Annotated in this window: 176 protein-coding genes, 3 tRNA genes, 3 pseudogenes and 2 riboswitches (1 of these 184 cut by a window edge); of the genes and pseudogenes, 82 read left to right on the top strand and 100 right to left on the bottom strand. The window is 71.3% G+C overall.

The window, feature by feature from the left end; genetic code table 11:
- The 10 genes and pseudogenes from hpnE to OG408_RS34930 all read left to right on the top strand — a co-directional run.
- Nucleotides 1-654, top strand: partial view of a hydroxysqualene dehydroxylase HpnE gene (gene hpnE, locus OG408_RS34885; protein ID WP_285564214.1) — the end only. Its footprint begins 735 nt before the window's first position; 654 of the gene's 1,389 nt are visible here — the last part of the coding sequence; the start codon falls outside the window, past its left edge; it ends in the stop codon at nt 652-654.
- Nucleotides 651-1,754 (top strand): polyprenyl synthetase family protein, encoded by a 1,104-nt coding sequence (locus OG408_RS34890; protein WP_285564213.1) that lies wholly within the window; start codon nt 651-653, stop codon nt 1,752-1,754. Before hpnE ends, OG408_RS34890 begins: the two co-directional genes overlap by 4 nt.
- 107 nt (nt 1,755-1,861) lie before the next feature.
- On the top strand, nt 1,862-3,865 hold the full coding sequence (gene shc / locus OG408_RS34895; protein WP_326673651.1) for a squalene--hopene cyclase: 2,004 nt from the start codon (nt 1,862-1,864) through the stop codon (nt 3,863-3,865).
- Nucleotides 3,865-4,524 (top strand): phosphorylase family protein, encoded by a 660-nt coding sequence (locus OG408_RS34900; RefSeq protein WP_266785547.1) that lies wholly within the window; start codon nt 3,865-3,867, stop codon nt 4,522-4,524. Before shc ends, OG408_RS34900 begins: the two co-directional genes overlap by 1 nt.
- 5 nt (nt 4,525-4,529) lie before the next feature.
- Nucleotides 4,530-5,549 (top strand): adenosyl-hopene transferase HpnH, encoded by a 1,020-nt coding sequence (gene hpnH / locus OG408_RS34905; protein WP_266785549.1) that lies wholly within the window; start codon nt 4,530-4,532, stop codon nt 5,547-5,549.
- 103 nt (nt 5,550-5,652) lie between these two features.
- Nucleotides 5,653-5,789: pseudogene (locus OG408_RS34910) on the top strand (flavodoxin-dependent (E)-4-hydroxy-3-methylbut-2-enyl-diphosphate synthase); the annotation flags it as partial.
- Between the two features lie 71 nt (nt 5,790-5,860).
- Complete coding sequence (dxs, locus tag OG408_RS34915) at nt 5,861-7,789, top strand: 1-deoxy-D-xylulose-5-phosphate synthase (protein ID WP_326673652.1); 1,929 nt, start codon at nt 5,861-5,863, stop codon at nt 7,787-7,789.
- On the top strand, nt 7,786-9,183 hold the full coding sequence (locus OG408_RS34920; RefSeq protein ID WP_326673653.1) for an aspartate aminotransferase family protein: 1,398 nt from the start codon (nt 7,786-7,788) through the stop codon (nt 9,181-9,183). The genes dxs and OG408_RS34920 overlap by 4 nt, the downstream gene beginning before the upstream one ends.
- A gap of 72 nt (nt 9,184-9,255) precedes the next feature.
- Nucleotides 9,256-9,864: a helix-turn-helix domain-containing protein gene (locus OG408_RS34925; RefSeq protein WP_266785554.1), complete on the top strand. Its 609-nt coding sequence runs from the start codon at nt 9,256-9,258 to the stop codon at nt 9,862-9,864.
- A gap of 47 nt (nt 9,865-9,911) precedes the next feature.
- Entirely contained in the window at nt 9,912-10,088 is a 177-nt protein-coding gene (locus OG408_RS34930; RefSeq protein WP_168713529.1) for a DUF6126 family protein, read from the top strand.
- Nucleotides 10,089-10,108: 20 nt separating this feature from the next.
- Here the strand turns inward: OG408_RS34930 and OG408_RS34935 are convergent, their stop codons facing one another.
- A complete protein-coding gene (locus OG408_RS34935) occupies nt 10,109-10,921 on the bottom strand; it encodes a tyrosine-protein phosphatase (protein WP_266785556.1) in 813 nt (270 codons plus the stop codon).
- Between the two features lie 463 nt (nt 10,922-11,384).
- A riboswitch (cyclic di-AMP (ydaO/yuaA leader) is annotated at nt 11,385-11,544 on the top strand.
- A gap of 3 nt (nt 11,545-11,547) precedes the next feature.
- Here OG408_RS34935 and OG408_RS34940 point away from each other — a divergent pair.
- Nucleotides 11,548-12,483, top strand: coding sequence for a M23 family metallopeptidase (locus tag OG408_RS34940; protein ID WP_266785558.1), 936 nt, complete (start codon nt 11,548-11,550; stop codon nt 12,481-12,483).
- Between the two features lie 182 nt (nt 12,484-12,665).
- Complete coding sequence (locus OG408_RS34945) at nt 12,666-13,508, top strand: SGNH/GDSL hydrolase family protein (protein ID WP_266785559.1); 843 nt, start codon at nt 12,666-12,668, stop codon at nt 13,506-13,508.
- A 15-nt stretch (nt 13,509-13,523) separates the two neighbouring features.
- Here OG408_RS34945 and OG408_RS34950 read toward each other — a convergent pair whose 3' ends face one another.
- The 6 genes from OG408_RS34950 to OG408_RS34975 are packed head-to-tail and all read right to left on the bottom strand — an operon-like array spanning nt 13,524 to nt 19,712.
- Nucleotides 13,524-14,435: an STM4011 family radical SAM protein gene (locus OG408_RS34950; RefSeq protein ID WP_326673654.1), complete on the bottom strand. Its 912-nt coding sequence runs from the start codon at nt 14,433-14,435 to the stop codon at nt 13,524-13,526.
- 7 nt (nt 14,436-14,442) lie between these two features.
- Complete coding sequence (locus OG408_RS34955; RefSeq protein WP_326673655.1) at nt 14,443-15,807, bottom strand: STM4012 family radical SAM protein; 1,365 nt, start codon at nt 15,805-15,807, stop codon at nt 14,443-14,445.
- Nucleotides 15,804-16,619, bottom strand: a complete 816-nt coding sequence (locus OG408_RS34960; RefSeq protein WP_326674638.1) for an STM4013/SEN3800 family hydrolase — start codon at nt 16,617-16,619, stop codon at nt 15,804-15,806. Before OG408_RS34960 ends, OG408_RS34955 begins: the two co-directional genes overlap by 4 nt.
- Nucleotides 16,620-16,656: 37 nt before the next feature.
- Nucleotides 16,657-17,799 carry an STM4014 family protein gene (locus OG408_RS34965; RefSeq protein WP_326673656.1) on the bottom strand — a complete coding sequence of 381 codons (1,143 nt, stop codon included), beginning with the start codon at nt 17,797-17,799 and terminating at the stop codon, nt 16,657-16,659.
- Entirely contained in the window at nt 17,780-18,751 is a 972-nt protein-coding gene (locus tag OG408_RS34970; protein WP_326673657.1) for an STM4015 family protein, read from the bottom strand. The genes OG408_RS34965 and OG408_RS34970 overlap by 20 nt, the downstream gene beginning before the upstream one ends.
- A 7-nt stretch (nt 18,752-18,758) precedes the next feature.
- Nucleotides 18,759-19,712, bottom strand: coding sequence for an STM4015 family protein (locus OG408_RS34975; protein ID WP_326673658.1), 954 nt, complete (start codon nt 19,710-19,712; stop codon nt 18,759-18,761).
- 175 nt (nt 19,713-19,887) lie between these two features.
- Between OG408_RS34975 and OG408_RS34980 the strand changes: the two genes are divergently transcribed.
- The gene (locus OG408_RS34980; RefSeq protein WP_136330525.1) at nt 19,888-20,214 is read left to right on the top strand and encodes a hypothetical protein; all 327 of its coding nucleotides are present in this window, start codon (nt 19,888-19,890) and stop codon (nt 20,212-20,214) included.
- Between the two features lie 111 nt (nt 20,215-20,325).
- Entirely contained in the window at nt 20,326-21,327 is a 1,002-nt protein-coding gene (locus tag OG408_RS34985) for a DUF6745 domain-containing protein (RefSeq protein ID WP_266785569.1), read from the top strand.
- Between the two features lie 94 nt (nt 21,328-21,421).
- Here OG408_RS34985 and OG408_RS34990 read toward each other — a convergent pair whose 3' ends face one another.
- Entirely contained in the window at nt 21,422-22,012 is a 591-nt protein-coding gene (locus tag OG408_RS34990) for a TetR/AcrR family transcriptional regulator (RefSeq protein ID WP_285564310.1), read from the bottom strand.
- A gap of 215 nt (nt 22,013-22,227) precedes the next feature.
- Nucleotides 22,228-23,436 carry a glutamate dehydrogenase gene (locus tag OG408_RS34995; protein ID WP_285564206.1) on the bottom strand — a complete coding sequence of 403 codons (1,209 nt, stop codon included), beginning with the start codon at nt 23,434-23,436 and terminating at the stop codon, nt 22,228-22,230.
- A 253-nt stretch (nt 23,437-23,689) separates the two neighbouring features.
- On the opposite strand from OG408_RS34995, the gene OG408_RS35000 reads away from it, so the two are divergent.
- From OG408_RS35000 to OG408_RS35045, 10 genes are all read left to right on the top strand, one after another.
- Nucleotides 23,690-24,130 carry a PPOX class F420-dependent oxidoreductase gene (locus OG408_RS35000; protein ID WP_266785573.1) on the top strand — a complete coding sequence of 147 codons (441 nt, stop codon included), beginning with the start codon at nt 23,690-23,692 and terminating at the stop codon, nt 24,128-24,130.
- 111 nt (nt 24,131-24,241) lie between these two features.
- Nucleotides 24,242-25,507, top strand: a complete 1,266-nt coding sequence (locus OG408_RS35005; protein ID WP_266785575.1) for an MBL fold metallo-hydrolase — start codon at nt 24,242-24,244, stop codon at nt 25,505-25,507.
- A 129-nt stretch (nt 25,508-25,636) separates the two neighbouring features.
- A complete protein-coding gene (locus OG408_RS35010; protein ID WP_326673659.1) occupies nt 25,637-26,638 on the top strand; it encodes an ArsR/SmtB family transcription factor in 1,002 nt (333 codons plus the stop codon).
- 165 nt (nt 26,639-26,803) lie between these two features.
- A complete protein-coding gene (locus tag OG408_RS35015) occupies nt 26,804-27,517 on the top strand; it encodes a C39 family peptidase (protein ID WP_266785579.1) in 714 nt (237 codons plus the stop codon).
- Entirely contained in the window at nt 27,514-28,509 is a 996-nt protein-coding gene (locus tag OG408_RS35020; RefSeq protein ID WP_326673660.1) for an alpha/beta hydrolase, read from the top strand. The genes OG408_RS35015 and OG408_RS35020 overlap by 4 nt, the downstream gene beginning before the upstream one ends.
- Nucleotides 28,510-28,823: 314 nt before the next feature.
- Nucleotides 28,824-30,737 (top strand): sensor histidine kinase, encoded by a 1,914-nt coding sequence (locus OG408_RS35025; protein WP_326673661.1) that lies wholly within the window; start codon nt 28,824-28,826, stop codon nt 30,735-30,737.
- 7 nt (nt 30,738-30,744) lie between these two features.
- Nucleotides 30,745-31,179, top strand: coding sequence for a roadblock/LC7 domain-containing protein (locus OG408_RS35030; RefSeq protein ID WP_266785585.1), 435 nt, complete (start codon nt 30,745-30,747; stop codon nt 31,177-31,179).
- Nucleotides 31,180-31,181: 2 nt separating this feature from the next.
- Complete coding sequence (locus tag OG408_RS35035) at nt 31,182-31,553, top strand: DUF742 domain-containing protein (protein ID WP_266785587.1); 372 nt, start codon at nt 31,182-31,184, stop codon at nt 31,551-31,553.
- Between the two features lie 220 nt (nt 31,554-31,773).
- Entirely contained in the window at nt 31,774-32,343 is a 570-nt protein-coding gene (locus OG408_RS35040) for a GTP-binding protein (RefSeq protein ID WP_266786617.1), read from the top strand.
- Nucleotides 32,340-32,930 (top strand): GAF domain-containing protein, encoded by a 591-nt coding sequence (locus tag OG408_RS35045; protein ID WP_266785589.1) that lies wholly within the window; start codon nt 32,340-32,342, stop codon nt 32,928-32,930. The genes OG408_RS35040 and OG408_RS35045 overlap by 4 nt, the downstream gene beginning before the upstream one ends.
- A gap of 21 nt (nt 32,931-32,951) precedes the next feature.
- On the opposite strand, the gene OG408_RS35050 is transcribed toward OG408_RS35045, so the two are convergent.
- The 5 genes from OG408_RS35050 to OG408_RS35070 all read right to left on the bottom strand — a co-directional run bounded on the left by OG408_RS35050 (nt 32,952) and on the right by OG408_RS35070 (nt 41,020).
- On the bottom strand, nt 32,952-34,889 hold the full coding sequence (locus OG408_RS35050; protein ID WP_326673662.1) for a DUF2264 domain-containing protein: 1,938 nt from the start codon (nt 34,887-34,889) through the stop codon (nt 32,952-32,954).
- A 36-nt stretch (nt 34,890-34,925) separates the two neighbouring features.
- On the bottom strand, nt 34,926-37,337 hold the full coding sequence (locus OG408_RS35055) for a polysaccharide lyase 8 family protein (protein ID WP_326673663.1): 2,412 nt from the start codon (nt 37,335-37,337) through the stop codon (nt 34,926-34,928).
- 22 nt (nt 37,338-37,359) lie between these two features.
- A complete protein-coding gene (locus OG408_RS35060; RefSeq protein WP_326673664.1) occupies nt 37,360-38,718 on the bottom strand; it encodes a M60 family metallopeptidase in 1,359 nt (452 codons plus the stop codon).
- Nucleotides 38,719-38,876: 158 nt separating this feature from the next.
- Nucleotides 38,877-39,971 carry a LacI family DNA-binding transcriptional regulator gene (locus tag OG408_RS35065; RefSeq protein WP_326674639.1) on the bottom strand — a complete coding sequence of 365 codons (1,095 nt, stop codon included), beginning with the start codon at nt 39,969-39,971 and terminating at the stop codon, nt 38,877-38,879.
- A gap of 62 nt (nt 39,972-40,033) precedes the next feature.
- A complete protein-coding gene (locus OG408_RS35070; protein WP_266785597.1) occupies nt 40,034-41,020 on the bottom strand; it encodes a hydroxyacid dehydrogenase in 987 nt (328 codons plus the stop codon).
- A 339-nt stretch (nt 41,021-41,359) separates the two neighbouring features.
- Here OG408_RS35070 and OG408_RS35075 point away from each other — a divergent pair, with 339 nt between their 5' ends.
- From OG408_RS35075 to OG408_RS35095, 5 genes are all read left to right on the top strand, one after another.
- The gene (locus OG408_RS35075; protein ID WP_266785599.1) at nt 41,360-42,373 is read left to right on the top strand and encodes an ABC transporter permease; all 1,014 of its coding nucleotides are present in this window, start codon (nt 41,360-41,362) and stop codon (nt 42,371-42,373) included.
- Between the two features lie 82 nt (nt 42,374-42,455).
- Nucleotides 42,456-43,316, top strand: a complete 861-nt coding sequence (locus tag OG408_RS35080) for a carbohydrate ABC transporter permease (protein WP_266786621.1) — start codon at nt 42,456-42,458, stop codon at nt 43,314-43,316.
- Between the two features lie 55 nt (nt 43,317-43,371).
- Nucleotides 43,372-45,045 carry an extracellular solute-binding protein gene (locus OG408_RS35085; protein ID WP_326673665.1) on the top strand — a complete coding sequence of 558 codons (1,674 nt, stop codon included), beginning with the start codon at nt 43,372-43,374 and terminating at the stop codon, nt 45,043-45,045.
- Nucleotides 45,042-46,508, top strand: coding sequence for a M1 family metallopeptidase (locus OG408_RS35090; RefSeq protein WP_326673666.1), 1,467 nt, complete (start codon nt 45,042-45,044; stop codon nt 46,506-46,508). Before OG408_RS35085 ends, OG408_RS35090 begins: the two co-directional genes overlap by 4 nt.
- Nucleotides 46,505-48,703 carry a right-handed parallel beta-helix repeat-containing protein gene (locus tag OG408_RS35095; RefSeq protein ID WP_285564196.1) on the top strand — a complete coding sequence of 733 codons (2,199 nt, stop codon included), beginning with the start codon at nt 46,505-46,507 and terminating at the stop codon, nt 48,701-48,703. Before OG408_RS35090 ends, OG408_RS35095 begins: the two co-directional genes overlap by 4 nt.
- Before the next feature lie 72 nt (nt 48,704-48,775).
- On the opposite strand, the gene OG408_RS35100 is transcribed toward OG408_RS35095, so the two are convergent.
- On the bottom strand, nt 48,776-49,501 hold the full coding sequence (locus OG408_RS35100; protein WP_326673667.1) for a TetR/AcrR family transcriptional regulator: 726 nt from the start codon (nt 49,499-49,501) through the stop codon (nt 48,776-48,778).
- Between the two features lie 138 nt (nt 49,502-49,639).
- On the opposite strand from OG408_RS35100, the gene OG408_RS35105 reads away from it, so the two are divergent.
- Nucleotides 49,640-50,587 (top strand): NAD-dependent epimerase/dehydratase family protein, encoded by a 948-nt coding sequence (locus OG408_RS35105; RefSeq protein WP_326673668.1) that lies wholly within the window; start codon nt 49,640-49,642, stop codon nt 50,585-50,587.
- Nucleotides 50,588-50,621: 34 nt separating this feature from the next.
- Here the strand turns inward: OG408_RS35105 and OG408_RS35110 are convergent, their stop codons facing one another.
- Together OG408_RS35110 and OG408_RS35115 are read right to left on the bottom strand one after the other, a co-directional pair.
- Nucleotides 50,622-51,530 carry a transketolase family protein gene (locus OG408_RS35110; RefSeq protein ID WP_266785611.1) on the bottom strand — a complete coding sequence of 303 codons (909 nt, stop codon included), beginning with the start codon at nt 51,528-51,530 and terminating at the stop codon, nt 50,622-50,624.
- 64 nt (nt 51,531-51,594) lie between these two features.
- The gene (locus OG408_RS35115) at nt 51,595-52,296 is read right to left on the bottom strand and encodes a transketolase (RefSeq protein WP_266785613.1); all 702 of its coding nucleotides are present in this window, start codon (nt 52,294-52,296) and stop codon (nt 51,595-51,597) included.
- 128 nt (nt 52,297-52,424) lie between these two features.
- On the opposite strand from OG408_RS35115, the gene OG408_RS35120 reads away from it, so the two are divergent.
- A tRNA-Pro gene (locus OG408_RS35120) sits at nt 52,425-52,501 on the top strand.
- A 29-nt stretch (nt 52,502-52,530) separates the two neighbouring features.
- Here OG408_RS35120 and OG408_RS35125 read toward each other — a convergent pair.
- Both OG408_RS35125 and OG408_RS35130 read right to left on the bottom strand, forming a co-directional pair.
- Nucleotides 52,531-53,721 carry a tyrosine-type recombinase/integrase gene (locus tag OG408_RS35125; protein ID WP_326673669.1) on the bottom strand — a complete coding sequence of 397 codons (1,191 nt, stop codon included), beginning with the start codon at nt 53,719-53,721 and terminating at the stop codon, nt 52,531-52,533.
- A gap of 580 nt (nt 53,722-54,301) precedes the next feature.
- Nucleotides 54,302-55,933, bottom strand: a complete 1,632-nt coding sequence (locus OG408_RS35130) for a hypothetical protein (protein ID WP_326673670.1) — start codon at nt 55,931-55,933, stop codon at nt 54,302-54,304.
- Between the two features lie 249 nt (nt 55,934-56,182).
- Between OG408_RS35130 and OG408_RS35135 the strand changes: the two genes are divergently transcribed.
- On the top strand, nt 56,183-56,407 hold the full coding sequence (locus tag OG408_RS35135) for a hypothetical protein (RefSeq protein WP_326673671.1): 225 nt from the start codon (nt 56,183-56,185) through the stop codon (nt 56,405-56,407).
- 347 nt (nt 56,408-56,754) lie between these two features.
- Nucleotides 56,755-56,946, top strand: a complete 192-nt coding sequence (locus OG408_RS35140) for a hypothetical protein (RefSeq protein WP_326673672.1) — start codon at nt 56,755-56,757, stop codon at nt 56,944-56,946.
- A 1,585-nt stretch (nt 56,947-58,531) separates the two neighbouring features.
- On the opposite strand, the gene OG408_RS35145 is transcribed toward OG408_RS35140, so the two are convergent.
- Together OG408_RS35145 and OG408_RS35150 are read right to left on the bottom strand one after the other, a co-directional pair.
- Nucleotides 58,532-61,966 (bottom strand): NACHT domain-containing protein, encoded by a 3,435-nt coding sequence (locus OG408_RS35145; protein WP_326673673.1) that lies wholly within the window; start codon nt 61,964-61,966, stop codon nt 58,532-58,534.
- A 141-nt stretch (nt 61,967-62,107) separates the two neighbouring features.
- On the bottom strand, nt 62,108-62,740 hold the full coding sequence (locus OG408_RS35150) for a hypothetical protein (RefSeq protein ID WP_326673674.1): 633 nt from the start codon (nt 62,738-62,740) through the stop codon (nt 62,108-62,110).
- Between the two features lie 633 nt (nt 62,741-63,373).
- Here OG408_RS35150 and OG408_RS35155 point away from each other — a divergent pair.
- On the top strand, nt 63,374-66,736 hold the full coding sequence (locus tag OG408_RS35155) for a hypothetical protein (RefSeq protein WP_326673675.1): 3,363 nt from the start codon (nt 63,374-63,376) through the stop codon (nt 66,734-66,736).
- 65 nt (nt 66,737-66,801) lie between these two features.
- Nucleotides 66,802-67,634, top strand: a pseudogene (locus OG408_RS35160) (IS701 family transposase); the annotation flags it as partial.
- Nucleotides 67,635-67,876: 242 nt separating this feature from the next.
- Here OG408_RS35160 and OG408_RS35165 read toward each other — a convergent pair.
- Both OG408_RS35165 and OG408_RS35170 read right to left on the bottom strand, forming a co-directional pair.
- Nucleotides 67,877-68,983, bottom strand: a complete 1,107-nt coding sequence (locus OG408_RS35165; RefSeq protein ID WP_326673676.1) for an HNH endonuclease — start codon at nt 68,981-68,983, stop codon at nt 67,877-67,879.
- A 68-nt stretch (nt 68,984-69,051) separates the two neighbouring features.
- Nucleotides 69,052-71,745 (bottom strand): NACHT domain-containing protein, encoded by a 2,694-nt coding sequence (locus OG408_RS35170; RefSeq protein ID WP_326673677.1) that lies wholly within the window; start codon nt 71,743-71,745, stop codon nt 69,052-69,054.
- Nucleotides 71,746-72,636: 891 nt separating this feature from the next.
- On the opposite strand from OG408_RS35170, the gene OG408_RS35175 reads away from it, so the two are divergent.
- Nucleotides 72,637-72,716 (top strand) — tRNA-Leu (locus OG408_RS35175).
- 125 nt (nt 72,717-72,841) lie between these two features.
- Here the strand turns inward: OG408_RS35175 and OG408_RS35180 are convergent.
- Nucleotides 72,842-73,747: a hypothetical protein gene (locus OG408_RS35180; protein ID WP_326673678.1), complete on the bottom strand. Its 906-nt coding sequence runs from the start codon at nt 73,745-73,747 to the stop codon at nt 72,842-72,844.
- A gap of 162 nt (nt 73,748-73,909) precedes the next feature.
- Between OG408_RS35180 and OG408_RS35185 the strand changes: the two genes are divergently transcribed.
- A complete protein-coding gene (locus tag OG408_RS35185) occupies nt 73,910-75,109 on the top strand; it encodes an oxygenase MpaB family protein (RefSeq protein ID WP_266785617.1) in 1,200 nt (399 codons plus the stop codon).
- A gap of 52 nt (nt 75,110-75,161) precedes the next feature.
- Here the strand turns inward: OG408_RS35185 and OG408_RS35190 are convergent, their stop codons facing one another.
- Complete coding sequence (locus OG408_RS35190; RefSeq protein WP_326673679.1) at nt 75,162-76,358, bottom strand: TetR/AcrR family transcriptional regulator; 1,197 nt, start codon at nt 76,356-76,358, stop codon at nt 75,162-75,164.
- Nucleotides 76,359-76,445: 87 nt separating this feature from the next.
- The gene (locus tag OG408_RS35195; protein ID WP_266785621.1) at nt 76,446-77,114 is read right to left on the bottom strand and encodes a TetR/AcrR family transcriptional regulator; all 669 of its coding nucleotides are present in this window, start codon (nt 77,112-77,114) and stop codon (nt 76,446-76,448) included.
- Between the two features lie 269 nt (nt 77,115-77,383).
- On the opposite strand from OG408_RS35195, the gene OG408_RS35200 reads away from it, so the two are divergent.
- The gene (locus OG408_RS35200; RefSeq protein ID WP_266785623.1) at nt 77,384-79,219 is read left to right on the top strand and encodes an AMP-dependent synthetase/ligase; all 1,836 of its coding nucleotides are present in this window, start codon (nt 77,384-77,386) and stop codon (nt 79,217-79,219) included.
- A gap of 58 nt (nt 79,220-79,277) precedes the next feature.
- On the opposite strand, the gene OG408_RS35205 is transcribed toward OG408_RS35200, so the two are convergent.
- The gene (locus tag OG408_RS35205) at nt 79,278-80,417 is read right to left on the bottom strand and encodes an acyl-CoA dehydrogenase family protein (RefSeq protein ID WP_266785625.1); all 1,140 of its coding nucleotides are present in this window, start codon (nt 80,415-80,417) and stop codon (nt 79,278-79,280) included.
- 90 nt (nt 80,418-80,507) lie between these two features.
- Between OG408_RS35205 and OG408_RS35210 the strand changes: the two genes are divergently transcribed.
- Nucleotides 80,508-81,134, top strand: coding sequence for a TetR/AcrR family transcriptional regulator (locus tag OG408_RS35210; RefSeq protein WP_326673680.1), 627 nt, complete (start codon nt 80,508-80,510; stop codon nt 81,132-81,134).
- A 31-nt stretch (nt 81,135-81,165) separates the two neighbouring features.
- Here OG408_RS35210 and OG408_RS35215 read toward each other — a convergent pair whose 3' ends face one another.
- Together OG408_RS35215 and OG408_RS35220 are read right to left on the bottom strand one after the other, a co-directional pair.
- Nucleotides 81,166-82,671 (bottom strand): aldehyde dehydrogenase family protein, encoded by a 1,506-nt coding sequence (locus OG408_RS35215; RefSeq protein ID WP_285564189.1) that lies wholly within the window; start codon nt 82,669-82,671, stop codon nt 81,166-81,168.
- Nucleotides 82,672-82,860: 189 nt separating this feature from the next.
- The gene (locus tag OG408_RS35220) at nt 82,861-83,784 is read right to left on the bottom strand and encodes an LLM class F420-dependent oxidoreductase (RefSeq protein ID WP_266785631.1); all 924 of its coding nucleotides are present in this window, start codon (nt 83,782-83,784) and stop codon (nt 82,861-82,863) included.
- A 206-nt stretch (nt 83,785-83,990) separates the two neighbouring features.
- Between OG408_RS35220 and OG408_RS35225 the strand changes: the two genes are divergently transcribed.
- Nucleotides 83,991-85,436 (top strand): glyceraldehyde-3-phosphate dehydrogenase, encoded by a 1,446-nt coding sequence (locus OG408_RS35225; RefSeq protein WP_266785633.1) that lies wholly within the window; start codon nt 83,991-83,993, stop codon nt 85,434-85,436.
- Nucleotides 85,437-85,555: 119 nt separating this feature from the next.
- Here OG408_RS35225 and OG408_RS35230 read toward each other — a convergent pair whose 3' ends face one another.
- The 5 genes from OG408_RS35230 to fusA all read right to left on the bottom strand — a co-directional run bounded on the left by OG408_RS35230 (nt 85,556) and on the right by fusA (nt 92,124).
- Nucleotides 85,556-86,227 carry a response regulator transcription factor gene (locus OG408_RS35230; RefSeq protein WP_326673681.1) on the bottom strand — a complete coding sequence of 224 codons (672 nt, stop codon included), beginning with the start codon at nt 86,225-86,227 and terminating at the stop codon, nt 85,556-85,558.
- Nucleotides 86,224-87,531: a sensor histidine kinase gene (locus tag OG408_RS35235; RefSeq protein ID WP_266785637.1), complete on the bottom strand. Its 1,308-nt coding sequence runs from the start codon at nt 87,529-87,531 to the stop codon at nt 86,224-86,226. Before OG408_RS35235 ends, OG408_RS35230 begins: the two co-directional genes overlap by 4 nt.
- A gap of 40 nt (nt 87,532-87,571) precedes the next feature.
- Nucleotides 87,572-88,786: an acyltransferase family protein gene (locus tag OG408_RS35240; protein ID WP_326673682.1), complete on the bottom strand. Its 1,215-nt coding sequence runs from the start codon at nt 88,784-88,786 to the stop codon at nt 87,572-87,574.
- Nucleotides 88,779-89,780 (bottom strand): alpha/beta hydrolase, encoded by a 1,002-nt coding sequence (locus OG408_RS35245; RefSeq protein WP_266785641.1) that lies wholly within the window; start codon nt 89,778-89,780, stop codon nt 88,779-88,781. Before OG408_RS35245 ends, OG408_RS35240 begins: the two co-directional genes overlap by 8 nt.
- A gap of 259 nt (nt 89,781-90,039) precedes the next feature.
- Complete coding sequence (gene fusA / locus OG408_RS35250) at nt 90,040-92,124, bottom strand: elongation factor G (RefSeq protein ID WP_326673683.1); 2,085 nt, start codon at nt 92,122-92,124, stop codon at nt 90,040-90,042.
- A gap of 468 nt (nt 92,125-92,592) precedes the next feature.
- On the opposite strand from fusA, the gene OG408_RS35255 reads away from it, so the two are divergent.
- Both OG408_RS35255 and OG408_RS35260 read left to right on the top strand, forming a co-directional pair.
- Complete coding sequence (locus OG408_RS35255; RefSeq protein WP_326673684.1) at nt 92,593-93,807, top strand: hypothetical protein; 1,215 nt, start codon at nt 92,593-92,595, stop codon at nt 93,805-93,807.
- Nucleotides 93,804-94,304: a hypothetical protein gene (locus OG408_RS35260; RefSeq protein ID WP_326673685.1), complete on the top strand. Its 501-nt coding sequence runs from the start codon at nt 93,804-93,806 to the stop codon at nt 94,302-94,304. Before OG408_RS35255 ends, OG408_RS35260 begins: the two co-directional genes overlap by 4 nt.
- Here the strand turns inward: OG408_RS35260 and OG408_RS35265 are convergent.
- Together OG408_RS35265 and OG408_RS35270 are read right to left on the bottom strand one after the other, a co-directional pair.
- The gene (locus OG408_RS35265; RefSeq protein WP_266785648.1) at nt 94,289-94,591 is read right to left on the bottom strand and encodes a hypothetical protein; all 303 of its coding nucleotides are present in this window, start codon (nt 94,589-94,591) and stop codon (nt 94,289-94,291) included. The two genes, OG408_RS35260 and OG408_RS35265, sit on opposite strands and share 16 nt — an antisense overlap.
- Nucleotides 94,592-94,698: 107 nt before the next feature.
- Nucleotides 94,699-95,595, bottom strand: a complete 897-nt coding sequence (locus OG408_RS35270; RefSeq protein ID WP_266785650.1) for a DUF2510 domain-containing protein — start codon at nt 95,593-95,595, stop codon at nt 94,699-94,701.
- A gap of 469 nt (nt 95,596-96,064) precedes the next feature.
- On the opposite strand from OG408_RS35270, the gene OG408_RS35275 reads away from it, so the two are divergent.
- The 9 genes from OG408_RS35275 to OG408_RS35315 all read left to right on the top strand — a co-directional run bounded on the left by OG408_RS35275 (nt 96,065) and on the right by OG408_RS35315 (nt 104,251).
- On the top strand, nt 96,065-96,460 hold the full coding sequence (locus OG408_RS35275; protein WP_326673686.1) for a cytochrome P450: 396 nt from the start codon (nt 96,065-96,067) through the stop codon (nt 96,458-96,460).
- Between the two features lie 117 nt (nt 96,461-96,577).
- Nucleotides 96,578-97,357: a crotonase/enoyl-CoA hydratase family protein gene (locus OG408_RS35280; protein WP_266785652.1), complete on the top strand. Its 780-nt coding sequence runs from the start codon at nt 96,578-96,580 to the stop codon at nt 97,355-97,357.
- A gap of 164 nt (nt 97,358-97,521) precedes the next feature.
- A complete protein-coding gene (locus tag OG408_RS35285; protein WP_326673687.1) occupies nt 97,522-98,694 on the top strand; it encodes a serine hydrolase domain-containing protein in 1,173 nt (390 codons plus the stop codon).
- 73 nt (nt 98,695-98,767) lie between these two features.
- Entirely contained in the window at nt 98,768-99,151 is a 384-nt protein-coding gene (locus tag OG408_RS35290; RefSeq protein ID WP_326673688.1) for a nuclear transport factor 2 family protein, read from the top strand.
- A gap of 58 nt (nt 99,152-99,209) precedes the next feature.
- Nucleotides 99,210-100,253 (top strand): S66 family peptidase, encoded by a 1,044-nt coding sequence (locus OG408_RS35295; RefSeq protein ID WP_326673689.1) that lies wholly within the window; start codon nt 99,210-99,212, stop codon nt 100,251-100,253.
- A gap of 140 nt (nt 100,254-100,393) precedes the next feature.
- Nucleotides 100,394-101,125 (top strand): FadR/GntR family transcriptional regulator, encoded by a 732-nt coding sequence (locus OG408_RS35300; protein WP_326673690.1) that lies wholly within the window; start codon nt 100,394-100,396, stop codon nt 101,123-101,125.
- Between the two features lie 191 nt (nt 101,126-101,316).
- Nucleotides 101,317-102,084, top strand: a complete 768-nt coding sequence (locus OG408_RS35305) for a (Fe-S)-binding protein (RefSeq protein ID WP_266785661.1) — start codon at nt 101,317-101,319, stop codon at nt 102,082-102,084.
- Nucleotides 102,081-103,622: a LutB/LldF family L-lactate oxidation iron-sulfur protein gene (locus tag OG408_RS35310; protein ID WP_326673691.1), complete on the top strand. Its 1,542-nt coding sequence runs from the start codon at nt 102,081-102,083 to the stop codon at nt 103,620-103,622. The genes OG408_RS35305 and OG408_RS35310 overlap by 4 nt, the downstream gene beginning before the upstream one ends.
- Nucleotides 103,619-104,251, top strand: a complete 633-nt coding sequence (locus OG408_RS35315; protein WP_285564177.1) for a LutC/YkgG family protein — start codon at nt 103,619-103,621, stop codon at nt 104,249-104,251. Before OG408_RS35310 ends, OG408_RS35315 begins: the two co-directional genes overlap by 4 nt.
- An 80-nt stretch (nt 104,252-104,331) precedes the next feature.
- Here OG408_RS35315 and OG408_RS35320 read toward each other — a convergent pair whose 3' ends face one another.
- From OG408_RS35320 to OG408_RS35345, 6 genes are all read right to left on the bottom strand, one after another.
- Entirely contained in the window at nt 104,332-106,242 is a 1,911-nt protein-coding gene (locus tag OG408_RS35320; protein ID WP_266785667.1) for a DUF2264 domain-containing protein, read from the bottom strand.
- Nucleotides 106,239-107,279, bottom strand: a complete 1,041-nt coding sequence (locus OG408_RS35325) for a hydroxyacid dehydrogenase (protein ID WP_326673692.1) — start codon at nt 107,277-107,279, stop codon at nt 106,239-106,241. Before OG408_RS35325 ends, OG408_RS35320 begins: the two co-directional genes overlap by 4 nt.
- Before the next feature lie 39 nt (nt 107,280-107,318).
- Nucleotides 107,319-108,194, bottom strand: a complete 876-nt coding sequence (locus tag OG408_RS35330) for a carbohydrate ABC transporter permease (RefSeq protein ID WP_266785671.1) — start codon at nt 108,192-108,194, stop codon at nt 107,319-107,321.
- The gene (locus OG408_RS35335) at nt 108,191-109,183 is read right to left on the bottom strand and encodes a carbohydrate ABC transporter permease (RefSeq protein ID WP_266785673.1); all 993 of its coding nucleotides are present in this window, start codon (nt 109,181-109,183) and stop codon (nt 108,191-108,193) included. Before OG408_RS35335 ends, OG408_RS35330 begins: the two co-directional genes overlap by 4 nt.
- A gap of 47 nt (nt 109,184-109,230) precedes the next feature.
- Entirely contained in the window at nt 109,231-110,589 is a 1,359-nt protein-coding gene (locus tag OG408_RS35340) for an ABC transporter substrate-binding protein (RefSeq protein WP_326673693.1), read from the bottom strand.
- A gap of 102 nt (nt 110,590-110,691) precedes the next feature.
- Nucleotides 110,692-111,846 carry a substrate-binding domain-containing protein gene (locus OG408_RS35345; RefSeq protein ID WP_326673694.1) on the bottom strand — a complete coding sequence of 385 codons (1,155 nt, stop codon included), beginning with the start codon at nt 111,844-111,846 and terminating at the stop codon, nt 110,692-110,694.
- A 137-nt stretch (nt 111,847-111,983) separates the two neighbouring features.
- Between OG408_RS35345 and OG408_RS35350 the strand changes: the two genes are divergently transcribed.
- The gene (locus tag OG408_RS35350; RefSeq protein WP_326673695.1) at nt 111,984-112,754 is read left to right on the top strand and encodes a sulfite exporter TauE/SafE family protein; all 771 of its coding nucleotides are present in this window, start codon (nt 111,984-111,986) and stop codon (nt 112,752-112,754) included.
- A gap of 55 nt (nt 112,755-112,809) precedes the next feature.
- Here OG408_RS35350 and OG408_RS35355 read toward each other — a convergent pair whose 3' ends face one another.
- Both OG408_RS35355 and OG408_RS35360 read right to left on the bottom strand, forming a co-directional pair.
- On the bottom strand, nt 112,810-114,339 hold the full coding sequence (locus OG408_RS35355; protein ID WP_266785680.1) for an amino acid permease: 1,530 nt from the start codon (nt 114,337-114,339) through the stop codon (nt 112,810-112,812).
- A 60-nt stretch (nt 114,340-114,399) separates the two neighbouring features.
- Nucleotides 114,400-115,407 (bottom strand): hypothetical protein, encoded by a 1,008-nt coding sequence (locus OG408_RS35360; protein WP_266785682.1) that lies wholly within the window; start codon nt 115,405-115,407, stop codon nt 114,400-114,402.
- A 320-nt stretch (nt 115,408-115,727) separates the two neighbouring features.
- Between OG408_RS35360 and OG408_RS35365 the strand changes: the two genes are divergently transcribed.
- From OG408_RS35365 to OG408_RS35375, 3 genes are read left to right on the top strand one after another with little or no spacing between them, the layout of a single operon-like run.
- On the top strand, nt 115,728-117,161 hold the full coding sequence (locus OG408_RS35365; protein ID WP_285564171.1) for an FGGY family carbohydrate kinase: 1,434 nt from the start codon (nt 115,728-115,730) through the stop codon (nt 117,159-117,161).
- 19 nt (nt 117,162-117,180) lie between these two features.
- Nucleotides 117,181-118,611, top strand: a complete 1,431-nt coding sequence (locus OG408_RS35370) for an NAD(P)/FAD-dependent oxidoreductase (protein ID WP_326673696.1) — start codon at nt 117,181-117,183, stop codon at nt 118,609-118,611.
- The gene (locus OG408_RS35375; protein WP_326673697.1) at nt 118,608-119,837 is read left to right on the top strand and encodes an NAD(P)/FAD-dependent oxidoreductase; all 1,230 of its coding nucleotides are present in this window, start codon (nt 118,608-118,610) and stop codon (nt 119,835-119,837) included. The genes OG408_RS35370 and OG408_RS35375 overlap by 4 nt, the downstream gene beginning before the upstream one ends.
- 41 nt (nt 119,838-119,878) lie before the next feature.
- Here OG408_RS35375 and OG408_RS35380 read toward each other — a convergent pair whose 3' ends face one another.
- Nucleotides 119,879-120,217 (bottom strand): hypothetical protein, encoded by a 339-nt coding sequence (locus OG408_RS35380; RefSeq protein ID WP_266785689.1) that lies wholly within the window; start codon nt 120,215-120,217, stop codon nt 119,879-119,881.
- Nucleotides 120,218-120,345: 128 nt separating this feature from the next.
- Nucleotides 120,346-120,894 (bottom strand): DUF309 domain-containing protein, encoded by a 549-nt coding sequence (locus OG408_RS35385; protein ID WP_266785690.1) that lies wholly within the window; start codon nt 120,892-120,894, stop codon nt 120,346-120,348.
- A gap of 108 nt (nt 120,895-121,002) precedes the next feature.
- On the opposite strand from OG408_RS35385, the gene OG408_RS35390 reads away from it, so the two are divergent.
- Together OG408_RS35390 and OG408_RS35395 are read left to right on the top strand one after the other, a co-directional pair.
- Entirely contained in the window at nt 121,003-123,636 is a 2,634-nt protein-coding gene (locus OG408_RS35390) for an ATP-binding protein (RefSeq protein ID WP_266785691.1), read from the top strand.
- Between the two features lie 49 nt (nt 123,637-123,685).
- A tRNA-Pro gene (locus tag OG408_RS35395) sits at nt 123,686-123,759 on the top strand.
- 95 nt (nt 123,760-123,854) lie between these two features.
- Here the strand turns inward: OG408_RS35395 and OG408_RS35400 are convergent.
- The 8 genes from OG408_RS35400 to OG408_RS35435 form a co-directional block, all read right to left on the bottom strand.
- Nucleotides 123,855-124,433 carry a type 1 glutamine amidotransferase domain-containing protein gene (locus OG408_RS35400; RefSeq protein WP_326673698.1) on the bottom strand — a complete coding sequence of 193 codons (579 nt, stop codon included), beginning with the start codon at nt 124,431-124,433 and terminating at the stop codon, nt 123,855-123,857.
- A gap of 67 nt (nt 124,434-124,500) precedes the next feature.
- Nucleotides 124,501-124,827, bottom strand: coding sequence for a plasmid stabilization protein (locus tag OG408_RS35405; RefSeq protein ID WP_266785694.1), 327 nt, complete (start codon nt 124,825-124,827; stop codon nt 124,501-124,503).
- Nucleotides 124,828-124,993: 166 nt separating this feature from the next.
- On the bottom strand, nt 124,994-126,490 hold the full coding sequence (locus OG408_RS35410) for an MFS transporter (protein ID WP_326673699.1): 1,497 nt from the start codon (nt 126,488-126,490) through the stop codon (nt 124,994-124,996).
- Between the two features lie 204 nt (nt 126,491-126,694).
- Nucleotides 126,695-130,591, bottom strand: a complete 3,897-nt coding sequence (locus OG408_RS35415; protein ID WP_326673700.1) for a discoidin domain-containing protein — start codon at nt 130,589-130,591, stop codon at nt 126,695-126,697.
- 8 nt (nt 130,592-130,599) lie between these two features.
- Entirely contained in the window at nt 130,600-131,433 is an 834-nt protein-coding gene (locus tag OG408_RS35420) for an NAD-dependent epimerase/dehydratase family protein (protein WP_326673701.1), read from the bottom strand.
- Nucleotides 131,433-132,308 carry a carbohydrate ABC transporter permease gene (locus OG408_RS35425; protein ID WP_266785702.1) on the bottom strand — a complete coding sequence of 292 codons (876 nt, stop codon included), beginning with the start codon at nt 132,306-132,308 and terminating at the stop codon, nt 131,433-131,435. The genes OG408_RS35420 and OG408_RS35425 overlap by 1 nt, the downstream gene beginning before the upstream one ends.
- Nucleotides 132,305-133,303 (bottom strand): carbohydrate ABC transporter permease, encoded by a 999-nt coding sequence (locus OG408_RS35430; protein ID WP_326673702.1) that lies wholly within the window; start codon nt 133,301-133,303, stop codon nt 132,305-132,307. The genes OG408_RS35425 and OG408_RS35430 overlap by 4 nt, the downstream gene beginning before the upstream one ends.
- Nucleotides 133,300-134,655 (bottom strand): ABC transporter substrate-binding protein, encoded by a 1,356-nt coding sequence (locus OG408_RS35435; RefSeq protein ID WP_285564164.1) that lies wholly within the window; start codon nt 134,653-134,655, stop codon nt 133,300-133,302. Before OG408_RS35435 ends, OG408_RS35430 begins: the two co-directional genes overlap by 4 nt.
- A 167-nt stretch (nt 134,656-134,822) precedes the next feature.
- Here OG408_RS35435 and OG408_RS35440 point away from each other — a divergent pair, with 167 nt between their 5' ends.
- From OG408_RS35440 to OG408_RS35455, 4 genes are all read left to right on the top strand, one after another.
- A complete protein-coding gene (locus OG408_RS35440; protein ID WP_266785708.1) occupies nt 134,823-135,632 on the top strand; it encodes an IclR family transcriptional regulator in 810 nt (269 codons plus the stop codon).
- Between the two features lie 104 nt (nt 135,633-135,736).
- Entirely contained in the window at nt 135,737-137,008 is a 1,272-nt protein-coding gene (locus OG408_RS35445; RefSeq protein WP_266785710.1) for an enolase C-terminal domain-like protein, read from the top strand.
- A gap of 226 nt (nt 137,009-137,234) precedes the next feature.
- Entirely contained in the window at nt 137,235-140,342 is a 3,108-nt protein-coding gene (locus OG408_RS35450) for an alpha-mannosidase (protein WP_326673703.1), read from the top strand.
- Nucleotides 140,335-142,503, top strand: a complete 2,169-nt coding sequence (locus OG408_RS35455) for an ROK family protein (RefSeq protein WP_266785714.1) — start codon at nt 140,335-140,337, stop codon at nt 142,501-142,503. The genes OG408_RS35450 and OG408_RS35455 overlap by 8 nt, the downstream gene beginning before the upstream one ends.
- 44 nt (nt 142,504-142,547) lie before the next feature.
- Here OG408_RS35455 and OG408_RS35460 read toward each other — a convergent pair whose 3' ends face one another.
- Entirely contained in the window at nt 142,548-143,810 is a 1,263-nt protein-coding gene (locus tag OG408_RS35460; protein ID WP_266785716.1) for a glycoside hydrolase family 71/99-like protein, read from the bottom strand.
- Nucleotides 143,811-144,249: 439 nt separating this feature from the next.
- Between OG408_RS35460 and OG408_RS35465 the strand changes: the two genes are divergently transcribed.
- From OG408_RS35465 to OG408_RS35480, 4 genes are all read left to right on the top strand, one after another.
- Nucleotides 144,250-144,909: a ThuA domain-containing protein gene (locus OG408_RS35465; RefSeq protein WP_285564161.1), complete on the top strand. Its 660-nt coding sequence runs from the start codon at nt 144,250-144,252 to the stop codon at nt 144,907-144,909.
- Complete coding sequence (locus tag OG408_RS35470; protein ID WP_326673704.1) at nt 144,894-145,982, top strand: Gfo/Idh/MocA family protein; 1,089 nt, start codon at nt 144,894-144,896, stop codon at nt 145,980-145,982. Before OG408_RS35465 ends, OG408_RS35470 begins: the two co-directional genes overlap by 16 nt.
- 79 nt (nt 145,983-146,061) lie before the next feature.
- Nucleotides 146,062-149,088, top strand: a complete 3,027-nt coding sequence (locus OG408_RS35475; protein ID WP_266785722.1) for an alpha-mannosidase — start codon at nt 146,062-146,064, stop codon at nt 149,086-149,088.
- Nucleotides 149,089-149,172: 84 nt separating this feature from the next.
- Entirely contained in the window at nt 149,173-152,334 is a 3,162-nt protein-coding gene (locus tag OG408_RS35480) for an alpha-mannosidase (RefSeq protein WP_326673705.1), read from the top strand.
- On the opposite strand, the gene OG408_RS35485 is transcribed toward OG408_RS35480, so the two are convergent.
- From OG408_RS35485 to OG408_RS35510, 6 genes are all read right to left on the bottom strand, one after another.
- Nucleotides 152,301-153,701, bottom strand: coding sequence for a purine-cytosine permease family protein (locus OG408_RS35485; RefSeq protein ID WP_285564157.1), 1,401 nt, complete (start codon nt 153,699-153,701; stop codon nt 152,301-152,303). The two genes, OG408_RS35480 and OG408_RS35485, sit on opposite strands and share 34 nt — an antisense overlap.
- A riboswitch (TPP riboswitch) is annotated at nt 153,691-153,784 on the bottom strand. Its footprint overlaps the gene before it by 11 nt.
- Nucleotides 153,785-153,895: 111 nt before the next feature.
- A complete protein-coding gene (locus tag OG408_RS35490) occupies nt 153,896-154,390 on the bottom strand; it encodes an FBP domain-containing protein (RefSeq protein ID WP_266785727.1) in 495 nt (164 codons plus the stop codon).
- A 56-nt stretch (nt 154,391-154,446) separates the two neighbouring features.
- Nucleotides 154,447-154,950 carry a nucleotide triphosphate diphosphatase NUDT15 gene (locus OG408_RS35495; RefSeq protein ID WP_266785729.1) on the bottom strand — a complete coding sequence of 168 codons (504 nt, stop codon included), beginning with the start codon at nt 154,948-154,950 and terminating at the stop codon, nt 154,447-154,449.
- 73 nt (nt 154,951-155,023) lie between these two features.
- Complete coding sequence (locus tag OG408_RS35500; protein WP_326673706.1) at nt 155,024-155,923, bottom strand: hypothetical protein; 900 nt, start codon at nt 155,921-155,923, stop codon at nt 155,024-155,026.
- Entirely contained in the window at nt 155,920-156,933 is a 1,014-nt protein-coding gene (locus OG408_RS35505; protein ID WP_266785733.1) for an SPFH domain-containing protein, read from the bottom strand. Before OG408_RS35505 ends, OG408_RS35500 begins: the two co-directional genes overlap by 4 nt.
- 273 nt (nt 156,934-157,206) lie before the next feature.
- Entirely contained in the window at nt 157,207-157,836 is a 630-nt protein-coding gene (locus tag OG408_RS35510) for a TetR/AcrR family transcriptional regulator (RefSeq protein ID WP_266785735.1), read from the bottom strand.
- Between the two features lie 166 nt (nt 157,837-158,002).
- On the opposite strand from OG408_RS35510, the gene OG408_RS35515 reads away from it, so the two are divergent.
- Both OG408_RS35515 and OG408_RS35520 read left to right on the top strand, forming a co-directional pair.
- Nucleotides 158,003-158,839, top strand: a complete 837-nt coding sequence (locus tag OG408_RS35515) for a phosphatase PAP2 family protein (protein ID WP_442806092.1) — start codon at nt 158,003-158,005, stop codon at nt 158,837-158,839.
- Nucleotides 158,836-159,792, top strand: coding sequence for a hypothetical protein (locus OG408_RS35520; RefSeq protein WP_326673707.1), 957 nt, complete (start codon nt 158,836-158,838; stop codon nt 159,790-159,792). The genes OG408_RS35515 and OG408_RS35520 overlap by 4 nt, the downstream gene beginning before the upstream one ends.
- Nucleotides 159,793-159,871: 79 nt before the next feature.
- On the opposite strand, the gene OG408_RS35525 is transcribed toward OG408_RS35520, so the two are convergent.
- Both OG408_RS35525 and OG408_RS35530 read right to left on the bottom strand, forming a co-directional pair.
- Complete coding sequence (locus OG408_RS35525) at nt 159,872-160,423, bottom strand: PadR family transcriptional regulator (protein WP_266785741.1); 552 nt, start codon at nt 160,421-160,423, stop codon at nt 159,872-159,874.
- 56 nt (nt 160,424-160,479) lie between these two features.
- Nucleotides 160,480-162,495, bottom strand: coding sequence for an NADPH-dependent 2,4-dienoyl-CoA reductase (locus OG408_RS35530; RefSeq protein WP_326673708.1), 2,016 nt, complete (start codon nt 162,493-162,495; stop codon nt 160,480-160,482).
- Nucleotides 162,496-162,732: 237 nt separating this feature from the next.
- Here OG408_RS35530 and OG408_RS35535 point away from each other — a divergent pair, with 237 nt between their 5' ends.
- A complete protein-coding gene (locus tag OG408_RS35535; RefSeq protein WP_266785745.1) occupies nt 162,733-163,257 on the top strand; it encodes a DoxX family protein in 525 nt (174 codons plus the stop codon).
- 68 nt (nt 163,258-163,325) lie between these two features.
- Here OG408_RS35535 and OG408_RS35540 read toward each other — a convergent pair whose 3' ends face one another.
- Both OG408_RS35540 and OG408_RS35545 read right to left on the bottom strand, forming a co-directional pair.
- Nucleotides 163,326-164,972, bottom strand: coding sequence for an FAD-dependent oxidoreductase (locus OG408_RS35540; protein ID WP_326673709.1), 1,647 nt, complete (start codon nt 164,970-164,972; stop codon nt 163,326-163,328).
- Between the two features lie 27 nt (nt 164,973-164,999).
- A complete protein-coding gene (locus OG408_RS35545) occupies nt 165,000-165,914 on the bottom strand; it encodes an AurF N-oxygenase family protein (RefSeq protein ID WP_285564153.1) in 915 nt (304 codons plus the stop codon).
- Nucleotides 165,915-166,488: 574 nt separating this feature from the next.
- Here OG408_RS35545 and OG408_RS35550 point away from each other — a divergent pair.
- Nucleotides 166,489-167,148 (top strand): phosphatase PAP2 family protein, encoded by a 660-nt coding sequence (locus OG408_RS35550; protein ID WP_326673710.1) that lies wholly within the window; start codon nt 166,489-166,491, stop codon nt 167,146-167,148.
- A 25-nt stretch (nt 167,149-167,173) separates the two neighbouring features.
- On the opposite strand, the gene OG408_RS35555 is transcribed toward OG408_RS35550, so the two are convergent.
- The 28 genes and pseudogenes from OG408_RS35555 to OG408_RS35690 form a co-directional block, all read right to left on the bottom strand.
- Nucleotides 167,174-168,499: a glutamate-1-semialdehyde 2,1-aminomutase gene (locus OG408_RS35555; RefSeq protein ID WP_266785753.1), complete on the bottom strand. Its 1,326-nt coding sequence runs from the start codon at nt 168,497-168,499 to the stop codon at nt 167,174-167,176.
- The gene (locus tag OG408_RS35560) at nt 168,496-169,059 is read right to left on the bottom strand and encodes a dTDP-4-dehydrorhamnose 3,5-epimerase family protein (protein WP_266786623.1); all 564 of its coding nucleotides are present in this window, start codon (nt 169,057-169,059) and stop codon (nt 168,496-168,498) included. Before OG408_RS35560 ends, OG408_RS35555 begins: the two co-directional genes overlap by 4 nt.
- 11 nt (nt 169,060-169,070) lie before the next feature.
- The gene (locus OG408_RS35565; RefSeq protein ID WP_326673711.1) at nt 169,071-170,306 is read right to left on the bottom strand and encodes a polysaccharide pyruvyl transferase family protein; all 1,236 of its coding nucleotides are present in this window, start codon (nt 170,304-170,306) and stop codon (nt 169,071-169,073) included.
- The gene (locus tag OG408_RS35570) at nt 170,303-171,250 is read right to left on the bottom strand and encodes a glycosyltransferase family 2 protein (protein WP_266785757.1); all 948 of its coding nucleotides are present in this window, start codon (nt 171,248-171,250) and stop codon (nt 170,303-170,305) included. The genes OG408_RS35565 and OG408_RS35570 overlap by 4 nt, the downstream gene beginning before the upstream one ends.
- 68 nt (nt 171,251-171,318) lie before the next feature.
- Nucleotides 171,319-172,599 carry a hypothetical protein gene (locus OG408_RS35575; protein ID WP_285564150.1) on the bottom strand — a complete coding sequence of 427 codons (1,281 nt, stop codon included), beginning with the start codon at nt 172,597-172,599 and terminating at the stop codon, nt 171,319-171,321.
- Between the two features lie 5 nt (nt 172,600-172,604).
- A complete protein-coding gene (locus tag OG408_RS35580; RefSeq protein WP_285564149.1) occupies nt 172,605-173,927 on the bottom strand; it encodes a DUF4910 domain-containing protein in 1,323 nt (440 codons plus the stop codon).
- A complete protein-coding gene (locus OG408_RS35585; RefSeq protein WP_266785763.1) occupies nt 173,915-174,940 on the bottom strand; it encodes an NAD-dependent epimerase/dehydratase family protein in 1,026 nt (341 codons plus the stop codon). The genes OG408_RS35580 and OG408_RS35585 overlap by 13 nt, the downstream gene beginning before the upstream one ends.
- Nucleotides 174,941-174,943: 3 nt before the next feature.
- Nucleotides 174,944-175,591 (bottom strand): PIG-L deacetylase family protein, encoded by a 648-nt coding sequence (locus OG408_RS35590; protein ID WP_266785765.1) that lies wholly within the window; start codon nt 175,589-175,591, stop codon nt 174,944-174,946.
- Nucleotides 175,588-176,397 carry a glucose-1-phosphate cytidylyltransferase gene (locus OG408_RS35595; RefSeq protein ID WP_285564148.1) on the bottom strand — a complete coding sequence of 270 codons (810 nt, stop codon included), beginning with the start codon at nt 176,395-176,397 and terminating at the stop codon, nt 175,588-175,590. The genes OG408_RS35590 and OG408_RS35595 overlap by 4 nt, the downstream gene beginning before the upstream one ends.
- Nucleotides 176,394-177,629: a class I SAM-dependent methyltransferase gene (locus OG408_RS35600; RefSeq protein ID WP_326673712.1), complete on the bottom strand. Its 1,236-nt coding sequence runs from the start codon at nt 177,627-177,629 to the stop codon at nt 176,394-176,396. Before OG408_RS35600 ends, OG408_RS35595 begins: the two co-directional genes overlap by 4 nt.
- Nucleotides 177,630-178,901, bottom strand: coding sequence for a glycosyltransferase (locus tag OG408_RS35605; protein ID WP_266785771.1), 1,272 nt, complete (start codon nt 178,899-178,901; stop codon nt 177,630-177,632). It lies immediately after the preceding gene.
- Between the two features lie 2 nt (nt 178,902-178,903).
- The gene (locus tag OG408_RS35610; protein WP_266785773.1) at nt 178,904-180,142 is read right to left on the bottom strand and encodes an O-antigen ligase domain-containing protein; all 1,239 of its coding nucleotides are present in this window, start codon (nt 180,140-180,142) and stop codon (nt 178,904-178,906) included.
- A complete protein-coding gene (locus OG408_RS35615; RefSeq protein WP_326673713.1) occupies nt 180,142-181,668 on the bottom strand; it encodes a right-handed parallel beta-helix repeat-containing protein in 1,527 nt (508 codons plus the stop codon). Before OG408_RS35615 ends, OG408_RS35610 begins: the two co-directional genes overlap by 1 nt.
- A gap of 9 nt (nt 181,669-181,677) precedes the next feature.
- A complete protein-coding gene (locus OG408_RS35620) occupies nt 181,678-183,636 on the bottom strand; it encodes a heparinase II/III family protein (protein WP_326673714.1) in 1,959 nt (652 codons plus the stop codon).
- Entirely contained in the window at nt 183,633-185,813 is a 2,181-nt protein-coding gene (locus OG408_RS35625; RefSeq protein ID WP_266785779.1) for a bi-domain-containing oxidoreductase, read from the bottom strand. Before OG408_RS35625 ends, OG408_RS35620 begins: the two co-directional genes overlap by 4 nt.
- 17 nt (nt 185,814-185,830) lie before the next feature.
- A complete protein-coding gene (gene asnB, locus OG408_RS35630; RefSeq protein WP_326673715.1) occupies nt 185,831-187,765 on the bottom strand; it encodes an asparagine synthase (glutamine-hydrolyzing) in 1,935 nt (644 codons plus the stop codon).
- Nucleotides 187,766-187,768: 3 nt separating this feature from the next.
- On the bottom strand, nt 187,769-189,310 hold the full coding sequence (locus OG408_RS35635; RefSeq protein ID WP_326673716.1) for a Wzz/FepE/Etk N-terminal domain-containing protein: 1,542 nt from the start codon (nt 189,308-189,310) through the stop codon (nt 187,769-187,771).
- On the bottom strand, nt 189,307-190,704 hold the full coding sequence (locus OG408_RS35640; protein ID WP_285564141.1) for a Wzz/FepE/Etk N-terminal domain-containing protein: 1,398 nt from the start codon (nt 190,702-190,704) through the stop codon (nt 189,307-189,309). The genes OG408_RS35635 and OG408_RS35640 overlap by 4 nt, the downstream gene beginning before the upstream one ends.
- Nucleotides 190,701-191,980: pseudogene (locus OG408_RS35645) on the bottom strand (glycosyltransferase family 4 protein). Before OG408_RS35645 ends, OG408_RS35640 begins: the two are co-directional and overlap by 4 nt.
- Nucleotides 191,970-193,286, bottom strand: coding sequence for a nucleotide sugar dehydrogenase (locus tag OG408_RS35650; RefSeq protein ID WP_266785789.1), 1,317 nt, complete (start codon nt 193,284-193,286; stop codon nt 191,970-191,972). The pseudogene OG408_RS35645 and the gene OG408_RS35650 overlap by 11 nt, the downstream one beginning before the upstream one ends.
- A gap of 70 nt (nt 193,287-193,356) precedes the next feature.
- Nucleotides 193,357-194,835 carry a sugar transferase gene (locus OG408_RS35655; protein WP_266786625.1) on the bottom strand — a complete coding sequence of 493 codons (1,479 nt, stop codon included), beginning with the start codon at nt 194,833-194,835 and terminating at the stop codon, nt 193,357-193,359.
- A 648-nt stretch (nt 194,836-195,483) separates the two neighbouring features.
- Complete coding sequence (locus OG408_RS35660) at nt 195,484-196,521, bottom strand: ABC transporter permease (protein WP_326673718.1); 1,038 nt, start codon at nt 196,519-196,521, stop codon at nt 195,484-195,486.
- The gene (locus tag OG408_RS35665; protein ID WP_326673719.1) at nt 196,518-198,110 is read right to left on the bottom strand and encodes a sugar ABC transporter ATP-binding protein; all 1,593 of its coding nucleotides are present in this window, start codon (nt 198,108-198,110) and stop codon (nt 196,518-196,520) included. Before OG408_RS35665 ends, OG408_RS35660 begins: the two co-directional genes overlap by 4 nt.
- An 88-nt stretch (nt 198,111-198,198) precedes the next feature.
- The gene (locus OG408_RS35670; RefSeq protein WP_266785795.1) at nt 198,199-199,239 is read right to left on the bottom strand and encodes a substrate-binding domain-containing protein; all 1,041 of its coding nucleotides are present in this window, start codon (nt 199,237-199,239) and stop codon (nt 198,199-198,201) included.
- 339 nt (nt 199,240-199,578) lie between these two features.
- A complete protein-coding gene (locus tag OG408_RS35675) occupies nt 199,579-200,916 on the bottom strand; it encodes an ABC transporter substrate-binding protein (RefSeq protein WP_285564133.1) in 1,338 nt (445 codons plus the stop codon).
- Between the two features lie 63 nt (nt 200,917-200,979).
- Entirely contained in the window at nt 200,980-201,945 is a 966-nt protein-coding gene (locus OG408_RS35680) for a carbohydrate ABC transporter permease (protein ID WP_266785799.1), read from the bottom strand.
- Between the two features lie 4 nt (nt 201,946-201,949).
- Entirely contained in the window at nt 201,950-202,876 is a 927-nt protein-coding gene (locus OG408_RS35685) for a carbohydrate ABC transporter permease (RefSeq protein WP_285564131.1), read from the bottom strand.
- 510 nt (nt 202,877-203,386) lie between these two features.
- Nucleotides 203,387-204,370, bottom strand: coding sequence for a LacI family DNA-binding transcriptional regulator (locus OG408_RS35690; RefSeq protein ID WP_285564130.1), 984 nt, complete (start codon nt 204,368-204,370; stop codon nt 203,387-203,389).
- 365 nt (nt 204,371-204,735) lie between these two features.
- Between OG408_RS35690 and OG408_RS35695 the strand changes: the two genes are divergently transcribed.
- A complete protein-coding gene (locus OG408_RS35695; RefSeq protein WP_326673720.1) occupies nt 204,736-206,172 on the top strand; it encodes an RICIN domain-containing protein in 1,437 nt (478 codons plus the stop codon).
- Nucleotides 206,173-206,290: 118 nt separating this feature from the next.
- Complete coding sequence (locus OG408_RS35700) at nt 206,291-208,729, top strand: RICIN domain-containing protein (protein ID WP_326673721.1); 2,439 nt, start codon at nt 206,291-206,293, stop codon at nt 208,727-208,729.
- Nucleotides 208,730-208,798: 69 nt separating this feature from the next.
- On the opposite strand, the gene OG408_RS35705 is transcribed toward OG408_RS35700, so the two are convergent.
- Together OG408_RS35705 and OG408_RS35710 are read right to left on the bottom strand one after the other, a co-directional pair.
- Nucleotides 208,799-210,550 carry a glycoside hydrolase family 35 protein gene (locus tag OG408_RS35705; RefSeq protein WP_266785809.1) on the bottom strand — a complete coding sequence of 584 codons (1,752 nt, stop codon included), beginning with the start codon at nt 210,548-210,550 and terminating at the stop codon, nt 208,799-208,801.
- 404 nt (nt 210,551-210,954) lie between these two features.
- Entirely contained in the window at nt 210,955-214,272 is a 3,318-nt protein-coding gene (locus tag OG408_RS35710) for a tetratricopeptide repeat protein (RefSeq protein ID WP_326673722.1), read from the bottom strand.
- 184 nt (nt 214,273-214,456) lie between these two features.
- Between OG408_RS35710 and OG408_RS35715 the strand changes: the two genes are divergently transcribed.
- The 3 genes from OG408_RS35715 to OG408_RS35725 all read left to right on the top strand — a co-directional run bounded on the left by OG408_RS35715 (nt 214,457) and on the right by OG408_RS35725 (nt 216,024).
- Entirely contained in the window at nt 214,457-214,615 is a 159-nt protein-coding gene (locus OG408_RS35715) for a hypothetical protein (protein ID WP_326673723.1), read from the top strand.
- Between the two features lie 177 nt (nt 214,616-214,792).
- Nucleotides 214,793-215,608 carry an SAM-dependent methyltransferase gene (locus OG408_RS35720; protein ID WP_266785815.1) on the top strand — a complete coding sequence of 272 codons (816 nt, stop codon included), beginning with the start codon at nt 214,793-214,795 and terminating at the stop codon, nt 215,606-215,608.
- A 236-nt stretch (nt 215,609-215,844) separates the two neighbouring features.
- On the top strand, nt 215,845-216,024 hold the full coding sequence (locus tag OG408_RS35725) for a DUF6480 family protein (protein ID WP_266785817.1): 180 nt from the start codon (nt 215,845-215,847) through the stop codon (nt 216,022-216,024).
- Between the two features lie 104 nt (nt 216,025-216,128).
- Here the strand turns inward: OG408_RS35725 and OG408_RS35730 are convergent, their stop codons facing one another.
- Nucleotides 216,129-216,596, bottom strand: a complete 468-nt coding sequence (locus OG408_RS35730; protein WP_285569529.1) for an SRPBCC family protein — start codon at nt 216,594-216,596, stop codon at nt 216,129-216,131.
- Nucleotides 216,597-216,851: 255 nt separating this feature from the next.
- On the opposite strand from OG408_RS35730, the gene OG408_RS35735 reads away from it, so the two are divergent.
- Nucleotides 216,852-217,352, top strand: a complete 501-nt coding sequence (locus OG408_RS35735; RefSeq protein WP_266785821.1) for a GNAT family N-acetyltransferase — start codon at nt 216,852-216,854, stop codon at nt 217,350-217,352.
- A gap of 171 nt (nt 217,353-217,523) precedes the next feature.
- Here the strand turns inward: OG408_RS35735 and OG408_RS35740 are convergent, their stop codons facing one another.
- Nucleotides 217,524-218,462 carry an alpha/beta hydrolase family protein gene (locus OG408_RS35740; RefSeq protein ID WP_266785823.1) on the bottom strand — a complete coding sequence of 313 codons (939 nt, stop codon included), beginning with the start codon at nt 218,460-218,462 and terminating at the stop codon, nt 217,524-217,526.
- Between the two features lie 179 nt (nt 218,463-218,641).
- Between OG408_RS35740 and OG408_RS35745 the strand changes: the two genes are divergently transcribed.
- From OG408_RS35745 to OG408_RS35775, 7 genes are all read left to right on the top strand, one after another.
- The gene (locus OG408_RS35745; protein ID WP_266785825.1) at nt 218,642-219,025 is read left to right on the top strand and encodes a MerR family transcriptional regulator; all 384 of its coding nucleotides are present in this window, start codon (nt 218,642-218,644) and stop codon (nt 219,023-219,025) included.
- 581 nt (nt 219,026-219,606) lie between these two features.
- The gene (locus OG408_RS35750) at nt 219,607-221,166 is read left to right on the top strand and encodes a gluconokinase, GntK/IdnK-type (protein ID WP_326673724.1); all 1,560 of its coding nucleotides are present in this window, start codon (nt 219,607-219,609) and stop codon (nt 221,164-221,166) included.
- A 199-nt stretch (nt 221,167-221,365) separates the two neighbouring features.
- Nucleotides 221,366-222,172 (top strand): SDR family oxidoreductase, encoded by an 807-nt coding sequence (locus tag OG408_RS35755; RefSeq protein ID WP_266785829.1) that lies wholly within the window; start codon nt 221,366-221,368, stop codon nt 222,170-222,172.
- 37 nt (nt 222,173-222,209) lie between these two features.
- Nucleotides 222,210-223,679 carry a cytochrome ubiquinol oxidase subunit I gene (locus tag OG408_RS35760; RefSeq protein ID WP_326673725.1) on the top strand — a complete coding sequence of 490 codons (1,470 nt, stop codon included), beginning with the start codon at nt 222,210-222,212 and terminating at the stop codon, nt 223,677-223,679.
- On the top strand, nt 223,676-224,734 hold the full coding sequence (locus OG408_RS35765) for a cytochrome d ubiquinol oxidase subunit II (RefSeq protein WP_266785833.1): 1,059 nt from the start codon (nt 223,676-223,678) through the stop codon (nt 224,732-224,734). The genes OG408_RS35760 and OG408_RS35765 overlap by 4 nt, the downstream gene beginning before the upstream one ends.
- A gap of 44 nt (nt 224,735-224,778) precedes the next feature.
- Nucleotides 224,779-226,557 carry a cation:proton antiporter gene (locus OG408_RS35770; RefSeq protein ID WP_326673726.1) on the top strand — a complete coding sequence of 593 codons (1,779 nt, stop codon included), beginning with the start codon at nt 224,779-224,781 and terminating at the stop codon, nt 226,555-226,557.
- A 28-nt stretch (nt 226,558-226,585) separates the two neighbouring features.
- Complete coding sequence (locus OG408_RS35775; protein WP_326673727.1) at nt 226,586-227,878, top strand: DUF2254 domain-containing protein; 1,293 nt, start codon at nt 226,586-226,588, stop codon at nt 227,876-227,878.
- Nucleotides 227,879-227,930: 52 nt separating this feature from the next.
- On the opposite strand, the gene OG408_RS35780 is transcribed toward OG408_RS35775, so the two are convergent.
- The 3 genes from OG408_RS35780 to OG408_RS35790 all read right to left on the bottom strand — a co-directional run bounded on the left by OG408_RS35780 (nt 227,931) and on the right by OG408_RS35790 (nt 230,578).
- On the bottom strand, nt 227,931-228,260 hold the full coding sequence (locus OG408_RS35780; protein WP_326673728.1) for a helix-turn-helix domain-containing protein: 330 nt from the start codon (nt 228,258-228,260) through the stop codon (nt 227,931-227,933).
- A gap of 24 nt (nt 228,261-228,284) precedes the next feature.
- Nucleotides 228,285-228,491, bottom strand: coding sequence for a hypothetical protein (locus OG408_RS35785; RefSeq protein ID WP_285569552.1), 207 nt, complete (start codon nt 228,489-228,491; stop codon nt 228,285-228,287).
- A 722-nt stretch (nt 228,492-229,213) separates the two neighbouring features.
- Complete coding sequence (locus OG408_RS35790; protein WP_285569555.1) at nt 229,214-230,578, bottom strand: glutamate decarboxylase; 1,365 nt, start codon at nt 230,576-230,578, stop codon at nt 229,214-229,216.
- Between the last annotated feature and the right edge of the window lie 108 nt (nt 230,579-230,686).

The following is a 230,686-nucleotide window of genomic DNA, read 5'->3' on the forward strand; positions in this document are numbered from 1 at the left end:
GCCGGCGCGCTCACGCGCACCGACGACGGGCGCTGGGTGGTCGACACCGGCGCCGAGCGGATCGAGGCGGACACCGTCGTGCTGGCCGTGCCGCAGCGCGAGACCCACGACCTGCTGCCCGAGGGCGCGCTCGACGCCCCGGAACGGCTGCTGGAGATCGGCACCTCGCCGATCCTCAACGTGCACGTCGTCTACGACCGCAAGGTGCTCAGGCAGCCGTTCTTCGCGGCGCTCGGCTCCCCGGTCCAGTGGGTCTTCGACCGTACCGAGGCCTCCGGTCTCGCTGGCCCCGGCCAGTACCTCGCGGTCTCCCAGTCCGCCGCCGGCGAGGAGATCGAGCTGCCCGTCGCCGAGCTCCGCGCCCGCTACCTCCCCGAGCTGGAGCGGCTGCTGCCGGCCGCCCGGGGAGCCGGGATCAGGGACTTCTTCGTCACCCGGGAACGCACGGCGACCTTCGCGCCCGCGCCCGGCGTCGGCAGGCTGCGACCAGGGACGCGCACCCGCGCACCCGGCCTCTTCCTGGCCGGCGCATGGACCGCCACCGGCTGGCCCGCCACGATGGAGGGTGCCGTCCGCAGCGGTGCCGGCGCCGCGGACGCCGCACTCCTGGCGCTCGGCCGCCCCCACGAACATCCGCTGCAGGAGGCGGCATGAGCAGTACCACCGGAACAAGAGGAGAGTCAGTGACCCCGGCGAATCCGGCTTCCGACACCGTGGCCGAGACCACGGACGTCACCGCGCTTCTGGAGCGCGGACGGGCCCTTTCCACGCCGGTGCTCCGGGCCGCCGTCGACCGGCTCGCACCGCCGATGGACACCGTGTCCGCCTACCACTTCGGCTGGATCGACGCCCAGGGCAGGCCGTCCGACGGCGACGGCGGCAAGGCCGTCCGCCCGGCCCTGGCCCTGCTGTCCGCCGAGGCGGCGGGTGCCGCGGCCGAGGCCGGCATCCCCGGCGCCGTGGCCGTCGAACTCGTGCACAACTTCTCGCTGCTGCACGACGACCTGATGGACGGCGACGAGCAGCGGCGCCACCGCGACACGGTGTGGAAGGTGCACGGTCCCGCCCAGGCGATCCTGGTCGGCGACGCGCTGTTCGCGCTGGCCAACGAGATCCTGCTGGAGCTCGGCACCGTCGAGGCGGGGCGCGCGGCCCGGCGGCTGACCACGGCCACCCGCAAGCTCATCGACGGGCAGGCCCAGGACATCTCCTACGAGCACCGCGAGCGGGTCACCGTCGAGGAGTGCCTGGAGATGGAGGGCAACAAGACGGGCGCCCTGCTCGCCTGCGCCTGCTCCATCGGCGCGGTGCTCGGCGGCGCCGACGACCGCACCGCCGACGTCCTGGAGGCGTACGGCTACCACCTCGGCCTCGCCTTCCAGGCGGTCGACGACCTGCTCGGGATCTGGGGCGACCCGGAGTCCACCGGCAAGCAGACCTGGAGCGATCTGCGCCAGCGCAAGAAGTCCCTGCCGGTCGTCGCCGCGCTCGCCGCGGGCGGACCGGCCTCGGAGCGCCTGGGCGAGCTGCTCGCCGCCGACGCGAAGAGCAATGACTTCGACAGCTTCTCCGAAGAGGAGTTCGCCGCCCGTGCGGCGCTCATCGAGGAGGCGGGCGGCCGCGAGTGGACCGCCCAGGAGGCCCGTCGTCAGCATGCGGTCGCCATCGAGGCGCTGCACGGTGTCGACATGTCCGAAACCGTGCGGGCGCAGCTCACGGCGCTCGCGGACTTCGTCGTCGTACGAAAGAGATGATGACCATCCCCTCCATATAGCTCGCAGTCGCCGGCCGGTGCCCGTCACGGGCGCCGGCCGACGGAGACCCCAGCACAGCAGAGGACCAACTGCACGAAGGGGAAGCCATGACAGCGACGACCGACGGAAGCACCGGGGCCGTGGACCCCCGCGCAGCCTCGGCCAGCAGACCGACAACCGAATCGACGATCGCCGCGGACGACGTACTCGCCGCCGCGCGGCGGGCCGCGGAACGCTCGGTGGAGCATCTCCTCGGCAGGCAGGACGAGCAGGGCTGGTGGAAGGGCGACCTCGCCACCAACGTCACCATGGACGCCGAGGACCTCCTGCTCCGGCAGTTCCTCGGTATCCAGGATCCCGCCACGGTCCAGGCGGCCGGCCGCTTCATCCGCGGCGAGCAGCTCGGCGACGGAACCTGGGCCACCTTCCACGGCGGCCCCGGGGACCTCTCCGCCACCATCGAGGCGTACGTGGCACTGCGCCTGGCGGGGGACCGGCCCGACGACGCGCACATGGCCCGCGCCGCGGGCTGGGTCAGGGAACAGGGCGGGATCGCGGCGAGCCGCGTGTTCACCCGGATCTGGCTGGCCCTCTTCGGCTGGTGGAAATGGGACGACCTGCCGGAGCTCCCGCCCGAACTGATGTTCTTCCCCAAATGGGTCCCGCTCAACATCTACGACTTCGGCTGCTGGGCCCGCCAGACCATCGTGCCACTCACCGTCGTCTCCGCGAAGCGGCCGGTCAGACCCGCCCCCTTCGCCCTGGACGAGCTGCACACCGACCCGGCCGAACCGAACCCCGCCCGGCGCCCCGCACCCGCCGCCAGCTGGGACGGCGTCTTCCAGCGCCTCGACAAGGCGCTGCACCTCTATCACCGGTTCGCCCCGCGCAGACTGCGCCGGCTCGCCATGAACGCCGCCGCCCGCTGGATCATCGAACGCCAGGAGAACGACGGCTGCTGGGGCGGCATCCAGCCACCCGCCGTCTACTCCGTCATCGCCCTCCATCTGCTCGGCTACGACCTCGACCACCCGGTGATGCGGGCCGGACTCGAGTCGCTCGACCGGTTCGCGGTCTGGCGCGAGGACGGCGCCCGCATGATCGAGGCGTGCCAGTCCCCGGTCTGGGACACCTGCCTCGCCACCATCGCGCTCGCCGACGCCGGGGTCGCCCCCGATCACCCGGCGCTCGTGAAGGCGGCCGACTGGATGCTCGACGAGGAGATCGACCGGCCCGGCGACTGGTCCGTACGCAGGCCCCAACTGGCCCCCGGCGGCTGGGCGTTCGAGTTCCACAACGACAACTACCCCGATATCGACGACACCGCCGAGGTGGTCCTCGCGCTGCGCCGGATCCGGCACCCGGAACAGGCGCGGGTCGAGGCCGCCATCGAACGCGGTGTGCGCTGGAACGTCGGCATGCAGTCGCGCAACGGGGCCTGGGGCGCCTTCGACGCCGACAACACCAGCGCCTTCCCCAACCGGCTGCCGTTCTGCGACTTCGGCGAGGTCATCGACCCGCCCTCCGCCGACGTCACCGGGCACGTGGTGGAGATGCTCGCCATCGAGGGCCACTCCCGGCACCCCGCCACCCGCCGGGGCATCGAGTGGCTGCTCGCCGAACAGGACGCGGCCGGCGGCTGGTTCGGCCGCTGGGGCGTCAACTACGTCTACGGCACGGGGTCGGTGGTGCCCGCCCTGGTCGCCGCCGGAATCGCCCCCACCCACCCCTCGATCCGCCGCGCGGTGGGCTGGCTGGAATCCGTCCAGAACGACGACGGCGGCTGGGGCGAGGACCTGCGCTCGTACAGCGAGGACAAGTGGATCGGCCACGGGGCCTCGACCGCGTCCCAGACCGCCTGGGCGCTGCTCGCACTCCTGTCCGCGGACCGGCGGGACACCGTGGCCGTGGCCCGCGGCATCGCCTGGCTCACCGAGACCCAGCAGGCCGACGGCTCCTGGGACGAGCCGTACTTCACCGGCACCGGCTTCCCGTGGGACTTCTCCATCAACTACCACCTCTACCGGCAGGTCTTCCCGCTGACCGCACTCGGACGGTACGTGCACGGCGACCCGTTCGCGGGCCGCACGGCGGTCCGGAAGGAGACCTGATGGGCGATGCCCCGGGGCCGGCCGGCCCCGCCGCCCCGCTGCTCATCGCCTGCGCGCTGGGCATCGAGCAGCTGGCCCTGCGCACCGGCAGGGCCAGGGCGGGCACCGCTCCGGGCCCGGTGACCGTACTGCGTACGGGCATGGGGCCCAAGGCGGCCGAAACGGCTGTGGCGAAGGCGCTCGGCGAGAGCCGGGCACTGGGTGCCGCAGTCATCGCCTCGGGGTTCTGCGCCGGGCTCGCGCCCGGTATGCACCCCGGTGACCTGGTGGTGGCCGACGAGGCCCGGCAAGCCGGGCAGGCGGTCGCCTGCACCGGCACGGACCTGCTCGCCGAGGCGCTGACCAGGGCGCTGCCCGGACGCACCGTCCACACCGGTCCGCTGACCGGCTCCGACCATGTCGTACGCGGACATGAACGGGCCGAGCTGCGGGCCACCGGAGCCATCGCGGTGGACATGGAGTCCGCCGCGACCCTGCGCACTTCCCTGCGGTCCGGGCCACGCCCGGTTGCGGCCGTACGGGTGGTCGTGGACGCTCCGGAGCATGAGCTCGTCCGCATCGGCACGGTCCGCGGTGGAATATCGGCATTCCGCGTTCTTCGTGCCGTCCTACCGGCTTTCTATGAATGGCACCGATCTTTGCTGCTCCCCAGGAGGTGAGCTAGATGGCCATGCCGCTCCGTCAGTCCATCAAGGTTGCGACGTACCTCATTGAACAGAAGCTCCGAAAGCGGGAGAAGTTCCCGCTGATCGTCGAACTGGAGCCCTTGTTCGCCTGCAATCTCGCCTGCGAGGGCTGCGGGAAGATCCAGCATCCGGCCGGAGTCCTCAAGCAGCGCATGCCGGTGGCCCAGGCCGTCGGCGCCGTGCTCGAATCCGGCGCCCCGATGGTCTCCATCGCGGGTGGCGAGCCGCTGATGCACCCGCAGATCGACGAGATCGTGCGGCAGCTGGTGGCGAAGAGGAAATACGTCTTCCTCTGCACCAACGCGATGCTGCTGCGCAAGAAGATCGAGAAATTCACCCCGTCGCCCTACTTCGCCTTCGCCGTCCACATCGACGGACTGCGCGAGCGCCACGACGAATCCGTCGCCAAGGAAGGGGTGTTCGACGAGGCGGTGGCGGCGATCAAGGAGGCCAAGCGCCGCGGCTTCCGGGTCACCACCAACTCGACCTTCTTCAACACCGACACGCCCCAGACCATCATCGAGGTCCTCAACTACCTCAATGACGACCTGAAGGTCGACGAGATGATGATCTCGCCCGCCTACGCGTACGAGAAGGCGCCCGACCAGGAGCACTTCCTGGGTGTCGAGCAGACCCGCGAGCTGTTCAAGAAGTCCTTCGCGGGCGGCAACCGGGCCAGGTGGCGCCTCAACCACTCGCCGCTCTTCCTGGACTTCCTGGAGGGCAAGGCGGACTTCCCCTGCACGGCGTGGGCCATTCCCAACTACTCGCTGTTCGGCTGGCAGCGGCCCTGCTACCTGATGAGCGACGGCTACGTCCCTACGTACCGGGAACTCATCGAGGAGACCGACTGGGACAAGTACGGCCGGGGCAAGGACCCGCGCTGCGCCAACTGCATGGCGCACTGCGGCTACGAGCCCACCGCCGTACTCGCCACCATGGGGTCGCTGAAGGAGTCCCTGCGTGCGGCGCGGGAGACCATCGGCGGGAACCGGTGATCTGACGACCGCCGGAGAGCCGGTCCCACCGGGTCTCCCCGGGCTGCCGGCCCGGCCGCAGGCGATGCGCCGCCCCTCGCGGCGCATCCAGGTCGGGTCGGTGGTGCAGATCCTGGAGTCGCTGAACCTGAAGCAGCGGCGGCTGGAGACCGTGTCCTGCCCGTCGTGCGGCCGTGCGCAGGTGGATGCGTACGAGACGAGCTGGCCGATCAGGTGAGTGCGGGTCCGGAGGGCATGGACGGCGCGGGGACACCCTCGGGGGTCCCCGCCGTCACCGTGAGCTGAAACAGGACCAGAGAGGGGGCCCGGGCATGACGCTGCTGCAGACCATCCGGGGGCCGCACGATCTCAAGAGGCTCAACGAACCACAGCTCGGCGAACTCGCCGAGGACATCAGGAAGTTCCTGGTCCAGGCCGTGGCCAGGACCGGTGGCCATCTGGGCCCCAACCTCGGGGTGGTGGAGCTCTCCATCGCCCTGCACCGGGTCTTCGACTCACCGGTGGACCGCATCCTGTGGGACACCGGACACCAGAGCTACGTGCACAAGCTCCTCACCGGGCGGCAGGACTTCTCCAAGCTGCGCAGCAAGGGCGGCCTCTCCGGCTATCCCTCCCGCGAGGAGTCCGAGCACGACGTCATCGAGAACTCGCACGCCTCCACCGTGCTCGGCTGGGCCGACGGGCTCGCCAAGGCGAACGAGGTGCTGGGCCGCCCCGACCACGTCGTCGCGGTCATCGGCGACGGGGCCCTGACCGGTGGCATGGCCTGGGAGGCGCTGAACAACATCGCCGCCGCCGGAGACCGGCCGCTGATCATCGTCGTCAACGACAACGAACGCTCCTACGCCCCGACCATCGGCGGCCTCGCCGACCACCTGGCGACCCTGCGCACCACCGACGGCTACGAGCGCTTCCTCTCCTGGGGCAAGGGCGTCCTGCAGCAGACCCCCGTCATCGGGCAGCCGCTGTACGAGTCGCTGCACGGGGCCAAGAAGGGGTTCAAGGACACCTTCGCCCCGCAGGGCATGTTCGAGGACCTCGGGCTGAAGTACGTCGGACCGGTCGACGGGCACGACACCGCCGCCGTCGAGTCCGCGCTCCAGCGCGCGAAACGCTTCCACGGGCCCGTGCTCGTGCACTGCATCACGGAGAAGGGCCGCGGCTACGCCCCCGCCCTGGAGGACGACGCCGACCGTTTCCACACCGTCGGCGCGATGGACCCGCTGACCTGTGCCCCGCTCACCCCGGCGGCCGGTCCCTCCTGGACCTCCGTGTTCGGTGACGAGATCGCCGCGATCGGCGCGGAGCGGCCGGACGTCGTCGCGATCACGGCGGCGATGCTGCACCCCGTCGGACTGACGAAGTTCGCCGAGACGTTCCCCGACCGGGTCTGGGACGTGGGGATCGCCGAGCAGCACGCGACCGTATCGGCCGCCGGACTCGCCACCGGGGGACTGCACCCGGTCGTCGCCGTCTACGCCACCTTCCTCAACCGGGCCTTCGACCAGCTCCTGATGGACGTCGCCCTGCACAGGTGCGGCGTGACGTTCGTCCTCGACCGCGCCGGGATCACCGGAACGGACGGGGCCTCCCACAACGGCATGTGGGACCTGTCCCTGCTCCAGGTCGTGCCCGGGCTCCGGATCGCGGCCCCCCGCGACGCCGACCAGCTGCGGGCCGAGCTGCGCGAGGCCGTCGACATCGACGACGCGCCCACCCTGATCCGGTTCCCGAAGGAGTCGGTGGGGGAGCCGGTACCCGCCCTCGGCAGGGTCGGCGGCATGGACGTCCTGCACCGCGCGGAGGAGGCCGATGTGCTGCTCGTCGCGGTCGGGGTGATGGCCGCCGTCTGTCTCCAGGCCGCCGACCTGCTGGCCGGCGGCGGAATCCGCTGCACCGTGGTGGATCCGCGCTGGGTCAAGCCGGTCGACGCGGAACTGGCCCCGCTCGCCGCGCGGCACCGGCTCGTCGCCGTCGTCGAGGACAACAGCCGGGCCGGAGGCGTCGGCTCGGCCGTCGGGCAGGCGCTGCGGGACGCCGGGGTCGACGTACCGCTGCGCACGTTCGGCATTCCCGAGCAGTTCCTGGCCCACGGCAAACGGGCCGAGGTCCTGGCCGACATCGGACTCACCCCGGTCGAGATCGCGGGCCGGATCAGCGCCGCACTGGCCGCCAGGGAAGCGGCCACGGGCAAGGGGCGGCACACCCAGGGCAACGGTCACAAGGAGAGCGGGGCATGAACGACGACGGGCCCAAGGGCTTCGATCTGGCACAGCTCCTCGCGGAGCGCGGCGCCGAACGCTACGAGCTGCACACCAAGCACCTCAACCACCAGCTCCCGCGCATGCTGCACACCATCGGCTTCGACAAGGTCTACGAACGGGCCGAGGGTGCGCACTTCTGGGACGCGGAGGGCAACGACTACCTGGACATGCTCGCCGGCTTCGGGGTGATGGGGCTCGGCCGGCACCACCCCGTCGTACGCAAGGCGCTGCACGACGTCCTGGACGCCTCGCTCGCCGACCTCACCCGCTTCGACTGCCAGCCCCTGCCGGGCCTGCTGGCCGAGAAGCTGCTCACGCACAGCCCGCACCTGGACCGGGTGTTCTTCGGGAACAGCGGTACGGAAGCGGTGGAGACGGCCCTCAAGTTCGCCCGGTACGCCACCGGGAAGCCGAGGATCCTGTACTGCACGCACGCCTTCCACGGGCTGACCACCGGATCCCTCTCGGTCAACGGCGAGGACGGATTCCGTGACGGCTTCGCCCCGCTGCTGCCCGACACCGCCATCGAGCTCGGTGACCTCGACGGCCTGCGCCGTGAGCTCAGGCGCGGCGACGTGGCCGGGCTGGTCGTCGAGCCGATCCAGGGCAAGGGGGTGCACGCCTCGCCGCCCGGCTTCCTGCGGGAGGCCCAGGAACTGCTGCACAAGCACAAGGCACTGCTCATCGCGGACGAGGTGCAGACCGGTCTGGGCAGGACCGGGGACTTCTACGCGTACCAGCACGAGGACGGGGTGGAACCGGACCTGGTCTGTGTCGCCAAGGCGCTCTCCGGCGGATATGTGCCGGTCGGGGCGACGTTCGGCAAGGACTGGATCTTCAAACGCGTCTACTCCTCGATGGACCGGGTCCTGGTCCACTCGGCGAGCTTCGGATCCAACGCCCAGGCGATGGCGGCCGGACTCGCGGTCCTCTCGGTGATGGAGGACGAGGAGACGGTGGCGCACGCCCGGCGCATCGGCGACCTGCTGCGCGAACGGCTGGCGGCGCTGGTCGACCGGTACGAGCTGCTGCACGAGGTGCGCGGGCGCGGGCTGATGATCGGCATCGAGTTCGGCCGGCCCACGTCACTGAAGCTGCGCAGCCGCTGGACCATGCTGCAGGCGGCCCGCAAGGGGCTCTTCGCGCAGATGGTGGTCGTGCCGCTCCTCCAGAAGCACCGGATCCTGACGCAGGTCTCCGGCGACCACCTGGAAGTGATCAAGCTGATTCCGCCGCTGGTGATCGACGAGGCGGACGTGGACCGTTTCGTGGCCGCGTTCACGGCCGTCATGGACGACGCGCACAGTGGCGGCGGGCTGATGTGGGACTTCGGCCGGACCCTGGTGAAGCAGGCCGTCGCCAACCGCTGACCGGCCGGATGGTGGTTTTGCCTCGGAGGCAAGAAATTTGCCTCCGAGGAAAGATCCTGGCCCAATGGAGGCATGAATCCTCCAGAAGGAGGGGCGGCCGATGAGCTGCCCGGGGTCGCACCGCGCCTGCGCGATCTGCGCCGCAGCCGTGGTCTCACCCTGGAGACCGCCGCCCAGCGGGCCGGGCTCTCGCCGGCTCACCTCTCCCGGCTCGAAACGGGCCGGCGGCAGCCCTCGCTGCCGATGCTGCTCGGTCTCGCCAGGATCTACGGTACGACGGTCTCCGAGCTGCTCGGCGAGGTCCCCCCGGAACGTGACGCGATCGTCCGCGGCCGCAGGTTCGAGGGCGCCGAGGCCGACGGCTGGATGTACCAGCAGGCCGGCGGTTCCGGCCGTGCGATGCAGGCGCTGCGGGTCCGGGTCCCGCACGGCGCCCAGGGCGACCTGGTGCGCGTCCATCCCGGCGAGGAGTGGCTGTACGTCCTGGCCGGGCACCTCCGGGTGACCCTCGGGGAGACCGTGCACGACCTCGCACCCGGGGACAGCGCGCACTTCGACTCGCTCACCCCGCACCGGATCGCGGCCCTGGACCACGACGGTGCCGAGCTGCTCTTCGTCCACACCCTGCTGCAGAGCCCCGCCGCCGAGCTGTGCCTCGGCAGCGGGATCCACCGACGCTGAGGCGCCGTCCCCGCCACCGGCCCACCGGCCGCCAGAGAGGACTTCTCATGTCCGATTCCGAGAACTACGACCCGCTCGGCCCGGGCCGGCCCAAGAACTACGACCCGCAGGAGAAGAAGATGCCCCGCGGGCTCGTCATCAGGCTCTTCGCCTATCTGGTGGCCGGGCACGTCATCGCGGGCTTCCTCTACCTGCTGTTCGCGGTGGGGATGCACAACCAGTAGGCGGGGGCCCGGCGGACCGCCTAGGCCTCGTCGAGCAGGCGCTCGCGCAGCCGCTCCCGGGTCTCGGGAGTGATCTTCAGGCCGTCGGAGAGGTAGCGCTCGGTGCTGCCCCAGGTCTCGTCGATGGTGGCGAAGGACGCGGCCAGGTAGTCGGGGTGGGCGCCGAAGAGCGGATTGAGCAGCTCCATCACCTCGGGCGACATGCCGGCGGGGGAGGTGTCGCTGCGGGTGACCTTGTAGCGGCGGTGTGCGTCGTTGGACTTGAGGTAGTCGCCCTCGATGGCCTCGCGCTCGACGCCGACGGCCAGCAGGGACACCGCGATCGAGATCCCCGCGCGGTCCTTGCCCGCGGCGCAGTGCATCAGAGCAGGCATGCTGTCCTCGGCCAGGGCGTGCAGCACCCGGCTGTGCTCGGCCGTGCGGTCCAGGATGATCCGGCGGTAGGAGGCGACCATGCGGTGCGTCCCCTTGCCGTCGGCGAGGATCGACCGCAGCTCGTCCATGTTGCCGTCGCGCACCATCCGCCAGAACTCCGCGCCGTCCGCCGGGTCGCTGAGCGGAATGCTCACGTTGCGGACGCCCGGCAGCTCGACGTCCAGGCCGTCCAGCTTGTGGTCGGCGACGTTGCGGAAGTCGAAGACGGTGTGCAGCCCCAGGGTCCCGAGGAACGCGGCGTCCTCGGCCGTGGCGTGCGCCAGGTGGCCACTGCGGTAGAGCCGCCCGAACCGCACCCGGCGGCCGTCCGAGGTGGGCAGCCCGCCCACGTCACGGAAATTGCGGACACCCGCCAGCTCGGGCTCCGTCGACGGGGTCTGCGGCAGCTGCTGCGTCACGGTCACTCCTGGAGGCTCTGCCACCGGCGCGTGTCGCCGACGGGTCCACTCTCGTGACGATACGACATTGATTCCTCGGACAATCATCTCGGTCACGCCCCCGTTTCGCGCCTGCTCCGACCCCTCGCGCGGGGGTCGGTCCCGGGTGGATGTCCCGATCGGGGGAGGGCGGTGGGCATGACATGTCCGTATTGAGGCATTTAGTCGAACATGCCCCGCTTATGCGGGAGATGATGACCCTCTCGTGAGCGGGATCATATCCGTGACGGTGTGTGGTGATGCCGCGGTGGGGTAGTCCGTGCACCGCGCGGAAAGCCAAGATCCGTAATCCACGGAGTGTGACCGGAATTCCGCACCGAATTTCCGGCCCGGAATCCGATGAGGAACCCGTGGCTTGTTTCCGCCGTCCCGGCTCGCTTACGTTCGCTGTCAATCCGGACGGACCGCCTAATCCTGCCGCCGTCCGGAATTCGCACCCACTCACCGCGTGGCAGGAGCGGGGGAACCAGGTAAGCCGCCGACCGGGTAATCCGGCCGGCTCGGGGTGAAGTCGCGCCAGTCGCGACCGGACATCTCCAGTCCGAACCCGACAGCTCACCTCGCAGGCGCCGGAGAGGAAAACCTTCATGCCCATATCGGGTAAGCACCGCCGTCCCAAGTCCAGCACCATCGCCCGTGGCGTCGTCGTCGCGAGTGCCGGCGGAGCCGTCATCGCGCTTCCGCTGCTCGGCGCCACCGGTGCCAACGCCGCGGAGCAGGCCGCTCCCGCGACCTCGAAGTCGGCCGCCGCCACGCACGCCACCCCGGCCAAGCCGGTGGCGAAGGAGCAGGCCGGCTCCAGGACGTACTCCGTGGTCTCCGGCGACTACCTCTCGAAGATCGCCGCCCAGCACAAGCTCAAGGGCGGCTGGGAGAAGCTGTACCAGGACAACCGCAAGGTCGTCGGCGACGACCCGAGCCTGATCTTCCCGGGCATGAAGCTGACGCTCGGCGGCAAGTCCGCGGCGCAGACCTCCACCGGCGCCACCACCCCGTCGAAGGCCCCCTCCAAGGCCCCGGCGAAGACCGAGACGAAGGCCTCCACGGTCTCCAACTCGTCCTCCTCCGACGCCTCCTCCTCCAAGGAGACCTCGGCCCCGGCGACCCAGAGCGACAGCTCCGGCTACGTCCACCCGGTCCCGGGCAACCACACCACCGCCTACCGTGCCTCCGGCGCCAGCTGGTCCAGCGGCAGCCACACCGGCATCGACTTCCCCGTCGCCACCGGCACGAGCGTGAAGGCCATCACCTCCGGCACCGTCGTCACCGCCGGCTGGGGCGGCGCGTACGGCAACGAGGTCGTCATCAAGCACGCCGACGGCCACTACTCGCAGTACGGCCACATGTCCTCGCTCTCCGTCTCGGCGGGCCAGACCGTGACCGCGGGCCAGCAGGTCGGCCTCTCCGGCGCCACCGGCAACGCCACCGGCCCGCACCTCCACTTCGAGGTCCGCACGGGCCCGGCGTACGGCTCGGACATCGACCCGATCGCCTACCTGGCGTCGCACGGGATCAACGTCTGATCCAGCAACACCGGTCCGGTGATCCGGGCCTGAGCAATGCATAGAGGGACGGTGTGCGGCGGCGCACCGTCCCTCTGCTTATTCCCCCTTTACCAAAAACTGACCGGGTGGTCTATCTCACCACCCGTCAACCCCTTATTACGGTCGCGTAGGTCACATTCGGCGGTGCAGGATAAGCCCTTGTGGCAGACGATTCGAACAACATCCAGCAGGGCGTCAACAACAGACAGGGCGCCATCGGGTCGTACGCGGCGATTGGCGACAGCTTCACCGAGGGAGTCGGCGACCCCGGCCCGGACGGAACGTTCGTCGGCTGGGCCGACCGGTTCGCGGTACTCCTCGCGGACCAGCTCCCGGGCACCGGCGCGACGGGCGCCACGGGCCCCGCGCACGGGAATTTCCGATACGCCAATCTCGCCGTACGAGGACGCCTCCTCGACCAGATAGTCGAGGAGCAGGTGCCGCGCGCCAGGGAACTCGCCCCCGATCTGGTGAGCTTCTGCGCGGGCGGCAACGACATCATCCGGCCGGGCACCGACCCCGACGACGTGGCCGAACGCTTCGAGCGCGCGGTCGCCGAACTGACCAGGTCGGTCGGCACCGTCATGGTCACCACCGGCTTCGACACCCGCAACGTTCCCGTGCTGCGCCATCTGCGCGGCAAGATCGCCACCTACACGGCCCATGTGCGGTCCATCGCCGACCGCTACGACTGCCCCGTCCTCGACCTCTGGTCCCTGCGCTCGGTGCAGGACCGGCGGGCCTGGGACGACGACCGGCTGCACCTGTCGCCCGAGGGACACACCCGGGTCGCGCTGCGCGCCGCCCAGGTCCTCGGCCTTGACGTGCCGGCCGACCCGGACCAGGCGTGGCCGCCGCAGGTGCAGCGCGGAACATTCGAAGTACGGCGCGACGACATCCACTGGGCGCGCGAGTACCTGGTCCCGTGGATCGGCAGGCGGTTGCGCGGCGAGTCCTCGGGGGACCACGTCGGGGCCAAGCGGCCCGACCTGCTGCCTCTCTGAGGGACCCCGCTGTCCTCAGTCCCCCCGGGTACCCGGACCACCGGCCGGGGTGCCCGGGGGGACTGACGCCGGCGGGGGCGTCGCCGGTATGCGCTCCAGTACACCGCCCGCGAAGACGTCGTACAGCGGCAGCGTCTCCAGGTGCACATAGCCGATGTGGCAGTCGCAGACGGCCAGCGGGCAGGCCCGCGGCCCCAGCGCCCGGCGGTAGCTGCCGTCGTAGAGATTGCCGAGCTCGGCCCGGACGAAATGGCAGCGGCGCACCGTGCCGTCACCGTCCACCGAGATCACCGACTCACCGGTCCGGCACGGCAGACCGGCCGAGCGGTGCGGATGGCGGCTGTACGGGAACAGCGGGTCGACCGCCGTCCACCGGTCCGCCTCCTCGTCCGTGTAGGTGTGCCCCTCGGCGGCGTTGACCCAGAGGTAGACCTCGTCGGGCAGGGCCGCCCGCAGCCGCCGCGCCTCGTCGAGATGGCCGTCGAGACCGACCACCCCCACGCTGTGCCGGATCCCCAGGGACGCCAGCTCCCCGCACCGGGCGAGGAAACGCTCGTACGGTGTCTGGCCCGGGTGGTACGTGCACCAGAGCGCGATCTTGTCGCGGCCCGCCGTGCCCGCGGCGGCCAGCCACTGCGTACGGCCGCTGAGGTTCGTCTGGATCGCCACCCGGCGGATGTGCGGCAGCCGGGACAGCTCGACCAGTGCCCGGCGGTACCAGGAGCGCACCAGGCCCTCGCCCCACGGTGTGAACAGCACCGAGATCCGGTCCCCGGTCTGCGCCGCCGCCCACGCCGTGAACCGCTCCAGCGCGGCCCGGTCGGCCCGCAGCTGCTCCCGGCTGTCACGCCGCTTGGCGAACGGGCAGTAGGGGCAGTCGTAGTCGCACGACGCGAGGGGGCCGCGGTAGAGGATCGTCAGGTCCATACGGGGCTCACTTCAGCTCGTACGCGGCCATCGCGGCCCGTACGGCGGGGGAGAAGAGGTCGGGGCCCAGCGCGTCGGAGTGGGCGAGGCCCTCGGGGGACAGCCGCAGCAGGCCGCCGGCCGCCGCGCCCGCGTCGAGCCAGCCCCGGTCCCCGAACCGCGCCAGCTCCTCGGGGAAGTCCTCGTGGGGCGACGTACCGAAACGCTCGCGGTACTCGGACACGTGCAGCCCCTCGGCCTGCAGCACGGACTGCAGGAGGTGACGGCGGCGCGCCTCGTCCCCGTCGGTGAACCGTCCCACCTCCGCGTGCGAGAAGTCCTCGGTGGCGGTGTAGCCGTCGATGATCGCCCGCACCTCGCGCATCTCCACCGCGTAGTCGAAGGAGTAGTGCAGCCGCGAGGTGTACGAACGGGCGCCGCAGCCCAGGCCGATCATGCCGTCCGTCTGGCAGGCGTAGTCGTCGGGGCCGTCCGTCCGCGGGGCGTCCGCGCGGCGGAACATGCGCATCGACACCTGCTCGTAGCCGTGGGAGAGGAGATGATCGCGGCCGGCCCGGTACAGCCGCAGCCGCTGCTCGTCCCAGGCCGCGTCCGCCGCCGCCTCCCCGGCGGCCCCGAGCCGGCCCAGTCCGGTCAGCGGACGCACGTACAGCGGGTACAGATACAGCTCCTCGGGCCGCCACTCCAGAGCCGCGTCCAGTGAGGTGCGCCAGCTGCGCCCGGTCTGGCCGTCGATGCCGTAGATCAGGTCGATGTTGAGGAGCGGGATGCGGGTCTCCCTGATCAGTCCGAGGGCCTTCTCCACATCGGCGCGGCGCTGCGGACGGACCGCCGCCCGGGCCTCGGCCTCGACGAAGCTCTGCACCCCGATGCTGATCCTGGTCGTCCCCCGGTCGGCCAGGACGGCCAGCCGGTCGGCGGTGGCGGTCGACGGCGAGGTCTCCACGGACAGCGGCACGGAGCGCAGATCGGCGCCCATGCGCTTCTCCGCGATGTCGCACAGCCGCTCCAGCTCGCCCGCCGTCAGGTACGTGGGTGTCCCGCCGCCGAACGCGGCGGCGGCGAAGCGCACCGGTTCCTCGTGGCCCAGGGCGTGCCGCACGGCCGACGCCTGCCGGTCCAGCGCGTCGAGGTAGCGGGTGGTGAGCTCGTCCGGCGCGCCGATCCGGGTGAAGAGGTTGCAGAAGCCGCAGCGGACCTCGCAGAAGGGTATGTGGAGATAGAGCGAGAGCGCGTCCTTGCGCTCACCCGCCCACAGCTCGCTCAGCGCGGGCCGCCCCTCGGGGTGCTCGGAGAGTCTGCTGTACGCCGTCTTGTGCGGATAGGCGTAGACGTAGCTCTGGTACGGGCGGACGGTGTGCAGGCCGGTCATCGTGCGGAGGCCCCCGGTTCCAGGAAGAAGTGCGCGTACGGAACGGTCCACACGGACTCGTGACCGAGCCGGTGACCGGTGTAGCCGTCGTCGCCGTACGCCGTGCCGTGGTCGGAGCAGACGATGGCGAAGGCGCGGCGGCGACTGCTCACGGCGGCGAAGAGGCGCCCGATGTGGGCGTCCACGTACTCCAGCGCGGCGGCGTGGGTGGCGCGGGTGTCGCCCGCGTCGCGGGTGGCACCCGGGCGGTGGAACCAGTTCGGCTGGTGCAGGGCCGACACGTTCACGAAGAGGAAGAGCCTCTGGCCGGCCGGGAGCTCTCCGACCACCTGCTCGGCGCGGGCCACCTGGGCCTCGAACGAGGTCGGCGAGGCGACACCGAACTCCGGCTCCCAGTGCGCCTCCTGGAACATTCCGGGCAGCACCGAGCCCAGTGGCGCCCGTTGGTTGAAGAACCCCACTCCGCCGATGCACACCGTGCGATAGCCGGTCCGCGCCAGGCCCGAGACCAGATCGGGCGTGTCGAAGACGAAGGTGCGCTCCGCCGTCGTCTCACTGCCGGCGAACCGTGCGGCGAACAGCCGGGGGTGCGGGCCGGGGGAGGCGGGGGTGGGCAGGAACCCGGCGAAGATCGCCTGGTGCGAGGCGAAGGTGAAGCTGCCCGGGGCGTGGCGCTTCTCCCACACGCCGCCCGGAAGATGCCGGGCCAGATGCGGGATGCGCCCGGCGGCGGCGAGCTCCGCCGCCACGTCGTACCGCAGGGTGTCCAGGGTGACGAGCAGCAGATCGTGGCTGCCCACGACCTCGCTCATGTCGGGACCGGTGGCGGCCATGACGCCGGAGGGGGGTTCAGGACGGTGCGCTGACACGGTGGTTCCTTGATCGGTTCAGTACGGCGGCGACCTGCGCCGCGTAGGTGTCCAGGCCCTCGGCGCCGCTGCCCGGCAGACCGGTCAGCCGCGGCAGCAGATCACCGAAGGCGTTGACCTCGCCGACGGCGAAACGCCGCCAGCCGGTCGCGGGCAGCAGGTCGACGCCCACGCACAGCGTGTCCGGGAAGGCGGCGGCGGCCTGCTCGCACACGGCCAGCGCCCCGGCCCAGCTGCCGCCCGCCGCCGCGACGGCGGCCCGCACCTCGTCCAGATCGCCGCGGGCGCCGCCGAGATGCAGATTGGTCATGGGGGAGCGGCTGGTGCGGACGACGGCATGGGTGGCGCGGCCGTCGACCACCACGACGCGCAGATCCGCGACCCGGCCCCGCTGCGAGGCCTTCGGCAGCCACCGTTCGACGTGCAGACCGTCCGGCGCGAGCGCGTCGACGATCGCCGCGACCTCGCGCTCCGTCGTGCAGCGGCGTACCCGGAGGGAGTTGTAGAGGCGGCCGGCCGGGTCGCGCTCGACCGAGGTGGTCGCCCGGACCCGGCCGGGGCCGGCCGTCTCCAGGGCCATCACCCCGGACGCGGAGGACCCGTGCGCGGGCTTCACGAACACGCGCGGCATGCGGTGGTCCGCCATCAGCTCACGCACATCGGCCCAGTCCCGCACGGCGGGCGCGGCCGGTCCCGATGTGGGCGATGCGGGAACGGGGACGCCCGCCGCGGCCAGGACACCGTGGCACAGCCGCTTGTCGAACAGCACCGCGATGTCGCCGGGGCCGTCCAGCAGGACGGCGCCCGCGGCCGTCGCCGCCCGGGCCACCTCTCGTACGGCGGAGGTGAAGCGTGCGTACCAGAGGGCCGAGCCCTCCACCCGGGTCGGGTCGTCGACATCGCGCAGCAGCCGCTCGACCTCGGCGTCCTCGCCAGGCGACTCGACACGCACGGTCTCCCCGGCCCGGAAGGCCGCGTCGCCCTTCAGGACGTCGAGCCACGACACCGTACGGGCCGGCGGCAGCCCGGCGGCCCGCACCGCGTCCTGGAAGAGGCCGACCCGGCGGTTGCCGGGATTGCCGACGACCACCAGGCGCGGCGCGCTACTCGCTGACCGCGACATAACGGGGCTCGTCGTCCTCGGGATCCCAGTAGTCCGCCTCGGCGAGGTCCACGTGGACGCCCTCGCGGGCACACAGCTCACGGACGCGCGCCATCACCGGATCGGTGAGGTAGTGGTGGTGCAGGTCGAGAGAGGTCAGATGGGTGAGCGGCTGACCGTCGAGCAGGGCCAGGGCGCCCGTGTCGCTGAGCGTTCCCATGGCGAGCGAGAGCGACTCCAACTGCGCGACGACCGGCGCGGACGCCACCGCCGCGGCGATCTCGTCCTGGATCTCGCTGTTCTGGAGGCCGAGATGGCGCAGCCGGGGAAAGCCGCCGCCCGCGAGGAGCGGCCTCATGTCCTCCACGGTGGCGTCACCGCCGTACCACGAGGCACCGAACCAGAGCTCCAGCCGCTCCAGCGCGGGCAGTTCGCTCGCGCCGAGCGCGCGGACGACGGGCCCGGGCAGACCTCCGGACTCGAACCGCAGCGATTTCAGCGCCTGATGGCGCACCGGGCGCAGCCGCAGTTTCCCCAGCGTGTGGTCCGCCTCCCCGCCGCCGCGCACCACCAGCTCCTCCAGGTGGGGGAACGCATCGATCAGCGCGGTGACGTCCGACATCTCCAGCCAGGACACCTCGCACTCCTCGCCGACGACATCGGCCAGGAACAGCCCACGCAACGCCGGGAAGCGGCTCGCGTCCGCGCTGATCAGCTCCGCCACCGGAGCGAAGGAGCCGTAGTCCTCGACCCACCAGGGGCCGATCAGCAGCGCACGGACCCCGGCCGGGTCGACGGAGTCCAGGAAACGCCGCCAGACCCCGGGGAAGGCCGGCTCCTCCCAGGCACAGTCCAGCCGCCAGGCCACGGAGTCCGCCGCGGGCAGGGACGCCGCGGACACATCGTCCGCCGCCGGCGGCAGGGTGAAGACCGGCAGGCCGTGGAAGGTGCCGGGGTGCTCGATGTCCGTCATCGCGCTCTCACTCCGACACCGTGACGTAGCGGCCCGCGGCCCCGCGGTCGCCCCACGGCTTGCAGCGGTCCGACAGGTCCACCCGCACCCCGTGCGGCTCCAGCGACTCCGCGACCCGGCGCTCCATCGGCTCGGTCAGGAAGTGGTGGTGCAGATCGAGGACATCGAGATGCGTCAGCGGCTGGCCCTCCAGCAGTGCCGCGGCACCCTCGTCGCCGAGCGTGCCGCAGGACAGGTCGAGGGTGCGCAGCCGGGCCACGAGCGGCGCCGATGCGACGGCGGTCGCGATCTCGTTCTCCACCTCGCTGTTGCGCAGACCGAGATGGTGCAGAGCCGGAAAACGCGTCCCCGACAGCAGCGGGGCGAGATGCGTGACATCGGTGTCGCCCCCGTAGGCGGAGACGCCGAGCCACAGGTCGAGGCGCTCCAGCGCGGGCAGTTCACTGTCGAGAACCCCGCGCACCACCTCCACCGGCAGTCCGCCCGTCTCGATGGTGAGCGCACGCAGCCGCTCGTGCTCGGTGGCCGGGAAGACGAGCCCGCTCCCGCCGCGCACCCCCAGCTCCAGCAGCGCCGGGAAAGCGGTGAGGAGTGCGGTGACATCGCTCTGCTGGATCCACGAGATCTCCGCCTCCTCCATCGTCAGGTCGCCGACGAACACCGCCTCCAGCGACGTCAGCCGCTCGGCGGCGGCGATCACGAGACCGATCGGGTACGACGAGTCCTCCTCGTACGACTCGCCCCACTGCCCGATGATCAGCGCACGGACGCCGGCCGGGTCCACCTCCTCCAGAAAGGCGGTGAACTCCTGCTCCCAGGTGCGGTCCTCGTCCTCGTACGGCTCGACGAAGACGCGCCAGGCCACCGCGTCGGCGGCGGGCCGGGGGCCGTCCTCCGTCCCGGTCTGGAAATCGACGGCCGGAAGGCCGAGCAACTCGTGCAGGTGGTCCACACCGGACATGGCCCTGAGCTCCTGATGACGGCGACGGGTTGATGTCCGCAAGGTCTATCAAGTCCCACTGACAACGCGGCGACCGGGCTCCGCCGACGGCGCGCACCGGCCCGTTGTCAGACCCCCGCCGTAGCGTTTTCCGTGTGGCCGGCACAGCGGGTGCCGGTGCGGAGGGGAGACGTCTGTGTACCGGCAGGGCGACGTACTGATCATGGCGCTGGAGGAGTCCGCGGTGCCCGCGAACCTCCTGGAGGCACCGGGCGAACTGCGCGACGGGCGCGGCCGGCTGGTCCTCGCGCTCGGCGAGGTCACCGGACACGCGCACGCGGTGCCGGGCCCGGGCCGGCTGATCCGGGAGGGCGGGGTGTTCGGTCCCATGCTGCTCCATCTCCCCGACGGGGGCCGCGTCGTCCACGAGGAGCACGCGGTGATCTCGCTGCCGAAGGGCTGGTTCCGGGTGGTGCGCCAGCGCGAGTACGCACCGGGCGCGGTCCGCATCGTCGCGGACTGAGCCGAAGCGGGAACACCCGCGGGCGCACCGGGCGTCCCGAACGCGGCATACAGAAGCGACGCGCATACGCGTGGAAGCACAGCAACTCAGGAACAGGGGACGGGGAAACCGATGCAGTACGTGGACTCATGGCGGGCCGTGGCGGCGGCGACCGGTGCGGCGGACCGGGCCGCGGCCGAGGACGGGGTGCGGCTCGCCTACCGCAGCGCCGGTCTGGCCGAGCCGGAGGAGTTCGTCTGGGCCGATTCGCCCAGGGCCGCCGTCGAGGCGGTGGAGAAGCTGACCGACCCGGGGCGCTCGGTGCGTGAGGACGTACGGACCCGGCCCTGGGCGGAGGAACGGCGCCGGATGTACGACGAGTTGGGCCCGGCCGGCTGGTCCGCGCTGTGGTCCGCCACCGGGGCCCAGCTCTGGGAGACCACGTCCGCGCTCGCCGACCGGATACGGGCCGGTGTCGTGGCCGGTCTCGCCGTGCAGCCTGAGGACGAGTCGGCTGTCCGGCTGGTGCTGCTCGACGCGGTCCTGGGCCAGCACGACGCGGCCTGGCTCGCCGCGTTCGACGGCCGGGGCGACCGGCTCGACGGCCTCGCGGCAGTGGCGAGGAACGCGGGCTGGTGGTGGCCCTACGAGCGCACCGTGGTCATCAGTGAACGCCCCGAGGCGCTCCACCGCGACGAGGCGGGCCGGCTCGACTGCGGCGAGGGGCCCGCGCTCGCCTACCGCGACGGCTTCGCGCTGTACGCCTGGCGCGGCATGCCCGTCCCCGCAGCGTTCCTCGCGGAGCTGGGCGCACTGACCCCCGAGCGCATCCGGGCCGAGGAGAACGCGGAACTGCGGCGCGTGATGCTGGAGTTCTACGGATACGACCGCTACCTCACCGAGTCCGGCGCCGAACCGGTCCACCGGGACGAGACGGGCATCCTCTGGCGGATATCGCTCGACGGTGACGAGGACGTGGCCATGGTCGAGGTGGTCAACTCCACTCCGGAGCCGGACGGGACCAGCCGCACGTACTGGCTGCGCGTGCCGCCGAGGACCCGGACCGCCAAGGAAGGCGTCGCGTGGACGTTCGGGCTCGACGGCGATTCCTACGCACCCCTGCGCCAGACCTGACCGGCGGCCAGGCTTCGGGAACGAGGGCTTCAGGGAAGGAGAGCGTCCGGGAAGGAGAGCGCCAAGGAAGGGGGGCTTGGGACGGGCCAGGGCTTCAGGCGGTCAGGGCCTCGTGGTCGATGCCCAGTTCACGGGCGAGCGCCTCCTCGGTCCACTCCAGCATCGTGGCCCGGGACAGCGGACCCGCGTACGACGTCATCTGCACCGCCAGACCGTCCAGCAGTGCGGTCAGCCGCCAGGCCACGGACATCGGGTCGTCGCACTGGAACTCGCCCGCGGCCGCGCCCTCCTCGATGACCTCGGCCAGCTCCGCCTTCCACTGCTGGTCGAGATCGCCCGCCACGTTGCGCAGGGCGGGGTCGCGGAGGGAGGCCGCCCAGCCCTCGATCCACAGCCGCCAGCCCTTGGCCTGGCCCGTCGGCGCGTACCAGCGAACGGCGGCGCGCAGCCGGCGGACCGCCGTGGTGCGGCGGCTCAACAGCTTGCGCAGATGGGCGAGATCGGCCTCGGCGGCGTGCGCGAAGGCGGCGGCCACGAGCTTCTCCTTGGTGGAGAAGTGGTAGAGCACCAGGGCGTTGCTGACCCCGAGCACGGACGCGACGTCGGCGATCCGTACCGCGGCGACACCCCGCACCTCGATCTGCTCGACGGCAGCGCGCAGCAACTCCTCGCGCCGCTCGGCCACTCCCAACCGCACCCTTGCCACGGCTTCACCCTAACCAATGCCCGTTCCCGGGCAGGCCGGGGGCGGGCACGCTACCGACTCCGCACCCTTCCCGCGACCGGGCCGGGGCGGTGCGGTGTCGCGGGTGACCGGAACGGAAACGCAACTCGCTGGTCACCCGGGGCCGGAGGACCAGGCAGTCGGGCGGGGCGAAGCGACGCGGGCGGCACAGACGGTCAGCGGTACCAGCCGAACCGCTCGGCCATCACCGGCAGCCGGTCGGCGACGACGGCGTGCGCCGCCGCGCGAGGCGTGCAGCCGTCCGCGGCGGCGCGGGCCAGCACGAGGTCGATGAGAGCGCGCATCGAGCGGCGGATGTGCGCGAAGGCCTCGTCCGCGTCCGCTCCGATGTCGCCGAACAGGGTCCACCACCACCAGGCGTTGGTACCGGAGTTGACGACGACATCGGGCAGCACGGTGATCCCGCGCGCGGTGAGCCGTTCCTCGGCCTCCGGCAGGACCGGCATGTTCGCGGCCTCGACCACCCAGCGGGCCGTGATCCTGGCCTGGTTGGTGAGGTCGACGGCGTAGGAGACGGCCGCGGGGACGAGCACGTCCGCGTCCTGGGCCAGCCAGGCGTCGGCGGGCAGCTCCCGGTCGGTGTCGCGCAGCGCGGCGCGGTCCACCGTGCCGTAGGAGTCACGGGCGGCCAGGAGCGCCTCGACGTCGAGGCCGGCCGGATTGGCGATCGTGCCCTTGACGTCGGCGACGGCGACCACGCGCAGCCCGGCCCGGGACAGGAACCTGGCGGTGGCCCCGCCCATCGTGCCCACCCCCTGGACGGAGACCCGTGCGTCGCGGTGGGCGACGCCGGCCCTGTCCAGCGCGGCGAGCGCGGACTCGGCGACCCCGCAGCCGCCGGCCAGCTCGTCCAGGCCGATGCCGTCCACCGCGACGGCGAAGGCGTCGGCCAGCCGGCGCCGGGCCCCGGCCTCGTCGTCGAGCAGCGGATAGACCGCCTGGACCGTCGAGACGAGCCCGGCCTCGGCGGCGGCCCGGTCGACCAGGTCCTGGGTGAGCCCGAGGTCCTCGCCGGTGGTCCAGATGTTCTCCACGTACGGCCGCACCGCCCGCAGGTAGCGCACCAGGATGCCGTAGGCCGCCGGGTCGCGGGGGTCGCAGTCGATGCCGCCCTTGGCGCCGCCGAGCGGTATGTAGCGGGCCCCGGCCCCGTCCGCGTCGAAGTGGAGGGCTTCCTTCATGGTCATGCCGCGGGCCAGGCCGGCGACCTCGTCCAGCGTGCAGCCCGCCCGCATGCGGAGCCCGCCGCTGGCCACCCCGCGCACCAGCCGGTCGACGACGAGGTGACCCTCGCGGCCCGTGACGTGGTCCGTCCAGGTCAGCGAGATCAGCGGGGCGGGCGGGGACACCGGCGGCGTCGTCATCGGGGGTACTCCTCGGTCACTGCGATCGGGGCGGGCCCGGGGCGGTGCCGTGGTGTCCGGGGGAGCGGACCCGCCGCCCCCGGTACCGGCTCGACGATCTCTTACTGAATGGCCATTCAGTATCCGGTGATGGCGGCACCCTGTCAACGAGGCCTTTCCCGCCGCACCGCTCCGCCGCCCGCAGCAGCCGGATAGGGGACGACAGGGACGCCGGATGCGGAATCCTGGGGCCGCGTCGGACGTTGCATCCGGCATGACGGCATTCGACGCACAGCAGGAGTCGCTGCTAAGGCTGCTCACCGAGGGGAACGGCGGCGTACTGGTCACGCTCAGGCGGGACGGCAGACCTCAGCTGTCCAACGTCACCCACTGGTACTACCCGCAGGAGCACATCGTCCGCGTCTCGGTCACCGAAGGCAGGGCGAAGACCCGGAACCTCCTCCGGGACCCGAGGGCGAGCTACCACGTGACCAGCGAGGACCGCTGGGCCTGGACGGTCGTGGACGGCAGGGCCGACCTCAGCCCGGTGGCCGCCGACCCCGACGACGCGACCGTCGAGGAGCTGATCACGCTCTACCGCGACGCCCAGGGCGAGCACCCCGACTGGGACGACTTCCGCACGGCCATGGTCAGGGACCGGCGAATCGTCCTGCGGCTCCACGTCGAGCACGTGTACGGGCAGCCGCGTGGCTGACACGGCACTCCCGGGGCGGCGTCGTGGGCGCCATCCCGTTGGCCGCTCCGCTCTCGCACTGTCGTACCCGCTGTCCATAATGAGACGACACCGACTCCCTCAGGAGATCTTGTGACCGGCGCTGACTCCAAGCTTCCGCTCCGCACCCGGCTGCGTGCGCTGCGTCCCGCGGCCTTCGGGGCCGACCCGGGCGGAGCCCGTATGGAGCGCATCCGCCGTTCCCCCAACTTCGCCGACGGCGTCTTCCAGAACCCGGTGGGCGCCCGGACCAGACCGTCCGGATCCGCGCTGGAGTTCGCCAAGGTCTACTTCCGCAAGGAGGAGCGGGTCCTCAGGGCCCCGACCGGGACCGTGCCCGTGCACGCCACGACCCTCGCCGACCTGGCCCAGCCCCCCGCCTCCGGTCTGCGGATCACCTGGATGGGGCACTCCAGCGTGCTCGCCGAGATCGACGGCCGGCGGGTGCTCTTCGACCCGGTCTGGGGCGAGCGCTGTTCCCCCTTCGCCTTCGCAGGGCCCAAGCGGGTGCACCCGGCGCCGCTGCCCCTCGGCACGCTCGGCCCGGTCGACGTGGTCGTGATCTCGCACGACCACTACGACCACCTCGACCTGCCGACCATCCGCACCCTCGCGGACACGGCCACGGTCTTCGCGGTGCCGCTCGGCGTCGGCGCGCACCTGGAGCGCTGGGGCGTGCCGGCCGACCGGATCCACGAGCTCGACTGGAACGAGTCCACGACCGTCGCCGGGATCAGCCTCACCGCCACCCCCGCCCGGCACTTCTGCGGCCGCGGTCTGCGCAACCAGCAGCACACCCTCTGGGCGTCCTGGGCGGTCGCCGGGCCCGAGCACCGGATCTACCACAGCGGTGACACCGGCTATTTCCCCGGCTTCACGGAGATCGGCGCCGAGCACGGCCCCTTCGACGCGACCATGATCCAGATCGGCGCGTACAGCCAGTACTGGCCCAAGGACCGGACGGACAGCAAGCCGGAGCCGGGAGCGTGGCCGGACATTCACATGAGCCCCGACGAGGGGGTCCAGGCCCATCTCGACCTCCAGGGCGGCGACCCGTCGGCGGGCGTCATGCTGCCGATCCACTGGGGGACGTTCAACCTCGCCCTGCACCCGTGGGCCGAACCCGCCGAATGGTCGATGCGCGCCACCCAGGTCGCCGGAGTGACGATGGCGTCCCCGCGGCCGGGCCAGCCCTTCGAGCCCGCCGACCCGCCGGCCGTCGACCCCTGGTGGCGCGGCGTGGCGGCCGAGCCGGCCCCCGGATGGGGGAACTGGCCGCCGGTGCACGTCCAGCTTCCCGGCGGTACGGAGACCGTCGCGGCGCCCGGCCTCGACCACGACCGGGCCGCCCGGGCCTGACCGCCCGGGGCCCGCGGCCGGATACCGTCCCCGCCCCGCGGGTGCGGACGCCCGGCCGGCCCACGGGGTGGATCGGCACTCGAACGGCGGTACGCTGCGCGCAGATGCTCACTTCCCCGGGGAGCGACCATGCTGCGGGTGCACTTCACGTCCGAGGACCTGGCACGGGTCCGGGTGGCTCCCGGACCGGACTTCCTCTGGGAGATCAGCAACAGCGTGCAGACCCTGCAACGGCGCGACGGCGAGCGCGTGTTCGGCGCCTGGCGCCGCTGGGTGCGGCCGAGGCTCTCCGACGGCCCCCGGCTGCTGTCCTCGTTACTGCCCCCGCGCGGCTACTCGCCGGACTTCCTCACCCCCACGTCCGGCGACCGCGCCACGCTGCACGCGGCCGTGGACACCCTCCTGAGCACCCCGCGCCCACGGCTGCGCACCGATCTCGCGCACCTGGCCTCCTCGCTCCAGCCACCCGGCTGGGTCCGCTCGTTGGCCGGTGGTGACGCCGACGCCCTGCAGCGGCTCGGCGGAGCCCTGCGTACGTACCAGCGCGAGGCCCTCGCACCGTACTGGCAGCGCGTCCACGCCCACGTCGACGCCGACCGGGCCGTCCGGCTGCACAGCCTCCTCGACGGCGGGACCGAGGGACTGCTGGCGGGCCTCGGGCCGCAGTTCCGCTGGCGGCCGCCCGTACTGGAAGTGACGTACCCCGTCGACCAGCAGCTGCGGCTGCGCGGCCGGGGTCTCGTGCTGCAGCCCTCGTTCTTCTGCTGGCCGACGCCGATCACCCTGGCCGACGGGGACCTGCCGCCCGTCCTCGTCTACCCCATCCACCACGCCCCGGACTGGGCCGTGCCGGCCCCCGCCGCCCCCGGGGCCCGTGACACCGAGGGCTCCGGTCCGCTGGGACCCCTGCTCGGACACACCCGCGCGGGCATCCTGCGCGCCACCCGCACCGGCTGCTCCACCGTCGAGGCGGCCCGGATCCTGGACGTGACGCACCCCGCCGTCAGCCAGCACCTGAACGTGCTGCGGGCGGCGGGCCTGGTCGCCACCGTGCGCAGGGCCGGGCGGTCCTTCCACGTCGCCACCGCCGAAGGGCGCGCCCTGCTGGCCGCCGAGCAGCGAGGCCGCTGAGGGCGGCTTCCCCAACTCCGGTCGTAAGCCTGAACTTTCGGCGCTTGCCTCGTGTGCACGGCGACGACGACGCTGATCCCTGACGTACCGCACGGCCGAGCGCTTCCCCGAAGCCGGAAGCCGTTTCTGCCCGCAAGGCACCCCCCACCCTCGTCAGGAGCCTTCATGCGCAAGAGACTTGTCTCCACCGCGATCGCCGTCGCCGCCGTCGGGGCCCTCCTCCAGCCGACCCTGGCCCAGGCATCGGCCGCACCCCGTGTCCCGTCCGTCTCCGTGCTCGCCGGCGGTTCGAAAGCCGGCACGGCCGTCGTCAGCGGGCACAACAGGCCCGGCACACGGCTGCAGGTCGACGCCGGACGCACGCAGAGCGCCCACTGGCTGCAGATCGACTACCAGGTCCAGGAGACCGGCTACTGGTGCGGTCCGGCCGCCACCCGCATCGCCCTTTCCGCCCGGATGGCCCCGCCCAGCCAGGGCGATCTGGCCTGGCAGCTCGGCACCACCGAGGCGGGCACCGACCACATCGGCCAGGTCACCGGCGTGCTCAACGCCAACCTCGGCGGGGGCTGGTACGAGACCAAGGAAATGCCGAACGACCCGCCCACCCAGGCCCAGCGGGACCTGCTCTGGTACGACATCGTCTTCGACATCGACCGCAACTACCCGCTGGTGACCAACATCGTGGCGCCGCCCGGCAACCAGCCCCCCGGCTATCCGTCGGACCAGACGATCTACCACTACTTCACCGTCTTCGGCTACGACGAGGTGGACCGCACCGTCCTCATCGCCGACCCCGCGTCCTTCAGCGGCAACCAGATCTACTGGATCTCGTTCGACCAGCTCGCCACGCTGATCCCGCCGAAGGGCTATTCGGCATGAGCGGTGAGGAGCGGCCGCCCGGCCGCAGAAGCGTCATCAGGGCGGTGGGCGGTATCTCCGCGGCGCTGGCGCTCGGCGCCGGGAACGTCCTCGCCACCGCGTCGGCGGCCCGTGCCGCCGGAGACGGCTTCGGGCTGCGCATCGTGGAACGCGGCGAGAGCGACCCCCGGATGTGGTGGTACCGGTTCGCGACCGACGCGATCGGCTGGAACCCCGCGGTGAACGTCCTGCTTCCCGACGGTTACCACACCGGCGGACGCCGCTACCCGGTGCTCTACCTGCTGCACGGCGGCGGCACGGACCAGGACTTCATCACGTTCGACCGGGCGGGCATCCGGGAGTGGACGGCCGGCAGGCCGGTCATCGTCGTGATGCCGGACGGCGGACACGCGGGCTGGTACTCCAACCCGGTCAGCTCGAACGCCGGCCCCAGGAACTGGGAGACCTTCCACATCGCCCAGCTGCTGCCCTGGATCGACGCCAACTTCCGTACCTACGCCGAGTACGACGGGCGGGCCGTCGCCGGATTCTCGATGGGCGGCTTCGGGGCGCTGAAGTACGCGGCCAAGTACTACGGCCACTTCGCCTCGGTGAGCGCCCACTCAGGACCGGCCAGCCTGCGCCGGGACGCGGGACTGGTCACGCACTGGGCCAACGCCTCGTCGGCGGCCGTCGAACTGGCCGGCGGCACGGTCTACGGCGTTCCGCTGTGGGACGAGGCCAGGGTCGGCGCGGACAACCCGGTGGAGCGGATCGAGAGCTACCGGAACAAGCGGGTCTTCCTGGTCGCGGGAACCAGCCCCGATCCCGTCAACTGGTTCGACCAGGTCAACGAGAACCAGGTGCTCGCCGGCCAGCGGGAGTTCCGCGCCCGCCTCGGCGACGCGGGCATCGCCCACGAGTGGTACGAGGAGCCCGGCGGACACCTCTTCCGCGTCCCGCTGTTCCTCCGCGACCTCGACGGCATCATCGCCCGGCTCCGCAAGGCCTAGCGCACCCGGCACCCACGGCAAGCCCCCTCGACGGCGGTCGAGGGGGCTTGCCGTGTCGTGTGCGGGACACCGTCCAACCGCCCGGCGTAATCGGGCTCTTGTGCGAGAGGTCATACCAGAGCGGGACGGATGGTGGGCAAGTTCCACAACTCCACGTCGCACCCTCGCAGTGGGCGACTACCGTGTGTGCCCGGTGATCAACGGTGGGCTCATATTTTCCGAGCCTGCCCGGCCGATGACCCGAGAATGACCGACCACCGTAGGTGTCACCACATGAATGCCGATTCCTGGTGCCCCACGTACCGAGGACGCTGATGTCTCAACTTCGCGCACCCGACGCGCGACCGGAACGACGAGAGGGCGGGCGGCACGGCCGACCGGGTCCCCGTTCCCACTCGGCCGCGGCCAGACCGCGCGCTGCCCGGCCGTCCCCCGAGGCGCGTATACGCCCCCAACTCCTGCGCACCGCAGTGCTGCCGGCCGTCGCCGTCGCCCTGGCCGGCGCCGCTGCCGTCATCTTCACCGCCCGGGCCGGCACCGTCCGGCCGTCCACGGAGCTCTGGGTGGCGCTCGGCTCCGCCGGCGCGCTCGCGATCGCCGCGATGGCCGCCGCCTTCCTGGCGGCCAACCGGGTCGCCACCACCGTCCTCGGCCGCTGTCTGGCCCTGCGCCGGGTCAGTGCGCAGGGCCAGGCCGATCTGCAACGGGTGGTGGAACAGCTCCGCAACGGCGAACCCGTGCCCGCGCGGCGGCCCCCGCAGCCCGTGGCACCCGGCAGCGACGGCTTCGAACTGCTGGCCCAGGAACTCGGACGCCAGCAGGAGAGCGCTGTCGCCGCCGTCGTCCAGGCCGCCCGGCTCACCGAGCACACCGGCGAGGACCAGAAGGTCGAGGTCTTCGTCAATCTCGCCCGCCGCCTCCAGTCCCTGGTGCACCGGGAGATCCAGCTGCTCGACGAGCTGGAGCACCAGGTCGAGGACCCCGATCTGCTCAAGGGCCTCTTCCACGTCGACCACCTGGCCACGCGCATCCGCCGGCACGCGGAGAACCTCGCCGTCCTCGGCGGCGCCGTCTCCCGGCGGCAGTGGAGCAACCCGGTCACGATGACCGAGGTGCTGCGCTCGGCGATCGCCGAGGTCGAGCAGTACCCGCGGGTCAAGCTCGTACCCCCGATCGACGGCACGCTCCGCGGGCACGCCGTGGCCGACGTGATCCACCTCCTCGCCGAACTGGTCGAGAACGCCACCGTGTTCTCCGCCCCGCACACCCAGGTCCTGCTCCGGGCCCAGCGCGTCACCGCGGGCCTCGCCCTGGAGGTGGAGGACCGCGGCCTCGGCCTGCCGGGCGACGAGCAGAAGCGGATGAACGCCCTGCTCGCCGATCCCGACCAGGTCAATGTCGCCCGGCTCCTCCAGGACGGCCGGATCGGTCTGTTCGTCGTGGCCTCGCTGGCCCGCAGGCACGGCATCGCCGTACGGCTGCAGAGCAACATCTACGGCGGCACCCAGGCGGTCCTCGTCCTCCCGCAGTCCCTGCTCGGGGCCGACGAGGACGCATCCGGCGAGGCCGGCGGCGCCCCGGTCCCGCCACTCGGCCCCGCGCACCGCCCGGCGCCCCAGGACGACACCGCCGACCGGCGCGGCCCGGCCCCGGAACCCGGCCCGGCTCCCGAACCGGAGCGCCGCGCCTACGTACCGAACCAGCAGCTCCGGATGCACCGGCCGGGGCAGCAGACACCGCGTCAGGGCGAGGGCCCCCCGCTTCCGCTGCGTGCCGAGCGCCTCGACCGGCCCGGACCGGCCGATACCCGCCCCGGCATCCGCGCCGTGGACGACGCGGTACCGGCCCTGCCCCAGGAGACCGGGGTCGTGCGCGGCACGATGGGCCGCCCCCAGCTTCCCCGGCGGGCCAACCAGGAGCACCTGGTCCCGCAGCTCAGGGAGGCTCCCGCGCCACGCAGCGAGGAGGAGCCGACCCTGCACGACCCGGGTCTGGTGGCGGCCTTCCGGCGGGGCATCGACCTCGCCGAGGCGCGGGCCGAGACGGAGGACGAGCCCGGTGCGGACGACGTCCCCGGATTCGCGGTCCAGGACCCCGCGCCGGACACCCGGCACCCCCTGGACCCGCTGCCGGTACGCGGCGCCGCACCCGTGGAACTCCTCGGCGCCGGCGCGTTCCACAGCGACCAGGAACCACTCGAAGCCAACGTGAACACCACCAAGGAGTAGATGCACCATGGCGACCGATATGCCGTCCGGTCAGGTCTCGGACCTCGACTGGCTGCTGAGCGGCCTGGTACAGCGCGTGCCCTACACGCGCAGCGCGGTCCTGCTCTCCGCCGACGGGCTGGTGAAATCCCTCCACGGCATGGACGCCGACAGCGCCGACCACATGGCGGCGCTGGCCGCCGGCCTGTACTCGCTGGGCCGCAGCGCCGGCGCCCGCTTCGGCGACAACGGAGAGGTCCGCCAGGTGGTGGTGGAACTCGACTCGACGCTCCTCTTCGTCACCACGGCCGGCTCCGGCACCTGTCTGGCGGTACTCGCCGGGCGGAACGCCGACGCCGCCGTGCTCGGCTACGAGATGACCATGCTGGTCAAGAGCGTCCGGCCGTATCTCATGACACCGACGAGACAAGCGGCCGGGGTGCCGGGCGCCACGGGGCTGTGACCGTGCCGGCCACGCAGGACGGGCCGTTGCTCGACGATGCGGCAGGCCGCCTCATCCGCCCGTACACCGTGAGCAACGGGCGGACCCGTCCCACGACCGTGCTCGATCTGCTCTCCCTCGTGATGGCCACCGGGGCCATCCCGCAGACCCATCTCGGGCCCGAGCACTCGGTGGCGCTCGGGCTGTGCGGCGGCCCCACATCGGTGGCCGAGATCGCCGCGCATCTGCGGCTGCCCGCGGTCGTCACCAAGGTCCTGCTCTCGGATCTGGTCGACTGCGGCGCCGTGACCGCGCACCCGCCCGCCTTCCATGACATGCCCACCGACCGATCCCTGCTGGAGGCAGTGCTCGATGGCTTACGACGACAGCTCTGACGGTTTCGACGGCTCCGCCCCGTACGCGGGGACCGCGAGCCCCGGACCCGTCGGCTACGCGGACGGCCCGGGAGACGGACGGTATGCCGACCATGCGCACCATTCGGACAGCGGTGGGTACGCGGCCCCGCCGGCCGGCGGGGGATACGCGGACAGCACCGGCACGTTCGGGTACGCGCAGGCCCCCGGCAGCCCCGAGGGCTTTCCCGTCGCACTCAAGGTGCTGGTGGCGGGCGGCTTCGGGGTCGGCAAGACGACGTTCGTCGGTGCGGTCAGCGAGATCGCCCCGCTGAGCACGGAGGAACTGCTGACCCAGGTCAGCGCGGCGACCGACAGCCTGGAGGGCATCGAGTCCAAGACCTCCACCACGGTGGCGATGGACTTCGGCCGCATCACACTGGACGAGCAGCACGTGCTCTATCTGTTCGGCACCCCCGGACAGGAGCGCTTCTGGTTCATGTGGGACGAGCTCTCGCAGGGCGCGCTCGGCGCGGTGGTGATCGCGGACACCCGACGGCTGGAGGAGTGCTTCGCGGCCGTCGACTTCTTCGAGCGGCGCGGCATCGGGTTCATCGTCGCGGTCAACGAGTTCGACGGCGCCTTCCGCTACGGCCCCGACGAGGTGCGGGCGGCCCTGGACCTGGCGCCGGAGGTGCCGGTCGTCCTCTGCGACGCCCGTATCGCCAGCTCGGGCACCGGCGCGCTGGTCACCCTGGTCCAGCACCTCATCAACGCCACCACCGAACCGGCCCCGCTCTCCGGCCACGGAAGCTACGGAGCCCGTCCGTGACGACCTCGCACACCCTCGGGCGGCTGCTGCTGACCCCCGTCGACAGCGACGCCCGGGTCCGCACCCAGCGGCTGCGCAGCCTCGGCCTGGGGGAGCGGCCCGACGCCTCGTTCGACAACTTCGACGCCTTCGCCGACCGGGTGGCCGAAGTGACCGAGGTGCCCTTCTCGATGGTCAACTTCATCGACGGGAACCGCCAGTTCTACGCCGGGCTGCACACCCCGGCGGGCACCCGGAAGGGTTCCGACCTGGGGGCCGCGGCGGCGGGCAGCGGCCGGGGCGGGCGGTATGTGGCGCTCGACCACGGCTACTGCCCGCACGTCGTCGTCCGGCGCAAGGCGCTGGTCCTGGAGGACGTCTGCGACTATCCCCGCTTCGCCGGGAACCCGGTCGTCGACGACATAGGCATCCGCTCCTACCTCGGGGCGCCACTCATCGACCGCACGGGCATCGCCCTGGGCGCCGTCTGCGCCGTGGACATCGTGCCCCGCCCGTGGGGGCGGGCGGGGCTCGACACCATCAAGTCCCTGGCGCAGGAGCTCGTCGGGCACATCCACCGGCGGGAGGACAACATCCTCGGACTCTGAACCCGCCCCCCGAGCCCGCCCTCAGGCCTCGACCGTCCGCCCGTCCAGGAAGGTGAGCACCACCGCGTCGCCGTCCACCCGCACCCGCACGGCCGTGCGCAACGCCTCGGGACGGACCCGGTCGCGGGAGAGCACGACGAGCGAGACATGCACGCTGCGGCCGCCCGGCCGGGGAGCGCTGCGCAGATACGGGATCGCCGAGTGCGGACCGTACGCGTTGGACTCGACGTCACGCGCCACGGCGGCCCCGTCCGGGCCCCCGTCCCATCCGAACAGTGCGACCACCGCGCTCGTCAGCCCCTCGGCCGTGCGCGCGAGCGCCCAGTCGGGTCCGGACGAGGCGAACGGGCTCTCCGTGTGCGCGACCGCGTGGCCGCCCTCCCGGACCACCGCACCCTCGGGCGCCTCGACCCGGTGCACCCGCACCTCCCAAGGGCCGTGCAGCACACTCGTCGTCGCGATCCGGTACGCACGGTCGTCACCGGGCAGCCGCGCGGCCGACCAGGAGGCGGCGACGCGGTCCTCGCAGCGCAGCGGATGGATCCGGCGGCGCCGGGACGGGGTGCCGTCCGGGGCGAGCAGCGCCAGGTGCCCGTCGATGGTCCTGGCCAGGGCGTGCGGGGCGGACTCCGGTGCCGTGGCCGTCGTGTACGCGAGCTTCGCGTAGTGCGGATCGTCCTCGCCCGCGCCCAGGTCCGGATCGGTGCCGGCCTCGATGTCCGCCGCGCCGGGCGCAGGCGGGTTGTGGTCGCTGCCGTGGTTGACCAGCCGGACGATGCCGTCGTGCCGGGTGCCGTGCAGCAGCCAGCCGGGCGCGGGGAGAGCGGTGTAGGTGTCCGACTCCTCGACGGGCAGCGGGAGTTCCCGCGCGGTCCACACCTCGTGGCCGGCGGGGAGCAGCAGCCCGAGGAAGCCCTTGCTCGCCCAGTACGGTGACGCCGGACCTGAGTAGGGCTGGGTGGACGGCAGGAAGGTGTCGTACCAGCCGAGGGGCAGCAGCCCCCGCTCGTCCGGCACCCCGCGCTCCACGAAGTGCCGCAGCGTGCCCGAGGCGAGCCGGCGGGTCAGGCCGGGGGCGAGCGGGGTGCAGTCGGCCAGGGCGCCCATCCAGACCGGGGCGAGCGCGGCGAACCGGTAGGAGAGGGAACGGCCCTGGTGGACCGGGGAGCCGTCGGCCCCGAAGAAGTACGGATAGTCCTCCAGGAACCGGCCGAGGCGCTGCCGGTAGGCCGCGGCCCGGCCGCCGTCGCCGCCGGGACCGGCGATCCGCGCCCACAGCAGCGGGTACAGGTGCATGGCCCAGCCGATGTAGTAGTCGAAGTTGCGGCCGTCCCCGTCGGTGTACCAGCCGTCACCGACGTACCAGTCCTCGATCCTGTCCAGCCCCTCCTCGATGTCGGACGCACGGTACGGAGCGCCGACCGAGGCGAGGAACTGCTCGGACACCACCTGGAAGAGCCGCCAGTTGTTGTCCCAGGTGCGGCCGCCGACGAAACCGGAGAACCAGTCGACGACCCGCTCCTGCACCCCGGCGTCCAGCCGGTCCCAGATCCACGGCCGGGTCTCGTGCAGCGCGACCGCGACCGACGCCGCCTCCACCATCTGCTGGGAACAGTCCGTCAGCCGCGGCCACGCCTCCCCGCTCGACGGGTCGGTCCCGGCCGCGAGCCCGGCGGCGTACCGCTCGGTCAGGGCGGGGTCGACCGCCCCGCCCGCGCCCGCGATGCGGCAGGCGGCGAGCAGGAACGACCGGGCGAACCCCTCCAGACCGTCGGAGACGACACCCGACCAGCTGCCGCGCCCCGGCAGCCGGTACTGCGCGAACCCGGGGGTCGCGTACGGCGTCAGCGCGTCCAGCATCCGGTCGGCGGTCGCCTCCCAGTGCGCCCGGGTCCAGCCGGTGCGTGACGACAGGACCCGGTCGGTCGGCGGCAGGTGCAGATGCGGGGCGACGGACATGGTGGTGCTGCTCCTGGAGATCGGTATGCGGGGTGGTTACGGGACGAGTTCGGCGTGGTGCGTGTGGCCGCGGGAGCCGCCGACGGCGACGGTGAGGACGGGCCGGCGACCCGGGGCGAGGGTCACGGTGTCATCGGCCCGGTGCACCGACCGGACCCGGAAGGGGAGTCCGACCGAGACGACGCTCCCGGTCCGGCCCGGATCGGCGACCGCGACCGACACCCGCCCGCCCTGCCGCCGCACGAGGACCGACGCCGGACCGGAGGCGGTGATCCCGGCCGCCGAACCGGCGCCCCAGAAGTGCACCGCCGTCACACCGGACCTGCGGTCCTCCACGGCCTGCGCGGTGGCGTCATTGGCGACGATCCGGACCGGGCGGGAGTGCGACCAGACCGCGGTGGCCGCCGCCGACGCGCCGGGCAGCAGCACATAGGCGTACCCCGCGCCGGTGGGGGAGACCCCGTGGTCCGTCCAGAGCGTGACATAGCGGCGGGTCACCGGATCGGCGGAACCGCCGGTGTCGGCACCGGTGTTGATCGCCCGCCAGGTGCCGGTGCGCTCCTCGCGCAGGGTGCGCAGCGCGGTTCCCCCGGGGAAGACGTAGCCGCCGACGCCGTCCAGATGGGCCCAGCCGGCCCGGGACGCGCGGACACCCCGGCCCAGGTCCGCGGACTGCGGTACCCCGTCCACCAGCAGACGGTTGCGGCCGGCCGCGCCGAGGCTGCGGTTCTCGATCACCGTCTCGATGGCCCGCCCGTCGCTCGCGGAGATGCCCGCCCCGAGCGCGACCACGGCGTTGTCGAGGAGGAACCATGATTTCCTGGCCCGCAGCGTGCTGCCCGGGGCGCCGACGAGCTCCATCGCGGCGGCCCCGTACCTGCCGTCCAGTACGGCACCGCCCGCCACCGCGTTCGCCGGGCGGTAGGTGGAGGTGCCGGCGCCCGTGCCGAGATCGGTGCGCGGACGGGGGTCGACCGTGGTGCCGGGCAGGCGGTACGGGTCCACGGTCGGCCAGAAGCCGTCGTTGAACTGCCCCAGGCCGTCGCCCTCGTAGAGATACGTCATGCCGTCGCCGGTGTACCAGCCGTGCAGGTTCTCGCCGTTGCCCGCCTCGTAGGCCGAGATCCGCTCGGATGACAGCGACAGGGTGCAGGCCCAGCCGGGGCGCCGGTGCACCACGCGGTCCATGTCGGCGAAGACGAAACTGCCGGTCGTACGGGCCCCGGCAGGGACGCCCGCGTCGTTCATGACGGCTTTCGCCAGGGCGAGTTGGGGGAGCGTGGCCAGGGAGGCGAAGGGGGTGGTGCGGTTACGGGTCAGCCAGCCCTTGGCCAGTGCCCGCCAGCGCTCCGCCCGGTCCGCCGGCGCGCCGGACGCCAGGAGCAGGATCGCCGCGACGGCCGCGGCACCGTCCCGGTGGTCGCCCGCCCGCTCCCGGGACACGGCACGCCCGCGCACCGCGTCCATCATCAGCCCGTCGAAGACCACCGGGGCGAAGCTCCGCTCCACGGCCTCGTACATCACCGAGACGTCCGGGTCGTCGACCGCCCACGGCGATCCGGTGAGGAGCGAGAGCAGATACGCGGCGCCGCCGAGCAGCACTGTGCCGTACGAGCCGGTGTACGCGACCACGTCGTGTTGGACGAACGAGCCGTCCTCGTAGAACCCGTCACCCGAACCCGTATAACGGAACAGGCTGTTGCGCCCTGCGTCGCGTACGTCGGAGAGCGCGTCACGGGCGGACGCCACCTTGTCCGGGTCCCTGCCGAGCAGTCCCCGCAGCGCGACGATCACGGCCTTGTCGGTGCGGTTCGCGCCGGTCTCGGACAGGGTGGGGGAGTTGGTGCGGCGGTCCGCGTCCGGGCAGAAGCGGTCGACGACGGCGAGATAGTCCGCGAGATCGGCGGCGGGCAGCTGCTCGCGCAGCAGCACGCAGCAGTCCATCAGCGCACGGGGCGCGCCGATCTCCCAGAACCACCAGTTGCCGCTCTCGCGGGCGTCCGGACGGTAGGCGGTGTCGTACGTGAACCGCAGCGCGGAGAGCAGCGCGTCGGCCGTCTCCGTGCTGCCGGAGAGGGATGTGCCGGGGGTGGCCCACGCGGTGGCGAGCGAGCGCAGCCGCGTGTAGCTCTGCCCGAAGTTCCCCGGATCGGTGACAGGGGCGAGATCGGCCCACAGCGCGGTGCGTCCGGGGCTGCGGTCCAGGGTGTTCCACAGCTCCTTCGCCACATCGTCCAGAGCGGTGACGGCGGCCGCGAAGTCCGGGTCCGACCGGTCGAACCCGCCCCCGGTGAGGAGGGTTTCGGCCCGGGTCAGCAGGCCATCGAAGTCGTCGTCGGCGGTCCGTGCCGCGGCCGATGGTCCGGCGGCGTGCGCCGCGCCCGCCGTCAGCGCCCCGGAGACGGTGGCACCGCCCGCGGCGAGAAGGGTCCTTCTGCTCAGCTGCATGGTGACTCCTCGTCCGCGGCCGTCAGTCGGTGAGCGTGCTGGGGTCGACGGGCGGCTGCGGCAGGTTCAGCGCCGCGAGCTCCGCCCGGCCGACGGCGTCCACCGGGAACGCCCAGGTGTTCACGAAGAACTCCGTGAGGTCGTAGCCGGCGACGCGGCTGGAGTAGGTGGCCAGCGCCCGGTACCGCTTGTCGTTCTCCGTGTAGTCCGACTGTGGGTTCTCCTCGCGCACCAGCTTGTGCAGCCGGGGCCAGAAGTCGTCCCCGAAGGCGAGCTCCAGCTGCCGCAGCGGCACCAGCTTCTCGTACGCGCCGAAGGACTTCTCGTACGTCAGCCCGGCCGTGCCGAACTTCGCCCGCGACGTCTGGAAGGCGGTGAGTCCGGTCGCGTCGACGGTGAGGAGGTTGGACGGCTGGTCCAGGGTGCGCTGCGCGGCCAGCGAGTAGATGTTCACCGTGACCTCGGTGAGGCCGCCCGGCTTGTACGCCATCTGCTGGTGCAGGTGGCCGAGTTCGTGGTAGAGCCCCCAGCCGCGCGTCCGCAGCCCCTCGACGGTGGTGGCCCGGTCGAGATAGGCGCGCGGGAAGCCGTTGTAGCCGTGCGTGGCGTAGGCGCCGACACCGGTCGGCACCTTGCTGACCTCGGTGAAGTGGTACGGCCCCGCCTTGCGCCGGTGCACCGGCTTCGAGCCGTCGAGCCCGCTGATCCGGGCGTGCGAGTCGATGATCGTCTCGACGAGCCCGATCAGGGCGGCGTGGTCCTCGCCGCGGTACAGCAGCGCGCCCTCACGGGTCAGAGTCATGATCGTGTGCGGGCCGTGGAGCTCCACCCAGGGCGAGGCCGTCAGGGTGTCGAGCTGGTGCTGGTAGGCGGCCTCCGTGGTGCTGCCCAGGGTGAAGACCGGCATGGGCACGGTGCCGGAACGGAACAGCACACCGGCCCGCTCACCGTTTCCGGTGAGGGTCAGATAGACCGGGCCGCCGTGCGGGTCGGTCACGGTGTTGGCGCCCGCGGTGAGCGGGTAGCCGCGCGGCTCGGTGATCTCGCCGTAGTAGTCCCAGGCACCGATCCAGAGCGTGGGCACCAGGCCGTCGTGCGGCTGGACGGTGAGCGAGAGCGGGGCGCCCGCGGGGGCGTACAGGCCGGTCGGCTGGAACTCCGAGCCGCGCAGGGCCTGCGCCAGCCGCAGCCGTTCGGCCTCGGCGGCCGGACGGGCGGTGACGGTCAGCGGGACGGGGCGGACGGCGGGGCGGCGGCCGGTGGCGGCCCGTGCGGAGGTGGTGGTGGCGCCGAGTGCGACCACCGCCCCGGCGCCTGCGGCGAGGACGGCGCGGCGGCCGACCGAGGGGGAAAGCGGGGCGGAGTGGCTGGGCTGACGCATGCGGAACTCTCCCTGCAGAAACGAATGAGGGGCGGAAGCGTGCGGAACGGGGTGAGGCGTGCCGTCAGCATGTAAGCGGTTGCTGTCGAGCCGCAAGGGGAGTCGAGAAGTTACTGTGATTTTCTATGGCCAACTGCGGACAGGCGGGAAGTAACCGGTCACATACGACTGGACCGGCCCGCCCGAGGAGCCACGGAATCGCGTACCACGATGTGGGTGCCGAGCCGCAGCGCGCCGCTGGTCGGCTCCCGCCAGTCGTCCTCGTCGCCGCCCGCGACGGCAAGACGCACCGCCTGCCGGCCCATCTCCTCCAGCGGGATGTGGACCGTGGTCAGCCGGGGGCGCAGCTCCTGGGCGACCGGGATGTCGTCGTAGCCCACCAGCGAGATGTCCTTCGGCACCTGGACCCCGGCTTCCTCCAGGGCCTGCGCGGCGCCCGCGGCGACCATGTCGTTGGCCGCGAAGACGGCGGTGAACTCAGGCCCGTTCCTCAGGAGTTCCGCCATCTGCCGGTAGCCGAAGCCGCGGCTGAACGCGCCGGGCCTGACCAGCTCGGGGTCGGCGGGCAGCCCGCGCAGCTCCAGCGCCCGGCGATGGCCGGCGAGCCGTTCCCGGGTGGTGGAGAGCTTGGGCGGCCCGCCGAGGTACAGGATCCGCTCGTGGCCCTGCATCAGCAGGTGGTCGGTGATGGCGAAGGCGCCGCCCTCGTTGTCGTACTCGACCGCCGCCGTCGGTGCGCCCTCGCCCAGGGGAGGCCGGCCGCACAGCACCAGCTTGGAGCCGCCGGCGTCCAGCTCCCGGGCCCGGCGGGCGAGCTCCGTCGTGTAGCCGCGGTCGGCGATGGACCCGCCGACCACCACCACCGCGTCCGCCCTGCGCTCGTGCATCAGGTCGATGAAGGCCAGTTCGCGCTGCGGGTCGCCCTGGGTGCAGCAGACCAGGCAGAGCCGTCCGCCGAGCGCCGCCTCGCGCTCCACACCGCGGGCGATGTAGGCGTAGAACGGGTCGATGACCTCGTTGACGATGATGCCGACGGTGCGGTTGGAGACACCGGCCAGGGCGCGGGCGTGGGCGTTGACCACGTAACCGAGCTCGCGCATGGCCGACTCGACGCGGTCCCGGGTCGCCTCCGCCACGGGGTAGTTGCGGTTCAGGACGCGGGAGACGGTGGCCGTCGAGACGCCTGCGCGCCGTGCCACGTCGGTGACCGTCGCCCGCCGCTGTCCGTCCGCGGCCGTGCTCTGCCGGCGCATCCGGCTCACCCCCTGGTGGCTGTTGTGTGACGCCGAGCCTAGAGCCTGCCGCGGGACGGCGTTCATGCGATCCTCCCCAGGTCGGCCCGGTGCACCGGATGGGCGAAGGGCTCGCCCCGCGCGTACCGCGCCAGCTCGTCGACCGCGAGCGCGCCGAGCCGGCCCACCTCGTTGCCCTGGGCGCCCGCGAGGTGCGGGGTGAGGAAGACGTTGGGCAGGTCCCACAGCGGATGACCGGCGGGCAGCGGCTCGGGCGACGTGACGTCCAGGACCGCGTCGAGCCGCCCGCTGACCAGGTGTCCGGTCAGTGCCTCGGTGTCCACGAGGGGGCCGCGTGCGGTGTTGACGAGCAGTGTGCCGGGGCGCATCAGCCCGATCCGCCGCGCGTCGATGATGCCCCGGGTCTCGGGGGTGTCCGGGGCATGGACGGTCACCACGTCGCTGGTGGCCACGAGGGTGTCCAGGTCCGTGCGCGTCACCCCGAGGAGCCCGGCCTCGGCATCGCTCACGTACGGGTCGTACAGCAGCACCTCGGCGTCCAGGACCCGCAGCAGTTCGATCACCCGGCGGCCGATCCGGGACGCGCCCACCACCCCGACGGTCAGCCCGTGCGTACCGAGCCAGTGCTGCCGGTCGAGATCGGCCCCGGTGCGGTGGGTGCGCCGGGTGCGGAAGAGGCCCGCCAGCGGGAACACCCGTTTCGCGCCCATGATGATCGCGGCCAGGGTGAACTCCGCCACCGGTACGGCGTTGGCCGCGGCCGCCGAGGAGACGGCGATCCCGCGGTCGAAGGCGGCCGGTGACAGGAACGTCTTCACCGTGCCGGCGGCATGGATCACGGCCCGCAGCTCCGGCGCCCGTGCCAGCAGGGCCGGGTCCACCCGCGGGCACCCCCAGCCGGTCAGCAGCACCTCCGCGCCGGCCAGGGCCCTCGCGGCGGCGGGGGAGTCGAACTCGCTGATCACGGACGGATCGAGGAGCTCGGCCGTCTCCTCCAGGCGGGCCCGGACCGGGGGTGGGAAGACGTCGTCCAGCAGTCCGGGGCTCATGACCAGGACCGTACGCGGACGCCTTTCGGGCGGGGCCGCAGCATCGGTACCGGACCGAGCCGGCGCCTCTTCGGTGGTTCGCACCCTGCCTCCGGACAGTAATCGCATTCTATGGAATGACCGGCACGCTAGGGAGCGCGACAGGCGACCGTCAAGCTCCACCGCTCCACAACTGACCGTTTCTGGAGCATTTATGGGACTTCGCGGGTGTGGATTTCCTTCCCGGAGCGTCATGTAACAAAGACGTTCGACCGGATCTCTTGACGCTTGGGTTAACCGCTTACTAACTTGCGGCCGCAGAAGGCTCACCACGCGCCACCCAGCCGAACAGGACGCACCATGGCTGACACAGCACCCCCGCTGCCGCGGGAAAAGCGGCGAAAGCGGGTCGAAGAACCCGCCCCGCCGGCCGACCGGGCTCCGGTCGCCGCGCGCCGGCTGACGCTCGGGCAGCGGATCAAGCGCGACCGGGTGATGCTCCTGCTCACCCTGCCCGGGCTGCTCTACTTCGTCGTCTTCCACTACGTCCCGCTGCTCGGGTACGTGGTGGCGTTCCAGGACTACCAGCCGTACCTCGGATACATGCACAGCGTCTGGGTGGGGTTCGCCAACTTCTCCGCGGCGTTCGCCGAACCGGCCTTCTGGAGCGCGACGTTCAACACCCTGGAGATCGCCCTCGTCCAGCTGGTGTTCTTCTTCCCGGTCCCCGTCGCCCTGGCCCTGCTGCTCAACAGCATCGCCAGCGACCGCATCAGGCGCTTCGTGCAGAGCGTCGTCTACCTGCCGCACTTCATCGGCTGGGTCATCATCGTCTCGATCTTCCAGCAGATCCTGGGCGGCGCCGGGGTGCTGCCCGACGTCCTGGGCGGGCTGGGCCTGCCGCGCTACGACATGATGAGCGACCCCGACGCCTTCCCCTGGCTGCTGACCCTCCAGGTCGCCTGGAAGGACGCCGGCTGGGGCACGATCATCATCCTCGCCGCGCTCCTCAACATCGACCGGCAGCAGTACGAGGCCGCCGCGATCGACGGCGCGGGACCCAGGCGCCGCCTGTGGCACGTGACGCTGCCCGGCATCGCCCCCGTGCTCATCCTGCTGCTGATCCTCAACCTCGGGCAGATCCTCTCCGTCGGCTTCGAGCAGATCCTGCTCCAGCGCGACGCGGTCGGCCCGGACGCCGGCGAGGTGCTCGACACCTACGTCTACTACCACGGCATCAAGGACAACGACTGGGGTGTCGCCGCCGCCGTCGGACTCGTCAAGGCGGTCATCGGCACCGCACTCGTGCTGGGCGCGAACAAGCTCGCCCACCGACTCGGCCACGAAGGGGTGTACCGCGGTGCTGACCGCTGAGAAGACGCGCGCCAAGACCCGGAGCACCGCACCGGCGCCCCGCCCCGCCCCCGTACGCAAGTCCGACGGCCGCCCGCCGTGGATGGAGCGGCCGACCCGCATGGGCCAGACCGCCAAGGCGGTCGCCGTCGTGGTGGTCGTCCTGGCCGTGGCCTACCCGCTGATCGGCGTGATCGGCACGAGCTTCGCCTCGCAGACCGACATCATCAAGAGCTCCGGCCTCGTCCTGTGGCCCGGGCACCCCACCCTGGACGCCTACCGCACGATCTTCACCGGCGGCGTCGTCACCCGGGCGCTGCTCGTCTCCGTCGGCATCACCGTCCTCGGCACCCTCGCCAGCCTGCTCGTGACCGTCGGCATGGCGTACGGTCTCTCCCGCCGCGAGGTCACCGGCTCCCGCTTCATCCTGATGACCGCCCTGTTCACCATGCTGTTCAACGCGGGCATCATCCCGAACTTCCTGCTGGTCAAGGGACTCGGCCTGTACGACACCTACGCGGCGCTCGTCATGCCCACCCTGGTCAGCGCCTTCAACCTGGTCGTCCTGCGGTCGTTCTTCATGAACCTGCCGGAGGAGCTGTACGACGCGGCGAAGGTCGACGGCGCCGGTGACTTCCGCATCCTGGTGCGGATCGTCCTGCCGCTGTCCAAGGCCGTCCTCGCCGTGATCAGCCTCTTCTACGCGGTGACGTACTGGAACGCCTTCTTCAACTCGCTCCTGTACCTCAACGACTCCGAGAAGTGGCCGCTGCCGATGGTGCTGCGGACCTACGTCCTCCAGGGCCAGAGCCTGAACTCCGCCTCCGCGGGCGAGGTCCTCGCCCCGCAGCAGGCCGTGCAGATGGCCGTCCTCGTGATCGCCGTCGTCCCGATCCTCTGTGTCTACCCCTTCCTCCAGCGCTACTTCACCAAGGGCGTGCTCACAGGCGCCGTCAAGGGCTGAGCGCGGCCCCGCCCCCCACTCCTTCCTTCCCTCTCCCACATGCAAGGAGATTCAGGTGTCGAGCTCCACCCCCATCAATCGCAGAGCACTGTTCCGCATGGGTGCGGGCGTCGGTCTGGGACTGGCCGCCGCCCCGCTGCTCGCCGCCTGCGGCGACGGCGGCACCACCGCCAAGGCCGAGGCCAAGAGCGCCTCGCTGCTCCCGGACACCGCGGTGCGCAACATCGGCGTCAAGCCCGACCTGGCCGGCACCGCCGCCGGTGTCCCGCAGGGCTTCTTCAGCTATCCGGCGAAGCCCCTGCGCGCCACCGCGAACACCCCGCTCAAGGGCGCGAAGCCGATCAGCGCGACGATGGAGACGTTCTCCCCGCCGCCGCCCTCGCGCGGCAAGAACGCCGCCTGGCAGGAGATCGAGAAGCTCCTCGGCGGCCAGGTGAACATCACCGCCGTGCCCGCGGACGACTACGGCACCAAGTTCTCCACGATGGTCGCCAGCGACAGCCTTCCGGACCTGTTCATGTACCCCGAGAGCGGCGGCGTCGACAACAAGGCGGCGTTCCTCCGGGCGAAGTGCGCCGATCTGACCCCGTACCTCGCGGGGGACAAGGTCAAGGACTACCCGAACCTCGCCGCGATCCCGAAGGGCGCGTGGCAGAGCGCGATCTTCGGCGGGAAGCTGTACGGCATCCCGATCGCCAGGACCGGTACCGGCGGCGCCGGCGTCTACCGGCACGACCTGTTCGAGGAGGTCGGTGTCACGAGCCTCGACCAGATCACGGACCTGGACCGGTTCGTGGAGGTCTGCAAGGAGCTGACCCGGCCCAAGAAGGACCAGTACGCGATCATCGCGGGCGCCACCAGCATGCTCGCCATGTCCGCGGGCGCGCCCAACTTCTGGCGGCTCGACGAGAAGACCGGGAAGTTCACGGCCGACCTGGAGACCCCGGAGTACCGCAAGGCGGTGGAGACGGCCCGGCTGCTGTACAAGGCCGGCTGCTTCTACCCGGGCACCCTCCAGATGTCCGGGGCGCAGAAGGCCCAGTACACGGACATGTTCAAGAACGGCAAGGGCGCGTACGTCTACGACGGGATGCCCACCTATCTGGCACCCGGAGTCGGGTACATCGCCGCGATGAAGGCGATCGACAAGAAGTTCGACCCGCGCCCGTTCGTGCCGGTCGGCAAGGACGCCGTCGCCTGGATGGACAACGTCGCGCTCCAGAACACCCACATCACCAAGGCGTCCGGGGACCGCGTCAAGCAGATCCTGGCGTTCGCCGACTTCGCCGCCTCGCCGTTCGGCAGCCAGGAGTACACCCTCATCAACTACGGGGTCGAGGGCAAGGACTTCACCCGCGACGCCAAGGGCAACCCGGCGCTCACCAAGCAGGGTACCCAGGACGTCACCGTGCCATGGAAGTTCGCGGCGTCGGCGGTCCCCGCGATCTTCAGCGCCGACTCCGAGCAGGGCGTGCGTCACGTGCACGACACGTTCACCAGGATGATCCCGATGATGGTGCCGGACCCGACGCTCCAGTACTCCTCGCCCACCTGGGACTCGAAGGGCTCCGGCAGCCTCAACACGCTGAAGGGCGACGCGCTCAAGGACATCATCTCCGGCCGCAAGCCCCTGTCGGCCTACGACCAGCTGGTCAAGGACTACCTGGCCAAGGGCGGCGAGCAGGCCCGCGGCGAGTTCGAGGAAGCCTTCCAGAAGGGGAAGAAGTGACCACACGACGCTCGGTCCTCGCACTCGGCGGGGCCGCGGTCGCCGCGGCCGTCGCCGTCCCCGCCCTCGGCTCGCCCGCCTCGGCGCGGCCGCACGGCTTCGACCCGAAGCCCGGCGCCAACGGCGTCGGCGACCCGCTGTTCCCGACGCTCGGCAACGGCGGCTACCAGGTCGTCCACTACGACCTGGCCTTCGACTTCACCCCGGTGACGTACGACTTCACCGCGACCGTGAAGATCAACGCCAGGGCCACCCAGGACCTCTCGGCCTTCAACCTGGACACCGACGGCCACACCATCGACTCCGTCACCGTCGCCGGCCGCCCCGCCGGGTGGGAACTGACGCCCGGTCAGAGCGGCCAGGAGTTCACCGTCACGCCGGCCCGACCGCTCCACGACGGCCAGCCCTTCACCACCGAGATCCGCTACCGGGGCAACGGCAAGGCGACCCGGCTGGGCCTCACCGGCTGGAAGTTCGGCTCCGACGGCGGCTTCGCCTCGGCCGCCCAGTCCTCGCGGGCCGACACCTTCCTGCCGTGCAACGACACCCCGTCCGACAAGGCGACGTGGACCTTCCACATCAGCGCCCCCGAGGGCTTCGTCGCCACCGCCAACGGCGAACTGACCCACAGGTCCCCGCGCGCCGACGGCTGCACCGTCTGGCACTTCGCCCTCCGCGAGCGCATGGCGACCGAACTCATCGGCATCGCCGTCGTCAAGGGCACCTACCTCTACGGCAGCAGCCACCGCGGCCTGCCCCTGCGGCACATCGTCCCGCAGGGCCAGGAGGAGAAGTACGCCCCGATCGTGGCGCGCACCGCCGACCATCTCGCCTGGCTGGAGGCGAAGTTCGGCCGCTACCCCTTCTCCGTCTACGGGCTCCACATCTACGACGGCTACACCGACGCCCTGGAGAACCAGACCCTCTCGCTCTTCTCCACCAACTGGTTCAAACTCAACGCCGCCGGCCAGCCGGGCTACGAGACCACCATGGTGCACGAGCTGGTCCACCAGTGGTTCGGCGACTCCGTCACCCCGAACGACTGGCAGCAGGCCTGGCTCAACGAGGGCCCCGCCGTGTACTACGCCGGCCGGTACGGCGAGGAGCGCGGCTGGTCCGTCTTCGCCGACAAGATGAAGGCGACGTACGAGAAGTTCGACGCGGTCCGCGCCGCCGACGGTCCGCCCGGACTGCCCAAGGCGCTCGGCGGCACGAACATCTACGACGGCGGCGCGCTCGTCCTGTACGCCCTCGGCCAGCGGATCGGCGACCGGGCCTTCGACCGGGTCATGCGCGAGTGGGTGAAGCGGTTCAAGGACTCCACCTACACCAGCGAGGCCTTCATCCGGCACACCGTCGACGTCACCGGCGACCGGACCGTCGACCCGTTCCTGCGCGACTGGCTCTTCGGGGCCGTCAACCCGCCCATGCCCGGCCACCCCGACTGGAAGGCCACCGCGTGAACCGCCCGTTGAACGCCGTACGAGGGACCGCCGCCACCGCCGCCGCGGTCTTCCTGGCCGCACTCCTCGCCGCCCCGGCCGCCCAGGCGGCACCCGGCGCCCGCACCCTGTACGCCGCCCCGGACGGCCGCGGCACCTCCTGCACCGTCGCCCGCCCCTGCACCCCGGAAGGGGCCCGCGACCGGGCCCGCACGGTGACGGAACGCGAGGTCCGCGTACTCCTCAAGGACGGTACGTACCGGCTCGACGGGCCCCTGAAGCTCGGCGCCGCCGACTCCGGCGTCTCGTGGGCCGCGGCCCCCGGCGCCCGTCCCGTGCTCTCCGGCGGGCAGGACATCACCGGCTGGCGGCAGAACACCGACGGCACCTGGAGCGCCGGCGTCCCCGCCGGTGTGACCCCGCGCCAGCTCTTCGTCGACGGCAAGCGTGCGACCCGCGCCCGCGGCGAGGCCTGCGCGGCCGCCGTCTGCGACGCGACCAAGACCGGAATGACGGGCGCCACCGCCACCGGAATCGACCGGTGGCAGCGGCCCACCGACGCCGAGGCCGTCATCCGGGTCCGCTGGCGCAACTACCACTGCCGGATCGCGGGCGTCAGCGGCGACACCCTGACCTTCGCCCAGCCCTGCTGGACCAACTCGGCGAGCGGCACGGACCGCACCGGACCCGCCTGGGACACCACCACGGTCGACTCCACCCGCTACAGCGGTGTCGCCTTCTTCGAGAACGCTCCCGAACTCCTGGACCAGCCGGGCGAGTTCGTCTGGAACTCGACGGACCGCACGGTCACCTACCTGCCGCGCAAGGGCGAGAACATGCGCCGCGCGCAGGCCGTCACTCCGCACACCGAACAGCTGCTCGTCGTCGACGGCGCCCACGACGTCACCGTCGACGGCATCGGCTTCGCGTATGCGGCGTACCGACAGCCCGGCACCGACGAGGGCTATGCGGGCATGCAGGCCGGTCTCACCCTGACCGGAGCCACCGGCCCCGTCGACCACGCGGGCCGCTACTACACCAAGCCCGCCGCCGCGGTCACCGTCCGCGGCGGCCGGCGGGTGAGCATCGACCGTGGGCGGTTCACCCATCTCGGCGGGGCGGGCGCGATCCTGGAGGCGGGCACGAAGGACAGCTCGCTGACCCGCTCGGCCTTCACCGACCTGTCGTCGGGCGCGGTGTACGTCGGCGACACCGAGCCGATGCCCGGCGCGGAACTCGCAGGTGAGCGCAACACCGTCGCGTACAACACCATCAGCCGCTCCGGCGTCGAGTACACCGACTCGGTGGGCATCTGGGCCGGTTACGAGGCCGGGCTGAGCGTCGACCACAACAGCCTGGACCACCTCCCGTACTCCGGGATCTCCGTCGGCTGGGGCTGGAACCAGCCCGAGTCGCAGAAGTCCGTCCTCCGCGACAACAAGGTGACGGACAACCGCATCACCGACGTCATGGAGGTCGCGCAGGAGCAGCACGACGGCGGCGCGATCTACACCCAGGGGGCCCAGCCGGGGACCGTGCTGAGCGGCAACTACATCAACCGTTCCGCCTACGGCAACACCGAGCGCGACGGCAACGGCATCTACCTCGACGAACAGTCCTCCCACATCACCGTCGAGAAGAACGTCATCACCCGCATCGGCTACAAGTGGGTCTCCAACTGGGCCGACTACGGGATCGAGAACACCGCGCGCGGCAACTGGACCGACACCGCGGCCCCCGCGCTCGGCGGCACCGGCTCCGTCATGACGGACAACCTCACCGGCCTGGACCGGCTGCCCGCCGAAGCGCTCGCCGTCGCCGCCCGCGCGGGTGCCGGCGGCGGACCGGTCGAGCAGCTGCGCCCGGACCTCGCGCGCACCGGCACGGCCACCCAGTCCTCCACCGACGGCACGGCCACCGCGGCCCTCGCCCTGGACGCGGACACCAACACGGACACCAGGACGCTCTCCGAAGCGGGCGCCTGGTGGCAGGCGGACCTCGGGGCCGTCCGGCACGTCCGGCAGGTGGAGGTCTGGAACAACGCCTCGTCCACCACCGCCGACTTCGACATCGTGACGGACGACAAGACCGTCCACGTCAGCGGAAAGGCGCTCCGCCCCACCGTCATCGACCTCGACAGCCGCACCCGCACGGTGCGGATCGTGACCTCCGGTACGGGCCGGGTGGCCCTGTCCCAGGTGCTGATCCACTCCTGACACCTCCACCGCACACGCGAACGCCGGACCGGCCCTTCAGGCCGGTCCGGCGTTCCGCGTCGTGCGCCCCGCTCACTCCAGCGCGAAGGCGTCCGCCAGCATCTCCGTCTGGGCGGTCAGCAGGGTGCCTCCGTCGTGCCCCATACCGGTGAACTGACCCGCCACCTCCAGGCCCACCGAGCCGTGCAGCTGTGCCCACGCGAGGACCGCGCCGGCCAGCGCGCGCGCCGAGGACTCCGGATCACCGGCGGCGTCCGCGGCATACGCGGCCACCCAGTCGCCCACTCCGGGGTCCGACCCCAGCCAGGCGGCCATCTGCGCCACCACCGGGGCCACCCCCGCGCCCGGCGTCCCGCCCGCGAACACCGGCAGGAACGGACCGAGCACGGCACGGGCGCTGTCCCGCGTGTCGGCGGGAGCCACATATCCGGGCACCGGGGAGCCCTGGATCAGCAGATAGCGGTGCGGTTCGGCCACCGCCCAGTTCCGGTACGCCGTCGCCAGTGCGTGCAGCCGCTCGCGAGGACCGTCCGAGGCCGCTTCCGGCCGGGCCGCCACCGCGCCCATGGCCGTGGCGGCATCGTCGTACGCGTCCCTGATCAGCGCGTTCAGCAGATCGTCGCGGCTGGCGAAGTAGCGGTAGAGGGCCGGGCCGGAGAGCCCCATGTCCTTCGCGATCCGGGTGAGCGCCAGCGCGCCCGCCCCGCCGTCGGCGAGCTGCCGCAGCGCGGCCTCCTTGATCTCCGCACGGGTCTGCTCCCGGTACCGGGCCCGCGGCCCCTGCTGTGCCTCGGCCATTCCCGGCCTCTCTCGCTAGACAAGCTCACTTCAGTTACGGAGTCTAACAGCCGGGGTTGCGAGGCCCTATCGCGAGAGTTACAGTCTCTAACAGAAGTGAGGGGCAGTAACACTCCTCCGGATTACAGGGAGACGCTCATGACCGCAGCACACGACCTTCAGGTGGTTCTCGGCGCCGGCCCCGCCGGCACCGCACTCGCCGTCGAACTGGCCCGTCGCGGCCACCCGGTCCGCCTCGTCGACCGGGCGGCCGCCGGGACCGCGCCGACGGGCGTCGACCGGTTCGCCGCCGACGTGTCGACGCCCGAGGGCGCCCGCGCGGCCGTCGAAGGGGCGGCCGTCGTCTACCACTGCGTGAACGTCGGCTACCACCTCCAGGTCGAGGTCATGCCGCGCATCCAGCGGTCCGTCCTCGCCGCGGCCGAGGCGGCGGGCGCGCGCCTCGTCGTCCTCGACACGCTGTACCCGTACGGCGAGACGCACGGTGCGGTCATGACGGAGGACGCCCCGTGGAACGCGACCACCCGCAAGGGCCGGATGCGCGCGGAGCTGGACGCCCGCTACCTCGCCGCCCACGCCGACGGACGGCTGCGCGTCGTGCTGGGCAGGTCGGCCGACTTCGTCGGGCCGCACGTCCTCAACTCCACCCTGGGCGGCGCGGTGTTCCCGGCCGCGCTGACCGGGGGAGAGGTCCCGGCGTTCGGTGACATAGACCTGCCGCACAGCTACACGTACATCGGCGACGTCGCCGCCGGCCTGGCCACCCTGGGGGAGAACCCGGACGGTGACGGCCGCGTCTGGCACCTGCCCACGGCTCCCGCACTCACCACCCGGCAGATCCTGGCCATGGTGGAGGAGCGCGTCGGGCGCCCCCTGAACCTGACCGTCGTGCCGGAACCGCGGGCGTTCGGTCCGTTCGACGAGGTGTTCATGGCGGAGTACGCCGAGATGTTCTACCAGCACACGGAGGCGCAGATCGTCGACTCCTCCGCCATCGAGAAGGCGTACGGCCTGACGCCCCACCCCCTGTCGGCCACGATCGACGAGACGCTCGCGTGGTACGGGGACTACCTGGCCGCGCACTGACCGCGCACCGGGGCACGGCCCGCGAGCACCCGGGTCAGGCGCCGAGGAATCCGCCGATGCGCTGCCGCAGGCCATGCGGGTCCAGGCCGTGCGCCGCGAGGTGCTCGTCCATCTGCCCGTACCGCCGCAGCTCCTCGCGGGCCACGCCGAGTCCCAGGACCCGGTGGGGGAGGGCGGCCAGCGCGTCATTGGCGGCGCCCGTCGAGGTGCCCGCCAGATACGGCTCGACGAGCACGACATCGGCGGTGGCCCGGTCGCCGACCGCCCGGCGCAGCCCGTCGCCGTCGAACGGCCGCACGGTGGTCGCGTACAACACGGTCACGTCGAGTCCCTCCGTCGCGGCGAGGACGTTGTCGAGCATCGGCCCGACGGCGATCACCACCCCGCCCGCGTCCGTGCCCTCGCGCACCGTGCCGAACCCGCCCGTCCCGCCGACCGGGCGCGCCCGGTCGTTGGACTGCAGCGACAGGCGTACGTACACCCGCCCGTCCCCTGCGGCGGCCTCCCGCAGCAGCGCCTCCGCCTCGTCCGGGTGGCCCGGAACGTGCACGGTCCAGCCGTCGAGGGTGTCCATGAGGGCGACGTCCCCGGGCGCCATATGGGTGAATCCGCCGGCCGGCCAGTCGTACGAGGCCCCGGCGCTCACCAGCACCCCGCCGACCCCCTGGTGGCCGAAGTCCAGCTTCACCTGCTCGAAGGGCCGCTCCACCAGGAAACTCGCGAAGGTGTGCACGATCGGCCGCATCCCGGTCAGCGCCATCCCGGCCCCGGCCCCGACGAGCAGCTGTTCGCGGATGCCGACGTTGACGACCCGGTCGGGGTGGTCCCGCTCGGCCCGGCCGAATCCGTCGCGGCTGATCTCCGCCAGGACGAGCGCCAGGCGCGGGTCCTCGTCGAGCAGCCGTGTGGTGGTGGCGATGAAACGGTCACGCATCGTGTCCATGGAGCTCTTCCTCTTCTGCTTTCGGGGTGCCGGCTTCGGCGGTGGGTTCTTCATGGCGCCCGGTTCAGCGCTTGGGAGCGACCCGGGCGACGACGGCCCGGGGCCGCCCGGGGTGGGGTGCGGTGAAGGCGGCGTACAGGGCCTCGTGATCCCGCCCGTCCACGTCCTCGACCGACCAGCCCGCGGTGGCGAACCGGTCGGCGATCCCGCCGGGGCGGCCGTACGTGGCCGAGGCGTTGTCGATCACCACGGTGTGCAGCTGCTCCAGCCCGGCCGGACCGGCGTAGGCGATCGCCTCGTGGTTGCTGCCCTCGTCCAGTTCGGCGTCGCCGGTCAGCACCCACACCCGCGGCCCGGTCAGCCCCTGGGCCCGCAGCCCCAGCACGCTGCCCACGGCCAGCGGCAGCCCGTGCCCCAGGGACCCGCTGCCGATCTCGGCCCCGGGCACCAGCAGCCGGTCGGGATGGTGCCCGAGCGGCGAACCGTACGAGCCGAAGCCCGCCAGCAGCCCCTCGTCGAGGAAGCCGTGCGCGGCGAGGACCGCGTAGTACGCCATCGGCCCGTGCCCCTTCGACAGCAGGAAGCGGTCGCGGTCCGGCGCGTCGACGGTCTCCGGTGTCACCCGCAGGACCCGGTCGTACAGCACCCACAGGGCGTCCAGCGTCGAGGTGGCGGCGGGGCCGTGCTTCTCGTCGCCGGTCATCAGGCTCATCAGCCGGGGGAGATCGCGGTACGTGTGCGCCGGTGCGGCGGTCGTGTTCGTCATGTCGCCCAGCGTTCAACATCAAGTGCGCTTGAGGTCAAGGACGGAAAGGTGTTCGTGACCACCCTTTGAAGTGCGGTATTGTTCTCATGCGCGTTCGGCCAGGGGGAAACCCCAGGTCAGGCGGGTATCGGGACGTGGCGCAGCTTGGTAGCGCACTTGACTGGGGGTCAAGGGGTCGCAGGTTCAAATCCTGTCGTCCCGACCATGTGGAAACGCAGGTCGGAGGCCGTTCTCTCATCCATGGGAGGGCGGCCTTTCGTGCGTCCCGGGGTGTGGTGGTCGCAGTGTGGTCGCACGCCTGGGCCGGGGCTGGTTCGCCTGGGTGCTGGTGGCGGGTGGTGCGGGGGAGCGGAGATTGGGGAGGGCTGCACGGAGGCGGTGGATGTGGTCGCGTGGTGGTCGCAGCGACGCTGGCCGGCCCGTGCGGACGACCGTCTGTTCGGCTCCGCTGAGAACGTGGTCGATGGTGTCGACGGCTTGGTGTGCGGCTTGTTGGGTGAGGTGGCTGTAGAGGTTCGCGGTGGTCGAAAGGGTGGAGTGCCGCAGCGTCTTGGAGACCACGGTGAGGGGAACGCCAGCGGTGATGGTGATGGTGGCGGCGAGATGCCGTAGGTCGTGGACCGTGACCCGGGGGACGCCGGCCTCCTCGGACAGTCGGTGGAGTCGGTCGAGTACCAGGTGCGGTCCGAACGGGCGGCCGTCGGGTTGGCAGAAGACCAGCCCCGCGAACGGGTCGTTGGGGTCGCCGCGGAGACTTGGAGCGGATCGTGCGCGGCGGCGGAGCGCGGTGGCCACGCGGGGTGAGATGGCGACCCAGCCTCTGCTCGACCGGGTCTTGGGCGTCGTGAGGACGAGGCGGTTGTTGTCGACGGCGGAGAGCGTGCAGCGGATGTAGAGCACGCCCTGGTCGAGGTAAACGTCGTTCCAGTGCAGGCCGAGGGCTTCGCCCTTGCGCATGCCGGTGCCGATGAGGACTTCGAAGAGGTCGGCTATCTCGGGGTCGGTCTGATGGCAGTGGGTGAGGAATCGGGCTGCTTCCTCTGCTGTCCAGATCCGTCGTTCCGGCGACGGCGGCCGGTGCAGCACCGGGGGAGAGGCTGGGTTGTGGGGGAGGCGGTGCTGGCGGACGGCGTCGCCGAGCGCGCTGGACAGGGTGGCGAGGCACCGGTAGAGGGTGGTGCGGCCGCGGCCGGCGGCGAGCTGGCCGGTGACGAAGGCAGCGATATGCCGGTGGACGAGCTGGTCGAGTTTGAGGGTGCCGAACGCGGGGACGAGGTCGTTGCGGACGTAGTCGCGGTAGCGGGCCATTGTGGTCGGCTTCAGTACGAGCGCCTTCGCCGCCAGCCATGTGTTCAGGTAGGCGGCGAGGGTCTGGTTCGGGTCCGCGTCGAACCCACCGGCCTCGCCTTCGAGGAACCGTCGCAAGGCTTCATGCGCCGCATCCTGAGTGGTGAAGCCGCCCCGGCGCACGGTCGTTCTGCGGTGGTCCGGGGCGGGGACATCGACGGCGAAGCTCCAGGTTCCGTGGGTGCTGTCTGTGACTAGGTGTGGACAGCGGGCACCTATCTGGTGACGGTGGGTGTCTCTGCAGCCGCAGCGGCGGTAGATGCGGCCTCGGCCGGTGCTGGTACGCATGGCGATCGCCTCCGGGAGGCGGAGAAGGGCCTGACATTCTCAGCTTGCGACCAGCCGCGACCACCACGCCCGTCAGAGGGGCCGTGACCAGCGCGTTTCCCTTGTCCGCGCGCCAAGGGTGCTGGCTTCGGAGACCACCAGCAGAACCTGGGTCTCGTGGGTGACCGGAGCAGCAGATCGGGTCCGGATCTTGGCTTTATGCCGCGCCCACCTGTGAGTCGGCTGCCCGGTCATGGATTGGTGGTGCAGGCCATGGCGATCGCCGTCTTTGAACGAATGGACCTCTCGGCTTGCCCGGCCGCACTTGCAGCCGAAGGCCACGACTAGCCTGACGAAGGGATCTCCGTTGGAATCGACGTGCTGGCACCGGCTACTGCACTACGTCAGGTGGGCCTTGAACGGTGAGGCGAGCCAAGGCGCTGCGGGCGCTTGGATACCCAGATTTCGCCGCTCGCCGGTACCACTCGATTGCGTCATCGATGAGTCCGTCCTCTTCCAGGACCTCGGCCACGAGCAGTTCGGCCCCTAGGAAGCCGCCGTTCGCCAAGCCAGTGAGCCAAACCGCAGCTTCCTGGGATCGGTCGGCCTGCTGCATGAGCTCGGCTGCACGTCCCACCGCGCCAGGACGACCCTTGTCGGCCAGATCGCAGAGCCATCGCATGATGTCGGTCTCGTGCTCGGCTCGCTTCAGCAGTGTGATGGCGGTATCGAGTACGTCCAGGTCTGTCTGTTCGGCAAGTTGCTTGATCCAGGCCGCGGCTGCAGCGACCTGGTCCTGACCGAGCATGAGTTCAACGACGACATGGACCGAAGAGAGATGGCCGAGGGCGGCTGCCTCTTTGTACTCATCCACCGCCTCGTCCGTGCGACCGAGCTTCTGGAGCAGCCCAGCAGCCTTTCGGCGGGCGACGGCGAAGGCCGCGCCGCCCGCGGCCCGCTGGTACAAGGCCAGTGCCTGGGTATGACGACCCGACTTATTCAGCTCTTCCGCGGCTTCCCACGCCGCCGCGTGGTCACCTGCCTCGGCGGCCTTCAAGACGAACCGGAAGTGGTCTACGGACTTATGGCGCTGCGCGCGTGCGGAGCGGCCGAACGCGAACTGGTCCTCATCGTGGGCGTGCACATACGCGGCCTCCCACAGATCAGTGGGCACGGCCCTGTTGACTCGGCGGTCACGACCGTGCTGTTCCAGGTAATCGGCCAACCGATACTGCGGAGTTTCGAACGCTCCCTGCCCTGGGCGGGGCTTGATTCGGGTCAGCGCGCCGCGAGCTCCATGACAAGGCTGGGCTGTGTACGCCAGCGCTTCTTCGAACCAGTCATCGCTGTTTTGGTCCCATTCTTGATCCGTGAGGTAGCCCGGCGCGGCGGCTGCAAGGAGGAGACGGGGGATGGCAAGGCCATTACCGAGCCGACGGGCGTCCATGGCTGCTTCCAGCACGGCACGTGCATTGGGAGGGGCATTGTGATATCGCTCCAGCAATGCTGGGGCTCCTGCCAGGTACTGCGTGACCTGGCCGTCTGCAGCTCGCTGCGCCGCATAGAGCAACCTGGGGTCGCGCACCTCACCACGACGGATGGCAGCCAGATCCGCAGCTGAGAACGAGGAGGGCACAGAAACGTTGGTACCCGCCAGCAGCTTTCTGGCCTGCTCGTGCACGTCAGGGGCGCCAGCCCTTGGCAGTGCGGTGAGCGTGGCCCAGTACTCCGGCCAGACGGTGCCCAGTACCAAGATCGGGCGACGGGTTTGATCCTGGAGTAGTGCCCGAAGACCTGCCACCACCCGCTCGCCCAGGGAACCGGTTGAGGGGAGTAGGTAGTGCTGCGCCTCGTTCAGCCAGACCACCGTACGGGGGCCGACATTCTGGATGTCGGCCAGTGCTGCCTCCGGCCGAGTGGGATCGAACGGGTGCCACAGCTTCCAGCCGTCGGCCAGCGACTGGACTGCTTCCCAGCATGCCCGGGTCTTACCGCACGATGAGCTACCCACCAGCATTGCCATGCCGCTCTGTCCAGCTTCCGCTCGGCGGACGACGTCACGCAGAAGCCGGTCGTGGGCCCGCATCATGTACGGCGTGAGGGCTAACAGAGCGGGTGGATCCGTCGGCCTTGAGGTGGTCAGACCTGTGTCGTATCGCACGGTCCAGCCGTCAGCGAACCGGTGAGTGGGGATGACGTCGACGCTGTGGTGGACTTCGAGGTCGAAAGGGTCTAGCTGCGAGATCGGACGTCCCACAGTCGCGGCCAACCGGTGGCTGTTCAGTACGGCTTCCGCCTGCGCCTGTTGTACGCCTATCCGCACGGACTCGGCACGCTGCCGAGCTACCGCAGAGTGCTGATGGCGCCACCACAGAGAATCGAACAAATGCGTTTCGGAAGGGGCAGGCTCAAAGCCCTCAGCCAGAGCCGCGGCATGCAGCTGCTCGACGACCCTGACAAGAGTGTCGACCTGCTGCGGGAACCGGCGCCCGTCTAACCATGCCCCGATAGTCGTGGCTACGGGACCGCCGGCTCCCCGAGAGAGGGCTCGGAGGCTGATACGCCTCGTCAGGTACTCACCGTGGATGGCGCCCAGCCGCTTGAGGGCAGCGAAGAAGGCATCCTCGCTACTGTCACCCACTGCGCTGTCCACCCCTCTCTCCGAAGCCCGGACAACACGGGCTGGACACCCGCGAAGTCTACGTCGCTTGAACAGGGTTGATGCGAAGTGCGTGTGTAATCCATCGCTGAATGGCAGTTAGACACCCCCTCGGACAGGAAGCGTTGTGTCCAGGCCGCACTGAGAGGCCAACTCCATCCACGAGATCACCCTGGAGCCGCAGCATGCCCATCGACTACCTTCCGACCGCCGTGATCATCCCCGGGGTTATGGGCTTCGTCATCCTCGTGCTCTTGTACGCCGGCGTCGTCCTCCCGACCATCTGGTCCCGCCGCCCCGAGCGCCGCAAGGCGGCACACCGCACCCTCGACATGCTGTTGAAGGCTCGCCGTGGGCTGCGCCGTATCGGGCAGTAGAGCCACGAGCGGAGGCAGGAAGAGGCGTGTCCCCTTGCAGACGTCCGGGAATCGAGTGTCAGGTTGGCTGGGCTGGCGGACGCTTGCTGTCCTGGGGGTGGGTCAGCTGATGCGATGCTTGGCCGTCCCAGAGAGTGACCTCCACCATCACGACGGACGCGCCGTGGTGGCTTGGGCAGGGCGGGCCCAGCCGACGCCGGAAGCAGTGACCCTCGGCACGACGGGCGCGGGGCTCATCTGATCTTGTCCACTTATGAGGCCAATGGGTTGCTGTTGCATTCCGACGGTAATGTTGGTTTCTGGGCCTCCCCAGTGAGCGATGGCCAGAGCTTGCTCACTCCACCGAAGGCCATTCGTACACAGTGGAGGCCACGCCCATTTTGCGGACGCCTATAAGTCTGATCTCCGTCGGAAGCTCGATTTCGAAGCTGTTCAGGGGGTCCTGGACGAGGCGCAAAGTCGGGGTGCCGGTGTCTTTCTCAAGGTGAGAGGCGATCACCAGGACGTGGTTGTCACCTTCGGTAATTGCTCGGGTGAACTCTGCTCGCGTGAGGGAGAGTTCGGATGGAACAGCGCCACCGTGCGCCTTGATCTCGAAGTAGCGCCCGGTCGAGTCGTGGGCGTCGGCCCCGAAGCCCAGGACTCCCCGCTGGTCCTCCAGCTCGATGCCTTCTTCCCGCAGGATGTGCCGCAGTGCGTGGAGGACAAGGTGCTCCTTGTCGGCGTCGCGGTAGCCCAGGGGAGCGGACTGCTCTCGTGGAGGGGCGCCACCGGGCCGAGGAAGGGGAAGGGACGAGGACCGCGGAACGCTTCCCCCGGTACGCGTGGGGGACGAGAAGGACGGCCCGCTCGCGGAGGGCGCGCCGGTCGTGGTGACCGTGAAGGTTCGGTCGTTGAAGGCGGCCTTGGCTACGGCTGAGCCGCGCGGTTGGTTGCCGTGCAGCGGAAACGCCGGGCGGGCTGCCTCCCACTGCGGGCACCGGGAGTGCCCCGTAGCCGTGCGGTACGTACCGCACGGCACCATGGTCGCCGGGGGTCGAGGAGGACGGAGCGGGACGCAGCAGGATGTTTATGTCCGCCTCTGTCGCATTTCCGCAGGTGAGACGCGTCACCCATTTGGGTTCGAGCCCCACCCGCCCCACCGAGCATCCCCAGGCGAAACGTTCTGACCTGGGGAAACGCGTTTTCTGGGGGTGTTTTGCGTGTGGCGGTCGCCTCACGGGGGGTGGCGACGGCAGGGCTTCCGGCACCTAGGACGCGATCCGTACGGCCGTGACCTGGGCTTTGTGGCTCAGTGGCCGTGGGAGGGTTATGAACGGTCCCACGGTTGTTGGGGGAGGCGACGCACTTCGCTCGCCCGGCGTCACGTGACTTTGCTCCTTCCGTACCTGTCGGAACGGATCAGGCTGGACGAGGTCGACCGCGACCATCGGGTGGTATCAGGCGGACAGACTCCTGTGCCGCACAGAGTCAAAGTGTGGGTTGCATCGTTCGTACCCTTCATGATTGGAAATCTGCGCGACCGCCCGCTCGTTTCTGATGGTGGTCGGCTCCGCCCGACCCGACGCGCGGCATCGTTCCTGGCTCACTCCTCAGGGCGAGGGCGCACGCCGTCGTCACATCCCAGACAGTCTTCGGTATCGAGGGCCTGGACCGTCCGACAGTGGTTGCAACTCCAGTGCGTCGGGGCGGGTGTGGCCTGATGCGCATTTTTCGGACGGACCGACAGGTCCGCGTCCCGGCGCAGCATCTTCTCGATCGAACCGTTGGGATCGAGGCGCGGTATGGCGGAGATCAGCAACCTTGCTGCCCATCGGTGGTCTGCCGAATCAGATGAGGCGGCCCACGCGAGAAGCGAAGGACGCCTATCGCCCGAGGTCATAATGGCGACGGCGTGAAAGAGGCCTGCCCGGTAGCGAGGCCAGGCGGTCATATCGCGATCGATCAGCTTCTGACCGTCCCACGGAACGTGACCTCCCTCCAGGTTAATCAGTACGTTCGCTGCCGACCACGCCATCCACGAGGAGTCTGCTTCTAGAGACGCCAGCAACGCCGTCTGCTGGGCGTCCGTGAGGATCTGCCCGATACCAGGGAGCAGCGACGGCTCGACCAGGGGCGGTGTGCTCGCGAAGAGCCATTCGTCCAGCAGAGGACCGGGCTCGGTGATCTGCTGGAGGCGATGCGCCTGGGCTGCCACGGTCGCCTTGTCGATGCCGTATGCGTCCGCCGTCGCGTCGAGCCACGCCCGACGCTTGGCCGCGCTGACGTGGGCGAAGGCGCGATCGATCTCGCTCGCCGGAGAATCGGAATATCCGGTCGCCGCGAGAAGGTCGCCGAGGGCGGTGAGCGACCAGAAGTCCCCGTTTGTGGGCTCTGGGCACGGGGCGTGCAGTGCCACGAGGTCTGAGAGGAGGGCCGCCCTGTCGTTCAACGCGCCGGACGCCCAGTTCCGCAGCCCGGCAGCGAGGTTCCCCCAACGCCGACGCGTGTCGAATCCCGTGCGCGCGAGTGCGGCGTAGATCCTTTCGGCGTAGCGCCCCGGCACGTGCTGCGCGAGGGCGAAGACGCGCTCACCGGCGTCGTCGGGAAGCTCACCGAGATGTTCGGCTGCGCCCAAGGCGACTCGGTCCAGCCCCGGTGCCAGGCGGCCTCCGCCGACCATTTCCCAGCTGCGCCGGCTTTTCCGAACCATCTCGGGGTCCTGTGGCAGAGGAAGGGTCAGTACCTCGCGGAGCGATTCGACATCCATCCTGCTCAGGGGTGAGGCGTCCGTGCGCGCGTCCGTCAGTGCGCACAGGGTCCGGGCGATCGACTTTGCGGTGGCGTCGAGCTCGGGCAGGTCGACAAGGCCCGCTCGGCGTCGCCGCGCCGTTGGCGGGAGGGCCAGCAGACATGCGGCCTCCACAAAGGGCCAGGGTCCTGCATCGCGCGTTTTGTCCCACAACTTCGGGAGGAACTTCGGTGTTTCGCTAGGGCCACGTGAGGGGATTGGTTCACCCATGAGCGCGCCGAGGGCTCCGTCTGTCAGCTGGCCCAGAGCCCGTTCCATCTTGTCGTCGGAAAGAGTCACGATCCCACGCTCTGCGAGATCGGCCACCATGAGGGTGGCCTCCCGTCGTGTCTCGCCGACGTCGAGTAGAGCCTCTGCCGTTCGGGGATCGAGTCCGGCAGCGAGTGCGATTGCTCCGTCAGAGTCCGTGTGGACGACGGCAAGGCGCAGCCAGCCTCGCAGTTCCTCGGCCCCACACGAGCGCGCCCACATGGCCGTGGCAATTTCGGCGAAGACCTTGCTTCGGGCGGTGAGTTCGCCCGCGCCGTTGACCACGAACACGGCCACGTGCTCGTCCCAGAACCGGAGAACGTGCTCCGCCATTTCCCCGGCCGCAGCGGGCGGCATGGCCCATCGCAGCGGATCCCGCAGCATGCTGGTTAGGGACTCGACGGCGCGTGCGGTCGGAGGGGTCGCCCCGCCGACGAGGAGCTGTCCGAGCGTGACGAACCCGTCGAGGAGCATGCCAGTGGTCAATGCAGGTGCCCAGGGCCGGGCCGGGGTGAGAGTCCCACGCAACCGCTCCCACCGGTCGACGGACTGTTCCACTGCGCGGTGCAACAGCGCTGCTCGCCCCTTGGGGAGCTCAGCGTCCGACGCGTTCGCGCAGATGAGAGCGAGCAGAGAGGCGAGCAGCGGCACCGCGAGTAGATGCGCGTGCTCCTCCTTCGCGTCCTCCATCCAGGCGCGTCGCGTCGTTAGGAAGGCCGCTTGCTGTGGTTCGGGAATCCGTGCCTCGGTACACGCGACGAGGACGCTATCGACCGTCGCGTCGAGGTTGCGTGGAGGCGCGAGCTCGACGCGGGGCAAGCCGAGCCGGGCAGCAGCTCCCTGCGCGTTCACCCGGGTCGTCACCACGAACCCACAGGAGGGATGGAGGGCCGTGAGGATCTCTTCGAGTTGCTGCGCGACCCAAGGGGCCCGCGCCCCGCATTCGTCGAGCCCGTCACAGAGGAGGAGTGCGCGCCCCCGGACAATCTCCTCCTGGACGTATGCGGCGAGCGGTGCCCGGTTCGCATCTGGCAGGGTGTCCGCCACGGCGTCGACGACCAAGCTCTCGACGGTCAGACGTCCCGGCTGGTCCTTCAGTAGGCGCGGCAGTGAGATGAGGATCGGGACGGGGGCGTCGGCGCAGCGGGCGCAATGAGCCGCGATCTCCCGTATCGCCACTGACTTCCCTGAGCCAGGCTGCCCCACGATGAGCATGCGGCGCCAACGCCTCAGGTACCGGAGGAGGGAAGAAGGGGTGCGCTCGCCCTCCACGGCGATCTGGAGGGAGCCGATGAGGTCCTCTACGACGAGGGGCGCGAGGTCCTCGGCGAGCAGGCTGAGGTCGATCCGCCCGGCCTCAGAGGTGAGCCGGGTGCGGTACGCGTCGACAGCGTTCCGACGAGAGGCCAGGCGCATCGCCACCGGACCCTCCTGGTCCGGGAGCACGGTCACCCCGGCGGCGGTCAGGGCAGCGACCCACTCCTCAGCGGAACTTCCGAGAGCCTCGCCCGCCTGCCGGTGGAAGAAGTCGGCCAAGGTGCTCACGGCACGGTGCCCCTGCGCGTCCGCGACCACGAGGTCCATCAGCGCCGCCAGAAGGTCCCTGTGCGATGCCGGTCCGGTCGAGCCGGGTAGGTGAAGGACACGCGCCCGTTCGAGGATGAGCCCGCGGATCTGCGACGGAATTTGGTCGACAAGGAGTGCGAGGGCTCTGGACTCGTCACCGGTTTCCATGCGTAGGCCCGCACGGTGGCGCCGCAGAGCCCGATCGATGTTCTTCACCGGCCCGACGAGTTCCTCCCCGGCGATAACCAAGAGGTCGTCAGGACCAAGCGTCGGAACCTGTCCCACCCACCCCGTCAGCGTCTCCTCCAGGGGACGCCCCCGGTCGATCTTCCGCTTCGCGGAAACGTAGGCGCGACGGCCGTCGGAGAAGGTGACACGGATATCGTCGGTCGGGTCGCTGGTTTCGAAGTCCAACCGGACGGGCCACACCCCTGCGGGTATGTCCAGCCCCGACACGGGGCGGCTACGGAGCCCGTGTACGGCCAGGTGCGCTGCCAATTCGCACCGAAAGACACTGCCTACCTCCCCGGCCTGCTCACTCCGACCACCCTCCGTCTACGCCGGGTGCTTCATCAGAAAGGCTTGCACCCCGTCGATGAACAGCCGCACCTGGGTGTCGTCGTAGTCACCGTAGTCCCCGTGCGCAGCCTTGTTCCGGAGGTCCATCCAAGCCGTGATCTGCTTCTGTTGCAGTCCGTCGTAGACGCCGGCCTTCTTAAGGTCGGCGTTCATGGTGTCGGCCTTCTTCGACCTACCCGCCACCGCAGTGGTCACGCCATTCTTCACGCAGAGGGCACGCACGTGGACTTCGAGAGATGTCCCCGTGATGACCGCCGCCGCGTCCTTGTACCTCTTGGCGAGCAGCGCGTCCGCCATCTCCAGGTAGTCGCTGTAGGTGTCGGCATGCACCAGCTCGACGACAGTTTCCGTCCACCCGGAGTTCAGGTCGTCTCTTAGGGTGTAGGCCACCGACATGTTGTGGGGAAGTCGTCCCTTGTTCGCATACCCGGCGCCGCGCTTGAGCTGGTCACGATAAACGGATCCGGGCATCGTGAGTCGTGTGACGGCTGCCTCCAGGCGGTTGGCCAGAATGTCCGCCTCGGCGCTCTCAGGCTCCCCGTAGTCCCACACCCCCTTGTCCAAGAGGGCTTTGGCCTTGCCGAGCAACTCATCGAGCTGCTTCACCATGTCTTGGATTGCCAACTTCACTCCTCGGAGCATGCCGTGCTGAGAAAGCCGAACGGGCGATCATACCGGCAGGGCGGTGCTGCCCGCTATTTGGATTATCGGCCCACCGAACCGATGACGCCTCGAGGAAGCCCTCGGCGTCGGCGCGGTGGTGGAGTCAACCGCGACGACCCAGTACTGCGACACCTGCGGTTCCTGGTTTGGGTGTTACGTGCTGTGCGTCGAGTGGCGTGCGCGTTGGTGCTGGTCAGGTTGGTGGGGTTGTGCATCGGGATTTGCCTACGGTTTCCACCGCTGTCGAACAGGTCGAGGTTGCCGTGTTCGCCACCGCGCTCGACGGTGCTGAGTTGCCGGTGCTGAGGACGAGAGAGGATGTCGATGCCAGCCGTTGATCTTGGCGCCGTCGGTATGGCTAACCTGCGCCGTGTGAAGGATCCCCACAGTGTGGGGAGATGTAGGCCGGCCTGAGGTCACCCCGACACCCGTGGATGGACCCCACTCCGGACGGCGCACCACGGCCTGCCTTCAGCCGCGACCTCGTACGCGCTGTCCTGAGCCGGCCCGATCCCACGCAGCGGCACGCCGGCTGAAGCCAGCATCCACCGCCGATCTCTGAGCTATCAGCGCCTGATCGTGCGCTTCCGCATCGTCGTGCGCTTTCGCGCGCCTGTCCGTCTCCCGGGCGTTGTCAGTGCCGGGTGTGATGATGCGGTGGTGAGAAAGCCGAACCTCGCCGAATCCGGCACGCTGCAAGAGTCTGCTGGCACCAGCGGTGATCGCGGACCGGCCGCGGACGTCTGGGCGCCATGTGCCGGAGATCCGAACCTGCGCACTCCTCCTCCGGCTGGCTCCCCGGGGCGTACGCCTGCGGGGGAGGATCTGGATCTGCATCTTGGCTGGGACCGTTTTGAGAAGCTGATGCTGACTCTGTCCCGCCGTGTTCTGGGCCTGCGGGACATTCGCTTTCGGCGTTACGGGGTCCAGGGGCAAGAGCAGCACGGCATCGATCTGGCTGGTCGGGCGCCGACGGGTGACTACACGGTCGTCCAGTGCAAGGACTACGCGGCTTTCACCGCCGGGGACTTGCGCAAGGCGGTTGAGAAGTTCGCCGTCGGGCGGCGTCCTTTTGATGCCGACTGTCTGATTGTGGCGACTTCTTCCTCCACCGAGGCCACGCAGCTGGCCGACGAGCTGGCCGCGCTTCAGCTCCAATATTCTGACCTCGACTTGGACCTGTGGGGGGCCGAGCAGATCAACCAGCACCTGCGCTACTGCGGCGACATCGTGGCCCAGTTCTGGACCCGGGAGACGGCGGCCGACTTCTGCACGGGCGCTCCGCTGCCAGGGGTGCCGGCTCCACCGCCCGACCGGCAGGAGCAGGCCGAGAGGATCCTCATCGGGCCCCTCCACACCGACGATGTGGCGCCGATGCTGCGGGCCGCGGACAGCAGGAGGTCCGAAGCGCCGGAGGAATCAGCAAGGCTCTACGGAGACTTGGCGCACCGGCTGCATGTCGCCGGGTACCGGGGACATGCCACCGTCTTGCGGAAAAAGCAGCTTGAGGCACTCCGAGAGGGCGGTCTGTTCGACGAGGCAGCCGGCTTGGCGGCCGAACTCGCCGCAACCGCACTCCACCACGGAGACAGCGATCAGGCACGGATCCTGGCCCACCAGCTGGAGCAGTTCGCCCGCGACGCGGCCAGCTCCGGCACGCCAGAGGCTTCGGTCACAGCACGTCACGCCGTCCTCATCAACGCGGCCGCCCAGGACATCGCCCACCCTCTGACCATGAGCCATCTGGCCCCCGCCCTGGCAGCCGGCGACAAACACAGCCCCGACTACCGGCCGCTTCTGGTTCTCATGCTCGGCGAGTACCGGCTCGCCACCGAGCCTCATACGCTCGAGGAACTCGACGGCCTCATCAGCGCCGCCCTCGCACAGGCAAAAGACCAGCCGGTAACGGAACAGACGCAAGACATTGTTGTGCGCCTGCGTCTGCTGCGAGCCGAATACGACACCTCGCAACGGCAGGAGTTGCTCCGCGAGGCCAGACGGCACCGTATGAAGGGCCGGCACGCAGCGCTCGTCAGCGCGCGCGAGGCGCGACGCTGCGCCCTCGAAGGCCGGGCGGAGGAAGCAGTGGAGAACTGGAGGGATGCCGTCCAGGACGGCATCCACGCGGGACTTGCTGAAGAGGCCGCCGACTGGCTTTACGCCATCCGCGCGGCCAACGCACGGTACGGACCGTGGATGACCGAGATCGATGACGAACACCGCCTTGCCCAGGCGCTGCGCACGACGGGCACTGGTCGCCTGTTGGACCGCATCCGGGACCCCAGAGCACAGGCGATGTCGGCGCTGGTGAGGGACAAGGCCACCGAGGCAGTCCTGGCGGCCCGGCGCTGGCTGGCCGACAGTGTGGTCACCGGGAGCTGGGCGGACGAGAGCGAAGCGGTGACGGTGCTCGCAGACCTCTACCGCGACCACAGCGAACCCGCCCTGGCCGCGGCCTACTACCAGCGCGCCGGAAGCAGCGAGAAGCTCGAACAGCTCACCAAGGGCATGGGAGATGAAATGCTTCCCCTGGTGCCCGGCGCGAGCCAGCCTTGGTGGGTCCTGCGTTCACGTGCAGCCCTCATTGCGGCACAAGCCGACCTGGGCGAGGACGTGGCGGCCCACGGGCTGTTCGAGGAGATGCTGGACCTGGCCGTACGCGGCAGGGCAGGCGAACTCGAGGATTCACCTACACGGTCCCTGGCCGTTCAGGCCGCGAAGAGCGCCTGCGCTCTCGCCTCGCGCAGCTCACCTGAACAGGCCGCAGCGCTGCTGGACCTGCTCAGCTCCGACGTCCCCCGCCAACCCCATCAGTACAGTTACACCGACGACGAGCACGCGACCGCATGCGTGGCCATCGCCATGGCACACCCCGAACTCGCCATGCGCGCTCTCACCAGGCTGTTCGATCTCGCCGACGTCCACACCGACAAAGCTCTGAACGTTCTTCTAAGGGATCAGACGCTGCGCCTGCTGGGCGCCAGGGCGCAGGGCGACAGCTCGGCTGCCGGTACCGCCTCCCGCAGCCCGCTGAGCGATGACGAACAGAACACCCTGCGCAGGCGGGCCGACGAGCTGGTCAAGCGGGAACACTACCTGTCCAACGTGATCCAGGCTGCCCTCAATCCCGGCCATCCCGACGTGCAGGAGCGCGCCAGGACTGCTCGGGAGCGCATCCTGAGCCGGCCTGAGCCGGAGCCCAACTCCATTTCCCTGGGCAGCACGATGGTTCCCGACTCGGCCATGGTCTGTCACCTCGCCTCCGATGATCAGCGAACCTGCCTGGAGAAGCTCCTTGCCGTGGCGAGTGATCGACGAGAGTCGGCGTCCAACCGGCAGGACGCTTTGATCGGCGCCCGCAATCTCGTTGTCGACCAGGAACCGGAGGCCAAGGGCACCACCTTCCGTGCGAGTCAGCCCTTCGCCCTGGGCGCGCTCGACGGAAGCCGACTCGACGAGTTCACGGGCCGTGCCCACCCCCTCAGTACCCTGAAGATCAACCTGGGATCCGCGTCGCTGCGCGGCCCCGGACTGCGCCTGGCTGCTGCCTCAGCGACAACAATTGACGAGCAGGAATGGGTCAAAGGCCAGGCGGTTGAACTCCTGCGCAGCGACGATGCCCATGGGGTCCAGGAAGCAGCCCTGACACTCAACAGCCTCCCACGCGACATCACAGGGGACATTGACGCGCGCGCTCTGGCCGACCATAGCCATGTCACGGCTCGGCAGCTCAGCGCAGTGCTGTGTATGCAGCAGCCCCAGCGCTTTGCCGACACCACGACACGTCTCGCCGCAGACCCGAGCGCCCGAGTGCGCCGTACTCTGGCCGAAGCGGCGATAGCTCATGCAGGCCCCGACGCTCCACCGGTAGTCGCGGGACTTCTGGGCCGTCTTGGCAAGGACCCCCGGCACAGTGTCCGCGTCCTGGTGCGATTCCGGTAGAACAAATCCTAGTACTGCAACGGTGCTTGCGGTGACTGGTGGCCAGGTCGGTCGTCGGTGTGGTTATGGGTGAGGACTTTGCTGATGTCAGGTTGGGGCGGGTGAACTGGAGGCGGTGGATGAGCGGTTCGTGCACCGTTTCAGCAGGTCGGGGCCGCGTGAGTCGGCACTGGCCTATTTGCGGGGGCTGATCGCTCCGCTGCAGCGGAAGAACGGCTGGACACTGGCGGAGAAAGCCGGCCACGCGGGCCCGGTCCGCATCCACCGGATGCTGAGCCGGATCGAGTGGGACGCCGACGAGGCCCTCGACGACGTGCGTCAGCACGTGGTCGACCACCTCGGCGACCCCGACGCCGTCCTGGTCGTGGACGATACGGGCATTTTGAGGAAGGGGACGCGGTCGGCTTGGGTGCAATGGCAGTACTACCGGCACCGCCAGACGCACGGAGAACTGCCGGGTGGGCGTCTTCCTCGCCTATGCCACCGGCCGCGGGCGGACACTGATCGACCGGCGTCTGTATCTGCCCACCTCCTGGATGGATGACCGGGAACGGTGCCACCGGGCCGGCATCGCCGATGAGGTCGCCTCCGAGACCAAGGTGGCCACGGCCAAGGCGATGGTCCGCCGCGCCATCGCGGACAGGATTCCATTCCGGTGGGTGACCGATGATGCCGCCTACGGCTTCTCCAAGGGCTGGCGCTCCGAGCTGGAGCGGGCGGACGTCCTTCACGTCATGGCCACCACCGGCACGACACCGTGGTTACCCGCTGGGCGATCGATCATCCCGTCCACGACCTGTTCAACGGCCTCGCCCGGCAGAAATGGAAGCGCTGTTCCTGCGGCAGTGAGGCACACGGCCTGCGGATTTACGACTGTGCCTGCGTCGAGGTGCGGCCGGTAGCGGAGCACATGCAGATCCTGGGCGTCAAGGGACAGCAGGAAGGTCTCCCTGCGGGGATCCTCCCTCACTGCAGGCCACGCGGACGGGGCAGTCGTGGTCGACCACGCGCCCGCGGGAATCCTCCGCGCACCGACCAGGGGTCTCGGGTGCATTGTCAGTGCTGCAGTGGAAGATGACCGCCGGGTGCTCGGCAATCGTCACGCGCCGATCGTACCCGCATATCGAAGCCTGAAGGAAATCACGCCCCATGGCTGACCTGATCGGACGCGAACTCGTCGCACAGCACACGCATTGCCTCCAGCACGTCAGCCCGTTGACCGGCGGTGAGGTGTTGGAGATTCATGCCGATGAGGGCAACGCGCCGCAGAAGTTTCTCGAGGGCGTCCGCTTGATGTTCCCGGGCCAGTTTCGCTACGTGGTCCTGGATCCTCCGGACGTTAGCGAGGGCCCCCTCCTCTGTGTAGTCGGCGACCTCGTTCGGCCATACCCCGTTGTGGAAGATGCGCCGGTGGATGCTTCGCCTCCACCTCAGGACTGTCCGGTCCCGCTTGCTTGAATTGCAGGAGCGGCACGAAGGAACCAAATTGGTGATGCTGTGGGCTCCGCCGAGGTGGAGCGGGACCACGTGATCGACAGCCTCGGCCCGGATGCCGTTCGACCCGCAATAGGTGCACCACCCGCCGCCCGCCGCCAGCACCACCGCACGCACCCACGCCGGAAGGGCTCGCTCGTAATCGCTCATCTGCTGATGATTGCAACCGGCCGTGTCAGCGGACGCAGTTAGTGTGAAAGAATGACCGCAGGCCAAATCCGTGATAGCGAGAACGAAGAGCGCCACCTCCGAATCGAGGCGGCAGGCGCGGGTCTTCGTAGGCGGGCACGGCGTGTCCCCCCTCGGCCAGTTCCCCGGCTGATCGGGGGCCGGGCCTCGCGGCGCTGTGTACGGTGCGGGCGGCACGCGTGCGCCGGCTGGACGCGTCACGTCATACGCTGCCTGGCAGGGCGTCATGCGAAGACGGGGCGGTCGCCTTCGGTGCCCGGCTTGTTTCACCGAGGTCGGCGCGGACCCGCTGCTGCGGGTCTTCGATGATCTCGACCGCGAGGGCCGCGACGGACTTCCGGGAGACGGCCTTCCCGCGGAACGGCTCTTCGCGCGCGCGATGACGTAGTCGATCTCGTCCTCGTCCCAGAGCCACGCCGGACGCAGCATGGTGTAGTCGAGATCGGATGAGGTGATCGCATCGGCCGCCGCCCGGTAGGTACGCAGCGTGTCGGTCCCGATCGCCTGCGCATTCCAGCGGCCGAAGGCGCCGGGTACCTCGCCGTAGATGCCCAGGAAGGGCATGCACGTGGACGGTCGGGCAGCGCGGTGGGGCGCGTACCGGACACCACGAGCCGGCGCTGGACTGTTCCTCACGCGTCGAACGACTCCGTCGGACGCAGCCGCACCTTTGGGCGCCCGCTCGCGTTCACCTTCTCGATGCTAATTTTGCCTTCCTTCTGCATCCTGCGCACAAAAGCTTGCCAGGTGTCGAGGCCGTAGTCCGAGACCCAGTGGAGCTGGCTGTTCTCATCCGGGGCGTAATCGCGCTTCACAATAATCGGCCCCCGCGCACGGGTGATGTTGGCCTTGAAATGGTTGTCACTGTCGTCGGCGCTCTGTTCATCGGCCAGCCCTAGGGCGCGCTTGATGCTCGGCCGTCCGACCGCCAGCTCGTTGTGCATCAGCAGCTCGCGTACGTGCTTGTAGGAGTCGCCCAGCAGCGCGCTGGCGCCGGACCGCGACAGGTCCAGCCGCTCCACACGACCGGAGGCCAGCAGGAGTTCGACCCCCGGCTCCACGGTCAGGTTCTGCACCCGTGCGTCCACGAGCGTCACCTGTCCGGAGCCGCTCAGCTCCAGGTTCTCGACGCTGATGCACCGCCCGGTCCGGGGCCCTTCGCCGACCCCGTGGACCTTTGCCCACAAGGCGCCGAGGCTGAGCGAGGCCCCGGGCAGATGCGCGTCGGAGGCATACGCCGCGCTCACCTTGTGCTGGAGTTCCATGACCAGTTCGGTGGGCTGCCCCCGGCCCTGGGACTTCCACATGGACAGGATGAGCTGAGCGCACAGGGGAGAGATGGGCACGCTGAACAAGAGGGACACCGCCTGGTCCAGCGGTAGGCGGGCGATCTGACGGGCCAGGAACTGCTCGGCGATCGCGAGATGGGTGAACTTGAACGCCAGTTCGTCGTCCGCCCACTCCGCGCTCAGGCCACAGAGCGCGACCAGCCGCCGCTTCTCCTCCTTGTTGAGATCCCGGCCGAGGGCCAGCGACGCCGCCAGTTCGAAATCTTCCCCGGAGATCTCCGGCACGACGTTGCGGGCTATCAGCTCCGACACCTCGGAGAAGATGTCGGCCAAGACCTCCGAACTGAAAAGGTCGTTGCCGCCCTGGCCCGGCATCTTGCGGCGTTCCCGCTGCAGGTAGGTGTCGACCACGAACTGCATGAACTCGCCTGATCCCTCGGTCCGCACCCAGTCGACGAACGCCAGGCAAAAGAAGGGCGTGGTCAACAGCTGCCGGATCTCCTGGGGTGTGCCCGTGCCGTCCACCTCGATCGGCAGCTGACTGGTAAGAGCCCGCAGCTGTTCAGGCCGCCACGGCAGCAGTTCGAGCGGCGTCATATATGGCGGCCAGGCCAGGGCATCGCGCGCGGTCAAGCTCCGCAGGAGCCGGGCTTCCGAGTAACTCGACCGCGCCGAGAGCACGACGGTTCCCTTGCCGCGCAACTCGTCCAGGATGGGTTTCAGGCCGGTCAGGGGATTGTCGTAGGTGCGGAAACCGAGGAGCTCGTCGAAGCCGTCGATCACCAGGATCACCAGACCGGCGCGGCAGAGGGCCAGCACCGAGCGCTTGTCGAGGATGCGGGTCGGCGCCATGCGGGCGTCGAGCAGCGTGTCGAGGCTGTTCGCACTCGCTCCACTCGAGGAGATGTAGACCGCCAAGGGGCTGAGGTCCTCACCTGAGGAAAGGGACTCCCGGGCAAACTGGAGCAGACTATGCGTCTTGCCCGACCCCGCCTCCCCTGTCAGCGTGATCAGGTTGGTGCAGGCGTTGTAGATCCCGGCCTGCTGGCTGATGCGCGCGCACGCTTCGGTGATCGTGACGTCGCGCCCCTCCCCGAACGGTCCGCTGGCGATGTGGACCTGGGCGGGCACATTGGGGATGTGCCGTTTGAGATCCGGGAACAATTCGTCGCTGATCTTCTTCTCGAGCTCAACCTGCTCATCGAGTCCCTCCAGCAGCCGCTCCTTGAGGAGGTCCCACTTGCAGATCTCCGCGAGGAATGCTTTGTACGGACGCGGACCGGCCTCGGAGCGCCAAATTCGGGCGTGGTCGACGTCCAGCTCGAAATGGTCGACCCGACGGACCGAGCCCTCCGAAGTACGCAGTTCCCAGCGGGCCGCGATGGGCTCGGGAGGGTCGACGAGCGTCTGGACCGAACCTGGCTTGGCGAATCCACGGAGATCCTTTTCGATGTCCGCGGCGAAGCTCTCGAACATCCTGTCACCGCCCTGGAGCCCCAGCTTCTGAAGGGCGTCCAGGGTCCCCTGATCGCTGATGTCGGTCGCCGGCCCACTGCGCGGCCAGTAGGTCGCGGTCGCCGATGAGTAGTCCTGCAGCGCGGCGGGTTCGCCTCTGACCAGGGTGAAGAACGGCTCGAGGTTAGTGGCGTGGCCGTGCTCGTGGATCCTCACGATCCGGGTCGCGTTGTCCTCGACCACCTGGTGCAGAGTGTCGAGATCCACGTTCTGGGGGTCCGGCCCTCCGTGGAACACCTGATTCCGCATCCGCCGGAGCGACATTCCCGGTGCGATCTCCATGTTGATGCTGTCGGCGACGACCAGCGCCGAGGCCCGACAGCTGTCGCATTCCAGGGACCCCTGCTGCCGCTTGACGTAGGTGGACCACCGGTCGAGGGAACCCGGTGTGGTCAGTTCCGTCGGCCCTCCCGCCGCAGCCGCGCACAAAAGCCCCAGGACGCGCAGTTGGAACTCGACGTGAGCCAGCGTCTTCAAGGGCTCCAGCTGCCTGTCCGGTGCGGCCACGAGGTCAGCGATCATTACGTCGTCTCCTGTGGTACAGGCGCGAGCGGGATCAGTATTGTCACACGTCAGCACTGCTTCAGGGGGCGGGCGTTCACGCGGGACCAGCGCCGCCGCGCGAGCGGTGGTAGCCCTGGGGGCAGGTAAGTGTGCGCCCCGTGCCTCACGGCCCCTCTTCCCTGCGGCTCAGGGCATGCGCCAGCTTGTCCTGGGGCGGGGCGCGCACAACCTGCGGAACGTGGATGCCGAGCGGCCTGCCGGTGGCGGTATGGCACGGCCTGCTTACAAAGGACTGCATCCGCCTCGCGCCTTTCCGGTAGCCCGGCAGCCCGGCAGCGATCGGTGGCGAAGCGGCAGCGGCCCCCCTGGGTCCCTTGGCTGCGGTCCAGCTCTACACCTCGGCTTGATGCCGGACACCCACGAAAGCGCAGTTGTGGCCGGCGGCGACCTCCTCACCGTCACCGACCTCATGGCTCGCACCGACTTCGACTGGTGCAGCAAGTGTGGTGGCTGTGCCATACGCAAACTCACCGAATTTCAGCTGTCCTGATACCGGGCGGCTCACCGATTGCACGACATCAAACGGCGACTCGTGGCAAGAGCGCAGCGCCTGACAGCGACACCTCCACGGTGACCACCCACTTCGGTGAACTGGCGGCCTGGCAGCTGGTCTATGAGGAGCAGTGGTGCAGCAGTGATTCCTGGCAATGGTGGGACACCATCTGCGAGCTCAGCGCAAGACTGCCAGGTGTCATGCCGTGACAGGCCCTGGCGAGGCGGCCTCTTGACCTGGCGGCGACCCTTGGACGAGCGTGTCACGGACACTCCCCATGGGGACCAGTTCGGGACCAGACGGTGTCCGCGCACCTGAACGGCACGCACGTCACCACACGCTGTGCCCCCTGATTTCTGGACGTATGTACAGACAAAAGGGATGACCCCTACTCCTGGGGGTCAAGGGGTCGCAGGTTCAAATCCTGTCGTCCCGACTGGAGACAGTCGCAGATCAGGGCCGGTTTCGGAGAAATCCGAAACCGGCCCTTGATCGTTTCGGGGGGCCGGTCGGGGGCGGACCCCTGCCCGCCCGGCCCCCGGCCCCCGACGGCCGGCCGGTCTACGGCGTCCCTCGCCCTCCGACCTGGTCCTTGGCCCACCACAGGAACGCGGCGGCGTGCTGCCGGTTGGCGAAGCCCTCGCCGGCGAGGGTGAGCAGGAGGTCGTTGCTCCACAGGACGAGCCGGCCGAGCGTCCAGTTCGCCGACTCGGGCTTCGGCAGCTCCAGCCCGTAGACCATCCGCGCGATCTCCCGCTTGCCGCCGGCCTCGGTCGTGTACTTCAGGATCGTCAGGAAGCGGTCGGGGTACGTCACGCAGAGCACCTTGGTGAGGAGGGCCTCCTTGAATCCGGTCATGGCGAACGGCTCGGTGCCGGACAGGAGATGCTCGAGCCGGTCTTCGAGCGGCACGTCGTCGGGCCCGTGCAGGAGGTACTCGATCGTCTTGCGGGTCGCCTCCGCGGCTGCCGCGTCGCCCATCTCGTTCCACGCGGAGTTGAAGGTGGCCTGATTGCCGGGGCGGGCTCCGATCTCGGAGTTGGCGAAGTCCTTGAGGGCTCGGGGGTCGCACGTCCACAGTCCGCCCGGGGAGAAGATCCGCTGGTACTTCGCCCAGTAGTCCGCCACTTGGGGGTCGAGGTCCGGCCGGACGGCGAGGTAGCGCTCCTTCAGCCGGGCCACGCGCTTCACCTGCTCGGGACCGGCCTCCCCGGCTTTCGGGAAAAGGGAGTTGAGCTCACCGAAGGGACGGAGTGTGTTCCTCGCGGGGACCACGGGCTCCTTGTGCTCCCATTCGTAGCCGCACCGGTGCCTCACGAGCCGGCCTCCGCCGTCGAGTTGGCGGACCGCCTCGATGTCCTCGTCGTCGCTGCACAGCGGACACATGGCCAACACCATGACCACCCCCACTTCGTCGGTGCCGGAGCCCGGCTCCGAGCTGTCGCGTGCTTCGGCCGGGCCCCGCATTCTCCCACCCCGTGTCCTCACCATTGCCGACGGCGACGCGTCTCGCTATGTTAATGAGAAATCACATCTGTGTAACCTTGATCATCTCGTGCTGGCCACGTAACTGGCCTTTCTGCGAAGGCACATAAGACCATCTGGCCCTTCAGGGAAGAAGGTAAGTCAATGGAGAATCTCAGCAGGCGCAGGATGTTGTCGCTCGGTGTCGCGCTCGGTCTCGTGGGCGTGGCGCAGCCCGCCCAGGCGTGGGCGTCGCCCGGCTCGGTGGCCGGGGCCGACGCGGGGACCGGTCCGGCGTGGATCTGGGACGACGTGGCGGACCCGCTGATGGTGTCGATGCTCGACGGCGGACACGTGCCCGCGATCAACACCGCATGGGCGTCCTGGGTGAACAATGACGACCCGCTGCCCGGCGGGCTGCCGGCCGAGTTCGCCGCGTATCTGACGCAGGTCAACCGGCTGCCCGCCTGGGCGGACCCCGTCAAGCTGGCCCGCGCCGCCGACTTCAACCGCCGCAGGGACCTGTACCTCTTCATGCTGTACGGCCTCGGCAGCGGAATCATGAGCACCGTGATCCCCCGCGAGGCCAAGAGCGTCTACTGGTCCGCGGGCGGTGCCCACATGCAGGACCGCGCGGCCAAGACGTTCACGTTCGGCTACGACCTGTCCCAGCTGGGGGCCTTCGAGCCGGCCGGGCAGTTCGTCGTCACCGCGAACAAGACACGCGTGGTGCACGCCGCCGTGCGCCATCTGCTGCCGCAGTCGCCGCACTGGCGGGCGGTCGCCGACGAGACCGTCCCGATCAGTGCCGCCGACATCCTGGTCACCTTCCACAGCCTGGGCACCTATGTCCGCAGGCGGCTGCTCGACTGGAAGGTCCCGTTCCCGGCCGCGGACCAGGAGGCGTTCCTGCACTCGTGGCAGGTCGCCCTCCATCTGCTCGGTGTGCCGGACGAGCACATTCCGCAGACCTGGGCCGCCGCCGAGAAACAGTCCGCGCAGGTACTCACCCCGATCCTCACCCCCTCGACCGAGGGCATCGCACTCGCCGGGGAACTGCTCGGTCTGACCGCGCAGATCGACCTCGGCGTCACCCGCGGCTTCCTGAACGAATTCGTCCGCTACGTCCTCAGCGACGAGGTCGGCGACTGGCTGGGCCTCAAGCGCGACTACGTGTCCGCCGCGCTGGTCCGCACCGCGTGGCCCGCGTACATCCTGTTCCGTGAGGGGCTGTCGCCCGTCATGCCCGGCGCCTTCTACGCGATCGACCAGATGGTGCGCGCCCTGGGCATGCTGTTCCTCAACGGGGGTTCCTCCGGGACCACCACGCCCATCACCATCCCCACCGGGAACAGGGCGGGCTGAGCCGCCGCCGGTGTGCGGCCCCGCCTGCTGCCTGCCCGCGACGGACCGCTGCTCAGAGCCCCAGAGCGGCCACGACCAGCGCGGTCACGGCCGCACGGTGCTCCGGGCTGTCCTGCCACCGCAGTCTCCGTCCCGCCTCGACCGTCACGCCGAAGCCGGCGTGCACCAGCACTCGGGCCTGGCGCGGGTCCAGCTCCGGGCGGACCAGCCGCAGCTGGTGCTCCCAGACGGCGATGTGCTCCCGCTGCGCGAGGAGCAGGGGCTGCCGCAACTGGGCCGGCAGGCCGGTGAGCTCGGCTTCGGCCACGCTGTTCAGCTCGGTGTGCCCGAAGCTGTACGCCACGTACGTCGCCGCCAGCGCGACGACGGCGTCGTGCGGACCGGCCACCTCGTGCAGGCTCCTCTCCACCCCCTGGGCCAGCAGCCCCGCCGCCTGGAGGCATGCCGCCGACAGGATGTCGATCTTGCCGGGGTAGTGGCGGTAGAGCGCGGACGTGGTCAGTCCGACCGCCTGCGCGATCTGTCCGTTGGTGACGCCGGCGAAGCCGTCCCGGGCGAACAGCGGGATGGCCGCCGCGAGGATCTCGGAGCGTCGTGTCCGCGGCACGGGCGGGGCCGGAAGTTCGAGGGGGCGTGCACCCGGCCGCCCCGCCGCGGGGTCACGCGCGGTCACGCGCAGCGCGGACACCAGCAGCAGCTCCTCGGCGCGGCGTTGGGCGATGGAGGTGTGATGCATCGTGATGGAGGCGATCGCACCGAGTGCCGCCACCGCCCGCAGGCGCTTGTCGGGCAGCGGGTGTTCGCGCTGCACCGCCGCGTCGACCCGTTCGACGAGGCGGCCGAACTTGGCCGCGAGGCGCCGCCGGTCCTCGTGGCTGAGGTAGCGGGCCTCCCACCGGTACACGCCGCCCGACGCGCGGTGCGCGATGGTGATGCGGGTGATGGCGGTGAGCACATCGCTCAGGGACGCCCCGGCCGGCAGCTCGTCGAGCGCCGTGGCCAGTCCGTCCACCATGACGTCGGCGCACTCGGCGAACAGGGCGTACTTGTTCGGGAAGTGCCGGTACAGCGCCGCCGCGGTGATCCCCACACCGGCGGCGACCTCCTCCATCGACGCCGGGTGGTAGCCGCGCTCGCTGAACACCCGCCCGGCCGCCTCGACGATGAGCTGCCTGCGGTTGCGGGGCCGCGTGGCCGCGGTCCGGCCGACGGGTGCGGCCGAACGGGCGGATCGGGAGGCGGGAGCCATGCGGATGAGTCAATCACACGCGGTCAGCGGGCCGGAGCGGCTGACCGGCCCGGTGGGGACGCGCCGTGGACGGTCGGTCCGGCCGGTTCAGTCCCGGGCGAACGGGAACGCGAGGCCGCCGGTGACCGCGCCGGGGTGGCCCACGGTGCCAAGGCTCAGCAGTACGTGGCGTTCGGCGACCTCCTCCGCGGTGAGCGGGCCGTCCGCACGGAACCAGTTGGCGACGCCCTGGCACATGACGAGCACCGAACGCACCGCGTCGGCCGGGATCGGTGTGGTGAACACGCCCTGGGCGCGGCCCGCTTCGACCGTGTCCAGCAGCATGTGTTCGAGGTAGTCGCGCAGGGCGACATAGCGGGCCCGGTTCTGCGGCTCCAGGCTGCGGATCTCGGTGTCCAGAAAGGCCAGTTGCTGACGATGGGCCATGTAGAGCACGATCGACTCGACCATGCCGCGGAACCGCGCCAGCGGATCGGTCCCGGCCTCCGCCGCCGCGGCCCGGCAGCGGTCCAGGACGTCCTTGATGGAGGTTTCGAGCAGCGTGGCCAGCAGCGCCTGCTTGTTCGCGTAGTGGTAGTACAGCGCGGGCACGGTGACGCCGACCCGGCCGGCTATGTCCCGGACCGAAGTGCCGTGGTACCCGTGCTCGTTGAAGGCCTCCATGGCGTGCACCAGGATCGGGTGCAGGCCGAGCGGGCCGTAGGAGCGCCAGTGCTCCGCCGGAGGTGTGGTGGTCGGGCTCGGGTCGGTGCTCAACGGCTCTCCTCGGAACGGGCGGCGACCGGCCACATCGTACGGCCGCGGCCCCGTGAGCGCCTCCGTTTCAGAACTTAGCGTTCGCTCAGGAGAGCCCTGGGCGAGTGCTGCCCGGTCTGATTCCATTCTTCGATTGAAGCCGCAATAACTGGGAACGTCCGGGTAGTTGACCGCCGGTCCGCTCACTTCTACGTTCTTAGCGAACGCTCAGTAGATGCCCTGGTCGAGCGGACCGGGCCGCCGCCCTTCCGATCCGCAAGGAGGCCCCGATGACACCGGCACCCCGCACCACCGGCGACCTGCCCGACGCCCCGGCCGACCGGACCCTGCCGCAGCTGCTGGCCCGCAATGCCCGCGAGCACCCCGGACTCCCCGCTCTCTCCTGGAAGCCGGCGGACGGCGGCGAGGACGACTGGACCACGCTGAACTGGGCGGAGGTCCATGCGCACACCCGGAGCCTGGCCGCCGGCTTCCGGGCCCTCGGGGTGGGCCGCGGCGACCGGGTCCTGCTGATGATGTCCAACCGGTCCGAACACTGGCTGTCCGACCTCGCGCTGGTCCGCCTCGGTGCGGTCCCGGTCAGCGTCTACGGCACCGCCGCCCCCGAACAGATCACCCACATCGCCCGCAACTGCCGGGCCCGCCTCGCCGTGGTGGAGGGCGCGGCCCAGGTGGCGCTGTGGGAGCCGCTGATCGCGGACGCCGGCACCCCGCTGGAGCGTCTGGTGGTGGCCGAGGCGGGCGCGGAGGGGGACCACGTCCCGTACACCGACCTGCTCGGCGAACCGGTGCCGGAGAGGGCCGGCGGAGAACTGGACACCGCCCGGCCCGATGACCCGCTGACCGTCGTCTACACCTCCGGCACCAGCGGTGAACCCAAGGGTGTCGTGCTCACCCACCGCCAGGTGATGTCCAACGCCCTGGCGCTCGACGCCGTGGTGGAGCTGCCCCCGCACGTCGAGCACATCTGCTACCTGCCCTTCGCCCACATCGCCGAACGGATGCTCGGCATCTACCTGCCCTGTCACCGGGCCTCGCACGTCTACCTCTGCCCCGACCCGACGGGCGTCGCCGCCGTGGTGCGCAAGGTGCGTCCCGCGCAGTTCTTCGGTGTGCCGAGGATCTGGGAGAAGCTGTCCGCCACCGTGCGGGGCCTCCTCGCCCTGATGCCGGACGGGCAACGGGCCCTCATCGACGAGGCGTTCGCCATCGCTCGCGAACACGTGGGGTACCGCGAGCGGGGCGAGGCGCCGCCCGAAGGGCTGGAGAAGAGTTACGCCCGGGTCCGCGCGGACGTGCTGCTGCCCATGCTGGCCGCCGGCGGACTCGACCGGGTGACCTGGGCGGCCAGTGCGTCGGCGCCGATGCCGGCCGACGTGGTGAGGTTCTGGGCCGGCTTCGGCGTCGTCATCATGGACGCCTGGGGGCTGACCGAGACCACCGGTGTGGCCACCAGCAACAGCCCGCGGGCCGGATTCCGGCTCGGCTCGGTGGGCCGGCCGGTCGACTCGGTGGAGGTCCGCATCGCCGAGGACGGCGAGATCCTCGTGCGGGGCACGTCCGTCTTCTCCGGCTACCTCCAGCAGGACGGCTCCGTGCGGTCCGACCTGGACGCCGACGGCTGGCTGGCCACCGGTGACATCGGGCGGCTGGATGTGGACGGCTACCTCTGGCTCACCGACCGCAAGAAGGAGATGATCATCACCTCCACCGGCAAGAACGTCTCGCCGGCCCTGGTGGAGAACGCGCTCAAGGAGCACCCGCTGATCGGCCAGGCGATGGTGCACGGCGACCACCGCTCCTATCTGGTCGCCCTGCTGGTGCTCGACGCGGAGGCGGCGCCAGGCTGGGCCTCGGCCAACGGCGTCGAGACGCCCCGGGGACCGGCCGGGCTCGCGGAGCACCCAGCGGTGCTGGCGGAGGTGGACCGGGCCGTCGCCGCCGCCAACTCCCGGCTCAACCGCACCGAACAGGTCAAGCGGTACGCGCTGCTGGCCGAGGAGTGGGGCCCGGCGAGCGGCGAGCTGACGCCGTCGCTGAAGATGCGGCGGCGGGTCATCCGGGACAAGTTCGCCGACGAGCTCTCCGGGCTCTACGAGGACTGAGAGGGCTGGTCCGGGCGCGCTCCGTTCCCCGTGCGGCCCGGACCCGGCTCCGCCCCTCTCAGAGGCCGTACGTCTTGCCGATGACATCCCGCTGGATCTCGCTGGTGCCCCCGTAGACGGTGGACACCACGGCCGCCCGCAGATGGCGCTCCATGTCGAACTCCGTTGTGTAGCCGTAGCCGCCCATCATCTGCATGCCCTCCAGCGCCGCCCGCTTGGCGGTCTCGGTCGCCTTGAGCTTGGCCATCGAGGCCTCGCGCGGGAACACCTTGTCCGGCTGCGCGTCGCAGTCCAGGGCCGTGTCGCGCACCAGCAGCCGGGTGCACTCGATCTCGGTGGCCAGGTCGGCGATCCGGTGCCGCAGTGCCTGGAAGGAGCCGACGGGCCGGCCGAACTGCTCGCGCCCGCGGACGTAGGCGACCGTGTCGTCGAAGGCGCGGCGCGCCAGGCCCAGCATGTTCGCGGCCAGGAAGAGCCGCTCGTGGTTCAGCCCGGCCATCAGCTGCCGCCAGCCGTGGTCCACGCGGCCGACGACCGCCTCCGCAGGCAGTCGTACACCGGTGAGGAAGACGTCGCTGACCTCCCGGCCGCCCATGGTGTCGATCCGCCGCACCTCCACGCCCGGGGTGCCGGCGGGCAGGTGGAACATGGTCAGCCCGCCGTGCTTGTCCTCGCCGGTACGGGCCACCAGCAGGATGTGCTTCGCGCAGTGCGCGTTGGATATCCAGGTCTTCTGACCGTCGATCACCCACGTGCCGTCCGGTTCCTGCCGGGCCCGGCAGGACAGCGCACCGACGTCCGACCCGGCCCCGGGCTCCGACATGGCGATGGACAGCACCTCACCGGCCACGGCCCCGGACAGCACCTCCCGCCGCTGCTCCTCGGTGCCGAACCTCTCGTACGCCTTCGCGGCGATGACCGTCGTGACGAACCCCCCTGCCGGGACCATGCCGTACGAGGTCTCCTCCAGGAACAGGCAGGCGTCGGCCAGCCCGCCGCCCGCACCCCCGTACTCCTCGGGCAGACACACCCCGAGCCAGCCAAGGCCCGCGAGCCGGCCGTACAGCTCGGGGCTGTGGGCCTCGCGCCCGCCCGCGGTCAGCGCGTCGCGCTGCTCCCGCGTACCGCACTCCCGCTTGGCGAAATCACGTACGGCCGCCACGAAATCGGCCTGTTCCTCGGTGAGACGACTGCCCATCAGATCCTCCGGGATTCGAGGTCATGTGACGAAGTTATGATAGGCGTATCAATGACTCTGCGGGGGATGTCCGCCGGTATCGTGAGCGCCATGAGAACTGACATGAACGACGCGTGGCGCACCGCGGCCGTCGCCGAGCCGGAGACCGAGGACCGTACGGCGCGGCGGATCCTCGACGCCGCACTGGAGCAGTTCACCCTCCTCGGCCTGCGCCGCTCCTCCGTGGACGATGTCGCCAAGCGCGCCGGCGTCTCCCGCGTCACCGTCTTCCGGCGCTTCCAGACCAAGGACAAGCTGGTCGAGGCCACCCTGCTGCGCGAGCTGAGCCGGTTCTTCCAGCGGCTGGACTCGGCGGTGGCGGCGCTGCCGACGATGGAGGAGCGGGTCGTCGAGGGCTTCGTGGTCGCCCTGCGCCACACCCGGGCCCATCCGCTCTTCGGCGGTCTGCTGCGTCTCGAACCCGAGGTCGTCCTGCCCTATCTGACCGTGCAGAGCGGTTTCTCGCTCTCCGCGACCGTCACCTATCTGACGGGCCATCTGCGCCGCGCCCAGCAGGCCGAGGGCCGCCCGGACGAGGACCCGCAGCCGGTCGCCGAGCTGATGGTGCGCGTCGCCGTGTCCTTCCTGCTCAACCCCGCCGGCTGCATCGAGATGGACGACGAGGACCAGGCCCGGGCCTTCGCCCGCCGGTACCTGGCCCCGCTGCTGAACGCCTGACCGGCCGGACCGCCCGGCGGGGCGCCGTCGTTCAGCGCCGCCGGTGCAGCGCCCGGGCCAGCCGCACCGCGCGTTCCCTCGTGGCGGCCGGAACGTCGAAGGAGGTCAGCGCGATCGGCGGGGTGAACCGCTGTACCGTCGTCGACTGCACGGCGGTGAAGGCGCGCAGCCCCTCCTCGCCGTGGATCCGCCCGAAGCCGGAGTCCTGCGAACCGCCGAACGGGAGCGCCGGCACCGCCGCGAAGCCCAGCACCGAGTTCACCGACACCACTCCCGCCCGCAGGCGTGCCGCGACGGCCGCACCCGCGCGCCCGTTCCGGCAGAACACCGCGGCCCCCAGGGCGTAGCGCGAGGCGTTGGCCCGCTCCACGGCCTCGTCCACGTCGGCCACCGCGTTGATGGACACGACCGGACCGAACGTCTCGTCGGTCATCGCCGCCGCGTCCTCCGGAACTCCGGTCAGCACGACCGGCGCCACGTACGGAGCGCGCACCGAATCGGGCCCGCCCAGCAGGGCCTGCCCACCCGCCTCGACCGCACCGGTCACATGCCGCTCGACGATCCCGGCCTGGCCCGGCAGTGTCATCGGACCGTACGCGGCACCGGCCCCGGCCCCCGGGCTCAGCGCACCGGCCCGCTCGACCACGCGGGCGCACAGTGCCGCGTGGATCTCACGCACCGCGTAGACACGCTCCACACCCGCGCAGGTCTGCCCCGCGTTGCTCAGCGCGCCCCACACGATCGCGTCGGCGGCCGCGTCGAGGTCCGCGTCCCCGGTGACGATCACCGCGTCCTTCCCGCCGCATTCGGCGAGGAACGGTGTCAGTGTCTCGGCGCACACCGCCATCACCTTGCGGGCCGTCCCGGGCGAACCGGTGAACGCCACCTTCTCGACGCCGGACCGGGCCAGGGCGTCCCCGGTGGAGGCGGCGCCGGTGACGGTGGTGAGCAGCCCGGCGTGCTCGGGCACGGCGGAGTCGAAGAGCCCGGCCAGCAGGGCGCCGGTGGCCGGGGTCAGCTCGGAGGGCTTGAACACCACGGCGTTCCCTGCCGCCAGGGCGTAACCGATCGAACCCATCGGGGTGAACAGCGGGTAGTTCCACGGCCCGATCACCCCGACCACCCCCAGCGGCCGGTGCACGAGCGAGGCCCGCTGGTGGACGGTGAACAGTCCGGTGCGCACCTTCCGCCGGCGCAGCACGCGTGCGGCGTTGCGGGCGGCCCAGGCCAGGTGCTCCAGGGTGAGGACGACCTCCAGTGCGGCGTCACCGGCCGGCTTGCCCGTCTCGTCGGAGATGGTGCGGGCCACCGTGTCCAGGTCGGTGGCGAGGGCCTTCTTCCAGCGCAGCAGGTGGTCACGGCGGCGGGAGGCGGGCAGCGCCGCCCAGCCGGCCTGGGCGGTCCGGGCCCGGTCCACGGCGCGGGCGACCTCTTCCGGCCCGTCCAGCGGGTGCTCGGCGAGGGGCTCACCCGTCGCGGGGGAACGCGTGGTGAACGTCGTGGGGCGTGAGGGGGAGGCCGGGGCGGTGTCGGTCATCGGATCTCCTGTCGGGGTGCCGACGGTTCCGTGTCTCAGGGGAGTACCCCATGAGTCATCTCAGGGGGAGCACCCCATGAGTCGAAGATACTGAAAGTATTGAACTGTTTCATCGGGCGTCAATACTCAGGCGTCAGCACTCGTGCGGCGGGCTCCGGACAACGGCACCCCGCACCCCCTGCCCGCCGCTCAGCCCGCCAGCTCCCCGAGCAGTTCCCACGTGCGACGCCGGTCCGCCTCCCCGGCCAGATCCGTCCCCGAGAACACCACCTCCGTCGCCCCCGCGTCCCGGTAGCGCCGCACCTCATCGGCCACCGCCTTCTCGTCACCGATCACGGCCACGTCGCCGGCCCGGGCGGCACCGGAGAGCTCCACGACCCGCGCGTACGAGGGGAACTGTTCGTAGAAGGCCAGCTGCTCGGTGGCGGTCCTGCGAGCGGCATCGGCGTCGCCGGTGACCACGCCGTGCACCAGCGCCACGATCCGGGGCGCCGGGCGCCCCGCGGCCTCGGCGGCGGCGGTGACCGCCGGGACGATGTGCTCCGCCAGGGCCCGGGGCCCCGCGAGATAGGGCAGGATCCCGTCCGCCAGCTCGCCGCTGACCCGGAGGGCCTGCGGACCCATCGCGGCGACGAGCAGGGGGACGCCGCCCTCGGCGCCGGGCACGCGGGCCGGGAGCGGGGTGGCCGCGGTGATCAGCTCGCCGTGGAAGTCGGCGCTGCCGGTCTCGGTGAGCTGCCGCAGCGCCGTGAGGAACTCGCGCAGGCGGGCGATGGGCCGCTCGTAGGGGATGCCGAACCCCGTCTCGGTCAGCGGCTTCGTGCCGAGGGCGAGCCCGAGGTGGTAGCGGCCGTGGGTGGCCGCCTGCGCGGTCTGGGCCTGGCTCGACACGATCAGCGGGTGGCGTCCGAAGACGGGGATCGCGGAGGTGCCCACCTGGAGGTCCGGCACCTCGCGCCCGACGATCGCGGCGAGCTGCGGGGAATCGGCCCCGAAGGTCTGGCCGAACCAGGCCGACCGCAGCCCCGCGGCGGCGGCCTCCCGGGCGAGGTCCACGGTGGCGTCGATCTGGTTCTCGGATCCGGTCGCGCTGAGCGCTACTCCCACAGTCATGTCAGGGGAAACGAAGGGGAGTCGGCCGCACATTCCGGTTCCCGTATGACACCTTCGTGTCCGCCGCGTGAAGCTGTTCGAGTCCCGGCCGGCGGACCGGTCGCGGTCCGTCGTGCCCACCCGGGGGCCATCGGACGGCACCGTTTGAATGATCAAAAGAGCGACGGGTTACCATATGAGCGCCGCCTAGCTCGAAAGATAAACCTGTGACTGTCAATGACGACTCGTTCACCAACTGGATGCACCGCGAGGAGATCGCGGAGTCGATGATCCCGATCATCGGGAAGCTGCACCGCGAGAGGGACGTCACCGTCCTTCTGCACAGCCGCTCCCTGGTGAACAAGTCGGTGGTGAGCATCCTCAAGACCCACCGATTCGCCCGGCAGATCGACGGCGCGGAGCTCTCGGTCACCGAGACCCTGCCCTTCCTCCAGGCCCTCACCACGCTGGACCTCGGCCCCTCGCAGATCGACATCGGGATGCTGGCCGCGACCTACAAGGCCGACGACCGCGGACTCTCCGAGGCGGAGTTCACCGCCGGTGCCGTCGCGGGTGCCACGGGTGCCAACAAGATCGAGCGCCGTGAATCGCGCGACGTCGTGCTGTACGGCTTCGGCCGCATCGGCCGGCTGCTGGCCCGGCTGCTCATCGAGAAGGCCGGATCCGGGAACGGTCTGCGGCTGCGCGCCATCGTCGTCCGCAAGGGTGCGGGCCAGGACATCGTGAAGCGCGCCTCGCTGCTGCGCCGCGACTCCATCCACGGCCAGTTCCAGGGCACGATCACCGTGGACGAGGCGAACAACAGGATCATCGCCAATGGCAACGAGATCCAGGTGATCTACTCCGACGACCCGACGTCGGTGGACTACACGGCGTACGGCATCAACGACGCCATCCTGATCGACAACACCGGCAAGTGGCGGGACCGCGAGGGTCTCTCGAACCACCTGCGCCCCGGTGTCGCCAAGGTCGTCCTCACCGCGCCGGGCAAGGGCGACGTGCTCAACGTCGTGCACGGCGTCAACCACGACATGATCAAGCCGGACGAGCAGATCATCTCGTGCGCCTCCTGCACCACCAACGCGATCGTCCCGCCGCTGAAGGCGATGGCGGACGAGTACGGCGTCCTGCGCGGGCACGTGGAGACGATCCACTCGTTCACCAACGACCAGAACCTGCTGGACAATTACCACAACTCCGACCGCCGCGGCCGTTCCGCGCCGCTCAACATGGTGATCACCGAGACCGGTGCCGCCTCCGCCGTCGCCAAGGCGCTTCCCGACCTCGAGGCGACGATCACGGGCAGCTCCATCCGGGTGCCGGTGCCGGACGTCTCGATCGCCATCCTCAGCCTCAAGCTCGGCCGCGAGACGAACCGCGAAGAGGTCCTGGACTACCTCCGCGACGTGTCGCTGACCTCGCCGCTCAAGCGCCAGATCGACTTCACGACCGCACCCGACGCCGTGTCGAGCGACTTCATCGGCTCCCGCCACGCGTCCATCGTCGACGCGGGCCCCACCCAGGTCGACGGCGACAACGCGATCCTCTACCTCTGGTACGACAACGAGTTCGGCTACTCCTGCCAGGTCATCCGGGTCGTGCAGCACGTCTCCGGGGTGGAGTACCCGACGTACCCCGCACCCGCCCACTGACCCGGCCGCGGACTCCGGCCACGGCATCGATCCGGCAGAATGGCACGACGGTACGCAAGGCCCCCTTCAGGGACCCGCGACCGGCGCGCTCCACCTGCCCGGCCGGTGCCGTGGCGGTCTCAGTAGCCGGCCGGACGGACCAGGCCCGTCTCGTACGCGTGGATCGCGGCCTGCGTCCGGTCGCGCAGGTTCAGCTTGACCAGGATCCGGCCGACATGCGTCTTGACGGTCTGCTCCGCCACCACCAGCCGCTGCGCTATCTCCCCGTTCGCCAGGCCCTGCGCGATCAGTGACAGGACCTCCGTCTCGCGCTCGGTCAGATTGCCGATCCGGCCCTTGAGCGGGGCGTGCGGAGAGTCGGTCACCCGGGAGAACTCGGCGATGAGGCGCTTGGTTATGTTCGGCGCGAGCAGGGCCTCGCCCGTCCCCACCACCCTTACGGCGTGGGCGAGTTCCGTGGCGGACGCGTCCTTCAGCAGGAACCCGGACGCGCCGGCGCGCAGCGCCTCGTACACGTACTCGTCGAGGTCGAAGGTGGTCAGGACGAGGACCCTGGTGGTGGCCTGGGGTGCGGCCGTGATGCGGCGCGTCGCCTCGATGCCGCCGAGCCCGGGCATCCGGATGTCCATCAGGACGACGTCGGGGTCCAGTTCGCCGACCTTGGTCACCGCGTCGTTGCCGTCCACGGCCTGGCCGACGACTTCGATCCCCGGTTCGGCGTTCAGTAACACCGTGAACCCCTGGCGGACCATCACCTGGTCGTCGGCGATCAGCACGCGGATGGTCGTCATGCGGTGTCCTCCACAAGGTCGGCCTGTCGGGCGGGGGGCTTCGCGGGCAGCTCCGCGATCACTTCGTACCCCCCGTCGGGGGTGACGCCGAAAGCGAGCGTGCCGCCGAGCATCGCGGTGCGCTCGCGCATGCCCAGCAGGCCGTGGCCGGCGCCCGGCGAGGGCGGGGTGGGCCGGTCCGGTGCGGTGTTGGCCACCCTGATCGTGACGGCGGACGGCCGGTGGTCGATCTCCACGCGCACCTCCGCTCCCGGCGCGTGCCGCATCGCGTTGCTCAGTGCCTCCTGGATGATACGGAATGCCGACAGCTCGATGCCCGGGGTCAGGCGGGCCCGCTCGCCCGTGGTGTGCGTGGTCACCGTGAGCCCGGCGCCGCGCACATTGCCGACGAGCTCGTCCAGCCGGTCGAGTGTGGGCTGCGGGGAGTGCCGCTCGTCCTGGGGCACGGGGTGCTCGGAGCGCAGGACGCCGAGCACCTGACGCAGTTCGGTCAGCGCCTCCTTGGCGTTCTCCCGGATGCTCGCCAGGTTCTCCTTCAGCTCTTCGGACGGGTTCTCGACCAGGTGCGGGGCGACCTGCGCCTGGATGGAGATGACCGACATGTGGTGCGCGACCACGTCGTGCAGCTCGCGGGCGATCCGGTTGCGCTCCTCCAGGAGCGTGCGCCGGGCCCGCTCCTCCGCGGTGAGTTCCTCCAGCTCGACCAGCTGGGTACGGGCCACCCGGCGGCCGCGCAGCGAGGCGCCGACGACCGTGGCGATCACGAGGACCGCGGCGGCGAGGGGTGCGCGGTCGCCGTGGCCGGTGGCGAACGCGAAGGCCAGCCCCGGCATCGCGCCGATCACCAGCGTCTCCACCGCCGTTCTGGGGCGGGCCCGCAATGCGACGAGGAACAGCACCCATGCCTGGAAGATGAGTTCGGAGCCGGTCCAGGGGAACCTTCTGCCGCCGACGGTGTCGCCCATCTCGAACCACGCGACCAGAAGCAGCAGTTGAATCAGCGTCGACCCCCACCAGGCGGGGATCGGGCGGTACAGCGCGACGACGAGCATCGCCGCCTGGGCCACGGCGAGCACGTAGCCGAGTTCGCCCAGCTGGTAGGCCCAGGCGAACTTGTTGCCGTTGGACGCGGTGACGACCACGCCCAGCAGCACCGCCACCGTCACCGCGAGTCCCCGCTGCCACCGCGGACCCCTGGCCGTGGGCCTCGGCTCGGCGGTCCCCGTCCAGAGGTCCTCCCGCAGAACGCGCGCCGGCGTGCGCAGGCCCGCCGCTAGCCGCTCCGCCCTGTTCGAGGTCGTCATGCGGGACACAGTAGGGCGTGTCTCCTCAAGTCGCGCCGCCTCAGGGGGTGTCCGTCGGAGGGTGCTGGACTCGCGAGGCTCCCTGGGCATGCCGTACGAGCTTCGCCGGGTCCGGACGTCCCTCGCGAACGATCCGGCCGCTCCGCCGTGTCCTTGCCGGCCGGCCTCGTTCGTACGTGTGGAACGCGGCGACGCAGACCGCCAGCGCCAGCGCGAACGCGGGCAGCCAGGCGAGCCTCGCGAGCACCCAGCCGCCGCCGTCCGGCACCGTGTGCAGTCCGGGCAGCGGCTCGCCCGCCGGGACGCCGATCGCGGTGACCAGCATCATCGCGGTCTGGTGCCAGAGGAAGACGGTCATGGCGCAGAGGTTCACCGCCGCGACCGCCGCCCAGGCGGCGGGCCGCTCCAGCACCCGCCGCAGCGGGCCGAGCAGCAGCAGGGCCGCACCGCACTGGGCGATGCCGAACGTGACCGCCGCCAGGTTGGGCGGGTCGAGGTTGGAGATCTTCTCCCCGGGCACGCCGACCATGAAAGCGGGATAGCCGGCCCACAGGATCAGCCCGGCGGCGGCGACGGCCCCGCCGAGCAGCATCGCCCAGAGCGTCGCACGGCTGCGCAGCCCGCCGCGGGACCAGGCCGCGCCGAGGCAGTACGGGACCAGCCAGCCGGCCACCACGTTGACCGAGGAGAGCCGGTCGGGGCCGCCCAGCCCGAACCGGATCACGTCGATGTGCAGCACGACGGCGAGCGGCCAGAGCGGATGGAGCTTCGCCACCAGCGGGGTCATCGCGGTGAGCGCGGCGAACACCAGCAGGAACCAGAGCGGCGCCCAGACGAGCTTGAACAGCGCGCGCACCGTCCTCTCGTCCACTCCGGCGGCCAGCATCGCGACCGCCGCCACGGCCCACACCGCCAGCACGACGGCGACCGGCCGGAAGAGCCTGATCATGCGGGCGCCGACCCACTCCCGGTACGTCGTGCCGCGCGCGCGGGCCGAGGCGTATCCCCTCGCCCCCACCATCCCGCCCACCAGGAAGAACACCGCGAGCGTCTGGAACCCCCAGGAGACGGGGGCGAGGTGGGGCATGAACGTGAGCGGACTCGCGCCCCGCAGGGTGCCGCTGTCCTCGACCAGGGCGGTCACGAGCCAGTGGCCGAGCACCACGCCCGCGATGGCGAGGGCGCGCAGGGCGTCGACAGCGCGGTCGCGGTCGGGAGGAGTCGAGGATTCGACGCGTCGGACGAAGTCACGCATGACGGCCTCCCGAAGTGCTTTCGGACGGGAACCCGAGGTCCTGTCCGCTGACGATCCGGGCGATGTTCCGCAGCGGCACGGAGCCCGGCTTCAGATAGTCGCTGTGTCCGACGTCGCCCGCCGGGAACCGCCTGGCACCGAACTCCTCCGACACCGGATCGGTCCCGAACCCGATCTCGGTGACGAGCAACGGGACCTTCAGGTGCGGTACATCGGCGATCCAGTCGCCGGAGCTGCGGCCCGTCCAGACAGTGGCCCGGGTCTTCAGCGCGGCGGCGTTGTCGTAGCCGGTGCCGGGGCTGCCGTACAGGACGACATCGGCGAGCCCCGGCGCGGAGGCGGCGCGGGCGCAGACGACGCTGCCGTAGGAGTGGCACACGAGGGAGGTCCGGGCAGCGGGCTTGAGTGTCTTCAACTCGCCCAGGAATCGGCGGAGTTCATGAGCGGCGTCCTCGGCGCGCCCGGAGGTCACCGCCGCCGCGCTGACCGTGGCCGGCGTCTCGTAGCCGAGCCAGGCGACGACCGCGGACCGGTCGCCCAGCTCCTTGTGCAGCGCCCTCGCGCCGCCCAGCAAACGCCAGTAGTTGTCGACGAGCACGCCGGCGCCCGGCACCAGCACGGCGATCCGTTCGGCACGGGCGAGGTCGCCGACGACCTCGACGGTCCGGCCTCCCTCGCGGCCGTCGAAGGACAGGAACCGGCGCGCCGGACGCGCCATGACGCGGAGCGCGTCGGCGCGCCTGTGATCGCCGTGGGCGGCGGCCATGTGCCCGGCAGCCCCGATGTCGCGGCGCGAGGCGGCGTACCGCTCGGCGAGCGCGGCGGGGGTGGCGGCCGCCGGCGGTCCGGAGACGGTCGGTGCGGGCGCCGGTACGTGCGCGGGGCTCGCCGCACCCGATAACGGCACGGCCACCGAGGCGGCGACCAGGGCGGCGAGCAGGGCCCGGCGCAGACGGCCCCTGCGGGTTCGGCCACTGCGGGTACGGAGCGCCATGGCGGACGGTGTTCCTTCCGTGCCGGATGCCTGTAGGGCTTGCGGCACCGAAGCTACGCAGCGCGCCTTGTGGCCTGCGTCCCGCCGGGGAGTGAACCCTCCTCGTAGCTCTGAAGTACTACGGGTAGGGGGCGGGTTGGCGCCGGCCGGGGCCAACCATCGCGTCCGGAAGGCCGGTTCGTCCCCGGCCGGAGCGGGTCACGTCACCCGCGCCACGAGGGCCGGTCCCACCCGCTGTCGGTGGGACCGGCCCCGTGCGCTAACCGGACACGGACGCCGGCGCCGGGGCGTAGCCGGTGGCCCGGGTCGTGAACGTGCCCCGGCCCTGCGTCCGGCTCCGCAGCCGCGTCGCGTAACCGAACAGCTCGGCCAGCGGCACGGTCGCGGTGATCACGGCCGCACCCGCCCGCGCGGTGGAGCCGGACACCCGGCCGCGCCGTGCGGCCAGGTCACCGAGCACCCCGCCGACCGCGTCGTCCGGAACCGTGACCGTGACCTCGACGACCGGCTCCAGCAGCACCATCGCGCTGGAGCGCAGCGCCTCCCGGAGCGCGAACCGCCCGGCCGTACGGAACGCCATCTCCGACGAGTCCTTCGCGTGGGTGGCGCCATCGGTCAGCGTCACCCGCACCCCGGTCACCGGATGGCCGCCCACCGGACCCTCCAGCAGCGCGTCCCGGCAGCCGGCCTCGACGGCCCGCACGTACTCCTGCGGAACCCGGCCACCGACGACGGCCGAACGGAACGCGAACTCCACCGCCCCGGGACCGCTGTCGCCCTCCGGGTCCTCCCACGGTTCGACGTCGATCACGACATGGGCGAACTGCCCGGCCCCGCCGTCCTGTTTGACATGCCGGTAGACCAGACCGGACACGCCGCGGACGACCGTCTCCCGGTAGGCGACCTGTGGCCTGCCGACCCGCAGCTCCAGCCCGTGGGCGCGGCGGATCTTCTCCGCTGCCACCTCCAGATGCAGTTCGCCCATGCCGGAGAGCACCGTCTGACCCGTCTCGGAGTCCGTCCGCACCGCGAGCGACGGATCCTCCTCGGCCAGCCGGACCAAGGCCGCCATCAGCCGCTCCGTGTCGGTGCTCCGCAGGGCCTCGACCGCCACCGACACGACCGGATCGGCCACGGTGGGCGGTTCGAGGACCAGCGGGGCGTCCGGTGCGCACAGGGTGGCACCGGCGCGGGCGGCCTTGGGGCCGATGACCGCGACGATGTCACCGGCCACCGCCGTGTCGACATCGACATGCCGGTCCGCCTGGACCCGCAGGATCCGCCCGATGCGCTCGCTGCGCCGCGCGCCGACGTCCAGCACCGTCTCCCCCTTCCGGACCGTTCCGGAGTACACCCGCAGATAGGTCAGCCGGCCCGTCGCGGTCGCGTTCACCTTGAACGCGAGCGCGGCGAACGGCGCCGCCGGATCGGCGGCCCGCTCCTGCACCGCGTCGCCGAGCACGCCGCGCACGGGCGGCACGTCCAGTGGCGAGGGCAGATACGCCACGACTGCCTCCAGCAGCGGTTCGATCCCGCGGTTGCGGTAGGCGGAACCGCACAGCACCACGACGCCGTCACCGGTCCTGGTCAGATCGCGCAGCGCGCCGGCGAGCGTCCGCTCGGAGAGCTCCGAGCGGTCACAGAACTCCTCCAGCGCCGCCGGATGGAGCTCAGCCACCGTCTCCTCCAGCAGCCGCCTGCGCCGCCGCGCCTCATCCCGCAGCTCCTCGGGAACCTCTCCCTCCTCGTACGTGTCCTGCCCGTCGGCCCACACCAGGGCCCGCATGCGCAGCAGGTCCACCACACCGCCGAACGCGTCCTCCCGGCCGATCGGCAGCTGGACGACGAGCGGCACGGTGTGCAGCCGGTCCCGGATCGACGCGACCGCCGTGTCGAGGTCGGCGCCGGCCCGGTCGAGCTTGTTGACGAAGGCGATACGCGGCACGGAGTGGCGGTCGGCCTGACGCCACACGGACTCGCTCTGCGGTTCCACGCCGGCCACCGCGTCGAACACGGCGATCGCACCGTCGAGCACCCGCAGCGCCCGCTCGACCTCGTCCGCGAAGTCGACGTGGCCCGGAGTGTCGATCAGGTTGATCCGGCGGCCCGCCCAGGTGCAGCTCACGGCGGCGGCGAAGATGGTGATCCCGCGGTCGCGTTCCTGGGAGTCGAAGTCGGTGATGGTCGTGCCGTCGTGGACCTCGCCGCGCTTGTGGGTGGTGCCGGTGGCGTAGAGGATCCGCTCGGTGACGGTGGTCTTGCCGGCGTCGACGTGGGCGAGGATGCCCAGGTTGCGAACGTCGGTGAGGGTGCTGGTGTGCTGACGGTGCAGTTCGGTACGCACGGTCCGTGCCTTTCGGGATGATCCGGAAGAAGACGGCGCGATGCCCGGACGAAGCGGCCTGTTCAGGACGCGGCGGAACCTCTTCGTCCACGGCGCGTGCGCACGTGGACGGTCCGTCAGGAAGCGGACAGGGCTCAGGTGTTCGTCAGGGGGTCCGGGGCCGGCCGCGCAGCCGGCGCCGGGCGGAGGTAGACACCAGGATCACCTCGAACCGCGACAGGGGGACGACGACAGCGGTGCGGTAGCGCATGGCAGGTCTCCCCTCGATGGTCACGGTGCGCGCGCCGCGGCGGAGTGCCGGGGCGCGATCGTGTGGCGAGTCTAGGGAACGGGGCGCGGGCGGGGGAACCGGTTTTCGGGCTGTGGCGACGCCGTGGCGGACCGGGGACGGAGCCGTGGCACGCCGCGTGCAACCATCCGGCTCCGTCGGCCGTCACCCCTGACACGCCACGTGCGAGGGGGAGCGCCATGAGAGCTGTCCGGATGCTTCTGCCGGTACTTCGGCCGGTGGCCGGACGGGACGGGCACCGGCGAGGCGGGACGCTGCTCGCGGCCGCGCTGCTCCGGTGCTCCTCGTCCCACGGGACGCTGCGCCGGCCGCCGCCGCTGGAGCGACGGCTCGCCTGGTGCGAGGAGGCCGTTGCCCTGTCCCGGGCCGCCGTGTTCCGTGCGTGGTCCGGTGCCCCTGGCCTGCTCGCCCGTTCGCTCGCCCTGCACGCCCAACTGCTGCTTCAGGCAGGCAGATACGAGGAGGCGCTCGCCGCGGCCGAGGATTCCCTGACAGCCCCGGACGCCCACGTTCCCTCGCAGCGGACCGCGTTCGGCCACCTCATGAGGACCTACGCGCTGGCCCGGCTGGACCGGGCCGACGAGGCTCTCGTCGCCGCCCGCGACAGCGTGGCCGCCTACAGGTCCGCGGTGCCCCGGCGGGCCGATCTTTCCCTGGGCAGCACAGCCGCCGCTCTGCGTGCGCAGGCATGGGTCCTCGGCAGGGCCGGGCGCACAGCGGAGTCCGTGACGGTCTACGTCGAGTGTGCGGAACTGCTGCGGACGTTGTCCGTGTGGCGACAGGCCAGGCTGGTCGTGCTCCGGAGCAGGGTGCTGGCCGAACTGATCGGCGGGCTGCGCGTGCTCGGCCGTTTCGGGGACGCGGTGGCAGTGGGCGACGACTTCAGGGAGTGCGTCCCTCCCTTCGTTCCGTGGCTCCACCCGGAAGTCGGGCTGCTGCGTGCCGCGTTGCTCATCGACCTGGCATGGTGCGTCGGTGCGGGCGGAGACCTGTCCGGCGGGCGCGCCACGGCAGAGGAGTCCGTGGCATGCAGCCGGGCACTGTGCGTCAGTGACCCGGCAGTGGGCGAGCCGGTGCTCGCGCTCGCCCTGGACTGCCTGGCCCACCACCTCGACCGACTGGACGCCCACGCCGAGGAGAGGGTGGTGAGCGAGGAACTGGTCCGAACCCATGAGCGCCTCGCGGTCACGGACCCGGACGAGCACGGGCCCGGACTCGCCGCCGCCCTCGACTCGCTCGCGCGGTGCCACACCCGCGACGGGAGGGCCCCGAGTCCGTCGCCGTCACCGAACGCGGTGTGGAACTCTGCCGTCGTGCCGTCCGGCGCGATCCCCTCCGGTACGAGGGAGAGCTGGCCCGGATGCTGTCCAACCTCAGTGTCCGGCGGCGTATGACGGACGATGCCACCGGCGCGATGGCGGCTGGGGAGGAGGGGCTGGCGATCACACGTCGCCTTGCCGGGTCCGGCGGGGAAGAGGTCCGCCCGCTGGTCGCCGACCGGCTGCGGATCCTCGGCCGGGCCCGCTACCGGGCGGCGGACGACGAAGGGGCCGCGGCCTGCTTCGAGGAGGCCGAGACGGTCTTGCGGGAACTCATGGAGACGGGGGACCCGACGGCGCACGGGGCCGGGCTCGCCGCCGCACAGTCCGCGCTCTGCAAGGCGCTGGGCGCGGCGGCCGACGGCCACCTCGGCGCCGGCCGAACCGACGAGGCGGTGGCTGCCCTGCGCCGGCCCAGGGAACTCACCGGGCGCACCGCGCTGACCGATGTCCACGCGGGATGTGTCAGCGCCTTCACGCGGTCGCGTGACCGGGACGCCGAAGGGACGGGCGCGGCCTGGCGGCGGATGACGGGGGAGCCGTGGCCGTCCTTCGTCTACCGGCTCGGCTGAGCGAGACCGAGGACCGCGCCCGCTGCCCGGTGCACACCGCGCCGGGCCCGGGGGGTCAGCGTCCTGCACCGGCGCAGCGCGCTCCTGCCGCAGCCGCGCCACTGGGCGGGCGAGACGCCGGGGCCGTGACCGGTGCGGGTGATCAGCGCGTTCACGTGGCTCATCGGGTCCAGGGCCATGGTGCGGGCCAGCAGCACGCCGATCACCAGCGGGGCGAAGGTGACGGCCAGGGTGGTGCCGGTGCTGGTCACCTGCTGGATGCGGGGGCGGGGTGCGTCGGGAGCCATGGCTCCATTCCAGCAACGGCGGAGCGGTGCGGGATCGGGTGACGTACTCAGAACGCACGGCCCGGGTACTCACCCGGGCCGTGCGGGGGCGGCCGGCGAAGCGCGCCCTATGCGTTCGTTCCCGGGCCCGAGCCCGCGCCCGAGGCGGCCTTGATGCCCTTGGTGATGGTGTCCAGGACGGACAGGGCGGGTGCCTTGGGATTGATGTCGAAGCCCGAGCGGAGCACGATCAGCAGGTCCGGGGAGTGCGGCGAGGGGAACGCCAGCGATTCGACGTAGCCGTCGTCGCCGGTCTTCGTCACCACCTTCCAGCGCACCCGGTAGCCCTGCTGGCCGGCCACCGTGACCGCCTCGGACTTCAGCTCCTGGTGCGAGGTGATGCCGCCGTAGATCTTCTCGCCGTACGACTCCTCGGCATTGGCCGCGATGTCCTTCTCGGCCGTGGCCTTCGCGGTCTTGGTGGTCAGCTTCAGCGCCGCGGCCGGAACGGAGAACACTCCGCCGCGTACACAGCTCTCCCCGCTGTCGCCGGGGCATTTGTAGGTGCCGGTGGTCACGCCCGCGCCCATCCCCGACTCGCCCTTCCAGCCGTCGGGGACCGGGATGCTGATGCCGCTTGCCATGTCCGTCGCGTAGCCGTCCTCGGCCGGCGGCTGCTGCTGCTCGGGGGACTGCTCACCGCCGCCGCCGTTGCCGCCGCTGCCGCCCGGGGCGCCGGGCTGCCGGCTGGGCGCGGGGGAGGGCGAGGCGGACGGGGACGTGGCCGTGTTCTCCGTCGTGCCGGAATCGTCGTTCAGCAGGTACACACCGCCGCCGATGGCGGCGAGGACCACCACGGCCGCGGTGATGCCCGCGCCGATGCGTATCCGGCGGCTGCGGAGCGTGGCCGGCGGGACCCGGAGCTGATCGGTCCACTGAGTGCCGTCCCACCAGCGTTCCTGGATGGGACCAAATCCTGTGTACCCGGGGTCTGGATGCCAGCCGGGCGGGCTCGTCTGCGTCACGCCCGCCACCGTAGCCCGGCTGCGTGAGAATCCTATGAACCGAAAGAACGACGACCGTCCGACATGTGGGGCATGGGTGGGCTTGAGCCGCTTCCTGTGATCAGTATCTTCGGCGTTTCGCTCTGTCGTATTGCTATCAATGCCTTGCCATGAGCATGTTTGTCCGTAGTCACCAAGTGTTCGGACACGTCGCTCCGCGTGGCTGGTGACTCCGAAGCGTCGATCCGCCCCGCCCGCGTGCTGCCCAGGAAGATGTCGCGATGTCCCGCCCCGAGGTGTTCCGCCAGTCCTGCCGGGGGCTCGGTGAACAGCCCGACGGGACTCCTCTCCAGGCCGTGAGGTGCCACGCTTCGCATCCGCGAACTGCCCTGTGGTGACGTCCTGCTGACGGGCCGTCGGGCGCGCTTACGGACCACCGCCGGCCCGTGGCCGAAGTCGCCCTCGCGGATGGTCTGTTACCCCCGTCCCCTTGCTCCCGTTCGAGGAACGGATGCCCGTGCGGCGCTACGCGGTCGAGGACATCGACCTCGGCGACGTCCGCATCAGGAAGGGCGACGCGATCCTCCTCGCGTTCGGCGCGGCGGGCCGCGATCCGTCCGTGCACGGCGACACCGCCTGCGAGTTCGACGTCACCCGGGAGTCCTCGGACCACCTGGCGTTCGGGCACGGCGTCCACTTCTTCCTGGGTGCGCCGCTGGGCAGGATGGAGGCCGGCATCGCGCTGCGCGCGCTGTTCGACGCCTTCCCGGACCTCGCCCTCGCCGTCCCGGTGAGCGAACTCGTCCCGCAGGCCTCCTTCATCGCCAACGGCTTCCAGCGGTTGCCAGTGATCCTGCGGCCCGCGGCGGTCGCAGCGGCGGTCTGAGCGGAGACCGGCGCGGGCCGGGCCCCGCTCCCGCCTCCCGTACGGTTCGCGGGAGCGGGGCACGGCGGGCGCACGGTCCACCGCCGGGCCCGACCGGCACCCGTGGGAGGGCGAACGATGAGCGAGAGCGACGCCGTACGGATCGAGCGAGAGGGCCCCGTGTTCACGGTGGTGCTGTCCCGCCCCGAGGTGCGCAATGCGGTGGACGGCCCGACCGCCCGCCAACTGGCCGATGCCTTCCGTGCGTTCGATGCCGATCCGGATGCGGCGGTCGCCGTGCTGTGGGGCGAGGGCGGCACGTTCTGCGCCGGCGCCGACCTCAAGGCGATCGGCACCGCGCGCGGCAACACGGTCGCCGCCGAGGGGGACGGGCCGATGGGCCCCACCCGGATGCGGCTCGGCAAACCCGTCATCGCCGCCGTCGCCGGGCACGCGGTCGCCGGCGGCCTCGAACTGGCCGCCTGGTGCGATCTCCGGGTCGCCGAGGAGGACGCCGTCTTCGGGGTGTTCTGCCGCCGCTGGGGTGTGCCGCTGGTGGACGGCGGCACGGTACGGCTGCCGCGCCTCATCGGTGAGAGCCGGGCTCTGGACATGATCCTCACCGGGCGGGCCGTACCGGCCCCTGAGGCGTACGGCATGGGGCTCGTCAACCGGCTCGTCCCCACGGGCGAGTCCCGGGAGGCGGCGGAGCAACTCGCCCGCGAGATGGCCGGGTTCCCCCAGCTGTGCCTGCGCCACGACCGGCTCTCCGTCCGCGAACAGCACGGACTGAGCGAACCGGACGCCCTCGCCGCGGAGCTCCGGCACGGTCTGGTGCCCCTGACGGCAGGTGAGACCGGTGCGGGGGCCGCCCGGTTCAGCCGCGGGGCCGGCCGCCACGGCTCGTTCACCGACTGAGCGGGCGCTTGCGCCACGGGGGCCGGAGCCGCGAACGGGGGGTATCCCCACGCCTCGTCGTGGGGGCAGCGCACCGGCATGCCGGGGGACAGCCGGATGGGTCCCTTCGCCCAGCGCTGGTGGGATGAGGGACGCAGGCAATCCGGACCCGGAAGGGAATCACCATGCGTGTGTCATCCAGGCGTTGGAGAGGGCTGCTCGCCCTGACCGGCGTCACCGCTGCGCTGCTCGCCCCGTCGACCGCGTCGGCGGCCGGGGCGACGGGGCGGCAGGCCGATCCGCTGGAGCGGCAGGTGGACGCCATCCACGACAGCGGGGCCGTCGGAGTCCAAGCCGAGGTGACGTCGCCGGACGGCCGGGACAGCGCACGCGCCGGGACGGCCGAGCCGGGCACCGGACGGCAGATGCCGCACAACGGCAGGGTGCGGATCGGCAGCGCCGCCAAGACGTTCACCGCGGCGGTCGTCCTGCAACTGGTCGCCGAGGGAAGCATGTCCCTGGACGACAAGGTCGAACGATGGCTGCCGGGCGTGGTCCGGGGCAACGGGAACGACGGCCGCCGGATCACCGTACGGCAGCTGTTGCAGCACACCAGCGGCATCTCCGACATCCTCCCGGAGATCGCCTCGCTCAACAGTGCGGCCGGCTACCGCGCCGAGCGGTTCCGCACCTACACCCCCGAGGAACTGGTGGCCCTGGCGATGCGGAAGCGCCGCACGTTCCGACCCGGACAGGGCTGGTCGTACTCCAACACCAACTACACGCTCGCCGCGATGATCATCCACCGGGTCACCGGCCGGAGTTGGGAGGACGAGGTGAAGGCGCGGATCATCAGCCCGCTGGGTCTGAGCGGCACCAGTACGCCAGGCACCTCCCCGTCCGTCCCCGGGCCGCACGCCCACAGCTACGCCACCTTCGGAGCGGGCGCCGGCGCCGGTATCGGCATCGACGTCACGGAGCTCAACACGAGCATGGCGGTCGGCTCCGGCTCGATCATCAGCACCGCGCACGACCTGAACCGCTTCTACGCCGCACTGCTCGGCGGCCGGCTGCTGGCTCCGGCGCAACTGCGGGAGATGACGACCACCGTGGACGCCCCCGAGCTGGGCGTGCGGTACGGACTCGGGCTGGGCGAGATCACCCTGTCCTGCGGTGGCAGCTACTTCGGGCACCCGGGTGAACTCCTCGGCTATCACACCTGGAGCGGCAGCACCCGGGACGGGACCCGGACCGCCGTGGTGTACACGACCAGTGACGGCGGCGAGAACACCCAGGCGGCCATCGGCAGGCTCGTGGACGAGGAACTGTGCCGCGCCCGGTCTCAGGGCGTGTCCTGACAGCCGCCCGGCCCGCCTCCGACGGGGGCCGCCGGTCCGTGCACGCCCGGCCCTCTGCGCCTAGGGTTCACGCATGAGCGGAAGCGATGAGGAGCAGCGGTCCGTGCAGGCAGCCGTCGACGGCGAGTTGCGTCTGCTCGATCCGGTCGTGCGCGCGTCGCCCGAGGTGGTGACGGAACTTCTCGACCCGGCGTTCGTGGAGTTCGGGGCATCCGGGCGGCGCTACGACCGGACGTCGATCCTCGACGTCACCTCGGCCGCGGACGAGAACGCCGGACCGAGCGTGGCCGTCGAGATGACCGGGGTGCTGCTGGCCCCGGACCTCGTCCACCTCACGTTCGTCACCGAACGCAACGGCTTCCGGGTCAGGCGCAGTTCGCTCTGGCGGCGGTCGGACGCGCGCTGGCGGATGTACTTCCACCAGGGCACGCCGACCGGTGAACCCTGGACGGGGTGACCCCGTGCCCGGCGACAATCCGGGGGACAGTGCGCGGGGTGCTGATTAGGCTCAACGGATGACGGAACCCCGCTATCCCGCCAAGCCCGTGCCCGGCGACCGCGTCGCCGTGCTGTCCCCCTCGTCCGGGCTCCCCGGCATCCTCCCGCTGCCGTACGAACTCGGCCTGCGCAGGCTCCGGGACGAGTTCGGGCTGGAGCCGGTGGAGTATCCGTGCACCCGGAAGATGGGCTCGACCCCGCAGGAGCGCGCCGCGGACATCCACGCGGCCTTCGCCGACCCGTCGATCAAGGCGGTCATCGCCACCATCGGCGGGGACGACCAGATCACCGTGCTCCCGTATCTCGACCGGGAACTGCTGCGGGCCCACCCCAAGCCCTTCTTCGGGTACAGCGACAACATCAACCTCCTGGTGTTCCTCGACAGCCTCGGCATCGTCGGCTACCACGGCGGATCGGTGATGGTCGAGCTCGGCCGCCCCGGCGCCCTGCACCCGCTGACCGCCGAGTCGCTGCGGGCGGCACTGTTCACCCGCGACGACCACGAACTGACGCTGGCGAAGGAGAGCGGCAGCGTCAACGGCCGCTGGGAGGACCCGCGCACCTTCGACGACGAACCCCGCATGCGCCCCGCCGACGGCTGGACCTGGCACAACGCCGGCCGTGTGGTCCAGGGGGCGAGCTGGGGCGGCAACCTGGAGATCCTGTCCTGGATGCTGATGGCCGACCGGGAGATCCGTCCGGCGGCCGAGTACGAGGGCCGCGTGCTGTTCCTCGAAACCAGCGAGGAGATGATCAGCGCCGACGAGGTCTACCGGATCCTGCGGAACATGGGGGAGCGCGGACTCCTGCGCCGGTTCCCCGCGCTGCTGATGGGCCGGGCCAAGAACTGGTCCTTCGAGCAGCCCCTGGACCCCGGGGCCGGGGAGCGGTACCGCGAGCGGCAGCGCGAGGCGGTGCTGCGTGCGCTGAACGAGTACGCCCCCGGCACGATGGCCGTCCTGGACGTCGACCTCGGCCACACGGACCCGCAGCTGATCATCCCGTACGGCGGCCAGGTGCGGGTGGACGGTGTGGCCCGCCGGGTCGTGGTGACGTACTAGGCAGACGGGGGAGACAGCAGGACGGGTCCGTTTCCTGCGGCGGCTTTCTGGTCCGACCACATGCCGTGTGTGACATAGTGGGAGATTCGGACAGGACTGGTCGGCAACGGAACGGCTCCGGCCGGGGCAGGGGGTGGCGGATGCCCGTCGAATGGCAGCCCGTACGGCAGTCGCGCACGCATGAGCTGGTGCTCCAGAGCATTGAGCAGCGGGTGTTCGACGGTGATCTCAAGGCCGGTGACCGGCTGCCGCCCGAACGGGAGCTCGCCCCCGTCCTCGGAGTGAGCCGCTCCGCCCTGCGCGAGGCGCTGCGCGTGCTGGAGACGATCGGTGTCCTGGTCGCCCAGCCGGGCCGGGGCCCGGACGCCGGGGCCCGTATCGTCCGCAATCCCGACGACGCGCTCGGCCGGCTGCTCCGGCTCCACTTCGCCCTGGGCAGCTACAGCCTGGAGGACGTCCTGGAGGCGCGCGTCGTGCTGGAGCGGTCCAGCTTCGAGGCCGCCGCACGGCACGCGTCGGAGGCGGGCCTGGACGAGGCCGAGGCGCTGCTCGTACGGATGGGGGAGCCGGACGTCGATGTGGCCGAGTTCAACGACCTGGACACCCGCTTCCACGTCCACATCGCCCGCAGCTCCGGCAACGAGCTGACCTCCACGCTCACCTCCGCCGTGCGCGAATCGGTCCGGCCGCTGATCCTGCGCGCCCTGGAGGCCGCCGACGACTGGCCGGCCACCGCCGCCGCCCTCAACGCCGACCACACCGAACTGCTCGGCCTGGTCCGGGCGGGCGAGGGGGAGCGGGCCGCCGACCTCGTCGAGGCGCACATCCGGGGACTGCACGGAAAACTGGTCGACGAGAAGACCGCCACCTGACCTTCCCCGCTGCCTCGTTCCTGACCTGAGCCGTCGTGGCCGCCCTGCCCGGGTGCCACGGCGGCTTTCGCGTGCCTTCCCTTCCGGGTTCCGGCTTGAGGATAGTATGGTCGGACCATAAAACGCGCGAACATCACCTGCACGGGCACCACCCGTACGGACATCACGCCGAGAACTGATCGGGGAGAACCATGCGCATCGGACTCTTCGCCACCTGTCTGGGAGACACGCTCTTCCCCGAGGCGGTGAAATCCACCGCGGTGCTGCTGGCCCGCCTGGGCCATGACGTGGTGTTCCCGCCGGGCCAGACCTGCTGCGGCCAGATGCACGTCAACACCGGCTACCAGCGCGAGCCCGTCCCCCTGGTGCGCAACTTCGCCGAGCAGTTCGGCGACGCCTCCATCGACGCCGTCGTCATGCCGTCGGGCTCCTGCGCGGGCTCGGTCCGCCACCAGCACGAGATCGTCGCCGAACGCTACGGCGACGCGGCGCTGCGCGCGGGCGTCGCCACGGTGAAGGCGAAGACGTACGAGCTCTCCGAGTTCCTCGTCGACGTGCTGGACGCCACGGATGTCGGCGCGTACTTCCCGCACCGGGTCACTTACCACCCCACCTGCCACTCCCTGCGCATGCTCCGGGTCGGCGACAAGCCGCTGCGGCTGCTGCGGGCCGTCGACTCGATCGACCTCGTCGAGCTGCCCGAGGCCGATGCCTGCTGCGGTTTCGGCGGCACCTTCGCCGTGAAGAACGCCGACACCTCGACCGCGATGCTCCAGGACAAGATGCGCAACATCGCGACCACCGGCGCCGCCGTGTGCACCGCCGGCGACTCGTCCTGTCTGATGCACATCGGCGGCGGGCTCTCCCGGATCAGGTCCGGCACCCGCACCCTGCACCTGGCGCAGATCCTCTCCTCCACCCGCACCTCGCCGCACGTCCCGACGGAGGCCGTCCGATGAGCAACACCTTTCTCGGCATGCCCGCGACCCCGCCCCGCTCCCCGTACGGAACCGGCAATCTGCGCGGGGACCGGAAGTTCCCCGCGGCGGCGCACGACGACCTGGGCAACGAGCAGCTGCGCCGCAACCTCGGCAGGGCCACCCACACCATCCGCGCCAAACGCCTCAACGTCACCGGCGAGCTGCCCGACTGGGAGGAACTGCGCGACGCGGGATCGGCCATCAAGACCGACACGATGAACCGGCTCCCCGAACTCCTGGAGGAGCTGGAGCGCAAGGTCACCGAGCGCGGCGGCACCGTCCACTGGGCGCGGGACGGCGGCGAGGCCAACGAGATCGTCGCCCGGCTGATCAAGGAGACCGGCAGCAAGGAGGTCATCAAGGTCAAGTCGATGGCCACCCAGGAGATCGGCCTCAACGAGCACCTCGAATCGATCGGGATCACCCCGTACGAGACGGACCTCGCCGAGCTCATCGTCCAGCTCGCCCACGACAAGCCCTCGCACATCCTGGTGCCCGCGATCCACCGCAACCGGGACGAGATCCGGGAGATCTTCCTCAAGGAGATCCCCGGCGTCGACCCGTCCCTGGACAACGTCCCCGCCCACCTGGCGGCCGCGGCCCGCGCCTATCTGCGCGAGAAGTTCATGACGACGAAGGTCGCCGTCTCCGGAGCCAACTTCGGCATCGCCGAGACCGGCACCCTGTCCGTCGTCGAGTCGGAGGGCAACGGGCGGATGTGCCTGACCCTGCCCGACACCCTGATCACCGTCATGGGCATCGAGAAGGTGCTGCCGCGCTACCAGGACCTGGAGGTCTTCCTCCAGCTGCTGCCGCGCTCCTCCACCGGCGAGCGGATGAACCCGTACACCTCGATGTGGACCGGAGTCACCCCCGGCGACGGGCCGCAGACCTTCCACCTCGTGCTGCTCGACAACGGACGCACCGCGGCCCTCGCGGACCGGATCGGCCGCGAGGCGCTCAACTGCATCCGCTGCTCGGCCTGTCTCAACGTCTGCCCGGTGTACGAACGGGCCGGCGGCCACGCCTACGGTTCGACGTACCCCGGCCCCATCGGCGCGGTCCTCACCCCGCAGCTCGCCGGCATGCACGCGGCCAAGGACGACCCCAACAGCTCGTTGCCGTACGCCTCCAGCCTCTGCGGCGCCTGCTTCGACGCCTGCCCCGTCAAGATCGACATTCCGTCGCTCCTGGTCGAGCTGCGCCACCAGCACACCGAACAGTCCGGTACAACGGCCGAGAAGCTCGCGATGAAGGCGGCGGCCGGAGTGATGAGGAAGCCGAAGCTGTTCACGGCCGCGCAGAAGGCGTCCGGCCTCGGCCGTGCCCTCGCCGGGAAGGACGGGAAGATCTCCCACCTGCCGCCGCCGTTCAACGGCTGGAGCGACAGCCGCGACACCCCCGCCCCGCCCAAGGAGACCTTCCGCTCGTGGCTCGCCTCGGCCGAGGGCACGGCGACGATGCGGGCCGCCGCCGACGAGTACGCGCAGAACCAGCAGCAGGAGGAGGAGAAGTGACGACCGCTCGCGAAACGGTGCTCGGCCGCGTCCGGGACGCCCTGGCCCTCGCACCCGCCGCCGACACGCCCGTCCCGCGTGACTACCGAACCGGGCGCACCCTGCCCGACGCGGAGCGCCTCGCCCTGTTCACCGACCGGCTCGTCGACTACAAGGCCCAGGTCCACCCCTGCACCGCCGACCGTACGGCCGAGGTCGTCGCCGAGGTGCTGAGGGAGCGGGGAGCCGGCCGGATCGGGGTGCCCGCCGGGCTCGATCCCGCATGGCTGTCCGCCTACGAGGGGGAGGTCCGGCAGGACTCCGCCGACATCCCGGCGCCCCGGCTCGACGCCCTCGACGGCGTCGTCACCGCATCGGCCGCCGGCTGCGCCGAGACCGGCACGATCTTCCTGGACGGCTCGCCCGACCAGGGCCGGCGCGCCCTGTCACTCGTGCCCGACCTGCACGTCTGCGTGGTCGATCTGTCGACCGTCGAGGTGGGCGTACCGGAGGCGGTCGCGCGGCTGGTGCCGGAGCGGCCGACGACGCTGATCAGCGGCCCCTCGGCCACCTCCGACATCGAGCTCGAACGGGTCGAGGGCGTCCACGGCCCGCGGACCCTGGCGGTCGTGATCCGCACGGACGCCTGAGGCGACGGACGTGTGACGCGACGGAGGTGTGAGGTGACGGACGGGGGGGGGGGCGCCGGTGCGCACCCCCGTCCGCGTCGTCAGCCGTGCGTGACCGTCACCGGGCCGAAGGCGATCCGGGTCGTCGCCGAGTCCTCGGCCCAGCAGACCTCGACCGTGTCCCCGTCGACGTTCACCCCGCTCACCACCGCGTCCAGTGCGTCGAGCCCGTCCGCACCCGGCTCCGCGCTCAGCGAGGCCAGGGCCGCCAGGACCACCGTGCCCTCGGCGGCCGCGTTCAGCCGGGGCAGCACCGCCCACGGTGTGTACGCCGTGCCCTGCGGGGCGCGTACCTCGTCGCGCGACTCCCAGCCGTGCAGACCGTGCAGCGCGGACGTGACCGCGGACTCGGGGCCGGTCGCCCAGCCCGTCTCCTCGACCCGGGCGCCGGGCGGCGCTCCGAGCACGCGGTGCACCCGGAGTTCGTACCGGCCGCGGACCACCGTCACGCTCTCCACGCGCAGGCCCGGCTCCGTCGGCGCGCCGCTCGGGAAGACCGGGCGGTGCCAGGAGGCTGCCCAGCCCCAGCCCTCGCCGCCGCCCGCGCCCAGCGGGCGGATCGCGCGGCGGCGGCTGCGGGCCCCCGCGACGATCACGGACAGGTGGTTGTCCGCCACGTTGGCCCGGGCGGTGGGACCGGTGACCGTCGAGTACGCCTGACGGCTGTACAGCGGATCGTCCTCGGCGGCCGACTCGCCCTCGTGCGGCCGGACATGGTCGCTGCCGTGGTTGTGCAGCCGCACGATCCCGTCCGCCCGCGTCGACTGCACCAGCAGACCCGGGGCCGGCAGCGCGAGCACCCGGTCGGGTCCCTCGCTGGGCGCCGGCTCCTCGGTGGCCGTCCACAGCGGGTGGCCGGCGGGGGCGAGCAGCGAGACGAAGGCCTTCGAGGCCCAGTAGGGGGACGACGGGCCCGAGTAGGGCTGGAGCGTCGCCTCGTGGGGTCCGTGCCAGCCCAGGCTGAGCAGCCCGTCGGTGCCGGTCGCACCGCGGTCCAGGAAGTAGCGCAGCGAGCCGCTGATCACCCGGCGGGACGCGCCCGGCGTGAGCGGGGTGTGGCCGGTGAGCGCGCCGAGCCCGACCGCCGCACCGGCCGCGAACCGGTATGTCAGCGAACGGCCGAAGTGGATCGGCGCCCCGTCCCCGCCGAACAGCAGCGAGAAGCTCTCCAGGTGCTCGTTCAGCCGCGCCCCGTAGTGCGCGGACAGCTCCGCGTCGCCGGACAGATGGGCGTCGAGCACCGGGTACAGGTGCAGCGCCCAGCCGTTGTAGTGGTCGAAGGCCCGGCCGTCGCCGTCCGCGTACCAGCCCTGGCCCCGGTACCAGACCTCCATCAGGTCGCGGGCCCGCTCCCTGGCCCGCGCGGTCTCCGCGTCACCACGGCCCACCGACTCCAGGAACCCGGCCACCGAGTAGGGGAACAGGTACCAGTTGTTCGGTGCGGGGACGTGCCGCAGGGCGCCGCGCAGCCACTCCTCGGCGCGGTCCTGCACCGCCGGGTCCAGCCGGTCCCAGAGCCACGGCCGGGTGAGCCGCAGCCCGATGGCGACCGAGGCGGACTCCACCATGGGCTGGCCGAAGACGGTGTGGTCGAGGATCAGGGGCCAGGACTCGGCGTCGTCCCGGCCCGGCGTACGGGTACCGGCCGCGAGCCCGTCCGCGTACCGGTCGAGCCAGCCGTGCGGGTCCTTGCCGCCCGCGCCCGCGACCCGGAAGGCGGCGGCGAGGAACGTGCGCGCGTACCCCTCCAGGCCGTCCGAGCGGACCCCGGAGGCGGACGGGCGTCCGGGCAGGTCGAGCAGGGCGCTGCCGGGGGTGGCCCACTGCCAGGCGGCCTTCAGCAGACCGTCGGCCGCGGCCTCCCAGTGGGCGCGGGTGTAGCCGGTGACCGGGCTCGCGCTCCGGTCGTCGGCGGGGAGTTCCAGCGGGGAGTTCGGGTGCGGATCGGTCATGCGAGGAAGGCCAGCCTTTCGCGTCGTACGGGATGGGCGAATCCGTCGCCCGCGGCCCAGCGTTCGGCCTCGCCCACCGCCAGGTCGACGAGCCGCTGCCACTCGTTGCCCTGGGAGCCCGCCAGGTGCGGGGTGATCAGGGCGTTCTCGCACTCCCACAGGGGGTGGCCGGCGGGCAGCGTGTCGGGGGCGGTGACGTCGAGGACCGCCCGGATGCGGTTCGTGCGCAGGACGTCGACGAGCGCGTCCTGGTCGACGACGGCGCCCCGCGAGGTGTTGAGGAGCACGCCGTCCGGGCGCATGGACATGAGCAGTTCACGGCTGACGAGGCCGTGGGTGGCGGGCAGCAGCGGCGTGTGGACGCTCACCAGATCGCTCCGCCCGAAGAGTTCCCCGAGCCCGACCGCCTCGACACCGAGCTCCGCGGCCTGCGCGTCGGAGACGTACGGGTCGTGGAGGAGCACCCGCAGGTCGTAGGGGCGCAGCAGCTCGATCACCCGGCGTCCGATGAGCGACGCGGACAGGATGCCCACGGTCCGGCCGTAGTTGCCCAGGGTGGGTGAGGTGGTGAGCGAGTCGTCGCGGCGGCGCTCCGACCGGTAGGCGTGCGCCCGCTCCAGCGCCCGCTTGCCGGAGAGCAGGATCATCGCGACGGTGTACTCCGCGACCGGGAGCGCGTTGGCGGCCGCGGCCGAGGACACCTCGATGCCGCGCTCCCAGCAGGCGTCGGTGATGTGCCCGCGGACGGTGCCCGCGGTGTGCACGACCGCGCGCAGCCGGGGTGCGGAGGCGAGCACCGCCGCGTCCAGGGGCGGACAGCCCCAGCCGGTGACCAGGAGTTCGGTGTCCGCGAGCACGGCACGGGCCCGGTCGGTGGTGAAGTCGTCGAGTACGGGCAGCGGCGCGAGGTCGCACACCTGTGAGAGCGCGGCGAGCGAGGGGGCGTTCAGCAGGGCGGTCGCTGTGTCGGGCCGCATGGCGACGGCGGCGCGCGGCCGTCGCCTCCCATCGGCCTGGGCGGGGGTGGTGCCGGTCATCTCTCTCCTGGTCCGGGTAGGGCGGGGACACGGTTCCGGCTACTTCACGGCGCCCGCGGTGAGCCCCGACTTCCAGAAGCGCTGCAGCAGCGCGAAGGCGAGGATCAGCGGCAGGACCGCGAGCAGCGAACCCATGATCACCACGGGGTAGTACTCGGGCGAGACGGTGGCGGCGCTGTTCCACGTGTACAGGCCGAGGCTGACGGGATACAGGTCCTGGTCGGAGAGCATCACCATGGGCAGGAAGAAGTTGTTCCAGATCGCGGTGAGCTGGAAGAGGAACACGGTGACCAGACCCGGACCGAGCATCCGCAGCGCGACCCGGAAGTACGTGGCCAGTTCGCCCGCCCCGTCCACCCGGGCGGCTTCGAGCACCTCGTTCGGCACGTAGCCCTGGCTGAAGATCCGGCCCAGGTACACGCCGAACGGGTTGAAGAGCACCGGGATGAAGACCGACCAGAAGGTGTTCACCAATCCGGTGCCCGACGCCATCAGATAGAGCGGCAGCGCGAGCACGGTCTGCGGCACCATCACCGCGGCGAGCACCAGACCGAACAGCTTCTCCTTGTGCGCGAAGCGGTACTTGTCGAAGGCGTACCCGCAGGCGATGCTCACCAGCGCACCGAGAGCGGCGCCCAGGACCGCGTACAGCAGGCTGTTGCCGTACCACCGCGTGTACAGACCGCCGTCCATCGCGAACAGGTCCTTGATGTTCTGCGCGAAGGAGAAGTGGTCGAGCGACAGGACGTCGCTGCCGAACAGCGCGTCGCGGTCCTTGGACGCCGCCAGCACCAGCCACAGCACCGGCAGCAGCGTGTACAGCACGGAGATGCCGACGACCACGTTGACGACGGAACGGCCCAGGAGCCGGGGCCGCAGGGTGGCGGCGGCACGGGTGGGGTTCGTCGCGCTCATCGGGCGTCCTCCTCGGAGGCGTTGGAGCGGTTGGTCCAGCGGGTCACGCCGTAGGAGAGCGCGACCGTGCAGACCAGCAGGACGACCGAGGCGGCGGCGGCCAGACCGTAGTTGTTACGGGTGAACGCGGCGTCGTAGATGTACATGCTGGGCGAGAAGCGCGAGCTGATCATCGGCGTCGACTGGCTCAGCAGCATCGGCTCGGTGAACAGCTGGAGCGCGAAGATCAGGGTGAACATGGCGACCATCACGACCGACGAGCGCACCAGGGGAGTCTTGACCTGGAGGGCCGTGCGGACGGGACCGGCGCCGTCGACGACGGACGCCTCGATGACCTCGCGCGGCACGGCCTGCAGGGCGGCGTAGAAGACCACCATGTTGTAGCCGAGGTTGCTCCACAGGGCGATGTTCACGATCGACGGCAGCACCGTGTGCACACCGAGGAAGTCGATCGTGATGTCGGCCTTGCCGAGCAGGTCGACCACCGGGCTCAGCCCCGGTGTGTAGAGGTAGAGCCAGATGACGGCGGCGATGATCCCGGGTACGGCGTGCGGCAGGAACAGCCCGAGCTGCGCCCAGGTGCGCAGCCGCACCACTCCGGAGTCCAGCAGCAGTGCCAGCGCGAGGGCGCCGATCACCATGACCGGGATGTAGATCACGCAGTACAGGACGACGGTGCCCAGACCGCTCAGGAACGTCGGATCGGTCAGGACGGCGGTGTAGCTGCGCAGTCCGACGAAGACCGTGCGCTCCGGCCCGAAGCCGAGTCCCGGCTGGTCGTCGCTGAAGAAGCTGAGCCAGACGGCGGTCCCGACGGGGATCAGGAAGACCGTCACCAGAAGGATGAAGAAGGGGGTCATCAGGGCGCCGGCCGCGCCGAGTTCGCGACGCCGGGCCGACTTGCGGGCGGCGCGCGGGGACGTGGCCGGCCGGGGCGCCGCGGCGGCTGGCGCGGGGGCGGAGGCCGCGGTGGTGAGGGGGCTGGTCATGGGAGTCACCTGCCTCTCTGCTGCGGGGAAGGGGGAGGGTTCACGGCTCAGTCGCTGTGCTCGGTGGTGGACAGACCGAGCGCCTTGAGGTCGGGCATGGTGCCCCGCTGGGCGGCGCGCACGGAGTCGAGCAGCGAGCCCTGGCCGCCCTTCATCCGGGCGAAGCCGTCCTGCATGACCTTCTGCGTGGCGGTCATCCGCGGCCCCCACGTCCAGTTCCCGATCTTCCGCGCCTCCTGCTCGAACAGGGTGTAGATGTCCTGGCCGTTGTAGTAGCCGCGGTCGAAGGCCTTGCGGCCGACGGCGACGAGGCCGGGGGCGGCCGGGTACTGGCTGCTGGCCCCGCTGGAGAGCCGGGCCCGCAGCGCGTCCGGGTGCGAGACCTGCCACTCGATGAACTCCAGCGCCTGCTCCGGGTGCCGGCTGTCCTTCGTGACCGCGAAGGTCGATCCGCCGTGCGTGCCGAGGGAGGCGTCGCCCGCGTTCCACTGGGGGAGCGGTGCGACGGCCCACTTGCCCTTCTGGCCGGGCCGGGCGTTCATCTGCGCCCCGGCGTCCCAGGCACCGCTGAGCCGGGTCAGCACCTTGCCGGTGCTGAGCAGGGCGTCGTAGGACCTGCTGTCCACCGGGGTCATGACGACCAGGTCCTGGTCGATCATCCGCTGCCAGTACGCCGCGACGCGGCGGGTCGGTTCGTCGGCGAGCGAGACGTTCCAGGCGCCGCCCCCGGTGTCGAACCACCGGGCACCCGCCTGCCAGGCGAACGAGGCGAACTGGAACGCCCCGTCCGTCGCGAAGGCCGTCAGCCGCCGTCCGGGCGCCTTGGTGCGCACCGTGTGGGACGCCTCCTCGAAGGCGTCCCACGTGCGCGGGACCTCGATGCCGTACTCGGCGAAGAGGTCGGTGCGGTAGTGCATCACCATCGGTTCGACGTCGAGCGGCACGCTGAAGACGCGCTTCTCGAACGTGGTCAGCGCCAGGGCCTGCGGCAGCAGTTCGGCCCGCAGGCGGTCGGTGAGCAGGTCCGTGAGGTCCCGGGCGACCCCGTCGATGGCGAAGCCCGGGAGCTGGGGGTACTCGATCGTCGCGACGTCCGGGGCGTTCCCGGCCCGCGAGGCGTTGCTGAGCTTCGCGTAACCGCCCTGCGGTCCCGAGGGGATCTGCTGGAAGTCGACCTGGATCGTGTCGTGCGTCCGGTTGAACGCGTCCACCACCTCCTGACTCCCGCGCAGGGCGGACCAGAACGTGATGTGCGTGGCGTTGCGGCCGGCCCTGCTGCCGGCGGTGCTGGTTCTGCTCGTGCTGTCCGACCCCGATGAACCGGTGCTGCAGGCGCTCATGGCACCCGCCAGCGGTAGTGCGGTCATCGTGGCGAGCACGGATCGACGGCTCTGTCGACCGGGCATGGGCGCCTCCCGCGGCTCCTGATTCAAGACACGGGGAATCCTGATCGGCTGATCGATAGCGGTCAATAGATCGCTCAGAAGAAAATTGAAGCGGTCAAACGCTCAGTCCGTGGCAAGGGTGATCGCTTGCGTCGATCCGCGGACCTTGAGCGCAGGCAGCAACTGGGTCCTGCGCACCGGCCCCGCCGCCCCGGGCGCCCCGGACAGCCGGTGCAGCAGCAGCTCGGCGGCGGCCCTGCCGATGTCCGCCTTGGGCGGGGACACCGCGGTCAGCGGGGTGCTGCCCAGTGCGGCCACCACATCGTCGTACGCCACGACCGAGCAGTCCCGCGGCACTTGGACCCCGCTCTCGGCCAGCCGTTGCACCAGCATCAGCGCGTCCACGTCACCGTGCAGTACCGCCGCCGTCGCGCCGCGCTCGCGCAGCAGCGCGGCGAGATCGAGCGGGGCGCCCTCCGGCACGGCCCCCGCGGGCTGCTGTCCGGCCCCCGAAGGCCCGGGTCCGGGCACCGCGTCCGGCGAACTCAGCACCACCGGCCAGTCCGCCACCTCCGGCCGCGCCGCCGCGATGTCGGCGAAGGCCGCCCGCAGTGTGCGCGCCGTCGGGCTGTCGTCGCGGGCGGCCAGTACGATCCGGCGGTGCCCGAGCGAGAGCAGGTGCTCCACCGCGAGGTGCATCCCGTACCAGTGGTCGGAGCAGACCGAGTCCAGGGCGTGCAGGGCGCTGCCCGGCCGGGGCCGCCGCTCCATCAGCACGGTCGGCACGCCCACGTCCGCCAGCCAGCCGTAGTCCTGTTCCTCGGACTCGGCGCTGCGCCAGCGCGGGGCGATCAGGAGCCCGCGCGCCCCGTCGGCCAGCGCCCGCTCCGCCAGCGGCCGTTCGGCGCCCGCCAGTTGCGGTGCGATGTGCAGGGCGATGCGGATGCCGGCGTCCTCCAGGACGGTCCGGGCGCCGTGCAGCGTCTCGTACAGGTACGAATGCCGCTCCGGAACGATCAGGGCGACCGCGCCCCCGTCGCCCGGGGTCTCACCCGCCCGGGGCGACGGAACGGCCGGCGGCCCCGCCGGATCGCGCACCGGCCGCGCCGTACCGTGCCCCCGCCGCAGCCGCCCCGCCCGGGCCAGCTCCTCCACGTCCCGGCGGACCGTGACGACGGAGACGGCCAGCTCCTCCGCGAGCGCGCTCACCTTGACCGCGCCGCGCGACTCCACCACCGCCAGGATTCGCTGACGCCTGAGTTCCACCGGCTCCCGCATGGTGCTGGCCCCCTCGCCGTACGCTGCGCGTTGTTCGTTTGAACGCTTCGTGTGAGCGCTTGGAGCGCAGCATAACCATGCCGCCGCCCGGGCAGCCGCAGAGCCGGAAATCAGAGATATTACGATCTACCCTTGGCATGGACACCCTTACGCTCTGGCAACTGGCGGCACTGGCCGCGGCATCCGCGCTCGTCGGCTTCTCCAAGACGGCCGTCAGCGGTGCCAACACGATCAGTCTCGCGGTCTTCGCGGCGGTACTGCCCGCCCGCGAGTCCACCGGAGTGCTGCTCCCCATCCTCATCGCCGGTGACCTGCTCGCCGTGCTCACCTACCGGCGCCATGCGCACTGGCCGACCCTGCTGCGGCTCTTCCCCGCCGTAGCGGTGGGCGTGGTGGCCGGCACGCTGTTCATGATGTGGGCCGGCGACGCTGCCGTCCGGACCTCGATCGGCGCGATCCTGCTGTTCATGGCAGGCGTCACCATGTGGCGGCGCCGGACCGCGACGGCCGGTGAGGAGCCGGAGGCCGGGACCGGACCGCCGACCGCGGCCGAGCGGGTCAAGGCCCGTTCCTACGGAGTGCTCGGCGGTTTCACGACCATGGTCGCGAACGCGGGCGGCCCCGTCATGTCGCTCTATCTGCTCTCCGCCGGGTTCCGCAAACTCGGCTTCCTCGGCACGTCGGCGTGGTTCTTCCTGATCGTCAACACGTCCAAGGTGCCGTTCAGTGTGGGCCTAGGGCTGATCGACGGCCGGTCCCTGCTGCTGGACGCCTGCATGCTGCTGTTCGTCGTGCCCGGCGCCTGGATCGGCCGGAAGTGCGTGGACCGGATCAACCAGGCCCTGTTCGAGCGACTGGTCATCGGCGCCACCGTGCTGGGCGGTCTGCAACTGCTCCTGAACCCGTAGCGGCCCTCCCGGACCGCGGGGATCCGGGAGGGCCGCCGAGCGGACCGGGCGTCGGTCAGACGATGCCCTCCTCGATCTCGGCCTGCTCACGGGCGTTTCCGTACGCCGACGGGGTGCCGTACGAGCGACGCGCGACGAACCACCACACGGTCGCCAGGACCAGCACGGCGACCAGGGCTATCGAGGCGTAGTTCATCGAGTCGATCGTCACGGGCGACTTCTGCGGCAGCAGGAACAGCACGGTGACGATCACGACCCATGTGACGGCGATCCAGCCGACCGGCTTGGACCAGCGGCCCAGGTGCCACGGCCCGCGATCGAAGCGGTCACCCGCGCGCAGCTTCAGGAAGATCGGGATCGCGTACGCCGGCGTGATGCCGATGACGTTGATCGCGGTCACCGCGCCGTACGCGGTCGCCGAGTACAGCGACGGCAGGGCGAGCACCCCGGCGACGATCACCGACAGCCACACCGCGTTGACCGGCGTCTGCGTACGGGCGCTCACCTTGCGCCACAGCGAGGAGCCCGGCAGCGCGTTGTCGCGGCTGAAGGCGAACACCATCCGGCTGGTGGCGGCGACCTCGGCGTTGCCGCAGAACAGTTGCGCGGCGATCACGATCAGCAGCATCGCGGTCGCGCCCGAGGTCCCCAGCGCGTCGATGAGGATCTGGGCCGGCGGCACTCCGGTGGCGCTGTTCTGGGTGCCCGCGTAGTCCTGGATCGCGAACGTCAGCCCAGCGAGGAGCACGAAACCGGCCAGCCACGACACCCAGATCGACCGGACGATGCCGCGGGGCGCCGAGACGGAGGCGTCCGACGTCTCCTCCGACAGGTGGGCGGAGGCGTCGTAGCCGCAGAACGTGTACTGCGCCAGCAGCAGGCCGATCGCCGCCACGTAGAGCGGGTTCTCCCAGCCGGTGTCATTGACGAACTCGGTGAAGACGAACGACGGCGACTGGTGGTGCGAGGGCACGATCGCCAGTACGGACACGATCACCGCGACACCGGCCAGGTGCCACCACACGCTGATCGAGTTGAGCACGCTGACGAGCCGGACACCGAACAGGTTCAGCACGGCGTGCAGCAGCAGGATGCAGAGGAAGATGATCATCGTCTTGCCGGGGGTGGGCGAGAACCCCCACTGGAGGTTCATCAGCGCACCGGTGAACAGCGCGGCACCGTAGTCGATGCCGGCGATCGCGCCGAGCAGCCCGAGCAGATTCAGCCAGCCGGTGTACCAGCCCCACTTGCGGCCGCCGAGCCGGTCCGCCATGTAGTACAGCGCCCCGGACGTCGGATAGGCGCTGGTGACCTCGGCGAGCGCCATGCCGACGCAGAGCACGAACAGACCGACCCCGGCCCAGCCCCACAGCATCACCGACGGCCCGCCGGTGGACATGCCGAAGCCGTACAGGGTCATGCAGCCGGACAGGATCGAGATGACGGAGAAGCTGATGGCGAAGTTGCCGAAGCCGCCCATGCGGCGCGCCAGCACCGGCTGGTAGCCGAGTTCGCGCAGCCGCTGCTCCTCGTCCTTGGGTGCGGGGGCCTCGGCACCCTGCTGGGTCGAGGTGGATAGGGACATGGAAGGACCTCCGTGAGCGGTAAGGGGGAACGGGACACAGGACAGGGGGAGCGGACCGGGTCAGCCGTGCGGGCCCCGGTCCGGATCGCGGGCGGCGGCGATGGCGCGGCTGCGGGCGCGCAGGAAAACCTCCTCGGCGCCGCCGGGATCCTTGGGGTCGCGGGTGCGGTACGCCCACGGCAACGAGGTGAAGTACGGGCCGAGTTCACGGAAGACCGGAGCGGCGTCGGCGAACTGGAGCGCCCCCCACAGCGCGTGCGCGAGATGGTTCAGATCGAGCAGGGTGTGGGTGGCCGGGGGAGTGCGCAGGAACCAGATCTCCAGGGCGCGCAGGGCCTCGCGCTCTGCGTCCTCGGTGACCCAGTGCAGGTCCAGCGCCTTCTCGTGACCGTTCTCGCGGCGGTAGCGCTCGACCCGCACGTACAGCGGGAGAACGTGCAGCGCCGAGCCGTCGGGTGCCGAGGAGGCCGCCCACTGAACGAAGTTGACCGCCTCGGAGAGGACGCCCCCGGCCTTGCGCGCATAGACGAACTGGAGCATCCGGTGATAGGCCTCGCGGTTGTACGGATCGCGCTTGTCGGCCTCCGCCAGCAGCCCCCACGGCCCGGGGAAGAGCATGGGGCCCGGGGGATGCAGCCGGTGCTCCTCCAGGCGCTGGCGCTCGTCGAGCTGGGCCAGCGCCAGCAGGCACACCCAGGGCACCGGGTCCGCCGGTGAGGCGTGGGCGGCCGAGCGGCACGCCTCCCAGGCCTCCTGCCACAGCTCCTGTCCGCGCGGGTGGTCGGCGCGGTGGGCCCGTACCGCCCGCTCCACGGCGACCCGCGCGTGCATCACGGCGGCCGCGACGCTGCGCGGCTCCTCCGTCAGCCAGGCCCGAACCGCGTCCGATCCCGCCGCGACCGCCCCGAACACCTGGGTGCGCTGGGTCCACAGGGTCCAGTCCGGGGTGCTCTCCAGGAGATCACGCATCGACAGCCAGCGGCCGGTGCGTAAGTCCTGTAACGCGGAGCGGAGTGCGTTGTCGTGGCCGGCCGGATGGTAGACCGGCCGGAATTCACTGTTGGCCATGGACGTGCTCGGAGCATGGTGTCGGTCTCATCGATCCTCGGGACGTGGGGGGTGAAGCAGCAGTTGAAATGTGAACTGCTGTAAAGCGTCCGGTTGTTGCTCGGCGGTGAGTGTAGAGCCCTCCGTGCCGAACTCCCGAACGAATCGTGGATCTTCTTCAAGTCACTTGTGCAAACAGGAGGTTGAGCGGACGCGCCGGGTTCCGGCGACATCTCCTGCGGGCGCTTGACGTAACCGCTGGGCTGCACCACCCTGGGTTGCCGCGACCGATGATCACGATTCCGTTCAAGCCCGGGGGCTTGCGTACCGCTGGAGACCCGATGACAGGCCCGGTACTCGCCGTGGACCAGGGCACCTCAGGGACGAAAGCGCTGGTGATCTGTCCCGAGCGGGGCGTGATCGGTTCCGGTTCCGCTCCGGTGCGGCCGCGTTACGGACCCGGGGGAGCCGTCGAGGCGGACCCGGCCGAACTGCTCGGCTCGGTCGTCGACGCCGGGACGCAGGCCCTGGCCGCCGCGGGCGAACCGGTCGTCGCCGTGGGGCTCGCCAACCAGGGCGAGACGGTGCTCGCCTGGGACCCGGACACCGGGAAGCCGCTCACCGAGGCGATCGTCTGGCAGGACCGGCGCTCCGAGCCGCTTTGCGGGGAACTCGCGGCACACGAGGAGGAGTTGAAGCGGCTCACCGGACTGCCGCTCGATCCGTACTTCGCCGCACCCAAGATGGCCTGGATCCGCCGCGAACGGACCCGTGCCGGGGTCGTCACCACCAGCGACTCCTGGCTCGTCCACCGGCTCACCGGAGCCTTCGTCACGGACGCGGCGACGGCCGGCCGGACCCAGCTGCTCGACCTCGACGAGACCGTCTGGTCGCCCGCCGCCCTGGACGTCTTCGGTCTGGGCGGCGAACGCCTGCCGGCCGTGGTGGACGCGGCCGGAACCTTCGGCACCACGACCGCGTTCGGCGGCGAACTCCCGCTGACCGGGCTGCTCGTCGACCAGCAGGCGGCCCTCCTGGCGCAGGGCGCGCTGGAACCCGGCAGCGCCAAGTGCACCTACGGCACCGGCGCGTTCCTCCTGGCCCAGACCGGCGGCGTGCCGCGCCGGGGTTCCACCGGGCTGGTCAGCTGCGTGGCCTGGCGGCTCGGCGGACGTACCAGCTACTGCCTGGACGGACAGGTCTACACGGCCGCCTCCGCCGTCCGCTGGCTCACCGACCTCAAGGTGATCTCCGGGGCGGAGGATCTCGACCCGGTCGGTGGCGGCGTCCCCGACTCCGGCGGCGTCACCTTCGTGCCCGCGCTCGCCGGTCTCGCCGCCCCCTGGTGGCGCGGCGACCTGCGCGGCTCGGTCACCGGCCTGAGCCTGGACACCACGGCCGGCCACCTCGTGCGGGCGCTGTGCGAGGGCATCGCCGCGCAGGTCGTCGAACTCGCCGACGCGGTGGCCTCCGACCTCGGCACCCCGCTGACGGCCCTCCGCGTCGACGGCGGACTGACCCGCTCCGCACTCCTCATGCAGACCCAGGCCGATCTGCTGCAACGGCCCGTCGAGGTGTCCGCCCTGCCCGACGTCACCGCTCTCGGGGTCGGGGCCGTGGCCCGGCTCGGCAGCGACCCCGGACTCGCCCTCGCCGACGCCGTCCCCGCCTGGCGGCCGTCCGCCGTCTACGAACCGCGGATCGGCCCCTCGGAGGCGGCCGAGCGCCTCGCCGGATTCCGCGCCGCCGTCGACACCCTGCTGGAACGGTCATGACCCCGGCCGGAGCGGCCCGATGACGCACCCCGTCACCGTCACCACCGCCGGGGACCCCCTGCCGGAACTGCCCGGCGGCGCCCCGTACGACGTCACCGTCATCGGAGCGGGCGTGGTCGGCACCGCCATCGCCCGCGCCCTCGCCCACCACCCGGTCCGCACCGCCCTGGTCGAGGCGTCGGACGACATCGGCGACGGCACGTCCAAGGCCAACACCGCGATCCTGCACACCGGCTTCGACGCCGTCCCCGGCTCCCTGGAAGCCCGCCTCGTCCGCGAGGGGCAGCGGAAACTCGCCGCGTACGCCGCCGGGACGGGGATCCCGGTCGAGCGCGTCGGCGCCCTCCTCGTTGCCTGGGACGCCGGACAACTCGCCGCGCTGCCCGCCCTGCTGGCCAAGGCGGAGGCCAACGGCTACCACGCCGCCCGGCTGCTGGACGCCGACGAGGTCGCCGAGCGGGAACCCCACCTCGGCCCGGGCGCACTCGGCGCGCTGGAGGTCCCCGACGAGTCCGTCATCTGCCCCTGGACCACACCGCTCGCCTTCGCCACCCAGGCCGTCCGCGCGGGCGTCCATCTGCACCTGGACTGCCGGGTCGGCCGCATCGAGCCCGGACCGGACCACCACACCCTCACGACCGGGCGCGGCCCGCTGCGCACCCGGTACCTGATCAACGCCGCCGGGCTGCACGCCGACGAGATCGACCGGCAGTTCGGCCACGACCACTTCACCGTCACCCCGCGCCGCGGCCAGCTCATCGTGTTCGACAAGCCCGCCCGCGACCTGGTCCGGCACATCCTGCTCCCCGTCCCCACCGCCGTCGGCAAGGGCGTCCTGGTGGCCCCGACCGTCTTCGGCAACGTGCTTCTCGGCCCCACAGCGGAGGAACTCGACGACAAGACCGCCACCGAGTCGACACAGGAGGGAATCGCCCTGCTGCGGGAGAAGGGCCGAAGGATCCTGCCCCGGCTCCTCGACGAGGAGGTGACCGCCGTGTACGCGGGACTGCGGGCGGCCACCGGGCAGGAGGACTACCGAATCCAGGCCCACCCCGGCCTGAACTACATCGCGGTCGGCGGAATCCGCTCCACCGGACTGACCGCCTCCATGGCCATCGCCGACCACGTCACCGCGCTCCTCGCCGACACCGGCCTCGCCCTGGGCACCCCCGTCGCGCTGGAGCCCCTCACCATGCCCGGACTCGGTGAGACGGGCGAACGCCCCTGCCTGGACGCCGGACTCATCGCCCGGGACCCCGCGTACGGCACCCTGGTCTGCCACTGCGAGCGCGTCACCGAGGGCGAGATCCGAGACGCCCTCCGCTCCACCCTCCCGCCGCGCTCCGTCGCGGGCCTGGCCCGCAGGACCAGGGCCGGCAACGGACGCTGCCAGGGCTTCTCCTGCGGCGCCGGTCTCCGCGCACGCATCGAGGAGGGGAGCCGGACATGACCCGCCGCGAGCGGAGCGTCGACGTGCTGGTCGTCGGGGCGGGCCCGGCCGGTCTGGGCGCCGCGGCCGCACTCGCCGCTTCCGGGGTGCGCCGGGTCGAGGTCCTGGAACGCGAACAGACCGCGGGCGGCATCCCGCGCCACTGCCACCACAAGGGGTTCGGCAGCCGGCGCACGAGCGGAGGGATAAGCGGCCCCGAGTACGCCCGGCGCAGCGCGGCTGCCGCGACCGGCGCCGGCGCCGTCCTGCGCACCGGCATCACCGTCACCGGCTGGGCGGGTCCACGCATCCTCGACACCACAGGACCGGGCGGACTGGAACGGATCACCGCCAGGACCGTCGTCCTCGCCACCGGAGCCCGGGAACGCCCGCGCAGCGCCCGGCTGGTCCCCGGCACCCGCCCGGCGGGCGTCTACACCACCGGAGAACTCCAGCAGGCCGTCCACCTCCACCACCAGCACATCGGCAGCCGGGCGGTGATCGTCGGCGACGAACCGGTCGCCGACGCGGCCGCCGGCACCCTGCGCGAGGCCGGCGTCGAAGTCGTCGCCCGGGTCACCGACCGGCCCCCGGTCCGGCCCGCCGCCCTGGAACAGCTCCATAGCGCCCCGCTGCTCACCCGCACCGCCGTCACCGCCCTGACCGGCCGTACCCGGCTCACCGGCGTCTCGGTGCGCCACGAGGACGGCCGCACGACGACCCTGCCCTGCGACACCGTGGTGTTCACGGGCGACTGGATCCCCGAACACGAACTGGCGCGGCGCGCGGGCCTGCCGCTGGACCCCGGTACCCGGGGCCCCGCGCACGACGCCGCGTACCGCACGGGCGAGCCCGGCGTCTTCGCCGTGGGCAACGTGCTGCACGGCGTGGAGAGCGCCGGCACCGCCGCGGCGGAGGGCCGCGCCCTCGCCGTACCCGTACTCCGTCATCTCGCCACCGGCGACTGGCCCGCGGACCGCCCCGCGGTCGCCGTCGCGGCACCGCTGGAGTGGATCACGCCCAACCTCATCGGGCCCGGGGACGACCGGCCGCTGGGCGACCGGTTCATCCTGCGGACCGGCCGGATCCTCACGGCCCCGCTGCTCGTCGTCCGCCAGGACGGTGTGGAACTGCACCGCCGGCGCCTGCTGCGGCCCGCCCGGCCGGGCCGCCCCTTCCACCTGCCCGCCGGCTGGCTGGACCGGGCCGATCCGCACGGCGGGACGGTGCACGTCTCACTGGACTGACCGGGACGCGCGGAACGGGCCGCGCCCGGCAGGCCCGGGGTTCAGGGGATCAGCAGCCAGTCCGACCCGATCGCCGCCACCAGACCGACCCCCAGCAGCCAGCTGCCGAGCCGGGTCCGGCCGTTCCTGCTCAGCTCGATCACGATCCCGCACAGGATCAGCGCCAGCCCGTACACCCCGACCACCAGGACGGAGGACCGGCTCGCGATCCGCAGCCCCAGGACGACCGCCATCGCCACCATCCCGACCGAGGAGAGGACGATCCGCAGTCGTCTCGCCTGGCGTGGCGTCAGCCGCCGGTCCTCGGCCGCCGCGGTGTCCTCGGGTTCGGCTATCGGGGCGTCGAGGGCCTGGTCCTGGTCCTGGTCAGAAGTGCTCATGAGGCCGGATCGTAATGGCTCCGCACGCCCCTGTTCACCGCTCTCGGTCAAGGAGAGGGAAAGGAAGGGGAGTTCGGGCTCCGTGCCCTCCGTCCCGGTGCGCCGCGATCCGGTCCCGCGCACCGCGGTCAGCCGCCGTCGGCCCGCAGCCGCGGCGCCTCGGCGGCCGCGTCGACGACCGGGGCACCCTCGCCCTCCACCCGCCCGGCCAGCTCCAGCGCCCAGCCGCTCAGCGCGTCGACGTCGATCCCGTGCGCCGCCGGAACCCGAGCGGCCGGAGTGTCCGGCCCGCCGGGAGCCCCGGCGGCCCCACCGGACCCGGCGAATCCCGCCAGCGCACCCGCGCCCCGCCGCAGCAGCCGCGCACCGCCCGTCGCGTTGCCCCGGGCGGCATGGGTCAGACCGACGGCCAGCTGCGCCAGCCCCCGCCACAACTCCCGTTCCGCGTCGGGCCCCGACTTCCACGCGTCCTCGAACACCTCATGGGCGTGGAACGGCATTCCGGCGTCCAGCAGCCGCTGCGCCTCCCGCACCGTCTCCCCGGGCGAACGGACCACGCCCTCGGGCTGCCGCTCCACCCCCTGCGTCCCGTACGGCAGGGGGCGTCCCAGCCCGTCCCGGGGGCGCGCGTTGTGCGCCCGGCCCTCGGCGTCCCGGTCCCTGCGAGTCTCGTCCACCCCCCGATTGTGCCTCGTACCTGCGGAGAACTGCCTGAACCCCTGTCGGTGGCCCCCCGCGCACGACTAGGCTCGACTGTCATCGATCCGACTTTGGGGAGAGCAGGCATGAAGCCGTCCCGGCCGCTGTACGAACGCGAACCGGAACTCGCCGCCGCCGCACAGGCCGTTGACGCCCTCTGCGGCGCGCAGGCCGCCGGCGGGCTGCTGGTCTTCAGCGGCGAGGCGGGCATCGGCAAGACCGCGCTGCTGGCCGAGATCCAGGCCATGGCCGCCGACCGCTGCACCGTCTGGTCCGCCCGCGGCGGCGAGACGGTCACCTCGGTGCCGTTCCACGTCGTGCGCCAGCTGCTCCAGCCCGCGCTGGACCAGTTCCCCGCCGACGACGTGAAGGCCCTGTTCGGCGCCTGGTACGAGATCGCGGCACCGGCCCTGGGCCTCTCCGAGCCCACCGGCCCGCAGCCCGACCCGCAGGGTGTGCGCGACGGCCTCGACTGGGTCGTCTCCCGGCTCGCCTCCCGGCTGAGCCACCGTCCGCTGCTCCTCGTCATCGACGACGCGCACTGGGCGGACGGCGAATCCCTCGCCTGGCTCGCCTCGTTCACCGCCCGGCTCGGTGAACTGAAGGTCCTGGTCGTCCAGGCGCACCGCCCGGAGGAGCTCGCGGCCCGCGAGGCCCAGCGCACCGCCGCGGGCGGCCATCCGGCGCAGGTCCGTGTCGCCCTGCGCGCACTCACCCCCGACGCCACGTCCGAACTGGTCCGGGCCACCCTCGGCGACCACGCCGACGACCCGTTCTGCCGCGAGGTGTGGGCCGTCACCGGCGGCAACCCCTACGAGGCGGTCGAGCTCGTCGCGAAGGTCCAGGACCGTGAACTGGCCCCGCTGGAGGAGTCCGCCGGACTGCTCCGCGAACTCGGCGCGTCGGCCCGGGGCAGCGGTCTCGTCGCCCGGCTCGAACGGCTCGGCACCAACGCCAACCGCTTCGCCTGGGCCGCCGCCGTCCTCGGTACCGACATCTCCCAGGAACTCGCCGCCACCCTGGCCGGAATGAGCCCCGCCGAGGCGGCGGACTGCACCGCCCGGCTGCGCGAGGCCCGTATCGTCAGTGGCTTCGACCCGCTGGAGTTCGTGCACCCGCTGATCGCCACCGCCGTGTACCGCTCCATTCCGCCCGCCACCCGCACCGCCATGCACGGCAGAGCCGCCTGGGCGATCACCCGGGCCGGCCTCGGACCCGCGGCGGCCTCCCGGCACCTGCTCGAAGTCCACCCGGACGACGACCAGGAACTCGTCGAGCAACTGCGGGCCGCCGCCAACCAGCACCTCGCGGTCGGCGCCCCCGAAGCCGCCCGCCGCTGCCTGGAGCGGGCGCTCCAGGAACCGCCGCGCCACGACGTACGCGCCACCCTCCTGTACGAGCTGGGCTGCGCCACCCTGCTCAGCTCCCCGCCCACCACCGTGCAGCACCTGCGGGCCGCACTCGACATGCCCGGCCTCGCCGACGAACTGCGGGTCGACGCCACGTTCCGGCTGGCCGCCGCCCTGTCGCACAACAACCAGCTGAAGGAAGCGGCCCTTGCACTGGCGGCCGAGGCCGAGCGCACGGCGCCGGGACCGGGCCTGATGCGCCTGCAGGCCGCCCACTTCCTCTGGGAGGGCATGCAGGCCACCGAGGAGGACGGGCCCGGCCGCTCCCGCCGGCTCGCCGCCAACGCCGACCACCTCACCGGCCGGGACAACGCCGAACGGGCACTCCTCACGCTCCGCGCCTTCGATGCGATGCTGCGCGGCGAGAACTCCCAGCTGATCGTGGACCTGTGCGAACGCGCCCTGGTCAACGGCCACCCCGCCCGCGGCCTGGGCTGGACCGACACCGAATGGGGCTTCGAGCTCCCCACCCTGCTCGGCATCACCTACGCCTTCACCGACCAGCTCGACCGGGCCGAGGAACTCTTCGGCGAGGCCGTGCGCGCCTTCGAGATCTCCGGCTGGAGCGGCGCCCACCTGGCCTTCGCCCACACCCTGCTCGGCCTGGTCCACCGCCGTCGCGGCCGGCTGGCCGAGGCGGAGGGCTTCCTGCGCGAGGGACTGCGCCTCGCCGACCGTGTCGGCAGCGGACTGCCCGTCCACTGGGACGCCGCCTGCCTCCTCATCGACACCCTGCTGGCCCGCGGCCGGGTCACCGAGGCCCGCAAGGTCGCCGACCAGTACGACTTCGGTCTGCCCTACCCCAGTGCCATGGTCCTGCCCGACGCACCGTGCGTCCGTGGCCGCCTGCTGCTGGCCGAGGGCCGTACGAAGGAAGCCGTCACCGAGCTGGAGGCGGCCGGGCACGCCCTCGAACCACGCGGCAGGTTCAACGGCATCTGGGGCCCCTGGGCGGGCGACCTGGCCCGCGCCCTCGCCGACGACGACCCGGGCCGCGCCGCCCAGCTCGCCAACTCCGCCCGGGTGCACGCGGAGCGCTTCGGCACGGATACGGCGATCGGCGAGGCCCTGCGCTGTGTCGCCCTCTTCGCCCGCCCGGAGGAGGCGGCCCACCTGCTCGGTGAGGCCGTCCGCCACCTGGAGGCGTCACCGTCCGGCTACGAGCTGGCCCTCGCCCTCCTCGACTACGGCATCGCCACCCGGTCGCCCCGTGAGCTCGCCCGGGCACAGAAGCTGGCCACGGCCTGCGGCGCCGAGTCCCTGGCGACCCGCGCCCAGCAGGCGCGGGCGTCGATCCGGTCCACGGAGTGAGGTAATGTTTGTCCTGCGCAGCCGCCCGGCATGACCGGGGGACTGGCAGCGGGACGTGGCGCAGCTTGGTAGCGCACTTGACTGGGGGTCAAGGGGTCGCAGGTTCAAATCCTGTCGTCCCGACTGGAGACAGTCGTGGACCGAGGGCCGGTATCGGAGAAATCCGATACCGGCCCTCGGCCGTTGCGTGCACGCGCGCGAGGGCCCCCGGACGCGGATCAGAGGCCGGGCAGGCCCGGGACGGCGAGCGCCGCGTCGATCTCCCGCACGAACGGTTCCAGATCGTCCGGGTTCCGTGAGGTGATGAGCTTCCAGCCGCCGGACTCGTCCGTGACGACCGGCTGATCCGTCCAGTCGCCGCCCGCGTTGCGGATGTCGGTCTGCAGCGAGGCGTAGGACGTGAGCCGCTTTCCCGGGATCACGCCGGCCTCCACCAGCACCCAGGGCCCGTGGCAGATCGCGGCGACGGGGCGGCCCGCTGCGGAGAACGCGCGCACGATCCGGCACGCGGAGCTCTGCATGCGGAGTGTGTCGGCGTTCAGCGTCCCGCCCGGTACGAGCAGAAGGTCGTAACCGTCCGGATCGGCCTCGTCCAGCGTCAGGTCGGGCTCCAGGGTCCTGCCGGGCTCCTTGTCACCGACGAGGGTCTCGACCGAGTCCCTCGTCACGGCCGCGACATCGACCTGGGCGCCCCACCCGCGCAGGTGGTCGAGCGGGACGACGAGCTCGTCCTGCTCGACGCCGTAGTTGGTGACGATGGCCAGCACCTTGCGCTCGGCCGCATCGTGGTCGCTCATCCGCTGACGTCCTTCCTGTCGGCCAGGGGTACGGCCGCGACGCGGCGCGGCCGGTGGTTTCGGTGAATCAGCGGCTGACCGCCTTGCGGAGCTGCTCCTTGTTCATCGTGGAGCGGCCCTCGATGTTCTTCTTCCTGGCCTCTTCGTACAGCTGGTCCCTGGTACGCCCCTGCGCGCCCTTGTGCGAGCGCTCCCCGCCTCGCTGGGACGCCGACTTCGGGTCCTGTGTGGATGTCCTGCTCGCCGTCTTCGACTCACCCGAGCGGGCCCGTTCCTTGTTGACGGTACGGGCGGCGATCTCCTTCGCGCGCTTCTCCGGCTCGCCGCGCTTCTCGGCGCTCTCCTTCACGTGTTCGTACTGACGCTCACGCTTGCGACTGGATCCGGCCGGCATGGCGTTCTCCTTCTCGTTCTCGGGTCTCTTCTCCGGGGCACCCGGCCCGCACCGGGGACAGCGACGCGGCCGATGCCCACCACCCGGGTTGCCGCAGGGCCCCGTCCGAAACATGGCACCGCCGCCCCGGGCGCGCACACCGGGCCGTGCGCTCGGGTGACTCCCGCTACCGGCCCGCGTCGTCGCCCCGGCCGCCGGCCTTCTCCGTCTGGGAGAGCGGTCGCGCGATGTCCTCCAGGGAGCGCTGCTCGGCGTCGACCGCGAGGAAGGCGGCGACGATGCCGGCCGCGCACATCAGCGCGGCACCGATGCAGAAGGCGAGTGCCGTGTCGCGGGCGACGCCGGACTCGGTGAGGTCGGCGAAGATGAGCGGGCCGCTGATTCCGCCGACCGCCGTGCCGACCGCGTAGAAGAAGGCGATGGCCATGGCCCTGGTCTCCATGGGAAAGATCTCGGAGACGGTCAGATAGGCGCTGCTCGCCCCGGCGGATGCGAAGAACAGCACCACGCACCAGCAGGCGGTCAGGGTGTTGGCGTCGAGGGAGCCCCGGTCGAAGAGCCAGGCCGTGACGAACAGCAGGATGCCCGGAACGATGTACGTGGCCGCGATCATGATGCGCCGCCCGATCGTGTCGAACAGTTTGCCGAGTACGAGTGGTCCGACGAAGTTGCCGGCCGCGATCACCGCGAAGTAGTAGCCGGTCCGACCGCTCTCGACGTCGAAGAACTTGGTGAGGATCGCGCCGAAGCCGAACGTGATCGCGTTGTAGAGGAACGCCTGCCCGATGAAGAGGGACAGCCCGAGCACCGCACGTTTGGGATAGCTGCGGAACACGGTCTTCGCGATGAGCCCGAAGCCGATGCTCTTGCGCTCGTGGACCGTGATCTCACCGGCCGGCGGCGGCAGCTTCTCGTGACTCTCGTCCTCGATCTCCCGCTCGACGGAGGAGACGAGTTCGTCGGCGTCCTCGCGGTGGCCGTGGATGAGCTGCCACCGCGGACTCTCCGGTACGTGCCGCCGGACGAGCAGGATCACGAGGCCCAGGACGACACCCAGGGCGAAGGTGAGCCGCCAGCCCAGGTCCTTGGGGAAGTAGTCCGTGTTCAGCATGACGATCGACAGCAGCGCCCCGCCGATGGCGCCCAGCCAGTAGCTGCCGTTGATGATGAGGTCGACCCGGCCCCGGTACTTCGAGGGGATCAGTTCGTCGATCGCCGAGTTGATGGCCGCGTACTCCCCGCCGATGCCGAAACCGGTGAGGAAGCGGAAGAGGAAGAACCACCACGCGCTGAAGGACAGTGCGGTCATCGCCGTCGCCGCCAGGTAGACCGCGAGGGTCACCATGAACAGCTTCTTGCGGCCGAACCGGTCGGTGAGCCATCCGAAGAAGAGCGCACCCGCGCAGGCCCCCGCCACGTAGAGGGCCGCGGCCAGTCCGGTGACCTGGGCGGACGTGATGTCCAGCCCCGATCCCTCCTCCGAAAGCCGGCCCGCGATGTTGCCGACCGTCGTCACTTCCAGCCCGTCGAGGATCCACACCGTCCCGAGGCCGATGACGATCATCCAGTGCCAGCGTGACCACGGCAGACGGTCCAGTCGCGCCGGTAGGGCCGTCGTGACGACACCGGTTCCGGAGTCGCCCGGCGCTGCGGGGATTGTCACAGCGGTTGTCTCCTCGTCCGTGCGGAGCGGGCACTGCGTGGACGCAGTGCCTTCAATATCGGCCAGGTGCCCGCTCCTCGCCGCCGCACACGCGGGCCGGGCGCCACATCGGGTGAGGAGTCCCGGTGCGCCTCGCAGCGTGCGCGCGGCCACGCCGGCTCCCTGGCGCGGGAGCCGGCGTGGCCGGGGGAGGGAGCCGGCAGGTCAGTCGAAGGTGGCCGTCACCGTCCTGTCCGCGTCGACCGTGATCTCCAGCGAGGGACCGGTGGAGATCACCTCGCCGTCCACCGTCCAGCTCAGGAAGCGGTGGCCGGGGAGCGGCTTCGCCTCGGCGGTGACCGTGGAGCCCCGTTCGTAGCGGCCCGGCTCCGTCTCGTTGCCGACGAGGGTCACGGTGCCGTGTCCGGCCGGTGCGGCCTCGGCGGTCAGGCCGTTCTGGAGCATGTTGATCGCCATGATGTTGTACGCACGCGCCGGGCCGGTGACCGAGGCGCCGTTGTAGCGCAGGAGGTTGACCACCGTGACGTCTCCGCCGTCCGCCTCGACCGTGAAGCCGTCGGTGCCGAGGTTGTCGGTGCCCAGGTTGTACGCGGTCACCTCACCGGAGCGGACGACCAGACCGTGGTGGAAGCCGTAGGCGAAGGCGTTGAGCACCGTCAGCCGGGTGGCGCCGTCGACCGTCACGATCTGCGACTGCTTGCGCATCGGGTCGTCGATCACATCGGGGAAGATGTTCGACTCCAGGACCCAGTCCGGCAGGGCGTAGGCGACCCGCGCGACCGCGTTCCCGTTGTTGAGCACCCCCTCGATCCGGCCGCCGTCGCTGCGGCCGACCGTGATGGCCCGGTTGAAGACGGCGCCGGCCAGCTTGCGGACGGTGAATCCGTCGTTGCGGTGCGCGGCCATGTCGATGCCGTTCCAGGCGTTGGGCAGGCCGAGGTCGAGGGCGTAGGTGCCCGGACCGTTGCCGCGCACGGCGAACGGATAGGGGACCGGGCCGTCCGCCGCCGCCGGGTTGTTCTCGGGGTACAGGACCCGCAGGCCGCGGACGCCCGCCCGCTTGCCGTTCAGCGTGATCAGCGCCGTCGCCGTGTCGGGACTGCCGGTGTCACGGCCCTCGTACGCCATCAGGACGGTGCCGCCGCTCGCACCGACCAGATCGCGGTTCGGTACGGGCGACGCGCCGCGCAGCTCCACCCCGGCGGGCACCCGGAGGTGGCCGTCGACGCGGTACCAGCCGGCCGGGAGGTAGACGGTCCCGCCGCCCTCGCGGCCCGCCCGGTCCAGGGTCTGCTGGACGGCGGCCGTGGCGTCCCGCCGCGGCATGATGCCGGTCTCGCGCGGAGCCCGGTCCGCGACGTACAGCGCGTCCCGCGCGGGCCGGGGCAGCGGCTTCTGGTCGTAGCGCGGGACCGTGCCGGACATGCGGTGGACGATGCCCGAGACGGCTCCGGACACCTTGGTGTCGGTGAGCTTCACATACGCCTCGGAGCCGTTCCGGACGGCCGCCTCGCTGCCCTCCAGGACGCTGGAGGCGAAGGACATGCCCCAGCGCGAGTCGAAGCTGTCCGCCAGCAGCGCGACATCCGTGCGGCGGATCTCGCTCTGCACGAAGCTGCCGGTGAACGAGGCCCGCTGACCGGCCACGATGTGGATCCCGGTGCGGTAGTCGGCGGCCTTGATCCGGTAGAACTGGTCCCACTCCAGGTCACCGAGGACGAATCCGGTGCCGTGCGCGCGGGTCCAGGTGTCCAGCGCGGCCCGCTTCGGCGGGTGGTAGGCCGCCGGGGCGTCCGCCCAGTAACCGTTGTCCAGGGTGATGTTCTCCCAGGTGCCCACGTCCGCGCCGTTGAAGGCACGGAAGCCCTCGGACAGTACGGTCCCCTTGATGTTGCGGAGCGTCGCCGACTCGTGGACCTGGCCCGAGGAGGGCGCCACGCCCTGGTCGTTGGGCATGGTGCTGATTCCCACGCCCTTGTACGAGTTGAGCATCGTGACGTCGGAGACGGTGGCCATCATGTAGTTCTCGTTGCCGATCCACGCACCGCCGGGGATCTGGAACGTCGAGTTGTACGCGACCGGCGAGGCCGCACTCTGGCGCGGGTAGTAGGTGGTGACGCCCATGACGCCCGCGCTGCCGCCGATCCGGAACAGGACCGGTCCGTCCGCACCCGCGGGCAGGTCGGCTGAGATCACCGTGCCGTACCCGCCGCTGCCGCGGTCGGGATCGCGCCGGTCACCGCGCACGGTGCAGAAGGAGTGCACCTCGACGGTGTCGGTCACCCGGTACGTCCCCGAGGGGAGCCAGACCGTGCCGCCGCCCGCGTCGTAGCAGTCGTAGACGGCCTGCTGGATCGCGTGGGTGGAGTCCTTGCGGCCGCTCGGGTCGGCGCCGTAGTCGCGGGCGTCGAAGTCCGCGACGACCGGGGACTCCACCGGGAAGTCCGTCCTCACCGCATGCGGCCACGGCCGTACGGTGCGCTCCTTGCGCACCTCCAGTTCGCCGATCGTGATGTTCCTGGCGCCCGGGGCGTACCCCTTGACCGCGATCCGCACATAGCGTGCGGCCGTGGTCGCGAAGCGGGTGCGGATCGTCTTCGTGGCGATGGCGCCGTTGCGGCCCACCGTGGTGAAGTCCCGGCCGTCGCGGGACACCTGCACCGTGTAGTCCTGGGCGAAGGTCGAACCCCACTGGATCCGGACGTCGTTGACGGACTTCACCGAGCCCAGGTCCGTCGTGATCCACTCGCCGGTGCCGCCGTCGCCGCTGGTCCACGCCGTCGAGGCGTCCCCGTCGACCGCGGCCGCGGGCGTGCCGCTGCTCGCGGTGGCCTTCGTGCCGCGGGCCAGGTTGGTGTTCACCGCGGACTTCCGGAAGTCCCGGAGCGAGGTGTCGAGCGCGTCCAGGGCGGCCTTCAGCTCCGCCTCCGTCGTGCCGCCGGTGTCGACGGCCTTCTGCGCGGCGGCGATCGAGTCCAGCAGCGCGGCCTTCGCGCCCGGCGGGTACTGCCCGTCTCGCCCGCCCTCGCGCGCCGCCGTCCAGGCCCGCCGCGCGTCGGCGACGAGGAGTTGCAGGCCCTCGGCCGGCTTCAGTTCGGCCGGCACGACGGTGATCCGTACCGCGGCGACCTTCAGTTCGGCGGCCCCGCCGTCCGTCGTGATGCGGAAGTCCGAGCCGTTGGAGCGGTTGGTCATGATCGCGTCGTCGAGGGCGAAGGTGTGGGTCTTCCACGTCTTCGTGTCCCCGTAGGCGAAGAGTTCCGACGGCTTGAACATGTCGCTCGTGGCGCTGCCCGGCGAGTCGTAGTGCAGGCCGAACGTGCCGTTGCCCGCGTCGAAGTAGTCGACGCTGACGAGCACCTTGTCCCGGGTGTCGTAGAGGAAGGTGTCGGAGACGTTCATGTAGAAGAAGTTCAGCCCCGGCGCCGGGGCGCTCCGGTCGGTGCCCCAGTAGCCCCGGCCGGCCTCCACCCCGGTGACGAGACCGCTGCCGGCGTCACCCGCACGCGGGGTGATCCCCGAGGGCTGCGGTGCCTCCCCGAGGGTCACGGAGGCGCCCGAGGTGCCGACGCGCACGGCGGCGACCGTGATGTCGGCCGGCGCGGTGCCGTCGCCGCCCTCCGCTCCGTCCGTTCCGGACAGGCGCAGCACGGCGGCATCGGCCGTGGCCACGTCGAAGCTGCCGGTCCTCCAGGTGTCGCTGCCGGTGAGCCGCAGCGGGGTGGCGCCGCCGAGCACGAGGGTGCCGGCGCCCGTGTCCCGGTAGGTGACGCTGACGGTCACCCCGTCGGCGTCGACGCCCTTCAGATAGTCCGCGTCGAGGGCGAGGTCCAGATGGCCGGTGCCCTTCGCCACGTCCGTCCGCCAGTACGTACGGCCGTCGAGTTCGCCGGTGCGGAGCCCGGCGGGGTCGTCGCCGGCGCTCGGCCGGATACCGAGGGTCTTCGGGGTGGGGCCGAGATCTGCCCCGACTCCGTGCGGGTACATCCCGGGCGTCGCGGCGAACGCGGCGGGGGCGGGGGCGAGGAGTGCGGTTAACAGGAGCAGGACGAGAGCGGCGAGCCGCCCGCGTCTGCGGCCGGCGGGGTCTCTGCGGGGCATGAGGGCCTCTACTGGGGTCGGTGGGGCGGGTGGAATCCGAGCAGCTCGAAGCAGGCCCGGGTGTCGAACAGGGAGGTACGGCCGGAGAGTTCGGCGAAGGCCGGCACTCCCGGGTGGAAGCGCTCCATGAGCTCGGCGGTGGGCAGCGGGGAGGAGGTGTCGGGGGCGGCGACGTTGACGATGTGGCAGCCGGTCAGCTCCCGCTCCAGGGCCAGGCGCACGGCGGTCGCCGCGTCCCGGGTGTCCAGCCAGCCCCAGAGGTCCATCCGGTGGCCGCCGGGGTCCTCGCGCACCGCGGCCAGCTGCTTGGCCAGCCGGTCGCCGGTGCCGGTGAACGGGAACCGCATGCAGACGATGCCGGTGCCCCAGCGGCGGTGGGCCGCGCGTGCGGCCTCCTCGAGGGCCAGCTTGGACAGCCCGTACGGGTCCTGGACGAGGGTCGGATGCTCCTCGTCGAGCGGCACGTACCGGGGGGACTGGGGGACGGGCGACCAGGCGAGGCCGACCGCCGCCGCGCTGGACGCGGCGACGACCCGGCCGACCCCGGTGCGGCCCGCCTCGTCCAGCACCCGGTGCGCGGTGAGGCAGTTGGTGGCGTAGAGGGCGCTGGGGTCGGGGCCGTTGGGGTGGGGGATCGCCCCGAGGTGGACGACGGCCGCCACGCCGTCCATGGCCTTGCGGACCAGCTCCGGGTCGCGGAGGTCGCCGGTGTGCACCCCGTCCAGGCGCGGATCGTCCACCGGCGTCAGATCCGTTGCGACGACCTGGTGCCCGTGTGCCAGCAGGTCGTCGAGGACATGGCCGCCGATGTGTCCGGCGGCCCCGGTGACGAGGACGCGCATCAGCCCTTCACCGCCCCGACCAGGCCGTTGACGAAGTAGCGCTGGAGGCTGAGGAAGAGCACGATCACCGGGATGACCACGATCAGCGATCCCGCCATCAGGTTGTTGTAGTGCGGGACGTTCTCCGCGGACAGCGTCTGCAGGCCGAGCGGGAGGGTGTACGTCGAGGGGTCGTTCAGCGAGACCCGGGTGAGGAGGTACTCGTTCCAGGTCGGGATGGCCGTCAGCAGCGCCACGGTGATCAGCGCGGGCCGGGCGAGCGGCACGTAGATGCCGGTGAAGATGCGCAGCTCGCTCGCACCGTCGACCCGGGCCGAGTCCCGCAGCTCGGCAGGGACCGCCATGAACGCGCCGGTCATCAGCAGGATGGACAGCGGCGCGCCGCCGTTGACGAACGGCAGGACCAGACCCCAGTGACTGCCCAGGATGCCGAGCTTGTTCTCCAGCAGCACGATCGGCAGCATCACGGTCACCCCCGGCACGAACAGCAGGGAGACGAAGAGCTTCTGGAGCAGCCCCCGGCCCGGGAAGCGGAGCACGGCGAAGGCGTAGCCGGCCGCCGCGTACACGACCAGGGTCAGCACCACCGTGTACAGCGTCACCAGCAGGCTGTTCACGAAGAAGTCGAAGAAGTGCAGCGTGTTCCAGGTGTCGACGAGCGTCTGGAACGTGGGGTTCTCCGGGATCAGATGACCGCCGCGCACGACCTCGACCTGGTCCTTGAAGGCCGCCGACACCATCCACAGGAACGGGTAGACGCTGACCAGCCCGTAGATCAGCAGCAGCGCGCCGACGACCAGACGCGCGGCGGTCCTGCCCGCCGCCTTCCTGCGGGGTGTTCCGGCCGTGCCGCCGCCGAGGGAAATCGTTGTCATGTCTTGCTCCGCAGCGCTCGCAGGTTGATCAGGGCCAGGACGAGGGCCAGGGCGAAGAGGATCCAGCCCAGTGCGCTGGCCAGGCCCAGGGTGGGCGACAGGTTCTTGAGGAAGGCCAGCCGGTAGGCCTCGAGACCCATCACGTTGGTGTGGTCACCGGGACCGCCGTTGGTCATCACCAGGAAGGTCTGGAACCCCTGCAACGACTCACGGAGGTTGAGCAGCACCACGATGGCGGTGATCGGGCGTACGAGCGGCCAGATCACCGACGCGTTGGTGCGCCACCAGCCCGCGCCGTCCAGCTGCGCGGCCTCCAGCACGCTGCGGTCGATGCCCTGCAGTCCCGTCAGGTACAGCAGCATCGCCACCGGGACGTGCCCCCACACCGTCACCATGATCATGGTGGGCATCGCGGTGGTGGGATTGCCCAGCCAGCCCTGCGGCTGCTGGAGCGAGCCGAGCCCCAGGGAGTCCAGCAGGGAGTTGATGGCGCCGTCCGGCTGGAGGATGTACTGCCAGGCGAAGAAGACCGCGATGCCGCTGGTGACGTACGGCAGGAAGTACACCGAACGCAGCACGGTCTGCAGCCGTTTGACCTGGTTGAGCAGGACGGCCAGCGGGAACGACACCAGGACCGTCAGGGCAGGGGCGGCGAGCATCACGTACAGGGTGTTGAGGGCCGCGTGGCGCAGCCGCGGGGCGTAGACCGGGTCGCGCCACAGCAGGTCGGCGTAGTTGTCCAGGCCGACCCAGGCCCAGTTCGGGGTGAAGCCGTTCCAGGTGGCGAAGGAGAGCAGGAAGCCGTAGCCGACGGTGTACAGGCCCAGGACGCAGAACAGGATCACGGCGGGTGCGACGAACAGGTAGCCGCTGACCGCCTCGGCGCCGATCCGGCGACGCCTCGTGCGGAGCGGTGCCGGTGCCCCGGCCGGGAGCGGGCTCCTGCTCCCGCCCCCGGCCGTTCCCGATTCCGCCGGCCGGGAAGCGAGCGTCACTGGCCGGCCGCTTTCCAGTACGCCGCGTTCAGTTCACTGAGCTTCTTCGCGGTCTCCGGAACGGTGAACTGTTTCAGCGGGGTCAGGTCGGCGAGAATGGTGCCCGCGTCGTCCTGCTCGTAGCCGGGCGCGCGGAACTCGTTGCCCCGGGCGGGGTCGTAGGTGTTCTGCGGGGTGCCCTTGGTGCTCTCGACCAGCGCGGTGAGCGTGGGGCCCAGCACCTTGGCGGAGTCGGCGCCCAGCTCGGTGGCGGGAATGTCGGACGCGTCCTTGGCGAAGTCCGCCGCGACCTTCGGCTCGGAGAGGAACTGCATCCACTTCTTGGCGTTGTCCGGCTGCTTGCTGGTCGCGGTGACGCTGAGCCCGGTGAGGGCGAGGGCGCCCAGGGCCCGGTCGGGCACGGCTCCGTTCTCGGGAGCGGGCAGCCCGAACGCGAGGACGTCCTCGGGCTTCATGCCGTTCTCCTTGAGGAAGGCGAGCGTGAAGGTACCGCCGATGTTGAAGGTGGACTTCCCCTGGGCGAACGCCTGGTCGGCCTGGTCGATGGTCAGGCTCTGGCTGCCGGCCATCCAGTACGGCGTGAGCTCGTTGTACATCGACAGGACCTTGAGGCCGTTCGGGGAGCTGAAGTCGGCGCTCTTGTCCTTGCCGAACAGCTTCTCGTACCCCTGCTGGCCGAGCTGGGCGAAGGCGAGCGGCTGAAGCACCCAAGTGAGTCCGGTGGACTGCACCTTGAGGCCGAGCGAGAGCCCTCCGGACGCGCTGTCCTTGGCTTTGGTCGCCTTGAGTGCGGCGAGGAACTCCTCCCAGGTGGCCGGGGCCTTCGTGATTCCGGCGGCGGCGAGCTTCTTCTTGTTGGCGTAGACCGTGCCGAAGGTGCCGACGGTGAGGGGCACGCTGTAGCGGGCGCCCTTCACGATGCCGTGGTCCTTGGCGGTCTTGGGCTCGGCGTCCTTGAACCGGGCCTCGGTGATGAGCCCCGACTCCTTGACGGCCGGCTGGATGCGGTCGGCCCAGGCGCCCTTGAAGTCACCGGCGAAGTCGGAGACGATCCCGGCCGCGCCGAAGACCCGCTCCTCACCGTCGGAGTGGATCTCCAGTACGTCGGGCAGGTTGCCGGTCTTCGCCGAACTCTGGATCTTCGTGGCGTACGCGTCGTCCGGCGTGTATGCCTGGATCTTCACGTCGATGCCGGTCTTCTTCTTGAACTCTGCCGCAGCGTGCCGGAGTCCGGTGACGTGCGACTGCTTGAACGTCCACATGGTGAGGGACTTGGAGTCGCCGGAGCCGGAGGAGCCGCCACAGGCGGCAAGGGAGCCGGCCGAGAGCACGGTCGCTGTGGCAAGGGCCACGAAACGGATATTTCTGGAGAATGGAGTACGCATGAGCCCTACCTAGGGGTTCGACCGTTCAGATAGCCGAATGGCGTTGGAGTGACCGAACTTAGGCTCGACGTGATATAGCGTCAAGAGACAGTTGAGAATTGGTGGTCGTCCGGAGGGCCGTAGGGCGCCGGTGCGTGAGCGGAGGTTCTGTGGAATCGGTGGCGGGAACGGCGCGGGCGCGCAAGCCGGAAGAGGTCAAGTCCGCAGCTCGGGTGCTGGAGGTCCTGGAACTCCTCGGGGCGGAAGGCGCGTTGCTCTCCCTCGCGGAGATGGCCCAGGCCATGGCGGTGCCGAAGAGCAGTCTGCACGCGATTCTGCGGACGATGGAGGCGCATCGCTGGGTGGACGTCGACCCCTCGGGAACGCGCTACAGCCTGGGCCTCAAGGCGCTGTTGACGGGCACCGCCTATCTGGAGGGGGACGACGTCGCGAGCCTCGCGGGACCGGTGCTCGACAGCCTCGCGGAGGAGACGGGTGAGACCGTCCACCTCGGCAGGCTCGACGGCACGGACATTGTCTACCTGGCCAAACGCGAGTCCCGGCACGCCCTTCGCATGCACTCTGCGGTCGGCCGCCGGCTGCCGGCCCACGCCACGGCACTGGGCAAGGCCGTGCTCTCGCAGTACGACGCCCTGGAGGTCCAGCGCAGGCTCAACTGGCCGCTGGAGCAGCTCACTCCGGACACCGTGACCGACCCGGACGCGCTCGTCGCCCAGCTCGCCGAGGCGCGGCTGCGCGGCTGGGCCAGCGACGACGGCGAGAACTCGGTGGACATCCGCTGCGTGGCCGTCGCACTGGACGCGGCGCACGGCGGCGGCGACGCGATCTCCTGCTCCGCGCCCCGCAGCAGGATGGACGATGTGCGGATGGCGGAGATCGCCCGGACCGTCACCGACGCGGCCCATTCGCTGCGGACCCTGATCAAGAGACTCGGGCAGCACTGAGGGGCGCTCGCACCGGATTCATCAGCTCCGTTGACAAACGTGTTCGGCCCTCCGTACGTTCGGATGGCTGTACATCATTCGGCTATCTGCATGCGGGAGTTCGCATGGCCCCGTCCGATGCCCGTACCGGCACCCTCCTCGCCCCGGCCCCCTGGGCCGACGGGCGGGGGGACCGGATCCGCATCACGGCCGTCCGCACCTTTCTGACGGCCCCTCACGGCTGCCCCCACCTCATCGTCCGTGTCGAGACCAGCGATCCCGGACTCTACGGCCTCGGCTGCGCCAGCGATCCGCAGCGTACCCTCGCGGTCCGCTCGGTCCTCGACGACTACCTCGCCCCCCTGCTCATCGGCCGCGACCCGGACGACATCGAGGACATCCACCGGCTGCTGCTCAACAGCGCCTACTGGAGGGGTGGTTCGGTCACGGGAAACGCCCTGGGCGGGATCGACGTCGCACTCTGGGACCTCAAGGCGAAACGGCTCGGGGCGCCACTGCACTCCCTGCTCGGCGGCCGGGTCCGCACCTTCGCCGAGGCCTACACGCACGTCGACGGCGCCGACGCGCACGAGATCGCCGACAAGGTGACGGCGGCCCGCGAGCGCGGCTACCGGCACGTCCGCATCCAGGCGGCCGTCCCCGGATCGGACACCTACGGAGCCGCCGGCGCCGCCTCGTCCGACCGCACCGTCCCGTGGAACTCCGCCGCCTACCTGAAGACCGTGCCGGACGTGCTCACCCGGGTGCGTGAACGCGTCGGTGACGAGGTGGAGCTGCTCCACGACGTCCATGAGCGGCTCGATCCGCGACAGGCCAGGGATTTCCTGCGGCGGATCGAGGGCGCCGCGCTCTACTTCGTCGAGGACCTGCTCGCACCCGAGGACGCCGGGCACTTCCGCCGGCTGCACGCGAGCAGCCCGGTGCCGCTCGCCGTCGGCGAACTCTTCCACGACACGCGCCAGTTCATGGAGGTGCTGGAGGGTCCTTCCATCGACTTCGCCCGCATCCGGGTCCCCACCCTCGGCGGCCTCACCCCCGCCCGCAAGCTGGCCGCCGTCTGTGAACTGCGCGGCGTGCGCCTCGCTCCGCACGGGCCTGCCGACGTCAGCCCGGTCGCCCAGGCCGCGACCCTCGCCCTGGACATCAGCAGCCACGCCTTCGGCGTCCAGGAGGCGGCGGTCTTCAAGCCGGCCGTCCACGAGGTCTTCCCGGGCACCGTCGTGGCGCACGACGGCGGGCTCGTACCGAACGAAGCACCCGGGCACGGCGTCGACTTCGACGAGGCGGCGGCGCGCCGGTACCCGGTTCCGGAGCCGGGTGTGCACGACCGGTGGGCCCTGCTGCGCCACACCGACGGGAGTGTGGGCCGGCCCTGAGCGAGGGGGCCCGGCACCGCGAGGGGCGGCCACCCGGCCGCCCCTTTTCCGTGCGGAATGGTCAAGTGAATTACTTTCCGAAATGAGCCCATGGTGTTTATTTAATTGCCTGACAAAGCCTCTTCCGCAGGTCAGGACCAGGCATAGGAATGTCAGGGGAGTAAGCGTTGACTTGATAACACACATGGTTTTACATGGCTGTTACGCCTGGACAGGGAGGGCAGTCATGCATGACCGGTGGACCGCCGAAGAGGACCGCATTTCCCGTTTCCTCGACGGAATCCTGCGCCCCGCACTGCACCCGCAGCGGATTCCCCTCGATATCGGCGCATGGCAGGCGCCGGGGGAGCCCGTTCCCGTACGGATCGCGCTGCGGGCCGACTACGCACCCTTTCTGGCCGGCGACGACTGGGGCCGGCCCTGGTCCACCACCTGGTTCCGGATCGAGGCCCGGGTACCCGAACGCTGGGCCGGGCGACGTGTCGAGGCGCTCGTCGACCTCGGCTCCGGCGACCCCGCCGCAGGGCCCGCCCGTCCGGCCGAGGCGCTGGTCCACGACGCGTCCGGCATCCCGCTCCAGGGACTGCACGGCGGGGGAGAGCCCGTCACCATCAGCGCGGCGGCGGACGGCGGAGAGCGCATACGCCTGCTCGTCGAGGCCGCCGCCACCCCGTTCGTGGACACCCGCCACGGCCCCGCGGCCCGGTTCGGGAACCCGGCCACCGCCGGCGGCGAACCGCTGTACCGCTTCCGGGCCGCCGACCTGGCCGTACGCGACGAGGGCGTCTGGCAGCTCATCCACGACATCGAGACCCTCGGCCGGCTCATGCGCGAACTCCCCGCGGCCGAGCCGCGCCGGCACCGCATCCGTACCGCCCTCGTCCGGGCCGCCGACGCCGTCGACCCCCAGGACATCGCGGGCACCGTGCACCGCGCCCGTACGCTCCTCGCCCCCGAACTGGCCCGCCGGGCCCATGAGTCGGCGCAGCCGGTGATCGCCTTCGGGCACGCCCGCGTCGACACCGGCCGGCTCCCGGTGCATGAGTCGATACGCCGGGCCTCACGGGCCTTCGCCACCGCGGTCAGCCTCGCCGAGGAGTATCCGGAGCTGGTCTTCGCCGCCTCGTCGGCCCAGCACTACGCCTGGATGCGCGACCATCAGCCGCACATCTTCGAACGGATACGCAAGGCGGTCGCCGACGGCAACTGGGCGCCGGTCGGCGGTATGTGGGTCGAGGCCGACCCGGGCGTCCCGGGCGGCGAGTCACTGGTCCGGCAGTTCGTCCACGGACACCGCTTCTTCCGCGACGAGTTCGCCGTGGACACCGACGGCGTCTGGCTGCCCGCCGCGCCGGAGCTGAACGGGGCGCTTCCGCAACTCGCGGCCCTCGCCGGGGCCCGCTGGCTCCTCGCCCCCGCAGCGGCGGGGAAGACACCGGCCGAAGGGATCGCCGTCCCGCCCGGCGCCGCGTTCCATTGGGAGGGCATCGACGGGACCCGCATCCCGTGCCGCCTCGCCCCCGCGGACCCGGACGGCACCGGGCCGGCCGCTCTCGGACCCGCCATCGGATCGGCCGCCGCGTCGGCCGTCGAGGCCGGACCCGAGGCTCCCGCGCTGCTGCCCCTCGGCGCGTCCGGGGCGGGCGGGGCGGTCCCCACCCGGGAGCTGCTTGAGGCGGTCCGCAGGCTCCACGACCTCGAAGGATCACCGCGCGTCACCATGGGCCGTCCCGCGGATGCCTTCAAGTACCTCGTCGGCGGCGACAGCAGCGACGGCACCGCAATGGACGACGGATCCCTCCCGGCGCACCGAGGAGAGCTCCGCCTCGCGGCCCACCACGGCACCTACTCCGCGCAGGCCCGCACCAAGCGCGGCAACCGCCGGGCGGAGGCGCTGCTGCGCGAGGCCGAACTGTGGTCGGTGACAGCGGCCGTCCACGACGGTGTGCCCTATCCGTACCAGGAGATCGACACCCTCTGGAAGCGGGTCCTGCTCCACCAGGCGCAGGACGTCGCCGCCGGGACGGGCATCTCCTGGGTCCACCAGGAGACCGAGCTGGAGCACCGCGACATCCACCGCCGGCTGGAGGCCCTGATCCGTCGCGTCAACGGACCCGCCGACGGACCGGCGGTGCTCAACGCGGCCCCGTACGACCGCCGCGAAGTGGTCGTCGTCGACGCCGACCCCCTGATCCCGCACGGCCAGGACCTGGCCGACGGGCGCCGGGCGCATCTCGCCGAGGCACCCGCACTCGGGACCGGCCGGGCGGGGCTGCCGCTCGACGGCACCCCACCGGTCACCGTCCGGCGCACGCCGGACGGCGGATACCTCCTGGCCAACGGGCTGACATCGGTCCGCGTCGACGCCCGTGGCCTGGTCGGCTCCGTGTGCGATCTGGCCACCGGCCGCGACGCCATCGCCCCCGGCCGCCTCGGCAACCTCCTCCGGCTCCGGCCGGACGGCCCGGCCGGCCGGCCTCCCGGGCCCGGCCGCGCCGGCCGGGACCTCACCGAGGCGCTGAGCGTACGGCTCACCGACGAGGGCCCGCTGATGGTGCGGCTCCGGGTGGAACGGACCACGGGGCGCTCCACCGTCGTACAGGAACTGTCCCTGGCGGCCGGCGGTCACGCCCTCGCGATCGACACGGCCATCGACTGGCGGGAGCGGGACAGTGCGCTTCAGTCGCTGTGGCCCCTCGACGTCCACGCGGAACACGTCCTGGGAGACATCGCGTTCGGACTCGCCGGGCATGCCACCGACGTAGCCGCCGCGCACCGGACCCATCGCTGGCTGCACATCGGCGAGCACCGCTGGGGCGTAGCCCTCGCCTCGGACACCGGCCACGGATACGACGTCGTACGGCGGACGCGCGACGACGGCGGCTCCACCACCACCCTCCGGCTCACCCTGCTCGGCGCCGGGCAGGGCCGGGACCCGCACGCCGACCGGGGGCCGCAGCTCTTCCGCCACACGCTCAGGCCGGGCGCGGACCCCGGCGACGCGATCACCGAGGGATACCGCCTCGATCTGCCGCTCAGGCCCGGCCGGTCCGCCCGCCCGCTGCTCGCCGTCGACCACCCCGACGTCGTCGTCGAAGCGGTCAAACTGGCGGACGACCACTCCGGCGATGTCGTCGTGCGGCTCTACGAGGCGCGCGGCGGACGCGCCCGCACCACGCTCACCGCGGGATTCGCCCTGGCATCCGTGTGCGAGACGGACCTCCTGGAGCGGCCGCTCGCCGGACACCCCCATCACGACGGCGACGTCACCGTGTGCCTGCGCCCCTTCCAGATCCTCACCCTGCGCCTGGCCGTCGGAGGTACCGGTGCCTGACCTCGAACCCGAAACCCGGGCCGTGCTGCGCCGCTGGGAGAGCAGCAGCGGCCCCCTCGCCATCCGCGCGCGGGTCGTCCTGCTCGTGGCCGGCGGGCTGCGGGACGCCGAGATATCGCGGCGGCTCGGGGTGTCGAGGCAGACCGTGGGCACCTGGCGCCACCGCTGGCAGACCTCGGGGCTGGACGGTCTGGAGCAACGGCCGCGGACCGGAAGACCGGTCACGGTGGACGAGGGGGAGGTCGTCAGCCGCGCACTCCTCGCGCCCGGATCCAGTGGCGCCACCCGTGCCGTGGCCCGCGAACTCGGCCTGTCGCACGCCACCGTGGCCGCCGTCCGCCGCCGCTGGCGGCTGAACCCGGACGAGTCCCCGGCACCCCAGGTGCCGACGCGCCCGCCCCTGCCCTGCGCCGAGGTGTGGGTGATGGGGCTGTACGTCGACCCGCTGCGGGCGGTTCTGCTCATCGGGACCAGGCCGCCCGCCGCCGCGGCGGTCGCGGACACCCCGATCGGCCAGGACGTGCTGGACGGACTGGACCGGGCGCTGGTCGCCGCACACGACGCCCCGGCACCGTCGCTCACCACGTCACCGGACGCCGACGCCTCCGGACGGGACCTGGCCGGCTACCTCGCCGCGGCCGCAGAGAGCCATCCGGACATCGCCCTGCACGCGGTGATGCTCTGGGACCGGGAGGAGGCGCCGCCCGCGGCCGGTCCGCACGGCCGGTCCGTGACCTGGCACCGGCCGCCGGCCCGCTCCAGCTGGCGCAGCTTCGTGGGCGCGATGGCCGCACTCGACTCGACCCGGCACCCGGAGTCGTCCCGGCGCGTCTACCTCGACCTGGTCGCGGCCCTGGAGCGGTACGGCCGGCCCGCGCCGGTCAGCTGGCTGCGCGAGACGGTCGCGGGGCGCCTGCGGGGCGAGCCCGCCGCTCACGGCCCCGCACAGCCCGCGCAGTCGGCGAGCGGCGTCAACCAGATCGATCTCGGTTCGTTCAACGAGTGCGTGGTCATCGAGGCCGTACGGCTCGCGGGGACCATCACCCGCGGGGAGATCGCCCACCGCACCGGCCTGACCCAGCAGTCCGTCTCCCGCATCGCCCGCTCCCTGCTCGACCGCGGCATCCTCATCGAGGACGCCCAGCGCCGCGGCACGTCCGGCAAACCGCGCACCCCCGTCCGGCTGCGCGGAAGCGCGGCGCACGCGCTGGGCATGCACATCGACCCCGAGGTGATCACCGCGGTCGTCATCGACCTCGACGGAGCGATCGTCTGCACCCGCAGCCGGCCCGTCGCCCCGGACACCGAGCCCGGCGAGTTCGTCGAGCAGGTGGCGGAGCTGGGCCGCAGGACGCTGGAACAGGCACAGGGGGCGGTGCGCGACGACGGCTTCCTGGGCGTGGGGGTCGCGGTTCCGGGCCCCGTGGACATCGCCTCGGGCACGGTCCTCGCGCCGCCCCTGATGTCCGCCTGGCACGACCTGCCCCTGCAGTACCTCCTCCAGGAACGGTTCCCCTGTCCGGTCATCATCGAGAAGGACTCCACCGCGGCAGCCGCGGGGGAGCGCTGGACCGGCCGGGACCGCAGGGCCAGGGACTTCGCGTACATCTACCTCGGTACGGGAGTCGGCACCGGTCTCTATCTCAACGGTGACCTCTACCGGGGAGTCAGCGCGAACGCGGGTGAGTTCGGGCAGCTCTGCGCGATCGCGCTCGGCCGGGTCGACGCGGAGGGCCGGCCGGAGATCCTGCCCGAGTGCAACCCGCCGTTCTCGGTGCCGGATCTCGCGGTGCGCGGCGGCCTGGACCGGGAGAACCCCGGCTACCGCACGGTCGCGGCCGCGGCGGCGGCCGGTGACCCGGCCGCGACCGCGGCCGTCCGGGCGGTGGCCAGGGCCGTGGGGCAGGGCGCGCTCGGTCTCGTCGACCTGCTGGACATCGACCTGCTGGTGCTCGGCGGCCCGTTCTTCACGGACGACGTCGCGGGCTTCTACCTGGAGGAGATCAGCCGCATGGTCAACGACTTCCCCACCGCCCGGCGGCTGCGCAGGGTCGAGGTCGAACCGTCCGTGCTGAGCGCCGAGGCGGCGGCCGTGGGCGCCGCCTCGACCATCTTCCACGCCACCTTCACCCCGCGGCTGCGCGGACGGGAGGGCCAGTAGTGGACACCCGCGCGCAGCCACGGGGGACCGTGGCGGAGGACGGATCAGACCCGCGGCGGCGTGGGCCGGGTGGCCGTCAGGGCGATCTCCTTCTTCAGCATCCGGCCGCCGTCGCCGGTCAGCCTCAGGTAGTAGTCGGACGAGCAGCTGGTGCCGTCCTCGTCGAGGGCCCAGATGCCGGAGCCGGCGGGCACCTGGGCGGCACTCTCGGCGGTCTTGGCGATCTGGTTGCCCTCGTTGTACTCGTCGAACATCGAGATGTAGATGCCCTGCGCGCCGACCCGCACCATGTTGTAGAACTGCCGCCACATGAAGTCGCCGTGCGCCCGGTGCCGTTCCTGGAGGTCACCCGGCATGACACACGGCTGGTAGTCGATGCCGTGGGCGTCGCAGTCCGCCTGGTCGGGTGTGTTCACGTTGGCGAAGAACTCGTCGGACTGCGCTGCGCTACCGATGCGCCCCACCATCCACGGGGAGAGCATGTCGAACGCGTGGTAGACGTCGGAGAACCCGGGCCTGGAGTCCCCCTCGCCCTTGCGCCAGTGGGTCGGGACGCCACCGATCACGTAACAGCCCTGGTTCTTGAACCAGTTGACGACATCCAGACAGGGGGCCGGTTCGAAGGGCCGCTGGTTGTCGTTGAAGCCGAAGCCCCAGATGCACACGACCGGCTTGCCGTTCTGGACCGCGTACGCGCCGGAGGCGGTGTGCGCCCGCATCTTCGACGTCCAGTCCTCCTTGATCTGCGACTGCATCGACGTCCAGTCGCTGACGTCGTACATGATGTAGAACTTCCGGCCGGTGGCCTCCGCCGCCTGGCGCACCTTCTGCGCCATGACGTCGCGGGTGGGGCCCTCGGAGCCGTACGGGTTGAAGCGCTGGAGCGCGGCCGTGTCGATGCCGTGGTCGCGCATCCAGGCGAAGTGGGTGTCCACGGACTGCTGGTCGTACGACGAGAACAGGGCCGCGGGCGCTCCGCCGCCGAGGCCGGGGAAGTCCGTCGGATAGGTGCGGGAGTACTCCCGCACGTCCGGCCAGGACTTGATGCCCTTGTTCGTGGGCGAGGGCGCGTTCTGCGAGTTGGGGGCCCAGTGCCACCAGGCGTCGATCGGCGCTCCGTCGCCCTTGCACGCGAACCAGCCCTGGTAGCCGACGGTGATCTTCCCGACGACGTCGCCGGGTCCGCTCGCCGAGACCCGCGGGGCCGAGGGGGAGGTGCCGTAGGCGGCACGGCCTCCGGCGATGATGCCCGCGCCGGCGGTGGTGGCGAGTGCGGACCGGATGAGGGCACGTCTGGAGAGGGCCATGGGGGGACTCCTTCTGAGTGGGGTCTGCCTGAGTGCGCCGGGGCGCGTGTGGGGGTGTGCGGCAGGGGCCCGCTCAGCTCCAACGGGCCCGTGCCGCAACGTAGTCGGGCTCTCCGTCGCCGCGCAAGAGGTGATATGTCAGGCTATTTACTTTCCGGAAGCTGCCGATGGCTACGGTCCGTTCCGCCGTGACGGCAGGACGCGAGTGACGGCCGGCCCTATTCGTATGGCCCCTTGACGAATTGGTTCGGCGCTTCGTAGGTTCGAGTGGCTGTTCGCCGCGACACCACCCGTGCAGAGGAATCCACCTGCGACGGTCACCCGCCCGGCCGGCTCTCCGGCCCACGGCTCGGCGCGGCCTCCGCCCCCACCTCGATCATCATCCGACGTCCGATCGCCGCGCCCTGCCGCGTGGCGTCGATAGGAGTGTGCAAGACCCTTGAGCACCGACACCCGAAGGGCGCTCGTCGTCCGTGGTGGCTGGGACGGGCACCAGCCCGTCACGATCACCGACCTGTTCCTCCCGTTCCTCAAGGAGGAGGGCTTCGCCGTCGAGACCACCGAGGACCTCGCGGTCTACGAGGACGCCGAACTCCTCGCCGCCACCGACCTGGTGGTGCAGTGCTGGACCATGGGAACCATCACCCGCGAGCAGACCGCGGGACTGTCCGCCGCGGTCCGGGCCGGCACCGGACTCGCCGGATGGCACGGCGGCATCGTCGACGCCTTCCGCGGCGACCTCGACTACCAGATGCTGACCGGCGGCCAGTTCGTCATGCACCCGCCCGGCTACCACGACCACACCGTGCGCCTGCTCCCGGAGCAGGCGAGCCACCCGGTCATCAGCGGCCTCCAGGACTTCACCGTCCACACCGAGCAGTACTGGATGTCCACCGACCCGCTCGTCGACGTCCTGGCCACCACGACCTTCCCGGCCGGCGAGACCCACGACCGCCCGGCCGTGATGCCCGCCGTCTGGACCCGGACCTGCGGCCGGGGCCGTGTCTTCGTCTCGACGATCGGCCACAAGCCGGACGACTTCGACGTGCCAGAGGTACGCACACTCACCGAGAGGGGACTGCTGTGGGCGAGCCGTTGAGGATCGGCATGGTCGGCGCGGGCAAGATCAGCGGCGCCTACCTCTCGACACTGGCACGACTGCCCGGCGTACGCCTGACGGCCGTCACCGACCTCGACCGCGGCCGCGCCGAGGCGGCCGCCGCCGAAGCCGGCGGAGAGGTGGCCGTGGTGGAGGACGTGGCCGGCCTGGTGGCGCGGGACGACGTGGACGCGGTCCTCAACCTCACCGTGCCCGCCGTCCACGCCGAGGTCGCCCTGGCCGCGCTGCGGGCAGGCAAGCACGTCTACGGCGAGAAGCCGCTCGCCGCTGACCGCAAGGAGGCCGGCACCGTGCTGGCGGCGGCGCGCGAACACGGACTGCGGGTGGGCTGCGCACCCGACACCGTCCTCGGCACCGGCACCCAGACCGCGCGCAGGGCCGTCGACGACGGACTCATCGGCACCCCGGTCGCCGCCACCGCGTTCATGACGACCGCGGGCCACGAGGCCTGGCACCCGGACCCCGAGTTCTACTACCGGCCCGGCGGCGGTCCCCTGCTCGACATGGGTCCCTACTACCTGTCCGCGCTGGTCCATCTGCTCGGCCCGGTCGTCCGGGTGACCGGAGCCTCCTCGCGGCCGCGCGCGGAACGCGAGATCGGCAGCGGCGCGCGTGCCGGACAGCGCTTCCCGGTCGAGGTGGACACCCATGTCACCGGCATCCTGGAACACGCCGGCGGCGCCCTGTCCACGCTCGTGATGAGCTTCGACGTCCGTGCCGCACGGCTGCCGCGGATCGAGGTGCACGGCACCGCGGCCTCCCTCTCGGTGCCCGACCCGAACGGCTTCGACGGCCCTGTCGAGATCCACCGGGGCGGCGGATGGGAGACGCTGCCCGTATCGGCCGGATACCCGGACGGCGGACGCGGCACCGGCCTCGCCGACCTCGCCGACGCCCTGGCGGCCGGGCGGCCGCACCGGGCCTCCGCGGAACTCGCCGCCCACGTCCTGGACATCATGCTCACGCTCATGGACGCGGCGGACCGGGGGACGGCGCTCCCCGTGACGAGCACCTGCGAGCGCCCGGCCCCCGTGGAGTCCGCCGGCGACTGATCCGGCCGGCAGCCCGCTGCTCCGCGTCCCCCACCACGGCCTCACCACGCATGTCTGCAGCTAACAGGAGACTGTCCTCATGCACGATGACCGCACACTGGTCGAACATCGTCTGGAGCGCGTCCTCAGGGAGCGCATCCGCCCCGCGATCCACCCCAGGACCATCCCGCTCGACGTGGAGATCTGGTCCACCACGGGGGAGCCGGTCTCCGTGGCGGAGGGGATCGCGGCCCCCACCCGTCCCATCGCCGCGGGCACGCCGTGGGGCGCGCCCTGGGGGACGAGCTGGTTCAGGGTCGGCGGCACGGTGCCCGAGGAGTGGGCCGGCCTCACCGTCGAGGCCGTGCTCGACCTCGGATTCTCCCCACGCACCCCGGGATTCCAGTGCGAAGGGCTCGTCCACCGGCCCGACGGCACCCCGGTCAAGGGACTCCACCCCCGCAACTCCTACGTCCCCGTCGCCTCCCCGGCCGTCGGCGGCGAGCAGATCCACTGGCACGTCGAAGCGGCCTCCAACCCCGATCTCGAAGCCGGCGGGGTGCCGTTCCAGCCCACACTCATGGGCGACCGGCTGACCGCGGGCGACGCCCCGCAGTACGTGCTCGGCCGGATGGAACTGGCCGTACGCGACGAGGCGGTGTGGAACCTCGTCATGGACCTGGAGGTCCTGGGCGAACTCATGGCGGAACTCCCGCTCGACGGCGCACGCCGCTGGGAGATCCTGCGCGCCGTCAGCAACGCCCTGGACGCCGTCGACCTCCAGGACGTCAACGCCACGGCGGCGGCCGCCCGGCAGGAACTGGCCGCGGTGCTCGCCGCCCCCGCCCTGCCGACGGCCCATCGCATCAGCGCCGTCGGCCACGCCCACATCGACTCGGCCTGGCTGTGGCCCCTGCGCGAGACCGTGCGGAAGGTGGCCCGCACCACCTCCAACATGACGGCCCTGCTGGAGGAGGAGCCCGACTTCGTCTTCACGATGTCCCAGGCCCAGCAGTTCGCCTGGATCAAGGAGCACCGCCCCGAGGTGTACGCCCGGGTGAAGAAGGCCGTCGCGGAGGGCAGGTTCGTACCCGCCGGAGGCATGTGGGTGGAGTCCGACACCAACATGCCGGGCTCCGAGGCCATGTCCCGGCAGTTCGTGCACGGCAAGCGCTTCTTCCTCGACGAGTTCGGCGTCGAGAACGACGAGGCGTGGCTCCCCGACACGTTCGGCTTCGCGGCGGGTCTGCCGCAGATCATCAAGGCGGCCGGCTCCAAGTGGCTGCTCACCCAGAAGATCTCGTGGAACCGCACCAACAAGTTCCCGCACCATACCTTCGACTGGGAGGGCATCGACGGCACCCGGATCTTCACCCACTTCCCGCCCGTCGACAGCTACAACTGCGAAATGTCGGGCCGTCAGATAGCCCACGCCGCACGGAACTTCAAGGAGAAGGGGGTCGCCACCCGCTCCCTCGCGCCGACGGGCTTCGGCGACGGCGGCGGCGGCACGACGCGGGAGATGGTCGCCAAGGCGGCCCGGATGCGCAGCCTGGACGGATCGGCGATCGTCGAGTGGGAGGAGCCCGCCGCCTTCTTCGCGAAGGCCGAGGCCGAATACCCCGACCCGCCCGTCTGGGTCGGTGAGTTGTACCTCGAACTGCACCGCGCCACGTTCACCAGCCAGGCGCAGACGAAGCAGGGCAACCGGCGCAGCGAGCACCTCCTCGTGGAGGCCGAACTGTGGGCGGCCACGGCGGCCGTACGGACCGGCGCCCCGTACCCGTACGAGCAACTGGACCGGATCTGGAAGACGGTGCTGCTGCACCAGTTCCACGACATCCTGCCCGGCTCCTCGACCTCGTGGGTCCACCGGGAGGCACGGGCCACCTACGCACGCGTCGCCGAGGAGCTCGGCGCGGTCATCGCCGCCGCGCAGCGCGCGCTCGCCGGAGTCGGACCGGCCACCACGGAACTCGTGTTCAACGCGGCCCCGCACACCCGCGGCGGAGTCCCGGCCGGTGGCGCGTCCGGCGCGTCCGCCCACGACCGGCCGGTCACCCCCACCGCACGCGAGGGCGGCGGCCACGTCCTCGACAACGGACTCCTGCGGGTCGAGATCGACGCGAGGGGACTGGTGGTCTCCGCCTACGACATCGCCGCGGGCCGGGAGACGATCGCGCCGGATCAGGCGGCCAACCTGCTCCAGCTCCACCCGGACTTCCCCAACCAGTGGGACGCGTGGGACGTCGACGCCTTCTACCGGAACGTCGGCAGCGACCTCACCGACGTCGCCGAACTGACCGCCGACGCGGACGGGGTGCGGGTGGTCCGCGTCTTCGGCGACTCCCGGGTCACCCAGCTCCTGTCGCTTCCGGCCGACGTCAGACGGCTCGACATCGACACCGAGGTGGACTGGCACGAGACGGAGAAGTTCCTGAAGCTGGCCTTCCCGCTGGACGTGAAGGCCGACCGGTACGCCTCCGAGACGCAGTTCGGCCACGCCTACCGGCCCACCCACCAGAACACCAGCTGGGAGTGGGCCAAGTTCGAGGCCTGCAACCACCGCTTCGTCCACTTCGACGAGCCGGGCTGGGGCGTGGCCCTCGTCAACGACTCCACCTACGGGCACGACGTCAGCCGTTCGGTGCGCACCGCGGACGAGGGCACCACGACGACCGTGCGGGCCTCCCTGCTGCGCGCCCCGCGCTACCCCGACCCGGAGACCGACCAGGGCGTCCACCGCTTCCGGCACGCGCTGGTGCCGGGCGCGACGATCGGTGACGCGGTGCGCGAGGGATTCCGGGTGAACGTGCCCGAACGGCGGGTGACCGGCTCCGCCGAGGTGGCCCCGCTGGTGACCGTTGACAACGATGCCGTGGTGGTGAGCGCCGTGAAGCTGGCGGACGACCGAAGCGGCGACCTCGTCGTCCGGGTCTACGAGGCGAACGGAGGACGCGCCCGCGCCACGGTCACGGCGGACGCCTTCGCCGCCGGACGGGCCGCCGTGACGGATCTGCTGGAGCGCCCGATCGCCGACGCCGGGCCACCGGACACCGCGGGGGACGGGGTGGTCCTGTCCCTCCGGCCCTTCCAGATGGTGACGTTGCGCCTGCCGCGCGCCTGACCCCCGCGGCCGGCCGCCGCTTCCGGCCCACCCTCCGTGTCCCCCGCCCGGACGGCGCACCTCCCCTCAGGAAGGACCCTCACCGTGCACGACGAACGCCGGATCATCGAGCAGCGGATCCGTACGCTGCTCGATCGCGTCGTCCGCCCCGCCCTGTACACCTCCGCCCTCCCGCTCACCCTGTCCGCCTGGCACGTCGACGGCGAGCCCGTGCCCGTCGCCGACGCCCTGACCGCCGTGTACGAACCGTTCACGGCCGGCGGGGCCTGGGGCGGCCCCTGGTCGACGACCTGGCTGCGGGCCACCGCGCGGATTCCCGCCGCCTGGGCGGGCCGCCGTGTCGAGGCCGTCTTCGACCTCGGCTTCGACCTCGACCGGGGGCCGGGCGGCCAGGCCGAGGGGCTGGTTCACGACGCCCACGGCTCGCCCCTGCAGGGGCTGCACCCGTACCACCGCAGTGTGCTGCTGACCGATGCGGCCACGGCGGACTCGCCCGTCGACCTGCTGATCGAACTGGCCGCCAACCCGCCGATCGTCGGCAGCGCCGGCCTCCACACCCATCACGGCTCCTTGGAGACCGCGGGCGACGACCCCCTCTACCGCCTCGAACAGGCGGAGATCGCGGTCCGCGAGGACGACGTCTGGCACCTCATCCATGACATCGAGGTGCTGGACGAGCTCATGCACGAGCTCCCCGAAGGGTCCTCGCGCCGCCACGAGATCCTGCACGCCCTGCGCCGCGCGGCCGCCGCCGTCGACCCCGACGACGTGCCGCGCTCCGCGGCAGCGGCCCGCAGCCGGCTCGCCGGTGTGCTGTCCCGGCCCGCGCACGCCTCCGCGCACACCCTGAGCGCCGTCGGCCACGCCCACATCGACTCCGCCTGGCTCTGGCCGGTCCGCGAGACCGTACGCAAGTGCGCCCGCACCTTCACCAACATGACCACGATGGCCCGGGAGTACCCCGAGCTGGTCTTCGCCTGTTCCTCCGCCCAGCAGTACGCGTGGATGAAGGAGCAGCGGCCGGAGATCTTCGCCCGGATGCGGAAGGCGGCCGCCGACGGCACCTGGGTTCCGGTCGGCGGCATGTGGGTGGAGGCGGACGGCAATCTGCCCGGCGGTGAGGCGCTGGCCCGTCAGCTCGTCATGGGGCGGCGGTTCTTCGCCGAGGAGTTCGGGACCGAGCAGGACGGCGTCTGGCTGCCCGACTCCTTCGGCTACACCGCCGCCTATCCGCAGCTCGCCAGGCTGGCAGGCGCCAAGTGGTTCCTCACCCAGAAGCTCTCCTGGAACGAGACCAACAAGCTCCCGCACCACACCTTCGACTGGGAGGGCATCGACGGAACCCGGATCTTCACCCACTTCCCGCCCGTCGACACGTACAACGCCTCGCTCAGCGCGAGCGAGAACGCCCACGCCGAGGCCAACTTCGCGGACAAGGGTGTGGCGAGGCGCTCCCTCGTCCCGTTCGGCTACGGCGACGGCGGCGGCGGGCCCACCCGCACCATGCTGGAGAAGGCGCGCCGGCTCCGCGACCTCGAAGGGTCACCCAAGGTCGAGATCGTCGCCCCCGGCCGGTTCTTCGCCGAGGCCCGCGCCGAGCAGGACCGGCCGCCCGTGTGGCGCGGCGAGCTCTACCTGGAGAACCACCGGGGTACGTACACCAGCCAGGCCCGCACCAAGCGCGGCAACCGGCGCAGCGAGGCCCTGCTGCGGGAGGCCGAGCTCTGGGCCGCGACGGCATCGGTCCTGGCCGGCGCGCCCTACCCGTACGAGCGGCTGGAAGCGGTGTGGCGGCGGGTGCTGCTCAACCAGTTCCACGACATCCTGCCCGGGTCCTCCATCGCCTGGGTGCACCAGCAGGCCGAGCGGGAGTACCGGGAGATCCGCGCCGAGCTGGAAGCGATGACCGGGGCCGCCGCCGGGCATCTGCCGGGCGGCCCCGCCCTGCTCAACGCCGGTCCCTACGCCCGCCGCGAGGTCGCCGTCGTCGCAGGCGGCACCGGGCTGCCGCACGCCCAGCAGCTCTCCGACGGCAGGGAGGCGGTCCTCGCCGACGTGCCCGCGCTCGCCACCGGCGGCACGCTCGGCCGTCCCCGCCAGGCCGTCACCGCACGCGCCGACGACGGCGGATACGTCCTGGACAACGGCCTGCTGACCGTCGTCGTGGACAGCCGGGGGCTGGTCACCTCGGTGTACGACCGCACCGCCCGGCGCGAGGCGATCGCGCCCGGCGCCGCGGGCAACCTGCTCCAGATCCATCCCGACGACCCCAACCTGTGGTCCGCCTGGAACATCGACCGGTACTACCGCGACACCGTGCACGACCTCGACGAGGCCGACTCGGTGACCCTGACGGACGCGGGCCCGCTGCTCGCCTCCGTACGCGTCGAGCGCACCCACCGCGCCACCACGATCGTCCAGCACCTCGAACTGACCGCGGAGAGCCGTCAGCTGACCGTCCGCACCGACATCGACTGGCAGGAGCGCGACGCCGTGCTCAAGGCGGCCTGGCCGCTCGACGTGCACGCGGAACGGGAGAGCGCCGAGATCCAGTTCGGCCATGTGCAGCGGCCCACCCACGAGAACACCAGCTGGGACGCCGCCCGCTTCGAACTGTGGGCCCACCGCTGGGTGCACGTCGGCGAACGGCACTGGGGCGCCGCCCTGCTCAACGACTCCACCTACGGCCACGACATCGGCCGCGACACCCGCGAGGAGGACGGCGGCACCACCACGACCGTCCGGCTCTCGCTGCTGCGGGCCCCGCACAGCCCCGACCCGCAGGCGGACCGGGGGCGCCACGCGTTCAGCTACGCCCTGCTCACCGGCGCCGGTGTCGAGGAGGCCATCGCGGGCGGGTACGCGCTCAACCTGCCCCTGCGTCCCGCTCCGGCCGAGGCCCGCGCGCTGGTCACCCTCGACACGACGGATGTCGTCGTGGAGTCGGTCAAGCTCGCCGACGACCGCAGCGGAGACGTGATCGTGCGGCTGTACGAGGCCTGTGGGGGAGCGGTCACGGCACGGCTGACGGCGGGCTTCCCCGTCGCCGGGATCGCCGACTGCGACCTGCTCGAAGAACCGGACCAGGAGCTGATGCCACCGGCCGAGCCGGGTTCGGGCCCGCCCGGCCCGTCGTCGGCGGAGCTGCGGATGCGCCCCTTCCAGATCCGCACCCTGCGCCTGCGCCCGGCAGGACCGGGCGCAGGTCCCTCTCAGGAGCGTCGGCTCAACCGCAGTGGTGCGTAGACCGCCAGGGCCACCAGGAACGCCACACCGTAGGCGAGGTCGGCCCCGTGCAGCGCCGTGGCCACCGGGCCCACGTACAGGCTGGTGTTCATGAACGGCACCGCGGCCGCGAAGGCGACGGCGAACGCGGTGAGCGCCGGCCACCACGGCTGCCGGCGGGAGCTCTCGGCGGCCAGATCGACCGGCGCGCCACCGCGGGCCCTCGACCGGACGATCCAGTCGACGGCGACGATCGCGACGAAGCCGGGGATCCAGTAGCCGACGAGCAGCAGCACGTTCTGGAACCGGGCCGTGGTGTCGGCCGCGTGCATCCACAGCACCAGCGGGAATCCGAGCGCGGCGGCGAGTGCCGCCGCGACGGGGCGCGGCAGGCGGACCCCCATGGTCTGCAGCGCCAGCGATCCGCTGTAGTCGTTCATGGCGTTGCTGCACAGCGCGGCGAGCGCCACCGCGAGCAGCCCGAACCCGCCGAGGGCGCCGCCGCCCAGCAGGGTGTCGATGCCGTGCGCGGTCTGGTCGGTGAAGACGGACGCACCCCACAGCCCGAGGGTCTGGACCGCGACGAACGAGGCGCTGATGCCGAGCAGGGTGCACCAGAACATCCGCGGCCGGGACGCGGTGGCCGGCAGATAGCGGCTGAAGTCACTGGCGTACGGCGCCCAGGACACGGCGAGGCTCAGTGCGATGGTGCAGGTCAGGACGAAGGCACCGGCCCGGTCGGCGCCGTGCACCGAGCCGGTCGAGGCGGGGTGCACACCGTCCAGGAGCTTCGTGGCGAGCACCAGGAAGGCGGCGGCCAGCGCGAACGTCATGACGGTCTGGAGCCGGTGGATCACCTCGTACCCCAGGACGCCGAGCGCCCCCTGCGCTGCCATCATGACCAGCACGCCGAGCCAGAACGGCCAGCCGCACAACTGGGCCAGCGCGTCCCCGCCGAACAGACCGATCAGCGCGTCCCAGGCGATGGACGACAGCCACTGCAGAGCGCCGGGGACGACGACGCCCCGGCCGAACGCCAGCCGTGCGAGCGGGAGTTGCCCGGCACCGGTCCGGCTTCCCCAGGTGCCCAGGTACGCGGTGGGCACGGCGCCCACCAGCGTGCCGAGCACGACGGCGGCGAGCGCCGTCGCGAAGTCCAGGCCCAGCGCGATGCCGACCGTGCCGGTGAAGACCCCGGTCATGGTCAGGTTGGGGGCGAACCAGACGGTGAACAGCCGGCCGGGCCCGCCGTAGCGGCGGTCCTCGGGCACGGGGGCTATGCCGTGCGCCTCGACGCGCAGATCGCCGGGGGCGGTGGGCATGCGCCCGCCGAAAGCGGGCCGGGCTTCCACCGCTGCGCGCTCGTCCTGGGCATACGGCAATGACATGAGACATCCCTCCGCCAGTGCTAACTGGTTCAGGTTCGACGGGTGTGTTCTCAGCCCCTTGTGGGGCACCCCGTGTCCGGTTCGGCGGTCAGGATAGCCGGACCCGCGCACCTGCCCGTGCGGCGGGGTCGCCGGCGAGGGCCGGAAGGGAAGCGCGCGGCGGAACCCGCGCCGCCGCGTCCGCCGCGGCCCGCTCAGGCGAAGAGCTTGGCGACGTACGCGGAGAGGTTGGCCGTCGTGCGGGCGATCTGCTCCTCCACGGTCAGCGACTCCTTGAAGCGGGCGCCCGAGGCCACGGCCTTCTTCCCCCGCACATAGAGCGAGCAGGCCAGATCGGTGCACATGTACAGGCCGACCGAATTGCCGTCCCGTCCCGCCGGGCCGGTCTTGCGGGCGGTCATCAGCGACACCCCGCTGCCCGGGTGCGTGGTCAGACAGAGCGAGCACATGCTCCGGTGCAGGAAGCCGCGCTGCTGGGAGGGGAAGCGCAGCGTGATGCCGGTCAGCCTGCCCTCGTGCTCGGTGACGATGTAGCTCCGTCCCGGGGCGGAGAGGTCACGCCAGCCCAGGAAGTCGAGATCGTCCCACGGCAGCTCGTCGAAGTCGCGGGGCAGCGGCAGGCGCTTGGCTTCTCCCTTGGAGCAATTCACGAACGATGTGCGGATGTCCTGCTCGGTCACGGCCTTCATGTCTACGAAGCTAACGCCGCCTATGGTCCCTAGGCAAATGATTAATGGGTGTAGGTCTACGCCTGCGTGCCCTCGGTCACGATGTCCAGCCGGTGCACGGGCGGATGCGCGATGCCGAGGTCCGGGCGCCAGGCCGCGAGGATCTGTGCGGAGGGGTCGAAGAGCGCCTTCGGCAGGTCCTCGGGCCGGGTCCACCGCCAGGTGCTGATGAGGTGGGGCTCGGTCACCTGTGCGGCGCCGTCCCCGGCCGTCACCAGCGCGGCCATCGTGACCCGGTTGATCCCGTGGACCGCGTCGTGGAGCATCGCGAAGACGCGCACCTCGTGCTCCTCGGCCTCCAGGCCCGTCTCCTCGCGGAGTTCCCGCACCGCCGCCGCCGCGATCGACTCGTGCGTCGGATCGACCTTGCCGCCGGGCAGCTCCCAGGTGCCGCTGTGATGCCGGCCGAGCAGGACGCGGCCCTGCCCGTCGAGCACGAGCACGCCGACACCCAGCGCCGCCTGGGCCAGGGGCGGGCGGGAGTTGCGGGCGGGGATCCGCGAAGTCGCGTCGCTGTCCATGGTGTTCCTCACGAGGTCGGTGACGGGTACGGGCCACCGAGCCTACGGGCGGGCGGGCCGGCCCCGGCGGTGGTCAGGCGGCCAGCCGCAGCGAGGTGGCCGAGATGCCGAGCCGCACGGTCTGCCCCCAGGTCAGCTCCAGCGCGTCCGCCTCCATGCCGTCGCCGAAGACCACCACCCGGTCGGACTCGACGGTCAGCCGCAGACCCTGTTCGCGGCCGAGCTCGCCCGAGACGAGCGAGGTGCCCGTGGCCGGGGACGGCCAGGCCTCCCGGACGAACCAGAGCAGCCGCGGATCGGTCGGTCCCGGCAGGGTGAGCGGGCTGCGGCGCTCCTGCCACAGGGAGCGCAGCCACCCGGTGGCACCGGTGCCCGTGCCGACCAGCACACCGGAGGAGGCCTGCGGTTCGGCGGGGGAGTCCACCCCGTCCGGGCCGAGCCGGTAGCGAGCCGTCTGGTGCCCGGACGGGCCCAGGTAGATCTCGTTGAGGGCCAGCAGCCGCTGGGTGTCGTCGGCCACCGCCTCCACCATGGTGAGTTCGTCCGCCCGGCCGCCCGGGGTGACCGCCGCCCGCAGCAGTGCGGGTGCGTCGGCCGGGCGGTGGCGGACCAGGACGCCCGGATTGCGGCCGGGATCGGTGTCGATGCCCACCACCGGCTGGCCGGAGAGGTACTTGGCGGCGTTGGCGACCAGCCCGTCCTGGCCGACGACGACCACCACGTCCTCCGGCGCGAACAGGAAGCGGTCCAGATCAGCCCGCTCCACCCGGGACCGGCGCCACTGGAGCGGCACCGCCGCCGCCACGTCGGCCAGCGCCTGCCGGGTCCTTTCGTGCCGCCGGGCCACCTCGTCGATGGACCGGCCCCGGCTGGAGAGGAAGAACGCCGCCTGGCCGTGCGTCCCGTGCCGGGCCAGCAGCTCCTCGTACTCGGTCGTGCGGTGGACCAGCACCGCCCGCGGCGCCAGGCTCACGCCCGGGTCTCCGGGGCGGGCCTGCCCAGCTTGGTCAGCAGGCCGGTCAGGACGTCGGGGGAGAGGGTCAGGCTGTCGATGCGCGGCAGGTTCTCGGCGAGCCGGGTGGCGGCCAGCGCGTGCAGCGTCGCGGCCTCGACCTCGCCGTGCACCCGCAGCCAGGCCGCCTGGGACTCGGCACGGGCCGCGCCGACCTCACGCGCCGCTTCGGCCTCGGCGCGGGCCAGGCGCACCTTGCGCGCCGCCTCCGCCTCCGCGCGTACACCGTCGGCCGCCGCGTTCTCCTCGGCCTCGCGGCGGGTGTTGGTGCCGCGCTGCTCGACCAGCTGCTCCTCGCGCCGGGCCAGTTCGATCTGGCTGGCCAGCTCGTTCTCGGCGATCGTCCGCTCCCGCTCGACGGCCACCGCCCGGCGTTCGTAGGTGGCCCGGTCGGCCTCCTGCTGGATCTGCTCGCGGGCCGGGGTGCGCAGGGCCCGTTCCACCTCGGCCTCCGGGCGGATGGCGACGACGCGCACCGCCACCACGTCGATGCCGGTCGCGGGCAGCCGGGGCTCACCGGCCAGTCCGGCGGCCACCCGCTCGCGCACCGCGGCGACACCGTCCACCAGCGCACCGGCCAGCGGGGTGCGGGCCAGCACGTCGAGGGTGTGCTGCTGCGCCGTCTCGGTGAGCAGCGTCGCGATCTGCTCCAGCGGCGCGCCGCGCCAGGCGCCGGTGTCGGGGTCGACGGAGAAGTCGAGGCGCGCCGCGGCCTCGGCCGGATCGCTGATCCGGTACGTCACGGTGGCCTGCACGGTGACGTCCTGGAAGTCGGCCGTGCGCGCGTGGAACGCCATGGCCAGTTCGCGGTCGTTGACCGGTACCTCGGAGAGCGCGGCGCTGAGCGACCGGTACCAGAAGCTGAGCCCCGCGCCGTCGTGGGCGAGCAGGCCGCGCTTGTGGTGGCGGATGTGGGCCGTGGGCGCGGAGCGCAGATGACGCCAGCCGAAGCGGCGGGTGATGTCGGCCATGATGGGACCCCCTCGTTCTCGTCATGGAGACGATAAGCGGGACGGCCGCATATCGTCAAGGGGACGAGAAGAGGTGTCTGCGGCGGTGCGGCCTCGCCGCCCCGCCGGCGGCGAGGCGGTCCGGCGGTTCGGCGGTTCGGCGGTTCGGCGGGAAACACGGCCGGCCGGCGACTTCCGCAGAAGTCACCGGCCGGCCGGTGGTGCGCCGCCCCCGTCCCCACGGTGCGGCGCGGGCGGACCGTCGTCATCCGCTGGGACGACGGCCCACGTCTGTCAGGACCCGGGCGCGTGGGCGTCCAGGCCGAGTGCGGGAAAGACCGCGCCCTCCACGAAGCGAATGAGAAAGGTCTCATTCGCGTAGGCGCACTCCAGCAGCGGGCGGGCGCGCATCACGCCCAGCAACTGCGTGGAGACGAACTCCGTGGCCGGGTTGTCCGCGGCCACCTCGCCGCGCTCCACGCCGCGCGCCACCATGGCGTCGATGGCCGCCAGTTCCGGCAGGATCAGCGACTCGCGCAGCGCGCACAGCAGCTCCGGGCTCTGCAGGGCGGCATGGCTCAGGGCCAGCATCAGGGGCGTGTCACGCCCCGAGCCCAGGCCTATGGCCCGGGCCGCCTCGCGCAGGTCCCCGGCCAGGGTGCCCGTGTCGATCCGGGCCAGCAGGCCGCGCCTGGTGCCGTGCAGTGCCGCGACGACCAGTTCGGGCTTCGAGCCCCACTGGCGGTAGAGCGTGGACTTGCCGCAGCGGGACCGGTGGGCGACGCCCTCCATGGTGAGCGACTCGTAGCCGCCCTCCCGCAGCATGTCGAGCACGGCCGTGTAGAGCTCCTGGGCCCGCTCCGGCGTGATCTTCGAGCGGCGCGACGCGGTGGCCTGCTCCGGCTCCGGTTCGAGCGACGGCATGCGCTTTCCCTCTCTGCGACTCTGCGACGAGGTCCATCGATACGCCAGTGTACCGATACGCGAGTGTTCCGATACGCCTCCGTATCGGTACACTGGCGTATCGATACGGCACGGACCCGTTCCCTGCCGCCGAAACACCGCATCGTCAGCAAAGGGGCACCGGGTGATGTTCGCCGGTAGCAAGCCCGCCGATCGGGAGCCGGACACTTCTGCCCGACCGCCCCTCGTCCGCGAGCTTCTTCTCGTCGTAGGACTCTTCGTGATCTACAAGTTCGGCCGCCAGGCGGCCAACGGTCACGTCGACGAGGCGTACCACAACGCCGGGCGCGTGTGGGATCTCGAACGCGCCGTGCACCTGCCGGGCGAAGGCGCCGTGCAGGGCCTGCTGCTCCACGACGAGACCCTGATCCACGTGGCGAACACGTACTACGCCACCGTGCACTTCCCGGCCACCCTGCTCTTCCTCGGCTGGCTGTACTGGCGCCGCCCGCGCCACTACGTCTGGTCGCGCCGCATCCTCGCCGTGCTCACCGGCGCCGCACTGGCCCTGCACCTGCTCTTCCCGCTCGCCCCGCCGCGGCTGCTCGCCGCCACCGGACTGGTCGACACCGGCCAGGTCTACGGACCGACGGTGTACGGGTCGACGCCCGCCACCGACTCGATGGCGAACCAGTTCGCGGCCATGCCCTCGCTGCACTTCGGCTGGGCGGTCATGGTCGGCGTCGGCCTGGTCGTCGCCACCCGCTCGCGGTGGCGCTGGCTGTGGCTGCTGCACCCGGCGATCACCCTGCTCGTCATAGTCGGCACCGCCAACCACTACTGGCTCGACTCGATCGTGGTGGCCGCCCTGCTCTCCGTCGCGTTCGCCGCGCTGCGGCTGCCGCGCGCGGAGCCGGTCAGGGCGCATCTGCCGTGGCCGTCCACGGCCGGTGTGCCGGCCCACGCCGTAGCCGCCCCACGCGCTGCGTCCCGTTCCTACGCATCGTCCGGGACCGGGCGATGAACGCCACCCTGGTCGCCGTCGCGCTGTCCCTCGTCTCCGCCGCCGCCTACGCGTCGGCCGCGGTGGCGCAGGCACGCCTCGCCGGACGCACCGCACCGGGCACCGGGGCACTCCGGCTGCTCGCCAGCGGCGCGTGGTGGTCGTCCGTCGGGCTCAACGCGGGCGGCGCGCTGCTGCACGTCGCCGCGCTGAAGTACGGCCCCCTGACCCTCGTCCAGCCGCTCGGCGCGCTCACCCTGGTCGCCGCCGTGCCGCTGGGCGCACGGGCCGCGGGCCGGAAGGTCTCCACGACCGAGTGGCGCGGCACGCTCCTGACCCTGCTGGGTCTGGGTGCCCTGCTGATGACCGCGGGCGGCTCCGCCCCGCACGAGACGCTGAGCCTGGCCGAGGCACTGGCCGTCGGCGCCGGGACCATGGCCGTGGTCGCAGGTCTCAGCCGCCCGGGCGCACGCCCCGGACTGCGGCACGCGGCGGCCTCCGGCATCACATCGGGCGTCGCCTCCGCACTCACCCAGACGCTGACCGTCGCCGTCACCGACCACACCACGGGTCCGCTGTTCAGCTGGCGTCTGGTCACCGTCGCGGTGCTCGTGTCGGCCTTCGCGATGGGCGGGCTGCTGCTCTCCCAGACCGCCTACCGGGGCGGCCTCGGCGCACCGCTCGCCGTCGTCACCCTGGCCAACCCGGTCGCCGCGGCGGCCATCGGCCTGGCCCTGCTGGGGGAGCGGCTCCAGGGCGGCACGATCAGCCTGCTCCCGGCCCTGCTGGGCTCGGCGGCGGCCGTACGCGGAGTGATCCTGCTCAGCCGCGCCCAGGCGCAGACCACGCCCGCCGGCGCGGCCGCTGCCGGACCCGCCCCGGTCACCCCGTCGAGGGTGGTCATCAAGAGCCCGCGCGCCGCGTTCCGCCCGGACCACGGACACCTGCGCCGGATCAGGGCCGGGCGCCCGTAACGACTGCCGCCGGCACGGCGGTTCCGCGGCGGCGGGTGCGGAGGGCCGCCGCCCGGACCGTGCCGACGGCGGATCGTCCTCACCCGGCGTGCGACGCCACGGTCTCCGGGTCCTCGTCCAGCGCGCGGGTCAGCCAGCCGATCCAGAAGTTCTCCAGATCGATGCCGCCGCGCAGCACCAGATGCCGCAGCCGGTCCTCCGCCGTCTCGCGCCCGGGCGGGAAGTCCCGCTCCTCGATCTCCAGGTACTCCGCGAGCTGACTCCGGTGCAGCCCCAGATGGCGCCGCAGCTCCGCGTCCAGCCCGGGCGCCCCGACGACCGCCGCCGCCCGCATCCGCAACAGCAGCGGATCGCGGACCTGCCTGGGGTCCTCCGGGCGGGCCACCCACGCGGACAGCGCCTCGCGGCCGGCGGGGAGCACCTCGTACTCCTTCTTCTGTCCCCGGGCCGGCTGCGCGGGCTCCAGGGCCCTGATCTGTCCGGCCTGCTCCAGCTTGCCCAGCTCGCGGTAGATCTGCTGATGCGTGGCCGACCAGAAGTAGCCGATCGAGCGGTCGAACCTGCGGGTCAGCTCCAGCCCCGACGAAGGCTTCTCGAGCAGGGCGGTGAGGATCGCGTGCGGGAGTGACATGGGGAGCATCCTAGGAAACGGCGGGCGGACCGGACGGTCCGCCCGCCGGGCCGTGGTCAGAGCGAGGCGGCGAGTTCCGTGCCCTGGCGGATCGCCCGCTTGGCGTCCAGTTCGGCCGCGACGTCGGCGCCGCCGATCAGGTGCGCCGGACGGCCCGCGGCGAGCAGTTCCTCGTACAGGTCCCGGCGGGGCTCCTGGCCGGCGCAGAGCACGATCGTGTCGACCGGCAGCAGCTGCTGCTCGCCGTCGACCGTGACGTGCAGTCCCTCGTCGTCGATCCGGTCGTAGCCGACTCCGGAGACCATCGTGACGCCGCGGTGGCGGAGTTCGGTGCGGTGGATCCAGCCCGTCGTCTTGCCGAGGCCCGCGCCGACCTTGCTCGCCTTGCGCTGGAGCAGGTGGACGGTGCGCGACGCCTTCGGGCGCTCGGCGGTGCCCAGTCCGCCCCGCTCGCGGTACTCGGTGTCGACGCCCCACTGCCGGAAGAACGCCTCGGGGTCCAGACTCGCCGCGTCCCCGCCGTCGGTCAGGAACTCGGCCACGTCGAAGCCGATCCCGCCCGCCCCGACGAGGGCCACCCGGTCGCCCACCGGCGCCCCGTGCCGCAGCACGTCCAGGTAGCTGACGACGCTGGGGTGGTCCACGCCCGGGATCGCCGGCGTGCGCGGGGTGACCCCGGTCGCCAGGACGACCTCGTCGAAGCCGTCGAGCCCGTCGGCGCCGACCGCCGTGCCGAGCCGCAGCTCGACCTTCTCCTCCGCCAGCCGGGTGCGGAAGTAGCGCAGCGTCTCGTTGAACTCCTCCTTGCCCGGCACCCGGCGCGCCACGTTGAGCTGGCCGCCGATCTCGTCCGCCGCGTCGAAGAGCGTGACCGCGTGCCCGCGCTCGGCGGCCGTCACGGCGCAGGCGAGCCCGGCCGGACCGGCCCCGACGACCGCGACCCGCTTGCGGGTGCGCGTCGGCGACAGGACGAGTTCCGTCTCGTGGCAGGCCCGGGGGTTGACCAGGCAGGAGGTGACCTTGCCGCTGAAGATGTGGTCCAGGCAGGCCTGGTTGCAGCCGATGCAGGTGTTGATCGCGTCCGCGCGGCCCTCGCGCGCCTTCGCGACGAAGTCCGGGTCGGCGAGGAACGGCCGGGCCATCGAGACCATGTCCGCGCGGCCCGCCGCCAGGATGTCCTCGGCGACCTCGGGGGTGTTGATGCGGTTGCTCGTCACCAGCGGTACGGAGACGGCGCCGCGCACCTTCTCGGTGACCCAGGTGAAGGCGCCGCGCGGCACCGACGTCGCGATGGTGGGGATACGGGCCTCGTGCCAGCCGATGCCCGTGTTGATGATCGTCGCCCCGGCCGCCTCGATCTCCCGGGCGAGCCGCACGACCTCGTCCAGCGTGGACCCGCCGGGCACCAGGTCCAGCATCGAGAGCCGGTAGATCAGGATGAAGTCGGTGCCGACCCGCTCACGGACCCGGCGCACGATCTCGACGGGGAAGCGGATGCGGTTCTCGTACGAGCCGCCCCAGCGGTCCTCGCGACGGTTGGTCGCGGAGGCGATGAACTCGTTGATCAGGTAGCCCTCGGAGCCCATGATCTCGACTCCGTCGTAGCCCGCGCTCCGCGCGAGCGCGGCCGCCGTGACGAAGTCGTCGATCGTCGCCTCGATCTCGTCGTCGGTCAGGGCGTGCGGGACGAATCCGCTGATCGGCGCCTGGATCGCGCTCGGCGCCACCAGGCCGGGGTGGTGCGCGTACCGGCCGAAGTGCAGGATCTGCATCGCGATCCGGCCGCCCGCCTCGTGCACCGCCGAGGTCACCCGGGCGTGCTGCGCGGCCTCCGCCTCGGTGGTCATCTTGGCGCCGCCGGGGAAGGTGCAGCCGGCGTCGTTCGGCGCGATGCCGCCGGTGACCATGAGGCCGACGCCGCCGCGGGCCCGGGCGGCGTAGAACGCGGCCATCCGCTCGAAGCCGTTCTCGACCTCTTCCAGGCCGATGTGCATCGACCCCATCAGGACCCGGTTCGGGAGGGTGGTGAACCCGAGGTCGAGCGGGCTCAGCAGATGCGGGTACGGGCTCATGCGGCGGCTCCTCGCGCAGTGTCGTTACGCCAGTTCTAGACCACCGGAACGCCATTGTGCAACAAGTTGCACAATGGCGTTCGTCGCACTGTGTCACGGGTCACGCGCCGTCCGGACATCCCCCGGACGGCGTAACAACGCGACCCGCCCGGGCCCGGAGGCGCGGAGAGTGGAGCCGTACCGCACCCGGGGCCCCTTTCCGTCCGGCCGGGCCCCCGAACCCTCCCGGAGACCCCCATGGGCAGCGTCAACCGTCGCGACCTCGGTCTGCTTCTCCTGCGCGCCGGCACCGGCGCGGTGCTCGCCGCGCACGGCAGCCAGAAACTCCTCGGCTGGTTCGGCGGGGGAGGCATCGAGGGCACCACGGCCGGGATGGAGGCCATGGGCTTCCATCCGCCCAGGCACAGCGCCGTCGCGGCCGGTCTGGGTGAGGCGGGCGGCGGCGTCCTGCTGGCGCTGGGCCTGGCCACCCCGGCGGCCGGAGCGGCCGCGGCGGGCGCCATGGCGGGAGCCGTCGCCGTCCACGCCCCCGCGGGATTCTTCGCACAGGGCGGTGGCTACGAGTACCCGGCCTTCCTCGGATTCACCGCTGCCGCGATCGGGCTGACCGGACCCGGCCGCTACTCCGTCGACCACGCCACCCGGCACGCGTTCGACCAGCCCTGGATGGTCGCCCTGGCCTTCGTGGGCAGTGCCGCGGCGGCTGCCGCCGTCGTCGGCAAGCGCGCCAAGGGGCAGAGCGCGCAGCCGGAAGAGGAGTGACCCGGAGAAGGACTGAGCCGGAGGATGACTGAGCCGGGCCCCGGCTCAGTCATCCTCCGGCGTCCGGTTCAGCGCGGCGAGCGCAGCCGGTGGGTCCGTGCCGCCGCGACCAGTGCGGGGAGCGTGTCGAACTTGACCCGCGGGCGCCCGTGTTCGGCGCCCCGGGACCGCTCGGCGCGGTCGATGGCGGCGAGGCCACGGGCGTCGACGACCTGACGGACCCGGCGGCGCGCGAGCCGCCCGAACGCCTTCGCCGGGTACGCGGGGGAGGGAAGCGCACCCGCGACGGCGTCCGCCAGCAGGGTGCCGACCGTCTCGGCGGCGCAGGTGCGGTTGGCCCCGATGCCGCCCGACGGGCCGCGCTTGATCCAGCCGACGACATAGGTGCCGGGCATGCCCGTCACCCGGCCGCCCTCGTGCGGCACGGTGCCGGCCGTCTCGTCGAACGGCAGCCCGGGAACGGGCCGGCCCCGGTAGCCGATCGCCCGCAGGAACAGCCCCGCGGGGATCTCCTCCTCTCCCGCCGCGCCCGTCACCCGCACCGCCTCGACGCCGTCCCGGCCGAGCACCTCCACCGGCGAGGAGTGGAAACGGAACACGATGCGCCGCCCCGCCGGAGGCGGCTGCGACCAGTCGGCCGTCACCCGCGGCAGCCCGCGCAGCAGCGCGGCCGCGCTGCCCGGCGCCGCGCCGTCGATCGCCTCACCGGTCCGCGGGTCCTGGTCGTCGACCACCAGCTCCACGCCCGGCAGATGGGTGAGGGCGAGCAGTTCGGATGCGGTGCAGGCCGTGTCCTCGGGGCCGCGCCGCCCGAGCAGGACGACCTCGCGCACCCCGGACTCCCGCAGGGCCGCGAGCGCGTGGCCGGCGATGTCGGTACCCGCGAGCGCGGCGGGGTCCGTGACGAGGATGCGGGCCACGTCCAGCGCGACGTTGCCGTTGCCGGTGACGACCACCCGCTCCGCGGACAGGCCGACGGCCTCCGGCGGGACTTCCGGATGGGCGTTGTACCAGGACACGAACGAGGTGGCCGGGATGCTGCCGGGCAGGTCCTCGCCGGGGATGCCGAGCCGGCGGTCGGCGGACGCGCCGACCGCGTAGATCACCGCGTCGTGATGGGCGGCGAGTTCCTCGGCAGTGACGTCCTTGCCCACCTCGACGCCGAGGTGCATCCGCACCCGGGGGTGGGCGTGGAACCGTGCGAAGACCTCGCCCGCCCCCTTCGTCGCGGGATGGTCGGGCGCCACGCCGTACCGGACGAGGCCGCCCGCCACCGGCAGCCGGTCGACCAGCGTCACCTCCGCGTTGGTGTGCAGCAGCAGGTCCTCGGCCGCGTACATCCCGGCGGGGCCGGTGCCGACCACCGCGACCCGGATCGGTGCGAAGTCGTGCGGCAGGCTGCGCGGGTACGAGGGTGCGCCCCAGGCGTGGAAGACCGGTCCGGCCACCGGCTCCGGTGCGCGGTCCGCGTAGTACGCCGCGTTGATGCCGGCGTACTCCTTCTGCGCCGCGGACAGGCTGTCCACCGGGACGACCGCGTCGACCGGGCAGGCGTCCGCGCAGGCCCCGCAGTCGATGCAGGTCGCCGGGTCGACGTAGAGCATCTCCGTACTGCCGAAGGCCTGTTCCTCCGGCGTCGGGTGGATGCAGTTTACGGGGCACACGGCGACACAGGTGGCGTCGCTGCAGCAGGTCTGGGTGATGGCGTAGGTCATCGCGTCAGCTCGGGCTCTCGGCTCGGATCAGATCAGGTTGGCGCGCTTGTAGAAGAACAGGGCCGGACGGGTCAGGAGCCGGGCCGAGGCCAGGAACTCCATCAGGCCCGAACAGCTGGCCCGCATCAGGGACTTGTGGTGCTCGTTGGTCCGGGCCTCGGCGCGTGCGCGGTCGCTGTCGAGCCCCGCGTTCGCGTAGACGTCCCGGTTCACCATGCTGGTGACGATGTAGTACGAGGCGATGGCGACCACCAGCGAGTTGATCTGCCGGCGCAGCGGGCCGGCGGTGCGCAGGTGCTTGCGGGTCTCGTCGCGGGCGAACTTCATGTGCCGCGACTCCTCCACCACATGGATGTTGTTGATCGTCCGGACGAAGGGCGCGACCCGCTCGTCCCGCATCCAGTCCCGCTGCATCACGTCGAGCACCTCCTCCGCGACGAGGATCGCCGCGTAGGCGGCCTCGCCGAAGGCGAGTGTCTTGAAGGCGCGGCCCAGCTCGATCACCATCCGCTGCGGCCGGTAGGCCGGGGCACCCAGTTTCGCGGCGCCGCGGGCGAACATGATGGAGTGCCGGCACTCGTCGGCGACCTCGGTGAGCGCCCACTGGAACCGCGGGTCGGTCGGGTCCTTGGCGTACATGTCGCGCAGGATCATCTGCTGGAGGATCATCTCGAACCAGATGCCGGTGCTGGCGACGGACGCGGCTTCCTGGCGCGTCAGCGCCATCCGCTGATCCTCCGTCAACTCCTGCCAGTACGCGGTGTTGTAGAGCGTGCTCCACTCCGGGCTGGCGCCGTGGTGGCCGGTGTCCAGCGGAGTGTCCCAGTCCACCTCGGTGGCCGGGTCGTACGACAGCTTCGCGGCCGAGTCGAGCAGGCGCCGGGCGACTTCCTGCTCGGCCGGCCGGTCCTGATTCTTCGGCGGAACGGTGCTGCTTGCCATGCTGCTGCTCCTTGAATCGAGACAGTTCGCCCCGACGGCCGCCCGGTCACTTCGTTCGCACCGGGCCTGCCCGGTGAGATCGACGGCCGCCGGGCGCCGCCCTCGCTTGTTAGACGCCACGTCTAGCAAGCTGTTAGACGGAAGGTATAGCAAGAGGGGTGCGCAGGCCTACCCCCGCGTAGGAAATACGCACGATCTCTCCACCGCGAGCCCGGCCTCGTCCGCACGAAGAGCCCTTGTCCGGGTGTTCCCGCCGGGAGACATGGGTAGTGCAGTGCCCGTGATCCGGAGTCCGCGACCGCGCGTACGTCCTCCTTCAAGCCGCGCCACGCCAGGGTGTTCGTCCCGGCGACGGGAAGCCTGTTCGCACCGGTCACCGCGGCGGTTCCGGTGGCGGTGAGCTGAGACGGGCGCCCTGGGCCCCCGGGGCGGCGGCCGCCCCGGGCGGGGTCCGGATATCGTTGCACCGGGGGCGACTTGGCCCTGACGGGGGGCGGGGGACAGTGCATCACATCTGGCGTACGGCCGACGGGAGCGCGCGGGTTCGTCCACGCCGGGCGCACGCGGTGGGCGGATGACCGGCGGCGGTCCGGGGCGCGTGCTGCTGCCCCCGGGACTGCGTGCGGGGCTCGGTGCCGTCTCCGTCCTCGCCGCGGTGACGGTCGTCGTGCTCGGCTGCCTGTACGCGGGCGACAGCGGACCAGGACCGGCGGACGCGCGGATCCTGGCGGTCGTCGACGGTGTGCGACCGCCGTGGCGCCATGTCGCCGACGCCATCGACCTCCTGGGCGAGCCGGTGGGAGCGGTGCTCCTGCTCGCCGCCGTCATGACCGGCCTCCTGCTGTCGCACCGCCCTCGTGCGGCAGTGCTCGTCGCGGCCGGTCCCGGCCTCGCCGTGGTGACGACGAGGCTGCTCAAGCCCCTGGTGGGACGCACCATCCACGGCGGCAACCTGGCCTACCCGAGCGGCCACACCTCCTTCCTCACCGCGCTTGCCCTCGTGTCGGCACTGATCGTGGTCGGCCGGCCCGGTGCGGGCAGGACGGCCGGCACCCTGATCGTGCTCGGCGCGGGGCTCGCGGCCGGCGCCGCCATGGGCTGGGCGGAGGTCGCCCTGGGCTCGCACTACCCGACCGACGCCCTCGGCGGCTGCGGCACCGCACTGGCCGTCGTGCCGGCGGCCGCGTGGCTGACCGACCGCACGGCCGACTCCCTCCGGAAGAGGTCCCGCTGACGTCACGTCACGTCAGGGCGTCACCTCAGGCCAAGCGACGGAACACGGGTTTCACCGGTCGCCCGTCCAGCCACGGAACGGGGTCGTCGGCGTCGAGCGCCTTGCGGTACACCGCGCAGGCCTGGGCCACCACATCGACGGTTCGCTCGATGTCGGCGTCGGTGAGCGCGCTGCTCACCACGAACGACGGCGCCAGCACCCCGCCTTCGATGAGCTGGCGCAGAAACAGGGTGCGGTACTCCTGCGACGGCTGACCGTTCGCGTCGAGCGTGGCGAAGACCAGGTTGCTGGCCCGGCCCCGGACGACGACGTGGTCCCCGACCCCCATGGTGGCCGCGGCGTCACGGACACCCGCGGCCAACCGCTCACCGAGGCTGTGCAGCCGCGCGGTGATGCCCTCCTCGGTGTAGGTGGTGAGCACGGCCGTCGCGGCCGCCAGGGAGTGCGTCTCGGCACCGTGTGTCGTGGACAGCAGGAAGACCCGCTCGCCGGAGTGGCGCAGCCCGCCCAGCTCCATCAGCGCACGCCGCCCGGCCAGGGCGGAGACGGCGAATCCGTTGCCCAGCGCCTTGCCGAACGTGGAGAGGTCGGGGACGACGCCGTACAGGCCCTGGGCGCCCGCCTCGGACCAGCGCAGGCCGGTGATCATCTCGTCGAAGACCAGTACGCAGCCGTGCCGGTCGGCCAGTTCGCGCAGGCCCGCGAGATAGCCGGGCGGGGGATCGGCGTGGGTGGCGGGTTCCAGGATCAGGCAGGCGACCTCGTTCCCGTACCGGGTGAGCAGCTCCTCGGTGGCGGCCAGGTCCCCGTAGGGGAACGCCACGGTGAGCTCGTTGGTCGCCGCCGGAACACCGGCGGACATCGGCGTCGTGCCGATGAACCAGTCGTCGACGGAGAAGAACGGATGGTCGGCGCAGACGGCCACCCGCGGCCGCCCGGTGGCGGCGCGGGCGAGGCGTACGGCGGCGGTGGTGGCGTCGGAGCCGTTCTTCGCGAACTTCACCATCTCCGCGGTCGGGACCGTGGCCAGGAAGCGTTCCGCGGCCTCGGCCTCCACGATGGACGGCCGGACGAAGTTGCTGCCGCGGTCGATTTCCCGCCGTACCGCCTCGATGACGCGGGGGTGGGCGTGGCCCAGGCTGACGGAGCGCAGGCCCGAGCCGTACTCCACATAGCGGTTGCCGTCGACGTCCCACACATGGGCACCGCGGCCGTGGCTGATGACCGGCGCCAGGTTCTCGGGGTACTGGTCGTCCCCCTTGGCATACGTGTGCGCGCCCCCGGGGATCATGGCGTGCAGCCGCTCGTTCGCGATCCGCGACCGGCGGAACCGGAACTCCTCGGTGGTCACGCGGAGTTCACCTCCCCCAGGTGCTTCAGTACTTCGGTGAGGCCCGGTGCCTCCCGGTCGCGCCGGGATGTCGAGCCGGCCGGCAGCGGCCAGTCGACGGCGAGCTCCGGATCGTCGAAGGCGATCGTCACGTCCTGGGCCGGATCGTGCGGGCGGTCGATCCGGTACGAGACGTCGGCGGTCCCGGTCAGCGCCTGGAAGCCGTGCGCGCACCCCGCCGGAACGTACAGGGTCGTCTGCGCCGCGTCGGACAGCTCGAAGTAGCCCCGTCCCAGGTACGTCGGCGAGTCCGCCCGCAGGTCCACGACCACGTCGAAGATCCGCCCGTACGAACACCGCACCAGCTTCGCCTCGCCCGCACCGGAACGCAGGTGCAGTCCGCGCACCACGCCCCGCACCGAGCGGGACAGGCTGTCCTGGACGAAGGCGTGCGGGTCCAGTCCCACCGAGCGGACCACGTCGGCGTCGAAGGTGCGGCAGAAGAAGCCGCGCTCGTCGGTGTGCGGCGTCGGCTCGAACAGATAGGCGCCGGCGATCTCCGGTACCGGAGTCGCCTTCATTCCGGGTGCGGTCATGAGGTCTCCTGGAGGGAGTGGGCGCGGCCGTCGGCCGGGAACAGGGCCGTCGTCAGGGTGGTGAACTGCTGGTCGAGGAGCCGGGTCATGGCGAGGTTCCGCTCGGCGAGGATCCGCCGCAGCTCGGGGGAGCGCCGCTCCAGCTCCCGGAACTGCGTGAGCAGCCGTTCGGCGTCGACCTCCCGGGCCGGGTGGCAGTACGGGGCGAGCCCCATGCGGGACATGAGCGTGTCGCTCTTCGCCGCATAGCTGAGCGCGAGCGTCGGCGTGCCGGCCTTCAGGGCGCAGACCAGGTTGTGGAACCGGGTCGCCACCACGGCGTCGGCGGCCGCCGTCTCCCGCATCACGTCGGCGGGCGAGGCCGCCGCGGCGACGGTGACCAGCGGCGAGTCCACCGCGGCCAGGATCGCCGCGGCCACCGGCTCGTCGCACGCGTCACCGATGAGCAGCCGGACGGGCCTGCCGTCCTCGGCCAGTGCGCGGACGAAGCGGGTCGTGCCGTCGAGGTAGCGCCGGTGGATCTCCCCGGCCCTGGCGCGGTCCTCGTTGCTGCCGTGGAAGGCCATGACACCGACACAGACCGTGCCGGGAGGACCGGCGGGCGCACCGCCGGCCGGTGGCGCGGGCAGGGCGAACACGAGGTCCGGGTGGACCTCGTCGCGAGCCGTGTCCACACCCATCGCCCGCATCGCGTCGCGTGAGGGCGCGTCCCGGAAGGACCGGTAGGCGGCCAGCCGCGCCGACCAGCGCATCAGCGTCCGGGTCGGCCGGTCGCCGATCGCCGAGGCACCGACACCGACGAGCCCGACCGGGGTGCCGGACAGCCGCCCGCTCGCGCAGAGGAGGAACAGCGCGTACGGGAACCCCCACGGCCGCAGCGGCAGCGTGGTCTCCAGGACGCCCATGCCCGGCACGATCACCACGTCGTGCCGGCGCACCCAGGCGGCGGTGCGGAAGACGTCGACGAACTTGCCCAGACCCTTCGCCGCGATCCTGCCCGCACGCGAGGCGGTCCGGTACTCCCCGCGGTACCAGTGCAGCCGCGTCGCGGGGATGCCGTACCGGCCGGTGACGGCCTCGGCGCCCCCGCACAGCGCGTCCACGACCGCCTCCGGGTGCCGGGCGCGGAGAAATCCGAGCACGGCCTCCAGCGAGGCGTCGTTGCCGAGGTTGCCGGAGCCGAGGAGGCCGAACACCCCGACGCGTAACGGAACTTCCGACGAGTGCGTCATGCCTGCCTCCCCTCGCGGCCGGCGACCAGGGCGTCGACGGAGACCGTGAGCCGGTCCGGTGCGACCGGGGCGCGGTCCTCAACGCGCTCGCCGGCGCCGGGCCGGGCCCGGCTGGTCATCCACGCGGCCAGGTGGCGGTAGCACGCGCGCCGGTCGGCGGGGGACAGCGGCGCCCGCCGGATCGCCGCGACGAAGCCCCAGACGTACTCGGCGAGCAGCCGGGGCGTCGGGTGCAGCGGCCCGGACCGGCGCGGGTCCAGGTTGACGCACCGGGCGCGCTTGCCCGGGTTCGCCCGCTCGGCGCGAGTGGCGTGGTCGCGGCGGAAGTACAGCAGCTCCGGCACCTGGTGGAAGGCCCCGTGCAGGGTGATCTCGGCGACGAACGTGCGGTCCGCGTGGTGGTAGCTGTCGAGCGGCTTCACCCGGCGGAGCACGTCGGCCCGCAGCACCCCGTAGAAGTCGTCGCCACCGGGCTCGAACAGCAGGCTCCGGAAACGCTCCGGGGCGTGCGGCGAATCGGTGGCGAGCCCGTAGTCGTACGGGACCTTCACCCGGGCGTCACCGTCGATGACCGCCTGCCCGGAGTGCGCGAGGATCACGTCCGGGCGCTCGTCCAGCGCCTCGACGCAGCGCCGCAGCAGGTCCCGGGCGTAGAGGTCGTCGTGCGAGGCCCACTTGAACAACTCGCCGCGGGACTCGGCGAACACATGGTTGTGGTTCGGGGTCGCGCCGACGTTCCGGGGCAGCCGGAGGTACCGGATGCGCGAGTCCTGTGCGGCGTACCGGCGGCAGATGGCCTCGGTCCCGTCGGTCGACGCGTTGTCGGAGACGATCAGCTCGAAGTCCTCGTAGGTCTGGCCGAGCAGGGCGTCGAACGATTCGGCGAGATACTCCTCGCCGTTGTACACCGGCAGACCGATGCTCAGCCGGGGAAGAGCGGTCATGACGTCCTCACTTCGCGGATCGAATGCGGATCGGATGCGGATCGGAAAGCGGTTCGGCGCGCGGGCGGTCAGCCACCCCCTCGGTGGCGCTCGCGGAGAGCGGACCGCAGTTGCAGCCACCACACGGCCGAGCCGCAGACGGTCGCCGCGGCGACACCCCAGGCCGAGCCGACCGTGCCGTCCGCCAACGCCCCGCCGAGCCCGCCCGTGACATAGCAGGCGGAGGCGAACAGCTGGCAGCGCAGGCTGCGCCGGGCCGCGGCCAGCGCGCGCAGCCCGGCGGCGGCCCCGGTGCCGAGGCCGGCGGCCGCGACACCGAGCGTGACCGGCACGATGAGCGCCGACGAGGCGCTCCAGACGTCACCGAGAACGAGCTCGCCGAGCCGGTCCGGCACCAGCAGCAGCGCCGCGCCCCAGAGCAGTGCGGCGACGGCCTGCCCGGCGCCCAGCGAGAGACAGAACGGGCCCAGGCGGTGCGGGGCCTGTCGCAGCACCCGCGCCGACTCCGCGACGGTGACCAGCGACAGCCCCATCAGCAGGGCGAGGAACGGTCCGAGCAGGAGCTCGGCGCCCCGGATCACGCCCACCGCGCTGACCCCGACGATCACGCCGAGACCGTACGCCCGCAACTGGCTCGCGCCGCTGACCCCGACGTTCTCGACGAGATACCGGTAGCCGAGGTCGCGGTGGTCGCGAAGCCACGCGCGCGCTCCGGTCAGCCGGGGCAGGATGCCCGACTGGAAGCAGCCGTATCCCGCGGCCACCGCGGCGGACGCGCCCCAGGCCAGCACGAACGCGGTCACGCTGCCCACCCGGGCCGCCACCACCAGGGCCGGGACGAGCGCCACACCCCACACGACGTCGTTCACGAACGCCTTGCGGCCGTCACCGGCGGCGAAGAACGAGTACCGCCAGGCGTCCTGCAGCAGCAGTCCCGGCAGCATGACGCCGAGGCCCGCGAACGCGCGCCCCACCGAGCCGCCCACCACCGGGCCGACCACCAGGCACACCGTGCCCAGGACGGCGCCGACGCCCAGCGCGGTCCCCGACGACCGGGCCACCGCCACCCGCCAGGCCGCTTCCGGCACGCCGCTGAAGCGCACCACGAGCGGATCGGTCGCCAGACCGCGGGAGACGCTGAGCACCACGCCGTACGTCACCCACGCCAGACTGAACACGCCGAACGCGGCCGGACCCAGCGAGCGTGCTACGTAGATGCCCACCGCGAAGTTGGACAGGCTGGAGGCCGCCTGGTCGGCCAGCCCCCAGGAGAGCCTGCCGACGACGGCCCGCCGGGCGGGTCCGGCCGGGGCCGCCGGTGCCGTCGCGCTCTCCCCCTCGGTGGACACCGGCCTCACGCCTTGATCAGCCCGGCGCCCCGCAGGGCTCCGGCCGCCGCGGCGACGGTGTCGAACGGCAGCCCCGACCGCTCGGCGACATCCAGCAGACTGTGCTCGCCGTCGGACAGGTTGAGCACCCAGAGCATGGCCATCTGGGCCTGCTTCGCGTCGCTGCGCCCGCCGAGAGCTCCGTACAACCCGCGCCTGCCCAGTTGTGGTTCGCCGTAGGGACTGAGATTGACGTAGCTCCGGTTGCGGTCCAGTACGGCGAACGCCTCGCGGCAGACGTCGAGCGTGTCCGCCATCGCCGCCGGGGAGACGAAGTCCGGATTGTCCGCCGAGGTGTGGTACTCGGGGTATCCGGCGTACGGGGTCCGGGTGAGCGAGCCCACCCCCAGATTGAACCCGGGCGAGCAGAACTGCCGCTCGTCGTAGCCGTACGGAGTGAACTCGGTGATCCGGTGCGGGCGTTCGGAGGTGCCCAGCACGTACTGGAGCACCCGGTCGATCTCCGCGTCACCGCGCCTGCTCCGCTTGTACGTCAGTTGGCCCCTGTCGCCGGCGCAGGCCAGTACCAGTCCGTGCCTGACCTTTCCGGCGGTTCCGGGCTCCGACCGGGTGGCGGACGCCTCCGTCACCCGTTCCGTGTTGCGGGCCAGCCAGGTGACCGCCCCGATGGTGCCGGGCGCGAAGAGGAATCGGTAGGTGAAGTAGGGCGTCTCCTGCGCCAGCGCCCGGGCCAGGAACACCGCCACCGCGATGCCGGCCAGGTTGTCGTTGGCCAGCGACGGGTGGCAGACATGGCAGGAGATGATCACCTCGTCGGCGACCTGCCCCGGGACCACGTGCTCGGCGTAGGTGAGGTGTCCGTCGGCCAGGGTGGAGTCGACGTGCACCTCGTACTCGCCGTCCGGCATCGCGTCCAGGGTCTCCTGCGCCAGGCAGAAGCCCCAGTCCGGCTCGTAGTAACTGGTGCGGTACGGCACCCAGGACGGGTGGTCCGGCAGGGTGTGCAGGTGCGGGCGGAGCTCGGCCAGCGGCATGGTCCTCGACACCGGCACGCTGTAGCCGAGCACGTGCAGGCTGGACGCGGCGAAGTCGACGACCCGCTCGCCCGCGGCGTCGGCGATGTACGCGTCCCGGATGTTCCACTCCTGCGGCACCGTCCAGTCGAGCACCTGCGTCCCCGTCGGCACCTCGTGCACCCGCAGCGGAACGTACTCGTCGATGATCTCCAGAGTGGCGCGCACACCGTCGCCGGTGATGCTCCGGCACAGCGGGTACAGCCGCTCCACCAGCGCGTGCATCTGCTCGCCGGCCGCGGTCACCCGTGCCACCGCAGGGTGGCGTCGACGGCACCGGCGTCGGTCGCGGCGCGCAGCACGGCCAGCCGCGTGAAGCGCCGCTCGAAGTCCTCCCGGGTCAGCCCGTGTTTCCGGTAGGCGTCCGCGAGTTCCAGCGCGCCCCGTTTCACCGTCCACTCGCATTCGAAGCCCGGCACCGCGGCCCGGAACCGGGAGAAGTCCACCCGGTACGACCGCGGATCGGCACCGTTCTCCCCGGTGATCACCACCTTCGATCCGGGCACCGCCTCGGCGACCTGGCCGGCGATCTCGGCCACCGTGACGTTGTTGAACTCGCTGCCGATGTTGAACGCCCGGTCGTGCACGGATTCGCGCGGCGCGTCCAGCGCGGCCGTGAAGGCCCGGGCGATGTCGGCGGCGTGCACCAGCGGGCGCCACGGGGTGCCGTCGGAGAGCACCAGCACCTCGCCGGAGAGCAGCGCGTGGCCCACCAGGTTGTTCAGCACGATGTCGGCGCGCAGCCGGGGCGAGTACCCGAACGCGGTGGCGTTGCGCATGTACACCGGGCTGAAGTCGCCGTCGGACAGCGCGTGCAGGTCGTCCTCGACCCGCACCTTGGACTCCGCGTAGGGCGTGACCGGGCGCAGCGGGGCCTCCTCCGCCACCAGGTCCTCACCGCCGGCGGCGCCGTAGACCGAACACGTCGACGCGTACAGGAAGCGCCGCACCCCGGCGTCGCGGGCCAGCCGGGCCAGCCGCACGGACGCGTGGTGGTTGATGTCGTACGTGAGTTCCGGCGCCAGCGAACCCAGCGGGTCGTTGGAGAGCGCGGCCAGGTGGATCACCGCGTCCACCCCGGCCACGTGCTCGGCCGTGACGTCCCGCAGATCCACCCGCTGCCCCGGCGGGTCCGCGGGCGGCGGCCCCAGCACGCAGTCGGCGAACAGGCCGGCGTCGAGACCGACGACCTCGTGCCCGGCGGCCTCGAGTACGGGAGCCATCACGGTGCCGAGATAGCCCTGGTGCCCGGTCAGTAGTACGCGCAAGGTTCATTCCCCCAGGTCGAGAGTGAGTTTGGTGACGGCGAACGCCTCGGCGTAGCGCGCATGGCATTCGATGCCGCGGATCCGGGCCAGCCCGAGGAACGCCTCCCGGTCGTACCAGGGCCGGTGCCGTTGCGAGGGGTAGTGCTCCTGCAGCAGCCGCACCTTCCGCTCGGCGATCTCCGGCGACAGCGGCTGGTAGGCCGTCGGACGGCCGAGATCGGCGTCCCACTTGACGATCTCGTAACCGAGCACGAGGTGGTCCCGGAAGGCGGTGGACACCAGCTTCGCCAGACCGCGGTGGTCCTGGTGCGCGTCCTCGGTGCGCGGCGCCAGCACGAGCGACGGATCGGTCCGCTCCCGCAGCTCCTCGACCGCGGCCTTGGCCTCGTCCCAGTGCGCCGGCAGCCGGCCGTCGGGCAGCTTGTGCACGGTCAGCCGGAGGTCGGCGCCCGGGCAGAACTCCGCGAGCGCGGCATGCTCCTCCTGCTCCCGGTCGCTGCCGCCGCCGGTGAGCACCAGCGCGTCCACGCGTACACCCGGCCGTGCGAGACACAGCGCCAGCAGGGTGCCGCCGGCGCCGATGGCGATGTCGTCGCAGTGCGCACCCACCGCCACGACCCGGTCCAGACCGCCGCCCGAGAGCCGGATCACGAGGCCCTCACCCCGGCCTCCGCACCCGCGCCGCCCCGCTCCCACAGGGCCCACGGGCGGTCGCCCCGGGCATAGGAGTCGTCGAGCGCGGCCCGCTCCTTCACCGTGTCGGTCGGCTTCCAGAAGCCGCGGTGCTGGTGCGCCACCAGACGCCCCTGCTTGGCCAGCGCCGCGCAGCCGTCCCCGACCAGGTCGCCGTTCTCCGGAATGTGGTCGAAGACCTCCTGGCGCAGCACGAAGTAGCCGCCGTTCTCCCACAGCGGCAGCTCGCTCACCGGCGTGATGCCCCCCACCAGGCCGTCCTCGCCCAGATCCACGCAATGGAACGAGGACTGGGGCGGCACGACCATCATCGACGCACCGGCGTCCCGCCGGGAGAACCGGTCGATCATCTCCGTCAGCGGCGCGTCGGTGAGCACGTCCGCGTAGTTGGCGAGGAACATCTCGTCGTCACCCAGGTGGTGCCGCACCCGGCGCAGCCGTTCCCCGATCGGCGACTCGATGCCGGTCTGCGCGAACGTGATCGTCCAGGAGGCGATGTCGGTGGACAGCAGCTCGGTCCGCCCGCCCCGCAGGACGAAGTCGTTGGACGTCGTCTCCTCGTAGTTGAGGAAGAAGTCCTTGATGTGGTCCGCCCCGTACCCGAGGCACAGGATGAACTCCGTGTGCCCGAAGTGCGCGTAGTAGCGCATCACATGCCAGATCAGCGGCCGCGGCCCGACCATCGCCATCGGCTTGGGCACGTCGTCGAAGGCTCCGGCGCGCATGCGCAGCCCATAACCACCGCAGAACAGTACGACCTTCATGACTTGGCCTCGACAATGCTCAGTTCCGGTATGGGAAAGACCAGCCGGCCGCCCCAGTCGTGCACGAACGACAACTGCTCGACCAGTTCGGCCCGCAGGTTCCACGGCAGGACGAGGACGTAGTCCGGTCGGTCCGCGGCGATCTGTTCGGGCGGCAGGATCGGGATGCGGGTGCCCGGGGTGAACCTGCCGTGCTTGTACGGATTGCGGTCGACCGTGTACGGGAGCAGGTCCGGCCGGATGCCGCAGTGGTTGAGCAGGGTGTTGCCCTTGCCGGGGGCGCCGTAGCCCACGACCGTCTCACCGCGCTCGGCCACGTCGATGAGGAACCGCAGCAGGTCCCGCCGCACCTTGGCCACCCGGTCGGAGAACTCGGTGTACCCGGACAGCTCGCCCAGCCCCGCCGCCTTCTCCCGGTCCAGCACGGCGGCCACCCTGCGGCTGGGCTCGCCGGCCACCTCGGCCGGCCGGGCCCACAGCCGGATGGAGCCGCCGTGCGTCGGCAGCAGCTCGACGTCCACGAGCGCGAGCCCCCCGCTCGCCAGCGCCCGCGCCGCCGACGCGACCGTGTAGTACTGGAAGTGCTCGTGGTAGATCGTGTCGTACTGGGTCTCCTCGATCAGCGTCAGCAGATGCTGCACCTCGATGGAGACCCAGCCGTCGTCGGCGACCAGGGCACGCAGCCCCCGGGTGAACCCGACCACGTCGGGGATGTGCGCGTACACGTTGTTGGCCACGACCAGGTCCGCCGGACCGTGCTCGGCGCGGACGCCCGCACCGGTGGCCGGGTCCAGGAACTCCGTGAGCGTGGGCACACCCGCGTCCCGGGCCGCGGCGCCCACGTTCACCGACGGCTCGATGCCGAGGCACCGGATCCCGCGGTCCACCATGTGCTTCAGCAGGTACCCGTCGTTGCTCGCGACCTCGACCACGAAGGCGTCGGACCCGAGCCCCAGCCGCCGCACGGCATCGGCGACGAACGTGCGCGCGTGCTCCACCCAGGACGTCGAGTAGGAGGAGAAGTACGCGTACTGCGTGAACGTCTCCTCCGGCGTGATCAGCGGAGGGATCTGCGCCAGCCAGCACTCGGCGCAGACCCGCAGGTGCAGCGGGTACGCGGGCTCCGGCCGGTCCAGCTGGTCCGCGGCGAGAAAGCTCTCGCACGGCGGAGTCGCCCCGAGATCGACGACGCTCGCCAGCGCCGCCGAACCGCAGAGTCGGCATCGTGTCATCTAACTGCCCCCATCCCGCTCGCGCGGGCGACCCCGTCGCGAGCCAGTGTTCCCGTCCCCTGCCGGCGGCGGGCTGTCCCCGTCACCGGCCCGGCCCGCGATCGCGGCCCGGTATCCCTCCACCAGGTGTTCCAGCCCGACGGCCGGGCTGAAGTCCTGCTCGTAACGGCGCCTGGCCGCCTGTCCCATCTCCCGGCCCAGCACCGGATCAGCCGTGATCCGGCGCAGTGCGGACGCCAGTGCGTCGGCGTCGCCCGGCCGGTGGAGCAGCCCGCTCACCCCGTCGTCGACGAGTTCGACGAACGCGCCGTGACCGGCGGCGACGGCCGGGACCCCGGCCGCCATCGCCTCCACCACCACCAGGCCGAAAGCCTCCAGCCACGTGGAGGGAGCCACCACGGCGACCGACCGCGCGACGGCCTCCCGGCACTGAGCCGTGTCGAGCAGGCCGGCGTACCGCACGTCCTCGCGTCCCGCCGCCCAGGCGGTCACCTCCCCCTCCAGCGGTCCCGTACCGGCGATCACGAGGGGCACCCCCACCCCGCCGTCCGCGGCCGCCCTGTCCCATGCGGCCATGAGCAGCCGCACCCCCTTGGCCTCCGCGAGCCTGCCGAGATAGAGCAGGTGCTCACCGGGGCCCGTGCGGCGGGCTCCCGGCTCGGGCACGAAGTTGTGCTTCACGGCCAGCCGCCCGGCCGGCATGCCGGCCTCCACCAGGACGGCGCGCTGCGCCGCCGAGATGCAGAAGAACCGCTCCACACCGGACCACCACCGCCGCCGGTTGACCGACAGGCTGACCGCAAGCGGCACCGTCGCCAGCCGGGAGGAGCGGTAGCAGCCGTGCCGCACGGCGGGCAGCGGCCCGGAACCGACGCACTCGGTGCACGGCAGCCCGGCCCGCTGCAGGGTGCCGGGCGGGCAGACCTGCGTGTAGTTGTGCAGCGTGGCCACGGCGGGCACGCCCGCGTCGGCGCAGGCCGCAAGCACCGCGGGTGACAGCAGCGGAAAGACGTTGTGGATGTGCACCACGTCCGGCCGCTCCGAGCGGAGCCGGCCGGCGAGTTCCGTGCGGACCGCCGGGTTCCACGGCACCAGCAGCGGCAGCGCGGCCTTGCCCAGCAGGGACATGGCGGAGATGTCGTCGCTGCGCCGCTCGAACAGCTCGACCCGGTGGCCGGCCCCGCGCAGCAGCGCCACCTCCTGGTCGACGACCTTGTTCTCCCCGCTCGGCTGTGCCGAGGCGTAGCGGTTGTGCACCACGAGGACGTGCATGCTCAGATCACCTCCGTCTTCCGGGCCCAGCGCGGGACGCGCCGACGGGGAACCGCGGGCGCCGGCAGGGCGAGGGGAGCGGCCGGGGCGGGCGTCGCCAACAGCGAGGCGGCCACGGCCAGATGCAGCAGATACGGCGAGGCGTCGCCCAGCCCGGCCTCGGTGTACGACGCGAGCGCGCAGTAGCTGATGAGGAAGATCGCACAGGCCCTCGACAGCGACGGCGGACGCAGCAGCGCGACGACGCCCAGCACGACGATGACCGCCGCCACCAGGACGACGCCGGTCATCCCCTGCTCCTGGAAGACGGCCAGCCAGCTGTTGTCGATGGGCAGCCCGCCGAACGACTTGTCGCCGAGCCCCGCGCCGAACACGTACTCGGCCGGCGTCCGCGGAGCCGCCAGCAGGGCGTCCCACACCTTGGCCCGGCCGGTGAGACTGGAGAAGTTCTCCTGGCTCTGCCCGCGCAGGAACCAGGCCTGCAGCGCCGAACCGAACCCGACCGCCACCACCGCCGCGCCCACCACCGCCCAGGTGAAGAACCGCCGGGCGGCGGCGCTGGTCAGGAAGAGCGAACCGATGGCCAGCACCAGCCCGACGAGCAGACCCAGCGTCGCCGTCCTGGTGTGCGTCAGGGCGAGCAGCACGAGCGCCGGCACGATCACCACCGCCGCACTGCGACGGTCGGTCCGGCCCCCCAGCGCGAGCAGCACGGCGAGCCCGATGATCACGGCTGCGTACTGCCCGATCTGGGGCGGGGTGAGCGGCCACAACGCCCCGACCAGCCGCCCCCCGTACAGCTCCGGCAGGGCGGCGCCCGGCGAGATGACCAGGCCGGCGGCCACCGACCCGAGGACCACGAAGTACATCCGGATGTGGTACCTGACGAACCTCGGGCCGCCGTCCCACCAGCGGCTGAGCAGCCACAGCGTGCCGATGAAGAGAGCCAGCCGGGCGCAGCGGAACAGCGCGCCGAACCCCGACCCCAGGCCCGCGCTGGCGATCAGGCTCGGCACCAGCAGCAGGGTCAGCAGGAAGAGGAAGGCGCTCGCCCGGATCCGCAGCCGGGGGTTGGCCAGGAGCGCCAGCGCGAACGCGGCGACCAGCGAGCCCATGGTGACCATCTGGATGAGGGAGCGGGGCAGCGGGACGATGGTCTCCGCCCCGGCGGAGCCGAGCGTGTTGAGGACCAGCAGCCCCCAGGCGGTCTGTACGGCCCTCGGCGCGTGTTCCCGTTCCATCAGCCGTCCTCCCCGGTGCGGAAGGTGCTGTTCCTGTCCTGCGCGTACGGCGTGCCCTGCCACTGCCAGGAGTCGAGCACCCGGCTCGGATCGTGGGCGACGAACTTCCACGGCCCGGTGTAGACGTTGTCGTGCCAGCGGTTGTCCTGCTTGCGGGTGATCGCCTCGGCCACCCGGTCGCCCTGGTACGGCGACCAGTCCGGGTAGGTGCCGTAGTTGGCCAGCACCGCCATGCGGTCGCACTTCGCGGTGCAGTCGACGACGGACTTGTCCAGCACGAAGCGGTTGTCATGGATGTCCACCCGCTGGGTCTTCCACCGGCAGTCGGCGTAGAGCGGTGCGGAGTCGATCGCCGGCTCGGCGCAGCTGCTCTTCCGCTTCACCAGCAGCGTGCAGTCGCCGGACGAGGTGTTGGCGGGGCTGTTGCAGAACCGGTCGGCGTTCTCCCACAGGGTGATTCCGGACCAGTTGTTCTCCAGCACGTTCCGGTAGATCTCGATCTTGTCGGTGCGGGCCGGGACCCGTGGCTCGCCGCCGGACTCGGACACGTAGACGGTCGCGAAGGGGAAGGTGTCACCGCGCTCGGCGTACGTGCGGCCCTGCACCCAGTTGTTCCGCCGGATCGTGTTCTTCCGGATGACCGCGTTGTAACTGGTCTCGTAGATCAGCGCGGCACCGTCGTTGTCCTCCAGCACGTTGTCCTCGATGCGGAAGTCGTTGTTGTTGGTGTCCGCCCACAGCCCGGTTCCGCGGTTGTCGTGCACCCAGTTGCCGCGGATGTCGGCCCCGTTCACCGCCCAGAACTTGACGCCACCGGTGCAGCCGCAGCCGGGCCGCCGCCGCTCCCAGTCGCCGGTGTTGTTGCCCACGATCTCGTTGCCCTCGACCACCAGGCCGGTGAGAGGACCACTGCCCTTGTACGCGTTCATCCCGTACTGCCCGTTGTCGCGCAGGCAACTGGAGCGGACCTGCTGGCGGGCACCGGCCATCAGCCCGGCGCCGGAGTTGTTCCGGATCGTGGCGTGCTCGATCACCCAGCCGTCGCCCGAGTCATGGTTGACCACGCCCTCGTCGTGCGGCGCGACGAACCCCCGCACGGTCAGGTAACGGATGGTGACGTCGCGGGCGGTGCCGCTGAACGCGTACTGGTTGGTCTTCCGCCCGTCGAGCACGGCGCCCGGTGCGCCGAGGTACACGTCTCCCCGCTTGGGCACGACCTGCGCGTAGCGGTCAGGACCGAGCCTGTGCGTGCCGGGCCGCAGCCAGAACGTCGTGCCGGCGGGGCTCCTCCTCGTCTTCGCGGCCAGGTCACCGGTGACCGCGGGGTCGACCGTCACCGACCCCGCCGGCGCCTTCGCCGGTCCGGCCGCGGGCCGGGCGCACACCCGGGCCGCGGCCGTGGGCACGGAGGGCGATGCGCTCGGCCCCGGCTTCGCGTCCGTCGGGCCGTCGCAGCCGGCCGTCGCCAGCAGGGCCAGCACCAATGGCGCGGCCGGCCATGCCCGTTGCCGCCACTTGATCCGCAAAGGTCCCCCCTAGCCGTGGAACCTGAGCACGGTGACGAACCCCTCCGCGCCGTCGGCGAAACCCGTGCCGACCAGCGTGGTGGAGGGTTCCTTGCGCCCGAAGCCGGGGGAGTACCAGCCCAGCGGCGGGTCGCTCTCACCGCGGTGCGCCCGCCAGTTCAGCCGCCCGGGCAGTTCGAGCGCCGCGGAGCGCTCCTCGCCGTCCAGGGTCCAGCTGAGCGCCGCCAGGTTCCCCGTCAGGTCCGCGGTGACGGCCGGGCCGAGGTGGAACGCCAGCCGCACGGCCCGGCCCTCGCCGCGCACCTCGTCGGTCACCTTCAGCTCCCGGCTCGCCGCCGTCAGCTCAACCCGGCGCCGGTGCACGGAACGCCCGTACCCGTCGTGCTCGGCGCACCACCGGGCCACCGCCTCGTCGGACGTGTCCGCTTCCAGGACCCGGCTGCGGGCCTGACGGGTCCACAGGAACGGGCCGCCGGAGACGGACTGGTCGTCGCCGTCCATCTCCAGGGTGTTGTGGCCGAGCGTCGACCGGAAGTACCGCCGCCACTCGGGCTGCCCGTGATAGCAGAACGTCCCCGGGTCGGCGAGAACGTCGACCCCGTCGTGCCGGACCTCCACGGACAGCGCGTCCGCGTGGGCGTGCGCGGCGATGGAGAGGAATCCGTGCGGCCCGCCGTCGCAGCGGCACCAGATCTTCTCCGGACCGCGCAGGACGGTCATGCCCGCGTCGGCGAAATGGGACGGCCGGCGCACCGGGCGGGACACGGCGGCTCCGGCCGCGTTCCGCGCGTACGGCCGGATGAGCGCGGCCAGCAGGGGAGTGCGCACATCGGTGCCGGTCACCGCCGGCCACCAGTCGAGCCGGCCGAACACCGCTTCCCCGGTGGCCAGCAGTGAGGCCCAGCGGTCGGTGCCCGGCCCGTCCACGACGAGACCGTGCCCGTCGTCCGCGTCGCCCTGCCGCGGCGGCCGCAGCCGGTCGTCCACGACGGCCGCGAGCGCGTCGGTCATCCGCAGCAGCACCAGCCGGACCGACGCGGGGACCGGCACACCGGCCGTGTCCGCCTCGGCGACCGCGGCCAGGCCGAGTTCGAGCACCAGCCCGTGGTACTCCGTGGCCAGCTCGCGGTTGAGGCCCGACGGGAAGGTGTTGCTCCGCAACTGCCTCTCCAGTGACCGCAGCGCGTCGGCCCGCCACCGCGTGGACGCGGGGAACCAGTCGAACGCGCAGGCCGCCGCGAACTGTCCGGCGGTCTCGGCGATGACGTGGTTGTTCGCCGAGGATCCCCGGCTGGGGAAGGCCGCGAGCCAGCGCTGGTGGTGCCAGATCTGGCGGACCGCCACCGGGTTGTCCTCGAACAGCCCGGCCGCGCCCGGCCAGCCGTCGAGCAGCCGGCGCACCCACACCCAGGACAGCAGCCGGATCCCCAGCTCGATGCCGCTGGTCCAGTGCACGCCGAGCAGCGGCGCGTTGGCCGCCCACCACGAACGCAGGTGCCCGGCCACACGCTCGGCGTACCGCTCGTCCCCGGTGAGGGCGTAGGCGGCGGCGAGCACGGTGAGGTACTGGTGCCGGGACAGCTCCCAGATCTGCTTGATGTCCCCCACCGCGTCCTCGTCGCGGTACGGCACGTCGAAGGCGTAAGCCCACGGCGCCCGGCGCCCGGTCCTCGGGTCGTGGCACCAGTCCGGGTCCGCCAGATCGCCGCGCTCCACCCCGAAGAACCCGGCGTGCCCCGCCATCAGCCGGTCCGCCTCTGCGACGAGGCGCTTCGCGGCGTCCGGCGGCACCGCGGCGACCGTCCCCGCGGGCAGTCCCGCGGTGAACCGGGCGCCGGTCGCTCCCGGACCGTCCGGCACTCCCGAGCGCCACCGCCGCCTGCGCACCGCGTCACCCGTCCGTCCCGCGACCTCCCGCGGCCCCATCCGGGACAGCCGCCGCAGGTACCAGCCCGCGCTCATGGTCATCGGGGCCGCGCCAGCGTCACGGGCGCGCCGCCGGCCAGACCGGCCTGCACGGCGAGGGTGGCCGCCGTGGTGGTGACCAGGGACTCCAGCGGCGTGGGCATCGGCCCGCCGGACCGCACGGCCCTGACGAACGCCGCCAGTTCGGCGGACTGGCCCTTGTCCCGGGCCCTGGGCAGCCGCGAGCTGACCCACCGCTTGCCGCGGCCGTCGTAGACCGAGGCCCGGACGAAGTCGTCGAGTTGCAGCACCTTGCCGTCGGCCACCAGGTCCAGGGTCTCCTTGGGGAAGCCGGCCGCGCCGCTCGTGACGTAGCTGAGGGTGGCGGTGGACCCGTCCGGGTAGCGCAGGACGATCTGGAGGTCCTCGTTGCCGGACGGGGCGGCCGCGTACACCGAGACCGGGTCGGCGTCGAGCAGCCAGCTCACGGTGTCGACGAAGTGGCCGCCCTCGCCGGCGAACCGGGAGCCCTCGGTGCCCTGCTGGAGGTACCAGCTGCCGTGGTCGAGCCGGCCCGCGTTGACGAGATAGCGGACGCTGGCCGGCCCGGTCCTGGTGCCGAACCGTTTCCTGGCCTCCTGCAGCAGTGGTGCGAACCTGCGGTTGAAGCCCACCTGGAGCCGGTCGTTGCCGGACTTCTCCACGGCGTCCAGTACGACGGCCAGCTCCTCCTCGGTGAGGGCCAGGGGCTTCTCCACGAACACGGACTTGCCGGCCAGCAGCGCCTTCGCGGTCAGGTCGGCGTGCGAGCTGTGCCGGGTGACCACGAACACCGCGTCGATCGCCGGGTCGCCGAGTACCGAGTCGAGATCGGTGGTCGCATCGGCGAAGCCGAACTTCCGTTGCGCGTTGGCCGCGGACAGCGCCGTCGTGGTGACGACCGTCGACAGCCGGACGCCGTCGCGCGTCGCCAGGTGCGGCAGCAGCATCGACGTCGCGTAGTTGCCGGCGCCGACGAACGCGAGGCGCACCGGGGTGTCGACGGCCCGGGCCCGGGTGGGCGCCGTGGCGTCGCGCCGCACCGCCGGCACGGCCACGGCCTCCGGCTCGACGGCCCGTTCGGGATAACGGAACAGCACCGCCACGGCCTTCAGACCGCCGTCCTTCAGCCGCTGGTACGTCTCGACGGCCTCGTCGAACGCGGCGACGTGGGAGACCAGGGGCTCCACGTCGACCCGGCCGCGGGCGAGGAGATCGAGAAAGCACGCCAGATTGCGGCGCTCGGTCCAGCGCACATAGCCGATCGGGTAGTCGCGCCCCTCCAGCTCGTACTCCGGGTCGTAGCGACCGGGGCCGTAACTGCGGGAGAACCGGACGTCGAGCTCTTTCTCGTAGTACGCGTTCCACGGCAGGTCCAGCCGGCACTTGCCGATGTCGACGACCCGCCCGCGGTCCCGGCTCAGCCGGGCGGCCAGCTCGACCGGCTGATTGCTGCCGCCGCCCGCGGCCAGGTACACCTGGTCCACGCCGTGACCGTCGGTCAGCTCCGCGACGGCGGTCTCCACGGCCGCGGACGCCGGATCCCCGCAGGCCACGGCGCCCAGCCCGGCGGCCAGTTCGCAGCGCTCCGGGTCGGGGTCGGCCCCGACGACGCGGACCCCCGACGCGGTGAGGAGCTGCACCACCAGCTGCCCGATCAGCCCGAGGCCGATGACCAGCGCGACCTCGCCGAGCTGCGGCTCCCCGCGGCGCACTCCCTGCAAAGCGATCGACCCGACGGTGCCGAAGGCCGCGTGCCGGGGCGCGAGCCCGTCCGGCACCGGGGCGTACAGGTTCTTCGGCACCCAGTTCAGCTCGGCGTGCAGTGCGTGCTCATTGCCGGCACAGGCCACGAGATCGCCGACCGCCACGTCCTCGATCCCGGCGCCGACCTGCTCGACCACCCCGCACAGCGAGTAGCCCAGCGGGGTGTACGAGTCCAGCTTGCCCATCACCTTGCGGTAGGTGGCGGGCACCCCGTTCGAGGCCACGCTCTGCACGACCTTGGCCACCTGGTCCGGCCGGGAGCGGGCCTTGCCGAGCATCGACATGCCCGCCTCGGACACCTTCATGAGCTCGGTGCCGGTGGATATGAGCGAGTAGCCGGTCCGGACCAGAACACCGCCCGGCTTGCAGCCCGGAACCGGCACGTCGAGCAGTGCCAACTCGCCGCTCCTGTAGTTCTGTACAACCTGCTTCATCGATGTCCTCTTGCTCTCTACGCCGTCGGGGAGGAGCTCTGGCCGGCTCCGGAGGTCGCGCCGCGGTACCAGTACTCGAGGGTCAGCACATGCCACAGATGCTTGGAGTGGTCCCGGTGCCCGGCGGCGTCCTCGGCGACGAGCCGCGCCAGCGCGTCGCGGCGCAGGAACCCGGACCGCACGAGCAGGCCGTCGTTCACCACCTCACGCACCAGCGGCGCCAGATCCCGGCTCATCCAGGCGCGCAGCGGGGCGCTGAAAAGGCCCTTGGGGCGGTACACGATCTCCCGCGGCAGGACCGAGGAAGCCGCCTCCTTGAGGACCGCCTTGCCCTGCCGTCCGACGATCTTGCGATCACCCGGCACGGCGAACGCGGCCCTGACCACCTCGACGTCCACGTACGGCACCCGCACCTCGGTCGAGGCGGCCATGCTCGACCGGTCCGTGTACGCGAGGTTCAGGCCCGGCAGGAACATCCGGGAGTCGGCCAGACACATGCGGTTGACGAAGTCGTCCAGGTCGTTGTCCTGGTAGATGTCCGCGTGCTCGGTCAGCACGTCGTCGACCGTCCCGGCCAGGTCCGGATTGAGCAGCGCGAGCAGCTCGTCCTGGTCGTACATGGTGTAGCTGCGCCGGAACGCGGCCTCCTCCGGCAGATCGGCGAAGGAGAGGAACCGCTTGGCGAAGCGCACCGACCGGAAGCCACGGCGGGACGTGGCGACCGGCAGCCGGTCCACGGCTCCCGACAGACCCCGCCGCAGAACGCGCGGGACGCGCTGGTAGCGCAGCGCCAGCAGGTTGGCCAGGTGCTTGCGGTACCCGGCGAACAGCTCGTCGGCGCCCATCCCCGAGAGCATCACCTTGACCCCGGCCTCCCGGGCGGCCGAGCAGATCAGGAAGGTGTTGATCGCGGCGGGGTCGCCGATCGGCTCGTCCAGGTGATACGTCATCCGCGGCAGCAGATCCAGGACGTCCGGAGCGATCTCGATCTCGTGCAGGTCGACGCCGAAGCGGGCGGCCACCTGCCGGGCGTAGCGCAGATCGTCCGGCATCGCCTCGAACCTGGCGTCCTCGGCGCGGAACCCGATCGTGTAGGCGGACATGCCGGGCTGGTGGCGGGCCGCCAGCGCGGTCAGATAGCTGGAGTCGAGCCCGCCGGACAGGAACGTCGCCACGGGTACGTCGGAGAGCAGGTGGCGCCGGGTCGAGTCCTCGACGACGGCGGCCAGGTCCGGCACTTCGCCGCTCAGGGCCCGCTGCCTGCCCTCGGCGGCGACGTCCTTCAGATTCCAGAACCGGCCGCGCTCCACCCGGCCGTCGGGCCGGCACCGCAGCCAGCTCCCCGGCGGCAGCTTCTCCGCCTCGCGGAAGGCGCAGCGGGAGTCCGGCACCCAGTAGTAGAGCAGCGAGGACACCAGCGCCGCATGGTCCACCTCCAGCGACCCGCCGGTCACCGCGGCGAGGGCCTTCAGCTCGGAGGCGAACACCAGCCCCTCGCCGCGCCGGAGCAGGAACAGCGGTTTGACGCCGAGCTGGTCGCGGGCGAGCACCAGTTCACCGGTGCGCTCGTCGAAGACCGCGAACGCGAACATGCCGCGCAGCCGGGGCAGGCAGTCCGTGCCCCAGCGACGCCACGCCTCCAGCAGCACCTCGGTGTCGGAGGTCCCGCGGAACCGCACCCCGGCGCCGGACAGCTCGGCCCGCAGTTCGGGGGCGTTGTACAGCTCGCCGTTGTACGTCAGGGAGAGGCCGCCCGAGACCATCGGCTGGGCGCCGGTGGGGGACAGGTCGACGACGGCCAGCCGGCGGTGCCCGAGGTGCACCTCGCCGTCACCGGCGGGGTGGCTGTAGCGGCCGGCCCCGTCCGGGCCGCGATGGGCGAGTACCTCGGTGAGCCGGTCGGTCACGGCCTTTCCGTCCGGCCAGCGGAACGTGCCTGCGATGCCGCACATGTGCTAGCGCGCCTCCTGTTCGGTGTCGGGTATCCGTGCGGCCGGCATCGGCGGCCGCTCCGTGCGCGGCAGACCTGCTCCGCTCGGCCGGGCCGGGCGCTCGCTCCGGTCGGCCCGCACGGTGCGCGGCCCGTCCCACAACGTCCCGTCGGACCGGTCCCGGCGGTCGGAGTCGAGCAGCACCACACCGATCACCTCGATGAGCTGATCCGCGAGCTGCCGCGCCACGGTGTGCAGCCAGGCCGTGCTGACGTGACCGGCCCGTACGACGAGCACGGTCCGCGTGCCGAGGTGCTGGAGGTCGGCCCACACCGTGCCGGGCACCGCCGAGCCGACACCGAGCCGGCGCGTCTCGTACGGCACGGCCGCGGCCCGCTCCGCGGTGACCACGGCCGGGGCTCCCGGCTTCGGGCGGAGCCCCGCCAGCCGCCGGTCCGGGAGTCCGTCGACGACGACCACCGGCCCCTGGGCCGTCAGCGCACCGGCGAGGTCCAGGGCGATCGCGCCGGTGCCGCGCGCACATCCCAGCTCCAGCAGCGACACGGGTCCCGTGCCGTCACGGACGGCGCGGGCCAGCGAGCGGGTGAGCCGTTCGCGGGCCGCCCGGGTACGCCTGCGCTGCCACCGCCCGGCCGGTCTGCGGGGCGGGTGGCGCAGCTCCGCGATGACCGAGGCGCCCAGACCCGCGGCGATCTCGCGGCGCAGGACGGGACGGTCGGCCACCACCGTGCCGACCGCGGCCAGCCCGAGCCCGAGGACGAGCCCCAGGGCCAGCCCGATCGCGGCGTCCGTGCCGACGGCCCTGGGCAGGGAGTGCCGGACCGCGCGCGGCGTGTCCACGATCTGCGTGCCGGCCAGGACCTGGGGCGCGCCGGTGCGCGCCTGGGCCGCGCGCTCGTCGAAATCGGCGATCCGTGAGTTGAGCTCGGCCCGGCGGGCGAAGAGCGACTCCAGACTCGCCGACGCCGCCGGGTCGCTCTCCGGGGTCCGGTCCCCGATCGACTTGTTGACCTCGTCCAACTCTCCCTGTACACGGTCACGTTGGTCCAGCAACGCCTGGGACTCGGCCTCCGCGGCCTCCCGCATCCGCGTCACGTGGTCCGCGACGAACGCGTCGGCCAGCGCCTCGGCCCGGGCCACCGCGTCCGCGTCGCTTTCGCCCGTCACCTCGATCTCCAGCACGTTGTTGGTCAGGCCCGTGCCGCGGTAGTCCCGCATGAAGTCCTCCGGCTTCTCCGTGGACTTCAGGGACTTCAGGGCCCGGCCGGCGATGCGGGTGGTGCCGAGCAGCTCGACGTCCGTACGGATCAGCGTCCCGGTGTCGTTCGGCTGGTCCGCCTGATGCGTGACCAGCACCTTCGTCACAGCGGTCGGCTCCGGCCGCAGCAGGACGGCCGCCGCCGCACCGGCCAGCAGCCCCAGCAGCGCCATGGAGCACCAGAGACGGCGTCGCCTGCGCACCGCGACCACCAGCGCCTGGAGGTCCAGCAGTGGGGCGGACGCCGGCGAGTCCGGCAGCGGCTCCGTGGTCCTGTCCGTCGTCACGCGACACCCCCCGCCGCGTGGCGGTGAACCGCGGGCGCCGCGGCGGTGTCGCCCGGAGGATGACCGGCGGACCGCGCGGCGCGGGTCCGTACCGTGCCGGCGACGACGAAGCCGAAGATCTCGTGCCCGCCGTCCTCGCACGCCTCGGCGATACCGGCCAGCTCCTCCGCGGTCCGGCTGCCCGCACTCAGCACGACCAGGGCACCTGACTCCGTGTCGCGGTCCGGCACCATCGGCCGGGACACCGACACCTCCACCACGCGCAGCGCGGGGTATCCCTTGCCCGAAGAGTTCAGGGAAAGATCGTTCCGGGCATCGGCGGCCAGTTGCGCCGCCGCCCGCAGGGCGACCGGATCGCCGTCCGGTACGACGACCAGCAGCCGCCGGGAGACCGGCAGCCGGTCCCGGAGGCGCGCGCACACCCGCCGGTAACGGAGCCGTCGGCCCGCCTCGTCGTCGGACGTCTGAGGGGCCGGCAGCTCCCAGGGCGTGTCGACGCCCAGCAGCCGGCGGAGCCGGGCCCGCGCGCCACGGGCCGGTGGCCGGTACGCGCGCCGCCCACCGGGTATGTCGACGGTGCCCAGCAGCGTGGCGCCCAGCGCCTTCGAGATCTCCGGTTCGGTGCGCAGCCTGCGGTTCATCCGCGCGGCGGTGAGATGCCCGACCACCGCGAGCAGAAGGAACAGCAGGGCCCCGGCACCGATGAGCTGAGCCCTGGTGGGCGGTGCCTCACCGGTCGGCCGGGCCGCCGGACCCATCACGACCATGCCCGCCTCGCCTGCCGTCGGGTCGGCCTCGTCCAGCTTCTTCATGGCGTCCTGCAGCGTGGTCCGCAGCTTCTCCAGCTCGGTGCGGGCCTGCACGCTCTCCACGGTCTGCCCGGGATCGGCCGCATTGGCCAGCTCGGTGATGCGGCGGTTGGTCCGCGTCACCTCCTGCCGCAGCGCCTCGGGCCCCGCCGCCGTGTCGGGGTCGGTGCTGCCGCCCGCGATCCGCGCGGCGAACGCGACGAACTCCTGGGCCACCTGGTCGGAGAGCCGCTGGGCGCGCTCCGGGGTGTCGGCCGTACCCGAGATCTTGATGATGTTCCCTTCGGCGGCCTTGGCCCGCACCTGGTCCCGCAGCTCGCCGGGACTGACACCGGGCAGGCGGAGCGAGGCGCCCACCCGGTCGACCACGGCCGAACTGGATGCGATCTCCGCCTGGGTCAGCAGCTCACGGTCCTCCCACTGCCCCTGCATCAGGACCGAGGCCGTCGCCGTGTAGCGGGGCGGGAAGAGCATCGAGGTGCCGTAGCCCGCCAGCGCGCCCAGAACGGCGACCACGACGAGGAACCGGCTGCGCCGACGGAGCATCCGCCCGATGGTGACCAGGCGTATCGTGTCATCGCTCAACGGCGCGGCCTTCTCCCTGTCCGGTGCTCCCGCCGTCCGCCGGCGCCGCGGTGCGGTCACGGCAGGCGGCGGCGTAGGCGGCGAGCAGCGACCGCTGCGAGTTGCGCCAGGAGAGCTCGCCGCCGATGCGCTCCTGCCCGGTCTTGCCCATCCGTGCCCGCAACTCCGGATCGTCCATCAACAGCGCGATCAGCCGGGCGAATTCGGCCTCGTCGTTGGCGGGCGCGTACACGGCGGCGTCACCTGCGGAGACCCGCGCTTCCCGGAGGTCGAACGAGACGACCGGCCGGCCCATCGCCATGTACTCCAGGACCTTGTTCATCGTCGACACGTCGTTGAGCGGATTGTGCGGGTCGGGCGAGAGGCAGACGTCCGCGGTGGACAGGTACCGCACCAGGTCCTCGTCGGATATGCGCCCGGTGAACTGCACCTGTCCGTCGAGCCCGAGCCGCCCGGACAGCTCCACCATCGCGTCGAAGGCGTCACCGGAGCCGACGAACACCGCGTGCCAGTCGGTCCGCCCGAGTTCGTCGCGCAGCTTCGCCAGGGCCCGCAAGGCGTAGTCGACCCCGTCCTGAGGGCCCATCACGCCGAGATAGCACAGCAGATGAGGCTTGCCTCGCTTCAGTCCGGGCTCGGGCGGCACGGGCCGGAACCGGTCGGTCGCGGGCGCGCTGCGCACCACGAAGACATCCTCGGGCCGCCGGCCGCCACGGCGCACCGCGACGTCCCGGTAGCTCTCGTTCGTGGCGAGCACGATGTCCGCGGCCCGGTAGGTCAGCCGCTCCAGCGCGCACACCGCGCGGTAGAGCAGGTCCTCGCCCCGGCCGAACCGGGAGAGATACAGCTCGGGCACCAGGTCGTGCTGGTCGAAGACGAACCGTGCGCCGCGCCGCTTCAGCCACCAGGCGGGCAGGAACAGCAGATCGGGCGGATTGCAGGCGTGGACCACGTCGACGGGGCCGACCCTGCGGGCCAGCCGGGCCGTGTGCCACAGCGCCGATCCGTACTCCCGCAGGTATCCGGCCGGCCCACCGGTCGCCGCGCGCAACGGGTAGCGGTGGATCCGCACACCGTCGATCTCGGCCTCGGCCTCCGTGTCCCGTTTGCTGCCCCGGGGGCAGATGACGTCGACCCGCCAGCCCGCGTCGCGCAGCGTCGTGCACTCCTGCCACACACGCCGGTCGAACGGCACCGAAAGGTTCTCCACCAGGATCAGCGCGCGCCGGCCGCGACGGCCGCCGGCTATGTCATCGAACGAAGTGTCACCAGGCAAGGCCCACGTACCCCGGTTCGGCCCGACGCGCGTCGGCGTCGGGGAGGTGGATGAGGTCGACGATCACCGGGGCGTCACCGTGCGGCAGCGCCGCCAGGACGGCCGGATCACGGGTCCCGACCAGGCACACCTCGGCATGGTCGAGCACCTCGTCGACGGAGTCCGCGAGCAGATGCGCGAGGTGCGGCAGCCGGTTCTCGATGTACTCGCGGTTCGCCCCGAGCAGCCGGGAGAGGCTCACATTGGCGTCGTGGATCCGCAGGTCGTACCCCTTGCCGAAGAGCCTCTCCGCCAGCTCGACGAGCGGACTCTCGCGGAGATCGTCGGTGCCGGGCTTGAAGGACAGACCGAACAGCCCCACCCGGCGCTTGCCGGTGCGCTCGACCAGATCCACCGCGCGCTGCAGATGGTCGGAGTTGGAGGGCAGCACATGGGACAGGATGGGCACCGAGACATCGGCCCGCTGCGCCGCGTGGACGAGACTGCGCAGGTCCTTGGGCAGGCAGGAGCCGCCGAAGGCGAAACCGGGCCTCAGATAGGCGGGGCTGATGTTGAGTTTGCGGTCGGCCAGGAACACGTCCATCACCTGGTGCGAGTCCACCCCGAGCGCCTGGCAGACCGCGCCCAGCTCGTTCGCGAAGCCGATCTTGAGCCCGTGGAACGCGTTGTCCGCGTACTTGATCGCCTCGGCCGTCGGGATCGGCACCCGGAACACCTCGCCGGGCAGTCCCTCGTACAGCTTCTGCACCGTGTCGCCGCTGGCCGGGTCGAGCTCGCCGATGACGGTCTTGGGCGGGTCGAAGAAGTCCCGCACGCTGGAGCCCTCGCGGAGGAACTCCGGGTTGACCGCGACGCCGATCCCGCCGGCCGCGGTACCGCCGACGTGTTTCTCCAGGAGCGGGACCAGCAGGTTCAGACAGGTGCCCGGGAGCATGGTGCTGCGGAACACCACGGTGTGCCGCCCGCCCCGCTCGGCCAGCGCGGCGCCGATCTGCTCGGCCACCCGCTCCAAGTACGTCGTGCAGAGGCTGCCGTTGGGCTCCGAAGGGGTGCCCACACAGACCAGCGACACCTCGCTTTCCCTGATCGCCTCGGCGACGTCCGCGGTGGCGCGTAACGCCCCGCTCCGCACCACCTCGGCGATGAGTTCACCGATCCGCTCCTCGACCACCGGGGCCTTGCCGTCGTTGACCAGGTCGATCTTCACCTGGTTGACGTCCACCCCGATGACCTCGTGACCCATGTCGGCCAGGCACGCGGCCGACACACAGCCCACGTATCCGAGCCCGAAGACACTGACTCTCATGATGCGTCCCTCCCCCCAGGCAGGCCCTGCCGGCCTGCAGTCCGCGTGCCCGCCCGATGTCTCCCGTGCATCAGTAGGCCCCCTGCCCGTAGAGCACCGCCCGCAGCGTCTTCCAGAGGATCACCGTGTCCAGGGCGAGCGACCAGTCCTCCACGTACCGCAGGTCGAGCCGGACCGCCTCGTCCCACGGCAGGTCACTGCGTCCGCTGATCTGCCACAGGCCGGTGAGCCCGGGCTTGACCAGCAGCCGCCGCCGGATGTCCGGGCCGTACGCGGCTGACTCCTCCGGCAGCGGCGGGCGCGGGCCGACGAGTGACATCGATCCGGTGAGTACGTTGAAGAGCTGCGGCAGTTCGTCGAGCGAGTACCGGCGCAGCGCCCGTCCCACCCGCGTCACCCGCGGATCCCGGCGCATCTTGAACAGCGGACCGGCGCCCTCGTTGAGGTCCGCCAGTGCGGCACGGGCTCCGCAGGCCCCGGTGACCATGGTGCGGAACTTGAGAATGGTGAACTCGCGGCCGTCCTTGCCGACCCGGCGCTGGCGGTAGAACGCACCGCCCCGGCTGTCCACGAGCACGATCAGCCCGACGCCCACCATCAGCGGCGCGAACAGCAGCAGCAGGAGCGCCGCGCCCATCCGGTCGACGACCCCCTTGATCGCCCGGCGGCCTCCGGTGAAGGCCGGCATGCTCACCCGCAGCATGGGGATGCCGAGCACCGCGTCGACGTGCAGCCGCGGACCGGCCACCTCCATCAGCACGGGGGCCACGACCATCTCGGCATCGCTGCCTTCGAGGTTCCAGGCGAGCCGCTGCAGCCGGTCCGGTGACCAGTGCGGGTCCGGTGTGACCGCGACGACGCGGTAGCCGTCCCGCTGCACGTGTCCCGCGACCTCGGCGAGCCGCCCGACGACCGGCACCCCGTCCAGCTGGTCACCGTCGAGACCGGCGCCGTCCGTCGTGCACACCGCGTCCACCCGCCAGCCCAGGTGCGGGAACTTGCGGGTCCGGGCGATCAGATCGCTGACGGTGGCCAGGCTTCCGGCGGCGAGCACCGGTCTCAGACAGCGTCCTTCCTTGCGCTGTCTGTGCAGCCACAGACGCAGCAGATACCGCGTGGTCATGGTCACGACCGCGATGGCGGGGATCGCGACGAAGATCCAGAGTTTGATGTTGCGCGAGGTCAGGGCGATTCCGCCGAGGGCCAGTACGACCGTGGCCGCGAACAGTGAGCGCCCGAGCCTGCGGAATTCCTCCGCACCCTGGCCGAGAACGGCCGGAGCCCACGCCCGGCTCACGGCCAGCGCTCCCAGCACCAGCACTTCGGTGCCGAATGCGAGAATCCCCCATTTCTCATGCCAGTTGGCCGCGTCCCGCACTCCGAAGAAATTGCCGATCACCGCCACCACAAAGGCGGTGGACACCGTGTCGCTGATGATCACGGTACGGCGGTACCGCAGTTCCCACCCGATCGCGAGCGGACTGTTCGCCCCCTTCGCCAGACGCTCGTGCGCCGACGGAAAAGGGCCGACTAATTCCCCCTGCCACACAGAACCCCCCCAGGTCATCAGTGGTTCGACGTGTCCGCCGAGCACTGTTCTCCCCCCACGAGAGGTCCCCACCTCCCGCACAGATCCTCCCAACGGGAGGCTCCGCCCCAGACACTGCGCTGTTCGTGCTCGCGGAAGGCACACGGCCTTTCCGCGCATGACGTACCGATGTTTCTCCAGCGTCTCTTGCTTCAGCGTCTCTTGAGTGACGCACCCGGGCCGTCGGACCGCCGAAGTGCGCGTCGAACCGCGGAAAGTCCAGGTGCTCCCCGCACCCGGGTATCCCTTGCAGGTCTCAGGAATCGATCATTCCCGCATGTGGAGCCGGGTATTAATCGCTGACTCGTGGCGCCGAACCTGAAGATCGTTAATAGTCGCCTTGCGGCCTCATCGCTGAAGCATGGTCAATCTAGACCACCCGGACCGGCATGTGCAGGGGATGCGCGCATTTGGTACGCAGACTGGGGAAGGAGTGCCCTATTTCCCACTGTCAACCGGTTCGGTGACCCGGCGCACCGGTGGTGATGTCCGGTATCCGGTCGGTTCGTGCCCTGGCGGCGCCGGGGGAGGGGGAGAGTCCGGGAAACGCGTGGGGAGTTGTCCACCCGCCGGCCGTGAGGCGCGGCGGACAGCGCAACGCGTGAGCGCTCAGTGGGGGAGCCCGACCGCCCTCTCGCCGTTGCGGCGCTGCTGGATGACGACGGCTATGACGAGGAGGGCGCCCTGGGCGACGTTCTGCCAGAAGGTGTTGATGCCCTGGACGGTGAGGCCGTTCTCCAGGGCGCCGAGGAGGGCGACGGCGAGGAGCGTGCCGCCGATGCCGCCCTTGCCGCCCTTGAGCGCCGCGCCGCCGAGCGCGGCGGCCGTGATCGCCTTGAGTTCGAGGCCTTCACTGCCGGAGACCGGCTGGCCCGAGCCGGTACGGGCGGTCAGCAGGATTCCGGCGACCGCGGCGACCACCCCGATGAGCGCGTAGACACAGATCAGGTACTTGTTGATGCTGATGCCGGCGAGGCGGGCAGCGGTGTCGTTGCCGCCGACGGCGTACAGATTGCGGCCGATGTCGGTGTACTTGAGCAGCAGGTGGACGGTGACGGCCACCACGATCAGGATCCAGACCATGACCGGCAGACCGGCCATCTTCCCGCGCCCGAGGAAGATGAAGACGTCGTTGTTGAGGACGTAGCCCTGGGCACGTCCGTCGGACAGCAACTGGGCGAGCCCCTTGTACGCGGCAAGGCCGGCGAGGGTGGCGATCGTCGGATTGACCCGGCCGTAGACGATCACGAGGCCGTTCAGCGCGCCGATCAGCATGCCGACGCCAACGGCGGCGGCCATACCGAGGAACGCTCCCGATCCGGTGGCGGTGAAGGTCATGGCGCTGACCACGGACGCGACGCCGACCTGCGATCCGACGGAGATGTCGAGGCCGCCACAGATGATCACCACGGTCTGGACGATCGCGAGCAGCCCGGTGATGGTCGCCGCCTCCGCGATGACCTGCATGTTCGACAGGCTCAGATAGTTCTCGTTCAGGACCCCGAAGAGGGCCAGTACGACGGCGAGCGCGCCGATCAGGCTGATGTTCTGGCCGCCCAGGCCGGCGACGGGGTTCCGCCGGCGTGCGGCGGGGCGGTCGCCGGGGGTCTCCTTCACAGCGGGGGAAGGGGTACGGGTGAGAGTCATGAGGAGGCTCCGGGGGCGGTGCCGGCGAAGTCGTCGGCCATGGCGAGTTGGAGGATGGATTCTTCGGTGGCTTCGCCGCGGTCGAGTTCGCCGGTGATCCGGCCGCCCTGCATGACGACCACGCGGTCGGCCAGGCCGAGGAGTTCGGGGAGTTCGGAGGAGATGACCAGCAGCGCGACTCCCTCGGCGGCGAGATCGGCGATGATCTTGTAGATCTCCGCCTTCGCGCCGACGTCGATGCCGCGCGTCGGCTCGTCGAGGACCAGGACCTTCGGTCTGCGGGCGAGCCAGCGGGCCAGGACCACTTTCTGCTGGTTGCCGCCCGACAGTTTGCCCACCTCGTGGTCGATGGACGGGGCGCGGACCCGCAGCCGGTCGGTGTACTCCTGCGCGAGCCGGCGCTCGGCCGCGCGTCGGACGAAGCGGAAGCGCCGCAGCCGGTCCAGCACCACGAGCGACGTGTTGTCCTTGACGGACTGCCGCAGGAACAACGCCTGTGCCTTGCGCTCCTCGGGCGCCAGCCCCAGGCCTGCACCGATCACCTCGCCCGGCCGGCCGCTGCGCAGCGGCGTGCCGTCGAGGGTGACGCTGCCGCTCCGGATGGGGACGTCGCCCGCGAGCGCGAGGGCGAGTTCGGAGCGGCCGGCCCCGATCAGACCGGCCAGCCCGACGACCTCACCCGCCCGTACCTGGAGCGAGATACCGGTGACATCGTCGGTCGTGAGGTTCTGGACGTCGAGGACCAGCCGGTCGACGGACACGCGCTGACGTACGAACGCGGCGGACAGGTCGCGGCCCACCATCCGGCGCACGAGTTCGCCCTCGTCGGTGGCCCCGGCATCCTGGACGCCGATCAGACTGCCGTCCCGCAGCACCGCGACGCGGTCGGCGAGCCGGAAGATCTCCTGCATGCGGTGCGACACGTAGACGATCGCGATGCCCTCGTCGCGGAGCCGCCGGATGAGCGTGAAGAGTGCGTCGACCTCGTGCTCCGACAGCGACGACGTCGGTTCGTCGAACGCGATCAGCCGTGCGGTCGTGCCCCCGGTCAGCGCGCGCATGATCTCCACCAACTGCCGCTGGGCGGGGGTGAGCTGCGAGCCGAGCAGGGCCGGGTCCAGGACGTGGGCGAAGCCCAGCCGGTCCAGGTCGGCCTTGATGCGCCGGTTCAGTCCTGCCCGGTCCAGCATCCGTCCGCGGGTGCGGGGGAGCGCGCCGGCGTAGACGTTCTCCGCCACGGAGATGTGGGGGATGATCTCGGGCTCCTGCGGGATGATCCGTATCCCGGCGGCCCGTGCGCGTGCGGGGGAGTCGAGCGCGATCGGCTCCCCGTTCACGACGACGCTCCCCTCGGTGGGCTGATGGTCACCGGTCAGGATCTTCAGGAGCGTGGATTTGCCGGCACCGTTCTCACCCATCAGCGCGGTGATCTGTCCGGCGGGGAATTCCAGCGTGACGCCGCCGAGCGCCTGTACCGGGCCGAAGCGCTTGGTGACGCCCGACACCCCCAGGGGAAACGGATGGGCCGCTCTCGGCGGGGGTCCGTCCTCGGACTCCGGTGCGGCGGCCGGGTGTTGCGTGGGATCCATGGGTCGGTTCACCTCGGGGAAACGGTGCGGGCAGGGGCATGGTGCGGGTCGCCGACGGGGTGTGTGACGCCCGCCCGCGGGGGACCGCTCAGCCGCACGTGACTCCGGCGCCCTTCCACGAGGTGTGGTCGACCATGGTGGTGGGGGCGAAGGCCTCGCTGGGGAAGTCCTTGCCGTTCTTGAGCTTGTCGTACATGGTCTGGACGGCCAGGGCTCCGACGTCCTTGCCGTTGATGAAGAGCGCGGCCTTCATGCCGGTCGGCTTGTCGGACTGCCATTCCTTGCAGGCGAGGTAGGCGCCGAGCCCGACGCCGATGACGCGGTCGGGGCCGACGCCCGCGTTGGCGAGCGCGGTCACGCCGCCCATGACGTTCTCGTCGTTGCAGCCCCAGACCACCCAGTTCCTGACGCCGGAGTTGGCGGTGATCGTCGCGGCGATCCTGTCCTGGGCGCCGGTGGGGGTGTTGTCGGTGGGAACGTCGATGTTCTTCACACCGGGAACGGCCGCCCGGAACGCCTTCTTGGCACCGGCCACCCGGTCACCGCAGACGGTGACGTCCTGCTTCCAGGCCGAGATGGTCCGCGTCTCGGAGGCCTTCCAGCCGGCCTTCCGGTACTCGGCGGCTGCACGCTTCCCGACCTCCTCGCCCATCTGGGAGCCGCTGAACCCGATCCGCGGGACGAGGTCGCCCTTGCCGCAGGAGGCGGGGTCGGGGCCCGTGGCGCAGATCTGGTCGTCGGAGGTCAGGAGCGCGACCTTGCCGTCCTTCGCGGTCTGCACGACCTGCGGGCCGACGGCCGGGTCGGGAACGACGATGACGACTCCGCTCGTCTTCTGCGCGATCGCCGACTGCACCTCACTGACGGTCTTGTTGGCGTCGTTGCCCAGGTTGACCACCTTGAGGCCGACGCCCAGCTCCTTCGCCTTCTCCTTCGCGCCGGCGGCCTCGCCGATGAAGTACTCCTGGTCGCCCTGCTTCTGCAGATACGTGATCGAGAGGGGGCCGTCGGCCTTGGCGGCCGGGCCGTCCGCCGTGGACTCCTTGCCCGAGGAGCACGCGGTGCTCAGACCGAGGGTCAGCAGCAGACCGGTGGCAGCGGCCGCGCGGCTGGGCGTGGAACGGAACATCGGGATCTCCTAGGTGCTGACAGCGACCTCCGCCCGGCAGTCGCGCGGAGGTCGGTACGAGAGGAGGAAAGAAGGGGCTGCGGGGCTGAGAGAACGCCTCGTCGCAGGAACCTGGATCCTGGGAATCAAACAGGTTCAAACGTTTAGCTACATAACACAACGCGATGCTTGGAACGTCAAGAGGTGCGGCTGGGTGAGATGAGTCCGTTACAGGCAACCATCCATATCGGTGAATGGGTAATGAAAAGCCCCCAGTTCAGCTGACACGCCAACGAGTTCGAAGGCCTGCCGACTGAACTGGGGGTGCGACAATTTCAAACAGCCTGTGTGCGGTGAGGGTCAGTCGCTGACGCTGAACCCCTGGTCCTTGCCGTACTTGACGCTCGCGTCCTGCCAGGCCTTCAGGCCGTCGGTGAGCTCGGTGGAGGACACATAGGCCTTGCCCACGGTGTCGTTGAAGACCGAGTTCGCGTACACCTGGTAGGGCAGGTAGGACCAGTCGGTGCTGACGTTGCGGGCCGACTCGGCGAAGACCTGGTTGGCCTTCTGGCCGCCGAAGTAGGGGAACGGGGCGTCGAGGAACGCCTTCGACTCCAGGTCGGCCCTGGTGGCCGGGAAGGCGCCCGCCGAGACGCGGGTGGTGGCGCCGGCTCCGGTGGTGGCGAACTCCGTGAAGGCGTAGGCGAGTTCCTTGTTCTTGGCGGCCTTCGGCACGGCCAGCGAGCTGCCGCCGTTCTCCGCGCTCGCCTTGTCGCCCTTCGTCCACTGGGGCAGCGGGGCGACGCGCCAGTCGCCCGAGGCGGCCGCGACTCCGGAGGTGAGGTTCGCCGGCATCCAGGCGCCGATGGAGAGGGTGGCCAGGGACCCGTCGGCCAGGCCCTTGTACCAGGCGTCGCTCCAGGAGCTGACCGGCGCGACCAGCTTCTCGTCGAGGAGCTTCTGCCAGGTGGCGGTGTACTTCTTGGTGCCCGCGTCGCCGAAGTCGACGGTCACGTCCGTGCCGTCGGCCTTGTAGGGCCGGCCGCCGGCCTGCCAGATGAGACTGGTCGTGGCCCCGGCGTCACCGGTGTCGTTGGTGATGAAGATCTTGGGGTCGGCCTTGTGGAGGGCGCGGGCCGCCGCCACGTAGTCGTCCCATGTCGTCGGCACCTCGATGTGGTGCTTGTCGAACACCTTCTTGTTGTAGAAGAAGGCCATCGGGCCGGAGTCCATGGGCAGGGCGTAGACCGCCTTGTCCTGGGTGACCGCGTTCCACGGTCCGGGCGTGAACGTCTTGCCGAACTTCTCGGCACCGTAGGGGGACAGGTCCTCGACGGACTTGGCGATGGCGAACTGCCCGAGGGCGTAGTACTCCACCTGTGCGACATCGGGGGCGCCGGAGCCGGCCGCTATCGCGTTCTGCAGGGCGGTGTACTGCTTGTCGCCGGTACCCGCGTTGACCAGCTCGACGTCGACGTTCGGGTACTTCTTCTCGAAGTCCTCCGCCACCTTCTTGAGCGTGGGTTCCCAGGCCCACACCGTGACCTTTCCGCCCTTCTCCAGGGCGGACTTGACGTCCTTCGGGGCGTTGCCCCCGTCGCCGTCCCCGGCGTCGGAACCGCAGGCCGTGGCGGTCAGCGCGAGTGCGGAGGCCACGGCGAGCGCGCCGAGCAGTCTGCGGGTGGTGTGCTTTCTCATGGGCTGTGCTCCTGGTCGGTGATGCGGGTGGAGTGGGAGAGGGGAGGGCGGAGGGGCGGCGGCCTATTCCTTGACGCTGCCCGCGGCGAGACCGGACTGCCAGAACCGCTGGAGCAGCAGGAAGATCACCACGATGGGCACGATCGTCAGCAGGGAGCCGGTGATGATGAGGTCGAAGACGGCCTCGCCGCCGGCTGTCTGGGCCTGGGCGTTCCAGGCGCTGAGGCCGAGGGTCAGCGGGTACCAGTCGGGATCCTTGATCATGATCAGCGGCAGGAAGTAGTTGTTCCACGTCGCGACCATCGAGAACAGCAGGACGGTGACCGTGCCCGGCATCAGCAGTGGCAGGGCGATCGTGAAGAAGGTGCGCAGCTCCCCGGAGCCGTCGACGCGGGCGGCTTCCAGGAGTTCGGCGGGAATGGCCTCGGCGGCGAACACCCACATCAGGTAGAGCCCGAACGGGGAGATCAGGGACGGGATGATGACGGCCCACGGGGTGTTGGTGAGGCCCATCTTGCTGAACATCAAGAAGGTGGGGACGGCCAGGGCGGTGCCCGGGACCGCCACGGCTCCGAGGACGACGGCGAAGACCGCCTTGCGGCCGGGGAAGTTGAACTTGGCGAGGGCGTAGCCACCGAGAACGGCGAGGACGGTGGCGCCTCCGGCGCCCGCGGCCACGTAGAGGAGCGTGTTGAGCAGCCAGCGTACGAAGACGCCGTCGTCGTACGTGAGGGTGCGGGTGATGTTGTCCCAGAGGTTGACGTCGTCGGCGAACCAGAGCCCGAAGGAGTCGAGCAGTCCCTTCTGGTCCTTGGTGGAGTTGATGACGAGCCAGGCGAGCGGGAGCAGGGTGTAGAGCAGGGCCAGGCCGGTGACGAGGGTCAGGGGGATGCTGGGCCGGGGGTTGAGCGGGGTGTGCGGGAGCCGCTTCCGGCGTCTCGGCGTGGTGGCCGCGGGCGTGGTCACCGGAGCGCCGCCGGCGGGCTCGGCGGCCTCGGTCGCCGCCGCTGTGGTGAGAGGGGTGGTCATCGGCTCAGCCCTTCCGCATGCCGCGCAGCTGGACCGCGTAGGCGATGATCGCGGTGATCACGCCCATCACGATGGCCACGGTCGCCGCGTAGTTGTGCTGCTGGCCCGCGAAGGACAGCGAGTACGTGTAGAGGTTGGGGGTGAAATCGCTGGTGATCGCGTTGGGGGCGAGCTTCTGGAGGATGCTCGGCTCGTTGAACAGCTGGAAGCTGCCGATGATCGAGAAGATCGTGGCGATGACCAGCGCGCTGCGGATCGCCGGCAGTTTGACCGACGCCACGATGCGCCATTCGCCCGCGCCGTCGATCGCCGCGGCCTCGTACAGCGAGCGCGGGACGACCTTGAGCGCGGAGTAGAAGATCAGCATGTTGTAGCCCACGAACTCCCAGGTCACGATGTTGCCGATGGCGGCCAGGACCAGGGACGGGGAGAGCGGGTCGGGCAGTGTCACCCCGAGGGTGTCGTTGATGTTGCCGACGAGACCGAAGCGGGTGCCGTAGATGAAGCCCCAGATCAGGCTGGCCACGACGGCGGGTACCGCGTACGGCAGGAAGACCGAGACGCGGAAGAACGCCGTGCCGTACAGCCGGCCGCTGTCGATCGCCAGGGCGATGAGCAGCGCGATGCCGAGCATGATCGGCACCTGGACCAGGAGGAACAGGCCCACGCGGACCAGTCCGTCCCAGAACCGGGGGTCCGTGAGCGCCTCGCTGTAGTTGTCGAGGCCGACGAAGGAGGTGCCCCCGATCAGCTGGTCCCGGAAGACGCTGAGGTAGAGCGCGTATCCGATGGGGGCAAGGAACACGAGGCCGAAGACCGCGACGAACGGACCGACGAATCCCCAGCCGACGAAGGCCTCCTTCCGGCGCCGGAGAAGGGTTCGCCCGCGCGGCGGCTGGACCGCCTGCGCAGAGGTCGTCAGGAGCGTCATGGTGGTTCCTTGCGTCGGTGACCGACTGGTCGGGAACGGGGCGGAGGAAGCTGGGGCCTTGGATGGGAAGGCCGCATGAGGAGGGCCGGAAGCAGTGGGAGCCGATGGCTGATGTTTACGTAATCATCGGGTGGCTCGATGGTTGCATCACCGTCAGATGGGCGTCAAGCACAAGGAGGTAGCGATCAACCGTGATGTGCGGCGAGAGGCCGTGAGTTGACGCAGGGAACGACGGCCGGAGGCGGGCTCGGTCAGCCGGCGGAACGGTGCGGGCTCGGCGGCCCGAGGGGCGGCGTACGGGGCACGCGCGCCGAGCGCACGGATCCGCCGCCGGGGTGACGCAGGGAAAACCGCTGGTGGGGGCGGGGTGGACGGGTGCTCCGCCGGGTGGCCGAGCACCTTGCGACGGGGCGCGGCTTCAACGTACCTGTGGCGCGGCGGCGCATCCGGAGGGCGGCCGGCGGCCCGGCCCGCGAGCGGACGGCCGTCGGATCAGCAGCCCGGAATCCGTCAGACGGCGGGCGGTGCCGTGCTGGCGCGCACGACGAGAGTGGGTTCGACGGCGAGGCGCCGCGGCCCGTTGCCGCGGCGCTCGATCTGCTCCAGCAGCAGGGTCACACAGTGCCGGCCCACCACGTCGAAGTCCTGGTGCACCGTGGTCAGCGGGGGTTCGAAGAAGGGGGCTTCGGGCACGTCGTCGAAGCCGGCCACGCTGATCTCGCCCGGCACGGACCGGCCCGCCTCGTGCATGGCGCGCAGGACCCCAAGCGCCATCTGGTCGTTCGCCGCGAAGACGGCTGTGGCCTCGGGCATCTGGGCCAGGGTCCGCCCGGCCAGGTAGCCCGATTCGGCGGTCCAGTCCCCGTACAGGGTCGGACGTACCGGGGCGCCGGCCGCGACGAGCGTGCGCTCCCATGTCTCGGCTCGCCGCCGCGCGGCGAAGGAATCGCGCGGGCCGCTGACGTGGTGGACGGTCCGGTGGCCGAGCTCCAGCAGGTGCCGGACCACGCTCTGCGTGCCGCTGGCCTGGTCGAAGTCGACGTTCGGGTACTGGTGACCGGTGTCGCCGTCGGCGACGACCACCGGCATGGTGGGCGGCAGATGCAGCGACGGGGTGTCGAGCATCTGCGACTCCACCAGCACGATGCCGTCGACGGACTGCAGCATGAGATGGCGGAAGGCCTGCCGCACGGCGGCTTCGGTCTGCGCCCGGATTCCCATGAAGTTGACCGAGAACCCCGCCTCGCGCGCCGCGTCCGCGATGGCGCCGAGCGTACGGGCGTTGCCGTGCGCGCCCACGTCGAAGCTGACCACGCCGATCGCTCCGAACTTGCCGGTGACCAGCGCACGAGCTGCCGCGTTCGGGCGGTAGCCGAGCTCCTGCATCGCGGCCAGAACCCTCGCGCGCGTCGTCTCGTCGACGTTGTCGTGGTTGTTGGCCACGCGGGAGACGGTCTGTGAGGAAACACCCGCCTTCGCCGCGACCTCCGCCATGGAGGGCCACTTCCGGGGCGGTCGCGAGCGCGGCGTTCTTGTTGCCTTTTCCGCCACCTTCGACCGCTCCTTCCCAGAGGTTCTGGGGGTGCGCGCAGGCTGCACCCCCATGCAGTCATGTTGACGCAAACAGGCCCTCCGGGTCAAAAGGCGGCCGCTTTCGTCCGACTCCTTGACAGGCTTCCGCGCGCCCTCCCACACTTCCGGCTACATCGTGTTTACGAAAACATCACGTAAGCAGCGGTGCTCGGCACAGCCCGAAGGGCCGTCTCCCCCCACCCCGCCGCTCCGTGTTTCCGCGGCGGCCGTCTGCCGTGCTGTCCGCGCGGCAACCAGTCCGACGAGAGACCACGAGGTGTCGCGCCATGCGACTGAACATCCCCAGGACGGCGGCAATGATCTGCGCCCTCCTCTTCTCCCTGCTCACCACCGGGGGCACCGCCCACGCCGCCCCGGTGACCGTCGTCAACGGCACACAGTTCACCGATCCCGCCGGCAACCCCGTCCACGCGCACGGGGGCGGCGTGATCAAGGTCGGGCAGTACTACTACTGGTTCGGAGAGGACCGCAACACCGACAACACCTTCCGGTACGTCTCCGCATACCGTTCCACGGACCTGAAGTCCTGGGAGTTCCGCAACCACGTCCTGACCGAGGCCACCGATCCGGAGCTCGACCAGGCCAACATCGAGCGGCCCAAGGTCATCTACAACGCGTCCACCCGGCAGTTCGTGATGTGGATGCACAAGGAGAACACCTCCGACTACGGCGAGGCGCGCGCCGCCGTCGCGGTGTCCTCGACGGTGGACGGCGACTACGCATGGCGCGGCAGCTTCCGGCCGCTCGGCCACATGTCCCGGGACATCTCGACGTTCGTCGACACCGACGGCACCGGCTACATGATCTCCGCGGCCAACGAGAACGCCGACCTGCACGTCTACCGTCTGACCCCTGACTACACCGCGGTCGAGTCGCAGGTCCAGAAGCTGTGGCCGGGCCAGTGGCGCGAGGCGCCCGCCATGTTCAAGCGGGACGGCGTGTACTTCCTCCTGACCTCCGGCGCCACGGGCTGGGCCCCGAACCAGCAGAAGTACGCCACCGCCTCCAGCGTCACCGGTTCCTGGACCGGTCTGAAGGACGTCGGCGACCCGACGGCCTACCGCAGCCAGACCGCCTTCGTCCTCCCCGTCCAGGGCACCGGGGGCACCTCGTTCCTCTACATGGGGGACCGCTGGGGCAACGCCATGGGCGGCACGGTCAACGACTCCCAGTACGTCTGGCTCCCGATCGCCTTCCCCACCCGTACGAGCATGACGATGGACTACTCCCCGCAGATCACCGTGGACGCGGCCGCGGGAACCGTCAGCGGAATGAACGTGCCCTGGGAGACGCTGGCCGCCCGTAACAGCGGCAAGTGCGCCGACGTGGCGAACTTCGACTCGGCGGACGGCACGCAGCTGATCCAGTGGGGCTGCGGCAGCGGTGTGAACCAGAACTTCTGGATCAAGGAGCTGAGCACCGGCAACGTCCAGATCATGGCCCGGCACAGCGGGAAGTGCCTCGGTGTGGCCGGCGCCTCGACCGCCGACGGGGCGCTCGCCGTACAGAACACCTGTGACGGCTCCGCATCCCAGCAGTGGGAGGTCCGGACGACCGACACCGCGGGCTACGTCGAGTTCGTGGCCCGGCACAGCGGCAAGTGCCTCGACGTCGTCAATCAGTCGACGGCCGACGGAACCGCCCTGGAGCAGTGGACCTGCAACGCGGGCGACAACCAGAAGTGGCGGCGCTCGGCGGTCTGACCGCCCCCGAGACCACCACCCCCCACGACGGCCCCCACGTCACCGCGCCTCCCGGCCCCGGGCCGGGAGGCGCGGTGACGGACCCCGGCCGACCTCACCCCCACGTGAAGGAGCACGCGTGTTCTGCACCCGCAACCGACCGCCGGCACGTCGAACCCGGCGGCTCAGGAACCTGGCCGTCCTCGGCGCCACCACGGCCCTCGTCGCCACGGCCGTCACAGCCGTGGGCACCGGTACGCAGACGGCGAGTGCCGCGGAGACCCCCGCCGCGGCACTGACCGTACGCCTCGACCCCAGCTACCAGCATCCGGCCTTCGAAGGATGGGGAACCGCCCTGGCCTGGTTCGCCAACGTCACCGGAGGCTGGCCGGACGCACAGCGCAACGCGCTCGCGGACGCCCTCTACGGTGCCGACGGCCTCGGCTTCACGATCGCCCGCTACAACATCGGCGGCGGGGACAGCCCCGAGACCGCCCCGTACATGCGGCCCGGCGCGGCCGTCCCCGGCTACTGGAACCGGCCAGGCCCGGAGACCCCCGACTGGTGGGACCCGGACCGTGCCGACCACTGGAGCCCCGGCGCCGACGCCAACCAGCGCTGGTGGCTCACGGCCGCCAGGGCGCGCGGGGCCCGCACCTTCGAGGCGTTCTCCAACTCCGCCCCGTACTTCATGACCAACAGCGGGCTGGTCTCCGGAGCGGGCGACGGCGGGCAGGACAACCTGCGGGCCGACCAGTACGACCGGTTCGCCGCCTATCTCACCGGCGCCCTCCAACGGGCCCAGTCCGCCACTGGAGTCACCTTCGACTCCGTCTCACCGGTCAACGAGCCCGACACGGACTACTGGCACGCGGGCGGCCGCCAGGAGGGCTCGCACTGGGACCCGGCCTCCCAGGCGCGCATGATCACGACCCTGCGTGCCGCGCTCGACGCGAAGGGTGTGAAGACCCCGATCGCCGCCATGGACGAGACGAACCCGGACACCTTCCGCTCCGACTGGGAGGCGTACGCGCCCGGCGCACGCGAGGCCGTGGGCCGGCTCAACGCGCACACGTACGGGACCGGCGGCCGCACCGGGGCCCGGGACATCGCCAAGGGCGAGGGCACGCCCCTGTGGATGTCCGAGGTCGACACCGGTGGCAGCGTCCCGCAGAGCTTCACGGACATGAGCCCCGCACTCGACCTCGCCCGGCACATCAACGACGACATCCGGGAGCTGGAGCCGAGCGCCTGGGTCCTGTGGCAGGCCGTCGAGGACTACGAGAACATGACGCCCGGTCACGAGAACTCGAACTGGGGCCTCATACAGACGGACCTCACCCCCGACGACGCGGCCACCGAACCGCTGCGCAAGAACAAGAAGTACTGGGCGATGGCGAACTACAGCCGTTTCGTGCGCCCCGGCGCGCACATCGTCGACACCGACGACCCGCAGACCCTGGCCGCGGTACGGCCGGGCGGGGACGGCGTGGTGGTCGTCCACTCCAACCCGACCGGCGAAGCACGCGAACTCACCCTCGACCTCGACGGCTTCCGCACGGCGGCCGACGGACTCGTCGAGCGGTGGACCACGGACGCCACCCGCAATCTCAAGCGCGACACCGACGCGGCCGTGACCGGCCGGACGCTCAAGGCCACCGTCGGCCCCGGTTCCGTCACCACGTTCGTCCTGCCCACGGTCACCGGTGTGGACCCGGCGACGGCCACCGCGCCCACGGGCGCCCCGCGCCAACTGGTCAACGACAACAGCGGCAAGGCGCTCGCCGTGGCCACCGTCAACGGCGGGAACACCCCGGTGCAGCGCACCTCCGCACCCGCCGACCCCGCACAGCAGTGGACCTTCACCCCGCTGTCGGCCACGGACTGGAGCGCCGGCGCCGCCTACCGCGTCACCAGCCGGAAGACCGGCCAGGCACTCTCGGCATCCGACGGAACGCTCACTCTCGCCCCACCGGGAACGTCCACCGCGCAGCAGTGGATCCGCTCGACCACCGGCGACGGTCACCACACCCTGATCAACAGGGCCAGCGGCGAACTCCTGGACGTCAGCGGCGCCTCCACCGGCGACGGCGCGCCGGTCGGGGTCTACCGGCCGACGACCGGCGCCAACCAGTCCTGGACCCTCCCGAGCGCGGCACCGGACAGCTGGAGGACCCTGGCCTTCCGGCACAGCTCCCGGTGTCTCGACGTCAGCGGCGCGGGCTCCGGCGACGGGGCGGCCGTCGTGCAGTACGGCTGCACCGCCGGTACGAACCAGCAGTGGTCGCTCCGTCCCACCGGTGGCGGATACGTGAACGTCGTGGCCCGCCACAGCGGCAAGTGCCTCGACGTGAGCGACGTCTCCACGGCCGACGGCGCGGTCGTCCTCCAGTACGCGTGCAACAACGGCCGCAACCAGGAGTGGGCGGTGCGCGGCACGGGCGACGGGTACCTCACGCTCAGGGCCCGGCACAGCGCCAAGTGCCTGGACGTGGACGGCGCCTCCACCGCGGACGGCGCGAAGGCCGTGCAGCGCACCTGCGACGGATCCGGGGCACAGCAGCTCCGGCAGGGCTGACGCCACAGCGGAGCGCGGGCCCGGTCGAAGGACCGGGCCCGCGCCGATGGCCCGTCGTACGGCCGCCGGCTACTCCTCGGTGGGACCGAGATCGGGCGTCGGACGGAACTCGACCGTCCGGGCCCGGTGCGCCGCGTGGAGCTCCAGCACGACGACCTCGTTGGTTCCGGCGCGCAGAACCGGGGCCGGCACGTACAGGGACCGCTGCGGGCCGCGGGACCAGTGACGGCCGAGTGCGAAGCCGTTGACCCAGGCGTTGCCCTTGGTCCAGCCGTCGAGGTGGAGGAAGGTGTCGGCCGGGTCGGTCACCTCGAAGACGCCCCGGTGGAAGGCCGGTCCGACGGGAGCGGCGGCCGAGGCAGCGAAGGGGAGGCCCTCCAGGTCCGCGAGGGGGAGGGGCCGGCTGGTCCAGCCCGCGAGCTCGGCGCCGTCCAGGAGGACCCTGCCGGGCAGACCCTTGCGGTCGTGGATGCCCGGCCCGTAGTTCACCCGTCCCTGGTTCTCGACGAGGACGGTGAGGGTGCTGCCGGCCCGGGGAACCGTGAAGGCCAGGGCGTGGTCGTGGTTCTCGCGCTCCAGGACGCCCACGGGCTGCCCGTCGACGAAGATCTGGGCGCGGTCGCGGACCTGTTCGACCTCCAGAAGCGCCGGGCCCTTGAGCGACAGCGTCGTCTCGTACAGGACGAAGCCGAAGTCCTGTTCCAGCTCCTCCATGGTGAGGGGGCGGTGCGCGTCGACGGCCGCACCGAGCGCCGCGGCATGCGGCAGCAGTGCGGCGGTCTCGGTGAGCGGCACGGTCTGCCGGGCGAGCCTGGGGCCGGGCGCGGGCGCGGGACTGTCCGGCACGGGAGCGTACTTGGCGATCACGTCGCGAAAGGCGGTGAACTTCTCCGTGGGATCGCCGGCTTCGTCGAGCGGGGCGTCGTAGTCGTACGACGTCACGGTGGGGCGGTAGGTGTGCTTGTCGTTGGCGCCGTTGGTGAAGCCGAAGTTGGTGCCGCCGTGGAACATGTAGAAGTTCACCGACGCCCCGGTGGAAAGGAGTTCGTCCAGCTCCCGCGCCGCATGGCCGGCGTCGCGCACGACGTGGTGGGCTCCCCAGCGGTCGAACCAGCCGATCCAGAACTCGGTGCACATCAGCGGCCCCTTGGGCTGGTGGGCCCTCAGAGTGGCCAGGCCCTCGTCGGAGCGGCTGCCGAAGTTGGCCGTGGCGAGGACGCCGGGCAGCGCGCCGCGCTCCAGGTCCGCGGGCTGGTCGCAGGTGAAGAGCGGCACGTCGACACCGCAGCGGCGCAGCGAGGCGGCGAGGTACTCCAGATACCCGGTGTCGTCGCCGTACGCCCCGTACTCGTTCTCCACCTGTACCGCCAGGACGGGGCCGCCCCGGGAGGCCAGGTACGGCCGGAGCGGCGTGAGCAGGCGGTCGAAGTAGTCGTCGACCGCCGCGAGGAAGCGGGGGTCGCGGGAGCGGAGCCGTATGTCCGGTTCGGCGAGCAGCCAGGACGGGAGGCCGCCGCCCTCCCACTCGGCGCAGATGTAGGGGCCGGGCCGGAGCAGCACGTGCAGTCCCTCCGCGGCCGCGAGGCCGAGGAACCGGGGCAGGTCGAGGCCGCCGTCGAGGCTGAAGCTGTCGGGCCGCGGCTGGTGCAGGTTCCAGGGCACGTAGGTCTCGACGGTGTTGAGGCCCATGAGCCTGGCCTTGCGCAGCCGGTCCGACCACTGGCCGGGGTGCGTGCGGAAGTAGTGCATCCCGCCGGACAGGAGCCGGAACGGTTCGCCGTCGAGAGTGAAGCCGCCGCCGTCGGACTGGAGAAGAGGCATGTACGGGTGCTCCTGTGCTGGGGGTGGGATGCGCTGTCGAGAAGCCTGCCAGCGCTATGTTTGCGTAAACATGATTGCTGTGGCAAGTGTTCGCCGGGACCTGATCCGACCCTGCGGCATCTTGATGGGGGTGCGACAGTGCCGCGTGGCGCGGCAGAAGTTCAATCGCCACTCGGGTTCGCGAGTGTTTACGCAATCATGATGCTACGTGGCCACGCGCCCCAGGTCACCGTCGCCATGCTCACCAGGGCCTTCCGCGTCGTCAACGGCGTCGGCGGCAGGGCCCTGGACGTGGCGAACGAGCCCGACCGGCAACGGAGCCCCTGTCATCAGGTGAACCTGGACGGGCGGCGCCAACCAGCAGTGGCGGCTGCTGCGCGGCCTGAGCGTCTGCGAACCCCCGTCTACCGGGGCGGCGTCGGTGTGTCACCGTTGTCCGCCGATGCCGCAACGGCCTCCTGCGCCTGCCTGAGCCCGCTCATCGCCCTGTCCTCACCGCCCCGGTCACCGCGTGCACGGAAGAGGCCCGCGGCTGTCGTGTAGGCGTCAACCGCCTCCCGGAACCTGCGCGCTCTCACGAGTGCTTCGCCGAAGCTGCCCAACGCCATCGCCTCCAGCCGCTGTTCGCCCCGCTCCCGGCAGATCTCCACGTCCCGGGCATGGGCATCCACGGCCTCCTCGAACCGGCCGGCCGCCTGGAGGGCGCCGCCGAGCCCGTGCAGGGCCATGGCTTCGCACTCCGAGTCGTTGAGTGCGCGGAATATCTCGACGGCGGCGGTATGGGCGTCGATCGCCTCCTCGCAGCGCCCGCTCCGCGTGAAGGCGCTGCCCAACCCGTCCAGAGCGATGCCCTCGTCACGGCGTACGCCGAGGGTGCGGGACAGGTGGAGCGCCCGGGTACGCGCCTCGATCGCCTCGTCGAGGCGGCCGGCCTCCTCCAGGGTGATACCCAGCCCATTGAGCCCCATCACCTCCCCGTGCGCGTCGCCGAGTTCCCGGTGCACGGCAACGCAGTTGGCCTGAGCGTCAATGGACTCCTGCGGCCTGCCCGCCGCCTGCAACGCGAGACCGAGGCTTCCCCACGCGTCGGCCTCGCTCCGCCGGTCACCGAGTTCCTGACAGACGGCCACCTGCCGCTCGTACACGTCAACGGCCTCCTCGTACCGGTGCGCGTCCGTGAGCACATGGCCCGCGCCGCTGAGCGAGGTGTTCTCCGCATGCAGGTCGCCGCGTTCACGGTCGATGCCGATGGCGGCCATGTGGGTGCCCACGGCTTCGTCGGTCCGCCGCACCGCCATGGAGGCATGCCCGAGCCGGTTGAGCGCCTGGGCCTCGCCCTGCCGGTCGCCGATCTCACGGCAGATACCGAGGCCCGCGTTGTAGGCGGCGAACGCCTCGCCGTGGCGGCCCGATTTCCTGAGGGCGTCGCCGAGCCCTCCCAGCGCTCCCGCCTCGCTCCGCCGGTCGCCGAGCGAACGGTGGAGATCCGCTGCCGTGCCGTGGAAGCGCGCGGCCTCCTCGTACCGGTGCGCCCTGTCGAGGGCATGGCCGAGAAGACTCATCCCACCGGCCATACCGTGCCGGTCGTCGATCTCGCGGCAGAGTTCGAACGCGGCACTGTGGGCGTCGATCGCCTCCTTGGAACGCCCGCATGCCACCAGAGCGCTCCCCAGGTTGTCCAGCGCGGCGGCTTCGCCGCGTGGGTCGCCCAGCTCGCGGAAGGCCTCGGCCGCACGGCTCTGGGCTTCGATGGACTGCTGGTACCTGCGCAGGTCCAGCAGATCACGGCCCAGGTTGGCCGTCCCGGTCGCTTCGCCGTACGGATCTCCGAGGCCGTGCCACAGAGCGACGGCCGACTCGTGGGCTGTCACGGCGTCCTCGAACCGCCGCACACGCGTCAGGCCGTTGCCGAGATTGTTCAGGGCCACGGCCTGGCCGGCCCGGTCCCCCCGTTCGCCGAGGACCTCCGCGGCGGCCTCGGTGAGAACGTTCAGTTCGTCGAAGTGCCGGCACCCGATGCAGTAGCGGGTCAGGGCGGTGGCCAGCTCGGTGGCCGCGGCGTGGCCGCGCGCGGCAGGGCACACGGCCGCGGCGACGACAGCGGCCCGTTCGGTATCCAGCCATGCGAGCGCCTGCTCCCGTCCGGCGAACAGGGCCGGGACGGCGGTGTCCTCGTCGCCGGCGATCAGGGCGTCCGCCGCGCGGGCAAGGGAGAGGTAGTGGTCCAGGAGCCGGTCCATGGCGGCATCGCGCCGGTCGTCGCCGAGGTGGGCCCGGCCGAGCTCCTCGCCGTACAGCCGGATGAGATCGTGCAGCGACCAGCGGTCGGCGGACGTGCTCTGCAGGAGATGGGCCCGCGCGAGATCGGCCAGCAGTCGCCGGGCAGAGCCCTCCTCCAGAAGGGCGGTGGCCGCCTCGGTGGAGATGTCGGGCCCGGGGGCGGCGGCGAGCAGCCGAAACGTCCTCTTCTGCGGCCCGTTCAGATGCCGGTAGGACAGATCGAAGCATGCCCGGACGGCCAGGGGACTGCCGTGTTCGTCGGTGTCCTCGTACTGCAGGGCGTCCAGGCGCGTGCGGGCGTCGGCCAGTTCCTCCGCCTGGCCGGACAGGGGACGGGCGGGTTCGTCACGCAGCAGGGCCGCGATGATCCGCAGGGACAACGGAAGCTTCCCGCACAGCTCGACCAGATGGCGTGCGTCGGAGGGCCGGGCGGTGACGCGGACGTCGTCGGTGTCACCCTCGCGCAACGCCCGGTCCAGCAGCCTGACGCCCTCGTCCGCGGACAGCGGGTCCAGCTCGATGCGCCGGGCAGGAAGCGCGGCGAGCGTGTGACGGCTGATGACGAGCATGCGATGCGGCTGGGCGGGCAGCAGGTCGGCTATCTGAGTGACCTTGCGGACATTGTCCAGGACCACCAGCAGCGGACGGCCCTCCCCGGCCAGGCCGTTCAGGGCCAGGTGCCAGGCGTCCCGCTTGCCGTCCGAGGTGGCCGGCAGGTCCTTGTCCCTGACGCCGACCATGCGCAGGAGGCGGTCGACGACCGCTGTGGCCTCCACCTCATGGTCCGTCATATAGCCGTGCAGATCCGCGAAGAGCACGCCTCCCGTGAACACGTTCCGCGCGCGGTGAGCGGCATGCAGGGCGAGCGCGGTCTTGCCGACCCCGCCCATGCCCGACACGACACAGACGGCTGAGGACGGTCCGCCCTCCTCCGGGGCGGCCTCGGGTACCGGGCCGAGCCACGAGAGGATCCTCTCGGCCTCCGCCTCGCGGCCGGTGAATCCGAGAGGGGGCGGCGGGAGGCTGACCGGCCCCTGGACATCGGCCTCGCGCCTCGCCGCCGTCCGGCCGCCGCGGGACTCCTCGCGCTCGGCCCGTGCCTGGGCGAGCAACTGCTGCCAGGCGCCCGGGCGCAGGGCCCGGTAGCCGCCCTTGTCCTGTGCGCGGCCTTCGAGGAAGCGGATCACGGCGAGGAAGTGGGCGTCGCGGTCGGGTGCGGGCACGCTCTCGCCGTTGAGCCAGGCGCTGATCGCGGACTTTCCGGCCGCGTACTGCGTCGATCTTCCGGGTCCCGCCGCTGCGGGCCGCCGGGTCGGTCCGTCGGCCTTCCGCGGCAGACCGAGATCCCGCGCCAGCACCTCGAGCCGGGACAGCGCAGGAGACCCAGCCGCTTCGTACACATGGCGCACGTGCTTCCAGAACCGCCCCGCAGCAGTGTCCATTACTCCCCGGCCCCCGTTGCTTCCGGAGATGAGCCCCCTCCGGAAGGTGCACATTCCGTTGCTGACCAGGCTAGTTGGCGCTCGGAGCGGGTGTGCGGCTTCGCAGGAAACCCCCCGGAAGCGCGGTCATGGGTGCCCAGCCGACCGCCGCCCCGGCAGTCGGCATCAGACCCGGGAGCCCGCCATGAACCGTAGGTCCGAGTCCGCCCACCGGAACAACCGCGCCCGCCGCGCGGCCACGTCGTTGCGCCGCCTGACCACCGCCCTGGTCCTCCGGTTCGGCGCAGCGGCGGTCACCGAGGCCGCCCGGTACCTGATCGGCCGGATCCTCGACCAGGTCTGACCGGACGGCGAAAGCCCTTCGCGGGGCTTCCGATCCGATCGCGTGCCGGTAACCCGTCCCGGACGCCAGTGCGTCCGGGACGCCCGCCGACACGTTCCGGGCCGCCGCCGCGCACACAAGTTGCTTATTCTGTCGTCGAGCTGATTATCAACTGCCTTCCGTACCCTGGAGTTCGCCATGTCCCGACCGGAGAACGACGCCACCTCGCTGCACATCGACACCAGCAAGCCGCATCCCGCGCGGATGTACGACTGGTTCCTCGGCGGCAAGGACAACTACCCGGTGGACGAGGCGATGGGCCGGCAGATGCTCGCGGTCGAACCGGGCGTCCCGGTGATGGCGAAGGTGAACCGCGCCTTCATGCACCGTGCCACCCGCTGGCTGACAAGCCAGGGCATCCGGCAGTTCCTCGACATCGGGACCGGGATACCCACCGAGCCCAACCTCCACCAGGTGGCCCAGCAGGCGGCGCCCACCACCCGGGTCGTCTACTGCGACAACGATCCGATCGTGCTGGCCCACGCCGAAGCCCTGCTGAACGGCACCCCGGAGGGCGTCATCGACTACGTGCAGGCCGACGCGCGGGACGTGGACTCCATCCTCGAACACGCGGGAAAGACACTCGACTTCAGCCGTCCTGTCGCGCTCTCGTTGATCTCGCTGCTGCACTTCGTGAGTGACGAGGACGGCGCCTACGAGCTGGTGAGCAGGCTGACCGACGTACTGGCGCCGGGCAGTCACCTGGTGATCTCGCACCTCACCGCCGACTTCCATCCGGAGGAGGCACGCAAGGTCGACGAGATGTACAAGGCCAAGGCGCTCACGCTGGTGCCGCGCAAGCGCGATGAGTTCGCCGCGTTCTTCACCGGACTCGACGTGGTCGAGCCCGGCATCGTGGCCGCCGAGGCCTGGCACCCCGAACTCGGTGAACCGGTACCCGGCCAGGAGGACATCATCAGCGCGGGGTACGTGGCAGTGGGACGCAAGCCGTAACCCCCGCGCCGGAGGAGCCGTCGGCCGCGCGGGTCCGGAAGGGTGCCGCCTGCGAGCGCCCCGCGGCGCGGCTGACGGCGAGGCCGGGCAGGAGGGCTCCTTCCGAATCGGTGGGCAGCCCTGCGCACTCGGTGCTGTCTCCTTCAGGCATCGCCGGCCACGCTGGGTGGCGGCTCCCTCACTACCGTAGACCGGACGGAAGTGCGCAAACGGGTGAATGGCGCCACCCTTGAATCATGGCTCAGTACCTCGTACCTCCGGGCGAGACCCCTCCAGTAGAGGGCTGCATCGCCGAAGCCCATGAAGAGCGCGCAGACGGAGGCATGTGGGAGCACCCCAAAATATGGCTGGGGCTCATTGTCATTGGCGCGATCCTCATCGCGGCCTTCTTCGTCACCCGCATATTCGCTCTGTGATGGTGTCGGCACGCATCCCACCTGCGATGACAAGACGCCCGCCGCCGCGCCGACGCCCCGCCGCTCCGCTGTCCTCGCTGAACGCAGCTCTGCGGGTAGCCAGGTCAGGGCTGTTGCGGCCCGGGGGCGGAGGGGTCCAGTGCCTGTTGGAGTGTTGCCGGTAGCTGTTCGGACACTTCATCCCCCAAGCGCTCGAACTCCCTCTTCAGGAGCGGCGTCGCCAGTCGGGCGATCCCGTGGAATTCGACCTGGGCGCGGTAGGTGATACGGGTGCCGCCGGAGTGCGGCTCGAAATGCAGGTCGTCCGTCGACGTCGCAGTCTTGTTGCGCCCGACGAAGGTGAGCCGGTCGTCGCTCATCCGCGTCAGTTCGTAGCGAAGCTCTGTGCGGCGCCCGCGGAACGAGGACACGTTGAGCCACTCCGTACCCACCCCCAGCGGCGCATCGGCGTCGGTCGGCCGACAGGTGAGGGTGCCCGGGTCCCACTGTTCCGCGTGGGCGAAGTCGGCCATGTAGGCCACGATCGCGTCGCGCGATCGGCTTGAGTGCATGACTCGTTCGACTTTGATCACTACTGCTCCCGGTGATGTCACATCGTGCGTCGTGCCGGACTGCTCGCAATTGTCCTCCTTCTCCGTGCGCGACCGTCGGACGCAGGCAGTCCCGGCCCGACCAGGCACCCCGAGAACTCGTCGAACGGGCGCAGAAATCCTTCTGAGCTGCGATGCGCTGCTGCTCACGCCGTGGGCTTCGCGGTCGGCTCGGGCGGGCCCGACTACCGCGGAAAGGGGGCGGTATCCGGGAGGCTCATGCGGTTGGATGACCTCATGAGCCCCGATATCCGCCCCCTGGAACTGAGGCCCGCACGTCCCGGCGACGCCGAGGCCGTCGCCGGCATCTGGTACCAGGGATGGGGTGACGGCCACCTGGGCAACGTGCCCGACGCATTGGTCGAAGCCCGCCCCCGCAACTCGTTCGACGTACGTGCCGCACAGCGCGTCATGGATACGGTCGTCGCCGTAGTGGGCGGCCAGGTGGCGGGCTTCATCATGGTGGCCGGTGACGAGGTCGAGCAGGTCTACGTCGATGCCCCTCACCGTGGCACAGCCGTCGCTTCCGCCCTGTTGTCCGCCGCCGAGGAACGGGTTGCGACGGCCGGCTACCGGCAGGCCTGGCTCGCAGTGGTGGCCGGCAACTCCCGTGCCCGCCGCTTCTACGCACGTCAGGGCTGGCGGGACGAGGGCCTCTTCGATCATCACGCACCCGGCCGGGACGAGCCGGTGCTGGTGCCGGCCCACCGGTACGTGAAGGACCTCACCGGCGAGTGAGACCGCGGCCCGGCGCGTACCCGAAGAGCGTAGGTGGGGGTTGAGATGCGGGCCCTGATCTTGCTTCTCTGATTCTTGCTTCTTTGATCCAAGAGGGGCGCCGGTGTGGTCGACCCACGCGGGGCGGGTGGGGCACTGGGTGGGCGAAGGCGTGCATTCAACCGCCGAGAGTCACTTGCTCTCCAATCGCCCCAGCGGGTGACCTTCGGCGAGGACGGAGCGGGCGATCTGCCAGTCGGTGTCGTCGATGCCGGTGATGTGGCGTAGGTAGGCGAGGGTGACCTGCTGGACGAGGGCGACGCGGCTGGGGTCCTCGTCGGTGGTCTCTGCGGCCCGGTAGCCGGAGATGCCGCCGAGGAAGTGCTCGCCGCCGTGGACGGTGAGCAGGCTCTTGTTGCCGCGGCTGAGGGTGTAGGGGTCGCTTGTCCAGGCGGGTCCCCGGGTGGTGAGCGGGAGGTCGTCCTTGTCGCCGGCGACCACCAGTCCGGGGGCGGTGATGTGGGAGAAGTCCTGGTCGCGGAGCCAGGGAAGGTTCTCGTGGGCGAAGGGGGTCAGTTCGTCGCCGCCCTTGCCGGCCGTGGCCAGTTGGATGCTGGCCATGACCCGGGAGTCGGACAGGTCGTCGGCGGTGCCGGTCCGGGGGTCGGTGACGCGCAGGCCTACGAGGATGCCCGCGGTCTGGCCCCCGAAGGAGTGGCCCGCTGCGACGACGCGGCTGTGATCGACCCGGCCGGAGAGGCCGGGCACGGATGTCTCCAGTGTCCTGAGCTCGTCCAGGATCTGTTTCATGTCCCGCAGGCGGTAGCGCCACAGGTGGGGCCTGCGGGGGTCGTCCGCAGCCATGGAGACCCGCTTGGAGTCGAGATGCGTGGCTTGGATCACCACGAAGCCGTGAGAGGACCAGTGGTCGACCAGAGGTGCGTAGCCGTCCAGGTCGGAGCCGAACCCGTGTGCAAGGAGCACGATCGGCAGGCGTGTACCAGTGAGCGGGGCGGAAACGCGTACGTGCAGGTCCTGGCCGCGCTCGGGGGCGGGCAGTGCGATCGGCTTGACCGTCATGATCGGTGTGGGAGCGGGGCCGGTGAGCCCGGTCGTCCGGTGGGTGGTCATGTGCGTGCTTCTCTCCGGCGTGGTGCGGGTGGCGGGTCAGGTGGTCTTGAGGTCGAGGATGCGTCCGGCGTCGACCCGAGACGTATCGGGCGAAAGCCCCCGGGTGATGTCGGCTACGCTAAAACGTAACGTTGACGTCAAAGGCAAGTCGTTGTGGCGTGGATCACATGGAGCTCGGGATGCGCATTGGGGAACTCGCCCGCCGCACAGGCGTCAGCACCCGGGCCCTGCGGTACTACGAGGAGCAGAACCTGCTCACCGCCGAACGCAGCAACAGCGGCCAGCGCCACTACCCGGAATCCGCGGTCACACGGATCCTCCTGGTTCGGGAGCTGTTCACCGCCGGCCTGTCGAGCAGGACCATCGCAGAACTCACGCCCTGCGTCATCGACGGCAGGGCCACACCCGAACTCCTCGACCGCCTGGCTGTGGAGCGCGGCCACATCGACCAGCACATCGCCGATCTCACGCGCACCCGAGACAAGCTCGACTCGGTCATCGCCGGCGCCTCCGCCTCCATGGACTCCGGGACCCCCTGCGGCGGGTGCAGAGAGCGCTCGTAGCCCTGGGGTGATCCTCCTTGCCCACTACCTCTCCGCCACCTATATGTGCCGCCCTGCCGACGTTCGGTGAGCTGCCGGTGACGTGGGCGAGTTCGACTTGGAGCCGGCGTCACCCGCCTTCGCGCTGCTGCCGCTGTCCAGCGCGCCGGAGGGGCGAAGGGAGCCGTCTCGCACGAGGCTGTGGTCGCGGGGGGCAGGGCGGAGAACATCGACCGACATTGGGTCGACCGGCGGTTGCGTACGCCGATCCAAACCAAACGGCCTGTCTGTGCCGAGCTCGCCCACCGGCGGGCGCCCGCTTCACAGGCGAGGGCAAGACGATCTGGACGGAGCAGGAGACACCCCCGTCCACTCCGTGCGCCCAGGTGTAGCGGAACGCCTTCCCCCCGGGCATCCTGCCCCCTTCCACCCGAGATGCGCCTCCTCGCCGGGTGGCCGAGATTGGAGGCACAGGTCCCCTCCCGGGGACGTCCGTGACACGGAGGAACCTCCATGACGCGAGAGACGAGAGAACAGACGGCACCCCGTACGAGTCACGGCAGCGGCCGGGTGTTCGCCGCTGTTCCGATCGTGCGTGTCGTGTGCACGGCTCCGCGCCCCCGGAGGGTCTGACGTCCGGGACACCGACGGCCGCCGCCCATGACGAGGTCCGCGGACCGTCGACCTCGCTGGTCCTGGTCGTCGGCATGTCCGGCTCAGGCAAGACCACCGTGGGCCGGCTTCTCGCCGAGCGGCTCGGCTGGTCGTACCGGGACGCGGACGAGTTCCACTCCGCGACCGCCCGCGCCAGGATGGCAGCCGGTCAGGCACTCACGGACAGTGATCGCGAGCCCTGGCTGGATGCCATCTCGGCATGGCTGGACCACGAAATCGCCGCGCACCAACCGGCGGTCGTCACCTGTTCCGCCCTCAAGCGCGCCTACCGCGACCGGCTCCTCTCCGGGAGGCCTGAAATGCGCCTGGTGTACCTGCATGGCGCACCGGAGCTGATTCGCTCCCGATTGTCCGACAGACGAGGCCACTTCTTCCCGGCGAGCCTGCTGGAGAGCCAGATCGCCGACTTCGAGGAACCGCAACCGGACGAGCGTCCCCTGGTGGTGGAGATCGATCAGCCGCCGGAGACGATCGTCGCCGCGCTGACCTCGCTGCTGCTCCGCCTCCCCGCACCCGGCGGGGCACCCCACGGGCGCGCCGCGGAGCCCATGGTCCCGCCCGCAGGGACTCCCGCCAGCCCGACAGGTGAACAGTGGACCCTGACGTGGAAGGGGCAGAAAGCCGTCGTGGTCCAACTGGGCGCGGCCCTGCGCCACTACGAAGTGGACGGCCGGACCCTGCTGGACGGCTTCGCCGCCAATGCACCCATCACCGGCGGCAGGGGGCAACTGCTCATTCCCTGGCCCAACCGCATAGGCGGCGGCGGTTACCACTTCGACGGCGTGGACCTGCAACTCCCCCTCTCCGAACCGGAAAAGAGCAACGCGATCCACGGCCTCGTCCGCTGGGTCCCGTGGCAGTTGCAGGCCCGAAGCGAGGAATCGCTGCGACTGGGTACCGTACTCCGCCCGCAGCCGGGCTACCCCTTCCTGCTGGACGTGACCGCCGAGTACCGGCTTGGGCCCGCCGGCCTCGACGTCGTCGTCTGCGCCACCAACGTGGGGGACGGGCCCGCTCCCTACGGCGTGGGGCAGCATCCGTATCTGACACTCGGCACCGGCCCCGTCGACACGGTTGTGCTGACCGTTCCCGCCCGGGAGCGCTTCCTCACCGACGACCGGGGCCTGCCGGTCGGCCGGGAGCCCGTCGAAGGTTCGGACCTCGACTTCCGTACAGCTCGCCCCATCGGCTCCCGGCGACTGGACACCGCCTTCAGCCTCGACCGCTCCGACGGCGACGTGGCCGTCGTACGGCTGGCCCACCCTTCAGGGGCTCACGGGGTGGATGTCCGGCTCGGCGAAGGCGCTCGATACGTGCAGATCTACACGGGTGACACGCTTCCGGAGACCGAACGCCGCCGAGCCGTCGCGGTAGAGCCCATGTCCTGCCCGCCGGACGCCTTTCGCAGCGCCCGCGGCCCCGACATCCTGGAGCCGGGCGGCACCCATGTGCTCCGATGGGGCATCACGGCATGGCAGTCCTCCTGAACGCCGCCTGGAGCCGCGGCTGAGCCGACCGGGGGAAACCGCTCCGCCCGATGGCCCAAGAGCGGCCCGCCAGGCTGTCTCAGCGGCGAGTTGGTGATTGCCTGATCCCCGCCTGCCGGGCAATGGCCGGGTGGGTCGGAGCGGTGTAGCGAGGGGACAGGGCATCGTGGATTCTCACGTCGAGGCATCGTGGGGGGCTTTGCCGACCGACTTGCTGAAGGGCCAGACAGCTCTGGTGACCGGCGCAAATTCGGGCATCGGCAAGGCCACCGCCATCGCGCTGGGCCGGGCGGGCGCCCAGGTTGCGGTGAACTACGTGAGCAATCGGGACGCTGCCGAGCAGGTAGTGGAGGAGATCGCCTCGTTCGGGGTTCGCGCTGTGGCCTACGAGGCCGACGTGTCGCAGGAGCCCCAGGTGACCGCGATGGTGGGCCGGACGGTCCAGGATTTCGGGACCCTCGACATCCTGGTTGCCAATGCAGGCATGCAGCGGGACGCCAAGTTCACCGAAATGACTCTCGCCCAGTGGCAGAAGGTCCTCGACGTCAACCTCACAGGCCAGTTCCTGTGCGCACGGGAGGCGGCCAAGGAGTTCCGTCGGCGCGGAGTGGTCCCCGAGGTGTCCCGGGCGGCCGGGAAGATCATCTGCATGAGCTCGGTGCACCAGCTCATCCCCTGGGCGGGGCACGTGAACTACGCCTCCTCCAAGGGAGGCGTGCAGATGATGATGCAGACCCTGGCCCAAGAGCTCGCACCGGACAAGATCCGGGTGAACGCCGTCGCGCCCGGGGCGATCAAGACACCCATCAACCGCAGTGCCTGGGAGACGCCGCAGGCCCGGGACGACCTCCTGCGTCTGATCCCCTACGACCGGATCGGGGACCCCGAGGACATCGCCCACGCCGTCGTCCTTCTCGCGTCCGACCTCATGGACTACGTCGTGGGGACGACTCTCTACGTCGACGGCGGGATGACGCTCTTCCCCGGATTCGCAACAGGCGGCTGACCGCTTCCGCAGGCTCCTGAACATTGCGAAGGCGGTTATGCACACCTCGGTCCACCTGCTGGCGAGTGCTCCGGATCAACTCCTGCCGGCCCGGGAACTCATGGCCTTCACCCTGGCCTCCCACATCATCCTGGTCCCGCTGGGCGTGGCCCTGCCTTTGATCACCCTGGTCATGCACTACCGCGGGCTGCGCCACAAGGACGCGACTGCCCTCCTGCTGGCGCGGCGCTGGTCGGCGGTCATGGCGGTCCAGTTCGCCGTCGGAGTCGTCACCGGTACCGTGCTCTCCTTCGAATTCGGACTGCTCTGGCCGGGGATGATGGGCAGATGGGGTGACGTCTTCGGAATCGGCTTCGGGGTCGAGGCCTGGGCGTTCTTCCTCGAAGCGGTCCTCATCGCCATCTACCTCTACGGGTGGCGGCGGCTGAAGCCCCGGACGCACTTCCTGCTCGGGCTGCCCCTCCCGGCCGCGGCGCTGCTGGGGGCCTTCGGCATCCTGGCGGCCAACTCGTGGATGAACACACCGCAGGGCTTCTCCCTCGACAGCGCCGGCCGGCCGACGGACGTGAACATCTGGAAGGCGATCTTCACGCCGATGTTCGGGCCGCAGTACTGGCACTTCGTCGTGGCCATGCTGCTGACAGCGGGCTACGTGGTGGCTGGGGTCTACGCAGTGGGCTGGCTGAGGGGGCGTCGTGACCGTTACCACCGTCTCGGCTTCACCGTTCCCTTCACCATCGCCGCGGTGGCGACCCCGGTACAGTTCATTCTCGGCGACTCCATCGCCCGTTCGGTGTTCCACAAGCAGCCGGTGAAGTTCGCGGCCATGGAGATCGTCTGGAAGACCGACACCCGCGTACCGGAGTACCTGTTCGGCCGCATGCACTCCGACGGTTCCATCTCGGGCGGCATCAAGGTGCCGCTGCTCGACTCCGTCCTCGCCGGCTTCAGCCCGGACACCAAGGTCGTCGGACTCACCTCCGTACCGCCGGACCAACGGCCCACGGCCCTCCAGGCGACGATCGCACACTGGGCTTTCGACATCATGGTCCTCATCGGCTCCGCCCTGGTGCTCCTCGCGCTCTGGTACGGCCTGGTCTGGATGCGGCATCGCAGACTTCCCGCCTCCAAGTGGTTCTACCGCGGCGCGGCCTGCGCCGGTCCGGCCTCGGTGGTGGCTGTCGAATGCGGCTGGATCGCGACCGAGGTGGGACGCCAGCCCTGGATCGTGTACCAGAACATGCGCGTTGCTCAGGCGGTCACGGCGACGCACTCGTCCACCCTGTGGATCATGCTCGGCCTGGTGATCGTCGTCTACCTGCTCATCTTCGGCTCGTTCCTCGCCGTCCTGCTGAAGCTGCGCACCCGATGGCGCCTCGCCGACGCAGAGCAGGCCGCCGGCCGTCCGGCGGATGAGCCGGAGGCAGACAGCCCCTATGGCCCCCGGACAGCTGTCCCCGCAGGTGGCGGCCGTTGCACCGGCCCGTCCCAGGGTGAACGGCCGTGACGGCCGACCTGATGGCAGTGGTGTTGCTGCTGGCCATCGCCGCGTACACCTGCGCGGGCGGAACCGACTACGGGGCCGGCTTCTGGGACCTGACCGCGGGAGGCGCCGAACGCGGCAAGCAGCCGCGATGGCTCATCGATCACGCCATGGCACCCGTATGGGAGGTCAACAACGTCTGGCTGATCTTCGTCTTCGTCATCATGTGGACCGGCTTCCCCACCCTCTTCCAGGCCGTGTTCTCCGCCATGTGGCTGCCACTGGCGCTGGCCGCTGTGGGCCTGGTCCTGCGCGGAGCCGGCTTCGCCTTCCGAAAGGTGGCCCGGAAGCTCGCCGAACGCCGGCTTTACGGTGCCGTGTTCGCCCTGGCCTCACTCGTGACGCCGTTCTTCCTCGGCGCCGCAGTGGGGGGAGTGGCCTCAGGCCGGGTGAAACTCGGAACGGAGGCGTCGGCGGACGCCTGGTCCAACCCCACCTCCGTCATGTTCGGCCTGCTCGCCGTCGCCGCGACGGCCTTCCTGGGCGCCGTCTTCCTGGCAGGGGACGCCCGCCGCTTCGACGCGCCCCACCTGATCGCCTACTTCCGGCGGCGCGGGCTACTGAGCCTCATCGCCCTAGCGGTGCTCGCGCTGATCACCCTGTTCGTCACCAGCGAGGACGCCCCGCACATCTGGCACGGGCTCACTCATGGGGCGGGGCTGGCCTTCGCTATCGCAGCCGGAGCGGCCTCACTCAACACGGCGTGGCTGCTCATGCGGAGACCGGGAGGCTGGGCCCGCGCATCGGCCGTCGGCGCCGTCGCCTGCGCGGTCCTCGCCTGGGGCCTGGCTCAGCGCCCCTACCTCCTCCCGACGTCGATGACCGTCGCCGAAGGTGCCGGCGCATCCACCACGCTGACCTGGCTGGCGTTCGTCACCCTGGTCGCGCTGGTGATCGTGGTACCGGCCGTCGTCTTCCTGTACTGGCTCGACACCCGAGGCGATCTCGAAGAACTCAGTGAGGCCGACCTGCGCCAGGGCGACGATCCCGGGGGTGGAGACAGAGCGGGCACCACCTGACCCGTCAGCACAGTTTCCTGCCCACCCTGCCGAAAGGAGTTGTTGTGACAGATGACGAGATCTACCTCGGGATCGCACTGACCCTGGTCCTCGCCACCGGGTCGCAGATCCTGGCGAGCAGGCTGCGCCTTCCCGCACTCATCATCCTGCTTCCCGCCGGGTTCACGGCAGGAGCGCTGACGGACGTCGTCCATCCCGACAAGCTGATGGGGCAGAACTTCGACGCCCTCGTGTCGATGGCCGTGGCGGTGATCCTCTACGACGCCGGCCTCGGGCTCAACCTGCGGAAGCTCACCGGCCGGACACGGGGGATCGTCGGACGGCTGCTGCTGCTCGGTGTGCTCGTCACGTTTCTGATCACCGCCGCCGTGGCACCGGCGATGTTCGACATGCCCCTCAGAGTGGCATCGATGCTCGGTGTGATCCTCGTCGTCTCCGGACCCACGGTCGTAGGTCCCATTCTCGACTTCGTACGGCCCACGGACAAGACGCGCCGGATCCTCATCTGGGAAGGGACCCTCACCGACCCCATCGGGGGCATCCTGGGTGCCCTGACCTTCCACGCCATCGCCACCACCCACCAGATCGACATCGGCCGGGGTTACCAACTCGGCCAGTTCGCCCTCAGCATGGCCGTGGGCCTGGCCGCCGGCGCGGTCGGCACGGCGATCCTGTGGCTGACGCTTCGTACACTTCGGCTCGGTGAGACGCTCGGGACGCTGGCCCAGCTGACCACGGTGATCGCCGTGTCCGCCGGTGCCGACGTCGTCAGGGATGACACGGGACTCATCGCCGCCATCGTCACGGGCCTCGCCGTCACCAACATCAAGGGTTTCGACATGCCCGCGCGGCGCCCCTTCTTCGAGACCCTGGCGCAGCTGATCATCGGCCTGCTGTTCGTCTCCATCTCCGCCACGATCACACCTGCCTCCCTCGTCCCCGTACTCCTCCCCGCCCTCGCCCTCATCGCCATCCTCGTCCTCGTGGTCCGTCCACTCGTCGCCTACTTGTCGACCGCTCGCGCCGGGCTGAGCCCAGGCGAACGGGCCTTCGTCGGGTGGATGGCCCCTCGCGGCATCGTCGCGGCAGCCACGGCTACGGCATTCTCGGCGAACCTCGTCGACAGGGGAGTCGACGGGGCCGCGAAAATCCTTCCCGTCACGTTTCTCGTGATCGTCGGCACGGTCCTGTTGTACGCCCTGAGCGCGGCACCGGTCGCCAGAATCCTGGGCATCGTCAAACCCGCCGGGACCCGGATCCTGCTCGTGGGCGGCGAGCCGTGGGTGGTGGATCTGGGAAGGAGCCTGCGATCCGCCGGGCTGGACCTGCTGATGTGGGCGGGCCTCGCAGAGGAGCGACAACGGATCGCGGACGCCGGTATCCAACTCGCCACGGGGGATCTGCTGGCCACCGCCACCAACCCGGGTGCCCGCCTGGAGGGGGTGACGGCGGTGTTCCTGGCCACGGACGACGACGACTTCAACGCGCTCGCCTCTGTCGTGATGCAGGACAGCGTCGAAGGGCCTGTCTATCGGGTCGGGCCTCCCCGGGACAGTCACGGAGTCGTGGCTCCCTACACCGGTGGGGACATCCTCTTCGGCAGATCGCTCGTGCGCCACACACTGGCCGCGCGGTACGAGGCGGGCGCGCGGTTCCTGGTCCAGCCGGCCCCCGCCCCCCTTCCGTCCGGGAGCGAGACCCTCTTCGTGGTGCACGAGGACCTGCGGCTGGAACCCGTCACCGAGAAGCGGCGGGTTACTCCGGGGGAAGGCGACAGAGTTGTCCTGCTGATCCCCCGCATCGAGCAGTGCACCGAGCGGTGAGACAGGTGACGAAGCCACTGTGCGCATCATGATGTCCTGGGCCTCCGCATTCCGGCTGCGGCAGTACGTGAAAGCGAACCTGTGGATCGCACCCTTGTTCGGTCTCCTGCTGGGAGTCGTCCTGGCCGAACTGGCCATCACCGCGGACAGTGCGGACTGGCCACCGAGCGGCTGGCGCTATTCCGCGACGACGGCGAGCGGAGTTCTGAGCTCCATCGTCGGGGCGATGATCGCCCTTCTGGGATTCGTCGTGACCATCGGTGTTCTCGTCATTCAGCAGGCCACCGGAACGTTGTCCCCACGATATATGCGGCTCTGGTACCGGGACCGGTTGCAGAAGACCGTGCTGGCCACCTTCACCGGCACATTCGCCTTCGCCTTCTCCCTGCTGCGCAGCATCGAGGCGAATTCGGTGCCCGACTTCGGGGTCACCCTCGCCGGCATGGCTGTGGCCGTCAGCCTGTTGCTCCTGCTCATCTATCTCAACCGCTTCACGCACAACCTCAGGCCTGTCGCCATCGCCGATCTCGTCGGCCGTATGGGGGAGGACGTCTTCGAGCACGGGGCAGCGGCGGTCAGAGCCTCGGCCCCGCACGGCGGGGAAGCCGCAGTGCGGGACGGTCGCACGACCCTCGTCCGCGCGACTGCGGGCGGGGCCATCCAGGCGCTCCATGCAGGCGGCCTCTCGGCACTCGCCACGCGCCACGACTGCGTGTTCACCGTGCCCCACCTGATCGGTGACTACGTCCTCCGGGGCGCCGTCCTCGTCGAAATCCACGGCGGCAGGTCCACGCCCGACGACGAGCGCGTGACCGACCTCATCGCGCTCGGCCCGGAGCGGACGATCGAACAGGACCCGGCCTTCGCCCTGCGAGTGCTCGTCGACATCGCCATCCGGGCACTTTCGCCCGCCGTCAACGATCCCACCACCGCCGTTCAGGTCCTCAACCACATCGAGTCGTTCCTCACCGTGATCGGCCAGTCCCCGCTCCCCGGCCGGTACGTGCTGACCGGCGACGACGGCAGGCCGCGGCTCGTGCTGCGGGGGAGAGCGTGGGAGGACTACCTCCAGCTCGCAGTCTGCGAGATCCGCGACTACGGGGCTACGTCCGTACAGGTCTGCCGACGGCTGCGCGCGCTGTTCGACGCCCTGCTCGACAGTCTGCCGCCCACTCACCATCCGGCAGTCCTGGCGGAGGCGGACCTCCTGCGTGAGTCGCTGGAACGGGCCTTCCCCGACGCGGCTCGCCGTGCCGTCGCACGGACGGCCGACAGTCAGGGCGTGGGCGGCAGGTTCCGGTCCGACCGGCAGCCGGGGTGACCGGAGCGCCGGACCGCTCGGTCCCGGCCACCGTCCGGGACCGAGCACCCACTCAGTGGGGCTTCACCCAGCCGTGCCGGACGGCGTGACCGCCGAGCTGCATCCGCGTCCGGACTCCGGCGATGTCCATCAGGCGGCGCAGGCGCCGGTGCAGCGTGCGCGGTGAGAGTCCGAGCTGCGTCGCGGCCGTGGGGTCGGTGAGACCAGCCAGCAGCAGGGCGAGAATCTTCCGGTCGAGGTCGGTCGGGCCTTCCGCGCCGAGCTCGACGGTGGGTTCGGATTCCGCGCCGGTGCCCGACAGTTCGAGCGGGTGCGCGGTGCGCCACACGGTCTCGAACAGCGCGTCCAGCAGGCCTCGCGGCAGGTAGCCGTCCAGCCGCATGTTGGCGCTGGCGGAGGCCCACGCCTACACGTTCCAGGTCATACAGCTCTGCCACCGGGAGTTGTACACACCGAAGGACTCGCGCTGGCCGGGCCGGGCCGCCGGAGCGAACCAGTCCAGACGGGTGGTGCTGCCCTTGGCGTACCTGTTGTCGCCCGACACCATCGACCACGGAAGGGCGCCGTCGACGCCCTGGGTGTGGAACTCCCTCCAGACCTGGCCGGGGGTCACCCATTCGGTGCGGGTGCCCTGGTGCCACTCGGCCTCGGGAGGTTGAACGAGGGGCTGAGGGACATGTCGGACGGGTAACCCTCTGTCAACTTGCCGTCCGTGGCCAAGTAGTAGCCGATCCGGGCGAGGTCCTGCTTGGACGGCTTGTACACAAGGGCCCGGTTCGGCACCTGGCCGGGATAGTCCCGGGTCGGGTCGGGTCGGGTCGTAGACGAACGGCGTGTACTCGGTCTGCTTCGCGGTCAGCTTCAGGACGCCGGCCTCGGTCATCGAGATGAGGGTCCTGCCCGCGTAGCGGTGCACGGTGGCGACCGGGACGAGCGCGGCACCGCGGATGCCCTTCAGCCTGCGGGTCAGTTTGCTGCCGCGGGGGGCCGACGGCTCGACGGCCGAACGGGACTTCGGCTCGTGACGGTGACGACGTCGCCGGTGACCAGGGTGACCTTGTGGGTCGCCGAGGGTCTGGCGGGAACGGTGGGCTTGCTCGGAGCGGCCTGTGCGGGCCCTTGCAGGACTGCGAGTCCGGACGCCAGCAGCGGCACCACGGTGGCGGTCGAGATCAACTGCCAGCGTCTGCGCCGGGAGGCGGAAGACTGAGAGAGGGAGAACATGCCATGGGTCTATCGGCCGCGAACACCTGAGGTGAAGGCCTGGCGACGACAAGTCCACGCCATGGCAAGGACTCGCCAACCGCGACGGCCCGAACCGCTCTGCCGCAGGGGTCAGTAGCCGGTACCGCGCTTGACCTGGTCACGCTCGATCCGGTGGGTCGCGCCCTTGTCGTCCAGAGTGCGGCACGCGTCGGCGATGTCCTGGCCCAGGCGATCGATCTGCTCGCGGCTCAGGGTCTCCTTGACCAGAGCGCGCATGATCTTCACCCGCTCCGCGTTTGGCGGGAGTGTGTACGCCGGCACCATCCAGCCGCGCTCGGCCGCGAGTTGCCAGGCGACGTCCGACTCGTCGTAGGAATGCTTGCCGGAGAGGCGGAAAGCAACCAGAGGCAACTGCTCAAGGTCACTGCCGATCACCTCGAAGCGGCCGCTGTCGCGCAGGTTGTCCGCCAATGCGTGGGCGTTCTCCTGCATCAACTTCATGACATAGGTGTAGCCCTGGCGGCCGAGCCGCACGAAGTTGTAATACTGCGCGAGCACCATCGCCGAGCCGGTGGAGAAGTTCAGGGTGAACGTCGAGTCCGTCTTGCCCAGGTAGTTCTCGTAGAACACCAGCTTCTCGGCCAGGTCGGCCTCCTCGCGGAAGATCAACCAACCGATTCCGGGATACACCAGGCCGTACTTGTGTCCCGAGACATTGATCGAACGGACCTGCTCGAGCTGGAAGTCCCATTTCGATTCCGGGTACAGGAAGGGCCACACGAACGCGCCGCTGGCGCCGTCCACGTGGATCGGGATATCGAGGTCCCGCTCCTTGCGGATCTCGCGCAGGAGTTTGTCGATCCCGACGACATCGTCCTTGTGACCGGTGAAAGTGGTGCCGAGGACGGCGACGACGCCGATCGTGTTCTCGTCGACGAGGGGCTCCACATCCTCCGGGCCGATCGTGTACTTGCCCTCGGCGAGCGGCATGATCCGCGGCTCGACATCGAAGTAGCGGCAGAACTTCTCCCACACGACGTGGACGTCCCCGCCGAAGACCAGGTTGGGGCGGTCGGCCGGGAGACTGGCCGCCTCGCGGCGCTCGCGCCACTTCCACTTCAGCGACAGCGCCCCGAGCATGATCGCTTCCGAGGAGCCCTGGGTCCGGCATCCGGTCGTCTTGCCGGGTGCGTGGAAGAGGTCGGCGAGCATGCGTACGCAACGCTGCTCGATCTCGGCGGAAATGGGGTATTCGGCGTGGTCGATAAAATTGCGGTGGAGGTTCTCGGCGATGAGCCGCTGAGCCTCCGGTTCCATCCAGGTGGTGACAAAAGTGGCGAGGTTGCGTTGTGGGTCGCCCTCCATGGCGAGATCCACATCGACGAGCCTCATCGCATCCGTCGCGGCCATGCCGTTCTCGGGGAAGGTGTCCGAGGGGGCGGGTGCGGTCAGAAACCGATTGCCGAAGAGGGCCGCGTCGTCGCGCATAGTCATGCGGCGATTCAAACAGTTCGGGCGCTTGCCTCCGGCAGGGACACGCCGACGTGCGCGGCGGGGTCATGATCGCGCACGTGGCCGCACATCAAAGCCATTTGGAGAAAT

It is taken from the genome of Streptomyces sp. NBC_01257 (genome assembly GCF_035917255.1).
In the GTDB taxonomy this organism is placed as follows: domain Bacteria; phylum Actinomycetota; class Actinomycetes; order Streptomycetales; family Streptomycetaceae; genus Streptomyces.

What these genes read in the sequence shown, in the direction of transcription:
- OG408_RS34890 (WP_285564213.1), top strand. Translation starts at nt 651, where the DNA reads ATGAGCAGTACCACCGGAACAAGAGGAGAGTCAGTGACCCCGGCGAAT.
- shc (WP_326673651.1), top strand. Translation starts at nt 1,862, where the DNA reads ATGACAGCGACGACCGACGGAAGCACCGGGGCCGTGGACCCCCGCGCA.
- OG408_RS34900 (WP_266785547.1), top strand. Translation starts at nt 3,865, where the DNA reads ATGGGCGATGCCCCGGGGCCGGCCGGCCCCGCCGCCCCGCTGCTCATC.
- hpnH (WP_266785549.1), top strand. Translation starts at nt 4,530, where the DNA reads ATGGCCATGCCGCTCCGTCAGTCCATCAAGGTTGCGACGTACCTCATT.
- dxs (WP_326673652.1), top strand. Translation starts at nt 5,861, where the DNA reads ATGACGCTGCTGCAGACCATCCGGGGGCCGCACGATCTCAAGAGGCTC.
- OG408_RS34920 (WP_326673653.1), top strand. Translation starts at nt 7,786, where the DNA reads ATGAACGACGACGGGCCCAAGGGCTTCGATCTGGCACAGCTCCTCGCG.
- OG408_RS34925 (WP_266785554.1), top strand. Translation starts at nt 9,256, where the DNA reads ATGAATCCTCCAGAAGGAGGGGCGGCCGATGAGCTGCCCGGGGTCGCA.
- OG408_RS34930 (WP_168713529.1), top strand. Translation starts at nt 9,912, where the DNA reads ATGTCCGATTCCGAGAACTACGACCCGCTCGGCCCGGGCCGGCCCAAG.
- OG408_RS34940 (WP_266785558.1), top strand. Translation starts at nt 11,548, where the DNA reads ATGCCCATATCGGGTAAGCACCGCCGTCCCAAGTCCAGCACCATCGCC.
- OG408_RS34950 (WP_326673654.1), bottom strand. Translation starts at nt 14,435, where the DNA reads ATGGACCTGACGATCCTCTACCGCGGCCCCCTCGCGTCGTGCGACTAC.
- OG408_RS34955 (WP_326673655.1), bottom strand. Translation starts at nt 15,807, where the DNA reads ATGACCGGCCTGCACACCGTCCGCCCGTACCAGAGCTACGTCTACGCC.
- OG408_RS34960 (WP_326674638.1), bottom strand. Translation starts at nt 16,619, where the DNA reads ATGAGCGAGGTCGTGGGCAGCCACGATCTGCTGCTCGTCACCCTGGAC.
- OG408_RS34965 (WP_326673656.1), bottom strand. Translation starts at nt 17,799, where the DNA reads ATGTCGCGGTCAGCGAGTAGCGCGCCGCGCCTGGTGGTCGTCGGCAAT.
- OG408_RS34970 (WP_326673657.1), bottom strand. Translation starts at nt 18,751, where the DNA reads ATGACGGACATCGAGCACCCCGGCACCTTCCACGGCCTGCCGGTCTTC.
- OG408_RS34975 (WP_326673658.1), bottom strand. Translation starts at nt 19,712, where the DNA reads ATGTCCGGTGTGGACCACCTGCACGAGTTGCTCGGCCTTCCGGCCGTC.
- OG408_RS34985 (WP_266785569.1), top strand. Translation starts at nt 20,326, where the DNA reads ATGCAGTACGTGGACTCATGGCGGGCCGTGGCGGCGGCGACCGGTGCG.
- OG408_RS34995 (WP_285564206.1), bottom strand. Translation starts at nt 23,436, where the DNA reads ATGACGACGCCGCCGGTGTCCCCGCCCGCCCCGCTGATCTCGCTGACC.
- OG408_RS35000 (WP_266785573.1), top strand. Translation starts at nt 23,690, where the DNA reads ATGACGGCATTCGACGCACAGCAGGAGTCGCTGCTAAGGCTGCTCACC.
- OG408_RS35010 (WP_326673659.1), top strand. Translation starts at nt 25,637, where the DNA reads ATGCTGCGGGTGCACTTCACGTCCGAGGACCTGGCACGGGTCCGGGTG.
- OG408_RS35015 (WP_266785579.1), top strand. Translation starts at nt 26,804, where the DNA reads ATGCGCAAGAGACTTGTCTCCACCGCGATCGCCGTCGCCGCCGTCGGG.
- OG408_RS35020 (WP_326673660.1), top strand. Translation starts at nt 27,514, where the DNA reads ATGAGCGGTGAGGAGCGGCCGCCCGGCCGCAGAAGCGTCATCAGGGCG.
- OG408_RS35025 (WP_326673661.1), top strand. Translation starts at nt 28,824, where the DNA reads ATGTCTCAACTTCGCGCACCCGACGCGCGACCGGAACGACGAGAGGGC.
- OG408_RS35030 (WP_266785585.1), top strand. Translation starts at nt 30,745, where the DNA reads ATGGCGACCGATATGCCGTCCGGTCAGGTCTCGGACCTCGACTGGCTG.
- OG408_RS35050 (WP_326673662.1), bottom strand. Translation starts at nt 34,889, where the DNA reads ATGTCCGTCGCCCCGCATCTGCACCTGCCGCCGACCGACCGGGTCCTG.
- OG408_RS35055 (WP_326673663.1), bottom strand. Translation starts at nt 37,337, where the DNA reads ATGCAGCTGAGCAGAAGGACCCTTCTCGCCGCGGGCGGTGCCACCGTC.
- OG408_RS35060 (WP_326673664.1), bottom strand. Translation starts at nt 38,718, where the DNA reads ATGCGTCAGCCCAGCCACTCCGCCCCGCTTTCCCCCTCGGTCGGCCGC.
- OG408_RS35065 (WP_326674639.1), bottom strand. Translation starts at nt 39,971, where the DNA reads ATGCGCCGGCAGAGCACGGCCGCGGACGGACAGCGGCGGGCGACGGTC.
- OG408_RS35070 (WP_266785597.1), bottom strand. Translation starts at nt 41,020, where the DNA reads ATGAGCCCCGGACTGCTGGACGACGTCTTCCCACCCCCGGTCCGGGCC.
- OG408_RS35075 (WP_266785599.1), top strand. Translation starts at nt 41,360, where the DNA reads ATGGCTGACACAGCACCCCCGCTGCCGCGGGAAAAGCGGCGAAAGCGG.
- OG408_RS35080 (WP_266786621.1), top strand. Translation starts at nt 42,456, where the DNA reads ATGGAGCGGCCGACCCGCATGGGCCAGACCGCCAAGGCGGTCGCCGTC.
- OG408_RS35100 (WP_326673667.1), bottom strand. Translation starts at nt 49,501, where the DNA reads ATGGCCGAGGCACAGCAGGGGCCGCGGGCCCGGTACCGGGAGCAGACC.
- OG408_RS35105 (WP_326673668.1), top strand. Translation starts at nt 49,640, where the DNA reads ATGACCGCAGCACACGACCTTCAGGTGGTTCTCGGCGCCGGCCCCGCC.
- OG408_RS35110 (WP_266785611.1), bottom strand. Translation starts at nt 51,530, where the DNA reads ATGGACACGATGCGTGACCGTTTCATCGCCACCACCACACGGCTGCTC.
- OG408_RS35115 (WP_266785613.1), bottom strand. Translation starts at nt 52,296, where the DNA reads ATGACGAACACGACCGCCGCACCGGCGCACACGTACCGCGATCTCCCC.
- OG408_RS35130 (WP_326673670.1), bottom strand. Translation starts at nt 55,933, where the DNA reads ATGGCAATGCTGGTGGGTAGCTCATCGTGCGGTAAGACCCGGGCATGC.
- OG408_RS35140 (WP_326673672.1), top strand. Translation starts at nt 56,755, where the DNA reads ATGCCCATCGACTACCTTCCGACCGCCGTGATCATCCCCGGGGTTATG.
- OG408_RS35150 (WP_326673674.1), bottom strand. Translation starts at nt 62,740, where the DNA reads ATGGTGAAGCAGCTCGATGAGTTGCTCGGCAAGGCCAAAGCCCTCTTG.
- OG408_RS35165 (WP_326673676.1), bottom strand. Translation starts at nt 68,983, where the DNA reads ATGCCCTTCCTGGGCATCTACGGCGAGGTACCCGGCGCCTTCGGCCGC.
- OG408_RS35170 (WP_326673677.1), bottom strand. Translation starts at nt 71,745, where the DNA reads ATGATCGCTGACCTCGTGGCCGCACCGGACAGGCAGCTGGAGCCCTTG.
- OG408_RS35180 (WP_326673678.1), bottom strand. Translation starts at nt 73,747, where the DNA reads ATGCGGGGCCCGGCCGAAGCACGCGACAGCTCGGAGCCGGGCTCCGGC.
- OG408_RS35185 (WP_266785617.1), top strand. Translation starts at nt 73,910, where the DNA reads ATGGAGAATCTCAGCAGGCGCAGGATGTTGTCGCTCGGTGTCGCGCTC.
- OG408_RS35190 (WP_326673679.1), bottom strand. Translation starts at nt 76,358, where the DNA reads ATGGCTCCCGCCTCCCGATCCGCCCGTTCGGCCGCACCCGTCGGCCGG.
- OG408_RS35200 (WP_266785623.1), top strand. Translation starts at nt 77,384, where the DNA reads ATGACACCGGCACCCCGCACCACCGGCGACCTGCCCGACGCCCCGGCC.
- OG408_RS35205 (WP_266785625.1), bottom strand. Translation starts at nt 80,417, where the DNA reads ATGGGCAGTCGTCTCACCGAGGAACAGGCCGATTTCGTGGCGGCCGTA.
- OG408_RS35210 (WP_326673680.1), top strand. Translation starts at nt 80,508, where the DNA reads ATGAGAACTGACATGAACGACGCGTGGCGCACCGCGGCCGTCGCCGAG.
- OG408_RS35215 (WP_285564189.1), bottom strand. Translation starts at nt 82,671, where the DNA reads ATGACCGACACCGCCCCGGCCTCCCCCTCACGCCCCACGACGTTCACC.
- OG408_RS35220 (WP_266785631.1), bottom strand. Translation starts at nt 83,784, where the DNA reads ATGACTGTGGGAGTAGCGCTCAGCGCGACCGGATCCGAGAACCAGATC.
- OG408_RS35230 (WP_326673681.1), bottom strand. Translation starts at nt 86,227, where the DNA reads ATGACGACCATCCGCGTGCTGATCGCCGACGACCAGGTGATGGTCCGC.
- OG408_RS35235 (WP_266785637.1), bottom strand. Translation starts at nt 87,531, where the DNA reads ATGACGACCTCGAACAGGGCGGAGCGGCTAGCGGCGGGCCTGCGCACG.
- OG408_RS35240 (WP_326673682.1), bottom strand. Translation starts at nt 88,786, where the DNA reads ATGCGTGACTTCGTCCGACGCGTCGAATCCTCGACTCCTCCCGACCGC.
- OG408_RS35245 (WP_266785641.1), bottom strand. Translation starts at nt 89,780, where the DNA reads ATGGCGCTCCGTACCCGCAGTGGCCGAACCCGCAGGGGCCGTCTGCGC.
- OG408_RS35255 (WP_326673684.1), top strand. Translation starts at nt 92,593, where the DNA reads ATGAGAGCTGTCCGGATGCTTCTGCCGGTACTTCGGCCGGTGGCCGGA.
- OG408_RS35260 (WP_326673685.1), top strand. Translation starts at nt 93,804, where the DNA reads ATGACGGACGATGCCACCGGCGCGATGGCGGCTGGGGAGGAGGGGCTG.
- OG408_RS35265 (WP_266785648.1), bottom strand. Translation starts at nt 94,591, where the DNA reads ATGGCTCCCGACGCACCCCGCCCCCGCATCCAGCAGGTGACCAGCACC.
- OG408_RS35280 (WP_266785652.1), top strand. Translation starts at nt 96,578, where the DNA reads ATGAGCGAGAGCGACGCCGTACGGATCGAGCGAGAGGGCCCCGTGTTC.
- OG408_RS35285 (WP_326673687.1), top strand. Translation starts at nt 97,522, where the DNA reads ATGCGTGTGTCATCCAGGCGTTGGAGAGGGCTGCTCGCCCTGACCGGC.
- OG408_RS35290 (WP_326673688.1), top strand. Translation starts at nt 98,768, where the DNA reads ATGAGCGGAAGCGATGAGGAGCAGCGGTCCGTGCAGGCAGCCGTCGAC.
- OG408_RS35295 (WP_326673689.1), top strand. Translation starts at nt 99,210, where the DNA reads ATGACGGAACCCCGCTATCCCGCCAAGCCCGTGCCCGGCGACCGCGTC.
- OG408_RS35300 (WP_326673690.1), top strand. Translation starts at nt 100,394, where the DNA reads ATGCCCGTCGAATGGCAGCCCGTACGGCAGTCGCGCACGCATGAGCTG.
- OG408_RS35305 (WP_266785661.1), top strand. Translation starts at nt 101,317, where the DNA reads ATGCGCATCGGACTCTTCGCCACCTGTCTGGGAGACACGCTCTTCCCC.
- OG408_RS35310 (WP_326673691.1), top strand. Translation starts at nt 102,081, where the DNA reads ATGAGCAACACCTTTCTCGGCATGCCCGCGACCCCGCCCCGCTCCCCG.
- OG408_RS35320 (WP_266785667.1), bottom strand. Translation starts at nt 106,242, where the DNA reads ATGACCGATCCGCACCCGAACTCCCCGCTGGAACTCCCCGCCGACGAC.
- OG408_RS35325 (WP_326673692.1), bottom strand. Translation starts at nt 107,279, where the DNA reads ATGACCGGCACCACCCCCGCCCAGGCCGATGGGAGGCGACGGCCGCGC.
- OG408_RS35330 (WP_266785671.1), bottom strand. Translation starts at nt 108,194, where the DNA reads ATGAGCGCGACGAACCCCACCCGTGCCGCCGCCACCCTGCGGCCCCGG.
- OG408_RS35335 (WP_266785673.1), bottom strand. Translation starts at nt 109,183, where the DNA reads ATGACCAGCCCCCTCACCACCGCGGCCTCCGCCCCCGCGCCAGCCGCC.
- OG408_RS35340 (WP_326673693.1), bottom strand. Translation starts at nt 110,589, where the DNA reads ATGCCCGGTCGACAGAGCCGTCGATCCGTGCTCGCCACGATGACCGCA.
- OG408_RS35345 (WP_326673694.1), bottom strand. Translation starts at nt 111,846, where the DNA reads ATGCGGGAGCCGGTGGAACTCAGGCGTCAGCGAATCCTGGCGGTGGTG.
- OG408_RS35350 (WP_326673695.1), top strand. Translation starts at nt 111,984, where the DNA reads ATGGACACCCTTACGCTCTGGCAACTGGCGGCACTGGCCGCGGCATCC.
- OG408_RS35355 (WP_266785680.1), bottom strand. Translation starts at nt 114,339, where the DNA reads ATGTCCCTATCCACCTCGACCCAGCAGGGTGCCGAGGCCCCCGCACCC.
- OG408_RS35360 (WP_266785682.1), bottom strand. Translation starts at nt 115,407, where the DNA reads ATGGCCAACAGTGAATTCCGGCCGGTCTACCATCCGGCCGGCCACGAC.
- OG408_RS35365 (WP_285564171.1), top strand. Translation starts at nt 115,728, where the DNA reads ATGACAGGCCCGGTACTCGCCGTGGACCAGGGCACCTCAGGGACGAAA.
- OG408_RS35370 (WP_326673696.1), top strand. Translation starts at nt 117,181, where the DNA reads ATGACGCACCCCGTCACCGTCACCACCGCCGGGGACCCCCTGCCGGAA.
- OG408_RS35375 (WP_326673697.1), top strand. Translation starts at nt 118,608, where the DNA reads ATGACCCGCCGCGAGCGGAGCGTCGACGTGCTGGTCGTCGGGGCGGGC.
- OG408_RS35380 (WP_266785689.1), bottom strand. Translation starts at nt 120,217, where the DNA reads ATGAGCACTTCTGACCAGGACCAGGACCAGGCCCTCGACGCCCCGATA.
- OG408_RS35390 (WP_266785691.1), top strand. Translation starts at nt 121,003, where the DNA reads ATGAAGCCGTCCCGGCCGCTGTACGAACGCGAACCGGAACTCGCCGCC.
- OG408_RS35400 (WP_326673698.1), bottom strand. Translation starts at nt 124,433, where the DNA reads ATGAGCGACCACGATGCGGCCGAGCGCAAGGTGCTGGCCATCGTCACC.
- OG408_RS35405 (WP_266785694.1), bottom strand. Translation starts at nt 124,827, where the DNA reads ATGCCGGCCGGATCCAGTCGCAAGCGTGAGCGTCAGTACGAACACGTG.
- OG408_RS35415 (WP_326673700.1), bottom strand. Translation starts at nt 130,591, where the DNA reads ATGCCCCGCAGAGACCCCGCCGGCCGCAGACGCGGGCGGCTCGCCGCT.
- OG408_RS35420 (WP_326673701.1), bottom strand. Translation starts at nt 131,433, where the DNA reads ATGCGCGTCCTCGTCACCGGGGCCGCCGGACACATCGGCGGCCATGTC.
- OG408_RS35425 (WP_266785702.1), bottom strand. Translation starts at nt 132,308, where the DNA reads ATGACAACGATTTCCCTCGGCGGCGGCACGGCCGGAACACCCCGCAGG.
- OG408_RS35445 (WP_266785710.1), top strand. Translation starts at nt 135,737, where the DNA reads ATGGCCCCGTCCGATGCCCGTACCGGCACCCTCCTCGCCCCGGCCCCC.
- OG408_RS35450 (WP_326673703.1), top strand. Translation starts at nt 137,235, where the DNA reads ATGCATGACCGGTGGACCGCCGAAGAGGACCGCATTTCCCGTTTCCTC.
- OG408_RS35460 (WP_266785716.1), bottom strand. Translation starts at nt 143,810, where the DNA reads ATGGCCCTCTCCAGACGTGCCCTCATCCGGTCCGCACTCGCCACCACC.
- OG408_RS35475 (WP_266785722.1), top strand. Translation starts at nt 146,062, where the DNA reads ATGCACGATGACCGCACACTGGTCGAACATCGTCTGGAGCGCGTCCTC.
- OG408_RS35485 (WP_285564157.1), bottom strand. Translation starts at nt 153,701, where the DNA reads ATGTCATTGCCGTATGCCCAGGACGAGCGCGCAGCGGTGGAAGCCCGG.
- OG408_RS35490 (WP_266785727.1), bottom strand. Translation starts at nt 154,390, where the DNA reads ATGAAGGCCGTGACCGAGCAGGACATCCGCACATCGTTCGTGAATTGC.
- OG408_RS35495 (WP_266785729.1), bottom strand. Translation starts at nt 154,950, where the DNA reads ATGGACAGCGACGCGACTTCGCGGATCCCCGCCCGCAACTCCCGCCCG.
- OG408_RS35505 (WP_266785733.1), bottom strand. Translation starts at nt 156,933, where the DNA reads ATGGCCGACATCACCCGCCGCTTCGGCTGGCGTCATCTGCGCTCCGCG.
- OG408_RS35510 (WP_266785735.1), bottom strand. Translation starts at nt 157,836, where the DNA reads ATGCCGTCGCTCGAACCGGAGCCGGAGCAGGCCACCGCGTCGCGCCGC.
- OG408_RS35515 (WP_442806092.1), top strand. Translation starts at nt 158,003, where the DNA reads ATGTTCGCCGGTAGCAAGCCCGCCGATCGGGAGCCGGACACTTCTGCC.
- OG408_RS35520 (WP_326673707.1), top strand. Translation starts at nt 158,836, where the DNA reads ATGAACGCCACCCTGGTCGCCGTCGCGCTGTCCCTCGTCTCCGCCGCC.
- OG408_RS35525 (WP_266785741.1), bottom strand. Translation starts at nt 160,423, where the DNA reads ATGTCACTCCCGCACGCGATCCTCACCGCCCTGCTCGAGAAGCCTTCG.
- OG408_RS35530 (WP_326673708.1), bottom strand. Translation starts at nt 162,495, where the DNA reads ATGAGCCCGTACCCGCATCTGCTGAGCCCGCTCGACCTCGGGTTCACC.
- OG408_RS35535 (WP_266785745.1), top strand. Translation starts at nt 162,733, where the DNA reads ATGGGCAGCGTCAACCGTCGCGACCTCGGTCTGCTTCTCCTGCGCGCC.
- OG408_RS35540 (WP_326673709.1), bottom strand. Translation starts at nt 164,972, where the DNA reads ATGACCTACGCCATCACCCAGACCTGCTGCAGCGACGCCACCTGTGTC.
- OG408_RS35545 (WP_285564153.1), bottom strand. Translation starts at nt 165,914, where the DNA reads ATGGCAAGCAGCACCGTTCCGCCGAAGAATCAGGACCGGCCGGCCGAG.
- OG408_RS35550 (WP_326673710.1), top strand. Translation starts at nt 166,489, where the DNA reads ATGACCGGCGGCGGTCCGGGGCGCGTGCTGCTGCCCCCGGGACTGCGT.
- OG408_RS35560 (WP_266786623.1), bottom strand. Translation starts at nt 169,059, where the DNA reads ATGAAGGCGACTCCGGTACCGGAGATCGCCGGCGCCTATCTGTTCGAG.
- OG408_RS35565 (WP_326673711.1), bottom strand. Translation starts at nt 170,306, where the DNA reads ATGACGCACTCGTCGGAAGTTCCGTTACGCGTCGGGGTGTTCGGCCTC.
- OG408_RS35570 (WP_266785757.1), bottom strand. Translation starts at nt 171,250, where the DNA reads ATGACCGCTCTTCCCCGGCTGAGCATCGGTCTGCCGGTGTACAACGGC.
- OG408_RS35595 (WP_285564148.1), bottom strand. Translation starts at nt 176,397, where the DNA reads ATGAAGGTCGTACTGTTCTGCGGTGGTTATGGGCTGCGCATGCGCGCC.
- OG408_RS35600 (WP_326673712.1), bottom strand. Translation starts at nt 177,629, where the DNA reads ATGACACGATGCCGACTCTGCGGTTCGGCGGCGCTGGCGAGCGTCGTC.
- OG408_RS35605 (WP_266785771.1), bottom strand. Translation starts at nt 178,901, where the DNA reads ATGCACGTCCTCGTGGTGCACAACCGCTACGCCTCGGCACAGCCGAGC.
- OG408_RS35610 (WP_266785773.1), bottom strand. Translation starts at nt 180,142, where the DNA reads ATGGAACGGGAACACGCGCCGAGGGCCGTACAGACCGCCTGGGGGCTG.
- OG408_RS35620 (WP_326673714.1), bottom strand. Translation starts at nt 183,636, where the DNA reads ATGACCATGAGCGCGGGCTGGTACCTGCGGCGGCTGTCCCGGATGGGG.
- OG408_RS35625 (WP_266785779.1), bottom strand. Translation starts at nt 185,813, where the DNA reads ATGAAGCAGGTTGTACAGAACTACAGGAGCGGCGAGTTGGCACTGCTC.
- asnB (WP_326673715.1), bottom strand. Translation starts at nt 187,765, where the DNA reads ATGTGCGGCATCGCAGGCACGTTCCGCTGGCCGGACGGAAAGGCCGTG.
- OG408_RS35650 (WP_266785789.1), bottom strand. Translation starts at nt 193,286, where the DNA reads ATGAGAGTCAGTGTCTTCGGGCTCGGATACGTGGGCTGTGTGTCGGCC.
- OG408_RS35660 (WP_326673718.1), bottom strand. Translation starts at nt 196,521, where the DNA reads ATGACTCTCACCCGTACCCCTTCCCCCGCTGTGAAGGAGACCCCCGGC.
- OG408_RS35665 (WP_326673719.1), bottom strand. Translation starts at nt 198,110, where the DNA reads ATGGATCCCACGCAACACCCGGCCGCCGCACCGGAGTCCGAGGACGGA.
- OG408_RS35670 (WP_266785795.1), bottom strand. Translation starts at nt 199,239, where the DNA reads ATGTTCCGTTCCACGCCCAGCCGCGCGGCCGCTGCCACCGGTCTGCTG.
- OG408_RS35675 (WP_285564133.1), bottom strand. Translation starts at nt 200,916, where the DNA reads ATGAGAAAGCACACCACCCGCAGACTGCTCGGCGCGCTCGCCGTGGCC.
- OG408_RS35680 (WP_266785799.1), bottom strand. Translation starts at nt 201,945, where the DNA reads ATGACCACCCCTCTCACCACAGCGGCGGCGACCGAGGCCGCCGAGCCC.
- OG408_RS35685 (WP_285564131.1), bottom strand. Translation starts at nt 202,876, where the DNA reads ATGACGCTCCTGACGACCTCTGCGCAGGCGGTCCAGCCGCCGCGCGGG.
- OG408_RS35690 (WP_285564130.1), bottom strand. Translation starts at nt 204,370, where the DNA reads ATGGCGGAGGTCGCGGCGAAGGCGGGTGTTTCCTCACAGACCGTCTCC.
- OG408_RS35695 (WP_326673720.1), top strand. Translation starts at nt 204,736, where the DNA reads ATGCGACTGAACATCCCCAGGACGGCGGCAATGATCTGCGCCCTCCTC.
- OG408_RS35705 (WP_266785809.1), bottom strand. Translation starts at nt 210,550, where the DNA reads ATGCCTCTTCTCCAGTCCGACGGCGGCGGCTTCACTCTCGACGGCGAA.
- OG408_RS35710 (WP_326673722.1), bottom strand. Translation starts at nt 214,272, where the DNA reads ATGGACACTGCTGCGGGGCGGTTCTGGAAGCACGTGCGCCATGTGTAC.
- OG408_RS35715 (WP_326673723.1), top strand. Translation starts at nt 214,457, where the DNA reads ATGAACCGTAGGTCCGAGTCCGCCCACCGGAACAACCGCGCCCGCCGC.
- OG408_RS35720 (WP_266785815.1), top strand. Translation starts at nt 214,793, where the DNA reads ATGTCCCGACCGGAGAACGACGCCACCTCGCTGCACATCGACACCAGC.
- OG408_RS35725 (WP_266785817.1), top strand. Translation starts at nt 215,845, where the DNA reads ATGGCTCAGTACCTCGTACCTCCGGGCGAGACCCCTCCAGTAGAGGGC.
- OG408_RS35735 (WP_266785821.1), top strand. Translation starts at nt 216,852, where the DNA reads ATGAGCCCCGATATCCGCCCCCTGGAACTGAGGCCCGCACGTCCCGGC.
- OG408_RS35740 (WP_266785823.1), bottom strand. Translation starts at nt 218,462, where the DNA reads ATGACCACCCACCGGACGACCGGGCTCACCGGCCCCGCTCCCACACCG.
- OG408_RS35745 (WP_266785825.1), top strand. Translation starts at nt 218,642, where the DNA reads ATGCGCATTGGGGAACTCGCCCGCCGCACAGGCGTCAGCACCCGGGCC.
- OG408_RS35760 (WP_326673725.1), top strand. Translation starts at nt 222,210, where the DNA reads ATGCACACCTCGGTCCACCTGCTGGCGAGTGCTCCGGATCAACTCCTG.
- OG408_RS35775 (WP_326673727.1), top strand. Translation starts at nt 226,586, where the DNA reads ATGATGTCCTGGGCCTCCGCATTCCGGCTGCGGCAGTACGTGAAAGCG.
- OG408_RS35780 (WP_326673728.1), bottom strand. Translation starts at nt 228,260, where the DNA reads ATGCGGCTGGACGGCTACCTGCCGCGAGGCCTGCTGGACGCGCTGTTC.
- OG408_RS35790 (WP_285569555.1), bottom strand. Translation starts at nt 230,578, where the DNA reads ATGACTATGCGCGACGACGCGGCCCTCTTCGGCAATCGGTTTCTGACC.